The sequence below is a fragment of the Aeromicrobium sp. CFBP 8757 genome (assembly GCF_014841755.1).
Classification (GTDB): domain Bacteria; phylum Actinomycetota; class Actinomycetes; order Propionibacteriales; family Nocardioidaceae; genus Aeromicrobium.
This window is the reverse complement of the sequence record NZ_JACYUM010000001.1, coordinates 679,553-907,522: the sequence shown is the minus strand read 5'-3', so window position 1 is coordinate 907,522 and position 227,970 is coordinate 679,553. Positions and strand designations below refer to the sequence as shown.

Below are 227,970 nucleotides of genomic sequence, written 5' to 3'. Positions count from 1 at the left end.
AGGTCGGCACCGACGCGCGGGGCGTGCTGCAGGCGGCCGGGCTGCTGTTCTTCGCCTTCGCGGGCTACGCGCGGCTCGCGACCCTCGGCGAGGAGGTGCGCGACCCCGCCCGGACGATCCCGCGGGCCATCGCGGTCGCCGTCGTGCTGGTCGTGGCGGTCTACGCGGTCTGCGCCGTCGCCCTGCTGCACGTGCTGGGCACCGATCGCCTGGCGGCGTCCTCCCGTCCGTTCGTCACGGGTCTGCGGGCCGCGGGCCACGGCGACGCCGTGCCGGTCGTGGTCGGGGCGGCCGCACTGGCCGCGGCCGGCGCCCTGCTGTCGCTCGTGCTCGGCGTCTCGCGGACCGTGCTGGCGATGGCCCGCGACGGGCACCTGCCCCGGCGTCTCGCGGCGGTCGACCCGCGGCACCGGGTCCCCCGTGCCGCCGAGATCGCGGTCGCGGTCGTCGTCGCCACCACCGTGCTGCTCGGCGACCTGGCGACGAGCGTGGCGTTCTCGTCGTTCTGCGTGCTGGTCTACTACGCGATCGCCAACTGCGCCGCGCTCACGGTCCCCTCCTCGCCGGCGTCGCGCGCCGTCGCGGGCACCGGCCTGGCCGGGTGCGTCGTCCTGGCCGCGCTCCTGCCGTGGACGACGGCGGTGGTCGCCCTGGTCGTGCTCGCCACCGGAGCGGCGTCGTTCCGGGTGCGCACCGGCGCGTGGACGTGACGCACGAGACCCTGCCAGATGCATAAGGTCCTGATACAGTTGGTTGCATGTTGCAACCACACCTCGTCGAGCTGGCACCCGTGCTCCGCGAGTTCGCGCTCTCGCTGGTGCGCGACGCCCCGCAGGACTCGCTGAGTCGTACGGCCGCCGCGACGCTGTCCGTCCTCGAACGGGGCGGCCCCCAGCGCATCACGACGCTCGCGACGCACGAGTCGGTGTCGCAGCCGGCGATGACCGGCCTCGTCCAGCGGCTCGAGGCCGCCGGACTCGTCTCGCGCGGGGCTGATCCCGTCGACGGGCGTGCCGCGCTCATCACGATCACCCCGGCGGGCTCGCACGAGCTCGCCGCACGACGACAGGGCCACGAGGACGCGATCTCCGCGCGCCTCGGCCTGCTGTCGTCGTACGACCGCGCCCTGCTGGCCGCGGCCGCTCCCGCCCTCGTCCACCTCATGGAGTCACATGTCTGACACGACCGCCGGTCACACCGGCACCTCCCTGTTCAACCAGCCCAAGGCCGTCTACGCCGTGGCGTTCGCCTGCGTCATCTCGTTCATGGGCATCGGGCTCGTCGACCCGATCCTGCCGGCGCTCAAGACCCAGCTCGACGCGACCGAGAGCCAGGTGACGCTGCTGTTCACGAGCTACCTGGTCGTCACCGCCGTCGCGATGCTCGCGACCAACTGGGTCTCGAGTCGCCTCGGCGCCAAGCGCACGCTGCTCACGGGCCTGCTGATCATCGTGATCTTCGCAGCGCTCGCCGGGTCGACCGACACGATCTCGGGCATCGTCGCCTTCCGCGCCGGCTGGGGTCTGGGCAACGCACTGTTCATCGCGACGTCGCTGGCGGCGATCGTCTCGAGCGCGCGCGGCGGCTTCGCCGGCGCGATCATCCTGTACGAGGCGGCCCTGGGCCTCGGCATCGCGGCGGGTCCGCTCGTCGGCAGCGTGCTGGGCAACATCAGCTGGCGCGGACCGTTCTTCGGCGTGGCGGCCCTCATGGCGATCGCCCTGGTCGCGACGTTCTTCCTCCTGCCGGCCACCCCCAAGCCCGAGCACCGGACGGCGCTCAGCGCGCCGCTCAAGGCCCTGACCCACCGCGGGCTGCTGACCATGAGCATCACGGCCCTGCTCTACAACTGGGGCTTCTTCACGATGCTCGGCTACGCCCCCTTCCCGATGGACCTGTCGATCACGGCGCTGGGCTGGGTGTTCTTCTGCTGGGGCATCCTGGTCGCGTTCTTCTCGGTGCTCGGCGCGCCGTGGCTGCAGCGTCGCTTCGGCACCGCGGCGTCGCTGTACGGCTCGCTGCTGCTGTTCGCGGTCGACCTGGGCGTCATGGCCATCAGCCCGACCAACCAGACGCTCATGATCGGCGCGGTCATCGCGGCCGGCATCTTCATCGGCATCAACAACACCCTGATGACCCAGGCCGTCATGATCGTCTCGCCGGTCGAGCGTCCCGTCGCCTCCGCCGCCTACGGCTTCGTGCGCTTCATCGGCGGCGGACTGGCACCCTTCGCCGCGGGCAAGCTCGTCGAGCACCTCAACGTGCACGTGCCGTTCGCCCTGGCCTCGGGCACCGTGCTCGTCGCGATCGTGGTCCTCGCCAGCGGCCACCGCCTGCTGGCGGCCGCCGACGCCGGGCTCGATGAGGACGGGCACCACGCCGAGGACGTCGACGACGTGCGGGGCGAGGTCGCCGACGAGTTCGGCGGAGCCTCCGGCGCGATCGACGAGGTCGTCAACGCGCGGCACTGACACCCGGCACGACGAGAGGCGGCACGCACCCCCCGGTACGTGCCGCCTCTGACGGTGGGCCGGGCGTCCACCCGCTGATGGACGCCCGGCCGATCATGGGAGGGTCAGTTGAACCTGACCTTCATCGACGTGCCGTTCTCCTTCTGGACACGGATCTTGACACCGGCGGCCGGGAGCTTGACGCCGTGGTTCGGCAGCTCCTTGAACCAGTACTTCTTGGTGTCGTCGAACAGCGGCTTGGCGGCCTGGCCACGGATGTAGCTGGGCTTGCCGTCGGTGTGCAGGGTGAACGAGTCGGCCTTGTGCAGCGAGAAGGGCGCGTCGTACATCTGGACGCGGGCCCGCCAGGGGGCTCCCGTCGCGATGTTCGTGATCGGCGACGGGTTGGCGTCGATGATCAGGTTGCGTCCGGTTCCCGGGTGCACGTTGGTGTTGTTGTCCTGCTGGGAGGTGTCCCAGTAGGAGATCAGCAGACCGTGGCCGTAGGAGTAGTGCTCGGCGTAGTCCGGCTTGGTGTTCAGGAAGCCGAAGTTGTACGGACCCGTCTGCAGGTACTTGTCGTACGAGACGTACGACCGGTGCCCCGCGATGTAGTAGTTGTCGAACAGCTCCGTCGAGGTCGACCCGACGATCGAGAAGCCGTCGTACGTCCACGCGGGGCCACCGGCCTCGGCGCCGTCGGTCAGCAGCGTCTGGCCACCGGCCGTGACCGCGAGGTCGTCGACGAACAGTCCGGCCTCGGCCACGCCGCCGTCGGTCTTGTAGAGGAACCGCAGCTTGATCTTCTGGCCGTCGTACGCGCCGAGCGGCACGTTGAGATCGGCCCACGTGGCCTGCTCACCGTCGATCGCCGGGTTGCCCGAGGCGTCGTCGGCGATCGCGGTGCCGCCGATCGTCCCGTCGAGGGACGTCCACGACGATCCGCCGTCGGTCGAGGCCTGGACGTACGCGTAGTCGTAGCCCGCCTCGATCGCGTACCGGACCTTCGCCGTCAGCACCCCACCGGTCTTGCCGGTCAGGTCGACGTCGGTGGTCATGGTGTTGCTCAGGTCGTCGCCGGAGCCGGAGAAGAACTGCTTCGTGCCCGAGGCGGGAGCGCCGTTGTCCTTGCTGACCTCCTTCTTGGGCAGCACCACCACCGCGGCCTGCGCCTTCTTGGAGTTGTACTCCTGCGGGCCGAGCTCGAGCGTCTTCTTCTGCTTCGTCGCGATGGCCTCGTAGTCGAGCCAGCCGAGCTGCAGCTTGTTCCAGGCCCCGAGGTCGCCCGGACGGGTGCCGAGCGCCTCGCCCTTGGCGTTGAGCCGGCTCTGGGCCATCAGCGTCCAGTACTCGCTGCTGTTGTCGCCGCCACCGCTGGTGTCGTAGTCGTCGGGCAGGCCGAGGTCGTGGCCGTACTCGTGGACGAAGACCGACAGGCCACCGTTCTCGGGCTGGGCCGTGTAGTCGCCGACCCACACGCCGGTGTCGCCGACCTGGGTGCCGCCGAGCTTGTTCTGCGACGGACCGGTCAGACCGGCGTCGGTGCCGAAGGCGTACCAGCGGTGCGACCAGATCGCGTCCTCACCCTGCTGCGGGTCGCCGTCGGCCTCGTCGCCGCCGGCGTGGACGATCTGGAAGTGGTCGATGTAGCCGTCGGGCTCGTTGAAGTCGCCGTCGCCGTCGAAGTCGTAGCGGTCGTACTTGTCGTACGACGCGATCGTGGCCTTGATCTGGGCATCGGTCTGGCCGGCCTTCTTCTGGTCGGCGACCCAGGCGGTCAGCGAGTCCTGGATCAGGTTCCAGACGGTGCGGTACGACTCGTCACGGCCGTAGCGGGCCTCGTTGTAGGGCACCTTGACCCAGTCCTGCACCTGGCCGTCGACGGTGTAGCGGCCCGACGACTGCGTCTCGTAGTACGTCTTGACCGACTCCTTGCCCTTGCCGGTGCCGAAGTAGAGGTCCTGGTAGTGCTGGCGGTCGTAGTCCTTCTGCCAGATCGTCGAGTTGTCCTTGGTGCGATCGGGCTCGGGGATCTGGTTGCGCAGCGGACCGTTGAAGGTCGTGGGACCGGGCACCGACGGGTCGGTGTCCTGGTCGGGGAAGTCGGGGTGACGCTGGTCGCCGAACTCCGCCAGGATCACGAAGATCTTGTCGGCGCGCTCCTGCTCGAGCTCGACGTACTGGTCCTTCTGCTTCTTGTTCTGGATGGCCTTCTTCTGGGTCTTGGAGGCCCGCTTGTTGGCCAGCGCCGCCGCATCGGCCGGGCTGTAGCCCTTGCCGACCTTGACGACCGAGGCGCCGTTCTTCTGGACCGCGGTCGCGTCTCCGTTGAGCACCGACGTCAGGCCCGCCTCACGCAGGGCGCGACGCTTCTGCTCGAGCGGGTTCGGCAGCTCGTCCTTGCCGACCTTGGTCGGCTGGTCCGTGGCGTTGGTCGGTGGTGCGGGTGCCGCCGAGCTCGGAGAGGCGTATGCCAGACCGAGTGAGGCTGCGAGTGTGAGGCCGACGAGGCCTGGGATCACACGCTTCACTGTTCCCCCTAGTTGAACTTCGCTGGTGTCGGTGTCGACGCGTCGGGACGGTTGCCCCGGTCGGTGCCGGGCACACCCTCGTGGGGCGCGCCCGGCGCGATCACGCCAACTTAGGCAACTTTCAGGAAGAACGGCAGTCTTGACTTTGGCCCGGACGGACTATAGGCGTCTAGTTCTTTGTGACTAGACGCTGACGGCCGTCGATGACCTACGCTCGTCCCATGCCCCGTATCGCTCCCACGATCGCCCGTGTCACCGCCCTCGTCGCCCTCCTCTCGCTCGTCGCGATCGCACCGGCCTCGGCCGTCAGCGCCAAGACGTACGAGAAGCAGGTCGTGGCGGCCACCAACGCGTTCCGCACCCACGAGGACCTCAGGACCGTCAAGCTCCGCCGGTGCCTCGACCGGTTCGCCAACGGCCAGGCCCGCTGGATGGCCGACCACGACACCCTGAAGCACCGCAAGGGCCGCCTCGAGAAGATGATGCGCTCGTGCAAGCTCGGGGCGGCGTCCGAGAACATCGCGTGGAACTACTCCACGGGTCGCAAGGCGGTCGCCGCCTGGGCCGCGTCGCCCGGTCACGCGGCCAACATGCGGGCGCCGCGCATGCGGTGGATCGGCGTCGGGGTGGCGCGGTCCGACGACGGCGAGATCTACGTCGCGCAGGTGTTCGGCAGCCGTCGGTAGATCCCGCGTTCACCCAGAATTTTCATTCAGCGCGTTCGGCACCCCCCACAAACGCAGATCGGTGCCCTAGGCTTTGGCCAGTTGCACGACGTTGGGCCGTTTGAATGAATGAACACTTCTCTCGGGTACGAGTTTCTCGGGTGTCTAGTTCTTCTCGAAGGTTGGATGTACGTCGCGACAGCCGCTCGCGACGGTCGTGGGCGGCATCTCGCCAAGAGGAGTAGGACAATGGCAACAGGAACCGTCAAGTGGTTCAACGCTGACAAGGGCTTCGGATTCATCGCCCCTGACGACGGCAGCGAGGACGTGTTCGCGCACTTCTCCGCCATCCAGACGAGCGGCTACCGCTCGCTGAACGAGAACCAGAAGGTCGAGTTCGACGTCGAGCAGGGCCAGAAGGGCCTGCAGGCGGCGAACATCCGTCCCCTCTGACGCCACCGCCCGCCGGCCGTACCGGTGAGCACGACGAAGCCCCCGGAGCCCAGTGCTCCGGGGGCTTCCTCGTGTGCGCTCGAGGGAGAGCGCGGGCTCAGGGGCGTCCGGCCTCGTCCCAGGCGTGGCGGGCGAACTCGGCGCCGTGCGGGGCGCTCAGGTAGCTCACGTCGCCGACGGGGCGCGGGGCGACCGGCGCCAACCGGGTGGCCGGGAAGCGACGCGAGGTCTCGGCGAGCTGACGCGAGTCGACGTCGAAGGCGGTCTCTTCCATGGCGGTCTCCCGGTGTCGCGGACGATGGTCGGCGACGAGGCACCGACGCCTTTCATGAGGTTATCCTCATGTTTGCGTCGCGGGAAAGCCTTACCCGCGGGTAGTCTTCGCGACCTCCTCAGACCGTGACGCGCAGGATGCGGTCGTCGCCGGACGACGGATCGCCGCGGCCGTCGGTGTTGCTGGTCGTGACCCACAGCGCACCGTCGGGCGCCAGCGCGACGCTGCGGATGCGGCCGTGCTCGCCCGCGAGGTGCGCGACCGGCTCGCCCGCGGTCTCGCCGTCCAGCGGGACCGCGAAGAGGCACTCGCCCTGCAGGGCGCCGATGAACGCGGTCGACCCCGTGATCGCGATGCCGGCCGGCGAGGCGTCGTCGGGGGCCCACGTGACGAGGGGGTCGACCAGGTCGCCGCCTCCCCCGGTGCCCTCGACACCCGGCCAACCGTAGTTGCCGCCCCGCCGGATCAGGTTCAGCTCGTCGGCGGACTTGTCGCCGAACTCGGCCGCCCACAGACGGCCGTCGGCGTCGAGCGCGAGGCCCTCGATGTTGCGGTGGCCGTACGACCACGTCCGGTTGTCGAAGGGGTTGTCGGGATGGGCCGCGCCGTCGGTGTCGATGCGCAGGACCTTGCCCGCCAGCGAGTCGCGGTCCTGCGCGAGACGCCCGTCGCCGGCGTCGCCGGTCGAGACGAACAGCGATCCGGACGCGTCGAACAGCAGGCGTCCGCCGTGGTGCCGTGACCCGACCGGGATGCCCGTCAGGATCTCGTCGGGCGAGCCGAGCCGATCCCCCCGCAGGCTCATGCGGACGACGCGGTCGTCCGTGCTGGTCGTGACGTACGCGAACACCGTCCCGTCGTCGCCGGGCGCGACGGCCAGCCCGAGCAGGCCTCCCTCGCCGCCGGGTCGACCCACCGATCCCGGCACCGCGCCCAGCTCGGTGACGGCGCCGTCGGTCGCGATGCGCACGATCGTGCCCTCGTCACGCTGCGAGACCAGGGCGTCCCCGGTGGAGAGGAAGGCGATGCCCCACGGCACGTTGAGGCCTGTCGCGACGGTGCCGGCGACGGTCGGCGTGCCGGCCGTCGGCGGGGCGCTGGGCACCGGGGACGGCGAGGGCGTCGTCGGCGACGAGGCCGTGCCCGCAGCCGTCGGCCCGGGTGCCGGACCATCCCCGCCACCCCGGCTGCAGCCGACCAGCGCCGCGGCGCCGATCACGGCCAGGCTCGACAGGAAGGTGCGACGTTCGACGACTCGACGGTCCATGGACCGATCATGCCCGCGGCGGCCAACCCTCGCCGTCCGAGGAGGACGGCCTGAGGCGTCGCCCGCCTCGTGCCGGGCGACGCCGTCAGGCCTCCGTGGCACCCTCGCGCTCGGCGGACCGACCGGGACTCCCTCCCTCGCAGGGGGTGCGTCATCCAGTCTGGACCGCAACCGGGAGTTACGTCGGCGATCGTCCGAACAGGTGCGGACGTACCAGTTCAGGCCAGCTCGCCGCGCATCTGCTGCAGGCGTGCGCGGTACTCGGTCGAGGCGAGGTGGTCGACGTTCAGCGGTGGGTCGAGCTCGTCGATCACGACGCGCGCCAGCTCGCGCAGCCCGTTGCCGTCGTCGACGCCCCACGTCGTGATCGAGAGGTGCTCGAGCATCCACTCGGTCAGCTGCGGGTCCTCGATCGACGTCATGCCGAGGTGGTCGCCCAGCACCGTCGCGAGCGTCATGCGGAACGTCGAGGCACGGGTGCGACCGTTGAGCTGCACCCGGTCGAGGTGGTCGCGCAGGTTGAGCACGGGATCGACGAGCGCGTGCCACGTGGACCCGCCGACCTCGCCGACGAACACCAGCCCGGGCCGGACCGGCAGACGCAGGCACCGGTTCAGGACGCGGGCGCCGATCGGGTCGACGAGCCAGCCGTAGAGGCCCGGCACCTGCGGCAGCGTGCCCAGCTCGGCCGCGGGCACCGCGTTGCGCGGGTCGCCCAGGTGCTGCGTGATGATGGCTCGGCGTCCGATCCCCGACACCGTCGCCAGCACCCGGTCGTCCTGCTCGACCACGACGTCGTCGACGACGGCCTCGACGTCGACGTCCTCGAGATCCTCGTCCGGCGTCTGCGCCTCGGCGGCCGGCTCCGCGTCGATCTCGTCGTCGACCACGACCTCCCCGGCGGCGGCGGGCGAGCCCGATGACACCGCCGCGCCGGCGTCCTGCAGACCGGCGAACAGCGGACCGACGAAGGCATCGGGGGCATCGACCCGCACGATCAGTCCGTCGAGCGACCCGACGAGCGACTGCAGTCGCGCCACGACCCACGACGCCCAGACGACCCGGTAGGCCGGGTCCATGTCGGCCATCGTGCGCGAGTCGGGCGACATCCACTCGTTGGGCGCGAGGAGACCGTGCTCGGCGGACAGCACGAACCACTCCGAGCCGCTCAGCTCGGCGTCGAGGCGGCTGAGCTGGAAGGACACCTCGCGGTAGACCTCCTTGGCGGGGGCCGGCACGTTGACCCGGTCGCCGATGCTGCCCAGCAGGATGACGTCGGGTGTCGGCGGCTCGTCGTCGAAGGTGCTCGCGGCCGGGCCGGCCGGGGTCGACGGCGCGTCGTCGACCTCCGCCTCGGGGGCCGGTGCGTCAGGGACGGGGGCGTCGGGGACCGGGTGGTGTCCGGTGCCGGACATCTTGATGCGGCTCGGCGACGGGTACGCGGCGTCGGGGTCCTCGCCGCGCTCGGGCAGCGGGATCGGCGAGTACTCGCCACGGGCGACGCGGCGGAAGATCGGCGAGCGCGCGGCGAACTGCACGTGCTTGGCACGGCCCCCCTCGGTCATGCCGATCAGGTGGGCGCGGATCGTCGCCTCGTTGACGTCGGGATAGCTCTCGGCGAACCAGCCGCGCACGTCGTCGTAGCGGAAGACGTCGGGCATGGCGTCGGCACACTCGTGCATGATCTGCCACACCGGCCTGTCGTACTTCACGACCCGCTCCGTCCCCGCGTCGAGACGTCCCGACCGTCTGAGTTCATTCCCACAGACGTGGAGAGCCCGCATCCCGGCGCCCATGACGGAGATCCGCGGACTTTCTCCACCGGGAATGTCCACGCCCCGGCGACCGTTGACACCCCGGTACAGATCTTCGGACGAGAGGCAATCATGAGCACCGTCACCCTGACCCAGGAATCCATCGACGACGTCATCGGAGCCGAGGGCATCACGCTCGTCGACTGGTGGGCGTCGTGGTGCGGCCCGTGCCGGCAGTTCGCCCCGGTCTTCGAGGCCGCGAGCGAGAAGCACCAGGACGTCGTCTTCGGCAAGATCGACACCGAGGACCAGCAGCAGCTCGCCGCCGCCGCCCAGATCTCCTCGATCCCGACCCTGATGGCGTTCCGCGACGGCGTGCTGGTGTTCTCGCAGCCGGGCGCGCTGCCCGCCGCGGGCCTCGAGCAGGTCATCCAGGCCGTGCGCGACCTCGACATGGACGACGTCAAGCGACAGGTCGCCGAGCAGGAGGCCGCCGAGGCGGCCGGAGCCCTCCAGCCCGAGTGACGCCCTAGGCCCACCCGTTGACCGACACCAGGTCGGTCAGCGGGCGGGCCACGACCCACCCGGTCTCCTCGAGCATCGGGCGGTCGTAGAACTCCTCGACCGGGCCGAGGCACAGCACCGCGACGGGCTCGCTGCCCGCGGGCATGCCCAGCAGCCGTCGCAGGTCGTCCGGCTCGAACAGCGACACCCAGCCCATGCCGAGCCCCTCGGCCCGGGCGGCGAGCCACAGGTTCTGGATCGCGCAGGCTGCCGAGGCGAGGTCCATCTGCGGCATGGTGCGTCGTCCGAACACGTGCCGTTCGCGGTCGTCGCCCAGCGCGACGACCAGCAGCTCGGCGCACTCGAGCACGCCCTCGACCTTCAGCCGCATGAACTCGTCCGACCGCTCCCCCAGCGCCTCGGCGGTGCGCTCGCGCTCGACCTCGACGAGGCCGTGGATCGCGACCCGCAGCCCGGGGTCGGTGACGCGGATGAACCGCCACGGCTGCATCAGCCCGACGCTGGGAGCGTGGTGCGCCGCGGTCAGCAGGCGCACCAGGACGTCGTCGTCGACGACACCGCCGATGAAGTGCCGCATGTCGCGGCGCTGGGCGATGACGCGGTGGACCGCGGCGCGGTCGGGGTCCGAGTAGGCGTGGTCGTGCACGACACCAGCCTCACACGAGCGGGTCGGCGCCCGGACGCTCAGGTGGCCTCGGCGTACTCCGTGGCCGTCCGGGCGACCTTGCGGGCGTACTCGCCGCTGTTGTTGTAGGTCAGCACGGCGCGCGACCAGCCCGCCGAGCTGCTGAGGTCGGTGCCGGCCCGGCACAGGTAGCGGGCCGCGGCGAGCGCGGCGTCGTCGATGTCGTGCGGGTCGACGCGGCCGTCGCCGTCGCCGTCGGCCCCCCAGGTGCTCCACGTGGTCGGGATGAACTGCATCGGCCCGACGGCCCGGTCCCACCGGGTGTCGCCGTCGAGGCGTCCGCCGTCGGTGTCGCGGATCGCCCGGTTGCCTCCGCTGCCGTCGAGCGGCACGCCGATGATGAGCGGACGGGCGACGCCCTCGGCGTCGAGGCGCGCACCCCCGAACGCGCCGTGGCTGCTCTCGGACGAGCCGATGCCCGCCAGGGTGTTCCACGCGATGCGACACGTGGTGTCGTCGCGCTCGACGGTCTGCGCCGCAGCGACGTAGGCGGTCAGGGCCCGCCGCGGGATGCCGGTCGACCGCGACACCTGGCGCAGCTGCTCGGGCGTCGGGGTCGCGGCGACGGGCGGCACCTCGGCGGCAGGGGGCCCGGCGCTGCGCGAGCCCGTGCCCGTCGTGACCAGCCCCGCGACGATCACCAGGACGATGATCGCGGCGGGCACGGCGACGGCCAGGACGACCGAGGTGAAGGAACGAGTCACGTCGCCATTGTCTCGACCCCGACCAACCCGGCCGTCGCCCCTCGAGCGGCCCTCGTCAGACCGAGACGAACGACCGCATGCCGATCGAGCCCATGTCGATCGAGTCGTTGAAGAAGCGGATGTCCTCGCCGTCCTCGAGCAGGCTCAGCGCCGCGACCATCGGACGGTAGTGGTCGTCGGTCGGCACGGCGATGCGCGCCTCGGCCCACGTGCCGTACGGGTCGAGCAACTTGCCGATCTGCCGCTCGCGCAGGGCCATGGCGGTGTCGGCGTCGAACTGCTCGGCCCAGTCCCACGCGGCGCCGCCGTCCCACCGGGCCCGGCCCAGCGCGTGGACGATGTTGCCGCTGCCGATGAACAGCACGCCGCGGCGGCGCATCGCCCGCAGACGTCCGTAGAGCTCGTACAGCTGCGGCAGGGGCATCGAGTAGTCGATGCTGATCTGCAGCACCGGCACCTCGGGCGCGGGTGCGATGAACTTCAGGACGCTCCAGGTGCCGTGGTCGAGGCCCCACTGCTGGTCGAGCGCGGCCTCGTACTCGACGAGCTGACGGGCCAGCAGCCGCGCGACGTCGGTGTCACCGACCGTGTCGTACCGGACGCGCGAGAGCTCGTCGGGGAAGCCGCCGAAGTCGTAGATGATCGGGTTGCGCGGGGCGTCGGTGATGTGCGTCGCCCCGGGCGTCAGCCAGTGCGCACTGACCACGACGATCGCCTGGGCCGGCGGCAGCTCGGTGCCCAGGTGCGTCCACGTGCGCGTGTACGCGTTGTCGGAGATCGCGTGCATCGGGTTGCCGTGGCCCACGAACATGACCGGCATGAGCGCGCTGGGCGCCAGGCGGTTGTCGAGGTCGGAGATCGAGTAGGTGGCCATGACGCATCCCTTGACTAGTTGATGGTTCAATCATATCACCATCGCGGTCCCTCCTGACGGCGAAACCGGTCGGGCATCCGCGGCGACCCCGTCTCGCCCGCGGGACGTTCTGCGAGCTCACGGCGTGCGCGGGCGACGGCGGCCTCGGCCTCGAACCGGCCGCACGACGAGCCGAGCCGCGGGAGCAGCCGCCCCACCAGGCTGATCTGCGTGCGCGCCTCGCCGTTCGACGCGGGCAACCACGTCTCGTGGACGAAGCTGGGCAGGCAGCACGCGAGCTCGTCGACGCCGAAGAGCGTCCAGAACGCGCCCGTCTGGTGGAACTGTCGCTCGGACTCGAGCAGGACGGCGGGGTGGCTGCCCAGCCCGAGCGTCATGTCAGCCGTGTCGAGGAAGTCGTAGAGACGCGACCGCACCCGGTCGTAGCGGCGTGCGGTGGCGGTCGAGCGCCCCTCGGCCTCGGCGCGGAAGAAGTCGTCGATCAGCGGCCAGCCCGGCTCGTCGTGGTCCATGCCCCGACTCAAGCAGGCGGGTCGGACACAAGCGTCAGTCGAGGGCGTCCAGCACGCCCGCGGTGAGACCGTCGAACGTGACCCGGTCGGGCGAGGCCGGACGGGCACCGAGACGCACCGCGACGACGCCCTCGCTCGGCACGACCGCGACGTACTGGTTGCCGTAGCCCAGGGCCCAGAACGCGTCGGCCGGGACGTTCGGGGCGATCCGACCCTCGTAGGGCTCGCGGTCGACCGCGAAGCCCGCCTGCCGCCTGATCTCGACCACCCGACCCGTCGCGTTGGTCCACCACAGCAGCCCGTACGCGGCGTTGTCGGCCGACGACGGCGTCGTGATCTGGCGGACGAGGTCGGACGACACCAGCTGGCGGCCGTCCCACCGGCCCTCGTTGAGCATCAGGTGGCCCACGCGGGCGAGGTCGAGGCACGTCGACGTCGCGCCCGAGTAGGTCAGCGCGTTGCCGGCGCCGTCGCGCCCCCACACGGTGTCGCGCATGCCGAGCGGGCCCAGCAGGCGGTCGTCCGCCATCGCGGCGACGTCACCGTCCGGGGCCGCGTCGTCGAGGACGTCCTCGAGCGTCTGCGCCGCGGCGTTGTCGTACACCCACCGCTCCCCCGGCGGCCGCTCCTGCGCGGCGGCCACGGCGAAGCCGGTCTGGTCGGTCGTGGCACGGATCATCTGCCGGCCGGCGGCCTCGCTCCAACGGCGACCCGAGGTCATCGACAGCAGGCTGCGCACCGTGACGTCCGCGGCGCCGGTGCCGGCTGACCGCCAGCGCTCGACCTGCTGGGCCGCCGGAGCGTCCAGGTCGAGGTCGCCGTCGTCGACCTGCTGGCCGGCCAGCAGGGCCGTCAGCGACTTGGTGATCGAGTAGATCCGCCCGCCGATCCGCTCGCCACCGCCGTTGAAGTAGGCGTCGTGCACCAGACGACCGTCCTTGACGACCGCGACGCACGTCGACCCGTCGCGCCGCAGCTCTGCGTCGAGGTCGGACCAGTCGCCCTCGTCGGCCCGCTGCCACGTGCGGCCGGGGAAGATCGCGGGCTCCGCGGGTGACGGCGTCGTCGTGGCCGGCGTGGCGGGGGCAGGCGATGACGTCGGGGCGGCCATCGTGGCGGGCGTCGCCGGCTCGTCGACCGGCCCCGAGCAGGCCGTCGCCGTCGCGAGCGTCGCGACGACCAGCCCAGCGCGCACCTTCACGCGTCCAGCCTGCCAGACGGGACCGGCCCGGCCGCTCAGCGCGGGAGCCGGATGCGGATCGGGCCCTTGGCGGTGGACGGGTCGACGACCGAGCCCTTCTGCGTGATCTCGACCTCGCCGCGGTCGACGAGGCGCCGCGCGGCGCGCCGCACGGGCTCCATCAACGGGCGCCAGTCGTCGGGCGCGACGGCCCGGGCGACGTCCGACGGGCAGATCGTCGACGTGCGCGCACGGCTCGCCAGCATCTCGAGCACGCGACGCTCGAGGTCGACGTCCTGCGACGTCACCCCGCGCCGTCGACAGGCCTGGCTGCAGTACGTGACGTCGTCCCAGTCGCGTGCCCACTTCTTGCGCCACTCGATCGTGCGGCCGCACGCGGCGCAGGTCTTGGACTCGGGAGGCACCCGTCCAGCGTGCACCGGGCGCGGCCGGACGGCATCTCGTCCGCCGCCGTGATGCTCACCACCCGACCTCGACGAGTGCTCCTTGGAGCCGTGCGCGAGAATGGAGGGATGCCTGCTGCGACGGATCTGCGCCTCCTGCTGCGCCATCCGGTGGAGTTCGTGGCGGGTGCCACGCCCGCGGAGTCGCGCTTCGTCTTCCACACCCCCGACGGGGACGAGACCGCGACCGCCAACGAGGCGATCGGCGCCCTCAGCCAGGGCATCCGCGTCATGTCGGCCGACAAGTCGGTGCGCGCGTGGGCGACGCCCGCGATCCTCGCGCTGCGCATCATGGCGCGGGGTGCGCTCGGCTCCCCCGACGCGACCGAGCTCAACCAGCTGCAGAACGCGGGCGCCGCGATCGGCCCCAACGCGGGTGCCGGCCAGGCCGCCATCTCCGCGTTCCTGCGGGCCCTCGAGGTCGACGCTCCCGAGGCCGCGTCCACACCGCAGCGCCAGGCGTACGTCTCGCCCAAGGCCGCGCCGCAGCGCACCCGCGAGACGACGTTCTCATGGTCGCTGATCGTCACGTTCCTCGAGGAGCCGACGCCCGACCAGGCCGCGGTCGTCCGGCTGCGGGTGCACCCGCGCGCCGGCTCGTGGGGCGCCTTCGACGCCGGCGACCTGTTCAACGGCTCGTCGCACCCCATGGCGCAGGACGCCAAGGAGCCCACCGCGGCGATGCTGCGTCGCATCGAGGTGTGGTGGTCGCCCGCCGAGACCCTGCGCGACCCGCACGCGCGCGGCGCGGTGACGGTCGGCCCCGACGCGCTCGCCCGTCTCGGCGACCGCAGCCTCGCCCCGACGCTCATGGCGAACCGCATCGAGGTGCGCTGGCCGCCCGAGCTCGTGCGCGAGCTGTCGACGACGGCCGTCGTCAGCCGGCGCGAGACCCCCGGCTCCGACCGCCCGTCGGCCTTCACCCACGGCCAGCTGTTCAGCTTCGACTGGCAGGTCGCCCTCGGCGACGACGTGCTGTCGGCCGCCGAGCTCGACCAGCTCGCCCAGTCGCAGACCGGCCTGCTCAGGTTGCGCGACCGGTGGGTGTTCGTCGACAAGGCGCGCCTGCACCGTGTCCTCGACCAGCGCACCCACGACATCTCGGCGATCGAGGCGCTGCGGGCCGCCGTCACCGGCGAGCTCGAGATCGACGGACGACGCACCGAGGTCGACACGGTCGGCTGGCTCGAGGACGTCCGACGACGCCTGGCCGTCCAGGACCGCGACATCGCCCCGGCCGTCCAGCCCGGCGACCTCGACGGCCACCTGCGCGACTACCAGCTGCAGGGCCTGCGCTGGATGACCCAGCTCGTCGACCTGGGGCTCGGCGGCATCCTCGCCGACGACATGGGCCTGGGCAAGACCGTCATGCTGATCGCGCTGCACCTGCAGCGTGCCGTCGACACCACCGCGCCGACGCTCGTCGTGTGCCCCGCCTCGGTGCTCGGCAACTGGGAGCGCGAGATCCAGCGCTTCGCCCCCGACGTGCCCGTGCGCCGCTATCACGGCCCGGGCCGCTCGCTCGAGGACGTCAAGGAGGGCTTCCTCGTCACGACGTACGCCACGATGCGCGCCGACGTCATCGAGCTGTCCGAGCACGAGCCCGGCTGGGGCCTCGTCGTGGCCGACGAGGCGCAGAACATCAAGAACCCGCACGCCCGCACGGCCAAGGCGCTGCGCGACGTCCCTGCCGTCGCACGTCTGGCCCTGACCGGCACGCCGGTCGAGAACAACCTCTCCGAGCTGTGGGCGATCCTCGACTGGACGACGCCGGGCCTGCTCGGCACGTATGAGCAGTTCCGTCGCACCTGGTCGCGCGACATCGAGTCGCGGCGCGACCCCGAGAAGGCCACCGGGCTGTCGCACCTCATCCGGCCGTTCGTGCTGCGTCGGCGCAAGTCCGATCCCGGCATCGCCCCCGAGCTGCCGCCGAAGATCGAGACCGACCACCGCATCAACCTGACCCGTGAGCAGGTCGGGCTGTACGAGGCCGTCGTGCGCAGCACCATGGCGCAGATCGAGCAGGCGCAGGGCATCCAGCGTCGCGGGCTCGTGGTCAAGCTGCTGACCCAGCTCAAGCAGATCTGCAACCACCCCGCCCAGTTCCTGCGCGAGCCCGAGACCAAGCTCGTCGGGCGCTCGGGCAAGCTCGGCGTGTTCGACGACCTCGTCGACGAGATCGTGTCCGAGGAGGGCGCGACGCTCGTCTTCACCCAGTACGCCCAGATGGGACGCCTGCTGACGCGCCGGCTCGACGAGAAGAAGATCGCCAACCAGTTCCTGCACGGCGGCACGACGGTGCGCGGGCGCGAGAAGATGGTGCGGCAGTTCCAGGGCGGCGAGGTGCCGGTGTTCGTCCTGTCGCTGAAGGCTGCCGGCGTGGGTCTCAACCTGACGCGGGCCGATCACGTCATCCACTACGACCGCTGGTGGAACCCCGCCGTCGAGGACCAGGCGACCGACCGCGCGCACCGCATCGGCCAGACCAAGAACGTCCACGTGCACCGGCTCATCAGCGAGGGGACGATCGAGGAGTCGATCGCCGAGCTCATCCGCTCGAAGCGCTCACTCGCCGACGCCGTCGTCAACGGCGGCGAGGGCGCGCTGACCGAGCTGTCGGACGCCGCGCTGGCCGATCTCGTCCGCCTGAAGCACTAGAACCTGCCCGCCGCCCGGCTCAGGTGAGGCATGTCCTCAGCTGGTCGAGGCGGTAGAAGTACGGGCTCGACGCCGACGGCGTGCACGAGGCGTTGAACTGCACGGGCTGCTCGTTCACGCGCATGGTCACCAGCACCTCGCCGCCGGCGTTGCGGTACGCCGCCCACTCGATGTTGCCGGCGAGGCGCCCCGCGACCGACCCACGCCACGGGTTGCTGCCGTACGAGAACGCGCGCGACGCCTGCTGCTGGCTTCCGGGCGCCTTGATCAGCGCCGCGAAGGGCATCGTGACCTCGCCGTGCGCGAGCCGGAACACCGCGGCGGTGTCGCCCCCGGCGACGCGCCGGTCGAGCGCGGCGAAGAAGTCGTCGAGCACGGGCCGCGCCTGGCGGTACGTCGTGCTCTGGCCCGACACCCCCGGACCGAAGCGGTAGAACGTGCGCGCGTCGGTCGCCTCGGCGAGCCGCCGGGCCGCCGACAGCGGCACGAACTCCGCGAACGTCACGCGGGTGTCGCCGGCCATGCCGGCGGCCGTCGAGTACAGCAGGTGCAGGTCGAGGGCCGCGCCCACCGGGTCGGCCAGACGCTTGACGTACGACGGTCGGTACGCGCGCAGCAGCACCTGCCGCGCCGCGGCCTTGACCGACGACCGCCGCTGCGCCTTCGCGATCGCGGCCCGCCCCTTGCTCGTCGAGCCCTCCTCGATCAGCAGGTCGCGGTTGACGGTGCGCGCGGACGTCCGCAGGCCCGGCACGACCGACTCGAGGCCCTGCCGCAACGAGACGGCGCTCTGCTTGGTGCGGTACACGGGGCTGGTCTGCATCGCGACCTTCTCGCCCCTGGCGGCCGAGGCGCTCAGGAAGCCCGCGTAGCTCGTGGCCGTCCGACGTCCGATGCCCCGCCACTCCTGCTTGCCGACCGAGCTGAGGTTGCCGTAGCCGAGCTTCTTCTCGGCCCGCTGGAAGGTGCGGATGCGGTCGTCGAGCGTCCGGCCGCGGGTCGTCAGGTCGCCTCGACGCGCTGCACCCTTCCAGACCGCGAGCGCGCGCTTCTCGGCGCCGCTGCTGGTCAGCGAGCGGGCCCCGTGGCGTCCGACGTTCTCGACGAAGAACAGGTCGAAGCCGGCCGGCGGGGCGACGACCTGGGTGGACGCGGGGTCACCGTACGGCTGCTGGTTGGCGTAGGCGCCGGTCGGGCCGTCGGCGGCTCGGGCCGACGACAGCGGCAGCGTCACCGCCACGAGGGCCGTGGCAGTGACGAGGACGGAGGCGGGGGCCGTGAGGCGGGATCGCATGCGGCCCACCCTATGCCTCGGTCGCCCCGGGAACGCGACGCTCAGGCGAGGCAGCGCTCGAGCTCGGCCGGACGGTAGAAGTACGGCACCGTCTCGCGGCACCGGCTCGTGAGCCGGACGGGCTGCTCGTTGTGCCGCACCGTCACCAGGGCCCGCCCGCCGTCGTCCTGGTAGGCGGCCCACTCGATGGTGCCGCCCAGGCGTCCGGCGACGTAGCCGCGCCACGGGTTGTCGGCGTACGAGAACGTCCGGTCGGCGGGCACCTGGACGTCGCTGCCGGGCAGCCCCAGCAGCGCCGCGAACGGCATCGTCGTCTCGCCGTGCGCCAGCCGGAACACCGCGGCGGTCGACCCACCCGCCAGGCGCTCCTCGAGCGACCACAGGAAGTCGTCCAGCAGCGGACGGGCCGCGGCGTACGAGCTGTCCTCGCCCTCGACGCCCGGCCCGAACTGGTAGAAGTTCTCGGCGTCGACGGCCGACCCCAGCACGGCCGCGTCGTCGAGCGGGACGTACGGCGCGAACGTCACGGACGTCTCGGCCGCCAGCCCCGGGGCGGTCGAGTAGAGCAGGTAGACGTCGAGGGCCGCGGCGACGGGGTCGTCGATCGTGGCGACGAACCCGGGCGCGTACATGACCTCGAGCAGGTCGGTCGCCGCGGCCACGACGTCGGGGCGGGTCATGGCCCGCTCCGTCACGCGGTTGCCGGACGGCGAGGCGCCGTTGCCGATCAGCAGGCGCGGCGCGTCCGTGACGTACTCGCCGACGTCCAGACCCGGCACGACGGAGTCGAGGCCCTCGCGCATGGCATCGGCGCTCTCGACCGTCCGCTGCACCGGTGACGTCTTGAACACGACGCCGTCGCCCGTGGCGGCGGCACCGGCGAGCAGGTCCCGGTACACCGTCGCGGTGCGGCGGCCGATGCCCTGCCACTCGACGGCGCCGATCTCGCTGAGGTTGCCGTAGCCGATGCGCTGCTCGGGCTTCTGGAACGCCGCGACGTCGGCGGCGAATCCCTCGCCCGTGTCCGTGACCTGCCCGGCCTTCTTCGCGCGGGTCCAGATCGCGAGCGACCGTCGCTCGCGCGCCGAGCTCGTGAGGGTGCGCGCTCCGTGACGGCCGACGGTCTCGACGAACGTGAGCCGGTAGCCGTCGGGGGCCTGCCGGATCGCCGAGCTGGCGGCGTTGCCGTAGGGCGTCTGGTTGGCGTAGTGGTCGGCGTCGATCGTCGTCTCGGCCTGCGCCGTCGCGGTGACGGTCGCGAGGATCGCGATGAGCTGGGTGAGGAACGAGCCGATCATCGACATCAGCGTACGACGCCCCGCCCGGTCGTCCCGCGGGATCGACGTCCACTCCGGCAGAGTTCACCGACGGTTCACGAGCCCTTCCCACCCCTCCGGAACCGGCCCCGCCTGACCCCGCGAGCCCGTAGTCTTGGCCGGTGCTCCGACCCCCCGCTCGCGGCCGCACGGCCGTCCCCCGCGCGCTGACGCTGCTCGTCGCCTGCGTCGTCGCCCTCGCGTCCGTGCCGTCCCCCGCCTCGGCGAAGTCCGACCCCCGGCTGACCCGCGCGTTCTACGCCGACTCGGCGTCGTCCGCGGCGGTCGCCGCCAAACGAGACCGGCGCTTCTCGACGCTCGCGCGGACGCCGCAGGCCTACTGGGCGACCGACCACCTGCCGGTCTCGAAGGTCAAGAAGGCCGTCCGCTCGTACGCCCAGCGGGCCGTCAAGAAGAAGCGCACCCCCGTCGTCGCGGTGTACGCGATCCCGGCCCGCGACTGCGGCCAGCACTCGGCCGGGTCGTTCGACGCCCCGACCTATCGCCGCTGGGTGAGCCGGCTCGCCGCCGGCCTCAAGGGCACCAAGGCGATCGCGGTGCTCGAGCCCGACGCCCTCGCGATGCTCGGCCAGTGCGACGCGCAGGGCGACCGGACGGGTCTGCTGCGCTACGCCACCGCGAAGCTCAAGCGGGCCGGCGTGTGGGTCTACATCGATGCCGGCCACTCCAGCTGGACGGCACCGGCGGTCATGGCCGAGCGGTTGCGGGCGTCCGGCATCACGTCGGCCCGCGGCTTCTCGACCAACGTCGCCAACTTCCGCAGCACCGCCGACGAGGTCGCGTACGGCAACGAGGTCGTCGCGCAGCTCACCGCCCAGGGCGTCCGGGGCAAGAAGTTCGTCGTCGAGACCGCGCGCAACGGTGCCGCCACCGCGGCCGGCGACTTCTGCAACCCGGTCGGCGCCCGTGTGGGCAGCAAGCCGCGCATGGTGCGCCAGGGCAACCTCGACGCCTACGTGTGGGTCAAGCACCCCGGCGAGTCGGACGGCCCCTGCAACGGCGGACCCAACGCCGGCTCGTGGTGGGCCGCGGGCGCGCTCGCGCTGCTCGGACGCTAGTCGTGCGGCAGCGTCGGGCGCTGCTCGTCGCGGTCGTCGTCCTCGCGCTGACCGTCGCGCAGCTGGCGGTCGGGGCCTTCGCGGGTCTCGAGCAGTACGACGGCAAGGGCTTCGGCTACCGCCTCGCGGTCTACCCCCTGCTGATGCTCCTCCTGCCGGCCGTCTGGTGGTGGCGGACGCGCGACGCCTCGACGCTGCCGTGGGGCGCGTTCGCGCTGGTGATGGCGCCGTTCCTGGTCGACGTCACGGGCAACACCCTCGATCTCTACGACTCGATCGACGCGTGGGACAACGTCAACCACTTCGCGAACTGGCTCCTGCTGCTGTGGGGCTGCGGCCTGCTGCTCGCCCGCGCCGACGTGCGTCCGAGGTGGCTGCTGGTCGTCGCGATCACGGGCCTCGGCGCGATCCTCGCGATCGGCTGGGAGCTCGGCGAGTGGTACACGTTCATCCGCCGCGGCACCGAGCTCGACGGCGCCTACGAGGACACCCTCAGCGACGAGCTGCTCGGCACCCTCGGCGCCTTCGTGGCGGCGATGATCGTCGAGCGCACGACGCGCCGCTCGTGACGCGGGGTCGCGGGGTCAGCGGTCCTTGCGGTCGGCGACGATCGCGGCCACGTTGAGACTCGCCCACGTCAGGGTCGCGCCCAGCACCTTGGCCTTGGCGGTCCTGGTGCGCGCCTCGGGGGTCAGCAGGGCCGCGTCGGAGAGGTCGAGCACGACGCGGGCGATCATCGCGTGGTCGCGGGCCAGCGGCGACGGCGCGAGCAGCGCCAGCGCGCTGAGCGCGAGGTCGCGGGGGCCGAACATGCGGGCCACCAGGTCGTACTCGGGCTGCTTGAGCGGGCTCTTGGTCAGCGCGGTGCCGAGGTGGCGCGGCTTGGCGAGCGCGAACACCGCGTACCCGGCGGTCGCTGCGGACATGATCTGGCTGTAGCTCGGCGTCATGCCTCGACGCTAGGGCCGTACCGGCGCGACCGCACGTCCGCGAGCGTCAGGAGACCAGCGGATAGGCGACGAACAGGGCGGCCGCGCCCGCCGCGCCAATGGCATACGTCGTCGACTTCAGCACCGCACCGAAGCGCGGACGCAGCTTCGTGACGCTCTGCAGGCCGAGGAAGACGCACGCCAGCGGCATCAGCAGCCAGCAGACGCCCCAGGCGTCGAAGACGTCGTCGGGCCACTCGATGCCGCCGGCAGCGGCGACCGCGGCCACGAGCGTGACGTACAGCGGGAACAGCATCGGCAGCGATCCGCGCAACGCGGCGCCGGCGGCCCGCCGCAGACCGCGCCGCATGTCGGCGTCGACGAGGCGCTCCGCGCGCGGCTGACCGACGGGCGGCCCGTTGACCAGGCCGAAGAACGTGCCCCGCCGCAGGAGCAGCAGCACCGTCGCGATGATGACCGCCAGCATCCACCACGCCGCGGCGTCGGAGTCCTGCATCGCGGGCGGCCGGTAGTCGAACGGCACGAACGAGGTCGTCAGCCACACCAGCCCCGGCACCAGCGCGACGACGAACGCGCTGAGCGCCAGGCCCGTCGCGAACGTCTGCAGCTTGCTGACCCGGGTGACCAGGTCGGCCGCCGGCTCGCGCTGCGCGTGGGGCGCGTGACCGGTCGAGTCGACCGACAGCGGACGGGGGAACGACGGCTCGCGGTGCACCTCGGTGCCCGGCACCACCGGGCGTGCCATGACGTCAGGCTCTCCCCCGACGTCGGCCAGCGCGGCGTGCATCTCGTGCACCGTCTGGCAGCGCTCCGCGGGCTCGACCGCCATGGCCTTCGCGACCACGGCGGCCAGCCCGGCGGGGACGTCGGGGTTGAGCGCCCTCGGGTCGGGACGCGGGTGGTTGCGGTGCGCCAGCAGCTGGGCGGCCATCGTCCCCTCGAAGGGCGGCCTGCCCGTCAGGCACTCGTACAGCAGGCACCCGACCGAGTAGATGTCGCTGCGCTCGTCGGCGCGACCGTCGAACTGCTCGGGCGCCATGTAGTGCGGGGTGCCGGCGACCGTCGCGGTGGCGTCGGACGCCGCCCGCGCGATGCCGAAGTCGACGATCTTGACGGCTCCGTCGTTGGTCACCAGCACGTTCGCCGGCTTGATGTCGAGGTGCAGGATGCCGGCCTGGTGGCACGCGGCGAGCCCCTCGAGCACGCCGCGCACGACGATGACCGACCGCAGGCTCGGCCCGCGCAGCGACAGCAGGTCCTTCAGCGACGTGCCCTCGACGAGCTCCATCACGAGGTGCGGGGTGATCTCGCCGTCGCCGTCGGCCATGTGCACCAGGTCGTGCACCGTCACGACGTGCGGGTGCGACACGCGAGCCAGCGTCGCGACCTCGCGGGTGATGCGCCGCATCGCGCGCGGGTCGTCGGCCAGGAAGTGCGAGAACCGCTTGATCGCGACCTCGCGGTGCAGCTGACTGTCCCGGGCCCGGAACACCACCCCGTGGTTGCCGGCCCCGATCCGTCCGAGCAGCTCGAACCGCTGCTCGACGGGGACCGTCGCGGGGCCGGTGGCCGGCTGCATGACCGGCTGGGTCGCCAGGGGGTCGGGCGTCATGCGCTTCCTCCTGCTCCGGCTCGACGATCGGGACACCTCGACGGTACGGCGTCCGGGTCCATTCTCCCTAGCGACTGGTGATCCCCTGCAGATGCACCGTCCCGGCCGTGTCGAACGCCGCCACGACGGTGACCCCGGCGAGCTTGACGACGGCGCCGCCGTGGAGCGTGGTCCAGTCGTCGCCGTCGATGCGGTGGCCGTCGACCGTCGTTCCGTTGGTGCTGCCGAGGTCCTTGATCTGCCACTGCATGCCGCTGCGGCGGATCGCCGCGTGCCGGTGCGAGACCTCGGGCTCGGCGAACGTCACGGGGCTCTCGGCCAGACGTCCGAGCACCGCGCCGTCCGGGCCGATCGCGACCGACTGGCCGTTGCGCTCGAGGCGCAGCAGACCCGCCACGTTCATGGTCGGCGAGCTGTCGACCAGGTCGGGCACCAACGCCGGGAAGTTCATCGTCGCGTCGGGGTCGATCGTCGACGGGTGAGGCACGGCACGCGGCGGGGTCGCCTCGCGCGGTGCACGGGTGGCGGCGGTGTCGGCGACGACGTCCCACCCCACCGACATGGGCTGCGGCTGCCGCTCCGCCGGACGGCGGGCGGCCTCGGCGCGGCCGCTCCCCCGGGCCGGCGGCACCCAGCCCGATCGCAGGCCCGGGTCGACCTCGACCGTCACCTGGACGTTCGCGGGCACGCCCCAGCCGGCGCGCTCGGCGTGGTCGACGTACAGCCGAGCACCGTCCTCGCCGAGACGGTCGAGGTCACCGTCGGGCTCGAGGCGGTGCAGGTCCTCGGGTGCGACCCGCACCACCAGCTCGCCGAAGGCGAGGCGCTCACCGCTGGGCATGATGACGTGCTGCCCCGTGAGGGCCCGGACGAACCGTCGGCGCAGCACCGCCGACGAGCCCGTCGGGTACGACACGAGCTTCGCGGCGACCTCGGTCGCGGCGGCCTTCTTGGTGGCGGTGCCGAAGATGCTCTGGGCCACGCGCAGCGCGATCCACACGACCGCCACGAAGACGACGAGGATCAGGAGGTTCATCGTGAGAGACGAGAGGGTGCCCATGGCATCATCGTCAGGGTTCGGCGCACCTGGCGTCGAGCCACGACGGAACATGTTCCACGACGTCCGAGGGAGTACCGGTGCTGCACATCGCGTGGTCCGCCGGCGACGACACCTCCGGTGAGACGACCCTCGACCAGGGCGCGACGTTCATCCTGGCGCGCCGCATGAACCTGCCCGAGCGGCAGCCCGTCGTGGCCGAGACGATCGACGGCTCGGCGTACGTGTTCGTGCGTCTGCCCTACGTCAGCGACCCCGCCCTCGTCGTCACGGCGACGGCCGCACAGCCGGTCGTCCACCGTGGCCAGCGCGACAACGGTGCGATCGTCGAGCTGACGACACCGCAGGGCGGCTCCACCACGCCGGCGCCCGGCCAGAAGATCTCGCTGATCGACAGCGGCACCCGCATCGAGCTGCGCTTCCCCGACCTGACGTTCTCGGCGCTCGTGACGTTCGACCTGCCGGACCTCCCCGGCGGGTCGGGCACGGTCCAGCTCGGCGTCGACTCGCTGCAGCACGACGACATCTGGCTGATCGGCGCGATCGCCGTGGCCCTGTCGCCCGACAACGGCGTCGTGGCGCACGGCGACCTGAAGCAGGCCTTCGCCCGGTGGCGCGGCACCGAGGAGCACAGCGACGGCGCCTTCGACCGCAACGTGCTGCGGCCCGCGCTGACGGCCCGTGGCCTCGAGGCCGGGCCGCGGATGAACAAGATCGTCCTGCTCGTGGAGCGCTGCCGTCGCACGGCGGAGTTCCCGTCGCGGGTGCTCGACGACGTCCGGGGGCACCTCGCCTCGCTGCGCCACGACGGCTGAGAGGATCGACGCATGGACTGGGACGAGCTGGGCGAGACCATCGACGAGATCAGCGCGACCCCCGGGCGTCCGGCCCGCCTCGCGGCGTACGAGCGACTGCTCGCGACGTTTGCGCCGGGCCAGGAGGGCCGCGCCGAGGTGCTGACCTGCCGGGCCGACGACCTCGTCGACGACGGACGCCTCGACGACGCCGAGGCCGCGTACCGGGCGGCGATCGACGACGGCGGACGGACGGTGCTCGAGCCGCGAGCCGGTCTGCTGGCCGTCGCCCTGGCCCGCGGTGACGACGCCGAGGTCGACGATCTGCTGGCCGAGCTGATCGTCCTGAGCCGTGCCGAGCGACTCGTGATCGGCGACTACGAGTGGATCGCGGAGTCGCTGGAGGACGCCGGACGGCTGCGCGCGGCGCTGCGCTGGTTCACGATCCCCCTGCGCGACATCCAGCCCGGCGACCTCGACCTCATGCCACCGCTGTGCCTCGACGGACGGTGGCGCGTCCGCCGCGCGCTCGAGCTTCCGGTCGACGCCTACGACGAGGCGCACGACGTGTGGCACGAGGTCAACGCGGCTCAGGCCTGATCGGCCCCGTCGGCGTCCGCACGCATGACGCGGTCGTGCCGCCGGGTCGCGACGGCCATCACGACCAGCGACGCCGCGGCGGCCAGCAGCGCGAGCACGAAGCCGATCGGCTCGATCGTCAGGGCCAGCCCGTCGCGCGCCCCGAGCAGCTGCACGAGGCCCGCTGTCGTCGCTGCGGCCAGCACCAGGACGACGACCGCGCCGGCGGCGCACCGCACCCACCGCGAACGGGTCAGCATCCCCGTGGCGGTGCCGGCCAGGACCGCTGCCAGCACCAGACCCGTGCCGATCACGAGGTAGGCGTCGGTCGTCGACGCCCCGGCGCCCGGCGCCTCGTCCCGCGCCTGCATGACGATGAGCACCGCCGTGAGCACCAGCACCGTCGCCATGGCGATCCGCGCCCACAGGCGCACCGGCCACGCGGCCAGGGCGAGGAACCAGACCGAGAAGGCGACGGCCCCCGGGAAGACGTCGACGAACGGCGCGGCCAGCGAGGGCATCGTCCCCTCGTCCGTGCTCAGCCCGATCGTGCGCAGGTCGGACCGGTAGAGGGGCTCGCCGTCGACCGTGAACCAGTCGGGCCCTCCCCCGACGAACGAGTTGAGGGCGACGGACAGCAGCAGGAGACCCGCCGCGAGGATGCCCAGGGGCGAGGTGATCAGGCGGTCGCGTCGACGGGCGTCGTTCATGGACGCCATCGTGTCAGCGCCTAGAACAGTCCGCAGTTCGACACGGCCGGCAGGCCCGCGACCCGCGCCTCGAAGAAGGCGAAGGCCTTCGGGAACGACGACACCGCGCCGCCGACGTGCGTCGGTGCGAGGCTCGGCTGGAAGCTGACCTTCGCGCCGTTGCGGCACCACGAGCGCGCGAAGTCACGGCCCTGCGCGTACGGCACGACGTCGTCGAGCGTCGTGTGGGCCACGAGCACCGGGACGTCCGGCCTGCCCTTGCCGAGCCGCAGCGACTCGAGCGTCGCGGCGATGTCGGGACGCGACAGGAAGCTCGAGATCGACGACCCGTCCGCCGTGAGGGTCGACGAGCGTGCGGAGGGGAATGCCGCGACGCCGTCGAACGTGCACGTCGTGTCGGCCCGTGCGAGGGCCGCCTTGCCGGCGGCGTTGAGCAGCGACGGGATGCCGAGCTCGGGGTAGGTCGCATCGAGCGCCGTGACCGAGTAGAGCAGGAAGGCCGCGTAGAGCGAGCCGTCGAGGTTGGGGGCGACCTTCGTGAGGTCGGCGGGCACGGCGCCGGCGTAGCCGGCCGTGACGTTGACGTCCGGCGCGTAGGCCCGGTGCTGCTCGAGCGCTCCCGCCGACGCGTTGCCGCCCTCGGAGTAGCCCGCGATGAAGACCGGCGCGGTCGCGCTGACCCGGTCGGTGCTCAAGCGGGTGGCGGCTCGGGCGGCGTCCAGCACGTTGCGTCCCAGCGCCGTGCTGTTGACGTACGCGTGGGTGCCCGGCGTGCCGAGCCCCTCGTAGTCGGTGACGACGACGGCGTAGCCCCGCAGCAGCAGCCCCTTGATGAACAGGCCCTCGTACTCGGAGCCGGCCGCCAGCTGCCGGCTCGGGGCGCACGTGTCGGCCATGCCCTGGGTGCCGACCGCGAACGAGATCAGCGGGCGCTCGCCCTTGCCCACCCATGGAGTGCGCGGCGTGATCATGGTGCCGGTGACGGCGTCCTTCCGACCGCGGGCGGTGGTGCTGACGTACATGAGCCGCTGCACGCGCGCGTCGGCCTTGATGGCCTTCAGGGGGTCGAGGTAGAACACCGACGGCTCGGACCGGATGACGTCGCCGGGCTGACCGGTGACGTCGGACGGCGGCGTGTAGAAGTCGCCGTCGGCGGCCGTCGCCGGAGCCGTTGTGAGCGTGACGCTCGTGAGTGCCGCGGCGATGGCGCCGGTGATGACGTGTCGGATGCGCATGAGTCCCCCTCGGTGTAACCCGGGGTTACCTTCTCAGTGAGACAGGTCACACGTCAATGGGCGGGCCTGCACCGCAGTGCTTGCCCGCCCCTGTCCGGTCGATCAGACCGTGATGACGATCTTGCCGCGGGTGTGACCGTCCTGGTTGAGCTCCCACGCCTTCTGCGCCTCGTCCAGCGGGAACGTAGCGGCGATCTCGACCGTCAGCGTGCCGTCGTCGAACAGGCTCGCCAGCTCGTCGAGGTCGTCGGCGTCGGGACGCACGAACACGTAGTGGCCGCCCAGCTGCTTGACGGTCTCGCCGTCGACGATCGAGGCCACGCGCCCGTGGTCGCCCCCGGCCAGCACCTGCGGGGTGGTGTCGAGGTCGGACCCGCTGAGGTCGAGCACCGCGGTCACGCCGTCGGGAGCCAGCTCGCGGACACGGTCGACGAGTCCCTCGCCGTAGGTGACGGGCTCGGCGCCCAGCCCGCGCAGGTAGTCGTGGTTGCCCTCGGACGCCGTGCCGATGACGCGGGCGCCCAACGACCTGGCGATCTGCACCGCGAACGACCCCACACCGCCCGACGCCCCGTGCACGAGGACGATGTCGTCGGCCTTCACGTCGAGGTGGTGCACCAGCGCCTGGAACGCCGTCAGGCCGGCCAGCGGGATCGCGGCCGCCTGCTCGAACGTCGCCGTGGCGGGCTTCTTGGTGACGGTGCGGATGGGCGCGGCGACCTTCTCGGCGTACGTGCCCCCCTGAACGGCGTCCTTGCGGACGTAGCCGAACACCTCGTCACCCACCGCGAGGTTCGTGACGGACGGTCCGACCTCCTCGACGACGCCCGACACGTCCCAGCCCGGCACGGCCGGCAGGTGCACGTCGAGCACGGCGTCGAGGCCGCCGGCGGCGATCTTCCAGTCGACCGGGTTGACCGACGTCGCGCGCACGGAGACCTTCACCCAGTCGGGCCCGACCTTCGGCTCGTCGAGCTCGGCGATCTCGAGAGGTGCTCCGTACTGGGTGAAGACGACCGCGCGCACGTCAGATCCGGTCCTTGTCGCCGTTCGGGGCCAGGTCGTCGATCGACTCCTCGATGTCGGGGCCGGTGCTGTACGCCAGACGCTCCTCGGAGACGACGTGCTGGTCGTCGAGCAGGGCGTCGATCTTCTCGTCGTTGGTCGGCGTGTTGTCGTCGGCGATCTGGGCCGCGTCGTCGGCCTTGTCCTTCGCGGCGTCCTTCGCGTCGTCAGCGACGTGCTTGGCCTTCGTCGCGGCCTCGTCGGCCTTGTCCTTCACGTCGCTCGCGAGGTCCTTGGCCTTGTCGGCGAGGGTGCCGTCGTCGGCCGCGTCCTTGACGTCCGAGGCCACGTCGTCGGCCTTGTGCTTGACGTCGGCGGCGACGTCCTGGGCCTTGTCCTTGGCGTCCGAGGCGACGTCCTTGGCCTTGTCGACCAGGTCGTCGTCCTTGACGGCGTCGGCGGCGTCGCCGATCAGGCTCTCGGCGCGCTGGACGACGTCCTGCACGCGCGGGTCCTCCTTGACCTGCTGCGCGGCGTCGCGCACGACGCCCTCGGCCTTGGCGGCGGCGTCCTGCACCCGCGGGTCGTCCTTGACCTGCTGCGCAGTGTTCTTGATCTGCTCGTACCGCTCACGGCCGGCCTTGGCACCGAGCGTGTAGCCGATGCCGAACACGGCAGCGAGGGTCAGCTTCTTGATGGGGTGGCTGAAGAGGCTCATGCGACGAGTCTGACGCATCCCGCACGCCTTCGCAGGTCCACCGACGACGAACGGGTGCGCCCGGCGAACCGGACGCACCCGCGGGTCGATCGACAGGTCAGCGCGTGACGGTGCTGGACCTGGTCTTGCTGGCCGTGCCGCCGGGGCCGGTCGCCGTGACGACGATCTTCACGGCGCCCTTGACGCTGCTCCTCGTGCGCAGGTACGTCGTGCCGCCTGCCGCACCGAGGCGCTTGGTCGCGAGCACCTTGCTGCCCTTCAGCAGCGTGATCTTGACCGAGGTCGCGGCCGAGGCGCTGGTCGAGACGCGCAGACCCTTGGTCTTCAGCGCCTTGGCCGAGATCTTCTTGTCGGCGACCGCCGCGACGGCCGGACGGGCGGCCGGGGCCGACGGGGTCGGGGGCGTGGCGGGCGTCGAGATCTTGCTGGGCGTGCGGCCCAGCATCGTCGCGAACAGATCGGTCTGGTCGATCGTGCCGGTGACGTTGGCCGCCTGCGGTCCGGAGGCCGCGACGCGGATCTGGCTGCCGGTGTGCGACTGCGAGCTGCCCGGGGCGGCCGTCGAGTACGCGACCGTCATCGGGTCGCCGTCGGCCGTCTTGACCGTCGCGGTCGCCTTGCCGCCCGTCGCGCCCGTCGCGCTGGTGGTGGAGCCCCCGTTTCCGACGATCTGCGTCGAGTGGGCGTGGTCGCCCGTGACGATGATCAGCGTGTCGGGGTGCTTGGCCTGGTAGGCCTGGGCGACCTTGAGCGCGTTGTCGAGCTCGAGGACGTCACCGATCGCGCCACAGATGTCGGACGAGTGCTCCTGCTTGTCGACCATCGCGCTCTCGACCTGCAGGAAGAAGCCCTTGTCGTTGTCGAGCAGGTTGATGGCCTTGTCGGTCATGTCGGCCAGCGTGGGCTGCGTGCCCCGGTCGGCGGTCTGGCACGTGGTGTCGGGCCCACCGGCACCGGCGGGCGTGGCCGTGAGCGCCTGGTAGCGGGGCGTCATGTTGCCGGTCGTGAACAGACCGAGGATCGGGCCGTTGTCGAGCGTCGTGACGCCCGCGAGGGCGCTCTTGTTCTCGACGAGCTGGTACTTCTGGGCGCTCTGGGCGTACGCCAGCGCGGTCGGGCCGGCGTCGGTGGCCTGCAGGTAACGGCTCTTGCCGCCGCCCAGCAGCACGTCGATCTTGTTGTCGACGAGCTGCTCGGCGATCGAGCCCTTGCCGCCGTTGGACTTCTTGGCGGCCGTGCAGTTGGCCATGTCCGTCGGACCCTGGCACGCGCGCAGGTTGATGTGCGAGGCGGCGGCGGCAGGCGTCGCGTCGGTGATCTCGGCGGTCGAGACGTTGCCGGTGCGCTTGCCCTCCTTCTTGTACTTCTCCAGGACGGTCTCGTAGTCGGTGCCGGGCGTCGTGTCGGAGACGCTCGGCCCCTGCGAGATGCGGCTGTCGACGGTCTTCTTGCCGGTCGACCAGCCGCTGGCCGTGGGGGCCGAGTCGGAGACGTAGTTGATCGGGTAGTCGTCGGGGTTCGGGCCCGTCTTGAGGCCGAACGTCGTCATGGCGCCGGTGAACGGCAGCTCGTCGAGGGCGAAGCGTCCCTTCGCGCCCAGCTCGTAGTTGCGGGCCGCCGTGATGATGGAGTCGTCGGTGCCGTCGCCGATCAGCAGGATCACGTTGCGGGGCTTGGCGGGGTCGATCGCGGACGAGAGCTTCGCCGACCGGTCGTCGGTGAAGCCGGGCGAGACAGCCTGCACAGCGCTGCCGATCGCGAGACCGCCGAGCGCCAGGGCACTCGCGGCGGCGACCATGGTTGTTCTACGCACCATCGGTTCTAGTCCTTTTCTCAGGTCAGGGGATGGTGTGACCCTGTCGGCAGCGGCCGACCGCACAGACAACGCCGGACGCCCGCCGGGTGAACAGTTGACCCCCGCAACGACCTTCGGCGGTTCAGGCGCCGAGCAGGCCGCGGATGTCGTCGGACGTCAACGCGCCCGACAGCGCGGCGCCGTCGTCCATGACTGCGTCGAAGAGCGCGGACTTGCGGGCCTTGAGCTCCATGACCTTCTGCTCGATCGTCTCGGCCGACACCAGCCGGTAGACCATGACCGGACGCGTCTGCCCGATGCGGTGCGCCCGGTCGACGGCCTGCGCCTCGGCCGCCGGGTTCCACCACGGGTCGAGCACGTAGACGTAGTCGGCCTCGACCAGGTTGAGCCCCACGCCGCCGGCCTTGAGGCTGATGAGGAACACCGAGGTCTGCCCGGACGTGAACGAGTCGACCGCGGCCTGGCGGTTGCTGGTGCGGCCGTCGAGGTAGGAGTAGGCGATGCCGTCCTCGTCGAGCCGCGCCCGCACGCGCGCGAGGTAGCTCGTGAACTGGCTGAAGACCAACACTCGGTGGCCCTCGGCGGTGACCTCGTGCAGATGCTCGAGCAGGACGTCGATCTTGGCCGAGCCGACACCGTCGTGCTCCTCGTCGACCAGCGCGGGGTCGAGGCTCAGCAGGCGCAGCTTGGTCAGCGACGCCAGCACCTCGAACCGGTGGTCGGACGCGTCGTCGGCCAGCAGTCCCATGACCTTCTGGCGCTCGCGCTGCAGGTGGGTCTGGTAGATGCGGGCGTGCCGGGGGCTCATCGCGACCTCGAGCACCTGCTCGGTCTTGGGCGGCAGGTCGGAGGCGACCTCCTCCTTGGTGCGCCGGCGCATGAGGGGGCGGACGCGTTTGAGCAGCAGCGCGAGCTTGTCGTTGCCGTGTCCCGTCTCGATCGGCTTCTGGTAGCTCGCGGCGAAGCGCTGCGGGTCGGGATAGAGGCCGGGCGCCACGATCGACAGCATCGACCACAGGTCCATGAGCGAGTTCTCCAGCGGCGTGCCGGTGATGGCGAGCTTGAAGGGGGCGTCGAGCCGGCGCGCGCACTGGTAGGTCTTGCCCTGGTGGTTCTTGACGAACTGCGCCTCGTCGAGGAGCAGGCCGGCCCACGTCTGCTCGCGGTAGGCGTCGTTCTCGAGGCGGAACAGCGCGTACGAGGTGACGACGAGGTCGGCGCCCGCCACCTCGTCGGCGAGCTCGGTGCGGCGTCGCGAGCGGGTGCCCTGGATCGTCGCGACCTTCAGGCCGGGTGCGAAGCGCTGAGCCTCGCGCGCCCAGTTGCCGACGACGCTGGTGGGCGCGACCACGAGGAACGGCCCGCTTCCGCGCTCCACCTGGCGGACGATCATCGCGAGCGCCTGGACGGTCTTGCCCAGGCCCATGTCGTCGGCCAGGATGCCGCCGAGCGAGTGGTCGGCGAGGAAGCTGAGCCAGGCGTACCCGTCACGCTGGTACGGACGCAGGTCGGCGTCGAGGCCCGCGGGCAGCTCGGGGACCGGCACCTCGTCGAGCGAGCGGATGGCGCTGATCGACTCCTTCCACGAGCTGGCCTGGCGGTCGATCGTGCCGAGCGCGACGAGCTCGTCCCACAGCCCGGCCTGGAACCGGCTGACGCGCAGCTGGTCGCCGTCGGCGTGCTTGTCGGTGAGCTCGCGCGCCTCCTGGATGAGCTCGCGCAGCTGCACGAGCTCGGGACGGTCGATCGAGAGGTAGGTGCCGCTCAGCAGCACGACGTGCGACTCCCCCGCCGCGAGCGCCGCGAACAGCGGACCGAAGTGCACGCGCTCGCCCTCGATCGTCACGGTGACCGCGAGGTCGTACCAGTCGCTGCGAGGGTCCTTGCCGTCCTCGAGCGAGATGTGCACGACGGGCGCCGTGCCGGCGAGCCGGTAGTTCGGCCGGTCGCCGACGGTCTGCACCTCGACCCCGGCCGCCTCGAGGGCCGGCACGACGTCCTCGCTGAGCACCGCGGCCGGGTAGCCGTCGACCGTGGCCCTGGGCACGACCTTGACCCGGCCGGTCCTGTCGGTCACGACGGGCAGCCCGGGTGGGGGCACGAAGTCGTTGACGAGGTCCTGCTCGGCGGCCCGGTCGCGGAACGGCTCGAGGCCGGACCCCCAGGCAGCCCGCAGGGTCCGGCCGTCGACCTCGTAGACGAAGCCCCACTCGACGGCGGCCGACAGCCCGTCGTGCGTGACCTTCATCGACAGGCGCGGTGGGACGATCTCGGGCACCTCGATGCGGGGGTCGACCCGCACCGAGCCGAGCGTCCGCTCCATGCGCGGGTAGAAGTCGCGCAGGAACTCGTCGGCGTCGCGGGCGGGGATCTGCACGCCCTGCTGGTTCTGCACCAGCATGCGCAGCGGCTGGTCGAGCGGCTCGGCGAACGGCGCGAGCCAGAGCCGACGGGGGCTGTCGTGGTCCCACGCGGCGATGCCGTGGGCGGGCTGCCCGATCAGCAGGACGCGGTCGTCGGCCTGTGCGTCGTCGACGTTGGCGTGCGACAGGCTCGCCGTGACCGACAGGTCGCCCGCCTCGCCGACCGGCGCGATGTCGACGCTGACCACGACGGGATCGCGGACGACCGTGACCTCGGCGTTGCCGGGACCCAGCAGCGTCACGCCGGCGTCGGCCATCAGGTCGAACACCCGCCACGCGTCGCGCGTCAGACCGCCGAGGTCGATCGTGCCGTCGGAGCGACGGACGTGCGAGTAGTGGCTGCGCACCGCGACCTGCAGCTCGGCCAGGGCGTCGACCTGCGGGTGCCCCCCGCTGAAGCCGCGGGTCGTGGCCTCGACGTCGGGCCACGTGGCGCCGGTCTTGATCCATGTGCCCTTGGCGCCGCGCTTCAGCGGCCGGGCCGAGAGTAGCGCCTCGCCGCGGTAGTAGGACGGTGCGAGGTCGATGCGCAGGGCCCAGTCGGTGCGCCCACGGCCCGGCGCGCCGACCAGCGGGGCGAGGGCCGAGCGCCACTGCGGCTCGGACGGCCGGGCGACCTTGCGGGCGTAGGCGTCGACCGAGGCGATCGCCGCGTCCATCGAGGCCTTCCGGGCGTCGACCGGCTCGTCCGGCTCGGTCTCGATCGAGCTGCGGACCGCGATGATCAGCGCGACGGCGTGCTTGCAGCCGTAGCCGACGGGGCAGCTGCAGGTCGCGACGACGTGGGTGCCGCCGGCCTTGGTCTCGCGCAGCTGCACCGTCGTGGAGTAGACCTGCGGGTCGGTGCCGCGCACCTCGCCGCTCGCGGCGTCGCCGTCGGGGTCGACGCTGCTGACGCTGACCCGCCCGGCGTGCGCGTAGAGCTTGCCCCGCGACAGCGAGCCGGAGTCGAAGGCTCGACGCAGCTCGGTGTCGGTGAGGGAGGCGATCGTCGGTGTCACGTTTTCGAGGCTAGTCGGCGCTGCCGACACCAGCTCGCGCAGCAGGCGGCGGGGGTCGTCCCACCCCAGCCAGGTGTTCTCGTCCATCCGTCCTCCGGGTGTCGACAGGGCTCTCGGCGTCCCAACCGGCGATCGGCAGGGGCTCGGGTGTGCTCGTGTAGGTGTGCCCGGTGCTGGTGGTCCACTCGAACATCCCGGGCGCGGGTTGTCGCACCCTCAGGTGGCCCTCGGTCTTGAGGTTGTGGGCACGTCGGTTGAGGGGGCCGGTGTTGGCGGCGGACGTCTCGGCGGGCCACGGTTCGCTGTGGTCGGTGTCGCACAGGCGGGCCGGCACCGAGCTGGTCGGGAACACGCTCGTGCCGTCGCGGAACTCCAGCACCTGCCTGAGCCGCTCGGGAGCGAAACGTCCCAGCCACGAGACCGTCAGCAGGTTGCCGACGTCGTCGGTGACCAGCCGGTACAGCAGGCTGTGGGGATCGGTGGTGGCTGCGCGCACGATGTGCGCCGGGATGGTCGCGGAGCGGTCGGTCAGCTCGCCGGGCGCGTCGCTGAACCCCATCAGCGACGACAGCGGCACGGTGACGCCGATGACGGCCCGGTAACCGAGGCCACCGCCTCGGCGGCCGAGGAGGGTGTCGGCGAGCAGGTCGGCACGGGCCTGGTCGATCGTGCGGCCGTCGTCGGCGGGCAGCTGGTGCGCGCACCCCGAGAGCTTCTGCATGATGGCCGTCGCGTCACCGGCGGTGAGGTCGGCCGTCAGCCGGGTCATCCCGTCGCCGAGGGGGCGGAGCGCGACCTTGCGGTCGCGGTGCGCGATCGCGTGACGCCTCGCCGACTCGGCCGGCTCGGACCGTTCCACCCACCGGTCGAGCCACCTGGCCGCCTGACCGGGGGTCAGCCGCTCGACCCGGTCGACGGCGACGTCGTCGAGCTCTGCGACCGACTGCTGGTGGACCAGCCGGCACGCCGCGCGGTCGACGGCCGTCACGTCGGCGGTGCTGATGCGGCCGTCGAGCCAGGCCTGCCAGACCTGCGGCATGGTCGCCCTGAGCCGCCGGGCCCGGGCCACGCGACGCTCGACCGTGGGGACGGGCAGGGCCATCGCCAGCGACAGCTCGTGCACGGCGGCGTCGACGCGACGACGTCCCTGCGCGGCGCCGCCGCTGGCCTCGCCCGTGGCGCACGCCCGGTCGACGACGGCGAGCAGGTCGTGCGCCTCAGCAGCCTCGAGCGCTGCGATCGCCTGTCGGCGCATCACCACCTGCTCGATCGTCTGCCGGTCGTCCAGCACCAGAAACTCCTGTCGTTGCGGCCTTTTCTCCAACCTAGAGAAGAGGTCTGACAGGGTTCTCGCCGCGCACTCGCGGCTGTGCACAACGTCGAGCGGCTACCCCCAGGTGGTCTCGCCGTGCCGGTCGACGAGTCGGCCTGAACCGTGGCCGGGGCCCTCGGTGGCGAGCTGCACGACGGCGTCCGTCCCCTCGGTGACGGTCTGCGGGCCGCTGTGGGCGTTCAGGTCGGTGGCCGTGTAGCCGGGGTCGGCGGCATTGATGCGGATGTCGGGCCAGACCTTGGCGTGCTGGGTGGTCAGCATCGTCAGCGCGGCCTTCGACGCGGTGTAGGCGGGCGCGATCGCGTGCGACTCGGCCCGCGACGGGTCGTGCGTCAGCTCGAGCGACCCCATGCCGCTGCTGACGTTGACGACGACCGGGTCGGCCGAGGCCTGCAGCAGGGGCAGGAACGCCCGGGTGGTGCGGACGACGCCGAGCACGTTGACGTCCAGCACGCCCAGCACGTCGTCGGCCGTGAGGTCGGCGGGCTCGCCCATCGTGCCAGCAACGCCGGCGTTGTTGACGAGGACGTCGAGCGCGCCCTCGTGCTGCTGGACGTCGGCGGCCGCGCGGGCCACCGACTCGTCGTCCGTGACGTCGATCTGCACGAACCGACCGCCGACCGAGTCGGCTGCGGCGCGTCCCGCCTGTTCGTCGCGGGCCCCCACGAGCACGGTGTGTCCGTGCTCGGCGAGGCGGCGGGCGGTCTCGAGGCCGAGACCCTTGTTGGCTCCGGTGATGAAGGTGATGGTCATGGGTCCAGCGTGCGCCGTCCGTGCCTGCGGCAACAGGGATGGCTCGACGGTAGGACGAGCAGTACCAGTCACGACGTCCGACGACAGGCGACACTGGACGCATGACCCTCGACCAGACCACGTTCGGAGCGACGCTGCGGGCGTGGCGCGACCGGCTCTCCCCCGCCACCGCCGGGCTGCCGATGCGGCACGGGCGCCGGACGCAGGGGCTGCGCCGCGAGGAGCTGGCCGAGCTCGCCGGCGTCTCGGTCGACTACGTCGTGCGTCTCGAGCAGGGACGCGCGAGCACGCCGTCTGCGCAGGTCGTCGCGGCACTGGCCCGGGCGCTGCAGCTGACCGTCGACGAGCGCGACCACCTGCACCTGCTGGCGGGCCTCGCTCCCCCCGGCGGCGGTGAGATCTCCGAGCACATCCCGCCGGGCATCCAGCGCATCCTGCACCGCAACGACGACTCCGCGACGGCGGTCTTCGCGGCCGACTGGCAGATGATCCAGTGGAACCGCGGGTGGGCGGCACTCGTCGGCGACCCGTCCGCGACCCCGCCGGCGCAGCGCAACTTCGCTCTCGACACGTTCCCCGTCGACGGTGGCGCGCCGCGGCTGGCGCAGTGGCCGATCGTGTCGTTCACGGACGACACCGTGCCCGCCGCCGTCGTGTCCGACCTGCGCCGCGCGACCGGACGCTTCCCGCGCAACCGACGTCTCGCCGACCTGATCGCCCGGCTCACCGCCGGCAACGAGCGGTTCGCCGAGCTGTGGGCTGCCGGCGAGGTGGGCGCGCACCGGGAGGGACGCAAGATCGTCGAGCATCCCGCGGTCGGGCCGCTCATGGTCGTCTGCGACGTGCTGACCGACGGCGACGCCGAGCTCAAGATCGTCATCCTCTCGGCGACCCCGGGCACCGAGGACGAGACCAAGTTCAAGCTCGCCGTCATGTCGGGCGTGCAGGGGTCCGTCGCGTCCCGCTGACCTTTGGCAGCGCGTCGCGGGGGCCGCACCTGATGCATCGCGACCGCATACGGGCGGCGATGCATCATCATCACACGTGATCGAACACATGTTCTAGTCTGTGCGAGTGGGGATGAACCGGACGAGGCGCGACGCCTGGCCCCCGTACGAGCCCACCCGCCACGTCCTCGTGCGGCGGACCGACCACCGCTACGCCCGCCCGTGGCAGGGGTTCGTCGTCGACTGGAAACGCGACGGACGGACGTGGACGGCACTCGTCGTGTTCGTCGACGAGACGCAGGACGGTGCGCCGGTCGTGCAGCGCTGGCTGCCCGCCGACCGGCTCACGCCGTGCCACCCGGACCCGAACCCCCAGCGGGACGCTTGGTTCTGAGTCGATCTACTTCATCCAGTGCGGGTGGTTCTTGTCGCCCTTGCAGACGTACTTGCGGCCCTTGGCGTCGATGCCGGTCTTCTTGTACTTGGCCTTGGGGCAGAACTGGCCGCCCTTGATGCACTTGCCGGTCGAGGTCTTGGTGCAGGTGGCGGCGGAGGCCGACTCGGCGGTGATCGCGACACCCGCGCCCGAGATGGCGGAGGTCGACAGGACGAACGCGACGATGGCGCTGCGGATCTTCATGTCGCGACAGTAGGTCTCGAGTCGTACGGGCGTACCAGATTCTCAGAAAGACTGTCACATGTGACTACATCGACGGATCCCGACTGACTAGGCGCCCGTCCACGACGGATTCGGCACCACGACGTCGCGCGGGACGTTGGTGACGTCCGTGGCGCCCGTCAGCGCCATCGTCAGGTCGAGCTCGGCGACGACGTTGGCGATGACCTCCTCGACGCCCTGCTGCCCCGCGATCGCCATGCCGTACATGTAGGGGCGGCCGAGCAGGCACGCGTCCGCACCGTGCGCCAGCGCCACGAACACGTCGGCGCCCGTGCGGATGCCGCTGTCGAGCAGCACGGTCGGCTCGGGTCCGACGGCCTCGCGGACGGCGATGAGCGCGTCCAGCGACGCGATCGAGCCGTCGACCTGGCGTCCGCCGTGGTTGGAGACGACGATGCCGTCGACGCCGAGGTCGAAGGCCCGCCGGGCGTCGTCCGGGTGCAGGATCCCCTTCAGCACGACGGGCAGCCGGGTGCGGTCGCGCAGGGTGGCGATGTGGTCCCAGCTCAGGCCGGGGTTGGAGTAGATGTCGAGGAACGTCTCGACGGACGCCCGCGGCATCGGCGAGCGGAGGTTGTCGAGGAAGCGTCCGGGGTGGTTCCTCGTGATCGAGATCAGCGACCGGATGGCCTGCAGCGTGACCTTGACGTCCGACGCCGCACCCGCCGCCTTCGCCGCCGCCACCCGCTGGGCGACGATGTCGCGGAAGCGCGGGTCGGACGTGTACTGGCCGATGCCGAGGCCCTGCGCGAACGGCAGCGAGCCGAGCGTCAGATCCTGCGGACGCCAGCCGAGCGTCGTCGTGTCGAGCGTGACGACGAGCGCTTTGGCGCCACTGGCCTCGGCGCGCCTGATGAGGCTGTCGACGAGGTCCTCGTCGGTGCTCCAGTAGAGCTGCACCCAGTGAGGTGTCGAGCCCATCTCGGCGGCGGCCTCCTCCATCGGCGTGCCGCCCTGGTTGGTGAAGACGTACGGGACGCCCGTGCTGGCCGCGGCTCTGGCGGTGTGCAGGTCGGCGTCCGGGTCGATCAGCTGGCCGGCGCCGACGGGCGCGAGCAGGAGCGGCGACGGGAGCCTCGTCCCGAGCACGTCGACCGACAGGTTGCGGGTCGCTCCCCCGTGCGCCATGCGCGGCACGATGGCCCAGCGGTCGAAGGCGGCGCGGTTGTTGCGCATCGTGCGACCCTCGCCGGCTCCTCCCGCGACGTACGCCCAGCCCTTCGCGGACGCCACCCGGTGCGCGGCGCGCTCGAGGTCGGCGAACGACGTCGGCACCAGTGGCTTCGTGCCGACGACTCCGGCGCGGTAGATCGCGTTCTGCCGGTCACGGCCGGGTCCGGCCGTCGTCCTCGTCTGCTCCGCCATGCCGTGCTCCCGTCGTCCGCGACCCCGCCCGGGTCGCTGGCGACGAGGGTATGCGGGGTGGGTCAGTCGACCGTCCACGGGTCGACGACATCGGCTCCCACTGCGACGAACGGGCCCGTGTCGCGCGTGGCCACCTCGAATCCGCGGCTCATGGCCGTCGCGGCGATCTGGCCGTCGGCCAGCGACACCGCCCGCCCTTGCGAGCGCGCGACCGCCATGCGTTCGGCGAACACGGCCGCCGCGGGACCGTCGAACGGCAGAACTCGGCCGTCGAACAGACCGATTGCCTCTGAGACCGCCGCACGCAGAGCGTCCTTGCGTCGCCCCGGGTCCAGCAGCTCCACACCGAGCAGAAGTTCTGCGACCGTCACGGTCGACACGTGCAACGTCGACGCGACCTGCCGATTGAGCCAGTCGAGCACGACAGCGTCGGGGTCGCGGCGAAGCGCCTCTGAGATGACGTTGGTGTCGAGGACGATCACGAGAACTCGGCCGGCTCCGGAGGTGAGTCGTCACGGACGACGTCGAGATCCAGCCCGCCGTGCCGCTCGCCGATCGCCGAGAGTCGATCTCCCATGCGAGCGTCTTCGGGACCGGACACCGCACGTCTCAGGATCTCGCGGATCTCGGCCTCCGTACTGCGTCCATGTGCGACCGCCTGCCCCTTCAGGGCACGGTGCACCTCGTCAGGGATCCCTCGTACCGTCACCGCCGCCATGACGACCTCCACGTGTGATATCAAACCTACGGCTGATGATATCAATGCTGCAGCGATCTCGCGCCATCGCTCCATCACCTGAGTGAGGGCACAACGATCGGGTAACCCAGTCGGGGCGTCACCGCCCGCTCACCCACCCTCGGAGGTCACATGCCCATCTGGCTCGAAGCCGGCGCGTGGGGTCTGCTCGCGGGCGGCGCCCTCGTCATCGGCGCGCTCATCGCCTGGTTCGTCAAGGTGCCGCGGGCCGTCGTCGCGTCCGTCATGGCGTTCGGCTCGGGCGTGCTGATCTCGGCGCTGTCGTTCGACCTGATCGACGAGGCCGAGACGACCGGCGGGCTGCTGCCGACGCTGCTCGGCGCGCTGGGCGGGGCGATCGTCTACGTCGCGGCCAACGTCTTCCTGGCCCGCCGCGGGGCGCAGCACCGCAAGCGATCGCAGGAGCAGCAGCCGTCCGAGGACGAGCAGGCCGGCAGTGGCGCGGCCATCGCGGTCGGAGCCCTGCTCGACGGCATCCCCGAGTCCGTCGTGCTCGGCGTCTCGCTGCTCGGCGGTGGTGGCGTCGGCGTGCCCGTGCTCGCCGCGATCTTCATCTCCAACCTGCCCGAGGGCCTCTCGAGCGCGGCCGGCATGAAGCGCAACGGCCGCAGCGCGCGCTACGTCTTCGGCGTCTGGGTCGGCATCGCGGTGGCCTCCGGCATCGCGGCGATGGTCGGCAGCCTGCTGCTCGAGGGGGCGGCTGACGAGACGATCGCGGCGATCACGGCCGTCGCCGCCGGAGCCATCCTCACGATGGTGGCCGACACGATGATCCCAGAGGCGTTCGAGAAGACCCATCTCTACGCCGGGCTGCTCGCGACGATCGGCTTCCTCACGGCGTTCGCGATCGGACACGTCTGAGACGCACCGGTGCCCCCGTCACGACGTGACGGGGGCACCGGTGTCGCAGCAGGTCGTTCGCTCAGGCGGCGTGCTTGCAGGTCGCGCAGGAGCAGTCGGAGCAGACGCAGTTGCCGCACGTGTCGCCGCCGCAGTTGCTGCACGAGCAGACGTTGTGGTTGCACGTCGCGCAGGTGCAGTCGGAGCACTCGCACTTGGCGCAGCTGTCGGAGCAGTTGGCGCACGAGCACACGGTGCACTCGTCGTAGTGGCCCTCGTGCTCGTGGTGGACATGACCGTCGTGCAGGTAGTCGACGTGGTCCTCGTGGACGACGGCCTCGTGTCCGCAGGCCGGTCCGTGGGTGTGGGCGTGGCTCTCGGCCTCGCGGTGGTCAGTGATCGTCATCGTGGTTCTCCTGGGTGTGGTGGAAGGCGTCGAGGAAGACGTGAGCGACGTGGTCGTCCGCCAGCGAGTAGGCGATCTCCCGGCCGTGCCGCTCGGTCGCGACCAGTCGCGCGCTGCGCAGCACCCGGAGGTGCTGCGAGACGAGCGGCTGGGACAGGCCGAGGGCGTCGACGAGAGAGCTGACGGTCTGCTCGCCGTCGGTCAGGCGGTGCACGATGGCGGCTCTGACCGGCGACGACAACGCACCGAAGACGTCGCTCACGCTGCTGTACTCCGCGAGGATGTCCCGGCTGTCACTCATGCAGACATCCTTATATGCGCATATCGCTATGTCAACGCGACAACGACTCCCATGACGGGGTGGGTCCGGGGAGCATGCCGACTGCGACGATTGGCCCCATGGACATGAAGGACGTCGACGCCGAGCTCGCCCACATCGGGACCGCCGGGACACCCGCCAAGCGCGTCGCAGTCCTGCGCCGACGCCTCGAGGACTTCGAGCACGGCGAGGACGGACGCGCGGAGTTCCTGACCGCGCTGGCCGGCGAGCTCCACCTCGTCGGCGACTTCGCCGGGGCACGCGAGGCGAGCCTGGCCGCGATCGAGGACGGCGGACCGACCGAGCTCGACCCTCGCTGCGGGCTGCTCATGTCAGAGCTGGAGGCCGGCGAGGACGACCGGGCCGACGCGCTGCTCGCCGAGATGCTCGTGCGGGTGCGCTCAGGACTGATCGGCGGCGTGGAGTGCGAGTGGATCGCCAGCACGCTGGAGGAGGCCGGACGCCTGCGACAGGCCCTGCGATGGTTCACGCTCCCGCTGCTCGACGTCCACCCCGACGACGTCGAGGACGTGGACATGCGCGCCCTCAACGGTCGCTACCGCGTACGTCGCGCGCTGGGCATGCCACTCGACGGCTACGACCTGGCGCGCGACGAGTGGGTCGCCCTTGAGGGCGACGCTTGACGTACGAGCCAGCACCTGTCACGCCGTCGGCGCAGCCACGTCGTCCTGGCGGGCGAACGCCACCTTGGGCGCCAGCGTGAGGGCGATCGCAGCCAGCAGCGCGGCGCCCGAGCAGACGCTCCACACCACCAGGTAGCCCGAGAGCGGCGCGTTGGCCGCCTCCTCGCCGAGCTTGTCGATCGACCCGGTGGACGCCAGCGCGATCGCGAAGATCGAGGACGCGATGGCCCCGCCGATGACCTTGGTGCCGTTGGTCATGCCGGTCGCGATGCCCGTCCGCTCCGGTGGCGCCGCGGCCGCGGCGGCTGCCGGCAGGGATGCGACCAGAGCGCCCGAGCCGAGCCCCGCGATCGCCATGTTGATGATCGCCTGCAGCGTCGTGTCGTGGAACGGCAGCCACAGCGCATAGCCGGCGGCGACGAACAGGCACGCGATGATCAGCGTGCGCCGGACGCCGAACAGCCGCGTCGTCACCGGCAGCGTGAACGCTCCGATCGCGAGGGTGATGACGTAGACGCCGATGAGCGTCGAGACGAAGCCCGAGTCGGCGCCGAGGCCGTACCCGCGGACGTCCGGATCGGCCTGGGCGAAGGTTGACAAGGGGATCTGACCTCCCAGCACCGGGATGCCGAACAGGAACGCCGTCAGCTGGATCGGCCACTGGCTCGGGCTCGCGAGCAGGTCGACGTCCACGATGGGGTCGGCGACCGACCGCTCGTGACGCACGAACGGCACCAGCACGAGCACGCCGAGCAGCATCACGATCCACGCGCGGACGCTTCCCGCTCCGTCCAGACGCACCAGCACCAGACCGGCCATGACCAGGCCGAGCGCGAGCGTCACGAGGGCCAGGCCCGTCCAGTCGATGCCACCGGACGACTCCCCCGGCGCGTCCTCGATGCCGAACCACACCGCCACCAGCACGACCGTCACGACGACCGCCGGCACCGCGAGGACGACGTTCATGTCGAGGCTCTCGACGATCGCGCCGCTGGTCAGGGCGCCGATGATGACGGCCAGCTCGAGCGCGCCGACGAGCACCGCGGCACCGCGACGGGTCAGCAGCCCCTGACGTCCGGAGTCGCGGGTGCGGCGGTGGATGATCGCGATCTCGAGCGGCAGCCAGATGATCGCGGCACCCTGCAGCGCCCAGCCGATCAGGAACGTCGTGAAGGACGGCGCGACGACCGTGATCCACGAGCCGAGTGCCGTGACGGCGGTGGCCAGCACCAGCACCTTCTTGTGACCGATGAGGTCGCCGAGGCGCGCCAGCAGCGGGATCGCGAGCGCCGAGACGATCAGCTGTGCCGCCTCGAACCAGTTGATGTCTCCCTCGGAGATGTCGAGGTGCTCGGCGATCTGCGGGTAGATCGGCGTGTAGTAGCCCTGCAGCACGCCGCTGGCGATCTCGACGGCGACGAGGAAGCCGACGACTGCGCCCAGCCCTTGCGCGGCGGCCCTACCGGTCGATGTCGTCATGCGGGGAGCCTCTCGATCAGTCGGCGGTACCAGCGGACGCCGTCCAGGAAGGCGTCCACGCCCAGGTGCTCGTCGAAGGAGTGGATCGACTCGCGCTGCGCCTTCGTCATGCGGAACGGCGCGAAGCGGTAGACCCGCGGGCAGATCGCGGTGAAGAAGCGCGAGTCGGTGGCGGCCATCATGACGTACGGCGACGGGACGGCGTCCGGGAAGATCTCGGTGATCGTGCCCTCGATCAGCTCGAACGCCTCGTCCATCGGCGAGATGGGGCTGGGCTCGTTCTGCTCGACGACGTCGATGTGCACCTGGTCGTCGTTGACGGCCTTGCGGACGTGCTCGAGCACGCCGGCCACGGTGTCGCCGACCATGATGCGGATGTTGACGCCGGCCTTCGCGGTGGCGGCGATGACGTTGAGCGCGGGCGCGCCCGAGAGCGTCGTGATGGCGAAGGTCGTGCGGGTCATCGCGGCGGGCTCGGCGCCGGCGAGGACGAGCGCGCGGGTCAGCAGCGGCTTGGCGCGGCCGGCGTTCTGCATGATCGGACGCAGTGCGAGTGGCGCGTGTGCGCCCATGCGGCGGAACAGCTCGACGGTCGGGGCGGGGACGCTGGCGGGCATGGGCGAGTTGTCGAGGCGGGTGATCGCGCGGGCGATGCGGGCCGTGGGCCCCAGCTTCGCGGGTGTGGACGCGTGCCCGCCGCGTCCCTCGACCCGCAGCTCGACCGACGTCACCCCCTTCTCGGTGACGCCGATGACGCCGATCGGTGCGGCGACGCCCGGGAACGCCTCGCTCGCGATCGCGCCACCCTCGTCGATGACGAACCATGGCTGCACTCCCTTGGCCCTCAGCGCCTCGACCGCGAGGACGGCAGACGTGCCGGAGACCTCCTCGTTGCAGCCGAACGACAGCCAGACGTCCTGCGCGGGCACGAACCCCTCGACGAGTAGACACTCGACCGCGGCGCAGATGCCGACGAGGCTGCCCTTGTCGTCCAGCGTGCCGCGGCCCCAGATCGTGCCGTCGACGACCTTGCCGCTGAACGCCGGGTACTGCCACTGCCCCTCGACCGGGACGACGTCCAGGTGCGCCATCATCACGACCGGCTTGGCGTCGCTCCTGCCGATCCAGCGGAACAGCAGGCCGTGCGTGTCGACGCGCGTCAGCTCGAGGTGTTGGTGGACGAGCGGGAACCGCCGCTCGAGCTCGTCCAGCGCCTCGTCGAACGCGGCCACGTCGACGTTCGCGGGGTCGCGATCGCTGACGGTGGGGATCCGCACCAGGGCCTGCAGTGCCGCGACTGCCGCGTCGTCATCCATGGCCGCAGACTAACGGCGGACGGGCTCAGGCTGTCTCGTCCGCGACGTGGCGCCGCCCTCGCCGCCTCGCGGTCGGCGCTGGGACGCGTAGCGTGGTCACATGACTTCTGACGTTGACGTCCCGGTGGACTGGCCGACCAATTGCCCTCTCTGCGGCACCGAGCTCAAGTCCGAGGTCGTCGACTCGCGGGTGACCAACGACTTCGACGAGGGCGCTCCGACCCCGACCCTGGCCGTCGACGTCTGCCCGAACCCCGACTGCCCGGGCGCGAACTCCGACTCGACCGGCGAAGCTCAGGCCACGTAGCTCTCGGCGAACAGCTCGGCCGAGCGCAGCCGCTGGTCGACGGTCGAGCCCTGGTGGGTGACGATCAGCTCGTCGATGCCGGTCTCGTCCACGAACTGCTCGACGTGCTTGACCACGATGTCGGGCGTGCCGGCGGCGCTGTACGTCATCATCTCGCGCAGGTGCTGGCCCTGCGGTGACGCGAGCACCTCGTCGGCCTGCTCGTCGGTGTACTTGGTGCCGGGGCGCACGAGCAGTGCCACACGGCTGCGCGCGACCTCAAGCTGCTGGCGCTCGGCGGAGGCCTGGTCGTCGGCGGCGAAGACGTTGTAAGCAGCCATCAGGTGGGGCTTGTCGAGCTGCTCGGACGGCTTGAACTCGCTGCGGTACAGCGCGATCGCGTCGTGCAGGGCGGCCGGCGCGAAGTGCGACGCGAAGGCGTAGGGCAGGCCGAGAGCCGCAGCCAGTCCTGCGCCGTACAGCGACGAGCCGAGGATGTAGAGCGGGACGTCCGTGCCGGCGCCCGGGTAGGCGGAAACGCCCGGGATGCGCGACTGACCGTGCAGATACGCCTGCAGCTCGAGGACGTCCTCGGGGAAGCTGTCGGACGACGCGGCGTTGCGGCGCAGTGCGTGCATCGTGTTCTGGTCGCTGCCCGGCGCGCGACCCAGGCCGAGGTCGATCCGGCCGGGGTGGAGGGTCTCCAACGTGCCGAACTGCTCGGCGATCGTGAGCGGCGAGTGGTTCGGCAGCATCACTCCCCCGGAGCCGAGACGGATGGTGCTGGTGTGGGCTGCCACGTGGGCGATCAGCACCGACGTCGCGGACGAGGCGATGGACGCCATGTTGTGGTGCTCGGCGTACCAGACCCGCTGGTAGCCCAGTCGTTCCGCCGTCTGCGCCAAGACCACGCTGCCTGCCAAGGACTCGGCGATCGTCTGGTTCTTGCCGACGGTGGCGAGGTCGAGGATGGAGACCGGCACAGACATGGAACACCCTTCATCGCGTAGACAGCGCCGACTGACGCCGCCTACTGAGTGACAACCCGCCAGCCGCCCGATCTCATCCCGACGTCGTGGTGTCCCATGCCACCCGCGTCGTGACAGGCGACCGGATCTCCGTGTCGGCTGGACCTTCCCGACATGACACGAGGCCGACCCCACCGGGGCCGGCCTCGTGCTTCAGCTCGTGCGATCAGACCGCGGGCGGCGGCGTTCCGTACGGGTCGTACGAACCCGCGCCGGCCTGCTTGGGGTTGGGGCCGTACTTGTTGTCGGGGCCGCTGTCGGTCGCGAAGAAGACGATCAGCACGATCCATCCGACGATCGGGATGATGCCGATGAGCTGCAGCCACCCCGACTTGTCGGTGTCGTGCAGTCGACGAGCGCCGACCGACAAGCTCGGGACGATGGTGGCGATGATGAGGACCCACTGCAGGATCATGGCGCCGAGGATCGCGTCGATGATGCCGGCGACGATCGACGCGATGAAAAGCGCGAGGGTGAAGAACCAGTACTCCGACCGGCGAGCGCGGCCGTTGAAGTTGGCGTACTGCGACAGGACGCTTTGAACGGCTTCTTGCATGTTCATGGGAGTGCTCCAGGGGCATAGGGACGGTGCGAGACAACCTAGCGCCATTCTGGGGGCGCATGGGGCGTCCTGCGTGTGGTGTGAGCCGTGCAAAGATCGACTGCCGGCACGCAACGGAGGTGCAGATGTCTGAGCTGACGTACCACGAGGTGGGAGCTACGTCCGGCGAGCTCCCGGACGGCTACCACCACGTGCGTGCGTCCCGGGTGATCGGGAGCGGACGCGGCGCGTTCGAGTCCGCCTCTGCGGCATTGCTGTCGTGGCAGATGCACGAGCGAGCTGGCGTACGGAAACTGTCGGGGCCCGACGCGGCCACAGCAGGCAACGATGTCGCGTTCCGGTGGCTCCTCCTCCGGTTCGAGTGCCGAGTCGTGTCAGTCATGGACGAGCCGGATCGTCAGGGGTTCACCTACGGCACGCTCGCGAAGCACCCGGAGTGCGGCGAGGAACGGTTCGTCGTCGAGATCGACCCGCACACACAGGACGTCACCGCGACCATCACCGCGTTCTCGAAACCGTCCGGCTGGCTAGTCCGCGCGGGTGGACCAGTGCCGCGGCTCGTGCAGACCTTCATGACACGGCAATACCTCGCCTCGCTAGCGAGGCTCCATAGGTCATGAGACTCGTCCTCGACACTCGCCGCTAGAGCTGCCTTCGACTTGTCTGCGCATTTGGCCTCGTCAACACGACGCGTTTCGCAAAACGCTCATGACTCGCCGTCAAGCAACCTAGTGTCCATTCATGTGACGCTCCCATCACCGGACGCCCAGACGTCGGCCTCCATGACCTCCCGCCGTACAACACGCTGGTTGCTGACGGCCCTTGTAGTCGCCGTGGTGATCTCAGCGAGCCTGACGCTGGGCGCCCGTCAGGTCCATTCCGCTTACGCATGGGCCACAGGGGCCGAAGCTTCCGCTACCGACCTCGACGCGGACACCGACCACGACGGACTCTTGACGAAGGTCGAGCTGGCAGGTTTCGCGACGGCCTCCGGGACCACGTACGTGTCAGACCCTCACGTCGCCGACAGCGACGGCGACGGTCTGACCGACGGGGAGGAAGCCGGTGCACAGATCACGACGAACGCGGCGGGCCCGATTTATCGTGGCATCTCGGACCCTTCATCGAAGGACTCCGAGGGTGACGGCGTCGGCGACGCCGACGAGTACTTCCTCGGCACGGACCCTTGGTCAAAGGACACGGACGGCGACGGGCTGCCTGACGAGGACGAGCTCAACTTCGGATCCGACCCGCTGACGAAGAACCCCGATGACGACGCGTTCTCAGACATGGAGGAGCGAGACCGTGGGTCGGCACCATTGACCTACGACGAGAGCGGCTGGCGCGCTCATGTGGGCACCGCCTCCTTGGTACTCAAGAAGGCTCTGTCCGTCGCCGACACCATGTCGGGCGGGGGCAAGCTCAAGGCGGCCTCCAAGGCGGTGGACCTGGCAAAGGCTGCGGGAATTGCTGCTCCGGTGATCTGGAATGCGCTCAGGCACTTGAACCTCTCCGGCATCGACGACGAACTACGGGACAAGTTGTTCGGGGACGACATGTCCAAGCTCGGTGCGACGCTCGACGGCGGGGACAGGGCCTACGTCGCGTACGTCGGTCGCGAGCCGGGAGGTGATGTCGCATTCGTGGGCGTGACGAACGACTTTGCGGACTTGAAGGCGGACTATGGCGGACTGAACGCGCTGGAGACCGTCGGTGGGTCGAAACCGATGTCACTTGGGAGAGCGAGGGCCATTGCTGAAGCCGTCATTCACGAGACGTACGACCGCATGGACGACAACGCGATGGCCAACACTCGACACGTCATCGACAGGGCGAATCACCTGTACGCTCCAGCACTCGCTTGGGGCCGCGAACAGATCGGACGCGAGCGAGTGGACCGCTGACTCGTCCTCGGTGAAACCGTCACCGCAGATTCGCTGCGACGCAGTCCGGCGGACGAACCGCTCTGGACGTGGCCTTCGCTTCGTCCAGCCGCCCACGAACCGGAAACTGTCACATGCAGGCGTCATCGTCGTGCCGTGAGCGATGATCACGGCTACGAGTCCGTCTACTCGTTCCAGGCGCGAGCTCATCGACACTGGTGTCACGTGCGCGCGCTGATGCTGTCGGAACATGTCGAGATGCAGCGCGACTTCGGCGCCACTGACGAAGCGATGAATGAAGCTCGAAGCGAAGCCGCCCTGGCACAACACTCACGTCACGAAGTCCGTAGCTTGCTCGTCGCCATGGCCAGCCGCGACGATCGCGAGATCGTGTCGTTCGGGTACGACCGGCTCGGTCTGGTCGCGTCCTTGGTCTTCCGGCCTCGTAGCGCGCTGGTCTTCGAACCGGTGTGGGTACCGGCTCGCTGCAAGCCGATGTTCGTCGAGCTGCTGAGGATTCTCGAACGATCGGATCTGCCGTTCGCCGACCGGGAGTCGTAGTTGGGCCGTCCAGTGCGCGGCAGGGCCAGACCGGCTGGCGTCACCGAGGTCGCTCGGTGCGCCGCGCGCCGACGCCCATCAGCGAACGGGGCGGCATGTCCACACGACGCGAACTCACGATCGCAGCCTGCGGACGCTGCTCGAACTGAACAGGTCCGTGGCTCGCTGTGACCACGTCGCCGCAGATCGCTGGCTGACGGGCCGATGACGCATCGATGCTGGCTCGGAGGGTGGCGGCTGGCCGCTCCACATCGAGGGAGACCTAATGAACGACACGACCCCAAGCGGCAGCACGCCGCCCGGCTTCTACCCCGACTCGTCCGGCGCCATGCGCTGGTGGGACGGGGGTGCTTGGACTGAGCAGACGCAGCAGGGGGCGCGCGTCCAGCCGGCACCTGTCAAGAAGAAGCACACCGTTCGCAACGTGCTGCTGAGCGTCATCGCCGTCGGAGTGCTTCTTATCGGCGGCTGCCTGGCACTGGTCGGTGGCGCTGCGAACGAGGTCGGCAAGTCGATCGAGAAGGCGGAGACCAAGGACAACAAGCCGGGCGGACCGGCCAACCCGCTCACGATCGTCGAGGGCAAGGCCTTCTCGGTGTCGGGGTTCGACTATTCGGCGGGTTGGACGCTCGGCAAGGACGGACTCGGCAGCGTCGAGATCGCCCAGCTGAAAGTCACGAACAATCGCGACGAGAAGGGCTCGGCACTGGTCGACATCAAGCTCATGAAGGGCACCGAGGTGCTCGCGCTGACCGACTGCACGACCGAGCCGGTGGCCGTCGGCCAGACGACGACACTCTCGTGCATCAGCGCGGACGACCTGCCGACGTCGTGCGACCACATCACGATCAACGACTCGTTCTGAGCGCTACGATGACTGAGGATCTTGACCGCCCGACGCGGACGTGCGGCCGGTGCAGCACCGAGACGCTCGTCGCAGGCCACTTCTGCCCCTCCTGCGGCACCTCGTTCGCGCGTCGGTCGCGCCGCCTCACGCGCAGGACCGTCTTAGCAGCCACGATCGCGGTCTTGGTCGGTGCCGGAGCGGCCGGACTGCTGGTCAAGCAGCACGCCCGACCAGCAGACGGCCGGCCGGGGCGGATCTCGTCGAGGCCCTGCAGGACGAGGTGACGAAGGACGCGAAGGAGAAGGTCGCTGACGACATTCTCGAAGGGCCGATCCTCTACTCGAGCTGCACGGCTACGGGCGGCGGATTGACCGACGACCTCAAGGCGTTGACGAGGACGTGGAGTGCCTGGCCGTGAACGAGGAGAACGCGGCCGGAACGCCGTCCTGGTAGCAGTACTCGGGGACGGCGGACTGGGGTTCGGGGTCCTGCGCCTGGCGACTCGGCGGGTGATGTCGGCTATGCCGGTGATCGCTCGCCCGTGGCGTCAGCCCTCTTGATCATCCTTTCGGCGGCGCCGCGGACGATCTTCCATGCGATTCGCCAGCCGTCCCTTGACGGACCTACCGCGGCTGACCGTCCCGGCTCTGAACTTGTTCGCACCGTCGACTCCGCCAGCCCCCACTTCGAGTGCCCGTGCACCTACCTCTGCAGCGGCAGTGGACCACCGTTTGGCACGTATCTCGTCCCAATGCGAATCGGTTCCCAGTACCTCGTAGAAGTCGTCCACGGCGCCCGAGATGTCGTTGCGAGCAATGACGATGGAGGGCGACTTGGCCGGATGCCGCAAGACCTTGGTGTTCGCCGTGCCCGCTGCGTCATCCATCCGCGCGACCAATCGCCCAGCAACGAGCGACATCGCGTCCATCCGCTCGCTGCGTGCGGCTCTCAGGCCGAGCCGATGTCCGTCCAGGTCAGCTGGAGCGGCGTCCAGAACGCGATCGAGTTCAAGTACCGCCATGGCGTCGTGCAATTGGAAGCAACGAGCGAGGATCGCGAGCCACTCACGAGTCTTGGCCCGTGCGAGCTTCGACGACTCGGCCAGATCGCCCACCTTGCCCTCGCGCTCAAGCTGCTCGGCGATGGTCTCGAGCTGGCGAAGCGCGTATGCCTGAGTGCGAGCGATCGTGGATGCAGTTCCCTGAGCCTTCGACCACGTGACTTCGTTGACGCGCCCGCCGTGCTCGCGGATGGTCAGAGCCTCTCGGAGTACGAGATCTGCTCCGACCATGTCCGCCAGGACCGCGTCCTTCTGGCCACGAAGAACGTCGTCGACCTTCTCGTCGATCCGCTCGAGGTAGCTGGTGATCTCGCTCATGCTCTGCTGCATCGCGGCCTGCGCCATGATGCCGGCGACGCCGGCGAGGGCAGCCGGATTGGTCAACAGCGATCGAGGCGTCTTGACGAACTCGACAAAGCCGCCCACCTGGCCCTTCTTCTGCCCGTTGACCACACCGGTCTTGACGCCCTTGGACGTCTCCCTCAACCCGTGCTTCTCGATGAGTTGCGCCGACTCCTCGGTCAGCTTCATCCAACGGCCCGAGTTCGCCGACAGGGCTGATCCAGCCTGAGCGGCGTCAGCTCCTGCACCGAGCAGAGACCCGAGCCCGGGCAGCGCCACTGTCTTCGACTCAAGCCTCTCAGCGGCGATGAACCTTTCGATCGCGTCAGCTTCGCCGATGATCGCCAGACCATCACCATCACTGACAAGCTGGACGTCATCAGTCATGCGACATCTGCCTCAGCGACTCCGACAGCCTCTCGAGCCTGCTTGGCATTTCGAGATCCCGAATGACGCATCCACACAGCGACGTCCAGCAACCGAAGCGTCGAAGGCCGTTCGTCCGAGGATCCGGTCCAGAGCCCGTCGATGTCCGCGCGGAGGTCACCATCAGCAAGCGCCTCCTGCAGTCCCAGCCAGGCGTTCTGGTTGACGAGGCCGAGCCCACGGCGAACGACGGAATCGAGGATCGGGTAGAGATGCGGGCGTTTGCGAGCCATCAACTTGCTGGCCCTGGTGGGGCCAATCCCGTCAAGCTCCCGCAGGCTCTGCCATAGCTTCATCGAATCTGATTCTGCTCCGAGTGCAATACCGTCCCAGATGGCGACGTCGGCCGGGATGGCGGCCAGCGCGGTGTCCGCTGCATTGTCGGATACCAGTCCGCGGACCGCTCTAGGCTCGAACCGCACGTCCAGCAGGGAAGCGGCAAGGAGATCGTCGCTGGTGAACCTGCCTACCGGGTTCTCTCCGAGCCCGTCGAACAAGTTACCTGCGAAGCGTCCGTTCGCGTAGTACTCGGACACGAGGTCCGCTCCATGATCAGCGACGATGCCCCTGATGCGACAAGCAAGCGTCCGGTTGTGATCGATCGACGTTGTCATGTCGTTCCTTTCAGTCGCTTCAGCACGGCAGTGCCGCCTTGCTTCTCGATGTGGGCCGGATCGCCGCAGACGACCAGCAGGTCGCGTGCGCGTGAGAGGCCGACGTACAACCGCTCCTTCGCCCGGTCGCGGTCAGGTCCTTCGTTGACGGCAAGGATCACGGCCGGCCGCTCGAGACCCTTGAAGCCGGACACGTGACCGTAGAAAACCTGGTCCTTGTCCCAGAACGAGTCCCAGTAGTGCTCCCAACCGGCCTCTTGTCGCGCCTTCTGCTCGGGGTGACGGGGCCCCGTGGCGAGCACGGCGATGTCGGACGGCTCCCAACCTTCCTCAATCAGCTGGTCGACTAGGTCGTCCGCACGATCGAGCGCCTCGTCGTGAGCGCACTCGACGAAGCGGACGTCCTCGCCGTCGTGCTGGCTGACACGTAGTCGGTTCGGCGCCATGGGCGAAAAGGTCTGAGAGATCTGCTTCGTGTTGCGCAGGTTGCGGTCGAGGATCAGCGGCACCAGCCCGGCCGGTGAGTCCCCGAACCGCTGGAAGATGCGCTGCCCCTCATCGGTGAACACGTACAGGCCGCTGTCCTCGTACTTGAGCGCCTCGAGGACGACGGGCCACCACGAGTCGGCGAAGTCCTGCGCCTCATCGATGACGATCGCGTCGAAGTGTTCGTGCCACTCACGCTGACGCACGAGCTGGAGCATCTGCTGGGGAAGGCGGTTCTCCCAGAAGTCCGAGTCGTTGTCGCTGCCGGGAGTCGCTCCCCACTCGAGTCCGAGCCCGTGGAAGGTGCCGACGTAGGCAGGCTGGTCCTTGTGCCCGAAGGTGCTGAGCCGTCGCTTCATCCACACCGAAAGTCCCCGGGAGTAGCTCATCAGGGCGACCCGCTTGCCCTCGCGGGTGAGCCGGCGCGCCTGCTCGACGGCCAGCCACGTCTTGCCGCTGCCCGCTCCCCCACGGATCTCGACCTGGTCGACGGCCTGGATGAAGTCGAGGATCCGCGACTGCTCGAGGCTGAGCCTCTCGATGACGTCGTCGTGCTCAGCGACACGATCGGCGACGTCGTCGGACGGCTGGCTCGCCGCGACGCGCTGGGGCAGGAACCGTCCCTGCAGGGCTTCGTGGATCGCGACGATGTCGAGGCCGTCGCACGCGCGGACGTCCTTGTCCTGCAACGTCAGGATGTTGCGCAACCGGCTGACGATGTCCGACATGTCGTCGCGGTCCACCACCATCCACCGGTGACAGTCGGGCATGTCGAACCCGGGGTCAAGCCGGACGTTCGGCAGCACGATGCCGTGAGCCCATAGGATCGGACGCTTGCCCGCCCATGCCATCGACTCCTCCACCCACTTCTTGAGCACGTGCTTGGCCGTCATGGCCTGCTCGACCGGGTCGCGCCGCTTGACGCCGCCGGGCAGCTCTTGGAACCACTTCCCGTCCTCGACCCACACCTTGCCGCCCTTGACCTCCAGCACGACGACCCCCAGACCGTCGAAGACGACCGCGATGTCGAGCTCGTAGTCACGCTGGTGATCGGTGAACCGCTGGTTGGCGATGAGCAGGTCGTTCTCGCCGAGCTGCTCGTGCAGTGCCGTCCAGACGCGCTGCTCGGCGCCACTCGCGAACTTCGGGGCATCGGGCCAGAGCATGGGAGTCGACATGTCGCAGATCCTGTCAGTGAAGTGGTGCAGATGTCCGGAAGCCGTCCGGCGCTTCGCGGTTCGGACCGAGCTCGGCCGCACTCACGGACGCTAGATGCACGAGCCGACAGTATTATGCAGGCAGCATCGAACCCCACCGGCGATCAGCGGTCTCGCTGCTCCATCATGCGCTGCATCGCGCGCTTCTGGACCTCGGCCAGGACGTCGAGCCGTTCGGACGAGTCGAACTCTTCCAAGAGGTCGATGATGTCGCCGATCAGGTCGTCGCGGTTGTCGGGCGCATCTGCCGCGGAGAGCGAGTCGGTGATGGAAGCGACGGACAGACGTGCGACCTTCGCGCTCCCCCGACCACTTAACAGGTCGTCCGAAAATCGCTCTGCCCGCTGTACTTCTGACTTGTCGGACGGGTCGCCCGGGATCGTTCGCTCGAGGTCCTCGACGCTGATGTTCAGCGCGGACGCGATCGCGCGCGCGGCATTGCGCGATGGCTTGCGCAGCCCCGTCTCCAGCTGCGAGATGTAGGGGTACGACAGCTCGGACGCCTCGGCCAGCTGCGACCTCGAGAGTCCCAGCCGGTCGCGCTGCTCCTTGATCACTCGCGCGAAGGGCGGAAGCGAGTTCATGAATTGCTCCTTGCATAATCTATGCTCATTGCATTATGCTGCAAGCACAATCCTAGACGAAAGGAGCCGAGAATGGAACTCAACACTCGTCTCGACCGGGACCGTTACATTTGGATGTCCCGCGACCTCAGCACCAGCGACCGCGCGTCGCTGCTGGTGGAGGTCACCGCGCCGCCGCTACCCCGCAGCGAGCGGGCGGTCGCCACGAACCTCGTGGTCGTCCTCGACCGCAGCGGTTCGATGTCCGGCGCACCGCTCGACCACGCCAAGCAGTCGCTCTGCGACGTGATCGACCGCCTCAAGCCCACTGACACGTTCGGACTCGTCACATTCGACAACGCCGTCGACGTCGTCATCCCCGCCGGCCCGGTCGTCGACCCCGCCCGGCTCAAGTGGGAGGTCCGAAACGTCCGGGCCGGCGGATCGACCGACCTCGCCGCCGGACTCGTCCGTGGCCTGAAAGAAGCTCGCCGGCTCGAGGCGACCGACGGCGTCCGCGTGCTGCTGGTGAGCGACGGTCACGCCAACCACGGCGTCACCGACGCCGACGTCATCGGACGGCGCGTCGGCCAGTTCGTCGACGAGCGCATCACGACGTCGGTGCTCGGCCTCGGGCTCGGATACGACGAGGTGCTGCTGGAGTCGGTGGCGCGCCGTGGGTCGGGCAACACCTACTTCGCCGCCGAGGTCGGCGACGCCGTCGAGGCGATCGCGGCGGAGTGCGGTGAGCTGCTCGCGCAGCGCTTCCTCTCCGTCCGGGTCACCGTCACGACGGGCAACGGCGTCAAGGACGTCCGGGTGCTTGGCGACCTCAACCAGCGGTCGGTCGCGGACCGAGTGCAGATCGACCTCGGCGGCTTCGTCCAGGATCAGACGCGCAGCGTCGTCCTGCAGTTCGACCCGAAGCAGGCGCCCAAGCCCGGACGCCGCAAGGTCGCCACAGTGCGGGTCACATACGTGCTCGCCGACGACCTGCAGGACTACTCGGTGTCGCACACCGTGTGGGCGCGGGTGGCCGGCCCGGGCGACCGTCCCGCCGTTGTTGATCGCGAGGTCACCGCCGAGGTCGTCTTCCAGGGCGTGCAGCGGCACAAGCGCCGTGCCACCGAGGCAGTGCAGGTCGGCGATCTCGAAGCCGCCCGCCGTCGCTACCAGCGAGCGCTCCGCAGCATCAAGCGGCACTGGGCAGCGATCCCGCGCGAACGGCGTCCTGAGTTCGAGAAGGACAGGATCCTGATCGAGCAGGCACTCGAACGGCTGGACGAACCGACGGCCGACGGCCTGCAGTTCCTCAGCAAGTCGATGTCGGCCAACCTCGCGGTCACGATGCGCTCCCGCGACCGTCGTCGGGGCGGAGCGTCATGACCGACTCCCCCATCACCGACCTCGACGAACTGCTCGACGCCTTTGGAACCGACTCGCTCGACGACGTCGCCTGGATGATCGAGGAGGCGGCATCCGACGTCACCGACGGACGCGTCGTCACCATCGCGGACGAGAGCGACGAGGCATTCACCGTCATCGTCGACCGGTTCGGCACCGAGATCGAGTTCCCGACGACGATGGCCAAGATCATCGATGTCGCCAACGACCTCGAGGCACTGCTGCAGCAGGCGGACCGCACGTACCGGGTCATCCAGGGGGATCCGGGTTCGCGCGTCGTCCTGCACGTGCCGCACGCGTCGCGGGTCATCCCGCCGGACGTGCGCGGCGACATCCTGCTCGACGACGACGCCCTCGAGCGCGAGCTCGACGCCATGACGGACGCGTTCACCGACGTCATCGCCGAGCGGTCGGCCGACCTCACCCACCTGCGTCCGTGGATCTTCGTCAACGAGACGTCACGGCTCGTCGTCGACCCGGAGCGATTCCCGGACGAGACCGAGGAGATGAACGCCGTCGGCATGGGCGCCATCTACACGCGGACGTCGACCGGTGCGGGGTTGCGCGACGACGACGCGGCCGCCGACCCGACCCTGCTCGAGAAGTACTTCGAGCCTTACGCCGAGGCCCTCACACGGCTGGTCGACGAGCGGCTCCGCGCCGCAGGCCAGGTGATCATCGTCGACCTGCACTCGTACCCGCTCGAGCCGTTGCCGTACGAGCTGCACGACGGGCCTCGTCCGGAGGTCTGCCTCGGCACCGACGACTTCCACACCCCCGATGCCCTCGTCGACACTGCTCGTGCAGCGTTCAGCTCGTTCGAGACGGACTTCAACACGCCCTTCGCCGGCTGCTACATCCCGCTCACGCACTACAGGTCGGCCGAGAACGTGCACGGGCTGATGATCGAGCTGCGGCGCGACCTGTACCTCGATGAATCGTTCGCGCTCGTCGAGCCCGCCGTGGAGCCGATCGCACAGGCCGTCGCCACGTTGCTCGACGACGTCGACCTCGGCGTCATCATCACCTGTGAGGGCATGAACGACGTGGACGGTCAGCTCGTCGTCGAGGAGGACGCGTGACGACGCCCATCTGGTTCCTCGACATCGACGGTGTCGTCAACGCCGCCGGTCTCGACCTGCCGCCGCACCTCGTCCGCACCGACGCGACGACCGCCGGCACGACGTGGCCGATCCACTGCTCCGCCGAGGTCGTCGCATTCATCAACCTGGCCCACCGCGGTGGCCTGGCAGAGGTCCGCTGGCTGACGACCTGGGGCCAGGACGCCCGCACCTCGTTCGCACCCGCCGTCGGTCTCGACGAGTTCTTCGCCTACGACATGTACGACAGCGAGCAGTGGTGGAAGGCGGAGATCGTGGCGAAGTCAATCGCCGACGAGAAGCGACCGTTCATCTGGACCGACGACGACATCGCCGAGGTCGAGGTAGCCGATTTCGTCTCTGCCACGACCCTTCCGTCCGTGCTTATCTCTCCTGTCACCGAGATCGGCCTGACGTCGGCCGAACTCCGCCGCGCCGCCCGTTTCGCGTCCGCTCATTGCACCGACAAGGACCTACTGTGACCGTGGCGCTACTTGGACGTTCGCATGACTACGGTTCGCACAAACAGAGGACATCTGCATGATCCAGGCATTGCTCAAGGTCGTGACGACCATGGCGCCGAAGTTGGGGAAGCTCGCTGGTCCCGCTCTCGCCGCATGGTTGGCCAAGCCCAAGAATCAGCAGCAAGCCGCACAGATGTTGAGGGGCCTCGGAAGCCTCAGTGCTGCTGAACGATTGAAGTCGAAGATGGAGCTCGCTGAAGTGACATTCGAGGAGCTGGCGAACAACGAACGCTTGCCCATCGAGCAGCGCGAGATCGCGCGTACCAACCTGGCTGAAGTGACCGTCCTCAAGTCTCGGTTGGCGCTGCGATCGGGATCGTCCAAGGCGCAACGCGCGAATCGGGCTGCCGTCTCCGCGAGGTTCGATCACCTCATCCAACAGCTCAACGAGCAGTTGTGAAGCGGTCAGGCATGAACACCCCACCCCACTTCCATTGGAGCACCTCATGACCGATCCTCAGCAGCGCACGAACGCAGAGCTCTTCGCGCAGTTCGCGACGGCGCTCAAGGAGCTGCGAGCCCGCGACGTGCTTCGCACCAACAACCCGCCCGCCGGCGACTATGCCGAATGGCTGGCTCATCGCGCTCTGGGAGGCGTCCTCGCGCCACCGGCCGAGAAGTCGTTCGACATCACCATGGAGGACGCGACACGGGTCCAGGTGAAGGCCCGCACCGTCTCGCCGAAGGTGAAGCCCGGACAGCTGGAAACGTCCGTGTTCCGCTCCTGGGACTTCGAGCAGGCCGTGTTCGTGCAGTTCGCGGAGGCGGACTACAGCATCGTGCGTGCCGCGATGGTTCCTGTCGAGCAGATCAAACTGATCGCTCGGTGGGCCGACCACGTGAACGGTTGGCGGGTGTCGATGAAGCCTGCCTTGATGGCCGCGTCGGGTTCTGTCGATCTGACGGAGGCGTTGAGGACTGCTGCTTTGCTGACGACGGCTGACATCGAACGGCAGGAGCGTCCGCGTGACGTTCAGGAGGAGGTGGCGGAGGACAGCGCCGGCAAATTCATCGTCACCACGCCCGACGGCGAATCGGCCCCCCTGCCGAAGCGCCACGCGGTGCTGGCGCTGGTCCGAGCCCTGAGCGAGGAACTGTCGTGCGCGAACCTTCAGGGCCTTCTGAGCCGGGCGACGTTCGTCCGTGTGGACGGTGAACTGACCGGAGATGCCCTATGGGATGCGATGTCGTCCCAGCTGGATCTCGACGGCGACAAGCGCAAGCTCTGGTTCGTCGACTCCCCCATCCATGAGGACGGCAGCACATGGGTGCTCGCCGCAAATGTCTGGGGGCGAAGGGCTGAGGCCCGTATGGACAAGCTCGTCCAGGCTGGATCCGGCCTGGTGACGGTCCGCCGAGCAGACGATGAGCAGGACGACTGATGGTGATGATCTCGAAGGAGGACGGCACGTTCGTCCTCAGCCCGTCCGACCTGACAAGTTCTGCGTCGTGCGAGTTCGGCTGGATGCGCGGTGTCGACGTCAAGCTCGGTCGCATCGACCGAGGGGACGTCACACGTGACGCGATGCTCGAGCGCACATCCACGCTCGGTCTCGCGCACGAGGCCCGCGAGCTGCAGCGGCTGATCGACCGTCATCGGTCCGGCGTCGTGCAGATGCCTGACCTCCGCCCCTACAACCGCGACACCCTCGCTGCGGCCCACGCACAGACCATCGAGCACCTGCGCGACGGCGTGGACGTGGTGTTCCAGGCGGCGTTCTTCGACGGAGGCTTCGGTGGTCTTGCCGACTTCATCGTGAAGGACGATGAGGGCCGCTACGAGGTGCACGACACGAAGCTGGCTCGGCATGCGAAGGTCTCGGCGCTCCTGCAGATCGCCGCCTACGCGCATCAGCTCGACCTCGAGAGCATCCCCCGCTCCCCCGTCGGAAAGCTGGTGCTGGGAGACGGGACGGTCTTCGAGCAGGACCTCACCGAGATCATCCCGGTCTACCTCGAGCGCCGCGCCAAGCTCGAACGGATGCTGGCCGAACACATCGCCGAGGTGGGGTCTGTCGAGTGGAACGATCCGCGCTACTCGTTCTGCGGCTCGTGCGACGCCTGCGCCGCAGAGGTCGAGGAGCACCACGATCTGCTGCTCGTCGCCGGCATGCGCAAGACCCAGCGGGCCAAGCTGCGCACAGCAGGCATCGAGACGATCCACCAGCTCGCCGAGTCGACGTCCCCCGTCGACGGGATGAACCCGACCACGCTCGGTGCGCTGCGTGACCAGGCAGCCATGCAGATCGCACCACCGCAGACCGTCGCAGGCCGAGAGGTGCCCGCTTCGAGCGTGATCGGGGACAGCCGCGCCATCCGCCGCCTTCCGGCGCCGTCGCCGGCCGACGTGTTCTTCGACTTCGAGGGCGATCCTCTGTGGTCGGACGCGACCGCGACCGCGACCGACTGGGGACTGGAGTACCTGTTCGGTGTGATCGAGCCGGTCGGCAGCGGCGAGTTCACCGCGTGGTGGGCGCATGACCGGCAGCAGGAGCGCGCGGCTCTCGTCGCCTTCCTCGAGTGGGTCGCTGCTCGGCGGGCCGCATCGCCGGACATGCACGTCTACCACTACGCGCCCTATGAGGTGACCGCGCTCAAGCGACTCGTTGGCCGTCATGGCACGCACGAGGACGTCCTGGACGACATGCTGCGAGGCGGCGTCTTCGTCGACCTCTATCAGACCGTTCGACAGGGCATCCGGGCCGGAACGCGTTCGTACAGCATCAAGAAGCTGGAGCCGCTCTACATGGGCGACGAGCTGCGCACGGGGCTCGACAACGCCGCCGACTCGATCGTCGAGTACCAGAAGTACACCGACCAGCTGCTCGACGACCCTGCTGCCGCAGCAGAGACGCTTCGCGGCATCGCCGACTACAACCGGTACGACTGCCTCTCTACGTGGCTGTTGCGAGACTGGCTGCTCGAGCAGATCGACGACGACGGTCAGTCCGATGGCCCACCCGCACCCGCACCTGACGACTCCCTCTCCTCGGACGTCGAAGTGGACTCGATCGACGAGATCTCGCCCGTCATGGACGCGCTGTTGGCCCAGGCCGGCGAACTGGGCAGCCGCACCCCGGACGAGCAGGCTGCAGCGATGTTGGCCGCCGCCGTCGGATATCACCGCCGCGAGCACAAGCCGTTCTGGTGGGCTTTCTACGATCGGCTCACCAGCTGGCCCGGTGAGTGGCCGGAGCCGCGCGACTGCTTCCACGCCTCCCGCGTCGAGGTGGTCGGCGAGTGGGAACAGGTCGGCCGCAAGGCTCTCAGTAGAACCCTGCGTCTGGTCGGACGGCTCGAGACGGCGTCCAATCTCACGACCGGCACCGGGGTCAAGGGCATCTACGACGACATCCCCGAAGGCTTCACCGCTCCCGAAGATGGTGGCCGCTGTGTGGGCGGTGGTGCTGTCATCGAGGAGGTCGACACGACCACGGACGGGCTGGACGTGCTGATCGTCCGCGAGCGCGTCCCGAAGGGCTTCGAGGCGTGGAACGAGCTGCCGATCGGGCTCTGTGTCCCGTCGCCGATCGGCACGGCCGGCATCGAGGATACGATCCTCGATCTCGCGCGCAGGGTGGCTGGCGAACTCCCCGTTTGGCCGACGTCGGCCGGCCTCGATGTCCTGCGGCGCGTCCCGCCCCGACTCACGACCGGTGATCTCGGCTCCGCCGAAGCCACGGAAGACGCGATCCGCGACGCTGTCCTCACCCTCGATCACTCCTACCTCGCCGTGCAGGGACCGCCCGGCACGGGCAAGACCTACGTCGGCTCTCGGGTCATCACCCACCTCGTCGAGGCTGGCTGGCGCGTCGGCGTCGTCGCCCAGTCGCACGCTGTCGTCGAGAACTTCTTCCGTGGAGCAATCGACGCTGGCCTGTCCCCGACTTTGATGGCGAAGCCGCGAAGCCCGCAGGGATCGGCCTGGTCCGACTTCAACGGCGACAAGCTCCTCGCTTTCATCGAGTCGCACTCCGACGGGTGCCTCGTCGGAGGAACCGCCTGGACCTTCTCCAGCCGCAAGGCCGTTGGGTACGAGCAGCTCGATCTCATCGTCGTCGACGAGGCCGGTCAGTTCTCGTTGGCCAACACACTCGCCGTCTCGACTGCCGCGCAGCGCATGCTGCTGCTCGGCGACCCACAGCAGCTGCCGCAGGTCAGTCAGGGCACGCACCCGGAGCCGGTTGATGTTTCGGCACTCGAGTGGATCGCGGACGGCCACGAGACGATGCCGCCCGATCGCGGGTTCTTCCTCGAACGCACGTGGCGGATGCACTCAGCCCTCACCGCACCGGTGTCTCGACTGGCCTACGGCGGTCGGCTTCACTCAGAAGTCCCTGTCACAGACGCCCGCGAGCTCAGCGACGTTGAGCCCGGTGTCCACACAATCGCGATCGATCACATCGGCAACGACGTGCAGTCGACCGAGGAGGCGACGGCCGTGGTCGATCTCGTCCGCTCGCTGCAGTCACGGACGTGGAAGTCGTCAGCGGACGCCGAGCCGATCGTCATGACGCCGGGAGATGTCCTGGTCGTGGCTCCATACAACGCCCAGGGCGCACTCCTGCGTCGCGAGCTCGCCGCCGCCGGCTTCGGCGACACCAGGGTCGGCACCGTCGACAAGTTCCAAGGTCAGGAGGCACCCGTTGTGATCGTGTCGATGACCGCTTCTGGCGCCGACGACGTCCCTCGCGGGATGGAATTCTTGCTCAACCGCAATCGACTCAACGTGGCGGTATCGCGCGGTCAGTGGGCGGCCTATATCGTGCGGTCTTCCCAACTCACCGACTTCCTCCCCACGAGCCCAATCGGACTCGAAGAACTTGGCTCGTTCATCCAAGTCGCCATGCGAGACGACGACCTGCCGTGCAGCGCGATCGACTCCACTTCATCAGCTACGACCTACACGAAGGATGGTGATCATGACCAACCCAGCAGGTGAAATCGTCCGCCGCGCATTCGACAAAGCCCTGCTGGTACAGGGGCCGATTGCTGCCAAGCAGGTGGAGAACCTGAAACGGCGCCACCCCGATGAGCCGCCAGGCGAAATCCTCAAACGACTGAACACGATCTACCTCAGCTCAGTCACGTCAACCGGGGCCGCAGCGGGAGCAGCAGCAGTTGTCCCAGGACCGGGGGTGCCCGCTGCCATAGCGGACGCTGCGTTTTTCACCGAAGCGACCGTGCTCTACATCTTGGCGCGCTCGCACATCTATGACCTCAAATTGAACGATGTGGAGCGCAAGCAGGCGCTAGTTCTATCCATCATGGTCGGAGATTCCGTCGCCGCGGGGATTCCGAAGATGGCTCAGCGCACTGGCCGACACTGGGCAAGGAAGATGGTGGAGCAAATTCCCATGTCTTCGATCAACTCGATCAACAAGGTCCTCGGCCCGAGGTTCGTTACCAAGTACGGCGCGAAGCAGGGCGTGATTGTCCTAGGCAAGCAGGCACCGCTCGGGTTTGGCGCGGCAATCGGAGCCGGCGCGAATCACATCACGGCGCGGCTCATGGTGAAGCAAGCCAACCAGATTTTTGGCGAGCCACCCCCGGCATTCGGAGGCGGGACTTTCCGCATTCGTTGAGCTCAGCAGGCAGAACTCGAACTTGTGCCCTCAAGAGCTGCTCTGCTGCTTGGAGGAAGCTTGAGAAAAGCAGACTCCTCTACAGGCCTATCGAGCCAGCAGCCGTCGCGGACAGTTACGGTCCATCCGTGAAGTACCTGCCAGAGGCCACGATCGCAGACGCTATCCGCCGTATCCAGTCGATACCTCATGTTGCTGTCGTCGACGGTCACGCAGCACGCATTAGCAGGAGCCACGTCGGTCAGAAGCGGCGAACCACCGCCGGGCTATGTGGAACACCACACGCTGGCGCTGGGAGTGCTTGGGCAATAACCGACGCCCGGCGCTCATCGGAAAACCTAGGCATTCAGTTGTGCACGACTCCCCTCAACGGACTGTCTGCCTCCCACAACGAGCAGGCCAGACATGTGAACGAGGACCCGTCGTGCCGAGGGAGCATTCACGCCCCTAGATAGTCACCGGCGGGCCTGAGCGGCATGAGAGCTGTCGTATACCCGCTTCGTGACCACCGTCATCTGGGTCGCTCGATACTCATTCGTCGAGCGCCTTGACGAGGGCATCCTGAGCGTCGTTGTAAAACAGGAACGAGACCTTCGTGGCTACCTCGTCGCTGACGTCGAGCAGTTGCCGGCGAGCCGAAACGGGTAGCAACAGCGTCGACGCGCCCTTCTCCATCGCGTGCTCCGCGAGCACAGCCGCGTTCAGGACGGTCTCCACCCCGCCGCCGAGGGACAGGTTCCCGACTGCGATCAGTCCACCTCGGACCGAGCGTTGGAGCATCGCTGAGGCTAGGGCGAGCAGGATCGGGAGGCCAAGACCGGCACCGGTCTTCGCTGCATCGAGAGCCCGCACCTGCGCAGTGAGGTTGTGCTCGCGCGGGTCGCGGTCGCCGACTAACAACCGCCCCTGGGCGACAAGGTTCTGTTCAGCGACTTTGAAGCTCTCCCGAAGCGGCGCGGGCGCCGCCTGATTGAGGAGCCCTCGCGCGCCAGCGCCAGGCGTGTCAGCGGACTCAATCCGATATAGGCCGGGGCCAACTTCGCCACCGCCCTCGGCGATTGCCCATACCTGTCCTGGCGGGAGTGGGTCGAGTCCGATGGAGTCGGGGCTCGCAAGTTCTGGGGTGGATACGAACTGCTCGACGCCCTCCCCAATCCGGTAGCCGAACTGGGTGTTGCGGAACTCCGCTGCGCCGATCCGCCGCTGCTGCTCCTTCACGCGGCGTCGGCACTCCAACGCATTGCGGACAGCCCATTCCAGATCATCTTCGGAGATCGCGGCCTCGGCGTCCGGGTACAGCAACTTGAGCAGACCATCGACTGTCTTGTTGACCGCCGAGAGATCACGCCCGGACAGCGCGTCGGAGTAATTAACCTTCCCTTGGATTGAGGCGAGTCGTGACTGCGAACGCAGATGCGACCAGCACTCGGAGAGGAAGTCGCTGACGAGACCGAAGTGGTGGGTGAAGTAATTCGGGTTGAGCTTCGGGACGTCCCAGCCGGGCAGGTAAGCGTGGATTCGGTCCATGAAGGCCGTGTCGTCGCGCATCTCCGGAGGGAGGGGCGACAACAGGTGGCCGATCCTCTGCTGATGTGCCACGTCGACGTCGAAGTTGCCTACGAGCACGATCGAGCCGTCTGCACGGATGGACTCGCGGCCACGGGAGAACTCCCCGGACTCCATGTAGCCCTTCATGATGTTGACGCCGTCCTTCTGATCGAAGGAGACGCCGGAGACTTCATCGAAGCAGACGACGTCGTACTGCGCGACGAGTCCACGTTGTCCCGTTGCGTTGTTGACGAACATGCGCGCGACGGTCGCTTTGCCGCCTGAGATCAGATGCGCGTACGGAGAGACCTGCTGATACAGGTGCGACTTACCGGTGCCGCGGGGACCGAGCTCAACCATGTTGAAGTTGCGTTGCACGAACGGAACCATGCGTAGCAGGAGCACGTCTTGTTGACGTTCTGTGAGTCGCTCAGGCTCAAACCCCACAGACCGCAACAGCAGGTGCTTCCACTGCTTAGTCGTGAACCGGGAACGCCCCTCGGCCAGTCGCTCCAGTGAGTCGCGGGTCGAGAGTTGGATCGGCTTCAGGGAGCCGATAGCGAACGGTTTGCCATTGTTCTCGTCGGCGATCACTGCGTCGTAGTAAAGCTCGACCTCAGCGTAGAAACCTCCGGTAAGCATGCGCTCGTTGTCGCGGACCACAGCATCGTCGATGCGAACATCCTTGAGCCCGAGACTCGGCAACTCGGCAATATAAGAGTTTGACTTGGCGTCGAGGCGCGCTTTCACCAGGTCGATGAGCTTAATCGTCATGCGTTCGCGGGCACGGGATTTGAAGAGTTCCTCTTCGCCCGCTCGCACGGTTCGGTCCGAGAGCAAACGACGAACGACTTGAAGACCTTCTTCGATCTCCTCTGGGTCCGTGGTGGCACAGTAGCGCCCGATGAGAAACTCGCCGACGTAGGTCGGTACCGGGTAGGCGCCCTTGAACTGCTGGGCGAGGTCCTTGCGCACGACGTAACCTTCAAATGCTGAAGCGGCGAGTTCGTCAACCTCATCGAGCGTGATCGTTTCGGTCATGCGGCTCCACCCACTGTCGTTTGGCGTTGAGTGAGGACTAGGCCGTCAGCCGAGAGCAGGACGACGAAGGCACTTGTCCCCTCCACAGCTTCCTCCTCATCGACGAGAACCTTGATCTCACCCGGTTCAGAAGGCGACTTGGGACCGCCGACCGCAGTTGCGGCGTCAGCCGGGGCGACACGAACCTCGGCAACCAGGTCAGCCTCGGCGGGCTCGAAATCAATCCGGCACCGCTGGCCTGTCCAGCGGATGCCGGTGATCTGTGCAGGACTCGCGTCCCCCGCGCTCGCAGCAATTTTGAGAACGGGAATGACGCATTCTTGGTGGCTCAGCCCACCGTGCTCGTAGATCGTGCCCGCCTCGAAAGCTGCAGCTCCTGGAGCGCTGACCATCTCGATCTGGACTGGGCCGCCCCACGTCCAGTCAACGATCGGGAAATCCGGGCGCGCCGCCCCAGCCTTCAGGCGTGCGACCCGAGGCTTACGTGCTGCATCTCCTTCGGTGATGGCCAGTGGCAGCTCGACCTTTTGTGCAGGCCCCGCGGGCATGACGAAGCCGTGGTCCGTGACGACGACCACGCGGCGCCACCCGGCACCCAGAAGCGCTCGGATCCGCTCTCCGACAAGGTCAAGTTGCTGGTCGAGCATGTCGGCAAGTGCGTGATCGTGGTCGTGCCCCAGCGCGTCAATGGTGTTCGTCTGCGTCCAACCGACCTTGTTCACGTCACCCGTCTCGCCAGCCTTCCAATCCAGGTACTGCACGCCCGCGTCAGCCAGTGCGGCGCGGAAAACGGGCCCCTTTACTGACCGGCCCTGCCCGTCGGCTGCGTCGAACGCCTGGCCGGCATGGAAACTGACAGGGACCGGAGCCACAGCGGGCTGACCAGTCGGAGTCACCGTGGGGAATGCCGCAAGCCGTGGCGAGACAGAGACCTCCAACGACGCCAACCGCTTGGCAAGCCGCTGTCCGAGATCGAACCGCAACGCATCGACGAACACCACACACGTCCCGGCCGGGACGTCGAGCCCGGTCTCGCCCTTATAGCCAGCAACCGCGGCGGATTGAAAGGTTCGGGCGGTGTCCTCCATCCACGGGTCGTAGACCAACTTGAGGGCCTTGCACACCGCGTCGCGGTCGGCGGCGCTGGTCGCCGCCGCAATGGCCCGAAGCGCGAGATCGTCGACCTTGTAGCCTTCGGTGGCGTACCAAGTCGCCTGGGTATTCAGGTCACCCGCAGGTGCTGGGGTTGAGGCGAGATCCGCAAGCTCAGCGATGTAGCCGACTGCGCGGGCGACAGGAGCCAGACCGAGTTCACCCCAGACGGTCTCATCTCGCCGTAGATGCTCGGCTGCGATTTCCTTGACGGCTGAGCGAGTCTCGGCGAGGTTCCCTTTGGCCTCCAGTCCCGCAAACGTACTGCGGAGAAGATCTTCCTGCTCCTGATTCCACGACGGCCACGAGTCAGGGTGCGGATCGGTACCGCCAAACAAGTCGACTTCTGGGCGGGCCTTGTCTAGAGAAGTCGGGATACTCGGGTAGCGGCGCGGGTTGTCCGCAAACCGCGACCACACGTCGCTCCATGCACCCTCACGGGAGCCGAGCCGCTTTGCTGCACCAAGCTGGCCGTCCTTGGCTGGGTCGAACCCGTAAGTGGATCGGCATGCCGCGACGAAGGCGTCCCACTGCGCACCTTGAAACTCCTGCTTCACGCCATCCGGGTCGTCGATCCACTCCAACAGTGCCCGCACGCTGTCCGTCATTACGAGAGAGTGCAGGCGCGAAGCATCCAGCCGCCCCATACGGCGCAGCTCTTCAACGTCCTCGGAAAGGAGTTGATCGAGCACGCTCGTCAGTGCCGCCCTGGTCTTGGAGTCGCTCGCGATGTCGAGGCCAGCCCCGTCCCTCGAGCTAAGGAACGAGTGCAGATTCCACGGCGCGTGACTGTGAGCTGATGGCCACCAGTTCGATCGAAGAGCAACCTCTACGAGCGGTGACACAGACGGATCGAGGCTGGTCACGTCAGATAGCGCGCTCCGCCCGTGTCCAGGGAGGTAGACCACCCACGGGTTCCGGTCGTTGCGCTCAGCAAGATGCGAAGGGAGTTCAACCGACTCCGGTGCCGCGAGAACGGAACGAATCCAGATGGCCGGCCCCTGAGCCTTCTCGGCGTCGTACTCGCCAAGGACCAGGATCGGAACAGCCTCCTGGAGCAGGTGGATCACCGGCTCCCAGACACCGTCAGGATCAGGCCAGAAGATCGCCGCAGGCGGCGTGCTCGCGTCTGCGTTGTACTTCGCCGCCTCGCGCAAGGCGTGCGAAACAACAGCGCGCACCGTACTCATGCCGTCCCCCCTGCAAGTCGCCGCGCATCTCGGCGTTCTTCCAGCGTGGGGTGCAGATCGTTGTGCCGCTCAGAGCCGTCAGCGTTCTTGCCGCGGTCCTTCTTCCAGTGGACGTTGACCTTGGTTCGAAGAATACCGGCTGTCACGAACGGTCGGATGTTGAGGCGAACGCCGTCACACAGGTCCGAATTCCAACCGATCGGCTGTTCGTGAAGCTCCTTCCACCGAACGTAGACGTCGTACGGCGGCGCGCCATCGAGAATCAGCATGAGGTTCTCCTGCAAGGTCTCAGCTGCAGCGAGACGCGCGTCCGCGCCAGCTCTGCCCGCGGCGGTCTCGTGTCGCTGGCGTTCGATCCACGCACCCAAGGACGTGAAAGTCAGTTTCTCTAGCGTCTTATAGTTAAGGCGGTGGTAGTTCACGATCGCCGAGAATCCATCCTTACGGCCATCCCAGATGTGCCAGAGGAACGGACGGTTATCGAAGACCTTGACGTGCTGCGTGAAAAATGTGTCGCGTAGCCAGTCTTCCAACCGTCCGTTCTTGCCGCCTGCCTCGGTGACGAGGGTGCGCTCCAGGGTGCTTGACCACTTGTCGCCGTAGGCAACGGCAAGCAGTTCGCGCAATCGAGTGGCGAGGTCAGGCTCGTTTGGCAGCGACTGTAGGGCGGCAATGCCGTCGGCATCGACAAAGCGGTCAAGTTCGTCGGCACTCTGCTCGGGCCACATATAGCCGAGTAGCCGGCCGATCGCCACCTGAAGAGGCAGTGTCGCGGCGTTTACATCACCCTTGAACAACCACTGAGTTGGGTCCGGCGAATAGGGATTCGGCAACGGCCCCGCCTGGTCCGCAGTCCCTCCCCAACGTTCGCGGTCAAACGCCACCTTCACCAGCGTTGCGTTTGTCACATTGAGCTTTGAGTCCACGCCCCGAACGTCCTGCGAATACTCGGCGCTAGAGAGGTAGGCCCACAATGCCGGCAGATCGGATCGATCGTTTGGAACGACGATCGCCGTATTCATGTCGAAGATCTCGCCCGTGTAGAGCGTCACTGGCAGGTCACCCATTTGAGAGACCGCGACGCCGCGCTTCCCCCAGGAGGCACTTCCCTGGATTCGCGCTTGAGGATTGGCCATCAAGACGGCGCCCTGCTCCTGCCACCAGATGATCTGGTCTCGACCGGCGAACGGCTCCGTCCCGCTGACTGAGCTTTGAATCGGCCGAAACTCCGGGTGCGGAAGCTGTACCTCCCACATCTTGCGGATGAACTGCGGGTTGTCGCCTGTCGTCACTCCTTGCGAGGAGGTAGCGACTGCCGAGAGCAGTGCCGATCTTTCGATGGACGTAAGCGTGATGCGATGATCAGGGTTGGTGATCTGACTGTCGGCCGTCGCTTCCGCAAGCCGCTCATCCATGAGCAACGAAGCGACTTCCGTAGGCGTGCTGCCGCCCGAGGCATCAACTGCCGCAACCGTCCGCATAGAACTGGCACTTGAGACGACCAAGTCGGTGTGGAAGTCCCACATGCTTGTCGTAAAGCCTTTGACGCCAAGTGCCCCGACCAAGTGGCGCTGATCCTCCCCAAGCATCTCCTTGCGCAGCGTCACGTACGAAACTTGGAACCGCCAGTTCTGAGGAACGACGAAAGCCCGGCTCGACCCGCTCCAACGTCGCCACATCGTGTAAGCCAAGTTGCCGCTCGCAGATGCGTCAGTGTCCTTCGCATACTCCTTCAGACTCTCCGCCTGCCGGCTTGAAGAAAGGAAGGGGGGGTTCGTCGCAACGAGTACGTAGTCCCGTCCCAGCAGACCCGCGGCGTGCAACACGTCATCAGCGGCCTGTCCGAGAACGGCATCGACTCGATGCTCGCGTTCCATTGCATCGGTCAAGAGCGTCCGCGTCTCATCCCACGCGACCCCGATGCTGAGATCGCGGCCGAAGAGACCACCGTCGCGATCGATAGTGGGCCGTGGGTCAATAAGCGACCCGAGGGAGTCGGCAGCTCGAAACAAGCTGTGAAGGCGCGACATCACCTTCCGAAGTTCTTCGTCGTTTCCTGCGAGCGCCTCCCAGCCACCCCTCGCCCCCCGAACCGGGACACCCGAGCAAGCAACCTGCGGCGCTGGCAAGTCTCGGAACCCACCCTGCTTCCACGCTTCAAGCGCCACATTGAAGGTCGCGATCTGCGTGCATCGGGGATCGAGTTCAAGGCCATACAGGTTGTCCCGCAACACGGCGTCCTGCGCCTCCGCCGGCGAGAGACCCTCCTCCTCGGCGCGCATCCGCCAAAGCATCCCGAGCATGGCGACGAGGAAGTGCCCGGAGCCACAGCACGGGTCCATGACCGTGACCTCGGCCGTGGTTGCCGGCCACTCGTCAAACGTGCCTGCGGCCGGCGTGCCGTCATCGAGGCGTCGCAGGTACTTCCAGTTGTCGACAAGTGGCGAGTCGGGGTGACGGGCGGCCCACCATGCGCCAAGTGAGTTCTCCAGCAGGAAGCGGACCATATAGTTCTCAGTGAACAACTGGGTGACCGGCGACAAGTCGGATCCGCCGATCTTCACCCCCGACTCGTTGACACGCTTCTTCTCGGCCGTCTGCCAGAACTGGTACACCCAGCCAAGTGCGTCCTCGGTCTCAAACACTTCAGACGACAGGCTAAGGAGAATTCGCTCCAGTTCGAGACGGTGCTCCGTCGCGAAGCGGACCTGAACAGCCGGATCGTCGAGCCGGAAGACACCCGGCAGGATCTCAGCTGCGAAGCGGGCGGCGACGGACCATCCGTCGGGCTCATCCAAATCATCAGCGAGATCCGTGCAGTCATCGAGGGTCAGCGAGGTGTCCCGAAACTCGGGGTGCCGCAAAAGCCCATTCACCTCGAGGAACCGGGCAAACAGGAGACGGTGCCACTGTTCGTAGGCGACCTCACGCATCAGGTTGGTGAGATCAGCGCCGATGGATGCGGTGTTGTCACCGAGTTGTCGGGCCTTCTCGCGCAAGGCCAGACGCAGGGCGTTGTCGGTGTCGCTGAGGTAGGCGGCTCGGCTCGGCTCGGCGACCGCGAGCGCACGGAGAACATCGGTTGCCGCCTGCTCAGCAGCCGTCCGCGCTCGCTGGATAGCAGCGTCGAGATGGCGGCGCTGGTCGGAGTTGAGAACGGCGGACATCAGCCCTTCACCACCACAGTGTCGTGTTCTGTTAGGGCCTGAGTCAGCGTCATTCGAAGTGCGTCCAGGTACGCCTCTACATCCTCGCCGCTGCTGATAGTCGCCGTGGGTACCGTGACGGTTCCCGCCTTCGGCGCCGTCAAGCGAACTGCCGCTTCGAGTGCCTTCGCCTCACGGGCCGGCACAGCGTCAACCTCCGCACTCCACGACGAGAGCGGTCGTGCTTGGACTGCCTTTACTACGGCGTCAGCGTCGTTGAGCGTCGGCTTAGGTTCGGGTGACAGTTGGGCTTCGCCGAGGAGCTGCGCCTGCTTGTCAACATCGAGGGCTGACCAAGCCCCCTGGGTCGCCAAACCGTCTACGGCGGCCTTACGTGTCGTCTCCAAGGTGTCAGCGGCAGTGGTGACAGCTTCACGCACCGCACCCGCAAGGTCGGCCACGATCGGGCTGATTTGGTCGTTGTCCGAGAGAAGTTCACGGGTGTTCTCGAATGCTTCGAGCCGGGTGCGTGCTTCCGCGGCACTGTCAAGCGCGACGGCGGCATTCGCCAAGGAACGAGCAGTGGACAGCGCCTCGATCCTGGGCTGCCGACGCTTCTCCAACGCGCCCAAGCGGTCAGAGAGGTCCGTCAGCTCATCCTTCGCAGCAAGGAGCGCGTGGACACGATCGTTGCCGGACGCTGTCTTGACCTGTTCGACTCCAGCCGGGAGCGGGACATTGGGAAGCGGAGCCAAGCCTCCAATGGCTGCAGCCCGCTGCGCGAGGGCAATGACAGCCTGCTCTGCTCCCGGGACCAGCGAGTCGTTGTCGACTGTGACGCCGAGTTTGTTCAGAAGGCTCCGTGCGGCAATCTTCTCCACTGCCTTCAAAACGGTCGACTCACGTCGCAGGTGGACGGTGCCGAGGCGGGTCTGCGACAGGACCTTGTCCGTTGAGGCGTCCGAACCGTTGATGGTTGCGCGCACCACGCCGTTATCGAGCAACACGCCGATGGCGCCCATGAGCGCGTCACGCGGCCACCCGAACGGCGCCGAGAGAACAGCCTTCTCGACGTCGCTCGCGGGAGTGCCCGCGCCGCTGATGCGGCCCAGAACTTCCTTGACCACCGGATGCTGCTCCGGGTCCGCCTCGTACCCAACCTGCTTGAGAGCGTCGGCTCCCGAACCCTTCTTGATGCGGTCGATGACCTGACTCCACCGAGCGTCGTCGGCATCGCCAAACTTGCTGAACAGTCGTGTCGCTGCCGACTGAGCACCATTCTCGATCCGATCTCGCAGCGCGGTCCCTGTCGGCGACGACCCACCGCCAAGTTGGACGCTCGCCTTGGACACGATGTCGCGGATGTGGTCGCTCACCTGTGCCTGCGCCCGTGACAGTCGAGTTTCCATCGCTCGGCGGGCCAGTTTGCCTTCGTCGTCCTGCGGGATGCCCTGCTGATCGAGCGTACGTCGTGTGGCGATCTCGTTTCGCAAGGCTTCGGCGAATGCCTGCACCTGAGCCCGCGGGAGGTGGACCAAGACTACGGGTGAGTCGGGGCCGAGCCCCTTGGCAAGTTCGTCGAACTGCTTAGCCGTTGTCCCGTCATCCCACTCCAAGCGGAGCCACACAGGGATGGTGTCGGACACCATCGGCGCGGCACCATCAATGTGCAGCGTCAGTTTTCGCGCCACCTTGGCCTTACCCTGCGGGACCGACGCCGGCAGGGCCTTTGCGACCTCGGCGTAAAGGCGAGTGTCACGTTCCGTACCGATCTCGCTGTCGGTGAGCTGTGCGGAGTGACGGCGATACGCTTCGTCCCAGGCGCGCCCTGCGACGGTCTGAAGTCGGTACTCGTCACCGTCTTGCTGGAGGACACCCTCGTCAGACAGGGCTGCCAGCACCGTGGGCACCTCTTGTCGGAGCGCTGGTCCATCGTTGACAAGGTCCTCGACCAACAGGTCAACGAGGTGGTCAACATTCGCCCGCACGCCCACGTCGCCAGGAGGAGTCGTCGGGAGAAGGCTGATGAGGTGGATCAGGCCGAGCACCCGACCGCGCAACGGCTCGTTCTGGCCCTCATCGTGAATGAGCCGCTGTGTCTCCTTAAGCAACAGCCCAGCGCCGTTCAAGTCTTCATGCTTCGCCGCGTAGAGGTAGTCGGCACCGACCACGCTTCCGACCACTTGATTTGCGACGAGCCGGTTGGCGTCGTGCACGATGCGCAACTGCGAGCGCAGTTGACCAGCTCGCCCAGCGTCGGCCTGGCGCAAGACGCTCTCCCAGAACCGTCGGCGGCTGGGGAGCAGTGGATAGTCCTCTACGAGGTCAGCATCGTCCTGCGCCGTGTGTTGGATCTTGCTTCCGGCTAGCTGTCGAGAGATTTCCCCCGAGACCCGATCGAGCGTGCTTTGGAGGGAGGAGCGCTGCCCGGGCTCCTTGTTCAGTAGGACCCGTCGGACAACTGCATCGACGTCCTGATTCTTCAATACGACACGGACGGTGAAACGGTCCTGGATCTTCTGGAGGGTCGCATCTGCTGTGAGTTCTTGCTGCCCTGTTCCAATCAGGAGCACCCGCCCGTCGAGTTCAGCGGAGACGGCCTTGGCAAGGCTCTGCACTTCCAGAGCTCGCGCGCCGTCACCGTTGATGTACTGCTGCACTTCATCGAGCACGATGAGGGCCGGAGGAACAACGCCACCACCGACGAACTCAAGAACCTTCTGGAGTAGCGAGACGGTCCTTGAGGTCGACAGCTCTTGCGCGTCTGTCGGGAACTGACTGCGCAATGCCTTCCTGACGTCGGCGGCGCTTGCGGCGAAGCCCGGATCGACAGCGAGTATGGCGTTGGCTAGATGGGTGCTGAGGTTGTACTCGCTGAGTTCGTCGATGAAGTCAGCACCTGCCGCATGGACGTGCGCGCGAACGGCATCCAGCTCACCTTTCCCCGCAAGCCAAAGCGCGACCTGCGCCGGCTCGACCTGGGCCGGCAGCCCCGCTGCGCCAAAGACGAACCCGAGAAAAGCTGCATTGAGAGAGAGCTTCCCTTCGAGTTCGCCGGCAGCCGACCATGGTTCGGCTCCATCGCGCTTGGCTATCGTGCTGAGTTCCGTGAGCTTCTCGGACACATCCGACGGCAGATTGACCAAGCCCCGTGCCGATGCGCCGGACGGCAGCGAAGTGTTGGCCCACAGATGCTGAAGTACTCGAACCAGATGGGACTTGCCACTGCCGTAGAACCCGGACACCCACACCGCCGGCTGAGTCGTGCTGCCGCGGTGACTCACGTAGGAGCTCAGAATTCGCTCCAGGCCGTGCTCATACTCGCCTTCACAGACGAAGCTCGTCAGCTCGTACTCCAGAACCTTCCAGCGCTTCGAATCGTCGGGCCGGTCGACCTTCGTTACGCCATCGTTCGGGATCTCAAAACCCAACGGCGGACGTGTGAACAGTTCGTTATTGATGGTCACGCGATTTCCTTCTGCGGGTCGATGACACGAGCGCGGTAGTCGAACCCATCCCGAGCGTCGAGGAGTCGGAACGAATGGTTGTCGGGGTCGTGCGCTCCGGGGAAGAGGACCAGGAGCCGACCAGTCACTACTTCGTCAATTGACTTGATGACACCCGCCGCGCTGAGGAAGGGAAAGACCGACCCGATGCCGACGATGGCGACCACATCGTTCTCCGGTGCGGCAGCGAGCTGCTCGCGGAGTCTCGCCACGAGCTCGACCTTGAATCTCTCAGCAATGGCCGGGGTGAGTTCGCTGGGCTCCTCGAAGAACGCCTCTGCATGACGGTGACCGGCAACCCAAGTTCCGAACTCGTCGGTGACGTCGATGACCGACCAACCGTGCCCAGACTGCCCGGTGACCAACTCCATCTTCGGAAGCGCCGCTCGCACCGTGCGCTCCATCTCGGGCGGGTAGACGAGCATCCGCACGCGCTCGCCACCGGACAGTCGCGCATTCCACGACAACTTGAGGTCGGCCGCGTAGGCGTCAACCAGGTCAGAGACCCGGCTCATCGACTTACCTCTTCGAGCATCGGGAAGCTGACGTCGACCACATTGCCTGCAACGAGCAGATCGAGGAGCCCTTGGGTGTGGGCTCGCCGAAGAGCATCCACCCGTGCCCCGACTGGCAGGTCGAGCACCGTCGCCCACGGCGTGTCGAGGACCCCTGCTCCGCGCTTTCCGGCCCGATGTCCGAGGTAGGCGGCATAGGCGACTGCTGCCGGGAACGCCTCGATTGACTGGCGGACCTTCTTCGTACGACCCACGAGGTGCCCCGTCTGGGTCCAAGAGGCGCCAGTGTTGCGCCCAGTCTTGCCGAGTGTGGACTCAGACAGGTCACCGCCGTAGACGGCGGCGACAGCCTTGGTGAGGTCGTCCGATGTGACGATTCCGCCAGGCGGTGTCTGCCTGACCGCTGCGAAAGACGCCCGGAAGATGCCGTCTCGGGTGAACGCGAGGATGCCCGCGATCAGATGCTGGGCATCCGAATCAATCTCCCAAAGTCGTCGCAGCGCAGCGAACTCGGGCTGCGATGGGTCAAGCAAGTACAGCTCGCGCAGGTGACGGAGCGAGCGCTGGCGACCGACTTGTGTAGGTCGACCTAGCAAGTTGTCAGCCACGACCGCCTCCCGGTAGTGCTCATGAGGGGCATCCGCAGGCACCGCTCGTAGCAGTTCACCTAGGTGTGGGAGGCCAATGGTGTGGCTCGCAGTAGTGCGGAGGTTACTCAGCGCGAAGTCACAAACGTGCTTACCGCTGTTCAAGTTTGCAAATCCTTCCGTCTTGCTGCGCAGATCCACGTCGCTATCAGATTGGGCGTCGCACATTGAACCAACACTAGGTCACAAACACCTCGGACTAAGCCGCCTTCGATAGCTCGATGGAACTAGAAATCTCTTGCTTAAATTCTCGAACGACAACAAGCCCCGACCAAGCTGGTCGGGGCTCGTCGACGCTCACTACTTTGATCAGCTGCAGCCGCTGGTGCTGCCGCAGCCCTCGCACACGTGGCAGGAGCCGGCGGGACGCATCTTGGTTCCGCAGGTCATGCAGAGCGGGGAGTCGACGGCGGATCCGGTGATCTGCTCGAAGAGCTCGGCGCTCGTGTGGGCGGTGGCCGGGGCGGGCTTCGAGGCGGCTGCCTCGTGGCTGTCGCCCGAGACCGAGACGTCGAGGTTGGTCTCGCCTCGGGCTCCGCCCTCACGCTCGGTCGCTGGCGCTCCCTCGCTGGCGAGCGAGGTGGGCGCGGGCGAGGGAGCTTCGTCGACGAGCTCGGCGGCCGTGGTGCCGGCGTTGTCGGGCACCTGGTGCGAACCGGTGTCGAGGTAGCGCTGACGCTCGTCGGCCGAGTGGATGCCCAGAGCCGAACGGGTGTCGAAGTCCAGGTAGTCCAGGGCCAGGCGACGGAACGTGTAGTCCATGATCGACTGGCTCATGCGGACGTCCGGGTCGTCGGTCAGACCGGCCGGCTCGAACTTCATGTTCGTGAACTTGCTGACGAACGTCTCCAGCGGCACGCCGTACTGCAGCGAGATGCTGATCGCGATCGAGAAGGCGTCCATCATGCCGGCCAGGGTCGAGCCCTGCTTGCCCAGCTTCATGAAGATCTCGCCCAGCGAGCCGTCCTCGTGCGCACCCGAGGTCATGTAGCCCTCGGCGCCGCCCACGGAGAACGACGTCGTGATGGCCTGGCGCGACTTCGGGAGACGACGACGGATCGGCTTCTCGACGATGACCTCGCGCACGACCTCCTTGACCTCGACCGAACCGGACGACTTGGCCTCCTTGCCGTCCGACAGGGGCTGGCCGACCTTGCAGTTGTCGCGGTAGACCGCGAGCGCCTTCAGGCCGAGCTTCCAGCCCTGGAAGTAGACGTCCTTGATCTCCTCGACCGTGGCCGTCTCGGGCAGGTTGACCGTCTTGGAGATGGCACCCGACAGGAACGGCTGGCAGGCGGCCATCATGTTGACGTGACCCATCGGCTTGATGGAGCGCTTGCCCATGGCGGTGTCGAAGATCTCGTAGTGCTCGGTCTTGAGGCCGGGCGCGTCGACGACGTGACCGTTCTCGGCGATGTACTCGACGATGGCCTCGATGGTCTCGACGTTGTACTTGAGCTTCTGCAGCGCCGCGGGGATCGTCTGGTTGACGATCTGCATCGAGCCGCCGCCGACGAGCTTCTTGAACTTGACCAGCGAGAAGTCGGGCTCGATGCCCGTCGTGTCGCAGTCCATCATGAAGCCGATCGTGCCGGTGGGCGCCAGGACCGACGCCTGGCTGTTGCGCCAGCCGTTCTTGGCACCGATCTTGAGGTTGTCGGCCCACTGCTTGGCGGCCTCACGGTGCACGTCGATGTCCATCGAGTGCAGCGTGCGGATCTCGTCGTTGGCGGCCTGGTGCTTGCGCATGACGCGCTCGTGCGCCGAGGAGTTCTGCGCGAAGCCGTCGTACGGTCCGACGACGCCGGCGATCTCGGCCGAGCGGCGGTAGGACGTGCCGGTCATCAGCGACGTGATCGAGCCGGCCAGCGCGCGGCCGCCGTCGGAGTCGTAGGCCAGGCCGGACGCCATGAGCAGCGCGCCGAGGTTGGCGAAGCCGATGCCGAGCTGACGGTAGGCGCGCGTGGTGTCGCCGATGGCCTCGGTCGGGAAGTCGGCGAAGCAGATGCTGATGTCCATCGCGGTGATGATGAACTCGACGGCCTTGACGAACGTCTGGGTGTCGAACGAGCCGTCGTCCTTGAGGAACTTCAGCAGGTTCAGCGACGCGAGGTTGCAGCTCGAGTTGTCGAGGTGCATGTACTCCGAGCACGGGTTGGACGCCGTGATGCGTCCGGCCTCGGGCGAGGTGTGCCAGTCGTTGATCGTGCCGTCGTACTGGATGCCGGGATCGGCGCACGCCCACGCGGCCTGGGCGATGTCCTGCCACAGCTTCTGCGCGTCGACGGTCTCGATGATCTCGCCGTTGGTGCGGGCACGCAGACCGAACTCGGTGCCGTTCTCGACCGCGCGCATGAACTCGTCGTTGACGCGGATGGAGTTGTTGGCGTTCTGGTACTGCACCGACGTGATGTCGGCGCCGCCGAGGTCCATGTCGTAGCCGGCGTCGCGCAGGACGCGGATCTTGTCTTCTTCCTTGGCCTTGGTCTCGACGAACTCGGCGATGTCGGGGTGGTCGACGTCGAGGACGACCATCTTGGCCGCACGACGCGTGGCGCCGCCCGACTTGATGGTGCCGGCGGACGCGTCGGCGCCGCGCATGAACGAGACGGGACCGGACGCGGTGCCGCCCGAGGAGCGGAGCAGCTCCTTGGACGAGCGGATGCGCGAGAGGTTCAGACCGGCACCGGAGCCGCCCTTGAAGATCAGGCCCTCCTCCTTGTACCAGTTGAGGATCGAGTCCATCGAGTCGTCGACGGCCAGGATGAAGCAGGCGCTGACCTGCTGCGGGCTGGACGTGCCGACGTTGAACCACACGGGGCTGTTGAAGCTGAAGACCTGGTGCAGGAGCATGTGCGTCAGCTCGTGCTCGAAGATCGTGGCCTGCTCCTCGGTCGTGAAGTAGCCGTTGTCGCGGCCGGCCTGCGTGTACGTCAGGACGACGCGGTCGAGCAGCTGCTTGAGGCTCTGCTCACGCTCGGGCGAGCCGACGGCGCCGCGGAAGTACTTGGTCGTCACGATCGTGGAGGCGTTGACGCTCCAGAAGTCGGGGTACTCGACGCCGCGCTGCTCGAAGACGGTCTCGCCGGTCTTCCAGTTGGTCTGGACGACGTCGCGACGCTCCCACGTGACGGCGTCGTACGGGTGCACGCCCTCGGTCGTGTAGACGCGCTCGATCGTCAGACCGGCACCCGCCTTGGCCTTGGCGCTGGACTTGCGCGGGGATCCGGTGGATCCGCTGACCGTCTCTGTCATCGTGCTGCTCCTGTGTGGTTGCCGTGCATACGTGTGTGAAGTTCGTACGGGGTGGTGCTGGACGTGCGGGTACTGCTGGGAAGTTCTGGTGGTGCCTCAGCCGCCGTGCTTGGGGCTGTTGCTGCGCGCCTCTTCGGCCAGCTCGCCGTCGGCGGCCGCGACCATGAGGGTCGCGATCTCGGCGGCGAAGTCGTCGGCGCACTCGAACGCCTTGTAGACGCTGGCGAACCGCAGGTAGGCGACCTCGTCGAGCGCCTTGAGCGGCTCGAGGATGGCCATGCCGACCTCGTGCGCCGGGATCTCGGCCGCACCGCGGTCACGCAGTGCGTCCTCGACCTGCTGGCCCAGACGCGCCAGGTCGTCGGCCGAGACCGGACGCCCCTTGCACGCCTTGGCGACGCCCGCGACGGCCTTGTCGCGGATGAACGGCTCGGTGGCACCGGACCGCTTGGCGATCATGAGCTGCATCTGCTCGATCGTCGTGAACCGCTTCTCGCACTGGGCGCACACCCGACGACGCCGGATGGCGCCCCCCTCGTCGGCCACACGGCTGTCGAGCACCTTCGTGTCGGTGTTCTTGCAGAACGGACAGTGCATGAGGGTGCTCCTTCCGGGGCGGCTGGGACGTGGACCCGACATACGGGCCTGGGGACGAATCTGTGGATCAGGCTGTGCACTCGGGCCGAAACCTGTGCACTGACCGCGACATCCTGTGGACCCACATGTGGAGAACTACATGGGTGTAAGTACTAGATGTAGTGGTAACCATACGCGTCGAGCACGATCGGTGCAACGACCTTCGCAGACACGTCCGACATTCCTGGGGTATGTGCCGGGGCCGCAACGAAAGCGCAGGTCAGGGGTAGTGCGAGTCACACCCGTCACGGCCGACACGCGTGTCCGGGGGCTCCCGGGACGCCGAAGGGAGCCGTCGAAACCGCCGCGGTCGCCATGATGACCAAGGTCCCGACGCGCCGCGCGACCATCCGTTGCGGAACTGCCCCACAACGGACCGCCTCGGTCCTACGATGAGGGACCGACCACAGGCCGACAGACCGGAGACGCAGCACGATGCACTCCCCTCATCTGGCGACCACCGTGACCGTCAGCGCGCAGGACGGCACGATCCTGCGTGCCGACGCGGGTCTCGTCGTGCTGATGGGCCTGTGCCCGGCCGACCTCATCGGGCACCGGCTCGAGACGTTCGGGGCCACGCGGGCCGACGCCGAGAACATCGCCGAGTGCGTCGCGGCCGCCGCCGAGGGCGACACCGGCCAGGCGCAGGTGGCCCTGCGGTCCGACGACGTCGACGAGCTCTACGTGCAGCTCGTCGCGACGGCGGTCGGCCACGAGATCGTCGTCGCCGTCATCGACGAGACCGACCGGGTGCACGAGGAGCGCGACCTGGCGTCGGAGCAGCGCCGCTGGCAGTCGCTGGTGCGCAACGCGGCCGACATCGTCTTCACGATCCAGGACGACGGCACCCTGACGTCCGTGACGTCCGCGCTCCCCCGACGGCTCGGCTGGGAGATCGACGACGTCGTCGGGGTGCTCGGCCTGCAGTTCGTCCACCCCGACGACCGTCCCGCGGCCCAGGCCGCCTGGCAGGCCGTCGCGACGCGGCGCAGCGCGCAGGAGACCCTCGAGGTGCGGCTCGTCCACGCCGACCGCACGGTCTCGTGGAGTCGCATCGTGGTCAGCGACCTGCGCGACGACCCCGACGTGCGGGCCGTCGTCGGCAACTCGACCGACATCACCGAGCAGAAGCTCGTGCAGCTGCAGCAGCGCCGCGAGGAGGCCCGGTTCAGGGCACGATTCGAGCAGTCGCGCCTGCCGCAGACGATGCACTCCCCCGACGAGACGTTCGTCGCCGTCAACGACGCCTTCTGCACCCTGGTGGGCCGCAGCCGCAACGAGCTGATCGGCCGGCCGATGAGCTGGATCATGCACGCCGACGACGTCGCGCCCGAGCTCGGCTCGATCGAGACCGCACGCCTCGAGGGCGTCGAGACGCTGCAGCGCGACCGCGTGCTGCGCGCCGACGACGGCAGCCCCATCGCCGTGCGCGCCGACATCACGGTGCTGCGCGACGCCGACGGCGAGCCGAGCGGGTGCGCCGCCGTGCTGCACGACCAGCGGCCTCTGCAGGACAGCGAGCGGGCCCGCATGCAGCTGCAGCAGTTCTTCGACGTCGTCGCCGACCGCTCGCGCGACTTCGTCGTGATGCACGACGCCGCCGGCAGCACGATCTACGCCTCTCCCCCGGGTCTTCGCATGTTCGGCCAGCGCTACGACCAGCCGATCCACGAGCAGGTGCAGGCGATCCACCCCGACGACTTCCCCGACTCCGCGGCGCAGTGGCAACGCGTGCTGACGCACACCGAGTCGCACACGTGGCGCTTCCGCGTCCGCGACGCCGACGACGCGTGGCGGTGGATCGAGCAGACGTCGACCAACCTGCTCGACACCGAGGTCGGTGGCATCGTGTCGACGGTCCGCGACGTCACGGCCGAGGTCGCCGCCCAGAAGGCGCTCAGCACGTCGGAGGCCCGCTACCGCGCGATGGCCGAGACGGCCGAGGAGGGCATGCTCGTCATCTCGCCCGACGGCCTCATCACCTACGCCAACGTCCGCATCGGGGCGATGCTCGGCCTCGACGTCGACGCCGTCCTCGGCACACCCGTGTTCGCGCTGCTGCGCGGCGAGCACCGCGACCTCGTCGAGGACCGCGTCCACACCCGCCAGGACCGCGGCTCCGAGCGCTTCCAGGTGACGTTCGACCACCCCGACGGCTCGCCCCGGCGCCTGCACGTCGCGGCCTCGCCCATGCCGGACGTCGACGGGGTCCGCCAGGGGTCGCTCGCCATGATCTCCGACATCACCGACAGCCTGCGCGCCGTCGACGAGCTGCGCCACGCCGCGCAGCACGACTCGCTCACCGGCCTGTCGAACCGCAAGACGCTGATGGACCACCTCGACACGATCGACCTCAGGTCGACGTCCCGCGTGGCCGTGCTGTTCATCGACCTCGACCACTTCAAGGACGTCAACGACGGACGCGGCCACAGCGCCGGCGACGACGTGCTGGTCGAGGTCGCCGCGCGGCTGCTCGCCAGCACCGACGGGGACGACGTGGTCGCCCGCTTCGGCGGCGACGAGTTCATCGTCGTGATGCACGACGTCGACGAGCAGGTCGCGCGCTACGCGGCGTCCACGATCCTCAAGGAGCTGTCGGGCTCGTACCACGTCGGCCACCACACGATCCGCGTCGGCGCGACGATCGGCGTCGCGCTGTCGCCGGCCGAGTCCAGCGAGCACCTGGTGCGCTTCGCCGACTCCGCGATGTACGCCGCCAAGACCGGGGGTCGCGGACGCGTGCGCGTCTTCGACTCCGAGCTCGCCGCCCAGACCGAGGAGCGGCACGTCGTCAGCGGCGAGCTGCTGGCCGCCCTCGAGAACGACGCCCTCGACATGCACTACCAGCCCGTCATCGACGTCAGCACCGGCGAGGTCGTCGGCGTCGAGGCCCTGGCCCGCTGGCACCATCCCACGCTCGGCGAGATCCGGCCCGAGCGGTTCGTGGCCCTCGCCGAGCTCAGCGCCAGCTCGACCGACGTCGACCGGTGGGCCATCCGCCGGGCCCTGCGCGACGTCAGCGAGCTCCGCGCCGACCTCACGATGCCCGACGACATGTACGTCGCGATCAACCTGTCGGGCCAGAGCCTGTCGGACGAGAGCCTGGCCGACTACATCGTCGACTCCGTCGCCGCGGCCGGTCTCGAGCCCAGCACCGTGATGCTCGAGATCACCGAGAGCGCGATCATGACCGATCAGAACCTCGCGATCGCGATCCTGCAGCGCCTGCGCAACCACGGCTTCGACATCGCCCTGGACGACTTCGGCACCGGCTACAGCTCGATGGCCTACCTGCGCGACCTGCCCATCAGCGTCCTGAAGATCGACCGCGGCTTCATCACCGACATCCCCGAGGACGCCCACTCCCTCGCGATCGTCCGCTCGCTGATCGAGCTCGGCCGCTCGCTCGGCCTCAAGGTCGTCGCCGAGGGCGTCGAGACGCAGGCCCACCTGGACGCCCTGCGCGTCCGCGGCTGCGGGCTCGCCCAGGGCTGGCTGTGGAGCCCCGCGGTGCCGGTCGAGACCCTGCGCTCGTCGCGCATCCTGACCGACCGCTTCGCGGCCGACGTCGTCGAGACCGATCCGGCCTAGACCGCCGGGCTACCCCTGCGTCGCGGCCCACCGCAGGAACGTCGCGACGTGGTGCAGGTCGTCGAACCCGTCGCCCGCCAGGGAGACCAGCAGGTCGTTGCTCCACACCGCGAGCCGGCCGATCGTCAGCGACGTCTCGTCGACGATCGGCAGCTCGATGCCGTAGACCGACTGCGCGAGCGCCTTCTTGTCGGCGTACGTCATGACGGGGACGAAGCGGTACGGGTCGGCGACGGCCAGGGTCTTGGTCAGCAGCGCCTCGTCCCACGCCGGCATCGACTGGGCGAACGATCCGTCGACCAGCGCCGTCAGCCGGTCCTCGAGCTCTCCGGGACCGCGCAGCAGGTGGTTGGTGACGGCCCGGATGCGCCGCGCCGCCTCGAACTCGCCGAGCAGCACCCACGCCTTGTCGAAGGCCGTCGGGTCGCCCGTCGAGCCGCCGATCGGCGAGTCGGCGAAGTACCTGAGGTCGGCGATCGCGACCTTCTCGAGGCCGTCGGCCGAGAACACCCAGCGGTACTTGGTCCAGTGCTGGCCGACCAGCGGACCGGGCTCGTACGGCACCGTCGCGAGGTACTGCTGCTTCAGCAGCTCGGCGCGCTGACGGTCGACGAGCTCGACGTCGTCGACGGTCGGGAACCGCTTGGCCACCGCCGCGATCGGGACGACCGACGGGGCCGCTGCGCGGGGCGTCGACGTCCGGCGGCGGGGTGCCGCGACCTTCTTGGCCTCGACCGGCGCGCCGTAGACGAACGCGAAGTCGCAGTCGTCGCAGCGGGCCTCCTTGCGTCCGTCCTCGAGGGTGCGGACGAGGTGGACGTCGTCCTCGCGGACACACAGAGGACAGACGATCAAGGCCATGGGTCAAATCTACGGCGACCCTCCGCACGCAGCACCGCCCCCTCCCGCACGCGGCGGGAGGGGGCGGCGGGGAGGTCCGTCGGGGCGGCTCAGACGCGCGAGCGTCCGCCGACCTTGCGCCAGACGAGCAGCGCGATGATCGCACCGATGATCGAGCCGATGATGCCGGAGGCAGTGATGTCGGCGGGGCCGTCCTGGATCAGCGATCCGAGGAAGCCACCGATGAACGAGCCCACGATGCCGAGGATGATGGTGCCGATGATGCCGAGGTCGTCCTTGCCCGGAACGAGCGCGCGGGCGACGAAGCCTGCGATGAGACCGACGATGATGAATCCGATGATGCCCATGGGGTTCCTCCCTTGGTGGTGAAGCCGACGCGGATGCGCAGGTGTGCGCGCGGCGGCAGCCCATGACGCTAGCGGTTCCGACCCGCCGAAGCGACTTTTGCCCGACACGCATGAAGCCGCCGGGAAGGGGTACTCGTCTGCCATGGCTACTTCACCGAAATTCACCATTCCCGGCCTGACCACCAAAGAGGGCGAGAAGCTCGCGGGCATCCTCCAGGAGCGTCTCAACGCCCTGAACGACCTGCACCTGACCCTCAAGCACGTTCACTGGAACGTCGTCGGACCGCACTTCATCGCCGTCCACGAGATGATCGACCCGCACGTCGACGAGGTCATCGCGATGGTCGACGAGACCGCCGAGCGCATCGCGACGCTGGGCGTGTCCCCGCTGGGCACCCCCGGCGCCATCGTCAACGGCCGCTCGTGGGAGGACTACTCCCTCGGTCGCGCCACGACCAACGAGCACCTCGGGGCGCTCGACGAGGTCTACGTCAACCTGCTGAAGGACCACCGCAACGCGCAGGAGGCGACGTCCGACCTCGACCCCGTCACCGAGGACATGATCATCGGCCAGCAGCGTCAGCTCGAGCTGTTCCACTGGTTCATCCGCGCCCACCTCGAGAGCACCGGCGGCAAGCTGTCGACCGACGGCGCGAGCTCGGAGAAGAAGGCCGCCCAGGCCGCGCACGACAACGCGGACGTCACCGACTGACGTCCGTCCCTCATCTCGAAGCCCCGATCCATGCGCTGGGTCGGGGCTTCGTGCTGTGCCGGGGGTGTCAGGCGACCAGGACGTCGACGAGGCGCTCGGCGGCGCGCGCCAGCCGCAGGTCGCGCGTGGCGAGGGGGCAGTCGAGGGCTTCGGCCAGGACGACGTAGGCCGCGTCGTACGCCGAGAAGTTGTCGCGCAGCTCGAACGCCCGACGCCGCAGGTCGTCCGCGGTGGCCCACCGCGTGACCGGCAGGTCCTCGTAGCGGTCGAGGACGTCTCGGCCCCGATGAGCGCCCAGGTGGCGACCCAGCACCAGCCCGCGCACAGCCGAGACGATCTCGACGTCGAGCAGGTGCGGTGCCGTCAGACGGTGACGGGAGAGAAGCTCACTCGCTGCCACGCCGTCCCGCGCGACCAGCGCGTCGAGCACGATCGAGCAGTCGACGACGATCGTCACCGGGATTCGCGGCCGGCGCGGACGGCATCGACCGACGACACAGCCGACATCTCGCTGTGCGCTCTCGAGCGGGCGAGCACTTCCGCGACAGTCGGACGCGACGCCTCCTCGACCAGCAGCCCGAGCAGCAGGTCGTTCAGCGACACGCCCAGCGAGGCCGCGCGGGCCTTGAGCGCGCGACGGGTGTCGTCGGGGACGTTGCGGATCTGCACCAGACCAGTCATGCATGCACTTTACCGGGCACTACATGCAGAGTGTATGCATGAGTCGTGGTTCAGCGCCGTCCGCGGGGCCTCGGCTTGGGGCCCGTGCGGCGCTCGTCGGGCGCCTTGTAGGTGCCGCCGACGATGCGCGCCATCAGCAGCTGCGGGTCGCCGCGCTCGACCTCGCGGACGAACTGGTGAGCCCGCTCGCCGCGCAGCACCGACGCCTCGGCGCCGTGGTGCGAGATCACGACCTCCTTGTCGCGCACGACCCACTCGTAACCGCTCGGACGCTTCATGCGTCCATAGTGACGCGTCGGCCCGGCCCGTCGCTCACCGGACCGTGACCGAGCCGATCTCGTACGTCCCGTCGTCGCCACCGGTCATCGCCAACCGCATCGGCCCGGCCTCGAACGTCGTGGTCGCACCGGGCTTGTGCTCGCCCCACGCGACGCGTGCCGTGACGGTGTACCGGCCGGCTGCGTCCGGCACGTCGAACCGTGCGGTGTCGCGGGCGGTCGCCGGCGTCGGGACGGACGAGGCCCCCTTCTGCGACGTGTCGACGTCGCGCAGGTCGAGGTCGGACGCGGTCGTCGCGACGACGCGCCCCGACCCGTCCCGCAGCTGGTACGTGACGTCCCACCGCTCGTGCGTCGACGTGACACCGCGGTTGGTCCACGTGACGTCGGCGCGCACGGCTCCCCCGTCGGCGACGACCGTGGCCGCCGCGTCGTACCGGTAGCCCGCGTAGACGTTGGCCCGTCGCCACAGCTCGTGGTCGCCACGGTCCATCGGACGGTCGGCGAGCTGGTCGGGGAAACCGCTGCTGGACGTCATGGAGACGTGCCGCTCGACGACCGACGCGAGACCCCTGCGGTAGTAGTCGGCGGACGACTCGCCCTCGGGCAGCTGGCACCACTCGGTCAGCACCGGTGCCTCGACCAGCCGCCGGGCGAGCACCTCGACGATCGGGTCGCCCCGGCGGACGTACTCGGACGACTCGTCGGTCGCCCACGTCGGCAGCGTGTCGAAGACCCCCAGGCAGTCGGACCGGACGCCGACGGGGTGCACGACGCCGTCGAGCGCCGCGCTGTCGCGCATCAGCTGCTTGACGATGAACGCGTTGCCCGGTGCCGTGACCATCTGCGTACGCGGGAACGCCCGCAGGTTCGCCGCGACCAGCCGCGTCGCCGAGCCGGCGGTGATGAACTGGTCCTCGTACTGGCTGTAGTAGCCGAGGGCCGCCTCGCTCTCGTCGCCCGACGGCCCCGGACGTCCGAGCTCGTCGCGCAGCACCGGCAGCACGTTCTCGCCGAAGTCGCCGTAGCCCGACATCTCGAAGACCGCGAGGCGCTCGTCGCCGTCGTACCGTCGCCCCAGCGCACCCAGCAGCTGGTCGAAGCGGTCGAGGTAGGCCGGGCTGTTCCACGCCGGGATGACCTGCGTGACGCCGTCGCGCTCGTACCGCTCGACGGCCCCGTCTGTCGCGGCGAGCCAGTCGGGCACGGCGAGGTTGACGCCGCCCGGCGGCGACGGGTCGCAGCACGAGTCGTAGGTCGTGATGCGCAGGCCCAGCCGCATGCCGCGCTCGCCGTTCTGCTCGAGCGCACGGTCGATCTGGGAGAAGTCGTAGCGCTCGTCGTCCGGGGCGTCGTCCGGCAGCGTCGTGGGATCGACCGGCTGCAGTGATCGCCACGTGACCCGGATCGCGGCGTCACGGGTGCCGGGCCAGGCCGGCAGGCCGTCCTGCGCGTCGTTCGACTGCGGGAACAGGCCCGTGAGGATGTTGTCGAACTGACCCCGCATCGGGTTGACGACGTCGGCCGCCGAGTACGGCACGACGCGCCCGTCGGTGCCGCCGCGTCGCGCCGTGTCGGTGGCCGCGAGGGTCACCAGGCCCAGCAGCAGGACGACCGCAAGAACCCGGGTCACGTGGCCCCTGCCTCGGCGCGGCTCGGACGACGTCACGACCGCGTCAGCCCGCGGCACGCTGGGGGTCGGTCACGTCGCGCTGCTCGCGGCGGTGACGCCCAGGTAGCGCAGCGCGCTGTCGGTCAGCGTGTGGGCGAGGTTGCGGGCCCGCGGGGCGTTCGCGCGGGCCTGCCGGACGAGGTCCTTGGGGTCCTCCCCCGTGTCGCCGTAGTAGCCCTCGGCGACCCAGCGCTCGTACGTCTCGGGGGTGACCTCGGGGTGGAACTGCCAGCCGATCGCCCGGGCGCCCCAGGCGTCGTCGACGATGCACTGCGGTCCCCGCCACGACGTGCCGATGACGCGCGACGTCGGACCGGGCGAGAAGACGTCCTTGTGCATCTGGCCCCACGGACCCTCGGGGCACAGCAGCGGGTCAATCGTGTCGACCCGCTGCCACCCGAGCTCGGGCCGGTCGGACCTCCACGACGTCCCGCCCAGCGCCCGGGCCATGACCTGGACGCCGTAGCAGATGCCCATGACGGGGGTGCCCGCCGCGAGGGCACCGCGGATCAGCCGGATCTCGGACGTCACGGCGTCGGTCCACCGCTCGTCGTGCGCCGACTTGTCGGAGCCCAGCAGCAGCACCAGGTCGGACGCGCCCAGCGCGTCGAAGGCCGGGAGGGCGTCACGGTCGACCTCGACGAGCTCCGCCCCGTGCTCGGCGAGACGCTCGGTGACGTAGCCGCCGTCGTTGTCGGCCGCGTCGGCGACCACGTGAATCCGCATGCGCCCATTGTCGCCTACCGCGACGAACGCAGGGGCGTGCCGCTACGGCCAGGCGGGGCCGTCGGACGGTGGCGGGTCACGCCTGACGACCTCGGTGTCGGGCGCCGGGCACTCGGGGCGCGCCCGCGTGCGCAGCGCGACGAGCGCCGAGACCACGAGGGCGAGGACGATCGCGGTGACCCAGGGGGCCAGCGGGCGCTGCTGGGGCTCGGCCGACTGCCGCCACACCTGCCACGACGCCGAGACGTACTCGCGGACGGCGTCGGCCGAGCGCGGCCCGCGCGACACCGACGTGCCCAGGTAGAGCGCTGCAGTGGCGGTCGGCGCCGCGATCCACGCCAGGACGAGCGCCGGCACCCACCAGATCACGCGGACGACCGGCGCGACGCCGATGACGACGAGCGCGACGACCAGCACGGCTGCTCCGAGCCACCGGGTGACCGCGTCGGCGTGCGTGGACGTCATGACCTCGCTCGTCACCGCGACGGCCAGCGCGTACGCCCACATCGGCGCGAGTCCGGCGACCGCGGCCAGCGCGACGCCGAGCCCGGGACGCCCCAGCAGCGCCCCGAGACCGACGGCCAGTCCGACCACCGTCACGACGACCACGAGTGCCGCGAGCCCGTCGAGCACGCGGACGTCGACCGGACCGGCCGCGCCGGAGCCGTCGCCCAGCGCTGCCCGCGCCTGCACGATCGCGACGACCAGCGCGACGACCGTGCCCGCCACGACCGACAGGACGGCGGGCACCCTGCGACCGCGCCGGAGCGTGACGACCAGGCCCGCCAGGACGCCGCCCACGCCTGCGCTCACGACCAGGCCGCCTGCACTGCTGCCCGACAGCAGCGGCAGGGCCGCGGGCGAGAAGCCGTTCGTGCTCAGGATGTCTCGACCGAAGAGGTCGACGATCCACGGCAGGAAGCCGGCGCCCCACCACACGAGTGCCGCGAGCGGCGCCAGCGCGAGTGCGGGGACCCCCCGCCTCCGCACGGTGTCCTCCGCCGGGGACGTCAGAGACGAGGTGGGCGTCAGCCCGACCGTCACGAGGCGCTCCGCAGGAACTCCTCCAGCAGCGGCCCGGCGGTCTGCGAGCCCGACTCGCCGTCGGCGACGAACACCGCCACGGCGAGGTCGCCCTGCGTCGCGATCATCCAGGCGTGGGTGCGCGGGGGCGTGTCGTCGCCGTACTCGGCGGTGCCGGTCTTGGCCGACACGGGGCCTCCGGGCACATCGGCCAGGAAGCGCCCGCTGCCGTCTGTGACGACGCCGCGGAACAGCTCCTGCAGCTGGGCCGCCTCGGACGACGTCAGCGGCGCCGACGCCGCCGACGCGGGCTTGGAGGGCGTGTCGGCCAGCAGGGTCGGCGTGACCCGCTCACCCTTCGCGATGGACGCCGCGACGGTGGCCATCGCGAGCGGCGAGGCCTCGATGCGTCCCTGACCGATCATCGACGCCGCCCGCTCGGTGCCCTCGGCCGTGTCGGGCACCGAGCCGAGGAAGGCGGGATAGCCCAGATCGACGTCGGGGCCGAGGCCGAGCGCCGCGGCGGCACCGGCCAGATCGGCCTGCGGCGCCTTGTCGCGCTCGGCGATCATCGCGGTGTTGCACGAGTTGGCGATCGCCGTGCGCAGCGCGATGTCGCCGACCGCACTGCTCGGGTAGTCGGAGTAGTTGGTGAACCGCCGACCGTCGACCGTGATCGACTCGGTGCACGGCACCTCGGTCGACGGCGTGAGCCCCGAGCGCAGCAGGGCCAGTGCCGTCACGAGCTTGAACGTCGACCCGGGCGGGAACCGTCCACCGGCAGCCGTGTCGGCGCCGTCGCCGCCCGGGCCGCTCGAGAGCGCGACGATCTCGCCCGTCGAGGGACGCACCGCCACGATCGCGCTGGCCGGGCCGACGTCCGATAGGATCGCGTCGGCCTCGCCCTGCAGCCCGATGTCGATCGTCGTGCGCAGCGGCTTGCCGGCCACGGCCTCGCCCGAGAAGAGCTCGACGGGCTCGGTGCCCTCGACCGACGAGACCGACTCGACCCGTACGCCCGGGGTGCCTCGCAGCTGCCGGTCGTAGCGCAGCGCCAGCCCGGACAGCCCGACGGTGTCGCCGGCCTGCACCGCGCCCTGGGACTTCTCGACGATCTCGGCGGTCGCCTCGCCCACGGCGCCGAGCATCGGCTGCCCGAAGCTGCGGGTCGGTGCGAGCGGCAGGGTGTCGTCGATCGCGACGGCACCGGCGATCGCGTCGACGTCCTGCTGGCGCGGCGCATCGGTCGCGTCGGCACGCACCACCAGGGCGGGGACGAACGCTTGCGCCCCGGCCGCGGCCGCACGCGTCGCGTACTCGCCGGCGTCGATGTCGACGAGAGCTGCCAGCGCGCGGGCGGAGGCGTCGACCTGCGCCGCGTCGACCTTGGTCTTGTCGAGACCGATCCGCAGGACGGCACGTTCGGTCACGAGCGGCTGGTCGCCGGCGCCGAGGATGTCGCCGCGGTCGGCGGCGGTCGTGCGGACGCGCAGGCGGTCGTCGACCGTCAGGTCGGGGGCGACGATCGACGGCTTCCACTCGACCTTCCACGCCTCGTCGACCAGCGACAGCGTCGCCGTCGTCGTGTAGCTCCACGGTCTGCCCTGCAGGTCCCACGTCGTCTTCAGCGTCGCGGTGGCGGTGTCGTCGTCCTCGGAGACGTCGTCGACCGTGACCTTGGCCGGCGCGCCGTCCATGCTCGCGACGATGCGCTCGAGATCGGCCTGCGAGGTCGGGCCACCCGCCGTCAGCGGGACCTTCGAGACGTCGGAACGGCTGAGCCCCTTCGCCAGCGCCTCGGCGGTGTCGCGAGGATCGGGACCCCCCGACGTGCACGCCGCCAGCAGACCCGCGACGCAGGCCACGGCAGCGACGCCGGCTGCGGCGCGGCGACCTGGAACCTCGATGAGCCTCACCTGGTACCTCCCCGTTGGTGTCAGGTTCTCGCCCCAGATGATCGGCCGGGCGCGCGTGCAGTCAAACAGGTGCACCGACTGCGGTCAACGAGCCTCGCCGGACGCGACGAGACCCGGCGGGGCCACCTTCCCTTGTGGCCTCACCGGGTCGCGTCGTGTGCATCTCTCGATGCGGCGGAGCGGCTACTTGTCGTAGACCGGCACCGCGATCTCCGACCCCATCTGCAGGGCGGAGGCGCTGGGGAGCGAGTTGAGCTCGATGATGTCGTCGACCGTCGCCCGGATGTCGCCGTCGGGGTTGGCCGCCGCGGCGATCTGCCACAGCGTGTGCCCGGGCATGACCGCCACCGTCGTGGTCTGCTCGGGCGTGCCGACCTGGTCGGTCGCGGTGGACGAGGGGCCGAGCACGACGGCCAGGATGCCGATCGCGACGATCGCGAGGGTCAGGACCGCGATCTTGCCGCGGCGGGTCAGCCGCACGGCGGCGCTGGGGGCGCTGGGGGCGCTGGCGACGCGCGGTGCGCGGACGAGCTGCGGGGCCTGGCCGAAGGTGATGGTGCTCATGAGTGCCTCCATGGGGGAAGTGAGACGGGTGCGTGACGTGTGGTGTGCCGACCGATCGCCGTTCTCGATGTCATTCGATGGTGCGAACAGGCGTTCGATCGAACACATGTACGACGATAGGGGCCGGGTCGGACAAAAGGAAGCATCACTCGAACAGAATTTCGAGAACCACACCGAAATCCCTGCAATTTCAAGCAAAAGAATTCGAACACGTGTTCCACGTCACCGGCGCGCAGCCACCGAGGAGGCACCTGTCGCCCGCGCGCACTACCGTCGTGCCATGCCCGCCCCCCGCATGATCGTCACGGCCTGGAAGCAGGCGTCGGCCCAGCAAGCGCCCCTCCTGGCAGCGGGTGTCGCGTTCTACACCTTCCTGTCACTGTTCCCCGCCCTGATCGCCGGCGTGCTCACCTACGGCCTCGTCGCCTCGCCCGAGACCGTCCAGCGCCAGTCGGCCGAGCTCGCCGACGCCCTGCCCGCCGATGCCGCCTCGCTGGTGACGGGCCAGCTCGACTCATTGGTGTCGACCGACAACGGCTCCCTCGGCGTCGGCCTGCTGCTCGCGGTGACGCTGGCGGTCTACAGCGCGTCAGGCGGCGTCGGCAACCTGGTCACGGCGATCAACGCGATGTACGGCATCCGCGACCAGCGCAACTTCCTCCAGAAGAAGCTCGTCGCCCTGGCGCTGACCGCCGGCGCGCTCGTGTTCCTGATCGTCGTGGTCGGCCTGGTCGCGGCCGCACCCGCCGTCTTCGACGCGATCGACATCGTGCCGGGCACCCGCGTCCTGCTCGAGCTCGGCCGCTGGGTCGTCCTGCTGGGAGCCCTGGTCGTCGCGATGGGCGTGCTGTTCCGCGTCGCGCCCGACCGCTCGGAGGCCCCTCACCTGCTGACCAAGGGCGTGCTGGTCGCGAGCGGGCTGTGGCTCGTGGTCTCGGTCGGGTTCTCGACCTACGTCGACAACTTCGGCAGCTACGGCAAAACGTACGGCGCCCTCGCGGGCGTCGTGGTGCTGCTGCTGTGGCTCTGGATCGGCATGTACGCGATCCTGTTCGGCGCGACGGTCGAGGCGGTCCGCGAGCAGATCGTCACGGCCGACACCGTCGCGGAGGACGCCGAGATCGCCGACCTGCGGGGCGCCGAGGCCGACGGCGACGAGGTGCACGTCGAGGTCGTCGACGCCGCCGCCGACGACGAGGACCTCGAGGAGCAGGCGCGCGACGACCGCCCGACACCCGTCTTCAAGCGCCTGCGCAACCCGTTCGCGAAGAAGACCGCCCGGCGCTGACCGGGCGCGTCAGCGCAGCCCGGCCCGGCGGAGCCGGCGGGCGCCCAGGCGGCGCATGAGGGGGTCGACCCGCATCGCGAGCGTCGGGGCCAGCGACGCCGAGCGGGCCACCACACCGCGCCACACCGGCAGGGTCCGGTACACGCGGCCGGTCCCGAACATCGCGACGAGCTCGCGCGCGACCGTCTCGGGGGTCAGCAGCACGCCTGCCGCCAGGATCTCGCGGGTGCTGCCGCTCGCGTCGAAGCCCTCGAGCATCGCGGTCGACACGCCGTCGGGGCACACCGCGTGCACGCGGATGCCGTCGCGCCTCAGCTCGGACGCGATCGAGGTGGCCAGCGACAGCACGGCGGCCTTCGTCGCGGCGTAGACGCTCAGGTTCGGCACGGGTGCGTGGGCGCTCAACGACGCGACGATGCCGATCTCGCCGCCGGTCACACCGATCGCCGCCTGCTCGCGGAAGGCGTCGGTGGCCGCCCGCGCTCCCCACGCCACCCCGAGCACGTTGACCTCGACGCTGAGACGCACCTGCCCGTCCGTGAGGTCGCCCAGGTCTCCGTCGAAGGCGACGCCCGCGTTGCACACCCACGCGCCCAGCGGTGCGATCTCGCGCGCCCGGGCCGCCACGGCGCGGTTCGCCGCCGGATCGGTCACGTCGAGGGCCGCGCCCGAGTGGGCACCGATCTCGGCGACAGTCGCCGCGGCGGCGGACGCGTCCAGGTCGGTCACGACGACGAGGTACCCGCGGCCCACGAGCTCGGCGGCGATCGCGCGGCCGATGCCGCGGGCGGCTCCCGTCACGACGGCGGAAAGGGGCTGGTCGGGGCTCACGAGCGTCTGGGGCACCGCGTCACGGTAGGCGACACGCCCGCGACACGCCATCGAACATATGTTTGAACTGACCCCCTCGTCCGGGCTACTGTCAGCCCATGACCGATGAGCGCACCGCCGACGTCACCGAGCTCCCCGACGGACCCGCCGACTCCTCCGGGCTGACCGCCCGGCAGCGCAAGGTGCTGGAGTTCCTGCGCGACGAGATCGAGAAGCGCGGCTACCCGCCCAGCATGCGCGAGATCGGCGCGGCGGTCGGTCTGACGAGCACGTCGTCGGTCGCGCACCAGCTGCGCGCGCTCGAGGCGCTGGGCTACGTCAAGCGCGATCCCAACCGTCCCCGCGCGCTCGAGATCTTCCTGCCCGACGTCATGGCGGCCCGGCGCTCGATGAGCGCGGCGCCCGAGGCCGAGGGCTTCGACGAGACCGGCATCAACGACGCGGCACCGTCGGCCGTCAACATCCCGATGGTGGGCCGCATCGCCGCGGGCGGGCCGATCCTGGCCGAGCAGCGCGTCGAGGAGATCTTCCCGATGCCCAAGTCGCTGGTCGGCGACGGCACGTTGTTCATGCTCGAGGTCTCCGGCGACTCGATGATCGACGCCGCGATCTGCAGCGGTGACTACGTCGTCATCCGCCAGCAGCCCGATGCCGAGAACGGCGAGATCGTCGCCGCGATGCTCGACGGCGAGGCCACGGTCAAGACGTTCCAGCGCAAGAACGGTCAGGTGTGGCTGCTCCCGCACAATGACGACTACTCCCCCATCGACGGCACCCACGCCACGATCCTGGGCAAGGTCACGGCGGTCATCCGCCGCGTCTGAGCCCGTCGGACCGCCTCACCGTCCGTCCCTAGCCGACGGACGGTGGGGCGTACAGGTCGTCCACGAGCGCTACGACGTCACTCGCTGCGTTCGTTCGACCTACGCGCCTGCCAGGCGCTGCGCACCATGTCGTCGATCGAGTGGCGCATGGTCCAGCCGAGGTCGCGGGCGGCGAGCTCGCCCGAGGCGACGATGCGGGCCGGGTCGCCCGCGCGCCGCTCGCCCACCTCGGGCTCGAAGGCGATGCCCGTCGCCTCGGCCACGGCCGTCATGATCTGGCGCACCGAGACGCCGTCGCCGCTGCCGAGGTTGTAGACCGGCTCGAGCGTGCCGCCGTCGAGCAGCGTGCGCGCCGCGACGACGTGCGCGTCGGCGAGATCGGCGACGTGGATGTAGTCGCGCTCGCACGTGCCGTCGGCCGTCGGGTAGTCGGCGCCGTTGACGCGAGGTGTGCGCCCCTCGAGCAACGCCTCGATGACCAGCGGGAACAGGTTGTGCGGGCTCGTGTCGTACAGCTCGGGGACGGCCGACCCGACGACGTTGAAGTAGCGCAGCGACGTGTGGTGCACGCCGAACGCCCGCGCGGCGTCACGCAGCAGCCACTCGCCGATCAGCTTGGTCTCGCCGTACGGCGACTCCGGCGACGTGGGGGTCTGCTCGGTGACGAGGTCGACGTCGGGCGTGCCGTAGACCGCGGCACTCGACGAGAAGACGATCTTGTCGACGCCCGCCTCGCCCATCGCCTGCAGCAGCGCAACGGTGCCCTGCACGTTCTGCTCGTACGTGTGGAGCGGACGCTGCACCGAGACACCGGCGTACTTGAAGCCGGCGAGGTGCACGACGGCCTGGACTTCGTGCTCGACCATCGCCTTGGCGACGACCTCGGCGTCGAGGATCGTCGCGTCGACGAACGTCACGTCGGACGGGACGAACGCCCGGTGCCCGCTCGACAGGTCGTCGACCACGACGCACTCGAGCCCCGCCTGCACGAAGGCGCGGACGACGTGCGAACCGATGTAGCCGGCTCCGCCGGTGACGAGGACACTCATGCGTCCCAGCCTGTCAGACCGTCACGAGCCGCTGCGCCCGCGGGCGGACTCGTCGAGCCGCCGCAGCGCCGACAGCGCCGTCGCGCGATCGGTCGTGCGCCACATGTCGGGCATCGACGCGGTCAGGAACGAGCCGTAGCGTGCCGTCACGACGCGAGGGTCGAGGATCGCGACGACGCCGCGGTCGGTCGTGCGACGGATCAGCCGCCCCGTGCCCTGCGCCAGCAGCAGCGCGGCGTGCTGGGCGGCGACCGCCATGAACCCGTTGCCGCCGCGCTTCTCGACGAGACGCTGACGGGCACTCATGAGGGGGTCGTCGGGCCGCGGGAAGGGGATGCGGTCGATGATGACGAGCTGGCACGTGTCGCCCGGCAGGTCGACGCCCTGCCACAGGCTCAGCGTGCCGAACAGGCAGCTGCTGGGCGACTCGGCGAACCGGCGGGCCAGCTCGGGCAGCTGCGCGTCACCCTGGCACCAGATGTCGAGGTCGGGCAGACGCTCCCGCACCTCCTCGGCGGCCTTCTCGGCACCGCGGCGCGACGAGAACAGGCCCAGCGTGCGTCCGCCGGCCGCCTCGATCAGATCGGTGATCTCGGCGAGCTGCGCCTCCTCGAGACCGTCACGGCCCGGCGCGGGCAGGTGCCTGGCGACGTAGAGCATGCCCTGCTTGCCGTAGTCGAACGGCGAGCCGACGTCGAGGGACGTCCACGGCGGGTCGTCGCCCCACAGGCCCAGCGAGCGGGCAACGGGCTCGAAGCCGCCACCGAGCTTGAGGGTCGCGCTGGTCAGGACGACGGTCTTGTCGGCGAAGAGCTTGTCGCGCAGCGCCCCCGACACGTCGATCGGCGCGATGTGCAGCTGCTTGTTGCCGCGGTTGTCGCTCGTCCAGAGCACGTCGGTCTCGATCTTGGCGGCCATGCGCTCGGCGATCTTGCGGACGTCGTCGACCATGCCGCGGGCCTGCTGCAACGCTGCGTCGGGCTCGCTCTTGTCTTCCTTGGGGAAGGCCGACAGGCACGACCGGGCACTGTCGCGGACCAGCGACAGGACGGCGTGCAGCGGTTGCGGCAGCTCGTCGATGCGGCCGGCCTCGGTGCGGGCCAGGATGTCGGCCAGCGCGTCGGAGGCGTCGGTGAGGTCGTCGCCCTCGCCCGAGCTGATGCGCGCCCGGGCCCGACGGGCGGCCCGCTCGACGATGACGGGGTCGAGCTCGTCGGTCGACGCCTGCGTCACGCGCGCCGCGAGCTCGTGCGCCTCGTCGACCACGACCGCGTCGTACTCGGGCAGCATCGGCACCCCGTCGATCGCGTCGATCGCCAGCAGCGCGTGGTTCGTGACGATGACCTGTGCCGTCTGGGCGTCCTCGCGGGCCAGCTCGGCGAAGCACTCGAGCGCGTGCGCGCAGCGGGACGCACCCAGGCACTCGCGGTGGTTGACGCTGACCTGGCGCCAGGCGCGGTCGTTGTGGGACGGAGCGGAGTCGCGGTCGCCGGTGTGACCGCCCTTCGCCTGCTCCTCGGCCCACTCGCGCAGCTCGAGCACCTCAGCGCCCAGCGAGCCGTCGGGGATCTCGACGAGCGTGCCCTGGTCGTCGGGGGCGCCCTCGCGGACACGGTGCAGGCACGCGTAGTTGCCGCGCCCCTTGACGACCGCGTGGTGCGGGACCTTCTCGAGGGTCTTGCGGGCGGCGTCCTTCAGCGCGGGGATGTCGCGCTCGACGAGCTGGTGCTGCAGGTTGAGCGTGGCCGTCGCGACGACGACGCGCTTGCCGTGCAGCAGGCTCGGCACGAGGTAGCCGAGCGACTTGCCGGTACCGGTGCCGGCCTGCACCAGCAGGTGCTCGCCGGAGTCGAGTGCGTGCTCGACGGCCTCGGCCATCTCGATCTGGCCGGGGCGGTCGTCACCGCCGACCGCCTCGACCGCGGCGTGGAGGACGTCACGGATCGAAGGCACCCCCGAAGGTTATCCGGGGGTGCCTTCGACGGGAGCGGCCCGTCCACAAGGGACGGGCGAGGGCATCAGCCCTGCGGGGCGTTCGCCGGCAGCGCCACCGCGGGGATGTCGGACGTCAGGTCGGTCGAGTCGCCCGAGATCGTCACGTAGAACCGCTTGCGGTTCGTGGACGTCGTCACCTGACCGTCGCTCAGACGCGGGCTGACGACCAGGTGCGTCCGGTCGTTGGTCCCGGTGGGCGCGCAGGTCACGACGCCCGCGATGCCGCACATCGTCGACGTGATCTCGCCGGAGAACTCGGGGTTGGCGTCGGGGTTGAGGCTCCGGCCGTTCGTGATGGTGTCGGCGTTCTGGTCGGTCGCGTTCTGCAGCGCGACCGTCACGGCGATGCCGTTGTCGCTGAGGTCCTCGTTGGCGTCGATGTACACGTTGCCGACCGCACCGGCCGGCGCGCCGGGCTGGTCGTACGCCGAGGCGATGCTGAAGCCGCCCGACTGGGCGACGATCGCGCCGCTCGCGTCGACCAGCAGCCAGCGGCCGACGCCGGCATCGCCCGTGTCGCCCTTGTCGCCCTTGGAGCCCGACGTCAGGGTGCCCGGCGCGAAGTCGCGCGGCTGCAGCGCGCCGTCCTTGACGTCGGAGCTGCGCACCTCGTTGCTGCGGATGTCGACGCCGCGGATGGAGTTGTCGCGGATCTCGGCGGAGCCGATCTTGGTGGCCGCGTAGGCCGTGCCGCCGGAGGCGACGACCACGAGGGCAAGGGAGGCGACGACGAACGCGGGGGTGACCTTGATGCCAAGACGCATGGGAATGGACCTTCTGTGAGGTGGGTAACACGGATTGCCCACGGTTCGACACCGACCCGTCCGTGGATGGGTCGGTGTCGACAGAAGATCTGCGGCCGTCAGACCTGGACGGCGAAGGGCTCGAGCTCGTTGGCCAGCGCGCCGTTGACCCGCGCGACGACGTGCGTGCCGTCGGCCTCGTGGTCGAGCGACTCGATCTCGCCCTGCACGTGGATCTGGTTGAGCAGGTCGCCGCGCGCGTAGGGCAGCAGGACGTCGACGTGGCTCGCGGGCTGCGGCAGATCGGCCTCGATCGCGCTGAGCAGCTCGTCGATGCCCTCGCCCGTGCGGGCGCTGACGACGACGGCGTGCGGCTCGCGCACCAGCAGCTGCTTGACGACCAGCGGGTCGGCCGCATCGGCCTTGTTGATCACGATGATCTCGGGCACCTCGGCCGCACCGGCCTCGAGGATGACCTGGCGCACCGCGGCGATCTGGCCCTCCGGGTCGGGATCGGAGCCGTCGACGACGTGCAGGATCAGGTCGGACTCGGCGATCTCCTCGAGCGTCGACCGGAACGCCTCGACGAGCTGGTGCGGCAGGTTGCGCACCAGGCCGACGGTGTCGGACAGCGTGTACACGCGGCCGTCAGACGTCTGCGTGCGCCGCGTGGTCGGGTCGAGCGTCGCGAACAGCGCGTTCTCGACGAGCACGCCGGCGTCGGTGAGCCGGTTCAGCAGGCTCGACTTGCCGGCGTTGGTGTAGCCCGCGATCGACACCGACGGGATCTCGTGGCGCTGCCGGTTGCCCTTCTTGGTCTCGCGGGCCTTGCCGAGCTCCTTGAGCTCGCGACGCAGCTTGGTCATCTTCATCTGGATGCGCCGGCGGTCGGTCTCGAGCTTGGTCTCGCCCGGTCCGCGTCCACCGATGCCCTCGCCGCCCGCGGCCTGTCCACCGGCCTGGCGCGACAGGTTGCCGCCCCAGCCGCGCAGGCGCTGGGTCTGGTACTGCAGCTGGGCGAGCTCGACCTGCGCCTTGCCCTCCTTGCTCTTGGCGTGCTGCGCGAAGATGTCGAGGATCAGGGCCGTGCGGTCGACGACCTTGACCTTGCACTTGTCCTCGAGGTTGCGCAGCTGGCTGGGCGCCAGGGCGCCGTCGCAGATGATCGTGTCGGCGCCCGTGGCCTCGACCGTGGCGCGGAGGTCCTCGACCTTGCCCGAGCCGATGTACGTCGACGGATCGGGCTTCTGCCGTCGCTGGATCAGGGCGTCGAGCACCTCGGAACCGGCGGTCTCGGCCAGCAGCTTGAGCTCAGCCATCGAGTTCTCGGCGTCCTCGACGGTGCCCTCGGTCCAGACGCCCACCAGGACGACGCGCTCGAGGCGCAGCTGGCGGTACTCGACCTCGGTGATGTCCTCGAGCTCGGTGCGCAGGTTGACCACACGGCGCAGCGAGTGGCGTTCCTCGAGGTCGAGCCCCTCGGTGCCCTGGGGCTGGCTCGTGGTGGTGGGGCCTGTCGTCGGTTCGGTCATGCAGTCCAATCCATGGTGCCCCGCGCGACGATCTCGGCGGGTCCGGTCAGGGTGATGTGGTCGTCGGCGTCCCAGGTCACGTGCAGCGTGCCGCCCGGGACGTCGACCCGGTAGGTGACGGGTCGGTCGGCCCGGTCGGCCACCGCGGTGGCCACGGCCACGGCGCAGGCGCCGGTGCCGCACGAACGCGTCTCCCCCGCACCGCGCTCGTGCACGCGCATCGCGACGTGCCGCTCGCCCTCGCGGACGACGAACTCGATGTTGACGCCGTCGGGGTAGACCACCTGGTCGAAGCCGGGCTCAATCAGCAGCGGGCCGACGTCGTCCAGCCGGTCGACGAAGGCCACGGCGTGGGGATTACCTGTACGAACGTCCTGCGCCTCCCACGTATTTCCGGCCGCCGAGACCTTCGAGACGTCACGCACCTGGGGCACGCCCATGTCGACGCTGATCTGGTCGCCGTCGAACGACATCGTCTTGTCGCCGTCGCGGGTGCCGATCACGAACGGGGCGGACGGATCGGCGAGCCCCTCCTGCACGAGGTGCAGGGCGAACACCCGGGTGCCGTTGCCGCACATCTCGCTGATCGAGCCGTCGGCGTTGCGGTAGTCCATGAACCACTCGCCGGCCGACGCGATGCCGGGTTCGATGCCACTCAGCGCGGACGTGCGGATGACCCGGAGCACGCCGTCGGCGCCGATGCCGCGACGCCGGTCGCACAGGGCGGCGACGAAACCACCGTCGAGGTCGCCGTGGACCGAGCCGTCATGGTCGGGGAGCAGCACGAAGTCGTTCTCGGTGCCGTGCCCCTTGAGCCATGCGAAGGTCATTCCTCCAGTCTACTGCGACAGGACGGTGGCCATGGCTCGCTCGAGCAGGTCCTCGGCGTCGTGGGGCAGCCAGTGGATGCGGGGGTCCTTGCGGAACAGACGGTCCTGCCGCCGGGCGAACTTGCGGGTGCCCGTGACGGTGTCGGCCCGCGCCTCGTCCTCGGTGAGCTCACCGCGCAGGAACGCCAGGATCTGCTGGTAGCCCAGGGCCCGCGACGCCGTCAGGCTGTCCTCGATGCCGTGCTCGAGCAGGCTCCTGACCTCGTCGACGAACCCATCGGCCCACATCTGGTCGACGCGGTCGGCGAGGCGGACCTCGAGGACGTCGCGGGGCACGTCGAGGCCCAGCATCGTCAGACCGGGGTAGATCGACTCCAGCGGCGGCATCGTCGCGACGAACGGCCGCCCCGTCAGCTCGCCGACCTCGAGCGCCCGGACGATGCGCCGGTCGTTGGTCGGCTGGATCTGCGCGGCCGCCACCGGGTCGCGCCGGGCCAGCTCGTCGTGCATCGCCCGGCTGCCGCGGCGCTCGAGCTCGTCGGCCCAGCGCTGCCTCACGGCGGGGTCGGTGCCCGGGAAGTCGAGCCGGTCGAGCACGGCGCGCACGTAGAGGGCGGAGCCGCCGACCAGCACCGGGACGACACCGCGGGCGTGGCAGTCGCCGACGACCGCCCGCGCCTGCTGCTGGAACTCCGCCACGCTCGCGGTGTCGGCGACGTCCAGCACGTCGAACAGGTGGTGCGGGACGACCGCGCGCTCGGCCGCGGTGGGCTTGGCGGTGCCGATGTCCATGTGCCGGTAGAGCTGCATCGAGTCGACGTTGACGACCTCGGCGTCACCGAGCCGCTGGGCGATGCGGACGGCCAGGGACGACTTGCCCGATGCGGTGGGACCGACGACGGCCACGACGGTTTCTCGCACGGACATGCCGCCCATCATCCCAGTAGGCTGGAGGGAATCCGGTGGCGGTCACGCCCCGGTGACCGAACCCCGACGCGACACGCGAGGAGGGAAGCCATGGGTTTCCTCGACAACCTGAAGAAGAAGGCTCCTGAGCTCAAGGAGAAGGCCGCCGATCTCGCGGCCAGCAAGAACTCCCAGATCGACCAGGGCATCCAGAAGGCCGCCGGCATGGCGAGCAAGGCCACCAAGGGCAAGTACGACGACAAGATCGACAACGCCGCGCTCAAGGCCAAGGACGCGGCCGACAAGCTCGCCGACGAGAGCCGCAAGAAGCCGTAGCGGCTACGCCGTCCGTCCGGTCGGCAGCCACTCGGCCACGACGTAGCCGACGCCCAGGGGCGCCCCGTCGAACAGCACGCGTGCTGCGACGGTGGCGCCCTTCGTCGTCGCACCGACCGCGTGGCCGAGGTTCTGCAGGGCCGGGACGCCGGTCGAGCCGAGAGCGGCACCGAGATCGGCGTCGAGCGCGACCAGCGCCGCCGGGTCGCCGTCCGCGAGCGCCCGCGCGATCGCGGCGTCGAACGGCTCGGCCCTCTCGTCGAGGAAGCCCGGCGCCTTCTCGGAGCGGCCGTTCGACCCGTCTGCCATCACGAGCAGCGCGACGTCGCCGGACGTGTCGGGTGCCCCCGTCGAGTACGTGCGCGGGCCGGACCACCCGGCGGCGTCGAGCAGCCAGGCCCCGATCGTCAGGCTCGGCGGCAGCACGAGGTCGTCTCCCCCGGCGCGCACGTCGACACCGAAGCCGGCGAGCGAGCCGCCCGCGTGCTCGTCGACGTCGTGGGCCAGGCCGCCCGCACCGATGACGAGGATGCGCCCGGCGCCGGACGCGACCAGGCCCGCGACGGCCGCCCGGCACGCGGCGCGCAGCCCACCGAGCTCGGCGTCGGTGCCCGGCGCGATCTCCGGCACCAGGAGCGGCGGGTGCGGGCAGACGGCAGCGGCGACGATCACGGGTGGAACGCTACCCGGCGTGGCACGATGACACCGTGCTCGATGCCACGGGAGGGGCCGCGTATCCCCCGGCCCGCAACACGTGGGAGTTCCCTCCGCCACCCTCGTCCGCCCGCTGGGTGTGGGTCGCGGTGCTGGCGACCCTGACGGGCCTGGTCGTGGCCGGCGGGCTCGTCGTCGTGGTGGCGCGGCTCGGCTCGGGCGACCTGCCGGGCGTCATCGACGACGACGAGCTCCTCACGACGATCGCGGTCGAGTGCTCGCTCATGACGTCGACCGTCGACATGCTCCCCGTCTACGGCACCGCCCAGCAGCAGTCCGAGACGATTCGCGACCAGGACCGAGCCATCCGGCTCATGGTCGACGCGATCAGGACCGAGGCCGCCGCGGCGATCGCGCGCGATCGTCCGTCCGACCAGTGGCTGGACGACTGGGAGAGCCTCGTCGGCGCCCGCGAGCGTCTCGCCCGGCGACTGCTGCGCGAGCCCAATGCGTCGCTGGTGGTGCCCGTGGACGGCGACGGCGACCCCGTCACCGAGCGCATGGCCGGCGTGTGGCTCGGCGACGCCGCGTGCGAGGTGCCGCCCACGATCGGCTCGCCCGACGCCGACGCGCTGTCAGGCTGAGGGCTTCTTCTTCTCGCCGGCCGCCTTCGCCTTCTGCTTCGCGGCCTGCTTGAACTCGCGCACCTTGGCGAGCGACTCGGGGTCGACGACGTCGGCGACCGACCGGAAGCCCTTGCGCCCGTAGTCGCCCGTCACGGTCGTCCAGCCGCGTGGCTTGACGTCGAGCTGCTTGGCGAGCAGCGCCGCGAAGATCTTGGCCTTCTGGTCGCCGAAGCCCGGCAGCGCCTTGAGCCGCTTGAACAGGGTCTCGCCGCTCCGGGCGTCCGACCAGATGCGGGACGCGTCGCCGTCGTACTCGTCGACGACGACCCGTGCCAGCTCCTGCATCCGCGCGGCCATCGAGCGGCCGTAGCGGTGGATCGCCGGCGGGGTGGCGCACAGATCGGCGAACCCCTCGGGATCGGCGTCCGCGATGGCCGCCGGGTCGAGCGAGCCGAAGCGCTCGAGCACCTTCGCCGGGCCCGCGAACGCCCGCTCCATCGGGAACTGTTGGTCGAGCATCATGCCGACCAGCAAGGCGAACGGGCTGTCCGTCAGCACCTGGTCGGCGTGGGCGTCCTGGGCGATCCGAATGGCCATGCCCCCATCGTCCCACCCGTCCCGACGCATCTCGTGCGAGCCTGCACCGCCCTCGACACAGATCGTGCAGACCGGCACGGATCCACGGCGCGAACCGGTGCAGACACGCACCATGCCTTCATAGGAGTGCCCGCACGGTGCTGCCCTTGCGGCTTCAATGCGACATCGCACGCGGCGAACTGCGGCCGCTGCTGGGTGCGTTGACGTGAACGTCAGCTCATGCGTTCAATGTCGTCGCCAGTCGCAGTCGGCACCTTGTTCCACAACCACCTGAGAACAGCGGCGAAGGCGACGAGCGACAATCCGAGGCCTGCGTAAGCCCACTGGTGGTTCACGATGCCCAAACAGATCAGACCGACACCCACACCAACGACGAGCAGTTGACCTGCTCTGGCCGCTCGCCAGGTCTCCTCGCGCATCACGCATCGACCCTACCTACAGAGCGCGCTCAGTCGCTGCTCCCGCGAACCCAGTCAAACCACCACGGCGCGAATCGAAACACAATCGCCCAGATGACTGCGACAGCCGCGAGGAACAGGAGGTAGTGGTACCAAGAGCCTCCGCCGACGGCGAGAGCCACAAGCATCACGGGCACAAACGCGAAGAAGATGATCGCCTGCGGGCGCAGGCCTAGCGGATCCCTATCGACTGGGTCCTGCCCTCGTTCTGACATGCCGAAGAGTCTGGCACCAATCGGCCGGTCGGGAGTCGTAAGACGTTGACGGTCTCACGGACTTCGCTCGGCCACAGGAAGACACGTACGTGTCATCGGATCCCGAAGGGTCTCGACCCAGGGAAAGGCCAGCTCGAGGAACGGCCTCGTCGCTCAGGGAGGCGCCAGAGCCAGGCACGCCGCGAGGACACTCTTCAGGAGAAAGCCGAAAGAATGCCCCCCTCCTGGGGGAGATTCTCGACGAGGGGCCCCCGACAGCTGAAAGTGGCTAAGAGCGTTGCTGGTCGAGCATCATGCCGGCCAGCACGGCGAACGGGCTGTCGGTCAGCACCTGGTCGGCGTGGGCGTCCTGGGCGATCCGAATGGCCATGCCCCCATCGTCCCACCGGCAGGAGGTGGATCCGCAACCGTCCCGGCGCTGAGAAGGTTGCGAATCCACCTCCGCCGGATGGTGTGAGAAACTGGGGACAGAGCCCCGACGGGCTCCCGGACGAGCGGTGCCGTACCCGGACAGCGACAAGACGGCGCCAGGGAGCATGACATGTCCTGGATCGTCCTCGCCGTCTCCGGCGTCCTCGAAGCCGTGTGGGCCACGGCCCTCGGCCTCTCCGACGGCTTCACCCGCCTCGTCCCCTCGCTGGTGTTCGCCGTCTCGGTGGTGCTGAGCATGACCGGCCTGGCCTACGCGATGCGCGAGCTGCCCGTCGGCACGTCGTACGCCGTGTGGGTCGGCATCGGCGCCTCGCTGACCGTCGCGTACGCGATGATCTCCGGCGAGGAGTCCGCGTCGGTCGTCAAGGTGCTGCTGATCCTGGTGATCGTCGCCGCGGTCGCCGGGCTCAAGCTCCTGCACTGACGTCGGCGGGCGCCGCGTCGAGCGGCCGCGTCGCAGCCAATAGCAGCATCGGCAGGGTCGTCTGCAGCAGCTCGGCGTCGAGCTCGTGCCCCTCGGTGATGGCCTCGCGCACGGCCTCGTCGTACGTGCCGGTGAGCACCGTCGCGGCGTGGCGCGGGTCGACCGTGAACTCGCGCCCGAGCGACGCGACGATCGTGGTCATGAGCGACACGAGCTCGTCCTTGATCTCGCGCCACGAGTCGTTGAACTCGTCGCCGACCTCGCCGCCGCGGATGCCGCGGATCGAGAACTCGAGGTGCACCAGGAAGCCGGCGCGGTCGACCGACTGCAGCCCGAGGAAGCGGTCGATGATCACGGCGATGGCCTCGGTGGGCTCGAGGCCCTCGTAGGACTCCGGTGCCGTCGCGGCCCGCAGGCTCTCGAACATCAGGTCGCGCTCGCGCCGGAACAGCGCCAGCAGCAGGACGTCCTTGCTCGAGAAGTTGGAGTAGAACGCGCCGCGGGTGAAGCCGGCCTGCTCGCAGATGTGCTCGACCGACGCGCCCTGGATGCCCTCGCGGGCCAGCACCTCCCGCGTCGCCTCGAGCAGACGCTCGCGCGTGGCCGAGCGTCGGCGCACCGCGGGACGGGCGTCCGATGTCGTCATGGTGATCCCCGTTCATCCGTGTGACGCACACAGCGTACTCGATACATTGACGCATCCAATACACAAACGTATCGTCGGTGCCGTGTCGAACTCCCTGTACTCGCTGGGCCGGTGGGCCTTCCGTCACCCGCGTCGCGTCATCGCCGCCTGGATCCTCGTGCTGCTGGTCGCGGGCGTCGCCGCGGCGGGCCTCGGCGGCGGCACCAAGAACTCGTTCGACATCCCCGGCACCGAGTCGCAGGAGGCCATCGACTCGCTCGGCCGCACGTTCCCCGAGCTCAGCGGGACGTCGGCCTACCTCGTGGTCGTCGCCGACCGCGGCAGCACCGTCGACGACGGCGAGACCAAGCGGCTCGTGACCGACGCCGTCGCCGGGATGAAGAAGGTCGACGGCGTCAGCGACGTGGTCTCCCCCTACGCGGACGGCAGCGCGGTCGGCATCTCGGCCGATCGGCGCGCGCTGCAGGTGCAGGTGCAGTTCGACCGCGAGCTGACCGCCGTCACCCCCGCCGACCGCGAGCAGCTCGTCGCGACCGGTGACGCGTTGAAGGCCGCGGGCTACACGATGGCCTTCGGCGGCGACGTGTTCACGAGCACCGGCCCCCAGCTGTCGATCACGGAGGTCGTGGGCGTCGTCGTCGCGTTCATCGTGCTGTTCCTGATGTTCCGGTCGTTGCGTGCCGCGGTGATGCCGATCGTGACCGCCCTGCTCGGCGTGCTCGTGACGATCGCGATCACGATCGCGCTGACCGGCTTCGTCACGATCTCGGCGACCGCTCCCCTGCTGGCGCTCATGATCGGCCTGGCCGTCGGGATCGACTACGCCCTGTTCATCGTGTCGCGCCATCGCGAGCTGCTCGCCGAGGGCCTCGAGCCCGAGGAGGCGTCCGCCAGGTCGGTCGCCACCGCCGGGTCGGCGGTCGTGTTCGCGGGCGTCACCGTCGTCATCGCCCTGCTGGGCCTGTCGATCGCGCGCATCCCCTTCCTGACCGTGATGGGCGCCGTCGCCGCGCTGTCGGTCGTGATCGCCGTCGCCGTCGCGCTCACGGTACTGCCGGCCCTGCTCGGCCGCGCGGGTGACCGTCTCACGCCCCGTCGGGACGCCCCTCCGGGTGTCTTCTCGCGTCGCTGGGTCAGCGTCACGACCCGCTTCCCCCTCATCGCGATCGTGCTGGTCGTCGTGGGGCTCGCCGTCATGGCCGTGCCGGCCAAGGACCTGCAGCTCGCGCTCCCCGACAACGGCACCGCCCCGCTCGGCAGCACGCAGCGCACCGCCTACGACCTCGTCGACGACAACTTCGGGCCGGGCTACAACGGCACCCTGCTCGTCAGCATCGACATCATCTCGTCGACCGATCCCGTCGGTGTCGTCAACGGCATCGCCGACGACCTGCGCGGCATGGACGGCGTCGCCGCGATCGGGCTGGCCACGCCCAACCGCACCGCCGACACCGGCATCGTGCAGGTCGTCCCGGCGACCGGACCGACCGACGTCCGCACCGCCGACCTGGTGCGCGAGATCCGCGACCGCGCGCCGCAGTGGACCGACGAGTACGGCGTGCCCGTCGCCGTGACGGGCCTGACCGCCGGGGGCATCGACGTCTCGGACCGCCTGCAGGAGGCCCTGGTGCCGTTCGGCGTCGTCGTGGTCGGCCTGTCGGTGCTGCTGCTGATGATCGTGTTCCGGTCGCTCGTGGTGCCGCTCAAGGCGACCCTCGGCTTCCTGCTCTCGACGGGGGCGTCGTTCGGCGCGGTCGTCGCGGTCTTCCAGTGGGGCTGGCTGATGGACCTCGTGCACCTCGACCAGACCGGTCCGCTGATCAGCTTCCTGCCGATCATCCTGATGGCCGTGCTGTTCGGCCTCTCGATGGACTACGAGGTCTTCCTGATGGCGCGGATGAAGGAGGAGTACACCCGCACGGGCGACGCCCACCGCGCGATCGCGGACGGGTTCGTCGGCAGCTCGCGCGTCGTCACGGCCGCGGCCGTCATCATGCTCGCGGTGTTCGCGGCCTTCGTGCCCGAGGGCGATCCGAACATCAAGCCCATCGCGTTCGCGCTGGCGGTCGGCGTGTTCGTCGACGCCTTCCTCATCCGCATGCTCTTCGCGCCGGCCGTCATGCAGCTGTTCGGCGACCGCGCGTGGGCCCTGCCCGGGTGGCTCGGCCGGCGCCTGCCGCACGTCGACGTCGAGGGCGAGGGCCTGCACCGCCGGGTCGAGCTCGAGACGTGGCCGCGCCGCGGGTCGACGGCCGCGATCACCGCGGCGTCCGTCACGACCGACGGACCCGACGGCCCCGTGCTGAACGACGTCTCGTTCGAGGTCGGGACCGGGGACTGGCTGGTCGTCCACGGCCCGAGCGGTGCCGGCAAGACGGCCCTGCTGCTGACGGTGGCCGGACGCATGGCCTTCGACACCGGACGCCTGCGGGTCATGGGGCACCTGCTGCCGCAGGAGGCCCGTGCCGTCCGGCACTCGGTCGCCCTGGCCGAGCTGCCGGGCATCAACGACCTCGAGGACAACCTGAGCGTCGAGCAGCACGTCGCCGAGCGGCTGTCGATCCGGTCGTTCGGCCTGTGGGTCAGCCGTCGCCGCGTCGCACCCATCGTCGGCGACCTCAACGCGGCCCTCGCCCGCGCCCACGACGAGGCAGGCATCCCGTTCGAGCCCGTCGACGGCGATGCGCTGGTGTCGACGCTGACGCGGCTCGAGCGCAAGCTGCTCGGCGTCGTCCTCGCCCTGACCGACGACCCGCGCGTCGTGGTGGTCGACGACGCCGACGACCTGCGGGCCGCCGAGCACGTCGAGCTGCTGTGGTCGGCGCTCGCGATCCTGCTCGCCGATCGCGACGTCACCCTCGTCGCGAGCGTCCAGGCCGCGTCGTCGGCCCCGTCACCCTCCGACCGCGTCCCGGCCGGCCGGCTCCACCGCCTGGAGCTCGACACCCACCGCACCCTCCACGAGCTGATGCTGCCATGATCCCGTCCCCCACCCTCCCCTGGTTCGAGCTCGCACGCTTCCGGCGCAGCCGGCTGACGCGCGCCGCGGTCGTCGCCGTGATGCTCGTGCCGCTGTTCTACGGCGCGATGTACGTCTGGGCGAACCTCGACCCGACCGGCCGCCTCGACCACGTGCGCGCGGCCGTCGTCAACCACGACCAGATGGTCGAGGTCACCGGCACCGACGGGGCCGCGCAGCCTGTCGCGGTCGGCCGCCAGCTGGCCGGCAACCTCGTCAGCAACGACGCCGACGACAACTACGACTGGGTGCTGACCGACGCGAAGGACGCCCAGCGCGGGCTCGCCGACGGCGACTACAAGGCCGTCCTGACGATCCCCGAGAACCTGTCGGCGGCGGCGACGTCGACCAGTGGCGATCCCACGGCCGCGGTGCAGGGCCAGCTCGACCTGCAGACCAACGACGCCGTCAACTACATCAACGGGACGATCGCGAAGACGATCCTGCAGGCCGCGAAGGGCGCGCTCAACGCGCAGGTCACCGAGACGTACCTCGACAACGTCTACCTGAGCTTCTCCGACATCAAGACCTCGCTGTCCGACGCCGCCGACGGGGCCTCCGACCTGGCCGACGGGGCCGACCGCCTGTCGTCCGGGGCCTCCGACCTGGCCGACGGCGCGACGACCCTGGCCGACGGGGCCGGCACGCTCGCCGACGGGGCGGGCACCCTGGCCGACGGCAACCGCAAGCTCGCCGACGGCGCCACCGAGCTCGACTCGGGCGCGAAGAAGCTCGCGGGCGGCCTCACGCAGCTCGAGTCGAGCACGTCGACCCTCCCGCGCGACACCCGGCGACTGGCCGACGGCTCACGCCAGGTCGCCGACGGCACGGCCCAGGTCGACCGGACGGTTCAGGCCTTCACCCAGGGCATCCTCGACGCCACGGGCACCGCTGACGCCGACATCGACCGGCTCGCCACGACGTTGCGCACGTTGGCCGACCAGTGCCGGGCCGACGGTGCGCCGGCCGGGGTCGACTGCGGCGCGATCGAGGACGCCGCCGGACGCGCCGGCGACCTCAAGACCTTCGTCCGCGACGTCCGCGGCCAGGCCACCAGCGCGGGCCAGCAGACCAGGCAGCTCGCCGACGGGGCCGCGCAGGTCGCCGACGGCAACGCCGAGCTGGCCCGCAACGTCCCGGCACTCGTCGGGGCCATCGGCCAGGCGTCCGACGGTGCCGACCGGCTGACCGACGGCACGTCTCAGCTGCGCGAGGGGGCCGTCGCCGCGGCCGCCGGCGCCGGACGTCTCGTGGGAGGCGCCGACCAGCTGGCCGACGGCAGCCGGAAGCTCGCCGACGGGGGCGACCAGCTCGTCGACGGTGCCGACCGGCTCTCGGCCGGCGCGCTCGAGCTCAGCAACGGCCTCAGCGACGGCAGCGACAAGGTGCCCGACTACTCGACGTCGGAGCGCGACCAGCTCGCCAAGACCGCCGCGACCCCGATCGAGGACGCGGCCGACCGCGTCAACCCCGTCGAGAACTACGGCGCGGCCCTCGCCCCGTACTTCGTCTCGTTGGCGCTGTGGGTCGGCGCGATGGCGATCTACCTGCTGCTTCGGCCGCTCTCGGCCCGGGCGATCGCCTCGACCACCGGCAGCGTCCGGGTGGCCCTGGCGGGCTACGCACCCGGGCTCGCGGTGTCGGTCGTGCAGGTCGTCCTGCTGCTCGTAGTGCTGCAGGGCGTGCTGGGCGTCCAGCCGGCCGACGAGCCGCTGCTCGTCGGCATCGCGCTCGCGACCGGTGCGGTCTTCACGGCGATCAACCAGATGTTCGTGGCGCTGTTCGGCGGGGCCGGACGGTTCGCGGCCCTCGTGTTCGTCAGCCTGCAGCTCACCTCGGCCGGCGGGACGTATCCCATCGAGACCGCGCCGCCGTTCTTCAACGTGCTGCACGACCTGCTGCCGATGACGTACACGGTGCACGGCCTGAGGGCGGCGCTCGCCGGTGGCAGCGACGGCGTCGTGCGCGACTTCCTGGTGCTGGGGCTGTTCACGGCGCTCGCGCTGGGGGTGACGGTGATCGCCGCACGACGGCGGCAGACCGTCACCGTGGCGCGGCTGCACCCGACGCTGCAGGTCTAGCGGTGCGCGTCGGCGGCGGCCCGGACGTGCTCGACGTACGTCGGCCAGTCGGTGCCGCCGGCCGACGTGGCAGGGGCCGGGCGACCGTCGACGAGCTCACGGACGATCTCGGCGTGACCCGCGTGCTGCGCCGTCTCGGAGACGATCCACACCAGCAGGAAGCCCAGGGTCGTGTCGGCCTTGTCGTCCGGCCAGTGCGGCACGCGACCGGGGCTGTCGACGTCGAGGCCGGCGATCGTCTCGTCGCCGTGGGCGCACGCCCGCCGGTACAGGTCGACGATGTGCGCGCTCGACTCGTCGGCGGTCGCCCACATGTCGGCACCGTCCCACACCGAGCCGTCCTCGACCCACGGCAGCACGTCGGGCGCCGGACGTCCGAACGACTCCCCCAGGTAGACGTGCTCGACCCCCACCAGGTGCTTGACCAGACCGATCAGGTTGGTGCCGGTCGGCGTGAGCGGACGCCGCAGGTCGTGCTCGCCGACCCCGTCGACCGCGGCCAGCACGGCGGCTCGGACGACGCGCAGGCGGGCGTGCAGATGGTCCTTGACGTCGGTCATGCGTCCATCATCCGCCGACCCGCTCACCCGTCGAAGTGCTGCCCGTCGATCGCGCCGTACGTCCAGCGGAAACCGTTGCGCCGCATGATGGTCGGCACGAGGTGCGAGCGCTTGGTCCACGCGTACGTCCCGGCCGCCCTGTCCTTCCACCACGAGTTGGGCGCCCACCTGCCCCAGCGGTAGCGGTAGGGGTTCTCGAAGGGGTTGATGTCGATCGCGCGGCCGAGGGCGTGGGGTGACCGGATGCTCGGCCGTCCGATGACGCTGCGGCAGTTGAACCCGCTCGTGTTGTCGGCCCGCATCGACGCGTGGTCGTCGGCGCCCTTGACGCGCGAGGAGTAGCCGAACCGGTCGACGCGGTACATCGACCGAATCGGCACGCGGTTACGGTAGAGGTCGGAGAAGGCACGGGCGGTCTTGCCGGCGATCGACGAGTGCACGACGATCTCGCCGCGGTGCCGGTAGCCGTCGAAGCCCCAGTAGTTGACGCGCACGAGGCGCAGCGACGCGCGCCCGACCGGGCAGCCGGCTCGCCACGAGCGTCCCTTCATGCTCCGCCACGTCGCGTCGCCGATGCGCGAGACCGATGCGTTCGCACCGTCGCCGGACGCTCGCGGCTGGGCGGGGAGCCGGGTGGGTCGGGGTGCCTTGCGCGGGAGCTTGACGACGGTGCCGGGCGGGACGTTCCTGACCGTCGCGGTCGCCGTCCGGGCCCCGGTGTACCAGCTCCCGGCGGCCACGACGGCGCGGTAGCGGTACGTGAGGCGCGGACGCGATCCGGTGCGCGCGACACCGTTCGCGTCGGTAGAGACGACCCCGTACGTCCGCCACGCCTTCGAGCGGTACACCTGGAACGACACCGCGGCCCCCGGCACCGGCCCGTCGGGGGTCGTGACGGCGGCCGACACGTCGAGCGTCCGCTCGTCGACCACGGACCGCGGGGCGCGCAGCACGACGGACGCGGCCTGCGGCACGCCCTGCACGGGCACGGCGGCGGACGTCGACGGCTCGAACGCTCCCGATCCGGTGTAGACGGCCCTCAGGGCACCGGGGTCGGCGTCGAGGACGACCTGCACGGCGGCCGTCCCCCGCGCGTCGACGACCCCCTCGCCGATGCCGACCCAGCCCGCCGGCGACGGCCGCTCGAACCGCACCGAGCCCTCGGTCACCGGCGCGCCCGCGGCGACGACCGTGGCGCCGATCGTGACGGGACGCCGGAGCGTGACCTGGGCGGGGGCCGTCAGCGTCGTCTCGGTGGTCCCCGCGACAGGGGCCTGGGCGGTCTGTGCCGACGCCGGCGCCGGCGCCACTCCCACGACCAGGGTCAGGGTGACGACGACGGACGTCATCACGCCGAGAACAGCCCTCATGCCCGCACCGCCCCGATTCATCGGCTCATTCCAGCACCTGCGGGTGTCACCCGCACGTTGGACGGCCCGCCCCCCGCTCGAGCGGGGAGCGGGCCGTCCTGGTCAGGCGGACCCGGTGCGTGCGGACCGTGCGGTCAGCGCGGGGCCGCGATCTTCTGCTGCTCGAGCCTGACCTGCTCCAGCACCGTCAGCTTCTTCTGCGACTGCGCCTGCAGCTGCGTCGAGCCCGTGACGGGCTCGGGCCGCGGCTGCGGGATCGCCTTGCAGTAGGCGTCGGCCCGGTTGCCCTTCGCCCGCTTCGGCAGCTTGCCGTCGTACAGGTAGCGGGCGATCTTGTTGTCGACGCACGCGTAGCCGTTGAGCGAGTTGGAGTGCGTCGTGCCCCCCTTCGTCGCGACGAGGCTGGCGTTCGGGAACAGCTTGCGCACCTGCAGGCTGCCCGCGTACGGCGTGGCGGCGTCGAGGGTCTCGTTGAGCATCAGGACGCTCTTGACCTTCGACCCGTCGATCTTCTTCGGCGTGCGCGACGGGGCGGGCCAGTGGCGGCACGACTCGTTGTACCAGGCGTTCGACCACGTCAGGAACGGGTCCTTGCGGGCGATGCGCTGGTTGTCGGCGCGCCACTTCTTCCAGCTCTTCGGCCACGACGTGTCGGTGCACTGGACGCCGAGGTAGACCGCGTAGCCGTTGTCGTCACCGAAGCCCGACGCGTCGAGGTAGGACGCCTCGAGCGCCGCGACGTCGTTGTTGTTGACGAACGACGAGAACGTGTTGGCCAGGTCGGTCCACGTCGACTCGTAGTAGCCGGCGTAGAGGAACGCGTCGGTCCACTCGCTGCCACCGAGCTTGTCGCTCGTGCCGTGGACGCCGCCGGGCGCCGTCACGGGGTTGGCGTACAGACGGTTGCGGGTCGCGTAGTACAGGTTGCGGACGGCCGCCCCGGTCTTGCCCAGGTGGTAGGTGCTGTCGTGCTTGGCGACCCACTTGAACCAGATGTTGATGTTGCGGTCGAAGGCCGTGTCCTGGCTCAGGTTGGCCTCGTACCAGACGCCGCGCGGGTCGACGGTGCCGTCGAAGACCATGCGGCGCACCTGCTTGGGGAACATCGACGCGAAGACCTGGCCGAGGTACGTGCCGTACGAGAACCCGTAGTAGTTGATCTTCGACGCGCCGAGGCGCTGGCGGATCAGGTTCATGTCCTTGGCGACGTCCTTGGTCGTCAGGTGACGCAGGATGCCCTTGCTGTTGTTGGCCTTGCAGGCGTTCGTGTAGGCGTTGGTGATCGCCGGCCACGGGTCCCTCTTGGTGTACGTGCGGTACGGGGTGGCGCTGGTGGGCTCGTAGCGCGGACGGTTGTAGCCGGCCCAGCTCGGGTCGCAGCTGACGGCGGGCTCGCTCTCGCCGACACCGCGCGGGTCGAATCCGATCCAGTCGTAGGCGCCTCCGACGTCCTGGCCCTTGTACTCGGGCACGGCGCCCTGCAGCAGCGACAGCGAGAGGCCCGAGCCGCCCGGTCCGCCGGGGTTGACCAGCATGACGCCCTGGTACTTGCTGGCCTTGACGGTGTGCTTCTTGCGCGAGATCGCGATCTTGATCTTCTTGCCGCGCGGCTTGCTCCAGTCGAGCGGGACCGCGACCTTGGCGCACTGGGCGCCGGCCTGCTGCAGACGCGCGCTGGTGCACGTGCCCCACTTGATGGACGACTTGGCGATCGTCACGCCGCTGTCGGACGCCGACTCGGCCTGCGCGCTCGAGACGGCGGGCCCGCTGAGCGTGACCGCGGCGACGGCGGTGGCCGCCAGCACGCCTGTGAACTTCTTGTGCATGTTCCCCCCGTTGGGACGGGTCGACCTTGTGTCGACCGAGTTCAACATCACACGGACGGTTTCGAAGTGCAACAGAACTCGGGTGTCGAATTCGCTACGCCGGTGATGACACCCTGTACCGTCCGGACGGTCCTCGGGCGGGGGTCAGACCGCGCAGGGCGACTCGACGATCGGCAGGGGTGCCGGCACGCCGAGCGACGGCATGCCGAGCCCGACCGACCGCACCTCGGTGCGTCCCTGGCGCGACTCCCACGCGTCGCCGGCTGGCGTGCGGCGGTACGACAGCGGGGCGTCGTCGCTGACCAGGTGGTGCGGGGCGGCGTGGGTGATGCGCACCTCGACCATGTCGCCGGGGCGGACGTCGTGGTCGCCGGGCACGAAGTGGACCAGGCGGTTGTCCCGGGCGCGCCCGCTCAGGCGGCGGTTGGCGCCGTCCTTCTTGCCCTCGTGGTCGGCGACGAGCAGCTCGACGACGCGACCCTCCTGCTTCCTCGCCTCGGCGGTCGCGACCTCGTCGACGACGGCGGTCAGGCGCAGGTAGCGCTCCTGCACGACGTCCTTCGGCAGCTGGTCGGGCAGGTCGGCGGCGGGCGTGCCGGGCCGCTGGGAGTACTGGAACGTGAACGCGCTGGTGAACCGGGCCGCGCGGACGACGTCGATCGTCTCGGCGAAGTCCTCCTCGGTCTCGCCGGGGAAGCCCACGATGATGTCGGTCGTGATGGCGGCGTCGGGCATGGCCTCGCGGACGCGGTCGATGATGCCGAGGAACTTGTCCTGGCGGTACGAGCGGCGCATCGCCTTGAGCACGCGGTCGCTGCCCGACTGCAGCGGCATGTGCAGCTGCGGCATGACGTTGGGGGTCTCGGCCATCGCGGCGATGACGTCGTCGGTGAAGTCCTTGGGGTGGGGGCTCGTGAACCGCACGCGCTCGAGCCCCTCGATCTCGCCGCACGCACGCAGCAGCTTCGCGAAGGCCTGGCGGTCGCCGAACTCGACGCCGTACGCGTTGACGTTCTGGCCCAGCAGCGTCACCTCGACGACGCCGTCGGCGACCAGTGCCTGGATCTCGGCGAGGACGTCGCCGGGCCGGCGGTCCTTCTCCTTGCCGCGCAGCGCCGGGACGATGCAGAACGTGCACGTGTTGTTGCAGCCGACGCTGATCGAGACCCAGGCGGCGAAGACCGAGTCGCGCTTGGTCGGCAGCGTCGACGGGAACACCTCGAGCGACTCGAGGATCTCGACCTGCGACTCCTCGGCGATGCGGGCCCGCTCGAGCAGCACCGGCAGCGAACCGATGTTGTGGGTGCCGAAGACGACGTCGACGTAGGGCGCCTTCTTCGTGATGGTGTCGCGGTCCTTCTGCGCCAGGCAGCCCCCCACGGCGATCTGCATGCCGGGGTTCTTCTGCTTGACCGACGCGATGTGGCCGAGGTTGCCGTACAGCTTGTTGTCGGCGTTCTCGCGCACGGCGCACGTGTTGAACACGACGAGGTCGGGCGTCGTGCCGTCCTCGGCGCGGACGTAGCCGTCCGTCTCCAGCAGCCCGCCCAGCCGCTCGGAGTCGTGGACGTTCATCTGGCAGCCGTAGGTGCGCACTTCATAGGTCTTGGTCATGACTGGTCAATCGTACGTGGCTCCGCCGGCGACCGATCCTGATGCATCGCGACCGCATGCCGGCGACGATGCATCAACGTCACCGCGGGGCCGATCGACACCGACACCCTTCGCGGTCGCGGGCATGCCACGTCCGCCGGTCTTGATTATCAGCACTGCCCTTCGATATGTTGGTCGGTTCGCGTGGAGACGCCCTGCGGACGACAGGACGATGATGAATTGGCTTCGGCGGTACGACCCATTGGCTGGCAGTGACTCTGACCGCGTCACCGCAGGCCGAGATCCCCGACCCGCTCAGTTCGAGGGATTCGCAGACTCTGGACCCGATCTCTGCGAGTTCAAGACAGCCGACGGTCATCGTGTGAGTCTCCGTGAGGGCTACTTCGAGAGCTTGCAGTACGAGGTAGGAGCGCCACCCGCGATCACCGTCACGTTCGTGTTCGCCGGAGACGACCTCCCCTCGCTGACGTCATCGGCTCGGACCATCGCGAATGCACGAGTCTTTCTGCGATTCGCAGACGCATTTGTGATCGCCTGGGAATCGTCTCAGGAGATGCCTCGATACCGGAGTGACGGCACCGTGCCCCACGGGCAGGTAGACGACTTCTACCTCTACGCACGGAGATGTTTTTGCATCGGAACGATCGACGTCACGATCTACGTAGAAGCGACGACCGTCGAGGTATCGACGGAGTCGCTCTCGGCCGACGAAGTGCGGCGGGCGCTCGCGCAGGTGGCGGGACGCCAAACGCCCTGACCATCGGTTGATCGAGTGTCGCGCGGGCATCGATGGGAACGAGACGGGGCGTCCTCACGAACGCATGAGCAACGTCACTTCTCGTTCCACGGCGGCGTCGACCTCAGCCTCGGCTCCTACGCCGACGTGCTCAGCATCGTCGTAGTCGTCGTCGAGGATCACCAGCCCTTGCACGGCTGCGGGACCTTCGTGACCAACGGTTCGATGTGCCCATCGCGCGAGTTCTCTTGCGGACACCTGGCCGCGGAGGAATCGCCGACACATCGCCAACGAAGCGGCAACCAGAGCGGCTTCTGAGTCCGGAGGTAGAGGCGGGAGATGTAGTTCGTCGAGTGCAGCCACCGTGGCTTCTGCGATGATCCACGAAGATTCCCGCGGGGAACGACCCGCAAGGTCGACGACGGCTGGGCTGTCCGCTCCAGCCACGATCACTTCACAGGCCGCTGCGATGACGTCGGCCGGGCCGACCTGTGTCGTCAGCCAGAGAGCGACTTCGTCACGCAACAGCTCGACTGCGCGAGCCTCGCTCCCGCTCGTCGTCATGCGGGAACTGTAGACCGAGGCGCGGGTATCGAGTGAGTGACTCCTGACAACGGGAGCAACCGCAGACGGATGCCACTTACTCCTCTTCTAGCCGTCGACACACCGTCGGCGTTCAGCCGGTCAGCGATCGGCTGGACGTCGCACCGAATTCAGGTTCCACGCATCGGATCACCGCGGGGCGTCGAGCGTCAGGGACGCCGATCCCTCGACCGCGCCGTAGCAGAGCCGCACGAGGGCCGTCACGTCCTGGACGTCGCCTGCATCCCCGCTGGGCACGACCGGGAAGACGTGGCACCTGCGGCGACCGGCGGCGGAGATGCTCGACTCGCCGTCCTCGTCGGTCTCGTCCGCGAGCTCCTCGAACAGCCGGTCGAAGCGGCGGTTGCCGGCGCCGACCAGCCGTTCGGCCTCGCGCTCGTCGGGGCGCGCGACGTCGGACGTCCAGTCGCTCTGCGCGTCCTCGCCGATCACGGTGTATGCCTCCCCCGCCCGGTCGGCGTCCGCCGCCGCGTCGAGCACCGCGTCCTGCTGACGGTGGGACCAGGTGTCCTCGACGGTGTCGACGACGACGGGCGCGCACCACGCCGTCACGATGGCCAGCGCCAGTGCCGCCGCTGCGGACGTCACCGGGTGCGTCTCGAGCCGTCGCGCCGACCGCCTCAGGTGCCGGATCATCACCGCCAGCACGACCAGCATCACGATGGGGACGACCCACCCGAGGATCGTCGACAGCGGTGGGTCGGTGCACGCCACGGATCCGTCGGCCGACTGGCGGCACTTGGGCACGTCGAGCTCTGCTCGCATCGCCAGCCGCGCGCCGGCGAGCGGCAACGGCAGGAGGGCCGCCACGAGCTTGTCGCGCCACGACCACCGCGGTGCCGTGAGCACGTGGTACCACCCGACCGTCAGGCCGATCGGTCCGAGCAGCAGGCCCAGCGTGAGCCAGCCGATCGCCCGGCGCTCGCGGCGGTCTTCGACCGCGGGCGGGCGCTGCGCGGTCAGGACGGACATGGCGCACATCCTGCCAGCCCCGAGGGGCGTCACCCGGGGGGCGCACACATCGTGACCACCGCTCATGTAGTTCGAAATTCAACCACTGGGTCCGGTGGAGGCATGACCACCTACGCCCGCATCGACGCGCCCAGCTCACTCGTCCTCGACCGCGAGACGCCCCCCGAGGAGCTCGCACCGGGGCAGGTCGAGGTCACCATCACGCTGTGCGGCATCTGCGCGACCGACACCCACAACTACACGTCGGGCGGTCAGATCCCGCCCGCGACGTTCGGGCACGAGTGGACCGGGACGATCGCGCGCGCCGCGGCGGACGTCACGTCGGTCGCCGTCGGCCAGCGCGTCATCGCCTGCGTCGGACCGGCGTGCGGCACGTGCGCGATGTGTCTGGCCGGTCACGCCGACCACTGCGACACCGCGTTCGCCGAGGCCAACGGCGTCACCCCCGACTCCCCCGCCCACGGCGGCTTCGCGGCGTCGCTCGTCGTGTCGGCACGTCGCGTCATGCCTGTCCTCGACGGACTCACCGACGTCCAGGCCGCGATCGTCGAGCCCACGGCCGTGACGTTCCACGCCGTCCGCCGCACCCGCCAGCCCCTCGGTGCCGTCGTCGTCGTGCAGGGAGCCGGGCCCATCGGGCTGCTCGCCGCCCAGCACGCCCGCCACGCCGGCGCCGGACGACTGCTCGTCATCGAGCCCAACGAGGAGCGCCGGGCCGCGGCCACCGCCCTCGGCTTCACCGACGTCGTCGCGCCCGGCGACACCGCGACGACGTGGATCGAGGACGTCACGAGCGGGCTCGGCGCCGACGTCCTCTACGAGTGCACGGGAGCGGCCGCACTGCTGCAGCCCTCGTCGGAGATGGTGCGCCGCGGCGGGACGCTGTCGCTGCTCGGCTTCCCGATGACCGACTCGACCGTCAGCTACGGCGACTGGCAGGTGCGCGAGCTCACCGTCATCGGCTCGCTGGCCTACACGCACGACGACTTCGTCGGCGCGATGCGCTCGATCGCCGGCGGATCGGTGCAGGTCGACTCGCTGCACACCGACACGATCGGACTCGACGGGCTGGCCGCCATGATGGACGAGCTCGACTCGGGCCGGACGTCGCAGGCCAAGGTGCTGCTCGACCCGACCCGCTGACGCCGACCGGCGACTACTTCCTCGGCACGACCCACAGGTGGATCGTGCCCGCGACCGTCACGGTTCCGTCCTTCGTGACGGCCTTGACCGTCACGGGGACGTCGGGAGCACCCGCCCAGTCGGCCTCGGTGGTCTCCGCGGTGCACGTCAGCGACGTCGTCGACTTCGCGAGATACTGCACGTCCATGCCCTTGGGCAGCCAGCGCATGTCGGGCGGGCACGTGGCCTCGGCCAGCAGACCCATCGCGGCCTCGAGCCCGTTGCACGCCGCGATCGCGTGGACCGTGCCGATGTGGTTCTGCACCGACCGTCGCTTGGGGATCACGACCCGTCCGAGGTGGGGCTTCATGTCCTCGACCGTCATGTGGATCGAGGCGAAGTACGGGGCCTTCTGCCCGTAGAGGACGGAGAAGAGTCGCTTGCCCTGCGGCAGGGCGGTGACCTTCTTGTACAGCGCGAGAGTCGAGGACATGCCGCCATGCTACCGGCGAGTAACTCCGGCCGTCAGACCACTGCCGCGCGAACGCACAGGACGTCCGGCAGGTTGGTGCGGATCTCCCGCCAGCTCTCGCCCTCGTCGTTGCTCGACCAGATCGCGCCGTGCCGTGTGCCGACGTGCAGGCCGACCGGCTCGCCGCGGTCGGTGCCGAAGCCGTCGCGCAGCACCGCGGTCCACGCCTCGGCCGGCAGCCCCGAGGCCAGCTCGTGCCACGTCTCGCCCGCGTCCTGCGAGCGCCACACGGCCGGGTGCCCCTGCGGCGGGAACCGTTCGTCACCGCCGACGAGCGGGTAGACGTAGACCGTGCCGCCGCGGCGGGGGTGCGCCACGATCGGGAACCCGAAGTCGGCGGGCAGCCCGGCGCTGATCGACGTCCAGCTGCGGCCGGCGTCGTCGGACCGGAACACGCCGCCGTGGTTCTGCGCGTACAGGCGGTCGGGATCGGCGGCGTCGACCGCGACCTTGTGGACGCACTGACCGAACTCCGGGGCCTCCCCCGGCAGGAACTCCGTCGTGATGCCCCGGTTGTGCGGCGCCCAGGTCGCTCCACCGTCGCTCGACCGGTACACGCCGCCGGTGGACATCGCGATCGTCACGACGTCCGGGTCGGTGGGGTGCGGCACGATCGTGTGGATCGCCTGGCCGCCGAAGCCCTCGCCCCACTCGGGCCGGTGAGGGTGGTCCCAGAGGCTGCGCACGAGCGCGAACGTCTCGCCCCGGTCGCCCGAACGGAACAGCGCCGACGGCTGGGTGCCGGCCCACACGACGTCGCCGTCGGCAGGCGACGGGGCCAGCTGCCAGACCCGCTCGACCGAGGCGCCGAGCCCCTCGGGGAAGCGAACAGTGCCGGCGTGCGACCGGTCCCAGGTGCGCCCCAGGTCGTCGGAGCGCACGACCTGGGGGCCGTAGTGCATGCTCGTCGACCCCGCCAGGAGCCGTGGGACGGGCCCGCGCTCGTCGATCGCGACGGAGTAGACCTCCTCCATCGGGAACACCGGGGCGTCCCAGCTCCACTGCTCGCGTCGTTCGTCCGAGCGGCCGATGAACAGGCCCTTGCGCGTGCCGGCCAGCAGGATCGCGTCGCTCACGGCCATCGCCTCCGATATTCCGATTAGGAACAGTACGCTAGGACCGTGGCTTCCCCTCTGTCAATGACGTCGTACGCCCTGCTGAGCCTCCTGGTCATCGACAGCGAGAACCAGGACGGGCTCACCGGCTACGAGCTCAAGCAACGTGCCGACTTCACCCTGCGCTTCTACTGGGTCTCGCCGGCCATGAGCCAGATCTACACCGAGCTCGAGCGACTGAGGTCGCACTCCTGCGTCAGCGTCGACGAGGACGTCGACGGCCGTCGGACGACCCGGCGCTTTCGCATCACGCCCGCCGGGCGGGAGGCACTCGACGCGTGGCTGCGGGACCCGACGGACGACTTCCCGGTGCTCAAGCATCCCGTCGCCCTGCGCCTGATGCTCGGCGCGATGATGGGCACCGACGCGGTCAGGGACATGCTCGACCGCTACGAGCAGGCACTGTCGGAGCGACGTCAGGAGCTCGAAGCCGTGCGCGCGATGCTGGGCGACCGGGAGTCGGTCGCCTACGCCGCGCGGGTGGCCGAGTGGGGCCTGACGTTCTTCGACGCCGAGGCCACCGCGATCGATCGCACCCGCGACTCGCTGTGAGCAGCGCCAGGAGATCTCACATGCTCTCGAGCGGCTCGATCTCGGCACCGAGCTCGTCACGGACGACCTGGAACGCGAGCTGCGAGGGGTACCCCTTGCGCGCCAGCATGCCGACGAGCCGGCGGGTCTTGGTCGTGTCGTCGAACCGGCTCATCGACCGCAGCTTGGTGCGGACCAGACGATGGGCCGCCGCGAGCTCGTCGGCGGGGTCGAGCTCGCCGATGACCTCCTTGGAGATCTCGTCGTCGACGCCCTTGGTGCGCAGCTCGTTGGCCAGGGCGCGCGCGCTGAGCCCCTTGCCGCGCTGCCGCGCCTGCACCCACGAGCGGGCGAACTCCTCGTCGTCGATCAGGCCGGCCACCTCGAACTTGGCCAGCGTCGCCTCGACGACCCCCTCAGGCACCTGCTTCTTGGCAAGTGCCTGAGCGAGGTCGCTGCGGCTGTGCGCACGCTCGCTGAGCTTGCGGATGACGACCTCCTTGGCGAAGCCGGCCAGCTCCTCGGGGGTCATCTCGTCGACGGGCGTGCGCGCCATGGATCAGGACCGCCAGATCAGAACTCGGTGGCGGGCAGATCGGGCTCGGGCGCGACCTCGAGCGCCGGCTTGTCGGCCTGCGGGCCGATGCCCTTGGCCTCCATGATCCGCTTCTCGAGCTCTTCGGCGAGGTCGGGGTTGTCCTTGAGGAACTGCCGCGACTTCTCCTTGCCCTGGCCGAGCTGGTCGCCGTCGTAGGTGTACCAGGCACCGGCCTTGCGGACCAAGCCGATGTCGACACCGACGTCGATCAGGCTGCCCTCGCGGCTGATGCCCTGGCCGTACATGATGTCGAACTCGGCCTGCTTGAACGGCGGGGCGAGCTTGTTCTTGACGACCTTGACGCGGGTGCGGTTGCCGACCATGTCGGTGCCGTCCTTGAGCGTCTCGATGCGGCGCACGTCGAGGCGGACCGAGGCGTAGAACTTGAGCGCCTTTCCGCCCGTCGTGGTCTCGGGCGAGCCGAACATGACGCCGATCTTCTCGCGCAGCTGGTTGATGAAGATCGCGGTCGTGCCCGAGCCGTTGATGGCACCGGTCATCTTGCGCAGCGCCTGGCTCATGAGGCGGGCCTGCAGGCCGACGTGGCTGTCGCCCATCTCGCCGTCGATCTCGGCGCGGGGCACGAGCGCCGCGACCGAGTCGATCACGATGATGTCGAGGGCGCCGGAGCGGATCAGCATGTCGGCGATCTCGAGCGCCTGCTCGCCGCTGTCGGGCTGCGAGATCAGCAGGGCGTCGGTGTCGACGCCGAGCTTGCGGGCGTAGTCGGGGTCGAGGGCGTGCTCGGCGTCGATGAACGCCGCGACGCCGCCGGCGCGCTGGGCGTTGGCCACCGCGTGCAGGGCCACGGTCGTCTTTCCGGAGGACTCCGGACCGTAGATCTCGACGACGCGGCCACGCGGCAGACCGCCGATGCCGAGCGCGATGTCGAGCGTCGTGGCGCCCGTCGGGATGACCTCGATCGGGGCGCGGGCCTGGTCGCCCAGTCGCATGACGGCACCCTTGCCGTGGGCGCGGTCGATCTGGGCCATCGCGTTCTCGAGGGACTTGCCTTTGTCCTTGCTCGTGGCGATGGAGCTGTTGGGCTGAGCCATGGTGGATCCGTTTCTGCTGGTGGGTGGCCGGTCATCGACGACGCTAGAAGGACCCTCAGACAGAAGTGGGCCTCGTCGACCCGTCTGTGGATGCCGTCCTTCTCGCGTCCAACCTGTGCACGAGCCTATACGAACAGGTGTTCGACGAATCGCCGACACGCCGAGTGGTGCATTCGCGTCCTCGAGCGGTGCGATCCGGTCGGACACGCCGTCCCGAAAAGTCCACGGCGCACCACTCGCGGGCCCGGGGGTCAGCGGTCGGAGGCGGGCAGGCCCTGCGTCGCGTGCACGGCGCGCCAGACGACCTTCGGGTCCTCACCGGCGTCGAGCGCCTCGACCGCGGTGCGCCCGCCCAGGACGCTCATGACGTGGCTGTCGGCCCACACCCGCGCGTATCCGCGACCGAGGTGCCGGTCCATCAGGTCCCAGAACTCGCTGTGCCTCACCGAACCAGTATGCCGGGCCGGTCCCGACGGACTTGACCCTGACGTAGCGTGAGGCGGCACCGTCGACCGTGGCCGACACCCCGTCGGCCCGAGGACCGAGACCAGGGAGTGTCATGCACAGGACCGATCACGAGTACCTGATCGGCGACGTGGCGCGGCTGTCGGGCACCACGGTGCGCACGCTGCACCACTACGAGTCGGTCGGGCTGCTCGCGCCGAGTGCGCGGACGTCGGCCGGCTACCGGCTGTACACGCGGGACGACCTGGACCGCCTGACGCGCATCCTGTACTACCGCGACCTGGACTTCGACCTCGAGACCATCGCGACGCTGCTCGACGAGTCGGACGATCACGTCGGGCAGCTGCGGCGACAGCACGGTCTGCTGACGGACCGTCTGGCGCGCATCCGGGTGATGGTCGCAGCCCTGGAGAAGGAGATGAGTGCACACATGAACGGGAACGAGCTCACGGCCGAGCAGAAGCTGGAGATCTTCGGCGCCGACTACGACCCCGCGTACGAGGTCGAGGCCGAGCAGCGGTGGGGAGACACCGAGGCGTGGCGCCAGTCGCAGGAGCGCACGGCGGCGTTCACGCCGGACGACTGGCGCCGCATCAAGGCCGACACCGACGCCTTCAACGCCCGCCTGGCCGCTGCGTTCGCGGCGGGTGTGGCGCCCGGCAGCGACGAGGCCGACCGGCTCGCCGAGGAGCACCTAGCGAGCCTGCGGACGTACTACGACGCCGACCACGCGATGCACCGGCAGGTCGCGTCGCTCTACACCGACGACGAGCGGTACGCCCGCCCGTACGAGGAGCTGGCACCCGGTCTGGCGGCCTGGCTGCGGGCGGTGATCGACGCCAACGCGACGCACCACGACTGAGCCGGCCGGCAGGCCGACCGTCGCGTCTCGCGCCCACCCGAGGGGACGGGGCGCGGCGGGCCCTCAGGCAGCCGAGACCGAGACGTCGGGGGCGATCGAGGAGATGCTGGCGATCTGGTCGACCGACGCCTCCTCGAGCTCGAGCATCGCGCTGACGTCGAGCAGGACCTTGGAGAGGGGGACGTCGAGCGCACCGGCGAGGGCCGCCAGCAGCTCGGAGCTCGCCTCCTTCTGGCCGCGCTCGACCTCGGAGATGTAGCCCAGCGACACCCGGGCCTTGCCCGAGACGTCGCGCAGGGTCAGGCCCTGGGCGATCCGGCGCGCGCGGAGCACCTCACCGACGAGCTGTCGCATCGCGGTCATCGGGCGCCTCCGTCCATCGCTGCCATGTAGTGCTCAACCCCGGACGTGCCGAGATTCTTCCCCCAGCGTAGCGACCAGCCACGACAGCAGCGCATCGACCGTCCCCGCGCGGATCTCGGCCCGGTCGCCCGCCAGCTCGAGGAGCCGCGTCCGGACGCCCGCGGGACCGGCCACGGCGACGTGCACGGTGCCGGCGGGCTTGCCCTCGGCGGGGCCCGGACCGGCCACCCCGGTCGTCGAGACGCCGTACGTCGCGCCCAGCCGGTCGCGGACTCCGGCGGCCATCGCGGCCGCCACGTCGGCGTCGACCGTGCCGCGCTCGGCGATCAGCGCGGCCGGCACGCCCAGCGCGGACGTCTTGACGTCGGCCGCGTACGCGGCGACTCCCCCGCGGACCACGTCGGACGCCCCGGGAACGCCGACCAGCGTCGCGCAGACGAGCCCGCCCGTCAGCGACTCGGCCGTCGCGACCGTGGCACCCGCGGCGCGGAGCGCCTCGACCGCGTCGCCGGCCGTCGTCATGGGTGCGCGGCGGCCTTGGCCTCGCGGCGGATGACCCGGGCGTCGCGGACGTACATGACGCCCGTCACGACCGTGACGGCGACCGCCGCCGCCATGGCGACCCACGAGACGAACAGCAGCAGGTCGGTCAGCGGGTTGTTCCAGATCTCGAACGGCAGGACGAACCCGCCGATCGCGAGCGCCTGCAGCGCCGTCTTGATCTTGCCGCCCTGGCTCGCGGGCATCACGCCGTACTTCTTGATGAAGAACCGCATGACGGTGATGCCCCACTCGCGCACCAGCACCACGATCGTGATGGTCCAGAACAGCCATCCGTACGACTCGTCGGAGAAGATGATCGACAGGCCGACGAACGCCATGCCGGTCAGCGCCTTGTCGGCGATCGGGTCGGCGAGCTTGCCGAAGTCGGTGACCAGGTCGTACTTGCGGGCCAGGTCGCCGTCGATGCGGTCGGTGATCATCAGCAGTGCGAACGCGACCCACGCGGCGACGCGGAATCCGATCGACTCGCCGTCGTGCGTCAGCAGCAGCCATCCGAAGAACGGCACGCCCACGATCCGCACGAGCGTCAGGGCGTTCGCGATGTTCAGGTTGCTCGGCTGGGTTGCCCCGTCCATGAGTACCTCTCCTCGGCGCGGCTGGAACGACTCCTCAGTATGCGGCAGCCTCACGGCGGCGCGCCAACTGGATCTCCGCCTCGCCCGGCGAGACGTTCGTGGCGAGGCCCAGCGGCGAGGTGTAGAAGCGCAGCCCGTCGGTGCTCACGACCTTGATCCGGGGGTCGTGGCGCACGCCCTCGCGGGCCTCGACCTTGATCTCGCCGAGCTCGCTCCACAGCAGACCGACCCAGCCGTGGTCGGAGCGCAGGCGCACGCCGTGGTCGTCCGCGACGAACAGGGGCGTGCGGGCGTCGCGCAGACCGCGGGCGTGGGTGCCCGCGACCAGCACCAGCACGACGGCAGGCACCGCGAGGAGCGGCTGCTGGCGGTCGTACGCGACCCATCCGAAGCCCGCCGCCAGCGCCAGGCACAGGAGCACCAGCAACAGGTACAGCCCGGTGCGGCGGCGGATCTCGAACGCGTCGTCGATCATCAGCCGACCTGGATCGTCGCGAGGCACTGCTCGAGCTCGTCGGGCTTGATCAGCACGTCACGTGCCTTCGAGCCCTCGCTCGGGCCGACGATGCCGCGGCTCTCCAGGATGTCCATGAGGCGTCCGGCCTTCGCGAAGCCGACGCGCAGCTTGCGCTGCAGCATCGAGGTCGAGCCGAACTGGGTCGTGACGCACAGCTCGATGGCCTGCAGCACGAGGTCCATGTCGTCGCCGATGTCGTCGTCGATCTCGCGCTTGGTGGCCGCGACGGCGGTGACGTCCTCGCGGTACGTCGGCTGCAGCTGCGTCTTGCAGTGCTCGACGATCGTCTGGATCTCGGCCTCGGTGACCCACGCACCCTGCATGCGCATCGCCTTGTTCTGGCCCATCGGCAGGAACAGTCCGTCGCCCTGTCCGACGAGCTTCTCGGCACCCGGCTGGTCGAGGATGACGCGGCTGTCGGCCAGCGACGACGTCGCGAACGCCAGACGGCTCGGGACGTTGGCCTTGATCAGGCCCGTCACGACGTCGACGGACGGCCGCTGCGTCGCGAGGATCAGGTGAATGCCGGCGGCTCGCGCGAGCTGCGTGATGCGGACGATCGAGTCCTCGACGTCGCGTGGAGCGACCATCATGAGGTCGGCGAGCTCGTCGACCACGACCAGCAGGTACGGGTACGGCGCCAGCACGCGCTCGCTCATCGGCGGCAGCTGCACCTTGCCGGCGCGCACGGCCTTGTTGAAGTCGTCGATGTGGCGGTAGCCGAAGTTCGCGAGGTCGTCGTAGCGCATGTCCATCTCGCGCACGACCCACTGCAGCGCCTCGGCAGCCTTCTTGGGGTTGGTGATGATCGGCGTGATCAGGTGCGGGACGCCCTCGTACGCCGTCAGCTCGACCCGCTTCGGGTCGACCATGATCATGCGCACCTCCTCGGGGGTCGAGCGCATCAGGATCGACGAGATCATCGAGTTGACGAAGCTCGACTTGCCCGAGCCCGTCGCGCCGGCGACCAGCAGGTGGGGCATCTTGGCGAGGTTGGCCACGACGTAGCCGCCCTCGACGTCCTTGCCGAGGCCGATGACCATGGGGTGGTGGTCGCTGCGGGCCTTGGCGGAGCGCAGGACGTCGCCGAGCGAGACCATCTCCTTGTCGACGTTGGGGATCTCGACGCCGATCGCCGACTTGCCGGGGATCGGGCTGAGGATCCGCACCTCGTTGGACGCCACGGCGTACGCGATGTTCTTGCTCAGCGCCGTGACCTTCTCGACCTTGACCGCGGGGCCGAGCTCGACCTCGTAGCGGGTGACGGTCGGGCCGCGCGTGTAGCCCGTCACGGCGGCGTCGATCTGGAACTGCTCGAGCACCTCGGTGAGGCGCGCGACGACGTCGTCGGACGCCTTGGAGCGCGCCTTGTGCGGCGAGCCCTCGCGCAGCATCGTGCTGTCGGGCAGGGAGTAGACGACGTCGCCCGACAGGGCCAGCTGCTCGGCACGCGCCGGGATCGGTTCCATGGGGGGCAGCTCGACCTCGGCCTCGGGCTCCGGCTCGTCGTCGTAGGCGTCGAGGTCGGGCACGAATGGAGCGACCGGCTCGGGCTCGAAGACGCGGGCGGGCGCGGGCTCGGCCCGCACGTCGTCCGGGCCGTCGACCAGCGGGTTGTCGTAGGGCTCGTCGGGCGTCGTGCGCGGGTGACGACGCTTGGCGGGCTCGGCGGCCGGCTCGGACTCCTCGGCGTCGGCCTTGCGCCCCACGGCGAGGTCGCGCAGCTCGCGCAGGCGGTCGGGCACGGCGTAGACGGGGGTGTTGGTGACCACCAGCACGCCGAAGGCCACGACCAGCACGAGGATCGGCGAGACGACGTAGCCGCTCTTGAGCAGGTCCATCGGGATCGCGGAGAACAGGAAGCCGATGGCTCCACCGGCCTCGCGCATCGCGTCGGGGTCGGGGTCGCTCGGACGCGGCACGCCGTGGGCGATGTGGACGAGACCGAGGATGCCTCCGCTCATGGCTCCCCACCCGATGACCTGACGGCCGACGGGGCCGTTGCGGTCGGGGTGGCGCAGGGTGCGCCACGCGACGACGATCAGCAGGATCGGGACGGCCCAGGCCAGCAGGCCCACGGCGCTGCCGGTGACGTCGCGCACGACGTTGCCGATCGCGCCGGGCATGTCGGACCACACCGAGCCCGCCGCGACGATGCCGAGGGCGAGCAGGGCGAAGCCGATGCCGTCACGCCGCTGCTCGGGATCGAGGTCGCGCGCGCCGTGCCCGATGCTGCGCGCGACGGCACCGACCATGCCGGCCAGGCCGAGCCACAGGGCGGTCGAGGCGCGCAGGAGCGCGGTGAGGACAACGGCAAAGGGACCAGGCCCGGTCTTGGCCGCGGGCTTGCGGGCGGCAGGCTTGCGGGCCTGCGGCTTGCGCTTGCTCGTGGTCGGCTTCTTGCGGGCCTGGCTGCCGGACGGCCGCTTGCGCGGCGGGGAAGTCGTTCGGGTCGCCATGGTCCAAAGGGTAAAGCACAGGTCGAAGGTTGCGCCGCAGGCACGCGGAACGGGTTCCAGCCGGCCGCTGGACGCTCCCGGGCTCAGGAGCTGGCGAGTCGGCTGCGCGGCGCGGGATCGGCGGACGTCCAGCCGCCCCGCGAGCGCGCCCGGGCCAGCACGAGCGAGACCAGGCGCGGATCGGCCGGGCCCGCGTCGAGCAGCGGGGCGGTGACGACGTCGGCTCCCGCGTCGACCATGCGGTCGTGGGCGGCACCGCGCGTGAGGACGTAGCTCGACACCACGACGCGTCGCCCGTACGCCCTGGCCACGTCGACCGCATCGGCCAGGGGCGTGTCGGGGCCCCCCAGCGTCCCGACGTGCACCCGCCCGCCCCAGACGGCGCTGAGCAGCCGCGCGGCCTTGCCGACGTCGGAGATCGCGCGGGCGTCGGTCGCGAGGTCGGCCGCGAGGACGATCGTGTCGTCCGAGCGGGCACCGGCCTCGAAGAGCCGTCGCACGCCGACCTCGGCGAGCACCCAGTCCGGTCCGAGCGGTGCCGTCACGGCGACCGCGGGATCGAGGTGCGAGGCCTGGACGATCGTGACCCCGACGGGACGGTCGTAGGCCAGCATCAGCGGCACGACGGCGCGCGGGCCCGCGGTCTCGCCGATCACCTCGGCGATGCCGGGCTCCTGGACGTCGACGAACGCGTCGACGACGTCGAGGTCGCTCGCCTCGCGCCGCACGGCGTTGACGAGCCCCGCGAGCGCCGAGCGCCCGCGGGGATCCTGCGAGCCGTGGGCGCACAGGACGAGTCGGCGATTCACACGCTCCCCCGCAGCCGGCCGACCGCGGAACCCGAGACGTCCGCGGTGGTCACCGTGCCGCACGGATGCGCAGCTGCCGACGGAACACCCCCGTTGGTTCCGCCGGCAGCTCGCACCCCGCTGGTGGCGACCGGTCGCCCGAGGTGCGGCGCCGTTGCGTGAACGGCGTCCGATCGGGCCGCGGCCGTCGGGGTCACATCGACCAGCATGTGCACCCCCTCGACCGTCGGACCGGTGTCTCCCCACCAGCACCTCCAGCCTCACCGAGCGCTGTTTCGAGGTCGTTAACTCAGGTGCCGGATTTGGTTACAACTGGGCCCGCGGACGCGCGTGGCGGTCCGCCGGCCGACCAGTCGAGGCCCTCGGCCGCCTCGGCGAACCGGTCGAGGACGAGCGAGACGAGCTCGTCGGCCACCGGCCCCCCGTCGAGCAGGGGCCCCGTCACCAGGTCGGCCCCGCACCGTTGCATGCGGCCCTGGAAGAAGCCCGGCGCCATGAGGTACGAGACGATGACGACCCTCCGCCCGGGCCGTTCGCGGGTGGCCGCGCGGACGACGTCGGCCATGGGCGTGCCCGAGCCGCCGACGTGGCCGACCGCCACCGGGGCGCCCCAGGCGGCGGCGAGCTTCTCGGCCGCCTGGTCGATGCTGCGCAGGGCGTCGGCGTCGGTCGAGCCGGCCGAGCCGAGCAGGACGACGTCGTCGCGCGTGGCCCCGACCTGCGCCAGGCGACGCAGCATGACGTCCGTCAGGCGGTCGTCGGCGCCGAGCGTGCCCGCCGCGACGACCCACTCGCGCCGGGCCGCACCGTTGATGTCGACGCGCACGTGGAAGCCGGGCGCGAGCAGGAGCGGGACGACGACCGCCAGGCCGTCGACGAGGTCGAGGGCCGTGTCGACGCGCGGCAGCTGGACGTCGACGAACGCCTCGCGCACGTCGAGGTGCGGCGCCGCCTCGCCCACCGCGTCGACGAGCGCCGTGATCGCGCTCTGGGCCGCCGCGACGTCGGTCCCGTGGCTCGTGGCCACCAGGGCGATGGTCGTCATGGCGTGACCTCCTCGCTGACGGCGAGGCGGTAGCCGCGCTTGACGACGGTCTGGACGAGCGGACGTCCGGCGGCCTCGCGCAGCCGTGCGACGGCGACCTCGGCCGAGTGCGGGTCGTCCGACTCGCCCGGCAGGACGGCCAGGAGCTCCTCGCGCGAGCGGACGACACCCGGCTCGCAGGCCAGCAGCCGCAGGATCGCCATGCCGCTGGGCGACACCGGCAGCACGACGTGGTCGAGCGTCGCGGCGGTCGCCCGCACCCGCAGGGCGCCGGACGCCGTGGCCACCCCCACCGAGGCGTCGCCGAGGTGCATCACGAGCAGGCGCACGAGCGCACCGAGCCGCGCGCGCTCGGGCAGCAGCGGGTCGAACCCGGCACTCCTCAACGGATCGGCCGTGACGTGCCCGACGGCGGCGAGCACGAGGCGTCGCTCCTGCTCGAGACGCTTGAGGTCGTCCTCGACCCCGCTCGCGCGCACCGCCGACAACCACGCCGAGGCACCCGGCGCGGACGTGAACACGACCGAGTCGTAGGTTCCGGCCGCCGCGTCGCGGACCGACCGCTCGACCGCGGCCGGGTCGGGCGGCGGGCCCCACCGATAGACGACCAGGCCGAACGGACGTCCGCCCGCCGCCGCGAGCCGCTTCTCGAGCCCGTCGTCGCCGGCCCCGTGGTGCTGCACCGCGATCGACAGGCCGTCGACGCCCTCGGCGACCAGGAAGTCGGCGATCTCGGCCGAGGTCTCGGACTCCGCGACCCAGTCGGGGGTCAGGCCCGCGGCCTGCAGGGCACCGCGCGCCTTGGGCCCTCGGGCCACGAGGCGCACGCCCTGCAGCGCCTCGACCAGCTCGTGGCCGATGCCCGCGGCCTCGGCGGTGTCGAGCCAGCCGCGGAACCCGATGCCCGTCGTCACGACGACGACGTCGGTGCCCGTCGCGATCATCTGGCGGGTCTGGGCCAGCAGGGTGTCCTCGTCGATGTGCGACTCGACGCCGAGCGACGCCGCCACCGTGACCTCGGCTCCCCGGCGGCCGAGGGCCAGCGACAGGTCGGACGCCCGGCGCTGTGCCGTCACGAGGACCCGGGTGCCGGCGAGCACCGGCCCGAGAGCCGTCACGCCGTCCCGCTCCCGATCTCGACCCAGCCGTCGACGACCCGCACGGGCCACGAGCGCAGGGAAACCGACGCGTCGTCGAGGCAGTGCCCCGTCGCGAGGTCGAACGTCTGCTTGTGCATCGGCGACGCGACCGTCGGGACTCCCCCGCGGCTGCCGACGAGCCCTCGGGCCATGACGTTGGCGCCGCTGAACGGGTCGTGGTGGTCGACGGCGTGGACGTCGCCGGACCCGCCGAGCCGGAACACCGCGACCTGGCGGCCGTCGACGAGCGCCGCGGCGCCCCGGTCGGGCACGAGCGCGTCGAGCCGGCAGATCCGCGTCCAGCCCGTCGTCGTCGTGGTCGCCGTGGTCGTCATGCCGTCACCTCCGTCGTGGTCCGCACCGGGATGCTCGCGCCGGCGATCAGCACGGCACGCTCCGTCTCGTCGGCCGGACGTCGCTGGCCGCGCTCCTCAACATAGGCGAGGTCGGGATCCGGCGTGTCGGGGGCGTTCACGAACGACGCGAACCGCTGCAGCTTCTGCTCGTCGGCGAGCGTCGCGGCCCACTCGTCCTCGTAGTCGTCGACGTGCGAGGCCATCGCGGCGTCGAGGTCGGCGCCGATGCCGAGGATGTCGTCGAGCACCACGGCGCGGACCGCGTCGATGCCCCCCTCGACCGACTCGAGCCACGGCGCGGTGCGCTGCAGCCGGTCGGCGGTGCGCACGTAGTACATCAGGAAGCGGTCGATGGCCCGGACCAGCTCGTCGGTCGTCAGGTCCTCGGCGAACAGCTGGGCGTGCCGGGGCGTGAACCCCCCGTTGCCGCCGACGTACATGTTCCAGCCCCGGTCGGTCGCGATGACGCCGACGTCCTTGCCGCGGGCCTCGGCGCACTCGCGCGCGCAGCCCGAGACGCCCAGCTTGATCTTGTGCGGCGACCGCAGCCCGCGGTAGCGCAGCTCGAGGTCGATCGCGAGCGTCGTGGAGTCCTGCACCCCGTAGCGGCACCACGACTGACCGACGCACGACTTCACGGTGCGCAACGACTTGCCGTACGCCTGGCCCGACTCGAACCCCGCGTCGACGAGCCGCTTCCAGATCGCGGGCAGCTGCTCGATGCGCGCGCCGAACAGGTCGATGCGCTGACCGCCCGTGATCTTGGTGTACAGGCCGTAGTCGACTGCGACCTGCCCGATCGCGACGAGTCCCTCCGGCGTCACCTCGCCGCCGGGGATGCGCGGGACCACCGAGTACGTGCCGTCCTTCTGCAGGTTCGCCATGACGTGGTCGTTGGTGTCCTGCAGCGCCGCGTTCTCGCCGTCGAGCACGTGCCCGTGGCGCAGGGTCGACAGGATCGAGGCCGCGACGGGACGGCAGATGTCGCAGCCCTGGCCCGTGCCGTGCTGGGCGACGAGCTCGCTGAACGTCGAGATCTCGCTGACCCGGACGATGTCGAACAGCTGGGCACGGCTGACCGCGAAGTGCTCGCACAAGGCGTTACTGACCTCGATGCCGGCTTCGGCGAGCTGGACGTCGACGAGCTTCTTGACCAGCGACACGCACGACCCGCAGCTCGTGCCGGCCTTGGTGCAGGCCTTGACGCCGGTCAGGTCGGTGCAGCCGTGCTTGGTGACGGCGCAGCGGACCTGACCGGCCGTGACGTTGTTGCACGAGCAGACGGTGACGTCGTCGGGCAGCGCCGCGCCCGCCACCGGCGCCGCCGCGCCCTCGGGCAGGAGCCAACCCGTCGGGTCGCTGCCCAGCGCGCGACCCACCATGGGCCGCAGGTTCGTGTACGCGCCGGCGTCGCCGACCAGCATGCCGCCCAGCAGCGTCTGCGCGTCGTCGCTCATGACGAGCTTCTTGTAGACGCCCGCCGTCGGGTCGGCGTAGACGACCTCGAGGCTGCCGCTGGTCGCCGCGAACGCGTCGCCGAAGCTCGCGACGTCGACGCCCAGCAGCTTGAGCTTGGTCGAGAGGTCGGCTCCGTCGAACGTCGCGGTACCGCCGAGCAGGCGGTCGGCGACGACCTCGGCCATCGTGTAGCCCGGGCCGACCAGCCCCCACACGCGTCCGGCGATCTGCGCGACCTCGCCGATCGCGAAGATCGAGTCGTCGCTCGTCAGGCAGCCGGGATCGGCCACCACGCCGCCCCGCTCCCCCACCTCGAGCCCGCTCGACCGGGCCAGCTCGTCGCGCGGCCGCACGCCGGTCGCGAACACGACGACGTCGGCGGCGATCCGCTCGCCGTCGGCGAACTGCATGCGTGCCACCTTGCCGTCACGGCCCGCCTTGAGCCTGGAGGTCGCCGTCGAGGTGCGCACCGAGACGCCCAGCTGCTCGATGATGCGGCGCAGCGCGCCGCCACCGGCTCGATCGACCTGCAGCGGCATGAGCCACTCGGCGAACTCGACGACCGTCGTGTCGGCGCCGAGCGCCGTCAGGGCTCCGGCCGCCTCGAGACCCAGCAGGCCCCCGCCGACGACGGCTCCCCTGACCTTGCGGCCGAGGGCGGCCTCCCGGTCGAGCACCCACTGCCGCAGCTCGGCGACGTCGTCGACCGTCCGGTACACGAAGCAGCCCGGCAGGTCGGCGCCGTCGACGGGTGGCACCGTGGCGTACGAGCCCGTGGCCAGCACGAGCCGGTCGTAGTCGAACGTCGTGCCGCGGGCGTGCAGCTGCTTGGCCTCGCGGTCGATGCGGCTGACGACCGAGCCGCGGTACAGGCGCACGCCGGGACGGCGCCACAGGCTGCCGTCGCCCAGCAGGAGGTCCTCGGGGTCGCGGTCGGAGAAGAACGACGTCAGGGCGACGCGGTCGTACGGCGGACGCGTCTCGTCGCCGAACACCTCGATGTCCCACGTCCGGTCGGCCCCGCGCTCGACGAGGGCCTCGACGAGCCGGTGGGCGACCATGCCCGCTCCGACGACGGCGAGCTTCTGCTTGGCGCCTCGCGAGGCGTGCTGATCGATCGTCATGTCCCGACGGTAGGAACGGCGTGTGTCATGACGGCGATGCGCGTGTTACCTCGTCGGAACGTTTGTCTCACGGACCTCGTCGGACCCGTGTGAGACGGGTGCGGGATCGGTCGTCCGCAACCAGTCGACGATGCCGCAGACGAGCTGCGTGCAGCCGCCGCAGCCCGTCGTCGCGAGCGTCGCGCCCGCCAGCGACGCGAGCGACGTCGCTCCGGCGTCCCAGGCGCGCACGAGGTCGCCCTTCGTGACGCCGTTGCACCGGCACACCGTCGTCGCCGCCGGCATCGTGGTCGGCGAGGAGCTCTCGGCGGCCCCGGACGTCGAGGCACCCATCAGCAGCTGCATCGGGTCGGCCGGCAGCATGCCGGGGCGGTCGAACTGCGTCGACAGGTACGACGCGAGGTCGGGCGAGCCGACGCACGTCACGCCGACGAGGGTGTCGCCGCGCGTCACGAGCTCGACGTGCCGGTGCGCCCGCCGGTCCGACAGCGAGACCACCCGGTCGTCGGGACCGGCCGTCGACGACCGCACGCCCATCGTCACGACGCTCATGCCGACGGCCTTCAGACGCATCGCGGACCCCGCGATCGGAGGAAGGCCGACCTCCTCGCCGCGGGCGATGCTCCGGGCGAGCGCACGGGCCTGGTCCCACCCGGGCGCGACGAGGCCGCTGACGCCGGCAGGCGTCTCGGCGCAGTCGCCGATCGCGAACACGGACGGGTCGCTGGTGCGCAGGCCGTCGTCGACGACGACGCCCACGTTCGTCTCGAGGCCGGCCTCGGCGGCCAGCGCCGTGTCGGGGGCCGATCCGCAGGCCAGCACGACCAGCTCGGCCGGCAGGCCGCGTCCGTCGTCGAGGCGCACGGCGTCGACGCGCCCCTCCCGCACCCCGACCGAGGCGAGGGCCGCGCCCGTCACGACGTCGATGCCGAGCGTCACGGTGTGGTCGGCGACGACCCGGGCGATCTCGGGGTCGAGGTCGCGTCCCAGCACGCCGGCCGACGAGGCGACGAGCGCGACGCCGACGCCGCGGTGGCGCAGGGCGCACGCCGTCTCGAGGCCCAGCGGACCCGCGCCGACGACGACGGCGTGGGACGCGTTGAGCGCGGCGGCGGTGATGTCGCGCGCGTCGTCGAGCCGGCGCACCACGTGCACGCCCCGCGGCAGCCCGTCGCGCAGCCCCGCGACGTCCACGACACGGGCGCGCGCCCCTGTCGCGAGCACCAGCACGTCGTAGTCGAAGTCGCCGTCGGCGGTCACGACGGTGCGTCGCGCCCGGTCGATCCCGAGCGCCCGCACCCCCGCTCGCACCCGCACGCGCCCGCTGTCGGGGGTCGGGAGCGTCAGGCCCGCCAGGTCGATCCGACCGGCCACCAGCTCGGTCAGCATGACGCGGTTGTACGGCTCGTACGACTCGTCGCCCAGCACGTCGACCTCGACGTGCGGCGCGAGACGGCCCAGCTCGTCGGCGAACCGGTTGCCGACCATGCCGGCGCCGACCACGACGACCCGCGTGCCGCTCACGCGCCGGCCCTCGCGACCTGCACGGCGCAGACCTTGAACTCGGGCATGCCGGAGACCGGGTCGGTGGCCGCGTTCGTCACGGCGTTGACCATGCCGTCGCCGGCGAAGTGGAACGGCACGAAGACCGTGTCGGGCCGGATGTCGGCGCTGATGCGGGCCTGCGCGACCATCGTGCCGCGCTTCGAGGTGATCCGGACGTCCTCGACGCCCTCCAGCCCGAGCCGTGACGCCAGCACGGGGTTGATCTCGACGTACGCGCACGGCATCGAGTCGTTGAGCCGCGCGACACGGCGCGTCTGGGCGCCCGACTGGTAGTGCTGCAGCACGCGGCCGGTCACGAGCCACACGGGCGCCTCGGCGCGCAACGGCTCGTCGGGGCCGACGGCCCGCACCGCCACCATCCGCGCGCGGCCCGACGGGGTCGGGAACGCGTCGGCGAACAGTCGTGGGGTGCCGGGGTGCTGCTCGTCGGGACACGGCCAGTAGAGCGCCTCCCCCGCGTCGAGGCGGTCGTACGAGATGCCGGCGTAGTCGGCCCGGCCGCCCGCGCTCGCGCGCCGCAGCTCGTCGTAGACCTCGCGCGGGTCGGTCGACCACGTGCGGGGTGCGTCGAGCCGGGCGGCGAGCTCGGCGAACACCTCGAGCTCGGACCGGACGCCGGGCGGGGGTGCGACGGCCCGGCGACGACGCAGCACACGTCCCTCGAGACCCGTCATCGTGCCCTCCTCCTCGGCCCACTGCGTGACCGGCAGGACGTAGTCGGCCAGCATCGCGGTCTCGGACGGCACGAAGTCGCACACCACGACCAGGTCGAGCGCCTCGACGCGACGACGGACGACGTCCGCGTCGGGCGCGCTGACCAGGAGGTTGCTGCCGTGCACGAACAGCGCCCGGGGGCCGCCGGTCTGCCCCAGGCTCGTCAGCAGCTCGACGGCGGGGACGCCCGGTCCGGGGATCACGTCGGGGTCGACGCCCCACACCGTCGCGACGTGCTCGCGTGCCGCCGGGTCGGCGATCATGCGGTACCCGGGCAGCTGGTCGGCCTTCTGGCCGTGCTCGCGCCCGCCCTGGCCGTTGCCCTGACCCGTGATGGCGCCGTAGCCGCCTCGCTCGGCGCCGACGAGGCCCAGGGCCAGCGCCAGGTTGATGACCGCCGTGACGGTGTCGGTGCCGTCGGCGTGCTGCTCGGAGCCGCGTCCGGTCAGGAGGAAGGCGCCCCGCCCGCCGCGGTGGGGGCTCGCGTGCGCCAGCGTGCGGGCGATGCGACGCAGCTGGGTCTCCGGCACCCCGGTCGTCGCGGCGACGCGCTCGGGCCACCACTCCGCGACGCTGCGCCGGACGTCCTCGACCCCGTCGACCCGGGCGGCGAGGTACGCGTCGTCGGCGAGGCCCTCGGCCAGCACGACGTGCAGCAGGCCGAGCGCCAGCACGAGGTCGGTGCCCGGGACGAGCTGCACGTGCTCGCCGGCGCCGTCGTCGGTCAGCCGCGCCGTGGCGCTGCGGCGCGGGTCGACCACGACGAGCCCTCCCCGCTCCCGCACCGGCCCGAGGTGCTGGACGGCGGGCGGCATGGTGTCGGCGAGGTTGCTGCCGAACAGCACCACGACGTCCGCGTCGGCGACGTCGGTCAGCGGGAACGGCAGGCCGCGGTCGATGCCGAGCGAGCGGTTGGCGGCGGCCGCCGCCGACGACATGCAGAAGCGTCCGTTGTAGTCGATGTGGCGGGTGCGCAGCGCCAGCCGCGCGAACTTGCCGAGCTGGTAGGCCTTCTCGTTGGTCAGCCCGCCGCCGCCGAACACCGCGATCGCGTCGGATCCGTCCTGCTCGCTGATCGCCCGCACGCGGGCCGCGATCTCGTCGAGCGCGACCTCCCAGCTCACCTCCTCGAAGCCGCCGTCGGCGACCCGTCGCAGCGGCGACGTGATGCGGTCGGGCACCCGCAGCACGTCGGCGCTCGTCCACCCCTTCTGGCACATGCCGCCGACGTTGGTCGGGAACGCCCGGGCCGCGACCGACACGGGGTCGCCGGCCGTCACGACCTGGGCGCACTGCAGGGCGCAGTAGGGGCAGTGGGTGTCGGTCATGCGGTGCTAGACCCCCGCCTTCGCCATGACCGAGCGCGGCCGCAGGTAGAACACCCAGGTGACCGCGAGGCACACGACGTAGAAGACCGTGAACACCACGAAGGCGCTCTTGACGGCGTCCACGGGGTCCGAGATCCACGGGGCGCTGAACGTGATCGGGATCAGGAAGCCGCCGAGGGCCCCGATCGCCCCGGCGATGCCGATGACGGCGGAGGCCTCCTTGGTGGTGCGACGCTCGGCCGCCACGCGCTCGGCCGACCCGTCGGGACCGGCCTGCGTCGCGTACGCCTTCCAGATCAGCGGGATCATGCGGTACGTCGAGCCGTTGCCGATGCCCGTCGCCGCGAACACCAGCAGGAACGCGGCCAGGAACCACGGGAAGACGCCGGAGTTGTGGTCGACGGCCGCGCGGACCGCGTCGGAGTACTGGAACGTCGCCGGATCGGGCGCGGGGGCGCCGGCAGGAGCCTTCGGCACCGGGTCGAGCGCCGCGAGCGACACCATGACGAGCACGGTGCCGACGATCATCCCGACGAACGCGAGCAGGGTGACGCGCGCCCCGCCGAGCCGGTCGGCCATCCAGCCGCCCAGCGGACGCATCAGCGAGCCTACGAGTGCCCCGAGGAAGCCGTAGAACGCGAAGTTGATGCCGATGCCGGGGATCGTGGGGACCGGCTGGTTGAAGAAGTTGATCTTGATCAGCAGCGGCATGGCGGCGGAGTAGCCGATGAACGAGCCGAACGTGCCGATGTACAGGAACGACATGACCCAGGTGTGCCGGTAGCGGACGACCGCGAGCTGCTCGCGCGGCCTCGAGTACGCCGCCGACAGGTTGTTCATGAAGAAGTACGCGGTCAGGGCCGCGACGACGGCCAGCGCCGCGTAGAGGTAGCCGACCCGCTCCAGCACGATGCCGCTCTCGCTGGCCTTCACCAGGCCGAACGCGCCTGCTCCGCCCACGATGATCGGCAGGAAGAACTGGATCACCGCGACGCCGAGGTTGCCGCCCGCGGCGTTGAGGCCCAGCGCCGTGCCCTTGAGCCGTGCCGGGAAGAAGAAGTTGATGCTGGCCATCGACGACGCGAAGTTGCCGCCGCCGACGCCGGCGGTCGCCGCGATGCCGACGAAGACCCAGTAGGGCGTCTCGGGCCGCTGCACGAAGTACGCGAACAGCAGCGTCGGCACCACGAGCATCAGGGCGCTGAACACCGCGAAGTTGCGCCCGCCGAACTTCGGGACCGCGAACGTGTAGGGCAGGCGCAGCAGCGAGCCGACGAGGTTCGGCACCGCGATGAGCCAGAACAGCTGCAGCGGCGAGAACGCGAAGCCCACCTTGGCCAGCAGCGCCGCGGCCGCGCTCCACAGCAGCCAGACCGAGAAGCCGAGGTGCTCGCCGAACACCGACCAGACGAGGTTGCGGCGGGCGACCCGGTGGCCCCCGGCCTGCCACTGGGCGGGGTCCTCCGGGTCCCACTCGTCGATCCAGCGACTGGTGCGGCGTCGCGTCGCGGGAGGCGGGGCCGACTGCTGGTCGGGAGGGCTGGTGACGGTGCTGGTCATGGGACGCTCCGGAGGTCGGCGACCCGGCGGCGTGCCGGATCTCGTGCGACCGAACCTAGGGAGCGCGTGTTTCGACCGGACGTGTCACGACGTCAGCGACGCGTAACAGTTCGCGCACGGTCGCGGGGGCGCCACTGTGAGAACCGTCGGGGTGACGACCTGGCGCGCGTCTGGATCAGGGATCGGGCGCGTCCCACGCCTCGATCGCGACGCGGACGTGCTCGAGCACCTCGGCGACCCGGGCCGGGTCTCCCCCGGCGCGGCCGATCGCGACGCCGACGAGGTAGGTCGTCAGGGGTGCGGCGGGCCGCACGACGCCGTGGGCCGCGTCGGACGCCAGGTCGAGGACGGCGTCGACGTCGAGCACCTGCTCGACACCGAGGTCGGCCGCGAGGCCCGCGGCCCAAGCGGCGAGGGCGGACTCATCCATCGTGGTCTCCTTCGTCGTGGTCGCCCCGACCCGCCCGGCGGACGAGTCGGTGCAGGTCGTCGGGGGTGTCGACGTCGTCGGCGACCTCGGCCAGGTCGATCTCGGCCAGGTCGAGACCGCTCGTCACGCGGGTCGCCGACAGGTGCGCGAGCGGCGCGTGCGCATCGAGCGCGGCGCGCAACGGTGCGACGCGGTGGGCCGCCAGCAGGGGCTGGCGGCGTCCGTCGACCCCCGACGCCACGACGCCGTCGCGTCCGGGGTGGGCCGCGAGCCCCGCCAGCAGCGCGTCGACGACGTCGCCGATGCGCGGGACGTCGGCCGCGACCACGACCACGTGGTCGGCGGCGTCGGCGTGGCGCCGCAGGGCCGTGAGGCCCGCCCCCATCGCGGCGGCCGGGCCCGAGAACGGCGGCTCCTCCTGCACACGGTCGACGCCGGCCGGCAGCCCCGCGGTGCCGTCGGGCGCCACCACGACGACGCGGCGGGCGTCGGCCACCGCCGCCAGCGCGTGCGTCAGCAGCGTCGCCCCGTCGACCACGACCTGCAGCTTGTCGACGTCGCCCATGCGGGCCGAGCGGCCCCCCGCGAGCACGATCGCGTCGTACGCGCGGGGGACGGTGTCCATGAGGGGCCTGACCGGCGGACCGGTGACCTACGCCTCGACGACGACGGGCAGGATCATCGGGCGGCGACGCAGGCGACGTCCGACGAACGAGCCCAGCACGCGGCGGATGACCTGCTGCAGCTGGCGGTTGTCGCGCGTGCCGTCCGACAGCGCCTCCTCGAGGGCCGCGACGATCTTCGGCACGATCTCGTCGAACGCCGAGTCGTCCTCGGCGATGCCACGGGCGTGGATCTCGGGGCCGGTCAGGATCTTGCCGGTGGCCGAGTCGATCACGACGACGACCGAGACGAAGCCCTCCTCGGCCAGCACGCGACGGTCCTTGAGCTCGGAGTCGGTCAGGTCGCCGACCGACGAGCCGTCGACGTACACGTAGCCGACGTCGACCGCGCCCGTGATGGACGCGTGGCCGTCGACCAGGTCGATGACGTAGCCGTCCTCGGCCAGCAGGACGTTGGGGACGCCCGTCTTGGTCGCGAGCTTGGCGTTGGCGTGCAGGTGGCGGATCTCGCCGTGCACCGGCAGCACGTTCGTGGGCTGCACGATGTTGTAGCAGTAGAGCAGCTCGCCGGCGGAGGCGTGGCCTGACACGTGCACCAGCGCGTTGCCCTTGTGGACGACGTTGGCGCCGAGCTTGGTGAGGCCGTCGATGACGCGGTAGATCGCGTTCTCGTTGCCGGGGATCAGCGACGACGCCATCAGCACGGTGTCGCCGGGCTCGAGGCTGACCTGCTGGTGGCTGTTGTTGGCCATGCGCGACAGCGCCGCCATCGGCTCGCCCTGCGAGCCGGTCGACATCAGCACCATCTTGTTCGGCGGGGCCGCGTCGATCTTGTCGACCACGACGCCGTCGGGGACGTGCAGGTAGCCGAGCTCGCGGGCGATCTGCATGTTGCGGACCATCGAGCGTCCGACGTACGCGACCTTGCGACCGTGCTTGGCGGCGGCGTCGATGACCTGCTGGACGCGGTGGATGTGCGAGGCGAACGACGCGACGATGATGCGGCCCGTGCTGTTCTGGAAGACCGCGTCGATCGCCGGCGTGATGTTGCGCTCGGACGTCGTGAAGCCCGGCACCTCGGCGTTGGTCGAGTCGGTCAGGAAGAGGTCGACCCCCTCCTCGCCGAGGCGGGCGAACGCCCGCAGGTCGGTGATGCGGCCGTCGAGCGGCAGCTGGTCCATCTTGAAGTCGCCGGTGTGCAGCGCGACGCCGGCGGGGGTCTTGATCGCGACTGCCAGGGCGTCGGGGATCGAGTGGTTGACCGCGACGAACTCGAGCTCGAACGGCCCGAGGTCCATGATGTCGCCCTCGGAGACCTCGTACTTGGGGGCGTCCTTGAGCTTGTGCTCCTTGAGCTTGGGGTCGAGGAACGCCAGCGTCAGCTTGGAGCCGATGACGGGGATGTTGCCGCGCTCGCGCAGCAGGTACGGCACGCCACCGATGTGGTCCTCGTGACCATGCGTCAGCACGATGCCGACGACGTCCTTGAGCCGGTCACGGATGGGTCCGAAGTCGGGCAGGATCAGGTCGACGCCGGGCTGGGTCTCCTCCGGGAAGAGGACGCCGCAGTCGACGATGACGATCTTGCCGCCGTACTCGAACGACGTCATGTTGCGGCCGATCTCGCCGAGTCCTCCCAGGGGGATGACGCGGAGACCGCCTTCGGGCAGTGCGGGCGGAGCATTGAGCTCCAGGTGCATGTGGCTCATCGGGATGTTCAGCTTTCGAGTCAGTGGTGCTGGAGGAGGCCGGCAGCGACGAGACCGTCGCGAACGATCGCGACCTCTTCCTCGGTCGCGGCCAGCAGGGGGGCACGCATCGTGCGGTGGTCGAGCACGCCGAGCAGCTGCAGGGCAGCCTTGGCCGTGATCGCACCTTGCGTGTGGTTCATCAACGCCCGGACGGCGGGCTGAAGTCTGATGTTGATCGCGCGAGCGGCCGGCAGGTCGCCGGCGTCGACCGCGGCGACCATGTCGGCGTATTGGCGGCTGGCGGCGTGGCTGACGACGCTGACGATGCCGGCGGCACCGAGGGCGAGCCAGGCGAGATTGGCCGGGTCGTCGCCGGAGTAGATGGCGATGCCGGTCTCGTTCATGAGCCACACGCCGCGGTCGAGATCGCCCGTGGCGTCCTTCATCGCGACGATCAGGGGGTCGTCGGCCATCGCGAGGTAGGTCTCGTCGGCGATCGTGATGCTGCTGCGGCCCGGGATGTCGTAGAGCATCACGGGAGTGTCGTCGCCGGCCCGCGCGACGTCGGTGAAGTGCGCGAGCAGACCCGCCTGCGGGGGCTTGCTGTAGTACGGCGTGACGATCAGCAGGCCGTGGGCGCCGAGCTTCTTGGCCTGCTGGGCCAGCTCGACGGAGTGACGCGTGTCGTTGGTGCCGACCCCGCCGATGACGGTGGCGCGGTCGCCGACGGCCTCGAGCACGGCCGCCAGCAGACGTCCGTCCTCGGCCACCGTCGTGGTGGGCGACTCGCCCGTCGTGCCGCTGACGACGAGACCGTCGTTGCCCTGGTCGACCAGGTAGGAGGCCACCTTCTGGGCCGCGTCCAGGTCGAGCTCGCCCTCGCGGGTGAACGGCGTGACCATGGCCGTCAGCACGCGCCCGAAGGGCGCGGCGTCGGAAGCGAGGGGCGACGTCATACCCACGAGGCTACCGCTTGGCGACCTGTCCCCCGCTACCGGCAGGATGGCGGCATGGCCCCAGACATCTACGACGTCGACACGACGTCGGTCCCGCGCGGCGACGGCGTGCGCGACGTCGAGCTGACCGATCGCTGGCACACGCCCCTCGGCACGCCCAACGGCGGCTACATCCTCGCGACGATGCTGCGCGGCCTGCGCGACGAGATGGGCGCCGACGACCCGATGGTCGCGGCCGTCACGTACGTGTCGCCGCCCGTCGCCGGGCCGGCCGAGCTGCGCACCGCCACGGTGCGCATGGGGCGTCGCGTGCAGACCGGCAGCGCCTCGCTGTGGCAGGGCGAGCGGCAGGTCGCCACGATGACCGCGAGCTTCGGGCCGCGCGGCGACGGACCGTCGTCCGAGCTCGGCGCGCCCCCCGCCCTCCCGGCACCCGACCGCTGCGCCGACCCGCTCGACCACGGCATGCCGGCCGACGGCCTGTTCGGCCGCGTCGACTACCGGCTCGCGTCGATGCCCGGCTGGGCGGCCGGCGCACCCAGCGGCGACCCGACGATCGACCTGTGGCAGCGCCTGCAGGGCGGCCGCGAGATCGACTTCCCGGCGCTCGCGCTGCTGTGCGACTCGTTCGCTCCCCCCGTGCTCGAGCTCGGCGAGGGGCACCAGCAGTCCATGACCGTGCAGCTCACGGTGCACCTGCACCGCCTGCCGCGCCCGGGGTGGATCGCGACGAGGCTGTCGACGCGTCACGTCGTCAACGGCTTCCACGAGGAGGACTGCGAGCTGTGGGACGAGGACGGCCACCTCGTCGCGCAGAGCCGACAGCTCGGCATCCTGCTGTAGGGCGCCCGCCCGGTCGCCACCACCCCGGTCGCCAGGGAGGCCGCCTGCGGCCTGGGGGTCCCCCCACGAGCTCTGCGAGTAGGGGGCCCGTGAGCGAAGCGAGGCGACATACGCGAGCCCGATCGGGTGGTTCGCCTCGGGCTCCGCCCTCACGGGCCCCCACTCGCTGCGCTCGCGGGAGGTACCCCCAGCTCCGCTCCCTGGCGAACGAGGGGGGCGGTGACTCGACTCACGTCCTCAGAGGTTTGTCCGACGGGCCCCGGTTGCCAGAGTGGACGGATGACCGATTCCTGGACCGACTTCCTGCTGACCCTGGGCGGCGCGGTCGCCGTCGCGGCGGTGCTGCTGGGCGTGCTGGCGCTGCTGATCCGGCTGGCGGCGCGACGGTCGTCGTCGGCCGCGGCGCTGCACCACTCCGCCCGCCTGCACGTGCGGGCGCTGCTGCTCGTCGTCGCGGTGTGGGTGTCGATCAGGTCGACGCTGCCCGGCGGGCCGACCAACGAGGCGTGGGAGCCGCTGAACCTGGTGTGCCGCATCGCGACGATCGTCGCGGTCGCATGGCTCGTGGCCTCGATCGCATTGTTCGTCGAGGACCTCAGCCTGCGGCGCTACCGCATCGACGTCGCCGACAACCGCAACGCCCGCCGCGCCCGCACCCAGGTGCTGGTCATCCGCCGGCTGACCCTGATGGTCGTGGTCGTGCTGGCCATCGGGGCGATCCTGCTGAGCTTCCCGGGGGCCGGGGCGATCGGCGCGAGCGTGCTGGCCTCGGCCGGCGTCATCAGCATCGTGGCGGCCCTCGCGGCGCAGTCGACGCTCGGCAACGTCATCGCCGGCATCCAGATCGCGTTCAGCGACTCGATCCGGTACGACGACGCCGTGATCGTCGAGGGCGAGTGGGGCTGGGTCGAGGAGATCACGCTGAGCTACGTGGTGGTGCGGCTGTGGGACGACCGCCGCATGGTGCTGCCGTCGACGTACTTCACGACGACCCCGTTCCAGAACTGGACGCGCAACCACTCCGAGCTGCTGGGCGCGGTCGAGTTCGACCTCGACTGGCGGGTCAGTCCCGACGGGATGCGCGCCGAGCTCGACCGCATCCTGCCGCTCACCGACCTGTGGGACGGACGCGTCAAGGTGCTGCAGGTGACCGACGCGGTCGGCGGGTTCGTCCACGTCCGCATCCTCGTGACGGCCCGCGACGCCCCCACGCTGTTCGACCTGCGCTGCCACGTGCGCGAGCGGATGATCGACTGGCTGCAGTCGTCGAACGAGGGCGGCCTCCCCCGCCACCGCGTCGAGACCGTCGAGCGGGTCCCGCCCCGCCGCGGCAGCACGGTCGAGCCGAGCGGTCTCTACTCGGGCGACGACGACGCCGACGAGCGCGCCGCGCGTCTGACGACCCAGACCCCTGTCAGCGACGCCCCGACCGAGCGCACGGGCTGAGCGGGCTGGTGTCGGGACTCGCAGGTGCAGCGTCGCACGACACCGCTCAGGCGCGGTCGTGGGTGACGATGTCGAATCCGTCGTGGGCCTCGCGGGACGTCTCGGGCCAGCGCGACCAGTCGACGTCCGGGAACCAGGCGTCACCGTCCGGCGACTGGTGCACCCGGGTGACGACCATCCGGTCGACCGCGCCGGCCGCGAGCGCCCCGGCGTAGACCTGGGCCCCGCCGATCAGGAACACCTCGTCGTCCAGCGTCGCCGCCGTGGCGAGCGCGGACTCCAGGTCGTGCGCCACCTCGACGCCGTCGGCCGACCACCCGGCGTCGCGGGTCAGGACGATCGAGGTGCGCCCCGGCAGCGGACGTCCGATCGACTCGAACGTCGCCCGCCCCATGACCATCGGGTGGCCCATCGTCAGCGCCTTGAAGTGCGACAGGTCGCCCGTCGGCGGCCACGGCAGCGCGCCGTCGCGGCCGATGACGCCGTTGTCGCCGATCGCGACGACGATCGTGACGCTCATACCGCGATGGGGGCCTTGATCGCCGGGTGCGGGTCGTAGCCGGTGACCTTGATCGAGTCGAGCGTGAAGTCGTCGATCGACGTGATCGCCGGGTCGAGCCACAGCTCGGGCAGGGCGCGCGGCTCGCGGGTCAGCTGCTCGCGCGCCTGGTCGAGGTGGTTGACGTAGAGGTGGGCGTCGCCGAGCGTGTGGACGAAGTCGCCGACCTCGAGCCCCGTGACCTGCGCGACCATGTGCGTCAGCAGCGCGTAGGAGGCGATGTTGAACGGCACGCCGAGGAAGACGTCGGCCGACCGCTGGTACATCTGGCACGACAGCTTGCCGTCGGCGACGTAGAACTGGAAGAACGCGTGGCACGGCATGAGCGCCATCGCGTCAAGGTCGGCGACGTTCCACGCGCTGACGACGTGGCGCCGCGAGTCGGGATTGGCCCTGATGTCGTCGATGACCCGGGCCAGCTGGTCGACGTGCTCGCCGTCGGGCGTCGGCCACGTGCGCCACTGGTAGCCGTAGACGGGCCCGAGGTTGCCGTTGCCGTCGGCCCACTCGTCCCAGATCGTGACGCCGTGCTCGCGCAGGTAGGCCGTGTTGGTGTCGCCCTTGATGAACCACAGCAGCTCGGCGACGACCGACCGGACGTGCACCTTCTTGGTCGTCACGAGCGGAAAGCCCTGTGACAGGTCGAACCGCATCTGGTGGCCGAAGACGCTGCGCGTGCCGGTGCCGGTGCGATCGCCCTTGGCGACCCCTTCGTCGAGGATGCGCTGGACGAGATCGAGGTAGGCCCGCATGTCGTCACCCTATCAATCCGGGAGCGTGCCGACGGTATGCCAAACTCGGTCCATGCCGAGTGTTGAGTACGACGCGACCCCGCGGGAGGTCCGCAGCTTCGCCCTCCTCCAGATCGTCCTCACCGGCGTGTTCCTGGTGCTCCTGTTCTTCATGCTCGGTGCGACCGACCAGCCGTTCCCGCCGATCTGGCTGACCGTCGTCCTGCTCGCCCTCGTCGCCGCCGGCGCCTTCCTCGCCGAGCGGGTGTGGCTCAGCGCCTCGCCGCTGCCCGCTGCCGGCGATCCCGCCGACACGCAGCGCGAGGCCGTCGGCATCTTCGCGGCCCAGACGGTCCGCAAGCTGATCTACGCCGAGACGCCCCTGCTGGTCGCGGTCGTCGTCTCGTTCGTGACCGACCACGGCGGCTGGCCGATCGTCGTCGCGGGCTTCCCGGGCATGCTCGTCCTGACGTGGGAGGTGTGGCCGAGCCCGCGCAACACGTCGCTGTCCGCGGCGATGCTCGACTCGCAGGGCGCCGAGTCGCGCCTGGTCGAGAGCTTCCTCGAGGTCTGACCGGGCCGGACGTCGACCGTCCGCCGTGACAGACTGATGCCCTCGGGGATCAGTGGGCCCACGGCGATAGCCGGACCGTCCACGCGTCGTACCCCCGAGGAACCATCTGTGGAATGGAACATGCAACCGGTCGTGGGTCGGTCGGCCCCTCGGGGCAGCGTGTGCCGGGCTCTGCGGGACTTCGGGTCCCCCGCCCGCCGGACGTGACCGACCTGCGGCCGGACCCGATCGAGGAGAGTCCCCCATGGTCACGGTCATGACGCACGAACGAGTCGTCCACCACCGGCACGGCGCGCTCGTCGACGTCCTCGAGCCGGGCCGGCACCGGTTCTGGACGACGGGCCACACGTTCACACGGGTCGACACGCGGGTGCAGGTCTTCGAGGTGCGCCCCCAGGAGATCCCCACCGCCGACGGCATCAGCGTCAAGGTCGGCGCGAGCGCGCTCGTCGCGGTCGTCGACCCGGTCGCGCACGTCGAGCACGCCGTCGACCCCCACGCGGTCGTCTACGACGCGGTGAAGGCATGGCTGCGCGACACGGTGCGCCAGCACACGCTCGAGCAGGTGCTGGCCGGCATCGTCGTCGAGGCCGTGCCGCCGGCGGTCGCGGCCGCCGCGACCGCCACCGGCTACGCCGTCACCGACTTCGCGGTGCGCGACGTGATCGTGCCGGCCGAGATCCGGCGGGCCGCCGAGGAGCTCGTCACGGCGCGCCAGCAGGCGCAGATCAGTCTCGAACGCGCCCGCGGCGAGGTCGCCGTCACCCGCGCCCTCGCCAACGGCGCGAAGGTGCTCGAGGACCACCCGCTCCTCGCCTCGATCCGCCTGGTCGAGACGGCCGCGAGCCACGGCGGAACCGTCGTCATCGAGCGTCCGGCCGATCGGCCGACGTCGTGAGCGGCCCCACCGCCGACGTCAGCGCCCGCCTGGCGTGGCCCGACGACGCCGCCGCGATCGTGCGCGTGCAGCTCGCGTCCTGGCGCACGAGCTATGCGCACCTGATCCCCGCGGCCGAGCTCGACGCGCTCGACCCGGCCGCGCTGACCGAGCGATGGGTCTCGACCATCACGACGCCGCAGGACGCCCGCCTGCGCGTGCTGGTGGCGCTCGAGCGCGCGGACGTCCGAGGGTTCGCGCTGGTGCACCCCTCGTTCGACCCCGACAGCGACCGCGTGGCCGACGGCGAGGTCGGCGAGTTCGTCGTCGACGCCGGGCACCAGCGGGCCGGGCACGGCTCACGCCTGCTGCAGGCCGCGATGGACACGCTGGCTGCCGACCGGTTCACCCGCGCGGTGTGGTGGGTCAATGCCGCCGACGACGCGCTGCGGGCCTTCGTGACCGAGTCGGGATGGGCGGCCGACGGTGCCCACCGCGAGCTCGGCTCCGCGACCGGGGCGACGATCAAGCAGGTGCGGCTGCACACCAGCCTGGCATGACGACCGATCGCAGCATCGTCGTCGACTCCCTCGGCGTCGGCCTCGCGACGGGTGCGTACGGCGTCTCGTTCGGGGCGATCTCGACGGCGTCGGGGCTGTCGGTGCTGCAGACGTGCCTGATCTCGCTGCTGGTGTTCACGGGGGCGTCGCAGTTCGCGTTCGTCGGCATCGTGGCGTCGGGCGGCAACCCGCTGACGGGCGCGCTGACCGCGGTGCTGCTGGGCAGCCGCAACTTGTTCTACGGCGTCAGCATGGCCCCGCGGCTCGACCTCGACCCGCGTGCACGACTCGCCTCGGCGCACTTCGTGATCGACGAGTCGACCGCGATGGGCGTGACGCGCGAGACCCGGCGGCAGGCGCGGCTGGGCTTCTACTGGACCGGCATCTCGATCTTCGTGCTCTGGAACGCCACGACGTTCGCGGGTGCCCTCGCCGGCGACGCGATCGGCGACCCCCGCACGTACGGGCTCGACGCGGCGGTGGGGGCCGCGTTCCTCGGGCTGCTGTGGCCCCGCCTGTCGTCGTGGACCGGACGCCTCGTGGCGTTCGTGGGTGCCGCGGTCGCGCTCGGGCTCGTGCCCGTCACGAGCGCGGGGCTGCCGATCGTCCTCGGGGGTGGCGTCGCGGTGCTGCTCGGGCTGCTGTGGCGGCCGAGGGCGACCGCGTGACGACCGTCTGGGCGGGCATCGCGATCATGGTGGTCGGGTGCTTCGCGCTGAAGTACGCCGGGCTGTCGGTGCCGCCGACCGTGCTGCAGCACCCGCTGACCGTCCGGGCCGTCGAGCTGATCCCCGCCGGGCTGCTCGGGGCGCTGATCGCGGTGCAGGTGCTCGCCGACGGGGCGTCGGTGCAGGTCGACGCGCGCCTGCTGGCCCTGGGCGTCGCGGCCCTGCTGCTGGCCCTGCGGGTGCCGTTCCTGCCGATGGTCGTCGCGGCGGCGCTGGTCGCCGCGCTCGTCCGCCAGCTCTGACCGAGGGGTCAGAGGCCGAGGACGGCGTCGAGACCCACCGTCACGCCCGGACGCTCCGCGACGCCGGCCACCGCGGCCACGACGCCCGGCATGAACGAGCCGCGGTCGTGCGAGTCGTGCCGGATCGAGAACGTCTCGCCGACGCCGCCGAACAGCACCTCCTGCGACGCGACGAACCCGCGGGCGCGCACCGCGTGCACCGGGATGCCGGAGACCCGCGCGCCCCTGGCCCCGTCGGGGTCGGACGTCGTCGCGTCGGGCAGCGCCGCGGAGCCGGCCGCCGCCCGGGCCGCCGCCATGACCTCGGCGGTGCGCACGGCCGTGCCGGAGGGCGCGTCGATCTTGTCGGGGTGGTGCATCTCGATGACCTCGATCGACTCGAAGAACGGCGCCGCCGTCTCGGCGAACCGCATCATCAGGATCGCGCCGATCGAGAAGTTCGGGACGATCAGGACACCGGTCGTCGGCGCGTCACCCAGCAACGAGCGCACCACCGCGATGCGCTCGTCGTCGAAGCCGGAGGTCCCGACGACGACGTGCACGCCGTGCTCGACGCACCACGTGACGTTGTCGAGCGCGGCCGCTGGCTGCGTGAAGTCGAGCGCGACGTCGGCGCCCGAGGACGTGATGAGGTCGAGCGGATCGCCCTGGTCGATCTCGGCGACGACCTCGAGCCCGTCGGCGGCACCGATGGCCCGCACCGACTCCGACCCCATGCGCCCCTTGGCGCCCAGCACTGCGACCCGTGTCATGCCGCTCAGCCTATCGGCGCGGTCACCTCGCCCAGGATGCGCGCCGCCGCGGCGACCTCGGCGTACGACGTCGTCAGCGGCGACAGGCCCAGGCGGATGAGGTCGGGCTCGCGGAAGTCGGGCACGACGCCTCGCTCGACGAGGCGCTCCGTCACGGCGCGGGCGTCGGGGTGGCGCACCGTCACGTGGCTCCCCCGGCGCGCCGGGTCGCGCGGCGTCACGACCTCGAGCCCCAGCTCGTCGACGAGCTCGACGGCGTACGCCGTCAGCTGCTCGGACTTCGTGCGGACGGCGTCGACCCCCGCCTCGGCGATCAGCCGCACCCCCTCCTGCACGGCGAGGATGCCGGCGACCGGCGGCGTGCCGCTGAGCATCCGGCGCACCGAGGCCGACGGCTCGTAGGTGTCGGACATCGCGAACAGGTCGGCGGCGCTCCACCACCCCGCGATGGGCTGGGCAGCGTCGGTCAGGTGCCGCTGCGCGACGTAGACGTACGCCGGCGCGCCCGGGCCGGCGTTGACGTACTTGTAGGTGCAGCCGACGGCGAGGTCGACCTCGGCGGCGTCCAGGTCGATCGGCACGGCGCCCGCCGAGTGGCAGAGGTCCCAGATCACGACCGCCCCGGCCTCGTGCACCTGCCGCGTCAGCCCCGGCAGGTCGAGTAGCGTGCCGGACCGGTAGTCGACGTGGCTGAGCAGCACCACGGCGGTGCGGTCGTCGAGCGCCGCCGCGAGCACGTCGGCCGTGACGTTCTCGACGAGGTCGGGCTCGAGCCACCGCACCTCCATGCCGCGTGCCGAGGCGACGGACTCGACGAGGTAGCGGTCGGTCGGGAAGTTCGTCGCGTCGATCACGATCTGGTCGCGCCCCGGACGCAGGCCGACCGCGGCGTGCAGCAGCTTGTAGATGCACACCGACGTCGAGTCGGCCACGACGGTCTGGCCCGCGGCGGCGCCGAGGAGGGCCGCGCCGAGCTCGTCGCCGACCTCGACCGGCAGGTCGACCCACCCCTCGGACCACCCGCGGATCAGCCGCCCGCCCCACTCCTCGCGCACGAACGCGGCCAGCCGGTCGAGCGTCGCCCGCGGCAGGCGTCCCAGCGAGTTGCCGTCGAGGTAGGCGACGAGGTCGTCGTCGATCACGAAGCGGTCGCGGAAGGGTGCCAGCGGGTCGGCGGCGTCGAGCTCGTCGGGGGGCGTCGTCATGCGCNCCTCGGCCGCGGCGGCCTCGGGCTCGTCCGACTTCTCGATGACCGGAATCAGCGAGAGCTTGCCGCGATCGCCGAGCTCGGCGATCTCGACCTGGATCTTCTGGCCGACCTTGACGACGTCCTCGACGTTGTTGACGCGCTGGCCACCGTTGAGGTCGCGCAGCTTGCTGATGTGCAGCAGCCCGTCACGGCCCGGCGCCAGCGACACGAACGCGCCGAAGTCGACCGTCTTGACGACGGTGCCGAGGTAGCGCTCGCCGACCTCGGGCATCGTCGGGTTGGCGATCGCGTTGATCGCGTCGCGCGCGGCCTCGGCCGCCTCGCCGTTCTCGGCACCGACGTAGACCGTGCCGTCGTCCTCGAGCGAGATGTTGGCGCCCGTCTCGTCCTGGATCTGGTTGATGATCTTGCCCTTGGGGCCGATGACCTCGCCGATCTTGTCGACGGGGATCTTGATCGTGATGATCCGCGGCGCGTAGGGGCTCATCTCGTCGGGCTCGTCGATGGCCTCGGCCATGACGTCGAGGATCGCGACGCGGGCGCCGTAGGCCTGCTGCAGGGCACCGGCCAGCACGTCGGCGGGGATGCCGTCGAGCTTGGTGTCGAGCTGCAGGGCCGTGACGAACTCGCGCGTTCCGGCGACCTTGAAGTCCATGTCGCCGAAGGCGTCCTCGGCTCCGAGGATGTCGGTCAGCGTCACGAACGTCTGCTGGCCGTCGACCTCACCGGAGATCAGGCCCATCGCGATGCCGGCGACCGGCGCGCGCAGCGGGACACCCGCGTTGAGCAGGCCCAGCGTCGACGCGCAGACCGAGCCCATCGACGTCGAGCCGTTCGAGCTCAGCGCCTCGGAGACCTGACGGATCGCGTAGGGGAACTCCTCGCGCGTCGGCAGCACGGGCAGCAGCGCACGGCCCGCGAGGGCGCCGTGACCGATCTCGCGACGCTTCGGCGAACCGACCCGGCCGGTCTCACCGGTCGAGTAGGGCGGGAAGTTGTAGTTGTGCATGTAGCGGCGCGACGTCTCGGGCGAGAGGGTGTCGAGCTTCTGCTCCAGGCCCAGCATGTTGAGCGTCGTGATGCCCATGATCTGGGTCTCGCCGCGCTGGAACAGCGCCGAGCCGTGCACGCGGGGGACGATGCCGACCTCGGCGCTGAGGGCACGGATGTCCTCGAGCCCACGGCCGTCGATGCGGACCTTGTCGCGCAGGACGCGCTCGCGGATGACCGACTTGAGGACGGAGCGGACGGCGGCGCCGAGCTCCTTCTCGCGTCCGGCGAACTTCTCGCCGAGCTGGTCGATGACGTCGGCCTTGATCTCGGCCTCGCGGTCCTCGCGCTCGGCCTTGTGCAGGATCGTCGCGGCCTCGGCGAGCGGGGCCTTCGCGATGGCCTCGACGGCCTCGAACGCGTCGTCCTCGTAGTCGAGGAAGATCGGGAAGTCGCGGACCGGCTTGGCGGCGGTCGACGCGAGCTCGATCTGCGCCTCGCACAGCTGCTTGATGAACGCCTTGGCGGCCTCGAGGCCACCGGCGACGATCTCCTCGGTCGGCGCCTGGACACCGCTCTGGACCAGGTCCCACGTGACCTCGGTGCTCTCGGCCTCGACCATCATGATCGCGACGTCGCCGTCGGCGGTGATGCGGCCGGCGACGACCATGTCGAACACCGCGTTCTCGAGCTGGCTGTGCGTCGGGAAGCCGACCCACTGGCCGTCGATCAGGGCGACGCGCGTGGCGCCGACCGGGCCGGTGAACGGCAGGCCCGAGATCTGGGTGGACGCCGACGCCGCGTTGATCGCGAGGACGTCGTACGGGGTGTCGGGGTTGAGCGCCAGGACCGTGATGACGACCTGGACCTCGTTGCGCAGACCCTTCTTGAAGGTCGGGCGCAGCGGGCGGTCGATCAGGCGGCACGTCAGGATCGCGTCCTCGGAGGGACGGCCCTCGCGACGGAAGAACGAGCCCGGGATGCGCCCCGCGGCGTACATCCGCTCCTCGACGTCGATCGTCAGGGGGAAGAAGTCGAAGTGGTCCTTGGGGTGCTTGCCGGCCGTGGTGGCCGACAGCAGCATCGTGTCGTCGTCGAGGAACGCCGACACCGAGCCGGCGGCCTGCTGGGCGAGGACGCCCGTCTCGAAGCGGATGCTGCGGGTGCCGAAGGCACCGTTGTCGATGACTGTCTCGACGGAGTGGAGTTCGGACATGGAAGTCCCTTCCGCAGGCGGGAGCCTGCCTGTTGGGACGAGCGCCGAACGGCGGTGAACCATGCCGGTCTTCGATCGAGGCCTGCGGGGAGCCCACGTGCTGCGAGCGTCCCGACGGCCACTACCGAGGACCGAGCGCGCGTGCCGCGGCTCTCGTCTGGAGTGTTTCGGGGTGGTGCGGGTGGAGCTGTGGAGTTGTGCAAGAGGCGGCCACTTCGAAGAAGTGACCGCCTCCGGGGGTGCTAGCGGCGCAGACCGAGACGCTCGATGAGCCCGCGGTAGCGCTCGATGTCGTTGTTCTGCAGGTAGTTGAGCAGGCGGCGACGCTGTCCGACCAGGAGCAGCAGGCCACGACGGCTGTGGTGGTCGTGCTTGTGCTCCTGCAGGTGACCCGTCAGGTGCGCGATGCGCGCGGTGAGCAGGGCGATCTGGACCTCGGGGGATCCGGTGTCGCCGTCGCTGAGCGCGTACTGCTTGATGATGTCTTCCTTGGCGACGCCCGCAACTGTGGGCGCAGCAGTCTTCTTCGACACGTTTCTCCTTGAGGTTCCGTTGCACGGCGCGCCCGGGCACATCCACCGGGGCACTATCGATCCGTGGCCGATCACACGGCAGCGACCAGACTATCAGCGGCGGTGTTCCCAGGGCCAATCGCCGCACGGCACGTCCGCGCCGCGTGGCAGCGGTCGCTAGCCTCGCTGCATGCACACACCGCCGCGACGGCTCGGCACGATCGGCTCCGCCGTCACGGCGCTGTCCGCACTCCTCGTCCTCGTGGCGGGGTGCAGCGCGGGCGGGTCGTCCGATGCCGCCGGGCCGAGCCCCGCGTCGTCCTCCCCCACCGCCCCGGCGCCCTCGGCGCCCTCGTCGACCGACGCCTCGACGTACGTCGCGCTGGGCGACTCCTACACCGCCGGCCCCGGCATCGCGCCCGACCAGGCCAACGCCGGGCTGTGCGGCCGGTCGTCGGCCAACTGGCCCACGCGCCTGGCCGCCTCGCTCGACCTGACCCTGACCGACCTCAGCTGCTCGGGGGCGACGACGGCCGACCTGTCGACGACGCTCGGCTCCGGCACCGTCCCGGCCGACGCCGGCCTCGTGACCGTCAGCGCCGGCGGCAACGACGGCGGGCTCTTCCTGTCGCTGATCCAGGCGTGCACCGTCAGCGTCCAGCAGTGCAGCTCCTACGTCGACGACGAGGCGCCGGCGATCCTCGAGCGGACGACCGGCGACCTCGTGGCCCTGCTCCGGAAGGCCGGCACGACCGCGCCCGGCGCCCGGGTCGTCCTGGTGGGCTACCCGCGCATCATGCCGTCCACCGGGACGTGCGAGGCCGCCGGCATCGTCGCCGGCGACGTCACCTCGGTCGTCACGGCCGAGACCGCGCTCGACGCCGCGCTGGCGAGGGCCGCCGAGCAGGCAGGCGTCGACTACGTGTCGCTGCGGGGGCCGTCCGAGGGTCACGACGCGTGCGCCGGCGACGAGGCCTGGACCAACGGCGCGTCACCGAAGGCCGGCGACGGCATCGTGTTCCACCCCACCGCCCGCGGCATGACGGCCGTGGCCGACCTGGTGGCCGCGGCGGTCCGCTGACCCCCGTCGCCCCGGGGCGGCTACAGGCCGAGGGCCGAGCGGGTGCGCACGACGTCGTCGGCCATCTGCACGATCAGGTCGTCGATGCCGTCGAACTTCTCCATGCCGCGCAGCAGGTCGACGAACTCGACGCGGATCGCCTCGCCGTACAGGTCGAGGTCGGTGCGGTCGAGGACGTACGACTCGACCCGCCGCTCGACGCCGTCGAACGTCGGGTTGGTGCCGACCGAGATCGCGGCCGGCAGCCGCTCGCCGGTGCCACCGTCGCGCACCAGCCATCCGGCATACACCCCGTCGGGCGGCACGGCGTACGCCTCGTCGACCGGCACGTTGGCCGTGGGATACCCCAGGTCGCGTCCGCGCTGGTCGCCCTTGCGGACGATGCCGGAGACCTCGTGCGGACGGCCCAGGACGTCGGCCGCCTCGCGCATCCGGCCCGCGGCGACGTGCGCCCGCACCAGCGTCGACGAGTACGGCTCGGTGCCGCCGTCGAGGTCGAGGGCGTCGACCGTGAAGCCGGCCTGCTCCCCCGCCCGGCGCAGGAACGTCGTGTCGCCCTGGGCGCGGTGGCCGAAGCGGAAGTTCTCGCCGACCGCGACGAGCGAGGCGCGCAGCTCGTCGCGCAGCACGCGGTCGACGAACTCCTGCGGCGTCCACGCCGCCATCGCGCGGGTGAAGTCGAGGATGCGGATCTCGTCGGCCCCGGCAGCGTGCAGCAGCTCGACGCGGCGCTCGGTGGTCGCGAGCCGCTTGGGCGCGTGGTCGGGGGCGACGACGGCCAGCGGGTGCGGCTCGAAGGTCACGGCGATGACCGGCAGACCCCGCGAGAGCTCGCGCGTGCGCTCGATGACGTGCTGGTGGCCGCGGTGGACGCCGTCGAAGTTGCCGACCGTCACGGCGGCGGGCTCGACGCGTGCGACGGTCGATGCCCCGGGGAAGTCGCGCCAGATCGTCACGGGAAAACTGTGCCACACGACGGCGGCCGTGCCGTGGCGGGCCGAACCTAAGAAGTCTCTCATCGCCTCCTCATCGATCCGCGGGACCGCGTCGGGCAGGCTGGGCACATGCTCGAGCCACGCCGTGTCGTCACGATCGTGATCGCGGTCGTCGCGGTCGCGCTCGCGATCGTCGTCGTCGGCCGGATCGCGGCCGGGGCCGACCCCGAGCCGCAGGACACGACGCCCGTCGTCATCACGCCGACCGCCACCCCGGCGCCCGACCCGTCCCCGGGGTCGTCGCCCGCCCCGGCGCCGGCACCGGTGCCCGCGGACGACGACGATGACGACGACGACCGGTTCGACCGCACGGTGCCGTCTCCGCGAGACTACGACGACGATGACGACGACCCGGACGACCGCGACGACCTCGATGACGACGACTGACGACTGACCTCGATGTCCGTGACCTCACCCCTCTCGCGCCTGTCGGTGCGGCAGCGCCTCACCGGGACGATCGCGCTGCTGACGACGCTCGCGCTCGTGGCCGTCGGCCTCACGCTCTACGCGATCGAGTCGAGGCGCATCGACCGCTCCATCGAGTCGAGCCTGAGCCAGGAGCTCGGCGAGTTCCGGGCCCTGCAGCAGAACGAGGTCGACCCGCAGACGCGCGAGCCGTTCGCGTCCGCCGACCGGCTCCTCGAGGTCTTCCTCGAGCGCAACCTGCCCGATGCGAACGAGCAGCTGTTCGCGTTCCCCAGCGTCGGCACGCCGACCTACCAGGGCGACCCGAACCCCACGCTGCAGCAGTCGTCCGAGTTCCCCGCCCTGGTGGCCGACCTGTCGACGTCCGGCGGGTCACGCACGCTCGACCTGGCGGGTCGTGAGTACCGCGTCGCCGTGCTCCCCGTGACCGCCGGTTCCCAGCGCGCCGCGTTCGTGGTCGTCCACGACGTCGGCGGCAGCCGCGACGACCTGCACGAGCTCATGACGACGTACGCGCTGCTGGCGGCGCTGTCGGTCGTGCTGATCGCGGGGCTCGCCTCGTGGAGCGCCGGCCGCCTGCTGCGTCCGGTGCGCCGGCTGCGCGAGACGGCCCAGGGCATCAGCGACGGCGACCTCGGCGGACGGCTCGAGGTCACGGGCCACGACGACCTCTCCGACCTCCAGCGCACGTTCAACGACATGCTCGACCGCCTCGAGTCGTCCTTCGTGACGCAGCGACAGCTCCTGGACGACGCGGGGCACGAGCTGCGCACCCCGCTGACGGTGCTGCGCGGCCACCTCGAGGTGCTCGACCTCGACGACCCCGACGACGTCGCGGCGACCCGTGAGCTGCTGCTCGACGAGATCGACCGCATGGCCCGGCTGGTCGACGACCTGCTGATGCTGGCCAAGGCACGCCGGCCCGACTTCGTCCGCCCGCACGCCACCGACGTCGAGTCGCTGACCCACGGCGCGATCGACCGCGCGCGGGCCCTCGCCGACCGCCGGTGGGTGCTCGACGCCGTCGCCCGCACGTCCGTGCCGCTCGACGGCCAACGCATCACCCAGGCGCTGCTGCAGCTGTCGGCCAATGCGGCCCGCCACACGTCGCCCGGCGACGAGATCGGCATCGGCTCGCGACTGCACGAGGGACGCGTCGAGCTGTGGGTCCGCGACACCGGCACGGGGGTCGACCCCGCGATCGCGGTCGACATCTTCGACCGGTTCTCGCGCGGCGACGACTCCGACGACGGGTTCGGCCTCGGGCTGTCGATCGTCAGCGCGATCGCCGAGGCCCATCACGGCGACGTCGTCCTCGACGCCACGTCCGACCGCGCCACGTCGCCCGGCGCCACGTTCCGCATCCGCATCCCGACAGGAGCCGCCCAGTGAACCGCATCCTCATCGTCGAGGACGAGGACCGCATCTCGTCGTTCGTGGCCAAGGGCCTGAAGGCCGAGGGCTTCACCCCCACGGTCGTCTCGGACGGCGTGACGGGGCTCGACTACGCGCTGACCGGCGAGTTCGACCTGATGGTGCTCGACATCGGGTTGCCGGGCATGGACGGGTTCACGATCCTCGAGCGCGTGACGGCCGAGCGACCCGCCCTGCCGGTCATCGTGCTGACGGCGCGCGACTCGGTCACCGACACGATCGCGGCGCTGGAGGGCGGTGCCGCCGACTACATGTCGAAGCCGTTCCGCTTCGGCGAGCTGCTGGCCCGCGTGCGGCTGCGGCTGCGCTCGCCGGGCGAGGCGCCGCCGGACGACGAGCTCGTCGTCGGGCCGGTGCGCCTGGACCTGCGCCGTCGACGCGCCTTCGTCGGAGAACGCGAGGTCGACCTGTCGGCGCGCGAGCTGGCCCTGGCCGAGGTGCTGCTGCGCAACCGCGGGCTCGTGCTGTCGCGCGAGCAGCTGCTGTCGCAGGTGTGGGGATACGACTTCGACCCGGGCTCGAACGTCGTCGACGTCTACGTGGGCTACCTGCGCCGCAAGCTCGGCGCCGAGCTCGTCACGACCGTCCGCGGCCTCGGCTACCGCGTCGACTGACCCTCGCCCGGGGCGTGGACGGATCTTGAGACATTCGGGTCGCCAGAACGCCCCAAACGTCTCGACGTCCGTCAGCCGTGACGAAGCCTGAGGCATTCGGGTCGCCAGGGCGACCCTCTTGTCTCAGGGTCCGTCGTGTCCACAGCGTGGTGTGAGGACACGACGGTCCACAGGGTGCAAGCATGTGGTGGCCGGCGCGTACGCCCGGCAGCACGATCGAGCCGTGACCGTCATGAGGACCGCTACCGCCGTCGCCCAGCACGGACGTCCCACCGTTCGCCACGCCATCGCCGTCGGGCGCTGGCAGCGTCCTGCCCGTGGCGTGGTCGTCGACCACAACGCCCCGCTGACGCCGCACGAGCTCGACCTCGTCCGTCTGCACGTCTGTGCGCCAGGGGCCGCGCTCGCGGGGCTGTCGGCGCTGCGGCAGCACGGGTTCGAGGGATTCGACGCCCGGCACACCGATGTCGTCCAACCCGAGGGGGCGAGGCGACCGCCGAAGAACGACCCCGGTCTGCGACCGCACTGGAGCACAGAGCTGAGCGACCTCGACGTCCACCCGCTGCTCGAGCCGCGCCGCACCCGACCGGCACGCAGCGTCGTCGACGCCGCCGCGTGGACGACCACCGACCGGCACACCGTCGCGATCGTCCTTGCGGCGTTCCAGCAAGGCCTCTTGGCAGAGCGGACGATGCGCGACGCGCTCAGTCGTCGCGGGCCGATCCGTCGCAGGGCCCTGATCCGTGAGTCGATCCTCGACGCCGGGGGCGGCATCGCGTCGCTGCCCGAGCGCGACCTCGACGAGATCTGGCGCACTGCAGGACTGCCCGCGCCCTCTCGGCAGCGCCGGGTGGAGGCACCTGACGGCCACTACTACCTCGACGCGGGCTGGGACGAGTGGGACGTCGCCGCCCAGGTGCACGGCGTCCCGCACGTCGACGTCCAGCAGTGGAGCGACGACCTCGACCGGGCCAACGAGGTCGTCATCACCGGCCCGCGACTCGTCGCGTTCACGTCGTACTCGACCCGTCACGAGCAGGCGCGGGTCGCCGACCAGCTCACCCGCCTGCTCCGCAGCGCCGGCTGGGCCGGACGATTCAGAGGGAGATCTTGAAGCCCGAGAGCCGGGCCGTGGGCAGGCGGTCCATCATCGGCTCGATCGCGAGGGCGATCTCGGACGGCAGGGGCCGGTCGGTCGGTGCGGGGGCCAGGCAGGACGTGATCAGGTCGCCGAGCTCGTGCGGGACGAAGTGCGGCAGCGCGGCGGGCCCGTGCGTCAGCTGCTGCCAGCGGGGCTCGCGGTCGAAGGCACGGTGGCCGGCGGCCGCGCGGAACATCGTCGCGCCGAACCCCCACACGTCGCTCGCGTGGTCGACGGCACCCCGCTCCCCCGGCTCGCACTGCTCGGGCGCCATGTACTCGTCGCTGCCCACGGGGTGGTCGAGATCCCGGGCGTCGGCGACGTCCATCGCGACGCTGAGGTCGATGAGCTTCGCGGGAGCGCCCATGATGACGTTGCTGGGCTTGACGTCGAGGTGGCACACGCCCTCGTGCCGCAGGTAGTGCAGCGCCGAGGCGAGCTCGAGACCCAGCGGCAGCAGCTGGTGCAGCGGCAGGTGACCGTGCCGCGAGACCAGCGACGACAGGTTCGGGCCGTCGACGTTCTCGAGCACGAGGTACGGGCGGGGCCCCTCGTCGTCGTAGGCGAAGAGCCGGACGACGCCGGGGTGGTTCAGCCGCGACAGCATCTCGACCTCGCGCAGCAGGCCGGCCCGCGAGCTCTCGACGTCGACGTGGCCCGGACGCACGATCTTGATCACGACCGGCGCGTGCAGCCGCTCGTCGAAGGCCGACCACGCCTCGAACACGTCTCCGCCGCCGACCGACCGGACGGCCGTCAGGCCGGGGGCGATCGCGTCGCCCCCGGCCAGGCCCCAGGTGTCGGACATCAGCCGGCGGTGTTCGCGGTCGGCGCGGTGTTCTTCGTCGGCGCGGTCTTGACCGTCTTGACGGTGTTCTGGGTCGGCTGGTCCTGGGTCGGGGCCGTGTCCTTCGTGACCGTCGTGTTCCTCGTCGCGATGGTGCCGGCCGTGTCGACGGTCGGCGAGTCCTCGTCGACGTCGTCGCGCACGTCGTCGTCGAGGTCGGTCGACTGCGTCCAGGACGTCGAGGTGTCCTCCCGCTTGACGACGGGTTCCGGCGTGTCGGACGAGGTGCTGGCGGTGGCTACGGCGAAGCCGGCGGTGCCGAGCCCCACCGTGGCGGCGACCGTGACGATGCCGGTGCGGATGAAGGTGTTCATGGTGTCTCCTCTGTCGGTGTGCTGACAGAGCAAGACTCGCCGCGGGTGGTGAGGCCCGCGTGAGCCGCGCATGAGACGCCTCTCATGCGCGGGACGTCAGAGCAGCGGGCCCAGGGGTTTGAGGATGGCCTCGTAGACGCGCGCCAGGATCGGCCGCTCCATCCACTCGTCGAGGCTCAGCCGCTCGCACTTGGCGCAGTCGTCGGCGAAGACCTTCTCCATGCCCTCGGCCAGGCCCCGGTCGAGGATCTCGAGGTTGATCTCGTAGTTGCCGAGCAGGCTCAGGCGGTCGATGTTGGCGGTGCCGATCGTCGTCCACTCGCCGTCGATGGTCGCGGTCTTGGCGTGCACCATGTGATCGGTGTAGCGGTGGATCTCGACGCCGGCCCGCAGCAGCTGTCCGTAGAAGCCGCGCGACAGCCAGTCGGTCACGACGTGGTTGGAGACCTTCGGCACGATGATCCGCACCTGCACCCCGCGACGTCGGGCGTCGAGCAGCGCGTCGAGGATGTCGCTGTCGGGGATGAAGTAGGCCGCCGTGATGCTGATGCTGACGTGCGCGCGGTCGATCGCCTCGAGGTACATGCCGCGGATCGGGTACATCAGCTGGCGCGGCACGTTGCGGTGCGCGCGGATCTCGGGACGCCAGCTGGCCGCCGGCATCTGCGGCAGACGGTCGGTCGTCCGACGCGGGTGGGTGTTCCAGAAGTCGACGAACGCGTTGTCGAGGTCCCACACCGCGGGCCCCTCGATCCGCAGGTGCGTGTCGCGCCACTCCGTCGCGTACGTCGAGCCGATGTTGTAGCCGCCGACGTACGCGACGGCGTCGTCGACGACCAGGATCTTGCGGTGGTCACGGCCGAGGTGCCGGGGACTCAGCAGCTTCCACGACGAGATCAGCGGGTACCGCAGCACCTGCACGGGCTCGGGGAACGTCAGGAAGCTCGGCTTGACCACGAGGTTGGCGAACTGGTCGTACACGACGTAGACCTCGACGCCGCGCTCGGCGGCGTCGATCAGCGCCCGCTTGAAGCGCCGACCCATCTCGTCGCCCTTGAGGATGTACGTCTCGAGCAGGATGCGTCGGGACGCGCCCTCGATCGCGGCGAGCATGTCGTCGAACAGCACCTCGCCGTACGTGTACGTCGTCGCGGTGCTGCCGTCGCCGATGCGGTGCGACACGGGCTGAGAGGGCTCGAGCTCGGGGATCTTGCGACCGCGCAGGAGCCGCCGGACGCGATCGGCCCCCATCAGCGACGCGACGGCCGCCACCTGGGCGGTCAGCACCGCGAGCAGACCCTGGCGGACGAGGCGGCGGGTCGAGTCTCGCAGTGACATGGGTCGACCCTAGACGAACACCGCGACGGGCTTGGCCACACCGCCCCGCTGCTCGTACAGCGCCAGGAACTCACCTGCGGGGTCGAACATCGCGACCGCACGCGGCGCGCCGAGGTCGATGCCGGTCAGCGCGCGTCCGTACCGGACGTCGTTGGCCTCGCGCTCCGGCAGGTCGTACGAGTCGAAGCTCGCGCGTGCGACGTCGTCGAGGCCGATGACGTGCAGCTCGTTCTCGAGCTCCTCGAGCGTGCGGGCCAGCCGCAGCGGGAACCCGCCGACACGGGTGCGACGCAGCATCGTCAGGTGTCCCCCGACGCCGAGGTCGTCGCCGACGTCGCGGGCCAGGGCACGGATGTAGGTGCCGCTGGAGCAGACGACGCGAACGTCGACGTCCAGCACGTCGCCCTCGGCCCGGACGGCGTCGAGGGCGAACGTCGACACCGTGACGGGCCGCGCCTTGAGCGCGACCTCCTCGCCGGCCCGCACCTTGGCGTACGAGCGCACGCCGTCGACCTTGATCGCCGAGACCGACGACGGCACCTGCTGGATGTCGCCGGTGTACGCCGGCAGCACCGCGCGGACGGCCTGCTCGTCGAGGTGGGCCGCCGACGTCGACGCCGTCAGCTCGCCCTCGGCGTCGTCGGTGACGGTCGACTGACCGAGGCGGATCGTGGCGACGTACTCCTTGTCGGCGTGCGTCAGGTAGCCCAGCAGGCGCGTGGCCCGGTTGACGCCGAGCACGAGCACGCCCGTGGCCATGGGGTCGAGCGTGCCCGCGTGGCCGACCTTCTTGGTCTGCGCCAGACGGCGCATGCGACCGACGACGTCGTGCGACGTCCAGCCCGCCGGCTTGTCGACGATGACCAGGCCCGATCCGACACCCGTCACTCGTCGTCGTCCTCGTCGGTGTCGGCGGCGGGCTTCTTGTACGGATCGGCCTCGCCGGCGTACTGCGCCCCGGCGGTGCGCGAGAGCACCTCGTCGTCGGAGGCCTTGACCTTCGCGAGGAGCTCCTCGATCTCCTTGGCGGTCTCGGGGACCGAGTCGAGGAAGAACGTGATCGAGGGGGTGATGCGCGTGCCGAGCTGCTTGCCGACCTCGGACCGGATGAGGCCCGTGGCGCTGCGCAGGGCCGCGGCGGTGTCGTCGCGCTGGCGCTCGTCGCCCATCACGGTGTAGAACACCGACGCCTGCTGACCGTCGCCGGTCATGCGGACGTCCGTGATCGTCACGAAGCCCAGTCGGGGGTCCTTGACGCGACGCTCGAGCATCTGGGCCACGATGACCTTGATGCGGTCGCCGACCTTGGCGTTGCGGGGTCCTGCCATGTTCTTTCTCTCCCGGAATCAGTCGGACGTCATACCGGGCGTGGCACGGGGGCCACGCCCGGTATGACGTCCTGGGCGGTGCTGACTACGCGCGAGGCTTCTCGCGCAGCTCGAACGTCTCGACGATGTCGCCGATCTTGATGTCGTTGTAGCCACGGAGCACGAGACCGCACTCGAAGCCTTCACGCACCTCGGACACATCGTCCTTCTCACGACGCAGGCTGCTGAAGTCGAGGTTGTCCGAGACGACGGAGCCGTCGCGGAGCAGTCGGGCCTTCGCATTGCGCTTGATCGTGCCGCTGGTGACCATGCAACCGGCGATGTTGCCGATCTTGCTGGAGCGGAAGATGTCGCGGATCTCGGCGGTACCGAGCTGCGCCTCCTCGAACTCCGGCTTGAGCAGACCCTTGAGGGACGCCTCGATCTCCTCGATCGCGTTGTAGATGACCGAGTAGTACTTGATCTCGACACCCTCGCGGTCGGCCAGCTCCGTCGCCTTGCCCTGCGGGCGGACGTTGAAGCCGATGATCACGGCGTTGGACGCCGCGGCCAGCATGACGTTGGTCTCGGTGATCGCACCGACACCGCGGTCGATGACCCGCAGCGCGACCTCGTCGCCGACGTCGATCTGGGCCAGTGCGTCCTCGAGCGCCTCGACCGAGCCCGATCCGTCGCCCTTCAGGATGAGCAGCAGCTCGTCGGTCTCGCCCTTCTCCATCGACGACATGAAGTCCTCGAGGGTGCGGCGGCCGGTGCGCTGGGCCAGGAGGGCGTTGCGCTCGCGCGCCTCGCGCTTCTCGGCGATCTGACGCGCCAGCCGGTCGTCGGACACGACCATGAAGTTGTCACCGGCACCGGGCACGGCGGTGAGGCCGAGCACCAGGGCGGGACGCGACGGGGTCGCCTCCTCGATGTTGTTGCCGTGCTCGTCGAGCATCGCGCGGACACGGCCGAAGGCCGGTCCGGCGACGATCGAGTCGCCGACCTTGAGGGTTCCGCGGTGCACCAGCACCGTCGCGACAGGGCCGCGACCACGGTCGAGGTGCGCCTCGATGACGAGACCCTCGGCGTTCTGCGTGGGGTTGGCCCGCAGGTCGAGCGACGCGTCGGCGGTCAGGACGATGGCCTCGAGGAGGTCGTCCAGGCCGAGGCCGGCCTTGGCCGAGACGTCGACGAACATCGTGTCGCCGCCGTACTCCTCGGGCACCAGGCCGTACTCGGTGAGCTGGCCGCGTGCCTTGGTCGGGTCGGCGTCGGGCTTGTCGACCTTGTTGACCGCGACGACGATCGGGACGCCGGCGGCCTTGGCGTGGTTGAGCGCCTCGACCGTCTGCGGCATGACGCCGTCGTCGGCCGCGACCACGAGGATCGCGATGTCGGTCGCCTGGGCACCACGGGCACGCATGGCGGTGAACGCCTCGTGACCGGGGGTGTCGATCAGGGTGATGCGACGCTCGGTGCCGTCGACCTCGGTCGAGACCTGGTAGGCGCCGATCGTCTGGGTGATGCCGCCGGCCTCCTTGTCGACGACGTTGCTGCTGCGCAGCGCGTCGAGGAGCTTGGTCTTTCCGTGGTCGACGTGACCCATGACCGTGACGACGGGCGGACGGGCGATGAGGTCGTCCTCGCTGCCCTCGTCCTCGCCGAACTCGATGTCGAACGACTCGAGCAGCTCGCGGTCCTCGTCCTCGGGCGAGATGACCTCGACGGTGTAGTTGAGCTCCTCGCCGAGCAGCAGCAGCGTCTCGTCGTTGGCCGACTGCGTGGCCGTGACGACCTCGCCGAGGTGGAACAGCACCTCGACCAGCGATGCGGAGTCCGCGCCGATCTTGTCGGCGAAGTCGGCCAGCGACGAGCCGCGCGTCAGGCGGACGGTCTCGCCGTTGCCCTTGCGGACGCGGACACCGCCGATCGCGGGCGCCTGCATCTGGTCGAATTCCTGACGCTTCGCGCGCTTGCTCTTGCGTCCACGACGCACGGGGCCGCCGGCGCGACCGAACGCGCCCTGCGTGCCACCACGGGTGTTGCGACCCGCGGGACCACCCGTGCGGGGAGGACCGCTGAAGCCGCCGCCACCGGGACGACCGGGGGCTCCGCCACCGCCGCCGGGACGACCGGCGAAGCCGCCGCCACCGCCACCGGGACGACCGGGAGCACCGCCGCCGGGACGACCGGGAGCGCCGCCGGGACGACCTCCGGGGCCGCCGCGACCGGCCGACGGGCCCGGGAGGCCCGACTGGCGCGGCATCATGGCCGGGTTCGGACGCGGCATGCCGCCGCCACCGGCACCCGGGGTGGGTGCGGCGCCGGTGCCGCCGCCCTCACGAGCGGCGGGCGGACGCGGCGTGTTGCGCTGCATGCCCTGCGTCGACGAGAACGGGTTGTTGCCGGGACGGGCACCACCCGGCGCGGCCGGACGGGGTCCGGGCGTGGGGCCGGGGGTCGCCTTGGCGGCCGGGGCCGCGGGCGTCGCCGCGGCAGGAGCCTCGGCGGCAGGCGCCGGGGTCTCCTTGACGGGCGCCGGCTCGGGGTCGGGGACGACCTTGCGCGGTCCCGGGACCGGCCCGGGGGTGCGCGCGGGCGCCGCCGGGGCGGGTGTGGCCGCGGCGGGGGGTGCCGCGGGCGCCGGGGCGGCGTCGGCGGCCGGAGCAGCGGGGGCTGCGGCGGCCTGGGCGGACGGCTGGGGTGCGGCGGCCTTCTTGCCGCCGGACTTCTTGGCGCCCTGCGCGCGCAGGGCGTCGCCGTGCTCCTCGTTGAGGCGTCGGACGACGGGGGCTTCTACGGTCGAGGAGGCCGACTTCACGTACTCACCCATGTCTTTCAGGGTGGACAGGACGACCTTGCTCTCGACGCCGAACTCGCGTGCGAGCTCGTGGACTCTGACAGCCACTTTTCTCCTTCAGGGGGGTCCGACCCCGAAGGAGGATCAGACCACTAGTTGACGAACGTGCTCATTGCGCAGTACTCATCGCGCAGTACTCATCGGCCGAGGCCATTCATGTGTGACATGAGCGAGTGCTCCGATTTCGGTCAGGGAACGCTGTTGCGCTCCTCGTGGTCATGCGGTGGTGTCCGGATCGGCCACGACGGATCTCAGGGCGTCCAGGTCGAGCGGCCCCTCGACTCGAAGGGCCCGACCGAACGCCTTGCGGCGCGTCGCCAGATCCAGGCACCGGGCCGTGGGGTGCAGGTGCGCCCCTCGTCCCGGCAGCGTGCCGCGCGGATCGGGAGTCACGACGACTGTCGTGGGCCCCTGAACTGCGACGACTCGCACCAGATCGGTCTTGTCCGAACGCTGCCTGCAACCGATGCACGTCCGGACGACCTCACCCAGTCTACCCGTTTGGGCTGACGGTTGCGCCATCGGTCAGTCGGCCTCGGCGCGCGGCGCCTCGGTGTCGGAGCGGATGTCGATGCGCCACCCCGTCAGCTTGGCGGCGAGCCGGGCGTTCTGCCCCTCCTTGCCGATCGCGAGCGACAGCTGGAAGTCGGGGACGACGACCCGCGCCGACCGGGTCGACTCGTCGACGATCGTGACGCTGCGGACCTGCGACGGCGACAGCGCGTGGCCGATGAACTCGGCCGGGTCGTCGCTGAAGTCGACGATGTCGATCTTCTCGCCGTGCAGCTCGTGCATGACGTTGCGCACGCGCTGGCCCATCGGGCCGATGCAGGAGCCCTTGGCGTTGACGCCGGCGACGTTGGCGCGCACCGCGATCTTGGTGCGGTGGCCGGCCTCGCGGGCGATCGCGAAGATCTCGACAGAGCCGTCGGCGATCTCGGGCACCTCGAGCGCGAACAGCAGCTTGACGAGGTTGGGGTGGGTGCGCGAGACCTTGACGCGCGGCCCCCGCAGCCCCTTCTCGACCTCGTACACGTAGGCCTTGAGGCGCTCGCCGTGGGCGTACTTCTCCTCCGGGACGCGCTCGGTGCCGGTCAGGACGGCCTCGACGCGACCCAGGTCGAGCATGACGTCCTGCGGGTTGCGCCCCTGCTGGATGACGCCCGACACGATGTCGCCGACCTTGCCGGAGAACTCGCCGTACTTCGACTCGTCCTCGGCGTCGCGGATCTTCTGCATGATGAGCTGGCGGGCGATCGTCGCCGCGAACCGGCCGAAGTCGTCCGGCGTGTCGTCGAACTCGGGCGTGAACGACGGCTCGGGGCGCGGTGCGGGCTCCTCGCCCTCGGCCGGCTCGGGGGCCGGCGGCACCTCGATGCGCTCCTTGGCCCAGACCGTCACGTGGCCGGACGTGCGGTCGAGCTCGACGCGCGCGTGCTGCTTGGCGACGCCGGTCTTGTGGTACGCCGAGAGCAGCGCGGTCTCGATCGCCTCGCAGATCGCCGCGAAGGGGATCTCCTTCTCGCGCTCGAGGGCGCGCAGGGCGGCCATGTCGATGTCCATCAGGCGTCCTTCCGGTTGAGCTCGACCTGCACGAGCGCTGAGGTGATGTCGGTGTAGGCGTAGCGGGTCGTCGAGCGTCCGACGATCTCGACGCCGGTGTCGTCGCTGGCACCGATGCGTCCGTCGACCGAGGTCTCGTCCACGACGTCGTCGCCGGCCAGCCGCAGGCGGACCAGGCGGCCCTCGTTGCGACGCCAGTGGCGCGGCAGCGTGAGCGGACGGTCGACGCCCCGCGAGGTGACCTCGAGCGTGTAGGGCTGCTCGCCCATGACGTCCGAGGAGTCGAGCACCTCGGACAGGGCGCGGGTCGCGTCGGTGATGTGGTCGATGCCGACCCCGCCGTCGCGGTCGACCGCGATGCGCAGGACGCGCTTGTTGCCGGCGGGGGTGAGGTCGAGGGCTTCGAGGTCGAGCCCCAGCGACGTCACGGTGCTCTCGACGAGGGTCTCCAGACTGTCCGTCATGGTGCGTCCTCCGTCTTCGGTTGTCGGCCGGGTGATGTCCTCCGGCCGTGATGCGTCGCTCCACCCTATCGGGTGCCGGAGGGTGCTCCGGACGTCGCGACGTGCGGGGGCCTCCCGGGCGTCGGATAGCCTGCCGGGGTGATGACTCGCCGCGTGCTGATCGGCACGGGTGTCGCCGTGGTGGGTGCCGGCGGGCTGCTGGTCGCGGCCGAGGCCACGGGGCGTCTGGACGACGTCGCCGACGCGGTCGGCCTCGACCCGAGGCCCGAGCCCGATCCGGGCGACACCCGCATCCTGCGGCGCGCGGCGACGGCGACGGCGGCCCTGCTGGCGACCGTCGAATCGACGGCTGCCGCGCACCCCGGGCTGGCGTTGGACCCCGTGGCCGCGATCGTGCGCGAGCAGCTGGCCGCGCTGGGCGGGGCCACGGCTCCTGCGTCCCCCGCTCCCCCGGCCGACGTCGCGGCCGCCGTCGACGCCCTGGCGACGGCGCTCGACGCGGCCCGCACCGATCGTCGACGCGACGCCCTCGCCGCGGGGTCGCCGGCGCTGGTGCGGGTGCTCGCGTCGATGTCGGCCGGTCACGCGCAGGGCGTGCGGGCCGTGAGGGGCCTGCGATGACGCCGACCGAGGCGCTGCAGGCCTGGCTCGCGCTCGAGCACGAGGCCGTCTGGCTCTACCCCGTCGTGGGGGCCCGCCTCGACGCGCTGCGCGACCGCGCGACGACGTCGTTCGAGGCGCACCGCGACGTCCGCGACGACCTGGTGGTCCGCCTGCGTGCCCGCGGCGTCGAGCCCGTCTCGGCGGCCCTCGGCTACACCGTCGGGCCCCTCACGACCGTCGACGAGGCGCGCGCGGCGGCCCGGTCGCTCGAGGACCGCGTGTGCGCGGCCGTGCTGACCCTGGCCGGGACGGCCGAGGGCGACGTCCGCGAGCTGGCCGTCACGGCCCTGCGGACGTCCGCCCTGGCGGCGCAGACCTGGGGTGCTGCCCCGACGGCATTCCCCGGCCTGCCCTGACCCGGGTCAGGCGCGCAGCGCCGCCACGAGATCGCCCAGGGCGACGTCCTGACGCTCGCCCGACGCACGGTCCTTGACCTCGACGACGCCGTCGACGAAGCCCTTACCGACGACCACGATCGTCGGGACGCCCACGAGCTCGGCGTCCTTGAACTTGACGCCCAGCGAGACCTTGCCGGGACGGTCGTCGAACAGCACGTCGAAGCCCTCGCCCACGAGATCGGCGTAGACCTGCTCGGCGCCCGCGACGACCGACTCGTCCTTGCCGGCGACGATCAGGTGGACGTCGAACGGTGCGAGCTCCTTGGGCCACACCAGGCCCGCGTCGTCGTGCGCGTACTCGGCCACGGCGGCGACGGCGCGGGACACGCCGACGCCGTACGAGCCCATCGTGACCGTGACGAGCTTGCCGTTCTCGTCGAGCACCTTCAGGTCGAGCACCTCGGCGTACTTGCGGCCGAGCTGGAAGATGTGTCCCATCTCGATGCCGCGGGCGAGCTCGAGCGGGCCGGAGCCGTCGGGCGCGGGGTCACCGGCGCGCACCTCGGCGGCCTCGATCGTGCCGTCGGAGGTGAAGTCGCGGCCGGCGACCAGGTCGATGACGTGCGAGCCCTGCTCGTTGGCGCCCGTGACCCACCGGGTGCCGTCGACGACCCGCGGATCGGTCAGGTAGCGGATGCCGGACTCGCTCTCGGCGCCGAGCACACCGGGGCCGATGTACCCCTTCACGAGCGCGGGGTGGGCCGCGAAGTCCTTCTCGTCGAACGGCTCGACCTCGGCCGGCGACACCGCGGCCTCGAGACGCTTGGCGTCGACCTCGCGGTCACCGGGCACCCCGATCGCGAGCGGCTCGCGCGTGCCGTCGGGGTGGCGCAGGACGACCAGCACGTTCTTGAGCGTGTCGGACGCCTGCCACGGCCGGTCGTCACGCGGGAACGCCTCGTCGAGGTGCGTCACGAGCGTCGCGATGGTGGGGGTGTCGGGGGTCTGCTCGGCGTGCGCGGCCGGCAGGCCGTCGAACGGGACGGGATCGGGCGCGATCGTCGTGACCGCCTCGACGTTCGCGGCGTAGCCGCCCGGCGAGCGGACGAACGTGTCCTCCCCCGTCTCGGAGACGGCGAGGAACTCCTCGCTGGCCGACCCGCCCATCGCGCCCGAGTCGGCGTGCACGATGACGTACTCGAAGCCGAGCCGGTCGAAGATGCGCACGTACGCCGCGCGGTGCGCCTGGTAGGACGCCTCGAGGCCCGCGTCGTCGACGTCGAACGAGTACGAGTCCTTCATGATGAACTCGCGACCGCGCAGGATGCCGGCGCGGGGGCGTGCCTCGTCGCGGTACTTGGTCTGGATCTGGAACAGGCTCAGCGGCAGGTCCTTGTAGGACGAGTAGAGGTCCTTGACCAGCAGCGCGAACATCTCCTCGTGCGTGGGCCCGAGCAGCATGTCGTTGCCGCGACGGTCCTTGAGCCGGAAGAGGTTGGGGCCGTACTCCGTCCAGCGGTTCGACGCCTCGTAGGGCTCGCGCGGGAGCAGCGCGGGGAACCGCACCTCCTGGGAGCCGATCTCGCCCATCTCCTCGCGGATGATCCGCTCGACCTTGGCCAGCACCTTCAGGCCCAGCGGCAGCCACGAGTAGATGCCGGGGGCGACGCGACGGACGTAGCCGGCGCGCACCAGGAGCTTGTGGCTCGGCACCTCGGCATCGGCGGGGTCGTCGCGGAGCGTGCGGAGGAAGAGCTTGGTCATGCGCATGCCGCGAGCCTATCGGCCCCCCTCGCGGCGGACGTCAGGCGCGGGCGGCCTTCAGCGCGATGCGGATCATCGGCGCCTGCAGCGGGAGGCGCAGGACCGTGCCGACCTTGTAGTAGCCGGGGGCCCGAGAGCTGCGCAGCGCGTCGGCCGTCATCTGCAGGTTCGCGGGGAACACGCCGGCGAGCAGGCCCACGGCGCCGAGTCCGCCCAGGCGACGCGTGCGCGGGTGCAGCATCATCGCGCCGGCCGCGATCTCGACGACGCCCGACGCGTACACGAGATCCTTCTTGCGGGGCAGCGCCTTCGGGACGATGTTCTCGAACGGGGCGGGCCTGACGAAGTGCAGGAGGCCCATGCCGATGAAGGCGCCGCCCATGATGGTGATGTCGCGAGTCATGCACGCACCCTAGCCCCGGGCCCGGTGCGCGGGCTCAGAGCAGGACGGACGCGAACGTCGCGGTGTGCTCGAAGCCGACCCGCTCGTACGTGCGCCGCGCCGCTGTGTTGTGGTCGTTGACGTACAGCGTGACGACCGGCGCCACGGTGCGCCGCACCTGCTGCACGACCGCGGCCATGGCGGGGACGGCCAGCCCGCGCCCGCGCAGCTCGGGGTGGACGTAGACGCCCTGCAGCTGGCACGCTTCGGTCGTCGCGGCCCCGACCTCGGTCTTGAACAGCACCCGGCCGTCCTCGATGATCGCGAACGACCACCCCTGCGAGATGAGCTGGGCGACACGGGCCCGGTAGCCCGTCCGGTTGCCGACCTCGGGGTCGACGCCGACCTCCTCGGTGAACATCGCGACGCTCGCGGGGTAGAGCACGTCGAACTCGTCGATCAGGACGGGACGCACCCGCGGGTCGGGGGCGACCCGGCTGTCGCGCCGCAGGGTCATGAACGGCTGCGACAGCCGCGGCGACCGCGCGGGGCCCCAGCGGGGCTCGAGCATCTCCCAGAACGGCAGGACGGCGTCGCGCAGGCCCACGATCGAGGAGGGGCGGACGTTGTCGGCCAGCACCCGCTCGGCGAAGGCCGCGAGCGCCTTGCGGGTCGCCTGCACCGGGACGACGTTGGCGCCCGCGTGGCAGGCCGACACCAGCACGTCGTCCTCGAAGTAGCCCCACACCTGGCCGCCCAGCCAGCGGGCCTGCAGCCGGGTCGCGTCGACCCGGTTGCGCACGAACAGGTTGACCAGGGGGTCGCGATCGAGCAGCCCGTGCAGCTCGGGCAGGTCGTCGGGGGTCAGGGCACGGAGGTGCGGCGTGGTCTTCAGCACTCTTCCTCCCCTGTCCCGGCGCGGTCCTGACAGCCTACGGCGCGCCGGTGGCGCCGACGCTGCCGAGTCCGTCCGGGGCGTGGCCGGCGCTCAGCTGATCGAGACCGAGGCCGAGCCGCCCTCGACGGGCTCCATGTCCTCGGCGAGGCGCAGGGCCTCCTCGATCAGGGTCTCGACGATCTTGGCCTCGGGGACGGTCTTGATGACCTCGCCCTTGACGAAGATCTGACCCTTGCCGTTGCCGGACGCGACGCCGAGGTCGGCCTCGCGCGCCTCGCCGGGGCCGTTGACGACGCAGCCCATGACGGCGACGCGCAGCGGCACCTCCATGCCCTCGAGGCCCGCCGTGACCTGCTCGGCCAGCGTGTAGACGTCGACCTGCGCGCGTCCGCACGACGGGCACGACACGATCTCGAGCTTGCGGGGACGCAGGTTGAGCGACTGCAGGATCTGGATGCCGACCTTGACCTCCTCGACGGGAGGCGCCGACAGCGAGACGCGGATCGTGTCGCCGATGCCCTTGCTGAGCAGCGAGCCGAACGCGACGGAGCTCTTGATCGTGCCCTGGAAGGCGGGGCCGGCCTCGGTGACGCCGAGGTGCAGCGGCCAGTCGCCGGCCTCGGACAGCAGCTCGTACGCCCGCACCATGATGACGGGGTCGTTGTGCTTGACCGAGATCTTGAAGTCGTGGAAGTCGTGCTCCTCGAACAGCGACGCCTCCCAGACCGCGGACTCGACGAGTGCCTCGGGCGTCGCGGAGCCGTACTTGTCGAAGATGCGCTTGTCGAGCGAGCCGGCGTTGACGCCGATGCGGATCGACGTGCCGGCGTCCTTGGCCGCGCGCGCGATCGCGCCGACCTGGTCGTCGAACTTGCGGATGTTGCCCGGGTTGACGCGGACGGCGGCGCAGCCGGCGTCGATCGCGGCGAACACGTACTTGGGCTGGAAGTGGATGTCGGCGATGACCGGGATGTTGGAGTGCCGGGCGATCTCGGGCAGCGCGTCGGCGTCGTCCTGGCTCGGGCACGCGACACGGACGATGTCGCAGCCCGCGGCGGTGAGCTCGGCGATCTGCTGCAGCGTCGTGTTGACGTCGGAGGTCAGGGTCGTCGTCATCGACTGCACCGACACCGGGGCGTCACCACCGACGTCGACCGAGCCGACCTTGATCTTGCGGGTCTTGCGGCGCGGCGCGAGCACCGGCGGCGGCATGGCGGGCAGACCGAGATCTGTCATGACTCCACCGTCCTGGGAAGAGCACCGTACGACGGCGTCGTCATGCGCACCTGATGATTCCCTCGCTGGCGCTCGGTCATGAGAGCGATACCGGGTTGACGATGTCTGCGTAGATCAGGATCACACTCATCAGCATAAGGAGCGCCCCCATGGCGTACGCGACGGGCAGCATCTTGGCGACGTCGACGTAGCCCGGATCGGGGGCTCCGCGCAGCTTCGCGACGCCCCGCCGCACGGCCTCCCACAGGGCGCCGGCGATGTGACCGCCGTCGAGCGGCAGCAGCGGGATGAAGTTGAACATCGCGAGGAACAGGTTGAGGCCCGCGAGGAGCACCAGCACGCGCTGGGCCCGCTCGGCCCACGTCGGGTCGTCGATCGTGAACGACTCCCCCGCGACGCGGCTCGCGCCGACGACGCTGATGGGCCCCTCGGGATCGCGGTCGGCGCCGAAGGCGGCCTTCGTGACGTCGACCATGCGGACGGGCAGGTGCCAGATCGCCTTCGCGGTGCCCTCGACGTAGTCGCCCATCACCTGCGCGACGTAGACGGGCCCCTGGCGCTGCATCTCCTGGGTCGGCTGGACGCCCAGGAAGCCGACCTCGACGGTCTTGGTGGGGTCGTCGAGGTCGGCGCGGGCCAGCACCGACGTCGCGACCGTCGCGCTCAGCGTGCGCCCGTCGCGGACGTAGTCGATCGTCGCCTCGCGCGAGCCGTTGGCGCGGATGATCTGGGACAGCTCGTCCCAGTCGTCGATGGGCCTGCCGTTGAAGGCCGTGATGCGGTCGCCGGCCTCGAGGCCGGCCTTGCTCGCGGGCGTCTCGGGATCGGACGACGTGCACGTGCGACCGGCCTCGGCGTCGGTGATGGCGCAGTCGGAGACGGCCTGGACCGTCGTCGTGGGCGTCATGGCCCCGAAGCCCATGAACACGACCGCGAACAGGAACACCGCGATCACGATGTTCACCATGGGCCCGCCGGCCATCACGATGAGCTTCTGCCACCACGGCCTGCGGTAGAACAGCCGGTCGAGGTCCTGGTCCTCGACGTGCTCGTACTCGGCGTTGCGGGCGTCGGAGATCAGCTGCGTGAACAGGCCCGTGTTGGTCGTGCGCACCTCGTGCGGATCGGCGTCCTTGGCGGGCGGCAGCATGCCGACGAGCTTGACGTAGCCGCCGAGCGGGATGCTCTTGAAGCCGTACTCGGTCTCGCCCCGCTTGGTCGACCACACCGTGTTGCCGAAGCCGACGAAGAACTGCGTGACCTTGATCCCGAACTTCTTGGCCGGGTACATGTGGCCCATCTCGTGCAGCGCGATCGACAGCACCACGCCGATCACGAACACGACCACACCGAGGGTGTAGATCAGTGCGTTCATCATCTCTGTCCCACCAGTTCTCCGGCCCGCTCGCGGGCCCACGCGTCGGCGCCCAGCACGCCGTCGAGGCTCATCTCCTGGCGGGCGGCGTCCGGGTCGGAGACGTGCTCGTCGAGGACGGCGCCCACCGTGTCCACTATGCCGAGGAAGTCCAACCGTCCGTCGACGAACGCCTCGACGCACACCTCGTTGGCGGCGTTGAAGACCGCCGGGCCCGTGCGGCCGAACCCGCCGGCTCGACGAGCAAGGGAGACGGCCGGGAAGGCCTCCTCGTCGAGGGGGAAGAACTCCCACGTCGCGGGGCTGGACCAGTCGCAGCCGGCCGCGGCGTCCGGGACGCGGTCGGGCCACGACAGCCCCAGCGCGATCGGCAGCTTCATGTCGGGCGGCGACGCCTGCAGCATCGTGGCGCCGTCGACGAACTCGACCATCGAGTGGACGATCGACGGCGGGTGCACCACGACCTCGATGCGGTCGAAGCCGATGCCGAACAACAGGTGCGCCTCGATGACCTCGAGGCCCTTGTTGACGAGGGTCGCGGAGTTGATCGTGATGACGGGGCCCATGTCCCACGTCGGGTGGGCCATGGCCTGCTCGGGCGTGACGTCGGCCAGCTCGGCCCGCGTGCGTCCGCGGAACGGCCCACCGCTGGCGGTGACGACCAGGCGGCGGACATCGTCGGGGCTCTCGCCGCGCATCGCCTGCGCCAGCGCCGAGTGCTCGGAGTCGACCGGGACGAGCTGCCCCGGGGCGGCGGCGTCGATCACGAGCGATCCGCCGATGATGAGCGACTCCTTGTTGGCCAGCGCGAGCGTCGTGCCGGTCTCGAGCGCCGCGAGCGTGGGCAGCAGGCCGACGGCACCCGTCATGCCGTTGAGCACGACGTCGCACGGCGAGCGCGCGATCTGGCTGGCCGCGTCGGGGCCCGCCAGCAGGCGCGGCACGCGGTGGTCGCCGTGGGCGTAGCCGTTGCGCTGCGCCTCGGCGTACAGCGCCAGCTGGACGTCCTCGGCGGCGCTGGCGCGGGCGACCCCCACCAGCGGGACGTCGAAGGCGATCGCCTGCTCGGCGAGCAGCCGCGGGTTGGCCCCGCCCGCCGCGAGCGCCACGACCTCGAACCGGTCGGGGTTGGCGGCGACGACCTCGAGGGCCTGGGTGCCGATCGATCCGGTCGAGCCGAGGACGGCCACACGCGTGCGCATGGGGCTATTGTGGCACCCGGCCGGCGTGCGACCGTCCGGCAACGACGAGTGGCGACGTGCTCGTGAGCACGCCGCCACCGTCACCGGCCGGGCCGGTTGTCCGTGACGCCCGGCGGAGATGTCCTGTCGCCGCCTCGCGCCCCGGAGGTCTGTGTCGCCGGGGTCTACTTGACCTCGGAGCGGAGCACCGCCCAGACGCCCACGCTCATCGGGATGATGAGCCAGATCAGGCCCGAGGTGCCCAGCTGGGCCCACTCCTCGCCGGAGGGTCCGTTGCCGTCGAGCAGCGGCGCCTGCGAGAAGTTGAAGTCGACCCACGGGCGCAGGTCGTCGAACCACTCCTGCAGGCTCGCCAGCAGCTGGAAGATCACCGGCAGCAGGAACGAGTACACGACGTACCCGACGATCGCGCCGGGCGTGTTGCGGATCAGGACGCCGAGCATGAAGCCGACGAGCAGGCCCAGGACGTTCGCGACCAGCAGGCCGATGACGTCGGACGCGCCGAAGTTCCAGACCACGTCGATGCCGTTGATCGCGGCCGCCGCGAGGTTGCCGACGACGCCGATCAGCAGCGCGACCGACATGCCGACGACACCCACGATGACGGCCGCGATCGCCTTGGCCGCGATGACGCTGCCGCGGTGCGGCACCAGCGTGAACGTGATCAGGCCCGTGCGCTGGCTCCACTCGCCCGTGACCGACAGGATCGCGATGACCGGCAGCAGCAGCGCCATCGGGAACCCGATCGCCCCGGCGAACACCGAGTACTCGAGCTGGTCGTCCGGCACGAACAGGATGCAGCCGATCGTCGCGAGCAGGGCGACGATCGCGATGCTCATCATCAGCCAGAAGCCCGACCGGGTGTTGAACATCTTGCGGAGCTCGACCTTGACGAGACGGCCCAGGGGGACGCCGGGACGGCTCGTGTCGATCGTGACGGGTGCGGTGTCCGTGCTCATGAGGTGGCTCCTTCGCGCTGGGTGGTCGACGTCAGCTGGAGGAACATCTCCTCCAGGCCGGCGCCGTCGGCGGGGCGCAGCTCGACGAGCGCGACGCCGGCGGCCGCTGCGGCCTTGCCGACCGTCGCGGGGTCGGTCTCGGTGCGCAGGCCGCCGTCGCCGGACGGACCGGACGAGATGCCGGCCGCGGTGAGGGCGTTGGCCAGGGCCGACGCGTCGCCCGCCTTGACGAACGTGCCGGCGGTCTGCAGCAGCTCGGCCTTGGTGCCCTCGGCCACGATCTTGCCCTGGCCGATGACGATGATCTCGTCGGCGATGACCTCGATCTCGTGCAGCAGGTGCGACGACAGCAGCACCGTGCCGCCGCGGTTGGCGTAGTCGCGCAGCAGGCTGCGCATCCAGTGGATGCCGGCGGGGTCGAGGCCGTTGGCGGGCTCGTCGAGCATCAGGATCTTGGGATCGCCCATCAGGGCGTTGGCGATGCCGAGGCGCTGGCGCATGCCGAGCGAGTAGTTCTTGACGCGGCGCTTGGACTCCGAGGGCGTCAGGCTGACGAGCTCGAGCATCTGGTCGACGCGCGACGTGGGCAGACCCATCGTCAGTGCGCTCAGCATCAGGATCTCGCGGCCGGTGCGGCCCGCGTGCTGGGCCGAGGCATCGAGCAGGACGCCGATCTGCGTGCCGGGGTTGGGGACGTCGAGGTAGTTGACACCGCTGACGTGCGCGGTGCCGGACGTGGCGGGCGTGAGGCCGGCGATGATGCGCATCGTCGTCGACTTGCCGGCACCGTTCGGGCCGAGGAAGCCGGTGACGGCTCCGGGGCGGCACGTGAACGACACGTCGTCGACGGCGCGGTACGCACCGTAGGTCTTGGTGAGACGGTCAACTGTGATCATGCCTCCACTCTGGGGCACCGGGAGCCCGGAGTCATCCACCCGGGGACCATGTCGCGCTAGCCGAAAGTATGAGACGTCGCAGACCTTCTGCTGCTGTGGACGGAACGCGGCGCCCCTAGCCTTGGGTGGTGCCCTTCGTGACGTACCAGCCGCCCCTGCGCTGGTGGAACCATGCGTGGCGGTACGTCCTCGTCATCGCGATCTCGGCGGTCTCCTGGTTCGAGATCGCCCCGTGGCAGTGGGACCACCGGCGCTGGTGGTTCTGGACCGACCTGGGCCTGGGCGTGTTCTCCCTCGTCCTGCTGGCCTGGCGGCGCCGGCACCCGCTCGCGGTCGCCGTGGTCGTCAACGCCGTCACGGTCGTCTCGTGGTCGGCGGGCGGGCCCGCGACGCTGGCCCTGGTCTCCCTCGCGACCCGGCGCCGGTGGCGCGAGGTCATCCCCGTCGCGGCGCTCGGCCTGGTGGCCGGGCTCGCGCTCGAGCGCATGAACCCCGTCAGCACGCAGGACTTCGCGTTCACGATCCCGTTCGTCGCGGTGGTCGTCGCCGCCACGGTCGCGTGGGGCATGTTCATCGGGTCGCGTCGCGAGCTCATCGCGACGCTGCGCGAGCGCGCCGAGACCGCCGAGGTCGAGCAGGCCTCGCGCGTCGCGCAGGCGCGCACCGCCGAGCGCTCGCGCATCGCCCGCGAGATGCACGACGTCCTGGCCCACCGCATCTCGCTCGTCACGATGCACGCGGGTGCGCTGGCGTACCGCGACGACCTCAGCCGCGACGAGGTGCGCACGACGGCCGGGATCATCCAGGACAACTCCCACCGCGCGATGGTCGAGCTGCGCGAGGTGCTGGGCGTGCTGCGCAACGGCCCCGGCGACTCGGCCCCGGAGCGGCCGCAGCCGTCGGCGAGCGACCTGCGGGCGCTGGTCGACGAGGCGCGCGCCTCGGGCACGCGCGTCGACCTGTGGGTCGGGGTCGACCTGGCCGACGTCCCCGACGCCCTCGGTCGCACGGCGTACCGGGTCGTCCAGGAGGGGCTGACGAACGCCCGCAAGCACGCCGCCGACACGCTGGTGTCGGTGACGCTCACGGGCGGTCCCGCCGACGGCCTGACGATCGAGGTCCGCAACCCGTTGCGCGTCGGCGAGCCGGTCGCGTCGGCCCCCCGGTCGGGGCTCGGGCTCGCGGGGCTGGCCGAACGGGCCGAGCTCGCGGGCGGCACCCTGACGCACGAGGTCTCCCCCGGTGCCGAGTTCGTGCTCGAGACGTGGCTGCCGTGGCCGACGTGACGGGCGCGGGGGCGGGGCCGGACACGGACGCGCCGATCCAGGTGCTGCTCGCTGACGACGACGCGCTCGTGCGGGCCGGGCTGGCGATGATCCTGGGCGGCTCCTCGACGATCGACGTCGTCGGCGAGGCCTCGGACGGCCAGGAGGCGGTGCGCCGCGTGCGGGCCGGCGGCATCGACCTCGTGCTGATGGACATCCGCATGCCGGTCATGGACGGCATCGCCGCGACCGCCGCGCTCGTCGCGCTGCCCAACGCGCCGAAGGTCATCGTGCTGACGACCTTCGACGCCGACGAGTACGTCGTCCGGGCGCTCGCGGCGGGCGCCAACGGCTTCCTGCTGAAGGACACCCCACCGGCCGACATCGTCGACGCCGTCGCACGGGTCGTCGCCGGCGAGCCGATGCTGTCGCCCGCGATCACCGAGCAGCTGATCCGTCAGGTGACCGATGCCGTGCCCGACGTGCGCGTGGGGCAGGCCCTCGAGCGCGTCGCGTGCCTGACCGACCGCGAGCGCGAGGTCGCGGTGGCGATCGGCCGCGGCGCGTCGAACGCCGAGATCGCCGTCTCGCTGCACATGAGCGTCGCGACCGTCAAGGCGCACATCTCGCACCTGTTCACCAAGCTCGGCGCGACCAACCGCGTCCAGGTCGCGATCGCGATGCACGAGGCGGGCCTGCTCTAGCCGACGAAACCTGATGCATCACGGCCACATACCGGTGACGATGCATCTGTTGTCGTCCCCGCCTACCGTGGGGGCATGGCCTCTCCCCTGACGTCCGTCGTCGACACCGTCCTCGACAAGTCCCTCATCGGCGGCTACTCGGCGATCGGCCCGGCGCTGCGCCGTCGCTGGTGGGCCGACGACCCCGAACCCCAGTCGCTCGTGGGTCGCCACGTCGTCGTGACCGGTGGCAGCAGCGGCCTCGGACGCGCCGCCGCGACCGGCATCGCCCGCCTGGGCGCCGTCGTGCACCTCGTGGGTCGCAACGCCGACCGCCTGCGCGACTCCGCCGACCTGATCCGCGACGACGTCCCCGACGCACAGCTCGTCGAGGAGGTCTGCGACATCAGCGACCTCGACTCCGTCCGCGCCTACGCCGCCGCGCTGACGAAGGACGTCGGTGCCCTGCACGCGATCGTCCACGACGCCGGCGTCATGCCGCCCGAGCGCACCGAGACCGACCAGGGCCACGAGCTGGCCCTCTCGACGCACGCGATCGGCCCCCTCCTGCTGACCGAGCTGTTGCGCGAGACCCTCGCGGCCGCGGAGTCCCCGCGCGTGGTCATCGTGTCGTCCGGCGGCATGTACTCGGCCCCCCTCGACGCCTCGATCGGCGACGACATCGAGTACCGCCGCGGACGCTACGAGGGCATCCGCGCCTACGCCCGCACCAAGCGCATCCAGGTCACGATGACCGAGCTGATGGCCAAGCGGTACGCCGCCGACGGCATCGTGGTGCACAGCATGCACCCCGGCTGGGCCGACACCCCGGGCGTCACGGAGTCGATGCCGCGGTTCGCCAAGGTCATCGGACCGATCCTGCGGACCGCCGAGCAGGGAGCCGACACGATCGTGTGGCTCACGGCGTCGCCGGCCGCGACCCGCACCAGCGGACGCTTCTGGAGCGACCGCCGACCCCGCTCGACGTACTTCCTGCCCGGCAAGGCCGACGATCCCGAGGCCCGACGCACCGTGTGGACGTACGTGTGCCGCGCCGCTGGCATCGACCACGTGCCCGCCTGAGTCAGACCGGCAGCGACGCCCAGGCGTCCTCGATCGGCACGTCGCGCCCCAGCACGGCGACCGCGGCGCGGTGGCCCGAGCACAGGGCGGCCGTGACGGTCGCCGGGTCGTCGGTCCACGTCGCCTCCCCCGCCACGTGCAGCACGCCGCCCACGGGCGTCGCGAGGTCGTCGTGGTCGGACGTCGTCGAGCCGACCGTCATGTACGCGTACGACCCGCGCGCGAACGGGTCGTCCTGCCAGCGCGTGACGTGGACGGACGTCGGCCGCTCGACCCGGTCGCCGAAGAGGCGCCGCAGCTGCACCAGCACCGACTCGACGACGTCCGCCTCGTCCCAGTCGAGCGTCTCGCGGGCCGCGGGACCGGCGGCGAACGTCAGGAGCGTCGGCGTGCCGTGCAGCCGGGTCAGGTCGTACCAGGAGTGCCACCACCGCCCCTGCGGCCCCTGCTGGCGGATCGCGTAGACGTCGTCGTCCCAGAACGCCGTCGGGAACCGCAGCACGATCTTCTCGAAGGCGTTCATCGCGAGGCGGCCGAGCGCACCGGCGACGGGCTCCGGCAGCGCCGGCTCGATCGTGAGGTCGTCGCCGCGCAGCACGCCCACCGGCACCGTGACCACGGCGGTCCCGGCCGCCACCGCGCCGAACGCGCCGCTGACGGTCACACCGTCGTCGCCCCACTCGATGCGTGACACGACGTGCTCGAGGCGGACGTCGAGGCCGGCCGCCAGGTGCTCGGTCATCCGGTCGTACCCGTCGGCGAACACGACCTCGTCGCCGTCGATCTGGTCGTCGTCGAGGCCATGGGCGGCGAGGTCGTCGATCCACACGCCGTACTGCTCCTCCGAGCGGTGGCGCAGGTACTCGCGCACGCGCTCGGCGCGCTCGGCGTCCCAGCCCGTCGCGGCGAGCACCTGCTCGGTGACGTCGGCGTACGACGCGTCCGGCGCCGACCCCGCGACCACCTCGGGCAGCAGGGCGTCGACGGCGTGGACGTCGTCGACGAAGCGTCTCGTCGCGGCGTCCGACAGCCGTTGGCCGTCCGTCCCGTAGTACGCGATCGGACGGCTGTCGGGCTGGTATCCGCCCACCGTCAACTCGGTCGGGCGCATGCCGAAGGCGTGCGCCGCCGCAGAGACCGGGCTGTCGGTGACGCCATGGATCCACGACGCACCGAGGTCGGTGACCGAGCCGCCCGTCCGATCGGTCCACAGCCGTCCACCGGTGCGATCGCGCGCCTCGAGCACCACGACACGTCGGCCCGCACGCGCCAGCAGGCGGGCCGCCGTCAGGCCCGCGACCCCGGCACCGACCACGACGGTGTCGCAGCGCTCCATCCCACCCCTCCTCGCACGTCCCCGTGAGCCTCCCATCCAAGCGCAGTCACCGCGACTGAACAACGGATTCCGAAGTAAACATTGGATGACACCACGAAATCCCTTGTCTTCAGCGCATTGCGCCCCTGACAATGGAGCCATGAGCATCGACGACCACGACCACCTGCAGGAGGCCGGCAAGCGGCACCTGTGGATGCACTTCTCGCGTCACGGAAGCTACGACGACACCCACGACATCCCGATCATCGTCAAGGGCGACGGCATGCACATCTGGGACGCCCAGGGTCGCAAGTACCTCGACGGCCTGGCCGGTCTGTTCGTCGTCCAGGCGGGTCACGGTCGCGAGGAGCTCGCCGAGGCCGCCGCCAAGCAGGCCAAGGAGCTCGCGTTCTTCCCCCTGTGGACGTTCGCGCACCCCCACGCGATCCGTCTGGCCGAGCGCATCGCCGCATACGCGCCGGGCGACCTCAACCGCGTGTTCTTCACGACCGGCGGCGGCGAGGCCGTCGAGACCGCGTGGAAGCTGGCCAAGCAGTACTTCAAGCTGACCGGCAAGCCCACCAAGACCAAGGTCGTCAGCCGTCAGGTCGCGTACCACGGGACGCCGCACGGAGCCCTGTCGATCACCGGCATCCCGGCGATGAAGTCGATGTTCGAGCCGCTCGTGCCGTCGACGTCGCACGTCCCCAACACCAACTTCTACCGCGCCCCCGACGAGTCGCTCGGCGGCTTCTCCGACGAGAAGGAGCAGCAGCTGGCGTTCGGGCGCTGGGCCGCGAACCGCATCGAGGACGCGATCCTCGCCGAGGGCGCCGACACCGTCGCGGCGGTCTTCCTCGAGCCCGTCCAGAACTCGGGCGGATGCTTCCCGCCCCCGCCCGGGTACTTCGAGCGCGTCCGCGAAATCTGCGACGAGCACGACGTCCTGCTGGTCTCCGACGAGGTCATCTGCGCGTTCGGACGACTCGGCGAGATGTTCGGCGCGACCAAGTTCGGCTACCAGCCCGACATCATCACGTGCGCCAAGGGGCTCACGTCCGGGTACTCGCCGCTGGGCGCCATGATCGCGTCCGACCGGCTGATGGAGCCGTTCCTGAAGGGCAACGCGTCGTTCGCGCACGGCTACACGTTCGGCGGCCACCCCGTCTCGGCAGCCGTCGCGATGGCCAACCTCGACATCTTCGAGCGCGAGGACCTCAACGGGCACGTGCTGCGCAACGAGGGGGCGTTCCGCTCGACGCTCGAGAAGCTGCTCGACCTCGACCTGGTCGGCGACGTCCGCGGCGACGGATACTTCTATGGCATCGAGCTCGTCAAGGACAAGGCGACCAAGGAGACCTTCGACGACGTCGAGTCCGAGAAGTTGCTGCGCGGGTTCCTGTCGCGGGCGCTGTTCGACAACGGCCTGTACTGCCGCGCCGACGACCGCGGCGACCCGGTCATCCAGCTCGCGCCGCCGCTGATCGCCGACCAGTCGCACTTCGACGAGATCGAGCAGATCCTGCGCAGCGTCCTCACCGAGGCCCAGGGTCNCCCCCGGGCGGACAGTTTTTACCACGGTCCCGTGGTAGACCGACCCGTCAGCGGGCGAGGGCCTTCTCCTGGCGCCGGCGGACGATCTCGTTGCCGAGGACGAAGGCGATCGAGATGACGAACATCGCGGTGCCGATCACGTTGACCTCCATCGGGACGCCGCGCTGGTTCGCGCCGTAGACGAACATCGGGAACGTCACCTCCTGGCCGGAGTTGAGGTTCGTGATGATGAAGTCGTCGAACGACAGCGAGAAGCTCAGCAGCGCCGCACCGATGATGCCGGGCAGGACGAGCGGGAACGTCACCCGCCAGAACGTCTGGGCCTCCGTCGCGTACAGGTCCATCGCGGCCTGCTCGAGGTTGTCGTTCAGGCCGCTCAACCTGGCCTTGACCGTCACGATCACGAACGACAGGCAGAACATGATGTGCGCGATCAGGATCGTCCAGAACCCCAGCGGGATGATGCTGGTCGACACGAACAGCGCCAGCAGCGACGACCCCATCACGATCTCGGGCGAGGCCATCGGCAGGAAGATGATCAGGTTCGCGGCCGACCGACCGGCGAAGCGGTGCCGGACGAGCGCGAAGGCCGCCAGCGTGCCGAGGAACGTCGCCACGAGCGTCGCCAGCAGGGCGATGCGGATGCTCAGCCACACCGAGTCGGCCATGCCGTCCGCCCAGCCGCCCGGGTGCAACCAGTTGTCCCACGTGAACTGCTGGAACTTGTACACGTTGCGCGACTGGCTGCTGTCGTTGAAGCTCATCAGCACGACGATCGCGATCGGCACGAACGTGTAGGCCAGGACGAGCATCCCGAGTCCGAGGACGAGGTGCTCGCCGATCCAGCGGCGCGCGCGGGTCATACGAGCTCCTCCGTTCCTGCGGTGCGGACGTAGGCCATGACGGCGGCCACGATGATGACCATGAGGATGACCGACAGCGCGCCGGCCGTGGCGTAGTCGAGCTGCGTCGTGAACAGGCTCTGGATCGAGTTGCCGATCATCTTGGTGTTGGTGCTGCCGAGCAGCTGCGCGTTGACGTAGTCGCCGGCCGCCGGGATGAACGTCAGCAGCGTGCCGGCCACGACGCCGGGCAGCGACAGCGGGAACGTGACCTTGAAGAAGCCCCGCATGGGCGACGCGTAGAGGTCACCGGCCGCCTCGATCAGGCGCACGTCGACCTTCTCGAGGCTCGCGTAGAGCGGCAGCACCATGAACGGCAGGAAGTTGTACGTCAGACCCGCGATGACCGCGAACGGCGTCGCGAGCAGACGGTCGTCGGTCGTCGTCAGGCCCACGAGGTTCAGCAGGTCGGTCAGGTGGATCGCCTGCGCGACGCCCACGACCCAGCCGTCGTCGGCCAGGATCAGCTTCCACGACAGGGTGCGCAGCAGGAAGCTGGTGAAGAACGGGGCGATGACCAGCACCAGCATCAGGTTCTTCCAGCGCCCGGCCTTGAACGCGATCGCATAGGCCAGGACGTAGCCGATCACCAGGCACAGGGCCGTCGCGATGCCGGCGTACAGCAGCGAGCGGCCGAGCTGGCCCTTGTACTGGTCGAACGCGTCCCAGTAGTTGCCGACGTGCCACGTCATCTCGTAGCCCGTCAGCACCGACCCGTCGGGGTCGAACAGGCTCGAGGCCACGAGCGAGTAGAACGGGACGACGAAGAACACCAGCAGCCAGATCGCGCCGGGCAGGATCAGCCAGTAGCCGGTGAGCTTGCGCTTGGTGCGGCGCTGGGGGGCGGCCACCTCGTCCAGGGTCGCCACTAGTCGTCCTCGATCCCGGCCTTGGCGTCCTGGCTCGCGTCGAGCAGGAACGCGAACTCGGGCCGCCACGACACGTCGACCTTGGTGCCGACCGGGAGCATCGACCGGGCGCCGGTGTTCTGCTCGAACACCGTGAGCTCCTGCCCCCACGGCATCATGACGGAGTACTGCGTGCTGACGCCGACGAAGCTGACGTCGGTGACGTAGCCGCCCGTGATGACGTCGCCGGGCGCGTCGATCGGGTGGCCGGCCTCGGCGATCAGCACCTTCTCGGGACGGATGCCGAGCCAGCCCTTGCCGGAGTCGGAGTGCGCGCGGTCGCCCGGCACCGAGGCGAGGGCGCCCTGCACCCGCACCGTCACGTGGTCGCCCTCGCGACCCTCGATCTCGCCGGCGATCAGGTTGGACTGGCCCAGGAAGTTGGCGACGAACGTCGTGCGGGGGTTCTCGTACAGCTCGCTCGGCGCCCCCATCTGCTCGATGACGCCCTGGTTCATGACCGCGATCGTGTCGGCCATCGTCATGGCCTCCTCCTGGTCGTGCGTGACGTGCACGAACGTCAGGCCCACCTCGGTCTGGATGCGCTTGAGCTCGAGCTGCATGCCACGACGCAGCTTCAGGTCGAGCGCGCCCAGCGGCTCGTCGAGCAGCAGCACCTCGGGCTTGTTGATCAGCGCCCGCGCCAGCGCGACGCGCTGCTGCTGACCGCCTGACATCTGCGTCGGCTTCTTGTGCGCCTGCGACGTCAGCTCGACCAGCTCGAGCATGTCGGCGACCTGCTGCTTGACGTCCTTGACGCCGCGTCGCTTCAGGCCGAACGCGACGTTGTCGGCGATGTTGAGGTGCGGGAACAGCGCGTAGTTCTGGAACACCGTGTTGACCGGACGCCGGTACGGCTTCTCGTACGTGATCTCGGTGTCGCCGAGGTGGATCGTGCCCGACGTCGGCGTGTCGAGCCCGGCGACCATGCGCAACGTCGTGGTCTTGCCGCAGCCGGACGGGCCGAGCAGGGCGAAGAACTGCCCTTGCGGCACCACCAGGTCGAGCGACTTCACGGCCGTGAAGGTCGAGTACTCCTTGGTCAGCTGCGACAGCTTCAGGTCTCGCGAGCCGTCGGGCCCTCCTGCGGCGCGCGGCGCGGCCTCATGCACCTGTGACATCGGCGTAGTCCCCTTCGTAGGTTCGCATCGTGGCCTCGTCGAGCGCCATGAATCGGTGGGTCTTCGACAGGGTCGCCTCTGTCGGGAAGATCAGCTCGTTCTCGACCTGCTCCGGGTCGACGTCCTGCATCGCCTCCTGGGCGCCCTTCACGGGACAGATGTAGCTGTTGTACGCGGCGAGCTTCGCGGCGACCTCGGGCTCGTAGTAGTAGTTGATCCACGTCTCGGCGTTGTCCTGGTGGGTCGCGAGGTTGGGCACGAGCATGTTGTCGGCCCAGATCATGATCCCCTCCTCCGGCGGGATCCAGACGAGGTTCTCGTCACCGGAGTTCGCGATGTCGCCCGACCACGCCTCGCACGCCAGGATGTTGCCGGACGCGAGGTCCTGGACGTACTCGTTGCCCGAGAACGAGCGCACCTGGCCGTCGCGGCGCGTCTTCTTCAGCAGCTCGACGGCGTCCTGCCACTCGGCGTCGGTGAAGTTCTCGGGGTCTCCCCCGCCGATCATGACCAGGAAGCCCATCGTGTCGCGCATCTCGGTCAGCAGGGAGATCCGGCCCTTGAGGTCCTTGCGGGTCAGGAGCTCCTGGAACGACTTGATCTCGCCGACCTTGGACTTGTTGTAGGCGATCCCGGTCAGACCGCTCTGCCACGGTGCCGAGTAGTCACGACCCGGGTCCCACTCGGGCGACTTGAGCGAGTCGATGATGTTGGCGTGCAGGTTGGGGACCTTGGCCGCGTCGAGCTTCTGGATCCACCCCACCTGGATCATGCGGGCCGCCATCCAGTCCGTCAGCGCGAACAGGTCGCGCTTGGACGACGTGCCCGAGCCGAGCTGGTTCTTGACCTTGGCGAAGAACTCGTTGTTGTCGTTGACGTCGGCGGTGTACCGCACCGAGATGCCGGTCTCCTTCTCGAACTGCGTCAGCGTCGAGACGTAGTCGCCGTCGTCCTCGTCGATGTACTCGGGCCAGTTGCTGAACACCAGCGACCGGTCGGAGGCCGAGACGTCCTTGGCCATGCGCTGGGTGGGATCCTGCTTCTGGTCGGGCGTGTCGAACCGGGTCAGCAGGAATCCGCTGACCCCCAGGCCCGCCACTCCACCGAGACCCTTCAGCACCGTCCGCCGGTCGACACCCGCCATGCGCCACCCTCACTTCGTCGTGTTCACGAATACTCGCAACATCGCGGCCCCAGCACAAGGGATTCCGCTGTTAAGAGTGTGTTTCGCTCACGAAACCGTTGCCATCGGCACGCTGACCTGTTCATCGGCGGCCTGTACGGCACAATGTCCGTCATGACCGACCGCAAGCCCGTGGCCGCGCGAGGGCAGAGCCTCGACGACACCGCCAAGCGCATCATCGAGCTGCTCCAGGACGACGGCCGGCTGTCGTACTCGGCGATCGCCAAGGACGTCGGACTGTCCGAGGCCGCCGTCCGCCACCGCGTGCAGAAGCTCATCGACAGCGGCGTCATGCAGGTCGTCGCCGTCACCGACCCCCTGCAGATGGGCTTCGCCCGGCAGGCCATGATCGGCATCAAGGTCAACGGCAACATCCGCGAGGTCGCCGCCGAGCTCGCCACGATGCACCAGCTCGACTACATCGTCATCACGACCGGACGCTTCGACATCCTCGCCGAGATCGTCGCCGAGAGCGACGACGAGCTCCTCGACATCGTCTCGGCCCAGATCGGCGCCCTCGACCGCGTCGTCGCGACCGAGACCTTCGTCTACCTGCGGCTCGAGAAGCAGACGTACGCCTGGGGCGTGCGGTAGCCGCTCGTCCCTCGCGGCTCCCGCCCAGCCGCTCGTTCCTCGCGGCTGCCGGGCTTCGCCCGGACGCCAGTCTTCGCTCGCTGCGCTCGCTCGACCCGTGGTCGGGACGCTGGGTTCAGTGCGCCTGGACCGTTCCGCCTGATTCGAGGGTCTCGATGATGTCGGGGTAGGCGGCGCGGAGGGTTTGTTCGTAGTCTTCTGCGTCGCGGTCGGGGGCCGTGTGCGGTTCGGTGCGACCGGCCTTGTCGAGCACGTCCCAGGTGACCTCCGTGCCCGGCGCGTGCAGCACCGGAGGGCTCCCCACCAGGCGGAAGTCCCCCGAGACGGCCGGCACCGCCCCGATCCGCGCACACGCCGCCACCGCGGTGACCAGGTCGCGTCCGTGCAGACCGTCCAGGACGATCGCCGTGCCGGCGTCGACACCCATGTGGTGCAGCCCGGCGGCGATGCACGCCGACTCGTGCAGCAGCTGGGCGTACGACACCGTCCCCCGGTCGTCGGCGACCGCGAGGTCGTCGGCCAGCCCGGAGATCACGTGGTGGTCGAGGAGGCGGAACACCAGGCTCGTCATCAACGCCCCCTGAAGACCGGCGCGCGGCGCTCGGAGCGGGCCAGGGCGGCCTCCTGCACGTCGTCGCTGGCCCACACGTCGGCGAAGCTCTTCTCGATCGCGGCGTCGTCGGCGGTCGTCCCGTTCAGGACGAGCTTGTTGTGCGCCAGTGTCAGCGGCGCGAAGGCGGCGATCTCGTGCGCCCACGCGATCGCGTCGTCGACCGTGCCCGCACGATCGGCCAGGCCGCACGCCAGGGCCTCATCACGTCCCAGCGACTCCGCCGCCAGCATCAACCGCCTCGCCCGGCCCACACCGGCGAGATCGCCCAGGGTGCGGATCGTCCACGCATCGACCGCCAGGCCGTTGCGCGCCGTCGGCACCGCGAACGACGCCGTCTCGTCGGCGACCCGCAGGTCGCACGCCATCGCGAGCTGCGTGCCGGCGCCGATCGCGGGCCCGTTCACCGCGGCGACCAGCGGCACCGGGACACGCGTCAGGTGGTGCAGCATGCCGTACAGCGCCTCGAGGAAGTCGGGACCGTAGACGCCGCCCAGGTCGGCACCCGAGCAGAACGCCGACCCCCGGCCCGTCACGACGATGGCGCGCGCCCCCTCGTCGACCGCCGCGTCGACGGCGGCACGGATGGCGTGGCACAGCTCGAGATCGAGGGCGTTGCGCCGCTGTTCGCGCTGCAGCTCGATCACGACGACGTGGCCGGAGCCGCTGGCGTCGCGGGACGTGGCGATCATGGTCCTCCTCGGGGGGTCGTCCTCACGCTATCGCCCCCACGCACGGGCGGACACGCCACCGGACGGTAACCCTGCCGCTGTGACACTCGTTACAGGGGCATGACGATCTCTCGCCGCGCCCTGATCCGCACCGGAGCCGTCGTGGGAGGCGCCGTCGCCGTCGGCGTACGCCCCGGCACCGGATGGGCCGCGCCCGGCGTGGTCGCACCGCAGCACACGACGCTCGACAGCTGCTACCGCCGCGGTGCCGCGGGACAGGGCGGCTACACGCCCGTCGTCGCAGCGGCCGGCGAGGCGCACACCGTCCGCGACGACCTGGGCGTCGCACCCGGCGCAGGACGCGAGACGACCCGCACCGCCGTGCTGGGCTTCGCGCACCTCACGGACGTCCACATCATCGACGCCCAGTCGCCCGCACGCGTCGAGTACGTCGACCGCCTCGACGACTCGTACGGCGGAGCCCCGACGCTCGGCGGGCTGCTCTCGTCGAGCTACCGCCCCCAGGAGATGCTGACGCCGCAGATCGCCGACTCGATGGTGCGCGCGGTGAACCGCGTCGGTCGCGGACCCGTGACGGGCCAGGGCCTGGCCTTCGCGATCCAGACCGGCGACAACTCCGACAACTGCCAGTACAACGAGGTGCGCTGGAACATCGACGTGCTCGACGGCGAGCGCATCACGCCCGACTCGGGCAGCCGCACGGCCTACGAGGGGGTCGCCGACACCAAGGTCTGGGACGCGCACTACTGGCACCCCGAGGGACCGCGGAGGCCCGGCGGCGCCGAGGACGTGTACACGTCGCGGTACGGCTTCCCGCGCGTGCCGGGCCTGCTCGACGCGTCCCGGCGGTCGTTCGAGCCGCAGGGTCTCGACATCCCGTGGTACTCGGTGTTCGGCAACCACGACGGGCTCGTGCAGGGCAACTTCCCGCACTCCCTGCCGCTGTCGGTGCTCGCGACCGGCCCCCTGAAGGCGACGGCGCTGCCGCCCGGGCTGTCGCAGGCCGACGTCGTCTCGAGCCTCGCCACGGCGAACGCCGGCGCGCTGCTCGGCGCCGTGTCGCTGACGTCCGCGACGCTCGTCAGCGCCGACGCCCAGCGCCGCACGCTGACCCGCGGACAGGTCGTCGAGGAGCACTTCAAGACCTCGGGCTCCCCCGTCGGCCACGGCTTCACCGCGACCAACCGGCAGAGGAAGACCGCCTACTACAGCTTCGACAGCGGCCCGGTGCGCTGTGTCGTGCTCGACACCGTCAACCCCAACGGCTACGCCGACGGCTCGATCGACCGGCCGCAGCACGAGTGGCTCACCGCGCTGCTGGCGTCGTCGACCGACCGGTACGTCATCGTCTTCAGCCACCACACGTCCGCGACGATGACCAACCCGCTCGTCGTGACGGGCCTCGACCTGAACCCGCGGGTGCTGGGCGACGCCGTCGTCGCGACGCTGCTCGCGAGCCGCACCGTCATCGCGTGGGTCAACGGGCACACGCACCGCAACCAGGTGACGGCGCACCGCAGCGCCGACGGCACGAGCGGCTTCTGGGAGATCAACACCGCGTCCCACGTCGACTTCCCGCAGCAGTCGAGGCTGGTCGAGCTCGCCGACAACCGCGACGGCACGCTGTCGATCTTCACCACGATGCTCGACCACGCCGGGCCCGCGTCGCACGGCGGGACGCTGGCCGACTCGGTGCACCTGGCGGCGCTGGCACGTGAGCTGTCGGCCAACGACCCGCAGCAGCGCGCGTCCGCCCAGGAGGGCGCCGTCGCCGACCGCAACACCGAGCTGCTGCTGCGCGACCCCCTGGCCTGAGGCGGGTCCGTCAGGCGAGCGACTCGAGCAGGGCCGCGACCCCGTCGTCGTCGTTGGACGCGAGGACGACGTCGGCGACCTCGAGCACGTCGGCATGGGCGTTCGCGACGGCGTGCGCACGACCAGCCCACCGCAGCATCGGCAGGTCGTTGGGCATGTCGCCGCACGCCCACACGTCGGCGGCGTCGATGCCCTGCCCCTCGCACCACGTCGCCAGGCCGCTCGCCTTCGTGACGCCCGGCGCGGTCATCTCGGCGAGCCCGACGGCGCCCGAGAAGCCGAGCTCGACGCGGGTGCCGACGACCGACTCGACCAGCCGCAGGAACTCGTCGGGGTCGAGCCCCGGCGAGCGTGCCAGCAGCTTGCCGACGGGCGTGGACGAGATGGCCGACAGATCGCCGACCGCGTGCCCGTTCTCGCCGTGCTCCTGCGCGTACGTGTAGGCGTCCTCGCGGCCCATGCCGTCGGCGCGCTCGACGGCGAACATCACGCCGGGCACCGCCTGCCGTAGGTCGGCGACGACCCGATCCATCTCCGCGGGGTCGTGGCCCCGCGACGCGGTCACCCGGCGCTCGACCAGGTCGTAGACGAAGGCGCCGTTGCCGCAGATCGCGACGCCGTGACCGCCGACGACGTCGGCCAGCTCGTCGAGCCACCGTGGCGGGCGGGCCGTCACGAACAGCGTCGGGACGCCGGCGTCCGCGGCGGTCTCGATCGCCCGCCGCGTGCGGTCCGACAGCGATCCGTCGGTGCGCAGCAGCGTTCCGTCGAGGTCGGTCGCGACGACGCGGGGGCGGTTCGGCATGTCGTCCACGATCGCAGTGGTCGACGACGCGCGCCACGCCAACCCACCGCATCTGCGAGGATCCGACGCATGACGTTCGCCCCCATGACCATCCCCGGTGTCAGCGGGGAGATCTCGACGACCTACGCGTTCTGGACCGGATAGACGTTCTCCGTGGACGGACAGCGCGTCAGGCAGCGCGGCTTCCTGCGCAACAGGTGACGCTCCCCGGCACGGCAGGTCCCGTCGAGGCGAAGGTCAAGGGCGGCGCCTTCCGCGCCCACCCCGTCCTGGTCGTCGGTGACGGCGAGCACACGACGGGACCGCCCACCCCGAGGTTGCTGCAGGCGCTCGGGGTGCTCCCGGTGCTGTCGCTCCTGGTCTTCCATGGCCTGCTCGGCTTCGCGCTCGCCTTCGGCGGCGTCGCGATCACCATGACCGTCATCCGCAGCGCCCGGAGCGACCGGGCCACGATGGCCGTGATCGACACCGTGCTCGTCGTCGCCCTGCTCTCGGCGACGAGCTAGTCGCTACTCGGCGGCGGCCAGCTGGCCGCAGGCGCCGTCGATGTCGCTGCCGCGGGTGTCGCGGACCGTCGTCGGGATGCCCTTGGCGATCAGGCGACGGACGAACTCGCGCTCGTCCTCGGGACGCGACGCGGTCCACATCGAGCCCGGCGTCGGGTTGAGCGGGATCAGGTTGACGTGCACCCAGCCCCAGTCGCCGTACGACTGCAGGACGTCGCCGAGCAGATCGGCGCGCCACGCCTGGTCGTTGATGTCCTTGATCATGGCGTACTCGATCGAGACGCGGCGCTTGGTCTTCTGCGCGTACTCCCACGCGGCCTCGACGGCCTCGGCGACCGACCACCGGGTGTTGATCGGCACGAGCTCGTTGCGCAGCTCGTCGTCGGGGGCGTGCAGCGACAGCGCCAGCGTGACCGGGATGCCCTCGTCGGCGAGCTGCTTCATGCGCGGCACGAGGCCGACGGTGCTGACCGTGATGTTGCGGGCCGACATGCCGAGGCCGTCGGGCGCGGGAGCCACCATGCGTCGGACGGCGCCGATGACGGCCTTGTAGTTGGCCATCGGCTCGCCCATGCCCATGAACACGACGTTCGACAGTCGCCCCGGGCCACCCGCGACCTCGCCGCGGGCCATGCGCCCGGCCGCGTCGACGACCTGGTCGACGATCTCGGCGGTGCTCATGTTGCGCTCGAGACCGCCCTGTCCGGTGGCGCAGAACGGGCATGCCATGCCGCAGCCGGCCTGGCTCGAGACGCAGATCGTGGCGCGGTCGGTGTAGCGCATCAGGACCGACTCGACGAGGGCCCCGTCGAACAGCTTCCAGAGGCTCTTGACCGTCGTGCCCTTGTCGGCCTCCATCGTGCGGACCGGGTTGAGCAGCGTCGGCAGGAGGTGCTCGACGATGCGGTCGCGGCTCGCGGCCGGCAGGTCGGTCATCGCGGACGGGTCGCGCTCGAGCCGTCCGTAATAGTGCTGGGCGACCTGCTTGACGCGGTACGCCGGCTCCCCCATCGCCTCGGCGGCGGCGGTGCGCTCGTCGGCGCTCAGGTCGGCGAGGTGGCGCGGGGGCTTGACGCGTCCGCGCTTCTGCTCGAAGACGAGCGGCAACGGGTTGGGGTTGACGGAAGACACGTCCACCAGTCTCTCATTCGGGGCCACGTTCCCCCGAATCGTCCGACCCGCACCACTCGCGGAGCCGGCGTGGGTCGAGGTCAGCCGCGGGGCAGGTCGGCGACGAACTGCAGCTTCGCGAGCACCGGCGACGGGATCACGAACGGGTACAGCGCACCCTTGCCCATGCTGCGGTTGATCTGGTTGAGCGCGACGCTCAACGGGATCCACACGCCCACGACCAGGTCGCGGAACGACGTGAAGTCCTGCGGCGACGCGACGGTCGCGAGCCCGAAGGCCGACGCCGTCTCGATCGTGTCGCAGATGTGCATGTAGTGCGCGAACGTCTCGGCGAAGTCCTCGAACGGGTGCATCGTGGCGTACATGCTGATGAAGTTCTTCTCCCAGCCTGCCGGCGGGCCCTCGGAGTAGTGCCGCTCGATCGCGTCGGCGTAGCTCTCCTCCTCGTTGCCGAAGAGCTCGCGCGCCTTCTGGATGTTGTCGCCGCGCACGTGCTGCCACTCGATGTAGTGGCCGATCTCGTGACGGAAGTGACCGAGCATCGTCCGGTACGGCTCGTCGAGGTTGACCCGCACCTTCTCGCGGTGGGCGTCGTCGCTCTCGGCGAGGTCGAGCGTGATGATGCCGCTGTCGTGGCCCGTCGTGACGTCCTCGGACACGCTCGACAGCAGGTCGAACGCGAGCCCGTTGTCGGGATCCTCGGCCCGGGTGACGATCGGGAACCCGAGCGTGTCGAGCTCGACGACGAGCCGCCGCTTGGCCTCCTCGGCGACCTTGAACTCGCGCAGGCCCACGGCGTCGGCGTCGCTCGGACGCGTGCGCGTCAGGCCGCAGCTGAAGCAGAAGCCACCCGGGAACTCCGTCAGCCAGGTGCACCCCGACAGGTTGAGGTTCTTGCAGACGTGCCAGATGTCGCCGTCGGCGTCGATGTACTGACCCTTCGCGTCGACGGGGACGATGGCCCTCTCGCCGCGGGAGAACCCGAGGTTGCTCTTGCACGAGACGCACTTGGAGTTCTCGAAGTACAGGGAGTTGCCGCACACACGGCAGGAGAAGGCCTTCACCGGTCAAGTCTGTCAGGATCTCGCGCGATGGCGACCGCTGCGGGCCGGTCAGTCCGTGACGGGCGCCACGTCGACCTCGACGCGCAGGGTCGAGCTCTTCGCCTCGGTGAAGATGACGCCCTTGACGGGCGGGACGTCGGCGTAGTCGCGACCCCATGCGACCGTCACGTAGCGGTCGTTGACGAGCTGGTCGTTGGTCGGGTCGACCGCGAGCCAGCCGTCGCCGGGGATCCAGACGGCCGCCCACGCGTGCGTCGCGTCGGCGCCGACGATCCGCTCCTTGCCGGGCGGCGGTGTCGTCGCGAGGTAGCCGCTGACGTACCGGACGGCCAGACCGTGCGAGCGCAGGCAGGCCAGCGTCAGGTGCGCGAAGTCCTGGCAGACCCCCGCCCTCTTCTCGAAGATGTCGTCGACCGTCGTGGTCACCGTCGTGGCGGTCTTGTCGTACGCGAAGTCCGCGTGGATGCGCCGCATGACCTCGACGACGGCCTCGCCGACCGGGCGCCCCGGCGTCAGCGACTGCGCCGCGTAGGCGCGGGCCTCGTCCGTCTGGTCGGCCAGCGACGACGGCAGCGCGAGGTCCTGGGCCTGCCACGCGTCCGGGACGTCGGGACGGTACGCGGGGCGTGCGTCCTCCCACGGGACGGCCAGCGCCTCGGCGGAGTGCCGCTCGGCCCGCGCCTCGACCTCGGTGACGGCGAGGACGTCGAGCACGCGGTGGGGCTCGGTGACCTGGAAGTACGTCGCGGTGTTGCCGTAGTAGTCGACGTCGGCGGTCTGGTCGAGCGGCGTGGGGGTGATCGTCAGCTCGCTGCGCCCCACCGTCTGCCACGGCAGCTCGCGCGGGACCAGGTAGGCGATGCCGAGGCTGTCGCTGACGTCGTCGTCGTACGAGTACGTCGTGCGGTGCGAGACCCGGTACCGCCGGCCCGCCTCCGGCTCGACGCCGGTCACTCGGTCACCGTCGCGAAGCCAAACGCGCGCGGGACGGGCGCACCGGCGAAGTGGACGTCGCCGACGGCGTCGGCGAGCCGCGTGAGCTGGCCGATGCAGCTGGTCAGGAAGCGCTCGAGATCGGGACGGTTCTCGCCCTCGACGACCGCCAGCGACGCGACGTCGGCGCGGTCGAGCTCGTCGGCGAGGTCGTCGAGCAGCCGTTCGGGGCGGGTCGAGCCCGTCGACTCGGGCATCGCGGCGAGGTGCTGGCGCATCTCCTCGATGCCGGCCGCCAGCGACCGCGGGTTCTCGGCGTCGGCGAGCAGCAGCTCCAGGACCCCCGGCAGCCGCACGTAGCCGCGGTAGCGGCGGCGGTGCGTCACGGCGCTCTCGGCCGCCGACAGCACCGCGGTGTTGACGTCGCGGTCGACGTCGATCCCACGCCGCACGGTCGTCGTCGCGGCCAGCAGGTGGCACAGCTGCAGCCCGCGCTCGATCGCGCGACCCGTGCCGATCATCCGCCACCCGGGGTCGCGCATCATGTTGGCCGTGACGCCCTGCAGCGACAGGATGCCGGTCAGCATCTGTCCCGCGCTCTCGGCCACCTGGTGGCTGTAGTGGTAGGTCGAGAGGTGCGCCGAGGCCCGCTCGGTCCAGCTGAACGCCTGCCACGTGTCGGGCGAGAGCTGGTCGCGGACGCTCTGCGCGGCGTCGCGCAACGCCCCGATCGACTGCGCGACCGAGCCGGGTCGGTGCGCGTCGAGCAGCAGCGACCGGAAGTTGTCGTCGAGCTGGTCGGCGGTGTGGCGCGATCCGCTGAGCCGTGCGACGGCCGACATCAGCACCGCCAGGCTCGCCCCGCCGGCGGTGTGCGGACGGGAGCGGTAGTCCTCCGCGCTGGCGTGCGCGGTGAGCACGAGGCGCAGCATGTCCTCGGCGCGCTCGGCGTACCGGCCGAACCAGAACATGTCCTCCAGCACGCGCGGGACCATCGCGGCGGGTGCCCGCACGTTGGTCAGCGGCAGGACGTCGACGAGCCCTTGGTCGGGGTCCTCGGGACGCTCCTTCAGCACCCACACGTCCTTGCTGGACGGGACGCGGTCGTCGTCGCTGACGCTCGCGAGACCCCCGACCAGCGGCCGGTACGTCGAGCCGTACCGCAGCGTGAACGTCCGCAGCGTCACCGCCTGCGGGTGGACGCCGCGGGCGTCGAGCGTCGGCGACTGCGACAGCGGCAGCAGCTCCTGGCCGACGTAGCGGTGCGGCTCGGCGACGATCAGCTCGCGCAACCGGTCGGGGCCGTGGTGCTCCAGGCCGGGGCCCGACCCCTGGTCGATCGTGCGCACGACCAGGCCGTCGAGGTGGTCGAGCACGTACCGGGCCGAGCGCGGGTCACCGGCCCAGTACGTCTGGACCGACGGCAGCCGCAGCGGCTCGTCGAGCAGCAGCTCGCACATCGCCGACATGTACGGCAGCAGGCCGGGGTTCTCGAGCACCCCGGCGCCGAGACCGTTGACGACGCGCACCGTGCCGCGCCGCACCGCCTCGGAGAGTCCCGCGACCCCCAGCTGCGACCCCTTGCGCAGCTCGAGCGAGTCGCTCCACTCCGCGTCGACCCGTCGCAGGATGACGTCGACGCGCTCGAGACGTCCGAACACCCGCATCCAGACCGCGCCCTCGCGCATCACGAGGTCGCTGCCCTCGACGAGCGGGAAGCCCAGGCTCGAGGCCACGAACGCCTGGTCGTAGGCGGTCTCCGACAGCGTGCCGGGCGACAGCACGACGACGCGCGGATTGGGTGAGCTGCCGGGCGCCGAACCGATCAGCGTCGCCCGCAGGGCCTGGAAGAACGGTGCCATGCGGTGCAGCCCGGCCTGCCGGTAGAGCTCGGGCATGACCCGCGAGATGACGCGCCGGTTCTCCATCGCGTAGCCGATGCCGGACGGCGCCTGGGCGCGGTCGGCCAGCACCTGCCACTCCCCCGACGCCGCGCGACCGAGGTCGGCCGCCGCCAGCAGCAGGGGGTGCGGGTCGACGGCCGAGGCCCGCGCCGACACCCGCAGGAACCCCTGGTGGGCGAACACGACCGCCGGCGGCAGCACGCCCGACGACAGCAGCCTCTGGGGTCCGTAGAGGTCGACGAGGATCGCGTTGAGCAGCTCGGTGCGCTGCGCGAGGCCGACCTCGAGGGGCGACCACTCGGCGGCGTCCACGACCAGCGGGACGGGGTCGAGCCGCCACGGCCCGGGGTCCTGGTCGGCAGGCGTGTACGTGACGCCGTCGTTGGCCAGGAAGCGCTCGATGTCGCCGCCGACCCGCCGCAGGTCGTCCTCGGTCAGCTGGACGGCCCCCTCGGCCAGCCGGCGCCAGCCGGGGCGCAGGGCACCGTCGGGGGCCACGACCTCGTCGTAGCGGGGCGGGTCGCCCCCGAGCGTCGGCTGCGTGACCGCCGCCGAGTAGTCGCGCAGCGCCGTCACCGTCCGGCCGTCCCCCGCCTCGGCGCGCTGCCCGGCGGCACGGTGCGGCGCAGGTCGAGCGTGTGCGGGTACTCGTCGCTCGCGGCGCGACGCCCGGCCTCGATCATCGCCGCCACGTCGAGCGCTCCGGGCGTGTGGCCGAACGGCTCGAACCGGCTCGACCGGCGGGCCTCGGCCTCTCGGGCGTTGATCGGCGGACGCTCGTGGGCGCGTCCCCCGGGGTGCACGACGTGGTACGTCGCCCCGCCCACCGAGGTGGCCGAGGCGCGGTCGACGACGTCGAAGCGCAGCGGTGCGTGCGCCTCGATCGAGGGGTGCAGCGCCGACGGCGGCTGCCACGCGCGGTAGCGCACGCCGGCGTAGTACTCGCCGGCCACGCCCGTCGGTGTCAGAGGCACGGGAACACCTTGGCACGTCACGAGGTGCTCGTGCGGCAGAACCCCCCGCACCGTGACCTGCATCCGCTCGACCGACGAGTCGACGTAGCGGGCCATCCCTCCGGACGTCGCCTCCTCGCCGAGCACGTGCCACGGCTCGATGGCCCCCCGCAGCTCGAGCTCGATGCCGCCGCCCACTCGGGCCAGCCCGATGCGCGGGAACCGGAACTCGGTGAACGGGTCGAGCCACGACGCCTCGAAGTCGATGCCGTGCTCGCGCAGGTCGGCCACGACGGCGCCGATGTCGTCGATCGCGCCCTGCGGCAGCAGGAAGTCCTCGTGCAGCGCCGTGCCCCAGCGCACGAGCGGCGCGCGGTACGGCTTCTCCCAGAACATCGCGACGAGCGAGCGGACGAGCAGCGACTGCACCATCGCCATCCGGGCGTGGGGCGGCATCTCGAAGCCGCGCAGCTCGAGCAGCCCCAGGCGTCCGCGCGAGGAGTCGGGGCTGTACATCTTGTCGACGCAGAACTCGGCGCGGTGCGTGTTGCCGGTCAGGTCGGTCAGCAGGTGGCGCAGCGCGCGGTCGACGAGCCACGGCCGCGGCTCGTCGGTCTCGGCCGTCAGCCGGTCGATCTCCTGGAACGCGATCTCGACCTCGTACAGCGACTCGGGACGTCCCTCGTCGAAGCGTGGCGCCTGGCTCGTCGGGCCGATGAAGCGTCCCGAGAACAGGTACGACAGCGACGGGTGGCGCTGCCAGTACGTCATGAGGCTGACCAGCAGGTCGGGCCGGCGCAGCAGCGGCGACGCGGCCGGCTCGTGCCCGCCGAGCGTGATGTGGTTGCCACCGCCCGTGCCGGTGTGGACGCCGTCGAGGTCGAACTTCTCGGTCGTCAGGCGGGCGTGACGGGCGATGTCGTACAGCGACGTCGTCAGGTCGCGCAGCTCGGACCACGACGCGGTCGGCTGCACGTTGACCTCGATCACGCCGGGATCGCTCGCGACGACGAGCTGCGTCAGGCGGGCGTCCGGGGGCGGGCCGTAGCCCTCGATCACGAGCCGCTGCCCGAGCCGGGTCGCGGCGAGGTCGACGACGCGCAGCAGGTCGGCGTAGTCGTCGAGCCGCTCGGTCGGCGGCAGGAACACGTGCACGTGACCGTGACGGGCCTCGATCGTCAGGGCCGTCGTGGGCTGCTCGGCGGGGTCGACGACCGCCACCGACGGCACGCTCGGGTCGAGCCGGGGGCCGGCCTCGACGTACGACGGGTCACCGGACGCCCGCGGGTCGACCCACGAGATCGCGCTCAGCGGCAGCCGCAGGCCCACCGCCGACGTGCCGGGCAGCAGCACGATGCGTCCGCGCCGCAGCGACCAGTCGGGGCTGACCCACTGTTCGCCCGTCACGAGCGGCAGCACCCAGCCTGTCGGGTCGACGACCTCGGCGTCGAGCGACGACGCGAGCGACGCGTCGGCGCGCTCGGGATCGAGCCCCGGGCGGTCGCCGTCCGGCTGCCGCAGCTCGTGCACGAGCTCGGTCAGGGGGTCCTCGAAGGCGGGGCGCAGCTGACCGTCCGGCAGCCCGAGCAGCGCCGTGACCTCGCGCGCGAGCTCCTCGGCCCGCGCGGGCGCCTCGGGATCGGCTCCGGCCTCGTCCCACGGGTCGGCGAGCAGCGACGGCGACGACCACAGCGTCTCGCCGTCCTCGCGCCACTGCAGCGAGATCTGCCAGCGGGGCAGCTCCTCGCCGGGGTACCACTTGCCGTCGCCGCGGTGCACGAGCCCGCCGACGGCGTAGACCTCGCGCAGCCGCTCGGCGAGCTCGCTGGCCTTCAGACGCTTCTCGGGGCCGTCGGCCTGGGTGTTCCACTGCGGCGACGTGACCTCGTCGAGCCCGACGAACGTCGGCTCGCCGCCCTGGGTCAGGCGGACGTCACCGGCCTGCAGGCGCAGGTCGACGCCCTCGCCGAGCGCGTCGATGCGCTGCCACTGGGCGTCGGTGTACGGCTTGGTGACCCGCGGGTCCTCGTGGACGCGTCGCACCGTGTTGTGGAACGAGAAGTCGACGTCGGCGCGCTCGGTCAGCACGCCCGAGATCGGCGCCGCCGACGACGGGTGGGGCGTCGCCGAGAGCGGGATGTGGCCCTCGCCGGCGAACAGGGACGACGTCGGGTCGAGGCCGATCCAGCCCGCGCCGGGGACGAAGACCTCGGCCCACGCGTGCAGGTCGGTGAAGTCCTCGCCGGGCCCGCTGGGGCCGTCGATCGCGACGGTGTCGGAGGCGAGCTGCACGAGGTATCCCGACACGAAGCGGGCGGCGAGGCCGTGCTGGCGCAGCAGCGAGACCAGCAGCCACGAGCTGTCGCGGCACGAGCCGATGCCGCGCTCGAGCGTCTCGTCGGGGCTCTGCACGCCGGCCTCCATGCGCACCGAGTACGCGACGGCGGCGTGCACCGCGGCGTTGACCTGCACCAGGAAGGGCACCATCGCGATGCCGCCCTCGGGCACGGGCGGGAGCCGGTCGCGGAACGCCGTCACGAGGGGCCCCGGCGTCTCGGTGTCGCCCTCGCCGACCGGACGCAGGTACGGCGCCAGATCGGCGGCGAGCGACGGCTCGTACGCGAACGGGAACGTCTCGGCGTACTCCTCGATGAAGAAGTCGAAGGGGTTCACCACGACCATGTCGGCCACCAGACCGACGGTGATGTCGAGCGTCGAGACCTTCTCGGGGAAGACCAGGCGCGCCAGCCAGTTGCCGAACGGGTCCTGCTGCCAGTTGACGAAGTGGTTCGCGGGGCTGACGGTCAGCGAGTAGGCCTCGATCGGCGTCCGGCTGTGCGGGGCCGGTCGCAGCCGCACGACGTGCGGGCCGAGCCCCACGGGTCGGTCGAACGAGTAGGTGGTCCGGTGCTCGAGAGCGACCTTGATCGACATGCCCCAAGACTGCCCGGTCGCGGCCGCGTCCTCGTCACCGCCCCGACCCCGCCCGCCGACGAGTCACGTACGCCCGCTGACGAGTCACGTACGCCCACCGACGAGTCACGTAGGTGACTCGTCGGTGGGCGGGAGCGACTCGCGGGCGTCAGGTGACGGGGACGAGCGTGAACAGGATGAGCCAGCAGACGGGGGCGACCGCGATGAGCGAGTCGAGCCGGTCCATGAGACCGCCGTGGCCGGGCAGCAGGTCGCCCATGTCCTTGATGCCGAGGTCGCGCTTGATCAGCGACTCCGACAGGTCGCCGAGGGTCGCGAACACGACACCTGCGACGCCGAGCACGATGCCGACCCACCAGTCGCCGTCGAGCGCGTAGGTCACGGTCGCGATGCCGGTGCCGATGCCGAACAGCAACGACCCCGCGAAGCCCTCCCACGACTTCTTCGGGCTGATCGTCGGGGCCATGGGGTGGCGGCCGAACAGCACGCCCGCGACGTAGCCGCCGATGTCGGACGCGATCGTGGCGACGATGAACGCGACGATGCGCCACGCCCCGTCGTCCTCCTTGAGCATCAGCAGGACGAACGTGCCCATCAGGTACAGGTACGACAGGCAGAACACGCCCGACGTGACGTCGCGGACGAATCCCTCGGCGCCGTCGCTGAGCCGCCAGACCATCGTGCCGAGCACCGTCAGCGCCATCGCGATCGACGCGGTCTCCATGCTGCCGAAGTACGCGCCGATCAGCATCAGCGTGCCGCCCGTGGCGACCGGCAGCACGGGCAGCGCGATCCGCGCCGTGCCGAACGCGCGGGCGAGCTCGAACAGGCCGATCGCGAGCGCGACCGCCACGACGGCGATGAACGCCTCCTTGACGACGAACAGCGACAGCACGACCATCGCGACCAGCGCGACGCCGACCGCGATCGACGCCGGCAGGTTGCGTCCGGCGCGGCTCGTCTTCAGCGCGACGGCCGGGATGACCTCTCCGTCGGGCGTCAGGTCGTCCGGGGAGACGTCGGGCGGAGTCTCCTCGTGGGGAGACTCAGACCTCAAGGAGCTCTGCCTCTTTGTTCTTGAGCAGCTCGTCGATGATCTCGACGTGCTTCTTGGTCAGCCCGTCGAGCCGCTTCTCGGCGCCGGTGTTGTCGTCCTTGCTGATCTCGGAGTCCTTCTCGGCCTTGTCCATCGCCTGCTTGGCGTTGCGGCGCACGCCACGGACCGCGATGCGTCCGTCCTCGGCCTTGGACTTGGCGAGCTTGATGTACTCCTTGCGGCGGTCCTCGGTCAGCTCGGGCAGCGTCACGCGCAGCACCTTGCCGTCGTCGCTGGGGTTGACGCCGAGGTCGGACTCGCGGATCGCCTTCTCGATCGCGGGCTTGGCGCCCACGTCGTACGGCTGGATGATGACGGTGCGCGGCTCGGGGACCTGGAAGCCCGCGAGCTGGTTGAGCGGCGTCGGCTGCCCGTAGTACTCGGCCGTGATCTGGGCGAACATCGCGGGGTGCGCGCGACCGGTGCGGATCGCGGCGAACTCCTCGCGGGTGTGCTCGACGGCCTTGCCCATCTTGCTGTCGGCGTCACGCAGGGTCTGGTCAATCACGATAGTCGTCCCATCCGGGTAGTTCTTTCACAGTGATTCTGGCGTGCCAACGGCCGATGCGGCGTGCACGAGTGTTCCGATCTTCTCACCGCGCAGCACGCGGGCGATGTTTCCCTCGCCCTCCATGCCGAACACGATCATCGGGAGGTCGTTCTCCATGCAGAGCGCGAAGGCGGCCGCGTCGACGACCTTGAGGCCCATGCGCAGCGCGTCGTCGAACGTCAGCTCGTCGTACTTGCGGGCCGACGGATCGGTGCGCGGGTCGGCGGAGTAGACGCCGTCGACACCGGACTTGGACATCAGCACGGCGTCGGCCTTGATCTCGAGCGCACGCTGCGCCGAGACGGTGTCGGTCGAGAAGTACGGCATGCCGGCCCCGGCGCCGAAGATGACGACGCGGCCCTTCTCGAGGTGCCGGATCGCCTTGCGGGGGATGTACGGCTCGGCGACCTGGCCCATCGTGATGGCCGACTGCACCCGGGTGTCGACGCCCTGCTTCTCGCAGAAGTCCTGCAGCGCCAGGCTGTTCATGACGGTGCCCAGCATGCCGATGTAGTCGGCACGCGAGCGCTCCATCCCGCGCTGGCTGAGCTCGGCGCCGCGGAAGAAGTTGCCACCACCGACGACGATCGCGACCTCGACGCCGTCGGAGACCGCCGCGGCGATCTGCTTGGCGATGCCGTTGACGACATCGGGGTCGATGCCGATCTTGCCGCCGCCGAACACCTCGCCCGAGAGCTTCAGCAGCACTCTGCGCAGCGGGCGCCCACCGGAAGAGGCCGGAACGTCGACATGCTCGGCAGTGGTCACGGTTCCGGCCTCTCGTCGGTCAGCGGTTGAACGGGTCGTGCGGGTGTCAGGCGCCGATCTCGATGTGCGCGAAACGCTTGAGCGTCACGCCGGCCTCATCGAGCAGAGCCTTGACGGTCTTCTTGTTGTCCTGCACGGACGGCTGCTCAAGGAGCACCGTGTCCTTGAAGAAGCCGTTGAGGCGTCCCTCGGTGATCTTGGCGATCGCCTGCTCGGGCTTGCCCTCCTCGCGCGACGTCGCCTCGGCGATCTCGCGCTCCTTGGCGACGATGTCGGCGGGGACGTCGTCACGCGTCAGGTAGCGGGGGCGCATGGCCGCGATCTGCATCGCGACGCTGCGCGCCGCGTCGTGGCCCGCCTCGCCCTCGAACTCGACGAGCACGCCGACGGCCGGCGGCAGGTCGCTGGCGCGACGGTGCATGTAGGTCGCGACCTGTCCGTCGAAGCTGGCGACGCGGCCGAGCTCGATCTTCTCGCCGATCAGGACCGCCATGTCGGCGACGGCCTCGCCGACGGTCTTGCCGTCCTCGAACGGCGTCGCGGCGAAGGCCGCCGAGTCGGCCGGACGGGTCTCGTCGGCCTTCTCGGCCAGCTTCTCCGCCAGGGCGATGAACTGGTCGTTCTTGGCGACGAAGTCGGTCTCGGAGTTGAGCTCGACGATCGCGCTGCCGAAGTTGGCGACGAGACCGGAGGTGGCCTCGCGCTCGGCTCCGCGCTTGGCGGCCTTGGCGGCGCCCGAGATGCGGAGCACCTCGATCGCCTTGTCGAAGTCGCCGTCAGCCTCGGTGAGCGCCTTCTTGGCGTCCATCATGCCGGCGCCGGTGGCGTCGCGGAGCTTCTTGACGTCTGTGGCTGTGATGGCCATGGTGATGTTCTCGCTTCTCAGGTAGTCGTGGACGGAATCACTCGGCGGCGGGAGCGGCGGCAGCCGGCTCCGCAGCCGGAGCGGCGTCGTCCTTCTTCGCGTCGTCGGCGGCCGGGGCCTCGGCGGCGGGGGCGTCGGTCGTCGTGGGCGCGGCAGCGGCCTCGGCGTCCTTCTTCTCCAGCAGCTCGCGCTCCCAGTCGGCCAGGGGCTCCTCGGCACCGAGCTCGGCACCGGGCTGCTCCTCGCCCGTCTTGGCGCCACCGCGGGCGATGAGGCCCTCGGCGACGGCGTCGGCGATGACCCGGGTCAGCAGGCCGACCGAGCGGATCGCGTCGTCGTTGCCCGGGATCGGGAAGTCGACGTCGTCGGGATCGCAGTTGGTGTCGAGGATCGCGATGATCGGGATGCCGAGCTTGCGGCACTCGTCGACCGCGAGGTGCTCCTTCTTCGTGTCGACGATCCACGCGGCGGCCGGCGTGCGGCCCATGTCGCGGATTCCGCCGAGGGTGCGCGACAGCTTCGCGTACTCGCGGCTCATGCCGAGGAGCTCCTTCTTCGTGCGGTTGGATCCCGCGACGTCGTCGAAGTCGATCTCCTCGAGCTCCTTCATGCGCTGGAGCCGCTGGTGCATCGTCTGGAAGTTGGTGAGCATGCCGCCGAGCCACCGCTGGTTGACGTAGGGCATGCCGACGCGCTTGGCCTGCTCCTCGATCGGCTCCTGCGCCTGGCGCTTGGTGCCGATGAACAGGATCGTGCCGCCGCGGGCGACGGTGTTCTTGACGAACTCGTACCCGGCGTCGATGTAGGCCAGCGACTGCTGCAGGTCGATGATGTAGATGCCGTTGCGCTCGGTGAAGATGAATCGCTTCATCTTGGGGTTCCAGCGACGGGTCTGGTGCCCGAAGTGGACGCCGCTCTCGAGCAGCTGGCGCATGGTGACGACGGCCATGGTCGTATCTCCTTGTGGCACACGTGTGCCGGTTCCTGGTTGACTCACCGCCGGTTGGCGGTGACCTGGCGCCTGCCGCATGAGGTGTCCAACTGCCGACCGTGCCGGCAGACCAGGGCATCTTCCGCATTCAGCTCTCGCGTCATACGGAGACAGGCGCGCGAATTTCACCTCCGCGGAGGTGAGTGCCACCAGTCTAGGGCACTCCCCCGTCCGCGACGAAATCCACAGCGCCGGATCGCTTCTCCTGCGCGTCCCCAGCGCGACGCGTGCCGCTGTGGCCGTCCCGCGCGCCGTCGTTGCATGGATCCCATGCACCGTCGTCTCACCACCACCACCACCGCCACCGCCGTCTCCATCTCCGTCGCGGCCGTGGTCGTGGGTCTGCTGCCCCTGCCGGCCGTCGCCTCGTCCGAGCCGTGGTCGTGGCCGCTCGACCGGCACTCGGTCGGTGAGCGCTTCGACCCGCCGGCCGACCGGTACGGGGCCGGCCACCGCGGCGTCGACCTCGCGGGGGCGGTCGGCGACCCGGTGCGGGCCGTGGCGCCCGGCCGGGTGACGTTCGCCGGCCGGGTCGGTGGCGTGCCGGTCGTGACGATCGACCACGGTGCCGAGCGCTCGACCTACCAGCCCGTCGCCGCGAGGGTGCGGGTCGGCGACGCCGTCGCGGCCCGCCAGGTCATCGGGACGCTGCTCGGCGAGCACAGCCACTGCCCCGGCGCGTGCCTGCACCTCGGCCGTCGGGCCGGGTCCGACTACCGCGACCCGCTCGACCTGCTCGCCCACGCACGCTTCCGCCTGATCAGCCCCGACGGCACGCCGCCTGCCCCGCCCCCCGGAGCGGACGGGACGTTCAGGCGTCCGGTCGGCGGGCCCGTCACGTCGCCCTTCGGCATGCGGGTGCACCCCGTCACCGGCGTGCGCAAGCTGCACGACGGCACCGACTTCGGCGTGCCGTGCGGCACCCCGGTGCACTCCGCGGCCCGCGGGACGGTCGAGTCGAGCGGCGACGCGGGAGCCTACGGTCTGCGCGTCACCCTGCGGCACGGGCCCGCCCTCGAGACCTCGTACGCCCACCTGTCCGTGGCGGCCGTGCCTGTCGGCAGCACCGTCGCGGTCGGCGACGTGATCGGGCGGTCCGGCACGACGGGGATGTCGACCGGCTGCCACCTGCACTTCATGGTCATCGACGCCGGCACGCCCGTCGACCCCATGTCGCGGCTCTGACGGACGGCCGACTAGGCCCGTGGGTGCGCCTGGGTGAACGCTCGGCGTAGCCGCTCGGTGCTGACGTGCGTGTAGATCTGCGTCGTCCCGAGCGAGGCGTGCCCGAGGATCTCCTGCACGCTGCGCAGGTCGGCGCCGCCCTCCAGCAGGTGCGTCGCGGCGGTGTGACGCAGCCCGTGGGGCCCGAGGTCGGGTGCCCCGTCGACCGCGGCGATGCGCTCGTGGACGATGCGCCGGACGGCGCGCTGGTCGATCCGCCCGCCGCGGGAGCCCAGGAAGATCGCGGCTCCGCTGCCCTCGACCGTCAGCTGGGGCCGTCCCCGCTGCAGGTAGAGCTCGATCGCGTCAGACGCCGGCAGTCCGTACGGCACCGATCGTTCCTTGCGTCCCTTGCCGAACACCCGCACGACGCGCCGCTCGCGGTCGAGGTCGTCGACGTCGAGGCCGACGAGCTCGCCCACGCGGATGCCGGTGGCGTACAGCAGCTCGAGCACCGCCAGGTCGCGCAGCCCCCTGGCCCCGTCGTCGACGAGTGCCGCGGTCGTCGCGTCGATCAGGGCGCGCACCTCGGTCTGGCTCAGGGCGACGGGCAGCTCGCGGTGCGCGGTGGGGTTGACCAGCAGCGCCCCGGCATCGCTCGTCGACCGGCCCGTGCGCACGAGCCACGTCGTGAACACGCGCGCCGCGGTCGAGCGACGGGCCAGCGTCGTGCGCGCCTTGCCCATCGTCTTGAGATGGGCGAGCCAGCTGCGCAGCACGCGGATCGTGAGATCGGCCGGATCGCCGACCCCCAGCCGTCCGGCGTGCGACGCGAGGCTCTCGACATCGGTCAGGTACGCCCGCACCGAGTGGGCCGACAGGTCGCGCTCGGCCGTCAGGTGCTGCTCGTACGCCGCGAGCACGGCGGACCACGCCTCGGTCAGCTCGTCGCGGGTCTCGGCAGTCATCCGTCCCAGTGTGGCCCACGCGGACGCCGGCAGGGCGTCACGCGCGTCGGTCGACGTCGGCGCGTCGCTCCAGCAGCCAGCCGGTGCCCTCTCGCCGCACCAGCCCACGGCCCTCGAGGTCGGCGAGCGAGATCCTCACCTGCCCCTCCGTCAGACGCACCCGCGCCGCGACGGCGGCCGCCGAGAGCGGCTCGCGCCAGTCGAGACCGTCGAGCGTGGACCGGGCCGTGGGCGGCAACAGGTCGAACTCGGTCTGCGGGACGACCTCGGCCGACTCGTCGGCCCCGAGGCCGCCCACCTCCTCGACGACGTCCGCGCCACTCGTGACCAGCACCGCCCGGCCCTCGCGCACCGCGGCGTGCGCGCCACCCGATGCCGTGGACGTGACGGGGCCCGGCAGCGCCATCGTGACGCGTCCGAGCTGGTCGGCCCAGTGAAGCGTGTTGAGCGATCCGCTGCGCACGGCCGCCTCGACCACCACGGTGCCGATGCTGAGCGCCGCGATGATGCGGTTGCGCGACAGGAAGCGGCTCCTGATCGGCGTCTGGCCCGGCGCCTGCTCGCTGACCACCAGACCGTCCTCGGCGATGCGTCCGAGCAGTGTCGCGTGCGAGCGCGGGTAGTCGACGTCGGCACCGCAGGCCAGCACGGCGACCGTCGGCCGGTCCATCGCCAGCGCCCCGCGGTGGGCGCAGCCGTCGATGCCGTAGGCCGCGCCGCTGACCACGGTCCACCCGCCGTCGGCCAGGTCGGCGCCGAGGTCGGACGCGCACTCGGCCCCGTACGTCGTGCAGTCACGGGCGCCGACCACCGCCACCGAGCGCTCGGTCGTCGCGTCGAGCTCGCCCCTCCCCCGCAGCCACAGCCCCAGCGGTGAGCCACCCGAGCCGTGCAGGGGCTCGACGTGGTCGAGGTCGCCCAGGCGCTCGGGCCACCCGCGGTCGCCCGGGCACACCCACCGGAGCCCGGAGGCCGCGGCCCGCGCCCGGGTCGTCTCGAGGGCGAGGTCGAGGTCGCCGGCGCGCTCGCGCCACGCATCGGGCACGCGGGCGCCCGGCAGCGTCCGGTCACCCCGGACGGCCGCCAGGACCCGTCCCGGTTCGTGCTCGGCCAGCAGCGTCGTGAGCCGCGGGTCGCCCGGTTCGACGACCAGGCTCAGCGCCATGCGGTCGAGGCGCGTCACGCGGTCTGCACCAGGTCGCGCATCGCCCCGCCCAGGGCCGTGCCGCGCCGCAGCGACAGCGCCGCCTCGACGTCGTCGGCGCCCGGGACGTCGTGGCCGACGAGATCGGCGATCGTCCACGCGAGCCGCAGGATGCGGTCGGCCGAGCGGGCGTTGAGCTTGAGCGTGCGCAGCTGCTGGTCGACGAGCACGCGACCCTCGTCGCGCACGGGCCACCGCTTGCGCAGATCGACGCCGGGCACCTCGCTGTTGAGCCGCCAGGCCGTGCCGTCGAGGCGACGGGCCTGACGCTCGCGGGCCACCGCGACCGTCGCTGCGAGATCGGACGTCGACCGCGCTCCCGTCATGGCGGACGCCATCTCGGGGCGCGACATCGAGGTCAGCACCCGGTGGATGTCGACGCGGTCGCGGATCGGGCCCGACAGTCGGTCGGCGTAGCGTCGTCGCATCAGCGGCGTGCACCGGCACTGGTCGCCCGCCGACGAGCCCAGCCCGCACGGGCACGGGTTCGCGGCGAGGACGAGCTGGAACCGGGCCGGGAAGGCAGCCGTCATCGCCGCCCGCGACACCACGACGTGGCCGCTCTCGAGCGGCTGCCGCAGGGCCTCGAGCACGTTGGACGCGAACTCGGGCGCCTCGTCGAGGAACAGCACCCCGTGGTGGGCCAGGCTCAGTGCCCCCGGCCTGATGGCCCGGCTGCCCCCGCCGACGATCGAGACGGCGCTGGCGGTGTGGTGCGGGTCGAGGAACGGCGGTCGCGTCAGCAGCGGGGCGTCGCTCGGCAGGACGCCCGCGACCGAGTGCACCGCGCTGACCGCCAGCGACTGCTCGTGCGTCAGGTCGGGCAGCAGGCCCGGCAACCGCTGGGCCAGCATGGTCTTGCCGATGCCGGGCGGCCCGGTCATGAGCAGGTGGTGCCCTCCTGCTGCCGCGACCAGCAGCGCCATGCGCGAGTCGTCCTGCCCGGAGATGTCGGCGAGGTCGAGGTGCGCCAGCCGGTCGCCGGACGTCCACGAGATCGACGGGGTGTCGTCGAGCGGCGGGACGGGCGGGTCGTCGGGCTGCTCCTGCCCCGTCAGCAGCGCGACGGTCTGCCGCAGCGACCGCACCCCGACCACCGCGATGCCCTGGACGAGCTCGGCCTCGGGGACGTTGACCTCCGGCACGAACACGCGGTCGAAGCCCGCCTCGGCGGCGGCCATCGTCGCCGGCAGCACGCCGCGGATCGCCCGCAGCCGGCCGTCGAGGGCCAGCTCGCCGAGGAAGGCAGAGCCGGTCAGCTGATCGGCCGGGATCAGCGACTTGGCCGCGAACACCGCCAGCGCGATCGCGAGGTCGTAGTGCGAGCCGCTCTTGGGCAGCGTCGACGGCGCCAGGTTGATCGTGACCCGCTGGTCGGGCCACGTCGTGCCGGAGTTGGACACCGCCGACCGGCACCGGTCGCGCGCCTCGGTGACCATCGTGTCGACGAGGCCGACCAGCACGGTCTGCGGCAGGCCTCCCCCGATGTCGGCCTCGACCTCGATCGCCCGACCCGACAGACCGTCGAGGGTCACCGAGTGGGTCGCGGCGGCCATCAGGCCACCCCCGCGATGCGCTCGACGATCGGGCCGCCCTTCGGCGGCACCACGACCGAGACGACGTCGATGCGGACGCTGGGCGGCGAGACGTCGTGCACCTCGAGCCAGTGCGTCGCGAGCCGGCGGAGCCTCGCGGCCTTCTGCCCCGTGACGGCCTCGAACGGACCGCCGTGCTCGTGGGACGTGCGGGTCTTGACCTCGCAGATCACGAGGGTCGAGCCGTCACGGGCCACGATGTCGATCTCGCCGAACCGGCACGTCCAGTTGGTCGCCAGCACGACCATCCCGAGCCCGCGGAGATGATCGGCCGCGACCCGCTCGCCGTACTGGCCGACGGACTTGCTGCGCTGATACGTCATGCGTCCAGCGTCGTCGCCGCCCGCGACGTGCGACAGGCCCCGCGGACGTCCTGTGGACGCCGCGCGCGACCCCGGTCAGCTGTGGACGGAAGCCTGCGCGAGCGTCAGGCGCTCTCGGGCACCTTGACGTCGGAGTCCTGCAGCTCCTCGACGTTGACGTCCTTGAAGGTCAGCACCTTGACGTTCTTGGCGAAGCGGGCCGGGCGGTAGATGTCCCACACCCAGGCGTCGTTCATCGAGACCTCGAAGTAGGCGTCGCCCGTCTCGGAGCGCACCTTCACGTCGACCGCGTTGCACAGGTAGAACCGCCGGTCGGTCTCGACGACGTACTTGAAGATCGACACGACGTCGCGGTACTCGCGGTAGAGCGCGAGCTCCATCTCCGACTCGTACCGCTCCAGGTCTTCCGAACTCATGGCGCAAGGCTACAGACAGATGGCGTGCGGCCGCGCTGACACTCCGGTCACGGGCGCACGGGTACGTCGGCGTCCGCCGGTCGGTCGTCGCACCCGGGCAGCCGCCAGCTGCGACGGTGCTGCTCGCTCGGGCCGTGGGCGCGGAGGGCCGCGACGTGGTGGGAGCTGGCGTACCCCTTGTTCTCGTCCCAGCCGTAGTGCGGGTGGTCGGCGGCCAGCTCCGTCATGATCGCGTCGCGCGCCGTCTTGGCCAGGACGCTGGCAGCCGCCACCGCCGCGCACCTCAGGTCGGCCCTGATCATCGTGACCACCGGGGGCACCTCGGACAGCACCCTCGGCGCGGGCACGGCGCCCTCGAGCTGCTCGGGGTCCGGGAACCTCAGGTAGTCGTGGTTGCCGTCCAGCAGCACGGTGTCGGGCATCACGGGCAGCCCGGCGAGCGCCCGGTGGCCCGCGAGCCTCAGCGCAGCGATGATGCCGAGCTGGTCGATCTCGGCGGGGCTGGCGTGGCCAACCCCCGACGCCGCGGCCCATCGCCGGATGCGTGGCACCAGCGCCTGACGGGCCTGCGGCGTCAGCAGCTTGCTGTCGCGCACCCCGAACGGGGCCGGCTTGCTGTCGGCGGTCACCACGACCATCGCGACGGTCGCGGGCCCGCTGAGCGCGCCCCGGCCCACCTCGTCGCACCCGGCGACCGCGGACAGGCCGGACCGCAGCATCTGCCGCTCGATGCGCAGGGTCGGCACGGACGGGCGTCTCGTGCCGGTGACGGCGCCGCCGGTCGTGCGGGTCACCTGCCGTTGACCTCGTCGAAGGTCGACGGCTTCTTGATGAATCCCGCGCGTCCGAGCGGCCACACCCGCACCCACGCCTTGCCGACGACGGCGTTCTCCGACACCTGCCCGCCGCCCGGATCGGCCTGGTGCGCGCGAGAGTCGGACGAGTTGCCGCGGTTGTCGCCCATGACCCACAGGTAGCCCTTGCGGACCTTGACCTCGAAGGTCTGGTCCTTCGTCGCGGTCTCGTCGAGCAGGTAGGGCTCGTCGAGCTTGACCCCGTTGACGGTCAGCTTGCCGTCCGTGCAGCACTCGACGGTGTCGCCGCCGACGCCGATGACCCGCTTGATCAGGTGGCCCCCGGTCGGGAACAGGCCGACCTTCTCGAGCACGCTCTGCACGGGGTTGCTGGCGCGCTGGGACTCGTCGGGACCGAGCCAGCCCCCCGGGTCGTCGAACACGACGACGTCGCCGCGCTTCACGTCGCCGCCCCAGTAGGAGACCTTCTGCACGAGGATCTTGTCGTCGACCAGCATCGTCGGCTCCATCGACTCCGACGGGATGTAGAACGCCTGCAGGAAGAACGTCTTGACGACGACGGCCATCACCATGGCGGTGAGGACCAGAAGGATCGACTCCTGCCAGACCGGGAGCTGTCGCTTCTTCGTGTCAGTCACCCGGAGAGCCTAGCCCCAGACCTCAACAGGCCGACGGACGTCTGGAACGTGTTCGCGGGCTCAGGGAGCGGGGACGTCGTCGAACGCCGACGTCCCGTCGACGAAGCCTGCGCGGCCCAGCGGCCACAGCCGCAGCCACGCCTTGCCGACGACCGCGGACTCGCGGATGAAGCCACCTCCCGGGTCGCCGAGGTGCTGCGGCGACGCCTCGGAGTTGCCCCGGTTGTCGCCCATGACCCACAGGCGGCCGGCGGGGATCGTGACGTCGAAGGGGGTGTCGGCCGTCGCCGTCTCGTCGAGCAGGTACGGCTCGTCGATCGGCTCGTCGTTGACCGTGAGCCGCCCCTTCGAGCAGCACACGACGTGGTCGCCCCCCACGCCGATGACCCGCTTGATCAGGTGGCCGCCGCTCGGGAACAGCCCGATCCGCTCGAGCGCCTCCTGGGCGGCGTTGCCGGGGCGCGCGCTGTCGGAGACCGGCAGCCAGCCACCCGGGTCGTCGAACACGACGACGTCGCCGCGGTGCACGTCGCCGGCCCAGTAGGAGACCTTCTGCACGAGGATCTTGTCGTCGATCATCATGGTCGGCTCCATCGAGCCCGACGGGATGTAGAAGGCCTGCACGAAGAACGTCTTGACCACGACGGCCATGACGACCGCCACGACCACCAGCAGGATCGTCTCCTGCCAGATCGGCAGGCGTCGCTTCGTCGTGGGCACCCGCCGATCGTAGCCGTCGACGGTGGACGCGGCCCGACGCCTCAGTGCCGGACCATCCAGACGTCGACGGCGTCCTCGCGCTCGACCACGAAGCCGTGCCGCTCGTAGAGGCGCCGCGCCGCGCTCCCCTGCAGGACGTCGAGGCGGAACGGACGTGCGTCGTCGTCGCGCCGCAGCACGTGCGCCATCAGCTGCCCGCCGAGGCCACGCCCCTGCACGTCGGACCGCAGGTACAGGTGCTCGAACCACCGTTCGCCCGGCTCGGGCCGCACCGCGAACAGGCCGACCGGTTCACCCCCGACCAGCACGACCTGCGTGTGACGGGCCTCGTAGGCGTCGAGGAACCGTCGCCGCACCCGATGGCTGTCGTAGCGGCCGAGGCGCTCGAGGTCGGGCCGCATCACGACGGCGCGCAGCTCGGCCATCCACAGGGCGTCGTCGGGGCTGGCGGGTCGCAGCGTCCAGTCGAGGGGTGCGGGAACGGCAGGAGCCCCCGCCGCGGACGGCGAGGGCTCCAGGGACCGGTCGGTCATGGGGTGGCGCGACTCAGACGTCGCGCTTCTCCTTGATCTTGGCTGCCTTGCCGCGCAGGTTGCGCAGGTAGTACAGCTTGGCGCGACGCACGTCGCCGCGGATCGCGACATCGATGTGGTCGATCACGGGGGTGTGCAGCGGGAAGGTGCGCTCGACGCCGACGCCGAAGCTGACCTTGCGGACCGTGAAGGTACGGCCGACGCCGGAGCCCTGGACCTTGATGCAGACGCCCTTGAAGACCTGGATGCGCGAGCGGCTGCCCTCGATGACCTTCACGTGGACCTCGAGCGTGTCGCCCGGGCGGAAGGCCGGCAGATCGGTGCGCAGCGACGCGCTGGCGACCTGGTCGATGAGGTTGGTCATGGTTGTGCTCCTCGCTGGTGCCACAGGTCACCCACGGATGGGTTGGATCAAAAGGATGAGTTGGCGATGATCGACGGCTCCCCTGTGGCAGATCCGTCCGGCGCCAAGGGTCAATGTTGCCACAGGGCGCCCGTCCGGAGCCAATCGCCTCCCGCCCGTCGGCTCGGGCCGGCACGCGACGACGCGCCCACCGGGCGTACCGGTGGGCGCGTCGGGTCGTGCGGAGGTGCGGGCGTCAGTTGAGCGCGTAGCCCGTCTCGCCGTGCAGCACCGAGTCGATGCCGGCGGCCTCCTCGTCCTCCTGGATGCGGAAGCCGATCGTCTTGTCGATGATCGTGCCCAGGATGAAGGCGACGACGAACGAGTAGGCGCCGACCGCGGCGGCCGGGATCAGCTGCACGATGAACTGGTCGAGGTTGCCGCCGCCGGTGAACAGGCCCGTGCCGATCGCGAAGAAGCCCAGGTAGAGCGTGCCGATGACACCGCCGACGAGGTGGATGCCCACGACGTCGAGCGAGTCGTCGAAGCCGAGCTTGTACTTGAACTCGATCGCGATGGCGCAGACGCCACCGGCGAGCAGACCCAGCACGATCGACCAGTGCGGCGACAGGTTGGCGCACGCCGGCGTGATCGCGACGAGGCCGGCGACGATGCCCGACGCGGCGCCGACCGCGGTGGCCTTGCCGTTCTTGAAGTGCTCGACCAGGATCCAGCCCAGCAGCGCGGCGGCCGGGGCCACCAGCGTGTTGACGAAGATCAGGCCCGCGGACCCGTTGGTGCCGGCCGTGCCGGTCGCCAGGGCGGCGCCGCCGTTGAAGCCGAACCAGCCGAACCACAGGATCGCCGCGCCGATCAGCACGAGCGGGACGTTGTGGGGCTTTTGGAGCTCGCGGCTGAAGTTGACCCGCTTGCCCAGGACGATCGCGAGCGCGAGCGCCGCGGCGCCGGCGTTGATGTGGACCGCGGTGCCACCGGCGTAGTCGATCGTGCCGACGTCGAGGCCCAGGTGGCCGCCGAGCTGGCCGACCCAGCCCGTGAACGTCGGGACGCCCTCGTCGTCGGTGACGAACGAGAACACCGAGGCGGCGACCGGGAAGTAGACCAGCGTCGCGAAGAGTCCGGCGAAGACCATCCACGGGAAGAAGCGGGCGCGGTCGGCGATCGCGCCCGAGATCAGCGCGACGGTGATGATCGCGAACGTGCCACCGAAGATCACGCCGGCGAGCGTCAGCTCACCCTCGCCCGCGAACGCGGCCTGCGCCGCGTCGGCCATGCCGAAGTCGGAGAACGCGTTGCCGACGACCTCGGGGATCCAGTCTCCGCTGCTGCCGTCGACGAAGGCCATGTTGAAGCCGTAGAGGACCCAGAGGACGGCGACGAGTCCCATCGCGCCGAAGCTCAGCATCATCATCGACACCACGCTCGAGGCCTTGACGAGGCCTCCGTAGAAGAACGCCAGTCCGGGCGTCATGAAGAGCACCAGGGCTGCGGTGAGCAGCAACCAGGCAGAAGACAGATCCATGCGAAATACCTCTCGTGGGGGGCGAGCCGGCCGAGCGGACAGCGACGCTGCTGCGCTCAGTGCAGTGTCACTGTGTCGGTGAGAGGTTTTCTGAGGCTTGCCTGAGGATGACGGGCGTGTTACGGCAGCGGCGCCCGTGTTAATTCCTCGTACCGCAGGCAGGTGGGGCGTCCCACGCACGGCGGCCGGGGTCAGGCGAGCAGGTCGGGACGTCGGCGACGGGTGCGCTCGAGGGCCTGCTCGTGGCGCCAGGCCGCGATCGCGCCGTGGTTGCCCGACAGCAGGACGTCGGGGACGTCGCGCCCCCTCCACGACGACGGCTTGGTGTACACGGGGTACTCGAGCAGGCCGTCCTCGCCGTGCGACTCCTCGACGAGCGAGGCGGGATTGCCCATGAACCCCGGGATCAGCCGCACGACCGACTCGATGATGGCCAGCGCCGCGACCTCTCCGCCGTTGAGGACGAAGTCGCCGAGCGAGATCTCCTCGACCCGCCAGCGCTCACCGGCCTCGTCGATGACCCGCTGGTCGATGCCCTCGTAGCGGCCGCAGGCGAACAGCAGGTGCTGCTCGCCGCTCAGCCGCTCGGCGATCCGCTGGGTGAACGGCGTGCCGGACGGCGTCGGCACGACCACGACGGTCTCGTCGGTGGCCATCTCGTCGAGGGCGTCACCCCACGGCTGGGGCTTCATGACCATGCCCGCTCCCCCGCCGTACGGGGTGTCGTCGACGGTGTGGTGACGATCGCTCGTGAAGGTGCGCAGGTCGTGGGTGCGGATCTGCAGCAGGCCCGAGCTCTGCGCCTTGCCGGCCAGCGACAGCTGGAGCGCGTCGAGGTAGGCGGGGAAGATCGAGACGACGTCGATGCGCATGGTTCAGTCGCCGGAGAGGTCGGACGCGGCGTTCTCGGCCTGCGTCGGGTCGAGCAGACCCTCGACGTCCTTGACGGTCACGAAGCCGCCCGCGACGTCGACGACCGGCACGAGCTCGGTGACGAACGGGATGAACACCTCGCGACCGTCGACGTCGACGGTCAGGGTGTCCTGGTACGGCAGGTGGACCAGACCCGTGACGGTGCCGACGACACGATCGTCGGCGTCAGGGCCGGTGCTGCGGACCTCGAGCCCGACCAGCTGGTGGTCGTAGAACTCGTCGGGGTCGTCGGGGGTGTCGGCGGGGTCGACGAGCGCCTCGAGGACCGTGCCGTGGAGCTTCTCGGCGGCCGTGCGGTCGGCGACCTCGACGAAGGAGACGACGAGACGTCCGCCGTGGTGGCGGGCGGTCTTCACGGTCAGCGTGCGTCCGGCACAGACGACGGACGAGCCCGGGGCGAATCGCCGGTCGGGCTCGTCCGTTCGGATGTCGACGTTCAGCTCTCCACGGATGCCGTGGGCGCGGCCGATGCGGCCGATGACGACCAACATGTCGATGATCTAGCTACGACGATCGACGTCCACGAAGTCGATGCGCGCGCCGCCGTGACCGGCGATCGCGCCCGCGACCTTGCGGATGGCCGTGGCCGTGCGGCCCTGACGGCCGATGACCTTGCCGAGGTCGTCCGGGTTGACCCGGACCTCGAACAGCTCGCCTCCACGCGTCTGCTTGGTGCGGACGACGACATCGTCGGGGTGGTCGACGATGCCGGAGACGAGGTGCTCGATGACCTCGATGAGGGGGGCCGCCACGATCAGGCCTTGGCCTCGTCGGCCTTGGCGTCGTCGGCCTTGGGCTCGTCGGCCTTGGCCTCGTCGGCCTTCGGCTCCTCAGCGGCAGGCTCGTCGGCCTTGGCCTCGTCAGCCTTCGGCTCGGCCTTCTTGGCGGCGGCCTTCTTGGTGACGGCGTCGGCCTTGGGCTCGGCGTGGAGCTCCTTCAGCGCGTCCTGGAAGATGTCTTCCTTGCTGCGCTTCTCCTCGGCGAACTTCATGGTGTTGTTGCCACCGATGTCGCCGGTGATCTTCAGCAGGGCGGCGACGGCCTCGGACGGCTGTGCGCCGACGCCGAGCCAGTACTGCGCGCGCTCGCCGTCGATCGTGATGATCGAGGGCTCGGCCTTGGGGTTGTACGTGCCGATCTCCTCGATGACACGGCCGTCGCGCTTGGTGCGCGAGTCGGCCACGACGACGCGGTAGAACGGGGTGCGAATCTTGCCCATACGCTTCAGGCGAATCTTGACTGCCACGAGTGTGGTGTCTCCTCAGATGTGTGTATGTGGGTGAGCCAGTCGGTGCCGCATGGGGACACGGCCGACGAGATCGGTGAGCCGGACGGCGCGAAGATGAGAGGGTCTCCGTGCGAACCGGACGCAAGGGGTCATTCTGCCAGACCCGGTGCCCGCGCTCCAATTCGGTCCGTCCCCGACCTACGATCGGGTCATGTCCGATCTCGTGATCTACCACCACACCGGCTGCTCCACGTCGCGTCACGCGGTCGACGAGGTCGTCGCCGCCGGCGTCGAGGCCGATGTCGTCCGGTACCTCAAGACCCCGCTCGACCGCCCGGCGCTGCTCGAGCTGATCGGCCGGCTGGATGACCCGCCCGCCGACCTGGTGCGCAAGGACTCGTTCTTCGCGGGCCTCGGGATCGATCCCGCCGACGTCACGACGCCCGATGCGGTGGCCGACCTGCTCGTCGAGCACCCGCGACTCATGCAGCGTCCCGTGCTGGTGCGCGGCGACCGGGCGATCATCGGACGTCCGAAGGACCGCGTCACGGCCTTCATCGCCTGACCGCCGTCAGGCCGGCGCCGTGAACTGCGCCGAGTAGAGCCGTTCGTACGCTCCCCCGGCCGCGCGCAGCGAGTCGTGCGTGCCCTGCTCGACGATGTGACCGTCCTCCATGACGACGATGTGGTCGGCGTCGCGGATCGTCGAGAGCCGGTGAGCGATGACGAACGACGTCCGGCCGGCCCGCAGCTGCTCCATCGCGCCCTGCACGAGCGACTCGGTGCGGGTGTCGACCGAGCTCGTGGCCTCGTCGAGGACGAGGATCGACGGATCGGCCAGGAACGCCCGCGCGATCGTCAGCAGCTGGCGCTGGCCCGCGCTGACGTTGGTGCCCTCGTCGTCGATCACGGTGTCGTAGCCGTCGGGCAGCGTGCGGACGAAGTGGTCGACGAAGGCCGCCTCGGACGCCGCGAGCACCTGCTCCTCGGTGGCGTCGTCGGCGCCGTAGGCGATGTTCTCGCGGATCGTGCCGTTGAACAGCCAGGTGTCCTGCAGCACGACGCCGAAGTTCTGGCGCAGCGGGCCGCGGTCCATGCGGGCGATGTCGACGCCGTCGAGGGTGATGCGTCCGGACGTCAGGTCGTAGAACCGCAGCACGAGATTGGTCAGCGTGGTCTTGCCCGCGCCGGTCGGCCCGACGATCGCGACGGTCTGGCCCGGCTCGGCGACCAGGTCGAGGTGGTCGATCAGCGGCTCGTCGGGCGAGTACGAGAACGAGACGTCCTCGAACACGACGCGCCCCCGCACAGGATCGGGGAACGGCGCGTCGACCTCGTCGGGCCGTTCCTCGTCCTCGTCGAGCAGGGCGAAGACCCGCTCGGCCGAGGCGACGCCCGACTGCAGCACCTGGATCATCGCGGCGACCTGCGTCAGGGGTTGCGTGAACTGGCGCGAGTACTGGATGAACGCCTGCACGTCGCCGATGCTGAGCGAGCCGGACGCGACCCGCAGCCCGCCGATCACCGCGACCAGCACGTAGTTGATGTTGGCGACGAACATCATGACGGGCTGCACGACGCCCGAGATGAACTGCGCCTTGAACGAGGCACCGAACACCGCGTCGTTGCGCTGGTCGAACTCCTCGCGCGCCTCCTTCTGGCGGCCGAAGACCTTGACGACGTCGTGGCCCGTGAAGACCTCCTCGATGTGGCCGTTGAGCCGGCCCGTGCTCGTCCACTGCTTGACGAACTCGGGCTGGGAGCGCTTCGTGACGGCCTTGGTGATGACGAACGCGAGCGGGATCGTCACGACCGCGACGAGCGCCAGCAGCGGCGAGATCACGATCATCATCGTCAGGGTGCCGACGACCATCAGCACCGACGTCAGCAGCTGGCTCATGGTCTGCTGGAACGACTGCGCGATGTTGTCGATGTCGTTGGTCGTGCGCGACAGCACCTCGCCGCGCTCGGTGCGGTCGAAGTACGCCAGCGGCATGCGGTTGAGCTTGGCCTCGACGTCGCCGCGCAGGTCGGCGACGGTGTGCTGGACGACGATCGTCGTCAGGCGTCCCTGGAACCACTGCAGCAGCGAGGCCATGACGTACAGCACCAGCACGCCGCCCAGCACCCACGACAGGCTCGTGAAGTCGATGCCCGACCCGGGCTGCAGGTCGACCGAGCCGACGAGCGACGCCAGCTGGTCGTTGCCCTCGGCACGCAGCCGCGCGACGACCTCGGCCTTGGTGGCGCCGTCGGGGAACTGGTCGGACAGGTAGCCCGTGAAGACGATGTCGGTCGCGTGACCCAGCACCTTGGGGCCGACGACCGACAGCGACGTGGCCAGGGTGCCGAACAGCACCAGGCCCCACACCAGCGACCGCTCGCGCAGCAGGCGATCGGCCAGCCGCCGCAACGTGCCCTTGAAGTCGCGGGCGCGCTGCGGGCCCATGCCCATGCCGGCCAACGCCGGTCCACCCGGCCGAGCCCCGCTCATGCGCTCGCCTCCGTCGGGAGAGGCACGGTACGCAGCCGAGCGCATGATCCCTGCATCATGACGAGCTCACTCCGTTCGCTCATGCTGTCGCCTCCTCGAGGGTCAGCTGCGACAGGACGATCTCGCGGTAGACGTCGCAGTCGTCCATCAGCTCGGCGTGCGTGCCGGTGCCGACGACGCGTCCCTCGTCGAGCACGACGATGCGGTCGGCCGAGCGGATCGTCGAGACGCGCTGCGCGACGATCACGACGGCCGAGGCCGCCGTGACCGGGCGCAGCGCGGCGCGCAGGGCCGCGTCGGTGCCGTAGTCGAGCGCCGAGAACGAGTCGTCGAACAGGTAGATCGGCGGACGCTTGATGATCGCGCGGGCGATCGCGAGCCGCTGCCGCTGGCCGCCCGAGACGTTGGAGCCGCCCTGGGCGATCGGGGCGTCGAGCCGCTCGGGCATCTTCTCGACGAAGTCGCGCGCCTGGGCGATCTCGAGCGCCTGCCACACCTCGTCGTCGGTGGCGTCGGGGCGGCCGTAGCGCAGGTTGGACCCGATGGTGCCCGAGAACAGGAACGGGCGCTGGGGCACCAGCCCGATCGCGGCCCAGACGTCCTCCGGGTGCAGGGACCGGACGTCGTGGCCGTCGATCTCGACCGAGCCGCCCGTGGCGTCGAACAGGCGCGGCACGAGGCCCAGCAGCGTCGACTTGCCGCTGCCGGTCGAGCCGATGATCGCGGTCGTCTCACCGGGTCGGGCGATCAGGTCGACGTCGTGCAGGACGTCGTGCTCGGCCCCCGGGAACGCGAACGAGGCGCCGCGGACGTCGATGCGTCCCTCCGTCAGGGTGACGTGCGGGGCGTCGTCGGGCGCCCGGACGCTCGGCTCGGTCTCGAGCACCTCGGTGATGCGCTCGGCCGACACCTCGGCACGCGGCCACAGCATCAGCATGAACGTCGCCATCATGACCGACATCAGGATCTGCACCAGGTAGTTCTGGAACGCGGTCAGCGTGCCGACCTCGAGGTCGCCGCTGCTGATGCGGTAGCCGCCGAACCACGTCGCCAGCACGACCGAGACGTTCATGATGAGCATGACGATCGGGAACATCATGGCCATGAGCCGGCCGACCGCGATCGCGACCTCCATGTTGTCGCGGTTGGCGTCGCCGAACCGCTCGGCCTCGTAGTCCTCCTTGACGAAGGCGCGGATGACGCGGATGCCCATGATCTGCTCGCGCATGACGCCGTTGATCGTGTCGATCCTGACCTGCATGAGCCGGAACAGCGGGCGCATCTGGCGGATGACCAGGGCGATGCTGACGACCAGCGCCGGGATGACCAGCAGCAGCAGGCCCGACAGCTCGACGTCCTGCCGCAGGGCCATCGCGATGCCGCCGAAGCACATGATCGGCGCGGTGACGAGGAGCGTCAGCGCCATGAACACGATGAGCTGCACCTGCTGGACGTCGTTGGTCGACCGGGTGATGAGGGTCGGCGCGCCCAGCTCGGTCATCTCGCGGGCGGCGAACGTCTCGACCTTGCCGAACACGCCGGCCCGCAGGTCGCGGCCCAGCGCCATCGCGGTGCGTGCGCCGTAGTAGACCGCGACGATCGTGCACACGACCTGCAGCACCGTGATGCCCAGCATCTCGAGCCCCGTGCGGACGATGAATCCCGTGTCGCCGACCACGACGCCGCGGTCGATGATGTCGGCGTTGAGGCCCGGCAGGTAGAGGTTGGCCAGCGTCTGCACGAGCTGGAAGAACAGGACGATCGCGATGGGCCGCTTGTACGGAGCAAGATACGTCCGCAGGAGCGGGATCAGCATGACCTCAGGCTAGCCCCGTGCACCGACGGGACCCCACGACGATCGAGGTGGTTCGCTCTCGGCGTAGACGTCAGACGACGACGTCGAGGCCCAGCACGACGATGAGCCCCATCACCGACAGCACGGTCTCCATGATCGACCAGCTCTTCAGCGTCTGGCCGACCGTCAGCCCGAAGTACTCCTTGACGAGCCAGAACCCCGCGTCGTTGACGTGCGAGAAGAACACCGATCCCGCACCGATCGCGAGCACCAGCAGCGACACCTCCGGGCCCGCCAGGTCGGCGGCGATGGGTGCCATGATGCCGGCCGCCGTGATCGTGGCGACCGTGGCCGAGCCCGTGGCGACACGGATGACCACCGCGACCAGCCAGGCGATGATCAGCACCGGCACGCCGCTGTCGCGGACGAAGTCGGCCACGACCTCCGCGATGCCGGTGTCGACGAGGGTCTGCTTGAACCCGCCGCCCGCGCCGACGATCAGGATGATGCCCGCGATCGGGGGCAGCGAGCTGCCGAGGACGTCCGAGACGTCCTCCTTGGTCATCCCGGTCGAGATGCCGAACGTGAAGATCGCGACGATGACCGCGATCAGCAGCGCCACGAAGGGCTCGCCGATGAAGTCGAGGACGCTGCGCAGCGTCGTGCCGTCGTCGACCAGGATGTCGCCGAAGGCCTTGCCCATCATCAGGACGACCGGCAGCAGCACCGTCGCGAGGGTCACGGCGAAGCTGGGCCGGCGCTCGCGCTTCTCGGGCGACGCGTCGTAGAGGTCACCTGCCGGGACCGGGACCCACCGGTCGGCGAAGCGCGCGAACACCGGTCCGGCGACGACGATGGTCGGGATCGCGACGATGATGCCGAGACCCAGGGTCAGGCCGAGGTTGGCGTCGACGGCCGCGATCGCCGCGAGCGGTCCGGGGTGGGGCGGCACGAACCCGTGCATCGCCGACAGGCCCGCGAGGGCCGGGATGCCGAGCGAGATGATCGACCGCTCGGCGCGCTTGGCGACGAGGAAGATGACCGGCATCAGCAGGACGAGGCCGATCTCGAAGAACATCGGCAGACCGATGATGGCTCCGATCGCGGCCATCGACCACGGCAGCATCCGCGGGCTCGACCGTCCCACGATGGTGTCGACGATCTGGTCGGCCCCGCCCGAGTCGGCCAGCAGCTTGCCGAACATCGCGCCGAGGGCGATCAGCACGCCGACGCCGGCGACCGTGTCGCCCACCCCGCTGCTGAAGCTGTCGACGACGGCGAGCATGTCGCGCCCGGCGATGGCCCCGACCGTCAGCGACCCGAGGATCAACGCGAGGAACGGGTGCAGCTTGAACACCGTGATCGCGACGACCAGGACGGCGATGCCGACGATCGCGGCCGTGATGAGCTGGCCGGTGCCCGCGACCGCCTTGACGGGATCGCCGGCCGCTGCGACGAGTGACTCGATCATGACGCGTCCTCCTGCGTGAGCCCGGCCTTGGCGACGAACTCGTCGACGATCTCGTCGGGCGGCGGGGTGATGTCGAAGGCCCAGCCACGCTCGTCGTCCTGCAGGGCCTCGAGCGTCTGCTCCTGCGACTCCAGCAGCGACAGCGGCATGAAGTGGTCGCGACCCTCCATGCGCGACCGGATGAGGTCGTGGTCGCCGGTCAGGTGCAGGAACATCGTGCGGGGCGCGGCGTCGGTCAGGACGTCGCGGTAGACGCGGCGCAGGGCCGAGCAGCTGATGACTCCCCCGTCGGCGCCGTGCTCGGCCAGCCACTGGCCGATCTTCTCGAGCCACGGCCACCGGTCCTCGTCGGTCAGCGGCGTGCCGGCCGACATCTTGGCGATGTTGGCCTCGGAGTGGAAGTCGTCACCGTCGGCGTACTCGACGCCGAACCGGTCGGCGAGGTCGTGCCCCACCGACGACTTGCCGACTCCCGAGATGCCCATGACGACGACCAGCGGTGTTGCTCCCATGCACCGACCGTATGCCCGATGCTCGGGCGGCGCGACGGGGGTACAACTTTCGGCACGGCCTGTAACCG

Annotated in this window: 217 protein-coding genes, 1 pseudogene and 1 riboswitch (1 of these 219 running past the window's edge); of the genes and pseudogenes, 63 read left to right on the top strand and 155 right to left on the bottom strand. The window is 70.4% G+C overall.

Annotation, left to right across the window (positions count from 1 at the left end; translation table 11 throughout):
- The 3 genes in view from IFT73_RS04405 to IFT73_RS04395 are tightly spaced (at most 47 nt apart) and all read left to right on the top strand, a layout consistent with a single transcriptional unit that may run on beyond the window.
- A protein-coding gene (locus IFT73_RS04405) for an APC family permease (protein WP_192166545.1) crosses the window boundary here: on the top strand, nt 1-710 show its 3' portion. Its footprint begins 526 nt before the window's first position; the window shows 710 of its 1,236 coding nt (coding positions 527-1,236); the start codon falls outside the window, past its left edge; its stop codon occupies nt 708-710.
- A 47-nt stretch (nt 711-757) separates the two neighbouring features.
- The gene (locus IFT73_RS04400; RefSeq protein WP_192166544.1) at nt 758-1,180 is read left to right on the top strand and encodes a MarR family winged helix-turn-helix transcriptional regulator; all 423 of its coding nucleotides are present in this window, start codon (nt 758-760) and stop codon (nt 1,178-1,180) included.
- Nucleotides 1,173-2,471 carry an MFS transporter gene (locus tag IFT73_RS04395; RefSeq protein ID WP_192166543.1) on the top strand — a complete coding sequence of 433 codons (1,299 nt, stop codon included), beginning with the start codon at nt 1,173-1,175 and terminating at the stop codon, nt 2,469-2,471. Before IFT73_RS04400 ends, IFT73_RS04395 begins: the two co-directional genes overlap by 8 nt.
- Nucleotides 2,472-2,575: 104 nt before the next feature.
- Here IFT73_RS04395 and IFT73_RS04390 read toward each other — a convergent pair whose 3' ends face one another.
- Entirely contained in the window at nt 2,576-4,981 is a 2,406-nt protein-coding gene (locus IFT73_RS04390; RefSeq protein ID WP_192166542.1) for an immune inhibitor A domain-containing protein, read from the bottom strand.
- Nucleotides 4,982-5,202: 221 nt separating this feature from the next.
- Here IFT73_RS04390 and IFT73_RS04385 point away from each other — a divergent pair, with 221 nt between their 5' ends.
- Nucleotides 5,203-5,667, top strand: a complete 465-nt coding sequence (locus IFT73_RS04385) for a CAP domain-containing protein (RefSeq protein ID WP_192166541.1) — start codon at nt 5,203-5,205, stop codon at nt 5,665-5,667.
- 228 nt (nt 5,668-5,895) lie between these two features.
- Nucleotides 5,896-6,099, top strand: coding sequence for a cold-shock protein (locus tag IFT73_RS04380; RefSeq protein WP_056607991.1), 204 nt, complete (start codon nt 5,896-5,898; stop codon nt 6,097-6,099).
- A gap of 97 nt (nt 6,100-6,196) precedes the next feature.
- Here IFT73_RS04380 and IFT73_RS04375 read toward each other — a convergent pair whose 3' ends face one another.
- The 3 genes from IFT73_RS04375 to IFT73_RS04365 form a co-directional block, all read right to left on the bottom strand.
- Nucleotides 6,197-6,373 (bottom strand): hypothetical protein, encoded by a 177-nt coding sequence (locus IFT73_RS04375; RefSeq protein ID WP_192166540.1) that lies wholly within the window; start codon nt 6,371-6,373, stop codon nt 6,197-6,199.
- Between the two features lie 118 nt (nt 6,374-6,491).
- Entirely contained in the window at nt 6,492-7,640 is a 1,149-nt protein-coding gene (locus IFT73_RS04370; RefSeq protein WP_192166539.1) for a sorbosone dehydrogenase family protein, read from the bottom strand.
- Between the two features lie 218 nt (nt 7,641-7,858).
- A complete protein-coding gene (locus IFT73_RS04365; RefSeq protein ID WP_192166538.1) occupies nt 7,859-9,352 on the bottom strand; it encodes a DUF6884 domain-containing protein in 1,494 nt (497 codons plus the stop codon).
- A gap of 174 nt (nt 9,353-9,526) precedes the next feature.
- On the opposite strand from IFT73_RS04365, the gene trxA reads away from it, so the two are divergent.
- Entirely contained in the window at nt 9,527-9,919 is a 393-nt protein-coding gene (trxA, locus tag IFT73_RS04360; RefSeq protein WP_192166537.1) for a thioredoxin, read from the top strand.
- A 4-nt stretch (nt 9,920-9,923) separates the two neighbouring features.
- On the opposite strand, the gene bluB is transcribed toward trxA, so the two are convergent.
- From bluB to IFT73_RS04330, 6 genes are read right to left on the bottom strand one after another with little or no spacing between them, the layout of a single operon-like run.
- Nucleotides 9,924-10,565 carry a 5,6-dimethylbenzimidazole synthase gene (gene bluB, locus IFT73_RS04355; protein WP_192166536.1) on the bottom strand — a complete coding sequence of 214 codons (642 nt, stop codon included), beginning with the start codon at nt 10,563-10,565 and terminating at the stop codon, nt 9,924-9,926.
- Between the two features lie 38 nt (nt 10,566-10,603).
- Nucleotides 10,604-11,308 (bottom strand): lytic murein transglycosylase, encoded by a 705-nt coding sequence (locus IFT73_RS04350; protein WP_192166535.1) that lies wholly within the window; start codon nt 11,306-11,308, stop codon nt 10,604-10,606.
- A gap of 55 nt (nt 11,309-11,363) precedes the next feature.
- Nucleotides 11,364-12,182: a dioxygenase gene (locus tag IFT73_RS04345; protein WP_192166534.1), complete on the bottom strand. Its 819-nt coding sequence runs from the start codon at nt 12,180-12,182 to the stop codon at nt 11,364-11,366.
- A 35-nt stretch (nt 12,183-12,217) separates the two neighbouring features.
- Nucleotides 12,218-12,694 carry a hypothetical protein gene (locus tag IFT73_RS04340; RefSeq protein WP_192166533.1) on the bottom strand — a complete coding sequence of 159 codons (477 nt, stop codon included), beginning with the start codon at nt 12,692-12,694 and terminating at the stop codon, nt 12,218-12,220.
- A gap of 34 nt (nt 12,695-12,728) precedes the next feature.
- A complete protein-coding gene (locus tag IFT73_RS04335; RefSeq protein WP_192166532.1) occupies nt 12,729-13,895 on the bottom strand; it encodes a serine hydrolase in 1,167 nt (388 codons plus the stop codon).
- Between the two features lie 35 nt (nt 13,896-13,930).
- Entirely contained in the window at nt 13,931-14,299 is a 369-nt protein-coding gene (locus IFT73_RS04330) for a DUF2256 and DUF3253 domain-containing protein (RefSeq protein WP_197983493.1), read from the bottom strand.
- 108 nt (nt 14,300-14,407) lie between these two features.
- Here IFT73_RS04330 and IFT73_RS04325 point away from each other — a divergent pair, with 108 nt between their 5' ends.
- Nucleotides 14,408-16,996, top strand: a complete 2,589-nt coding sequence (locus tag IFT73_RS04325; RefSeq protein ID WP_056607973.1) for a DEAD/DEAH box helicase — start codon at nt 14,408-14,410, stop codon at nt 16,994-16,996.
- Between the two features lie 19 nt (nt 16,997-17,015).
- On the opposite strand, the gene IFT73_RS04320 is transcribed toward IFT73_RS04325, so the two are convergent.
- Both IFT73_RS04320 and IFT73_RS04315 read right to left on the bottom strand, forming a co-directional pair.
- Nucleotides 17,016-18,290: a histidine-type phosphatase gene (locus IFT73_RS04320; RefSeq protein ID WP_192166530.1), complete on the bottom strand. Its 1,275-nt coding sequence runs from the start codon at nt 18,288-18,290 to the stop codon at nt 17,016-17,018.
- 41 nt (nt 18,291-18,331) lie between these two features.
- Nucleotides 18,332-19,588, bottom strand: coding sequence for a histidine-type phosphatase (locus tag IFT73_RS04315; protein WP_192166529.1), 1,257 nt, complete (start codon nt 19,586-19,588; stop codon nt 18,332-18,334).
- 140 nt (nt 19,589-19,728) lie between these two features.
- Between IFT73_RS04315 and IFT73_RS04310 the strand changes: the two genes are divergently transcribed.
- Nucleotides 19,729-20,685, top strand: coding sequence for a glycoside hydrolase family 6 protein (locus IFT73_RS04310; protein ID WP_192166528.1), 957 nt, complete (start codon nt 19,729-19,731; stop codon nt 20,683-20,685).
- 2 nt (nt 20,686-20,687) lie between these two features.
- Nucleotides 20,688-21,254: a hypothetical protein gene (locus tag IFT73_RS04305; RefSeq protein ID WP_192166527.1), complete on the top strand. Its 567-nt coding sequence runs from the start codon at nt 20,688-20,690 to the stop codon at nt 21,252-21,254.
- A gap of 15 nt (nt 21,255-21,269) precedes the next feature.
- Here the strand turns inward: IFT73_RS04305 and IFT73_RS04300 are convergent, their stop codons facing one another.
- From IFT73_RS04300 to IFT73_RS04290, 3 genes are all read right to left on the bottom strand, one after another.
- Nucleotides 21,270-21,635, bottom strand: a complete 366-nt coding sequence (locus IFT73_RS04300) for a hypothetical protein (RefSeq protein WP_192166526.1) — start codon at nt 21,633-21,635, stop codon at nt 21,270-21,272.
- Nucleotides 21,636-21,681: 46 nt separating this feature from the next.
- Complete coding sequence (locus tag IFT73_RS04295) at nt 21,682-23,247, bottom strand: serine/threonine-protein kinase (protein WP_192166525.1); 1,566 nt, start codon at nt 23,245-23,247, stop codon at nt 21,682-21,684.
- 67 nt (nt 23,248-23,314) lie between these two features.
- Nucleotides 23,315-24,283, bottom strand: coding sequence for an FhaA domain-containing protein (locus IFT73_RS04290; RefSeq protein WP_192166524.1), 969 nt, complete (start codon nt 24,281-24,283; stop codon nt 23,315-23,317).
- 101 nt (nt 24,284-24,384) lie between these two features.
- On the opposite strand from IFT73_RS04290, the gene IFT73_RS04285 reads away from it, so the two are divergent.
- Complete coding sequence (locus tag IFT73_RS04285; protein WP_192166523.1) at nt 24,385-25,119, top strand: hypothetical protein; 735 nt, start codon at nt 24,385-24,387, stop codon at nt 25,117-25,119.
- A 12-nt stretch (nt 25,120-25,131) separates the two neighbouring features.
- Complete coding sequence (locus tag IFT73_RS04280) at nt 25,132-25,698, top strand: hypothetical protein (RefSeq protein WP_192166522.1); 567 nt, start codon at nt 25,132-25,134, stop codon at nt 25,696-25,698.
- Here the strand turns inward: IFT73_RS04280 and IFT73_RS04275 are convergent.
- From IFT73_RS04275 to IFT73_RS04240, 8 genes are all read right to left on the bottom strand, one after another.
- A complete protein-coding gene (locus IFT73_RS04275; protein WP_192166521.1) occupies nt 25,689-26,387 on the bottom strand; it encodes a hypothetical protein in 699 nt (232 codons plus the stop codon). The two genes, IFT73_RS04280 and IFT73_RS04275, sit on opposite strands and share 10 nt — an antisense overlap.
- A 20-nt stretch (nt 26,388-26,407) precedes the next feature.
- A complete protein-coding gene (locus IFT73_RS04270; RefSeq protein ID WP_192166520.1) occupies nt 26,408-27,622 on the bottom strand; it encodes a lipase family protein in 1,215 nt (404 codons plus the stop codon).
- A 102-nt stretch (nt 27,623-27,724) separates the two neighbouring features.
- Complete coding sequence (locus IFT73_RS19500; RefSeq protein WP_192166519.1) at nt 27,725-28,648, bottom strand: NADP-dependent oxidoreductase; 924 nt, start codon at nt 28,646-28,648, stop codon at nt 27,725-27,727.
- A gap of 1 nt (nt 28,649) precedes the next feature.
- Complete coding sequence (locus IFT73_RS18715) at nt 28,650-29,345, bottom strand: hypothetical protein (RefSeq protein WP_192166518.1); 696 nt, start codon at nt 29,343-29,345, stop codon at nt 28,650-28,652.
- 97 nt (nt 29,346-29,442) lie between these two features.
- A complete protein-coding gene (locus IFT73_RS04255) occupies nt 29,443-31,161 on the bottom strand; it encodes an alkaline phosphatase (RefSeq protein ID WP_192166517.1) in 1,719 nt (572 codons plus the stop codon).
- Nucleotides 31,162-31,282: 121 nt separating this feature from the next.
- Nucleotides 31,283-34,585: a DEAD/DEAH box helicase gene (locus IFT73_RS04250; protein ID WP_192166516.1), complete on the bottom strand. Its 3,303-nt coding sequence runs from the start codon at nt 34,583-34,585 to the stop codon at nt 31,283-31,285.
- A 10-nt stretch (nt 34,586-34,595) separates the two neighbouring features.
- Nucleotides 34,596-35,876, bottom strand: coding sequence for a DUF222 domain-containing protein (locus IFT73_RS04245; protein ID WP_192166515.1), 1,281 nt, complete (start codon nt 35,874-35,876; stop codon nt 34,596-34,598).
- Between the two features lie 96 nt (nt 35,877-35,972).
- Entirely contained in the window at nt 35,973-36,671 is a 699-nt protein-coding gene (locus tag IFT73_RS04240) for an SDR family NAD(P)-dependent oxidoreductase (RefSeq protein WP_192166514.1), read from the bottom strand.
- Nucleotides 36,672-36,772: 101 nt separating this feature from the next.
- Here IFT73_RS04240 and IFT73_RS04235 point away from each other — a divergent pair, with 101 nt between their 5' ends.
- On the top strand, nt 36,773-37,639 hold the full coding sequence (locus IFT73_RS04235) for a helix-turn-helix domain-containing protein (protein WP_192166513.1): 867 nt from the start codon (nt 36,773-36,775) through the stop codon (nt 37,637-37,639).
- 112 nt (nt 37,640-37,751) lie between these two features.
- Nucleotides 37,752-38,012: a hypothetical protein gene (locus tag IFT73_RS04230; RefSeq protein ID WP_192166512.1), complete on the top strand. Its 261-nt coding sequence runs from the start codon at nt 37,752-37,754 to the stop codon at nt 38,010-38,012.
- A 6-nt stretch (nt 38,013-38,018) separates the two neighbouring features.
- Here the strand turns inward: IFT73_RS04230 and IFT73_RS04225 are convergent, their stop codons facing one another.
- From IFT73_RS04225 to IFT73_RS04210, 4 genes are all read right to left on the bottom strand, one after another.
- On the bottom strand, nt 38,019-38,258 hold the full coding sequence (locus IFT73_RS04225; RefSeq protein WP_192166511.1) for a hypothetical protein: 240 nt from the start codon (nt 38,256-38,258) through the stop codon (nt 38,019-38,021).
- Nucleotides 38,259-38,345: 87 nt separating this feature from the next.
- Nucleotides 38,346-39,662, bottom strand: a complete 1,317-nt coding sequence (locus IFT73_RS04220) for an alpha-hydroxy-acid oxidizing protein (protein WP_192166510.1) — start codon at nt 39,660-39,662, stop codon at nt 38,346-38,348.
- 62 nt (nt 39,663-39,724) lie between these two features.
- A complete protein-coding gene (locus tag IFT73_RS04215; RefSeq protein WP_192166509.1) occupies nt 39,725-40,144 on the bottom strand; it encodes a type II toxin-antitoxin system VapC family toxin in 420 nt (139 codons plus the stop codon).
- Complete coding sequence (locus IFT73_RS04210; RefSeq protein WP_197983492.1) at nt 40,141-40,392, bottom strand: hypothetical protein; 252 nt, start codon at nt 40,390-40,392, stop codon at nt 40,141-40,143. The genes IFT73_RS04215 and IFT73_RS04210 overlap by 4 nt, the downstream gene beginning before the upstream one ends.
- 138 nt (nt 40,393-40,530) lie before the next feature.
- Here IFT73_RS04210 and IFT73_RS04205 point away from each other — a divergent pair, with 138 nt between their 5' ends.
- On the top strand, nt 40,531-41,280 hold the full coding sequence (locus tag IFT73_RS04205) for a ZIP family metal transporter (RefSeq protein ID WP_056607933.1): 750 nt from the start codon (nt 40,531-40,533) through the stop codon (nt 41,278-41,280).
- A 61-nt stretch (nt 41,281-41,341) separates the two neighbouring features.
- Here IFT73_RS04205 and IFT73_RS04200 read toward each other — a convergent pair whose 3' ends face one another.
- A complete protein-coding gene (locus tag IFT73_RS04200) occupies nt 41,342-41,665 on the bottom strand; it encodes a hypothetical protein (protein WP_056607930.1) in 324 nt (107 codons plus the stop codon).
- Complete coding sequence (locus IFT73_RS04195; RefSeq protein WP_056607928.1) at nt 41,652-41,966, bottom strand: helix-turn-helix transcriptional regulator; 315 nt, start codon at nt 41,964-41,966, stop codon at nt 41,652-41,654. Before IFT73_RS04195 ends, IFT73_RS04200 begins: the two co-directional genes overlap by 14 nt.
- A 98-nt stretch (nt 41,967-42,064) precedes the next feature.
- Here IFT73_RS04195 and IFT73_RS04190 point away from each other — a divergent pair, with 98 nt between their 5' ends.
- Nucleotides 42,065-42,628, top strand: a complete 564-nt coding sequence (locus IFT73_RS04190) for a hypothetical protein (RefSeq protein ID WP_192166508.1) — start codon at nt 42,065-42,067, stop codon at nt 42,626-42,628.
- An 18-nt stretch (nt 42,629-42,646) separates the two neighbouring features.
- Here the strand turns inward: IFT73_RS04190 and IFT73_RS04185 are convergent, their stop codons facing one another.
- On the bottom strand, nt 42,647-44,107 hold the full coding sequence (locus tag IFT73_RS04185; protein WP_192166507.1) for an MFS transporter: 1,461 nt from the start codon (nt 44,105-44,107) through the stop codon (nt 42,647-42,649).
- A complete protein-coding gene (locus tag IFT73_RS04180) occupies nt 44,104-45,423 on the bottom strand; it encodes a M20/M25/M40 family metallo-hydrolase (protein WP_192166506.1) in 1,320 nt (439 codons plus the stop codon). The genes IFT73_RS04185 and IFT73_RS04180 overlap by 4 nt, the downstream gene beginning before the upstream one ends.
- Nucleotides 45,424-45,523: 100 nt before the next feature.
- On the opposite strand from IFT73_RS04180, the gene IFT73_RS04175 reads away from it, so the two are divergent.
- Nucleotides 45,524-45,730, top strand: coding sequence for a hypothetical protein (locus tag IFT73_RS04175; RefSeq protein ID WP_192166505.1), 207 nt, complete (start codon nt 45,524-45,526; stop codon nt 45,728-45,730).
- Here IFT73_RS04175 and IFT73_RS04170 read toward each other — a convergent pair.
- Together IFT73_RS04170 and IFT73_RS04165 are read right to left on the bottom strand one after the other, a co-directional pair.
- The gene (locus IFT73_RS04170; RefSeq protein ID WP_192166504.1) at nt 45,718-46,698 is read right to left on the bottom strand and encodes an LLM class flavin-dependent oxidoreductase; all 981 of its coding nucleotides are present in this window, start codon (nt 46,696-46,698) and stop codon (nt 45,718-45,720) included. The genes IFT73_RS04175 and IFT73_RS04170 overlap by 13 nt on opposite strands.
- 205 nt (nt 46,699-46,903) lie before the next feature.
- On the bottom strand, nt 46,904-47,299 hold the full coding sequence (locus IFT73_RS04165; protein ID WP_192166503.1) for a DUF805 domain-containing protein: 396 nt from the start codon (nt 47,297-47,299) through the stop codon (nt 46,904-46,906).
- A 125-nt stretch (nt 47,300-47,424) separates the two neighbouring features.
- Between IFT73_RS04165 and IFT73_RS04160 the strand changes: the two genes are divergently transcribed.
- From IFT73_RS04160 to IFT73_RS04145, 4 genes are all read left to right on the top strand, one after another.
- Nucleotides 47,425-47,919: a DUF1990 domain-containing protein gene (locus IFT73_RS04160; RefSeq protein ID WP_192166502.1), complete on the top strand. Its 495-nt coding sequence runs from the start codon at nt 47,425-47,427 to the stop codon at nt 47,917-47,919.
- Nucleotides 47,920-48,081: 162 nt separating this feature from the next.
- Nucleotides 48,082-49,203: a thrombospondin type 3 repeat-containing protein gene (locus IFT73_RS04155; protein ID WP_192166501.1), complete on the top strand. Its 1,122-nt coding sequence runs from the start codon at nt 48,082-48,084 to the stop codon at nt 49,201-49,203.
- A gap of 135 nt (nt 49,204-49,338) precedes the next feature.
- Nucleotides 49,339-49,743, top strand: coding sequence for a hypothetical protein (locus tag IFT73_RS04150; protein ID WP_192166500.1), 405 nt, complete (start codon nt 49,339-49,341; stop codon nt 49,741-49,743).
- A gap of 265 nt (nt 49,744-50,008) precedes the next feature.
- The gene (locus tag IFT73_RS04145; RefSeq protein WP_192166499.1) at nt 50,009-50,608 is read left to right on the top strand and encodes a DUF2510 domain-containing protein; all 600 of its coding nucleotides are present in this window, start codon (nt 50,009-50,011) and stop codon (nt 50,606-50,608) included.
- Between the two features lie 529 nt (nt 50,609-51,137).
- Here IFT73_RS04145 and IFT73_RS04140 read toward each other — a convergent pair.
- The 4 genes from IFT73_RS04140 to IFT73_RS04125 form a co-directional block, all read right to left on the bottom strand.
- Complete coding sequence (locus IFT73_RS04140) at nt 51,138-52,379, bottom strand: hypothetical protein (RefSeq protein WP_192166498.1); 1,242 nt, start codon at nt 52,377-52,379, stop codon at nt 51,138-51,140.
- Nucleotides 52,376-53,032, bottom strand: coding sequence for a DUF6308 family protein (locus IFT73_RS04135; protein ID WP_192166497.1), 657 nt, complete (start codon nt 53,030-53,032; stop codon nt 52,376-52,378). The genes IFT73_RS04140 and IFT73_RS04135 overlap by 4 nt, the downstream gene beginning before the upstream one ends.
- Complete coding sequence (locus IFT73_RS04130) at nt 53,029-54,696, bottom strand: nuclease-related domain-containing DEAD/DEAH box helicase (RefSeq protein WP_192166496.1); 1,668 nt, start codon at nt 54,694-54,696, stop codon at nt 53,029-53,031. Before IFT73_RS04130 ends, IFT73_RS04135 begins: the two co-directional genes overlap by 4 nt.
- 143 nt (nt 54,697-54,839) lie before the next feature.
- Nucleotides 54,840-55,319: a helix-turn-helix domain-containing protein gene (locus IFT73_RS04125; RefSeq protein ID WP_192166495.1), complete on the bottom strand. Its 480-nt coding sequence runs from the start codon at nt 55,317-55,319 to the stop codon at nt 54,840-54,842.
- Between the two features lie 114 nt (nt 55,320-55,433).
- Here IFT73_RS04125 and IFT73_RS04120 point away from each other — a divergent pair, with 114 nt between their 5' ends.
- The 7 genes from IFT73_RS04120 to IFT73_RS04090 are packed head-to-tail and all read left to right on the top strand — an operon-like array spanning nt 55,434 to nt 63,911.
- Nucleotides 55,434-56,684: a VWA domain-containing protein gene (locus tag IFT73_RS04120; RefSeq protein WP_192166494.1), complete on the top strand. Its 1,251-nt coding sequence runs from the start codon at nt 55,434-55,436 to the stop codon at nt 56,682-56,684.
- Nucleotides 56,681-57,784: an N-formylglutamate amidohydrolase gene (locus IFT73_RS04115; RefSeq protein ID WP_197983490.1), complete on the top strand. Its 1,104-nt coding sequence runs from the start codon at nt 56,681-56,683 to the stop codon at nt 57,782-57,784. Before IFT73_RS04120 ends, IFT73_RS04115 begins: the two co-directional genes overlap by 4 nt.
- Nucleotides 57,781-58,284, top strand: coding sequence for a hypothetical protein (locus IFT73_RS04110; protein ID WP_192166493.1), 504 nt, complete (start codon nt 57,781-57,783; stop codon nt 58,282-58,284). The genes IFT73_RS04115 and IFT73_RS04110 overlap by 4 nt, the downstream gene beginning before the upstream one ends.
- Before the next feature lie 58 nt (nt 58,285-58,342).
- On the top strand, nt 58,343-58,726 hold the full coding sequence (locus tag IFT73_RS04105; RefSeq protein ID WP_192166492.1) for a hypothetical protein: 384 nt from the start codon (nt 58,343-58,345) through the stop codon (nt 58,724-58,726).
- Between the two features lie 46 nt (nt 58,727-58,772).
- On the top strand, nt 58,773-59,708 hold the full coding sequence (locus tag IFT73_RS04100; protein WP_192166491.1) for a hypothetical protein: 936 nt from the start codon (nt 58,773-58,775) through the stop codon (nt 59,706-59,708).
- Nucleotides 59,708-63,268 carry a bifunctional RecB family nuclease/DEAD/DEAH box helicase gene (locus tag IFT73_RS04095; protein WP_192166490.1) on the top strand — a complete coding sequence of 1,187 codons (3,561 nt, stop codon included), beginning with the start codon at nt 59,708-59,710 and terminating at the stop codon, nt 63,266-63,268. The genes IFT73_RS04100 and IFT73_RS04095 overlap by 1 nt, the downstream gene beginning before the upstream one ends.
- Entirely contained in the window at nt 63,249-63,911 is a 663-nt protein-coding gene (locus IFT73_RS04090) for a hypothetical protein (protein WP_192166489.1), read from the top strand. Before IFT73_RS04095 ends, IFT73_RS04090 begins: the two co-directional genes overlap by 20 nt.
- A 531-nt stretch (nt 63,912-64,442) precedes the next feature.
- On the opposite strand, the gene brxL is transcribed toward IFT73_RS04090, so the two are convergent.
- The 8 genes from brxL to nrdR all read right to left on the bottom strand — a co-directional run bounded on the left by brxL (nt 64,443) and on the right by nrdR (nt 80,508).
- The gene (brxL, locus tag IFT73_RS04085; RefSeq protein WP_197983488.1) at nt 64,443-66,500 is read right to left on the bottom strand and encodes a protease Lon-related BREX system protein BrxL; all 2,058 of its coding nucleotides are present in this window, start codon (nt 66,498-66,500) and stop codon (nt 64,443-64,445) included.
- Nucleotides 66,497-68,842, bottom strand: coding sequence for a BREX-1 system phosphatase PglZ type B (gene pglZ, locus IFT73_RS04080; protein ID WP_192166488.1), 2,346 nt, complete (start codon nt 68,840-68,842; stop codon nt 66,497-66,499). The genes brxL and pglZ overlap by 4 nt, the downstream gene beginning before the upstream one ends.
- Nucleotides 68,839-72,009: a hypothetical protein gene (locus IFT73_RS04075; protein WP_192166487.1), complete on the bottom strand. Its 3,171-nt coding sequence runs from the start codon at nt 72,007-72,009 to the stop codon at nt 68,839-68,841. The genes pglZ and IFT73_RS04075 overlap by 4 nt, the downstream gene beginning before the upstream one ends.
- The gene (gene brxC / locus IFT73_RS04070; RefSeq protein WP_192166486.1) at nt 72,009-75,455 is read right to left on the bottom strand and encodes a BREX system P-loop protein BrxC; all 3,447 of its coding nucleotides are present in this window, start codon (nt 75,453-75,455) and stop codon (nt 72,009-72,011) included. The genes IFT73_RS04075 and brxC overlap by 1 nt, the downstream gene beginning before the upstream one ends.
- On the bottom strand, nt 75,452-76,009 hold the full coding sequence (locus IFT73_RS04065; protein WP_192166485.1) for a BREX protein BrxB domain-containing protein: 558 nt from the start codon (nt 76,007-76,009) through the stop codon (nt 75,452-75,454). Before IFT73_RS04065 ends, brxC begins: the two co-directional genes overlap by 4 nt.
- Nucleotides 76,006-76,797: a hypothetical protein gene (locus tag IFT73_RS04060; protein WP_192166484.1), complete on the bottom strand. Its 792-nt coding sequence runs from the start codon at nt 76,795-76,797 to the stop codon at nt 76,006-76,008. The genes IFT73_RS04065 and IFT73_RS04060 overlap by 4 nt, the downstream gene beginning before the upstream one ends.
- 168 nt (nt 76,798-76,965) lie before the next feature.
- Complete coding sequence (locus IFT73_RS04055; RefSeq protein WP_192166483.1) at nt 76,966-79,911, bottom strand: vitamin B12-dependent ribonucleotide reductase; 2,946 nt, start codon at nt 79,909-79,911, stop codon at nt 76,966-76,968.
- A 96-nt stretch (nt 79,912-80,007) separates the two neighbouring features.
- Nucleotides 80,008-80,508: a transcriptional regulator NrdR gene (nrdR, locus tag IFT73_RS04050; protein WP_056607911.1), complete on the bottom strand. Its 501-nt coding sequence runs from the start codon at nt 80,506-80,508 to the stop codon at nt 80,008-80,010.
- A 474-nt stretch (nt 80,509-80,982) separates the two neighbouring features.
- On the opposite strand from nrdR, the gene IFT73_RS04045 reads away from it, so the two are divergent.
- Nucleotides 80,983-84,138: an EAL domain-containing protein gene (locus IFT73_RS04045; protein ID WP_192166482.1), complete on the top strand. Its 3,156-nt coding sequence runs from the start codon at nt 80,983-80,985 to the stop codon at nt 84,136-84,138.
- A gap of 9 nt (nt 84,139-84,147) precedes the next feature.
- Here the strand turns inward: IFT73_RS04045 and IFT73_RS04040 are convergent, their stop codons facing one another.
- Nucleotides 84,148-84,999 (bottom strand): hypothetical protein, encoded by an 852-nt coding sequence (locus tag IFT73_RS04040; RefSeq protein ID WP_192166481.1) that lies wholly within the window; start codon nt 84,997-84,999, stop codon nt 84,148-84,150.
- Between the two features lie 89 nt (nt 85,000-85,088).
- Nucleotides 85,089-85,346 (bottom strand): GlsB/YeaQ/YmgE family stress response membrane protein, encoded by a 258-nt coding sequence (locus IFT73_RS04035; protein ID WP_192166480.1) that lies wholly within the window; start codon nt 85,344-85,346, stop codon nt 85,089-85,091.
- Between the two features lie 142 nt (nt 85,347-85,488).
- Between IFT73_RS04035 and IFT73_RS04030 the strand changes: the two genes are divergently transcribed.
- Nucleotides 85,489-86,058, top strand: coding sequence for a Dps family protein (locus IFT73_RS04030; protein WP_192166479.1), 570 nt, complete (start codon nt 85,489-85,491; stop codon nt 86,056-86,058).
- Nucleotides 86,059-86,125: 67 nt separating this feature from the next.
- Here the strand turns inward: IFT73_RS04030 and IFT73_RS04025 are convergent, their stop codons facing one another.
- From IFT73_RS04025 to IFT73_RS03990, 8 genes are all read right to left on the bottom strand, one after another.
- Nucleotides 86,126-86,515 carry a type II toxin-antitoxin system VapC family toxin gene (locus IFT73_RS04025; protein ID WP_192166478.1) on the bottom strand — a complete coding sequence of 130 codons (390 nt, stop codon included), beginning with the start codon at nt 86,513-86,515 and terminating at the stop codon, nt 86,126-86,128.
- Nucleotides 86,512-86,739 carry a hypothetical protein gene (locus IFT73_RS04020; protein WP_192166477.1) on the bottom strand — a complete coding sequence of 76 codons (228 nt, stop codon included), beginning with the start codon at nt 86,737-86,739 and terminating at the stop codon, nt 86,512-86,514. Before IFT73_RS04020 ends, IFT73_RS04025 begins: the two co-directional genes overlap by 4 nt.
- Nucleotides 86,740-86,789: 50 nt before the next feature.
- The gene (locus tag IFT73_RS04015; RefSeq protein WP_192166476.1) at nt 86,790-87,017 is read right to left on the bottom strand and encodes a hypothetical protein; all 228 of its coding nucleotides are present in this window, start codon (nt 87,015-87,017) and stop codon (nt 86,790-86,792) included.
- 34 nt (nt 87,018-87,051) lie between these two features.
- Complete coding sequence (locus tag IFT73_RS04010; protein ID WP_192166475.1) at nt 87,052-88,650, bottom strand: hypothetical protein; 1,599 nt, start codon at nt 88,648-88,650, stop codon at nt 87,052-87,054.
- A 69-nt stretch (nt 88,651-88,719) separates the two neighbouring features.
- On the bottom strand, nt 88,720-89,415 hold the full coding sequence (locus IFT73_RS04005) for a type 1 glutamine amidotransferase (RefSeq protein ID WP_192166474.1): 696 nt from the start codon (nt 89,413-89,415) through the stop codon (nt 88,720-88,722).
- Between the two features lie 42 nt (nt 89,416-89,457).
- On the bottom strand, nt 89,458-90,405 hold the full coding sequence (locus IFT73_RS04000) for a hypothetical protein (protein ID WP_192166473.1): 948 nt from the start codon (nt 90,403-90,405) through the stop codon (nt 89,458-89,460).
- 50 nt (nt 90,406-90,455) lie between these two features.
- Entirely contained in the window at nt 90,456-92,354 is a 1,899-nt protein-coding gene (locus IFT73_RS03995) for a penicillin-binding transpeptidase domain-containing protein (RefSeq protein WP_197983486.1), read from the bottom strand.
- Between the two features lie 183 nt (nt 92,355-92,537).
- Nucleotides 92,538-92,918, bottom strand: a complete 381-nt coding sequence (locus tag IFT73_RS03990) for a LysM domain-containing protein (RefSeq protein ID WP_192166472.1) — start codon at nt 92,916-92,918, stop codon at nt 92,538-92,540.
- A gap of 280 nt (nt 92,919-93,198) precedes the next feature.
- Here IFT73_RS03990 and IFT73_RS03985 point away from each other — a divergent pair, with 280 nt between their 5' ends.
- Nucleotides 93,199-94,206: a YihY/virulence factor BrkB family protein gene (locus IFT73_RS03985; protein WP_192166471.1), complete on the top strand. Its 1,008-nt coding sequence runs from the start codon at nt 93,199-93,201 to the stop codon at nt 94,204-94,206.
- Between the two features lie 9 nt (nt 94,207-94,215).
- On the opposite strand, the gene IFT73_RS03980 is transcribed toward IFT73_RS03985, so the two are convergent.
- Nucleotides 94,216-95,052, bottom strand: coding sequence for an SDR family NAD(P)-dependent oxidoreductase (locus IFT73_RS03980; protein ID WP_192166470.1), 837 nt, complete (start codon nt 95,050-95,052; stop codon nt 94,216-94,218).
- Between the two features lie 83 nt (nt 95,053-95,135).
- Between IFT73_RS03980 and lexA the strand changes: the two genes are divergently transcribed.
- Entirely contained in the window at nt 95,136-95,861 is a 726-nt protein-coding gene (gene lexA, locus IFT73_RS03975) for a transcriptional repressor LexA (RefSeq protein WP_192166469.1), read from the top strand.
- Between the two features lie 77 nt (nt 95,862-95,938).
- On the opposite strand, the gene galE is transcribed toward lexA, so the two are convergent.
- The 6 genes from galE to miaA form a co-directional block, all read right to left on the bottom strand.
- Nucleotides 95,939-96,910, bottom strand: a complete 972-nt coding sequence (galE, locus tag IFT73_RS03970; protein WP_192166468.1) for a UDP-glucose 4-epimerase GalE — start codon at nt 96,908-96,910, stop codon at nt 95,939-95,941.
- A 21-nt stretch (nt 96,911-96,931) separates the two neighbouring features.
- Nucleotides 96,932-98,788, bottom strand: coding sequence for an ATP-dependent DNA helicase (locus tag IFT73_RS03965; RefSeq protein WP_192166962.1), 1,857 nt, complete (start codon nt 98,786-98,788; stop codon nt 96,932-96,934).
- A gap of 140 nt (nt 98,789-98,928) precedes the next feature.
- The gene (locus IFT73_RS03960) at nt 98,929-99,669 is read right to left on the bottom strand and encodes a hypothetical protein (protein ID WP_192166467.1); all 741 of its coding nucleotides are present in this window, start codon (nt 99,667-99,669) and stop codon (nt 98,929-98,931) included.
- Between the two features lie 98 nt (nt 99,670-99,767).
- Entirely contained in the window at nt 99,768-101,180 is a 1,413-nt protein-coding gene (gene hflX / locus IFT73_RS03955) for a GTPase HflX (RefSeq protein WP_192166466.1), read from the bottom strand.
- A complete protein-coding gene (dapF, locus tag IFT73_RS03950) occupies nt 101,177-102,010 on the bottom strand; it encodes a diaminopimelate epimerase (RefSeq protein ID WP_192166465.1) in 834 nt (277 codons plus the stop codon). Before dapF ends, hflX begins: the two co-directional genes overlap by 4 nt.
- Before the next feature lie 9 nt (nt 102,011-102,019).
- Nucleotides 102,020-102,937, bottom strand: a complete 918-nt coding sequence (miaA, locus tag IFT73_RS03945) for a tRNA (adenosine(37)-N6)-dimethylallyltransferase MiaA (RefSeq protein ID WP_192166464.1) — start codon at nt 102,935-102,937, stop codon at nt 102,020-102,022.
- Nucleotides 102,938-103,027: 90 nt separating this feature from the next.
- Here miaA and IFT73_RS03940 point away from each other — a divergent pair, with 90 nt between their 5' ends.
- A complete protein-coding gene (locus IFT73_RS03940) occupies nt 103,028-103,252 on the top strand; it encodes an antitoxin (RefSeq protein ID WP_056607879.1) in 225 nt (74 codons plus the stop codon).
- A gap of 3 nt (nt 103,253-103,255) precedes the next feature.
- Here IFT73_RS03940 and IFT73_RS03935 read toward each other — a convergent pair whose 3' ends face one another.
- Nucleotides 103,256-103,924, bottom strand: a complete 669-nt coding sequence (locus IFT73_RS03935; RefSeq protein ID WP_192166463.1) for a hypothetical protein — start codon at nt 103,922-103,924, stop codon at nt 103,256-103,258.
- Between the two features lie 35 nt (nt 103,925-103,959).
- Here IFT73_RS03935 and IFT73_RS03930 point away from each other — a divergent pair, with 35 nt between their 5' ends.
- Complete coding sequence (locus tag IFT73_RS03930; protein ID WP_192166462.1) at nt 103,960-104,550, top strand: hypothetical protein; 591 nt, start codon at nt 103,960-103,962, stop codon at nt 104,548-104,550.
- Here IFT73_RS03930 and IFT73_RS03925 read toward each other — a convergent pair.
- Nucleotides 104,542-105,129, bottom strand: coding sequence for an HhH-GPD-type base excision DNA repair protein (locus IFT73_RS03925; protein WP_192166461.1), 588 nt, complete (start codon nt 105,127-105,129; stop codon nt 104,542-104,544). The two genes, IFT73_RS03930 and IFT73_RS03925, sit on opposite strands and share 9 nt — an antisense overlap.
- Before the next feature lie 212 nt (nt 105,130-105,341).
- Complete coding sequence (locus IFT73_RS03920; RefSeq protein ID WP_192166460.1) at nt 105,342-105,551, bottom strand: hypothetical protein; 210 nt, start codon at nt 105,549-105,551, stop codon at nt 105,342-105,344.
- A 718-nt stretch (nt 105,552-106,269) separates the two neighbouring features.
- Nucleotides 106,270-106,333: riboswitch (guanidine-III (ykkC-III) riboswitch) on the top strand.
- A gap of 10 nt (nt 106,334-106,343) precedes the next feature.
- On the opposite strand from IFT73_RS03920, the gene IFT73_RS03915 reads away from it, so the two are divergent.
- Complete coding sequence (locus IFT73_RS03915; protein WP_192166459.1) at nt 106,344-106,658, top strand: multidrug efflux SMR transporter; 315 nt, start codon at nt 106,344-106,346, stop codon at nt 106,656-106,658.
- Here IFT73_RS03915 and IFT73_RS18615 read toward each other — a convergent pair.
- On the bottom strand, nt 106,642-107,304 hold the full coding sequence (locus IFT73_RS18615; protein WP_197983482.1) for a TetR/AcrR family transcriptional regulator: 663 nt from the start codon (nt 107,302-107,304) through the stop codon (nt 106,642-106,644). The genes IFT73_RS03915 and IFT73_RS18615 overlap by 17 nt on opposite strands.
- An 82-nt stretch (nt 107,305-107,386) precedes the next feature.
- On the opposite strand from IFT73_RS18615, the gene IFT73_RS03905 reads away from it, so the two are divergent.
- Nucleotides 107,387-110,284: an MMPL family transporter gene (locus IFT73_RS03905; RefSeq protein ID WP_192166458.1), complete on the top strand. Its 2,898-nt coding sequence runs from the start codon at nt 107,387-107,389 to the stop codon at nt 110,282-110,284.
- Entirely contained in the window at nt 110,281-112,404 is a 2,124-nt protein-coding gene (locus tag IFT73_RS03900) for a YhgE/Pip domain-containing protein (protein WP_192166457.1), read from the top strand. The genes IFT73_RS03905 and IFT73_RS03900 overlap by 4 nt, the downstream gene beginning before the upstream one ends.
- On the opposite strand, the gene IFT73_RS03895 is transcribed toward IFT73_RS03900, so the two are convergent.
- The 4 genes from IFT73_RS03895 to miaB all read right to left on the bottom strand — a co-directional run bounded on the left by IFT73_RS03895 (nt 112,401) and on the right by miaB (nt 117,774).
- On the bottom strand, nt 112,401-112,964 hold the full coding sequence (locus tag IFT73_RS03895; protein ID WP_192166456.1) for a DinB family protein: 564 nt from the start codon (nt 112,962-112,964) through the stop codon (nt 112,401-112,403). The two genes, IFT73_RS03900 and IFT73_RS03895, sit on opposite strands and share 4 nt — an antisense overlap.
- Before the next feature lie 23 nt (nt 112,965-112,987).
- Nucleotides 112,988-114,334: a M15 family metallopeptidase gene (locus IFT73_RS03890; protein WP_192166455.1), complete on the bottom strand. Its 1,347-nt coding sequence runs from the start codon at nt 114,332-114,334 to the stop codon at nt 112,988-112,990.
- A 134-nt stretch (nt 114,335-114,468) separates the two neighbouring features.
- Complete coding sequence (locus IFT73_RS03885) at nt 114,469-116,160, bottom strand: alpha/beta hydrolase (RefSeq protein ID WP_192166454.1); 1,692 nt, start codon at nt 116,158-116,160, stop codon at nt 114,469-114,471.
- Between the two features lie 144 nt (nt 116,161-116,304).
- A complete protein-coding gene (gene miaB, locus IFT73_RS03880; protein ID WP_192166453.1) occupies nt 116,305-117,774 on the bottom strand; it encodes a tRNA (N6-isopentenyl adenosine(37)-C2)-methylthiotransferase MiaB in 1,470 nt (489 codons plus the stop codon).
- 361 nt (nt 117,775-118,135) lie between these two features.
- Here miaB and IFT73_RS03875 point away from each other — a divergent pair, with 361 nt between their 5' ends.
- On the top strand, nt 118,136-118,531 hold the full coding sequence (locus IFT73_RS03875) for a hypothetical protein (RefSeq protein ID WP_192166452.1): 396 nt from the start codon (nt 118,136-118,138) through the stop codon (nt 118,529-118,531).
- Nucleotides 118,532-118,585: 54 nt separating this feature from the next.
- Here the strand turns inward: IFT73_RS03875 and IFT73_RS03870 are convergent, their stop codons facing one another.
- A complete protein-coding gene (locus IFT73_RS03870; protein WP_192166451.1) occupies nt 118,586-119,074 on the bottom strand; it encodes a hypothetical protein in 489 nt (162 codons plus the stop codon).
- Nucleotides 119,075-119,242: 168 nt separating this feature from the next.
- Nucleotides 119,243-120,085, bottom strand: a complete 843-nt coding sequence (locus IFT73_RS03865) for a hypothetical protein (RefSeq protein ID WP_192166450.1) — start codon at nt 120,083-120,085, stop codon at nt 119,243-119,245.
- Between the two features lie 102 nt (nt 120,086-120,187).
- Between IFT73_RS03865 and IFT73_RS03860 the strand changes: the two genes are divergently transcribed.
- Nucleotides 120,188-121,228: a zinc-binding dehydrogenase gene (locus IFT73_RS03860; protein WP_192166449.1), complete on the top strand. Its 1,041-nt coding sequence runs from the start codon at nt 120,188-120,190 to the stop codon at nt 121,226-121,228.
- Nucleotides 121,229-121,241: 13 nt separating this feature from the next.
- Here the strand turns inward: IFT73_RS03860 and IFT73_RS03855 are convergent, their stop codons facing one another.
- Both IFT73_RS03855 and IFT73_RS03850 read right to left on the bottom strand, forming a co-directional pair.
- Nucleotides 121,242-121,700 carry a hotdog fold domain-containing protein gene (locus IFT73_RS03855; protein ID WP_192166448.1) on the bottom strand — a complete coding sequence of 153 codons (459 nt, stop codon included), beginning with the start codon at nt 121,698-121,700 and terminating at the stop codon, nt 121,242-121,244.
- A gap of 32 nt (nt 121,701-121,732) precedes the next feature.
- A complete protein-coding gene (locus IFT73_RS03850) occupies nt 121,733-122,821 on the bottom strand; it encodes a sialidase family protein (RefSeq protein WP_197983480.1) in 1,089 nt (362 codons plus the stop codon).
- Between the two features lie 39 nt (nt 122,822-122,860).
- Between IFT73_RS03850 and IFT73_RS03845 the strand changes: the two genes are divergently transcribed.
- A complete protein-coding gene (locus IFT73_RS03845) occupies nt 122,861-123,406 on the top strand; it encodes a PadR family transcriptional regulator (RefSeq protein ID WP_192166446.1) in 546 nt (181 codons plus the stop codon).
- 16 nt (nt 123,407-123,422) lie between these two features.
- Here IFT73_RS03845 and IFT73_RS03840 read toward each other — a convergent pair whose 3' ends face one another.
- The 3 genes from IFT73_RS03840 to IFT73_RS03830 all read right to left on the bottom strand — a co-directional run bounded on the left by IFT73_RS03840 (nt 123,423) and on the right by IFT73_RS03830 (nt 125,484).
- A complete protein-coding gene (locus IFT73_RS03840) occupies nt 123,423-123,941 on the bottom strand; it encodes a regulatory protein RecX (protein ID WP_192166445.1) in 519 nt (172 codons plus the stop codon).
- A 17-nt stretch (nt 123,942-123,958) separates the two neighbouring features.
- Nucleotides 123,959-125,038 carry a recombinase RecA gene (gene recA / locus IFT73_RS03835; RefSeq protein WP_056607843.1) on the bottom strand — a complete coding sequence of 360 codons (1,080 nt, stop codon included), beginning with the start codon at nt 125,036-125,038 and terminating at the stop codon, nt 123,959-123,961.
- A 251-nt stretch (nt 125,039-125,289) separates the two neighbouring features.
- A complete protein-coding gene (locus tag IFT73_RS03830) occupies nt 125,290-125,484 on the bottom strand; it encodes a DUF3046 domain-containing protein (RefSeq protein ID WP_192166444.1) in 195 nt (64 codons plus the stop codon).
- Between the two features lie 113 nt (nt 125,485-125,597).
- On the opposite strand from IFT73_RS03830, the gene IFT73_RS03825 reads away from it, so the two are divergent.
- Complete coding sequence (locus IFT73_RS03825) at nt 125,598-126,365, top strand: MerR family transcriptional regulator (RefSeq protein WP_192166443.1); 768 nt, start codon at nt 125,598-125,600, stop codon at nt 126,363-126,365.
- Between the two features lie 63 nt (nt 126,366-126,428).
- On the opposite strand, the gene IFT73_RS03820 is transcribed toward IFT73_RS03825, so the two are convergent.
- The 17 genes from IFT73_RS03820 to dapA all read right to left on the bottom strand — a co-directional run bounded on the left by IFT73_RS03820 (nt 126,429) and on the right by dapA (nt 145,642).
- Nucleotides 126,429-126,728 carry a helix-turn-helix domain-containing protein gene (locus IFT73_RS03820; RefSeq protein WP_056607837.1) on the bottom strand — a complete coding sequence of 100 codons (300 nt, stop codon included), beginning with the start codon at nt 126,726-126,728 and terminating at the stop codon, nt 126,429-126,431.
- A 33-nt stretch (nt 126,729-126,761) separates the two neighbouring features.
- Nucleotides 126,762-127,250, bottom strand: a complete 489-nt coding sequence (locus IFT73_RS03815; protein ID WP_192166442.1) for a CinA family protein — start codon at nt 127,248-127,250, stop codon at nt 126,762-126,764.
- Nucleotides 127,247-127,867, bottom strand: coding sequence for a CDP-alcohol phosphatidyltransferase family protein (locus tag IFT73_RS03810; protein WP_192166441.1), 621 nt, complete (start codon nt 127,865-127,867; stop codon nt 127,247-127,249). The genes IFT73_RS03815 and IFT73_RS03810 overlap by 4 nt, the downstream gene beginning before the upstream one ends.
- A 34-nt stretch (nt 127,868-127,901) precedes the next feature.
- Nucleotides 127,902-128,342, bottom strand: coding sequence for a hypothetical protein (locus tag IFT73_RS03805; protein ID WP_192166440.1), 441 nt, complete (start codon nt 128,340-128,342; stop codon nt 127,902-127,904).
- Entirely contained in the window at nt 128,342-130,843 is a 2,502-nt protein-coding gene (locus IFT73_RS03800) for a DNA translocase FtsK (protein ID WP_192166439.1), read from the bottom strand. Before IFT73_RS03800 ends, IFT73_RS03805 begins: the two co-directional genes overlap by 1 nt.
- A gap of 83 nt (nt 130,844-130,926) precedes the next feature.
- The gene (locus IFT73_RS03795) at nt 130,927-131,652 is read right to left on the bottom strand and encodes a CbiX/SirB N-terminal domain-containing protein (protein ID WP_192166438.1); all 726 of its coding nucleotides are present in this window, start codon (nt 131,650-131,652) and stop codon (nt 130,927-130,929) included.
- A gap of 289 nt (nt 131,653-131,941) precedes the next feature.
- Nucleotides 131,942-132,697, bottom strand: a complete 756-nt coding sequence (locus IFT73_RS03790) for a sirohydrochlorin chelatase (RefSeq protein ID WP_192166437.1) — start codon at nt 132,695-132,697, stop codon at nt 131,942-131,944.
- Nucleotides 132,694-133,815, bottom strand: coding sequence for a uroporphyrinogen-III synthase (locus tag IFT73_RS03785; RefSeq protein ID WP_250183591.1), 1,122 nt, complete (start codon nt 133,813-133,815; stop codon nt 132,694-132,696). The genes IFT73_RS03790 and IFT73_RS03785 overlap by 4 nt, the downstream gene beginning before the upstream one ends.
- A complete protein-coding gene (nirD, locus tag IFT73_RS03780; protein ID WP_192166436.1) occupies nt 133,812-134,171 on the bottom strand; it encodes a nitrite reductase small subunit NirD in 360 nt (119 codons plus the stop codon). The genes IFT73_RS03785 and nirD overlap by 4 nt, the downstream gene beginning before the upstream one ends.
- Entirely contained in the window at nt 134,168-136,774 is a 2,607-nt protein-coding gene (nirB, locus tag IFT73_RS03775; protein ID WP_192166435.1) for a nitrite reductase large subunit NirB, read from the bottom strand. The genes nirD and nirB overlap by 4 nt, the downstream gene beginning before the upstream one ends.
- Nucleotides 136,775-136,819: 45 nt before the next feature.
- Nucleotides 136,820-138,298 (bottom strand): FAD-dependent oxidoreductase, encoded by a 1,479-nt coding sequence (locus IFT73_RS03770; RefSeq protein WP_197983479.1) that lies wholly within the window; start codon nt 138,296-138,298, stop codon nt 136,820-136,822.
- Nucleotides 138,295-140,382, bottom strand: coding sequence for a molybdopterin oxidoreductase family protein (locus IFT73_RS03765; RefSeq protein WP_192166434.1), 2,088 nt, complete (start codon nt 140,380-140,382; stop codon nt 138,295-138,297). Before IFT73_RS03765 ends, IFT73_RS03770 begins: the two co-directional genes overlap by 4 nt.
- A gap of 6 nt (nt 140,383-140,388) precedes the next feature.
- Entirely contained in the window at nt 140,389-141,942 is a 1,554-nt protein-coding gene (locus tag IFT73_RS03760) for an MFS transporter (protein ID WP_192166433.1), read from the bottom strand.
- A 175-nt stretch (nt 141,943-142,117) separates the two neighbouring features.
- On the bottom strand, nt 142,118-142,372 hold the full coding sequence (locus IFT73_RS03755) for a DUF6457 domain-containing protein (RefSeq protein WP_192166432.1): 255 nt from the start codon (nt 142,370-142,372) through the stop codon (nt 142,118-142,120).
- Nucleotides 142,365-142,997, bottom strand: a complete 633-nt coding sequence (locus IFT73_RS03750; protein ID WP_192166431.1) for a molybdenum cofactor guanylyltransferase — start codon at nt 142,995-142,997, stop codon at nt 142,365-142,367. Before IFT73_RS03750 ends, IFT73_RS03755 begins: the two co-directional genes overlap by 8 nt.
- Before the next feature lie 27 nt (nt 142,998-143,024).
- Nucleotides 143,025-144,704 carry a ribonuclease J gene (locus tag IFT73_RS03745; RefSeq protein ID WP_056607813.1) on the bottom strand — a complete coding sequence of 560 codons (1,680 nt, stop codon included), beginning with the start codon at nt 144,702-144,704 and terminating at the stop codon, nt 143,025-143,027.
- A gap of 20 nt (nt 144,705-144,724) precedes the next feature.
- Nucleotides 144,725-145,642, bottom strand: coding sequence for a 4-hydroxy-tetrahydrodipicolinate synthase (gene dapA / locus IFT73_RS03740; protein ID WP_192166430.1), 918 nt, complete (start codon nt 145,640-145,642; stop codon nt 144,725-144,727).
- Nucleotides 145,643-145,696: 54 nt separating this feature from the next.
- On the opposite strand from dapA, the gene IFT73_RS03735 reads away from it, so the two are divergent.
- Together IFT73_RS03735 and IFT73_RS03730 are read left to right on the top strand one after the other, a co-directional pair.
- A complete protein-coding gene (locus IFT73_RS03735; protein ID WP_192166429.1) occupies nt 145,697-146,485 on the top strand; it encodes a thioesterase family protein in 789 nt (262 codons plus the stop codon).
- A gap of 279 nt (nt 146,486-146,764) precedes the next feature.
- The gene (locus IFT73_RS03730; RefSeq protein ID WP_192166428.1) at nt 146,765-147,931 is read left to right on the top strand and encodes a mechanosensitive ion channel family protein; all 1,167 of its coding nucleotides are present in this window, start codon (nt 146,765-146,767) and stop codon (nt 147,929-147,931) included.
- A gap of 46 nt (nt 147,932-147,977) precedes the next feature.
- Here IFT73_RS03730 and IFT73_RS03725 read toward each other — a convergent pair whose 3' ends face one another.
- The gene (locus IFT73_RS03725; protein ID WP_192166427.1) at nt 147,978-148,451 is read right to left on the bottom strand and encodes a dihydrofolate reductase; all 474 of its coding nucleotides are present in this window, start codon (nt 148,449-148,451) and stop codon (nt 147,978-147,980) included.
- On the bottom strand, nt 148,448-149,242 hold the full coding sequence (locus tag IFT73_RS03720) for a thymidylate synthase (protein ID WP_192166426.1): 795 nt from the start codon (nt 149,240-149,242) through the stop codon (nt 148,448-148,450). Before IFT73_RS03720 ends, IFT73_RS03725 begins: the two co-directional genes overlap by 4 nt.
- Nucleotides 149,243-149,294: 52 nt before the next feature.
- Between IFT73_RS03720 and IFT73_RS03715 the strand changes: the two genes are divergently transcribed.
- The 5 genes from IFT73_RS03715 to IFT73_RS03695 all read left to right on the top strand — a co-directional run bounded on the left by IFT73_RS03715 (nt 149,295) and on the right by IFT73_RS03695 (nt 152,202).
- On the top strand, nt 149,295-149,795 hold the full coding sequence (locus tag IFT73_RS03715) for a hypothetical protein (protein ID WP_056607799.1): 501 nt from the start codon (nt 149,295-149,297) through the stop codon (nt 149,793-149,795).
- Nucleotides 149,796-150,051: 256 nt separating this feature from the next.
- Nucleotides 150,052-150,693: an SPFH domain-containing protein gene (locus tag IFT73_RS03710; protein ID WP_192166425.1), complete on the top strand. Its 642-nt coding sequence runs from the start codon at nt 150,052-150,054 to the stop codon at nt 150,691-150,693.
- Complete coding sequence (locus IFT73_RS03705) at nt 150,690-151,232, top strand: GNAT family N-acetyltransferase (protein WP_192166424.1); 543 nt, start codon at nt 150,690-150,692, stop codon at nt 151,230-151,232. Before IFT73_RS03710 ends, IFT73_RS03705 begins: the two co-directional genes overlap by 4 nt.
- Entirely contained in the window at nt 151,229-151,900 is a 672-nt protein-coding gene (locus IFT73_RS03700) for an AzlC family ABC transporter permease (protein ID WP_192166423.1), read from the top strand. Before IFT73_RS03705 ends, IFT73_RS03700 begins: the two co-directional genes overlap by 4 nt.
- Complete coding sequence (locus IFT73_RS03695; protein WP_192166422.1) at nt 151,897-152,202, top strand: AzlD domain-containing protein; 306 nt, start codon at nt 151,897-151,899, stop codon at nt 152,200-152,202. The genes IFT73_RS03700 and IFT73_RS03695 overlap by 4 nt, the downstream gene beginning before the upstream one ends.
- Nucleotides 152,203-152,210: 8 nt before the next feature.
- Here IFT73_RS03695 and dapB read toward each other — a convergent pair whose 3' ends face one another.
- From dapB to rpsO, 4 genes are all read right to left on the bottom strand, one after another.
- On the bottom strand, nt 152,211-152,954 hold the full coding sequence (dapB, locus tag IFT73_RS03690; protein WP_192166421.1) for a 4-hydroxy-tetrahydrodipicolinate reductase: 744 nt from the start codon (nt 152,952-152,954) through the stop codon (nt 152,211-152,213).
- A gap of 5 nt (nt 152,955-152,959) precedes the next feature.
- Complete coding sequence (kynU, locus tag IFT73_RS18610) at nt 152,960-154,159, bottom strand: kynureninase (protein WP_197983683.1); 1,200 nt, start codon at nt 154,157-154,159, stop codon at nt 152,960-152,962.
- Nucleotides 154,160-154,164: 5 nt separating this feature from the next.
- Nucleotides 154,165-156,370: polyribonucleotide nucleotidyltransferase (locus IFT73_RS18605; protein ID WP_206759090.1), on the bottom strand; the 2,206-nt coding region annotated here is incomplete at its 3' end.
- A 242-nt stretch (nt 156,371-156,612) separates the two neighbouring features.
- Nucleotides 156,613-156,852 (bottom strand): 30S ribosomal protein S15, encoded by a 240-nt coding sequence (gene rpsO / locus IFT73_RS03680; protein WP_369797582.1) that lies wholly within the window; start codon nt 156,850-156,852, stop codon nt 156,613-156,615.
- 220 nt (nt 156,853-157,072) lie between these two features.
- Between rpsO and IFT73_RS03675 the strand changes: the two genes are divergently transcribed.
- Nucleotides 157,073-157,963, top strand: coding sequence for an SGNH/GDSL hydrolase family protein (locus IFT73_RS03675; protein WP_192166419.1), 891 nt, complete (start codon nt 157,073-157,075; stop codon nt 157,961-157,963).
- Between the two features lie 20 nt (nt 157,964-157,983).
- Here IFT73_RS03675 and IFT73_RS03670 read toward each other — a convergent pair whose 3' ends face one another.
- Nucleotides 157,984-158,982 carry a bifunctional riboflavin kinase/FAD synthetase gene (locus IFT73_RS03670; RefSeq protein WP_082556130.1) on the bottom strand — a complete coding sequence of 333 codons (999 nt, stop codon included), beginning with the start codon at nt 158,980-158,982 and terminating at the stop codon, nt 157,984-157,986.
- A 45-nt stretch (nt 158,983-159,027) separates the two neighbouring features.
- On the opposite strand from IFT73_RS03670, the gene IFT73_RS03665 reads away from it, so the two are divergent.
- The 4 genes from IFT73_RS03665 to IFT73_RS03650 all read left to right on the top strand — a co-directional run bounded on the left by IFT73_RS03665 (nt 159,028) and on the right by IFT73_RS03650 (nt 162,546).
- The gene (locus IFT73_RS03665) at nt 159,028-159,345 is read left to right on the top strand and encodes a hypothetical protein (RefSeq protein ID WP_192166418.1); all 318 of its coding nucleotides are present in this window, start codon (nt 159,028-159,030) and stop codon (nt 159,343-159,345) included.
- An 18-nt stretch (nt 159,346-159,363) separates the two neighbouring features.
- On the top strand, nt 159,364-160,776 hold the full coding sequence (locus IFT73_RS19495; protein ID WP_197983478.1) for an ATP-binding protein: 1,413 nt from the start codon (nt 159,364-159,366) through the stop codon (nt 160,774-160,776).
- Complete coding sequence (locus tag IFT73_RS03655; RefSeq protein WP_056607780.1) at nt 160,773-161,432, top strand: response regulator transcription factor; 660 nt, start codon at nt 160,773-160,775, stop codon at nt 161,430-161,432. Before IFT73_RS19495 ends, IFT73_RS03655 begins: the two co-directional genes overlap by 4 nt.
- A gap of 223 nt (nt 161,433-161,655) precedes the next feature.
- On the top strand, nt 161,656-162,546 hold the full coding sequence (locus IFT73_RS03650) for a hypothetical protein (protein ID WP_192166416.1): 891 nt from the start codon (nt 161,656-161,658) through the stop codon (nt 162,544-162,546).
- Here IFT73_RS03650 and IFT73_RS03645 read toward each other — a convergent pair.
- The 9 genes from IFT73_RS03645 to rimP form a co-directional block, all read right to left on the bottom strand.
- Nucleotides 162,530-163,381, bottom strand: coding sequence for a serine/threonine-protein kinase (locus tag IFT73_RS03645; RefSeq protein WP_192166415.1), 852 nt, complete (start codon nt 163,379-163,381; stop codon nt 162,530-162,532). The genes IFT73_RS03650 and IFT73_RS03645 overlap by 17 nt on opposite strands.
- Complete coding sequence (locus tag IFT73_RS03640; protein ID WP_192166414.1) at nt 163,381-163,734, bottom strand: hypothetical protein; 354 nt, start codon at nt 163,732-163,734, stop codon at nt 163,381-163,383. The genes IFT73_RS03645 and IFT73_RS03640 overlap by 1 nt, the downstream gene beginning before the upstream one ends.
- Nucleotides 163,735-163,830: 96 nt before the next feature.
- A complete protein-coding gene (locus tag IFT73_RS03635) occupies nt 163,831-165,072 on the bottom strand; it encodes a phosphatidylserine/phosphatidylglycerophosphate/cardiolipin synthase family protein (protein ID WP_192166413.1) in 1,242 nt (413 codons plus the stop codon).
- Between the two features lie 9 nt (nt 165,073-165,081).
- Nucleotides 165,082-165,960, bottom strand: coding sequence for a tRNA pseudouridine(55) synthase TruB (gene truB / locus IFT73_RS03630; protein ID WP_192166412.1), 879 nt, complete (start codon nt 165,958-165,960; stop codon nt 165,082-165,084).
- Nucleotides 165,957-166,400 carry a 30S ribosome-binding factor RbfA gene (gene rbfA, locus IFT73_RS03625; RefSeq protein ID WP_192166411.1) on the bottom strand — a complete coding sequence of 148 codons (444 nt, stop codon included), beginning with the start codon at nt 166,398-166,400 and terminating at the stop codon, nt 165,957-165,959. The genes truB and rbfA overlap by 4 nt, the downstream gene beginning before the upstream one ends.
- Before the next feature lie 85 nt (nt 166,401-166,485).
- A complete protein-coding gene (gene infB / locus IFT73_RS03620) occupies nt 166,486-169,290 on the bottom strand; it encodes a translation initiation factor IF-2 (protein ID WP_192166410.1) in 2,805 nt (934 codons plus the stop codon).
- A 168-nt stretch (nt 169,291-169,458) separates the two neighbouring features.
- Complete coding sequence (locus IFT73_RS03615) at nt 169,459-169,764, bottom strand: YlxR family protein (RefSeq protein ID WP_192166409.1); 306 nt, start codon at nt 169,762-169,764, stop codon at nt 169,459-169,461.
- 3 nt (nt 169,765-169,767) lie between these two features.
- Entirely contained in the window at nt 169,768-170,805 is a 1,038-nt protein-coding gene (gene nusA / locus IFT73_RS03610) for a transcription termination factor NusA (RefSeq protein ID WP_056607753.1), read from the bottom strand.
- Nucleotides 170,805-171,269: a ribosome maturation factor RimP gene (gene rimP / locus IFT73_RS03605; protein WP_056607751.1), complete on the bottom strand. Its 465-nt coding sequence runs from the start codon at nt 171,267-171,269 to the stop codon at nt 170,805-170,807. Before rimP ends, nusA begins: the two co-directional genes overlap by 1 nt.
- Nucleotides 171,270-171,407: 138 nt before the next feature.
- Between rimP and IFT73_RS03600 the strand changes: the two genes are divergently transcribed.
- Complete coding sequence (locus tag IFT73_RS03600; RefSeq protein WP_192166408.1) at nt 171,408-171,890, top strand: hypothetical protein; 483 nt, start codon at nt 171,408-171,410, stop codon at nt 171,888-171,890.
- Entirely contained in the window at nt 171,887-172,288 is a 402-nt protein-coding gene (locus tag IFT73_RS03595; protein WP_192166407.1) for a ferritin-like domain-containing protein, read from the top strand. The genes IFT73_RS03600 and IFT73_RS03595 overlap by 4 nt, the downstream gene beginning before the upstream one ends.
- A 6-nt stretch (nt 172,289-172,294) precedes the next feature.
- On the opposite strand, the gene IFT73_RS03590 is transcribed toward IFT73_RS03595, so the two are convergent.
- The 8 genes from IFT73_RS03590 to IFT73_RS03555 form a co-directional block, all read right to left on the bottom strand.
- Entirely contained in the window at nt 172,295-174,034 is a 1,740-nt protein-coding gene (locus IFT73_RS03590; RefSeq protein WP_192166958.1) for a proline--tRNA ligase, read from the bottom strand.
- 40 nt (nt 174,035-174,074) lie between these two features.
- The gene (locus IFT73_RS03585; protein ID WP_192166406.1) at nt 174,075-174,437 is read right to left on the bottom strand and encodes a hypothetical protein; all 363 of its coding nucleotides are present in this window, start codon (nt 174,435-174,437) and stop codon (nt 174,075-174,077) included.
- Nucleotides 174,438-174,471: 34 nt separating this feature from the next.
- Nucleotides 174,472-175,314, bottom strand: a complete 843-nt coding sequence (locus tag IFT73_RS03580; protein WP_192166405.1) for a GNAT family N-acetyltransferase — start codon at nt 175,312-175,314, stop codon at nt 174,472-174,474.
- A 90-nt stretch (nt 175,315-175,404) separates the two neighbouring features.
- Nucleotides 175,405-176,550, bottom strand: coding sequence for a flavodoxin-dependent (E)-4-hydroxy-3-methylbut-2-enyl-diphosphate synthase (gene ispG, locus IFT73_RS03575; RefSeq protein WP_056607741.1), 1,146 nt, complete (start codon nt 176,548-176,550; stop codon nt 175,405-175,407).
- A gap of 76 nt (nt 176,551-176,626) precedes the next feature.
- Nucleotides 176,627-177,925, bottom strand: coding sequence for an RIP metalloprotease (locus tag IFT73_RS03570; protein ID WP_192166404.1), 1,299 nt, complete (start codon nt 177,923-177,925; stop codon nt 176,627-176,629).
- A complete protein-coding gene (gene dxr, locus IFT73_RS03565) occupies nt 177,925-179,127 on the bottom strand; it encodes a 1-deoxy-D-xylulose-5-phosphate reductoisomerase (protein ID WP_192166403.1) in 1,203 nt (400 codons plus the stop codon). Before dxr ends, IFT73_RS03570 begins: the two co-directional genes overlap by 1 nt.
- Before the next feature lie 164 nt (nt 179,128-179,291).
- Complete coding sequence (locus tag IFT73_RS03560; RefSeq protein WP_192166402.1) at nt 179,292-180,086, bottom strand: ABC transporter permease subunit; 795 nt, start codon at nt 180,084-180,086, stop codon at nt 179,292-179,294.
- The gene (locus IFT73_RS03555; RefSeq protein ID WP_192166401.1) at nt 180,083-180,982 is read right to left on the bottom strand and encodes an ABC transporter ATP-binding protein; all 900 of its coding nucleotides are present in this window, start codon (nt 180,980-180,982) and stop codon (nt 180,083-180,085) included. Before IFT73_RS03555 ends, IFT73_RS03560 begins: the two co-directional genes overlap by 4 nt.
- 128 nt (nt 180,983-181,110) lie before the next feature.
- Between IFT73_RS03555 and IFT73_RS18600 the strand changes: the two genes are divergently transcribed.
- The 3 genes from IFT73_RS18600 to IFT73_RS03545 all read left to right on the top strand — a co-directional run bounded on the left by IFT73_RS18600 (nt 181,111) and on the right by IFT73_RS03545 (nt 184,013).
- Complete coding sequence (locus tag IFT73_RS18600) at nt 181,111-182,268, top strand: sensor histidine kinase (RefSeq protein WP_371811147.1); 1,158 nt, start codon at nt 181,111-181,113, stop codon at nt 182,266-182,268.
- Nucleotides 182,256-182,951 (top strand): response regulator, encoded by a 696-nt coding sequence (locus IFT73_RS18595; protein WP_371811146.1) that lies wholly within the window; start codon nt 182,256-182,258, stop codon nt 182,949-182,951. The genes IFT73_RS18600 and IFT73_RS18595 overlap by 13 nt, the downstream gene beginning before the upstream one ends.
- 75 nt (nt 182,952-183,026) lie before the next feature.
- Nucleotides 183,027-184,013: an SDR family NAD(P)-dependent oxidoreductase gene (locus IFT73_RS03545; RefSeq protein ID WP_192166400.1), complete on the top strand. Its 987-nt coding sequence runs from the start codon at nt 183,027-183,029 to the stop codon at nt 184,011-184,013.
- A 1-nt stretch (nt 184,014) separates the two neighbouring features.
- Here the strand turns inward: IFT73_RS03545 and IFT73_RS03540 are convergent, their stop codons facing one another.
- Nucleotides 184,015-185,349 carry an NAD(P)/FAD-dependent oxidoreductase gene (locus IFT73_RS03540; RefSeq protein ID WP_192166399.1) on the bottom strand — a complete coding sequence of 445 codons (1,335 nt, stop codon included), beginning with the start codon at nt 185,347-185,349 and terminating at the stop codon, nt 184,015-184,017.
- Nucleotides 185,350-185,488: 139 nt separating this feature from the next.
- On the opposite strand from IFT73_RS03540, the pseudogene IFT73_RS03535 reads away from it, so the two are divergent.
- A pseudogene (locus IFT73_RS03535) lies at nt 185,489-186,881 on the top strand (aspartate aminotransferase family protein); the annotation flags it as partial.
- 48 nt (nt 186,882-186,929) lie between these two features.
- Here the strand turns inward: IFT73_RS03535 and IFT73_RS03530 are convergent.
- The 4 genes from IFT73_RS03530 to IFT73_RS03515 are packed head-to-tail and all read right to left on the bottom strand — an operon-like array spanning nt 186,930 to nt 190,957.
- Nucleotides 186,930-187,745 carry an ABC transporter permease gene (locus IFT73_RS03530; RefSeq protein ID WP_192166398.1) on the bottom strand — a complete coding sequence of 272 codons (816 nt, stop codon included), beginning with the start codon at nt 187,743-187,745 and terminating at the stop codon, nt 186,930-186,932.
- Complete coding sequence (locus IFT73_RS03525; RefSeq protein ID WP_056607719.1) at nt 187,742-188,653, bottom strand: ABC transporter permease; 912 nt, start codon at nt 188,651-188,653, stop codon at nt 187,742-187,744. Before IFT73_RS03525 ends, IFT73_RS03530 begins: the two co-directional genes overlap by 4 nt.
- Nucleotides 188,653-189,813: an ABC transporter ATP-binding protein gene (locus tag IFT73_RS03520; protein ID WP_192166397.1), complete on the bottom strand. Its 1,161-nt coding sequence runs from the start codon at nt 189,811-189,813 to the stop codon at nt 188,653-188,655. The genes IFT73_RS03525 and IFT73_RS03520 overlap by 1 nt, the downstream gene beginning before the upstream one ends.
- Nucleotides 189,797-190,957: a PotD/PotF family extracellular solute-binding protein gene (locus IFT73_RS03515; protein WP_192166396.1), complete on the bottom strand. Its 1,161-nt coding sequence runs from the start codon at nt 190,955-190,957 to the stop codon at nt 189,797-189,799. The genes IFT73_RS03520 and IFT73_RS03515 overlap by 17 nt, the downstream gene beginning before the upstream one ends.
- Before the next feature lie 153 nt (nt 190,958-191,110).
- Here IFT73_RS03515 and IFT73_RS03510 point away from each other — a divergent pair, with 153 nt between their 5' ends.
- The gene (locus IFT73_RS03510; RefSeq protein ID WP_157432533.1) at nt 191,111-191,590 is read left to right on the top strand and encodes an Lrp/AsnC family transcriptional regulator; all 480 of its coding nucleotides are present in this window, start codon (nt 191,111-191,113) and stop codon (nt 191,588-191,590) included.
- A 115-nt stretch (nt 191,591-191,705) separates the two neighbouring features.
- Here the strand turns inward: IFT73_RS03510 and IFT73_RS03505 are convergent, their stop codons facing one another.
- The gene (locus tag IFT73_RS03505; RefSeq protein WP_192166395.1) at nt 191,706-192,161 is read right to left on the bottom strand and encodes an AMP-binding protein; all 456 of its coding nucleotides are present in this window, start codon (nt 192,159-192,161) and stop codon (nt 191,706-191,708) included.
- Nucleotides 192,161-192,892, bottom strand: a complete 732-nt coding sequence (locus IFT73_RS03500; protein ID WP_192166394.1) for an enoyl-CoA hydratase — start codon at nt 192,890-192,892, stop codon at nt 192,161-192,163. Before IFT73_RS03500 ends, IFT73_RS03505 begins: the two co-directional genes overlap by 1 nt.
- Before the next feature lie 99 nt (nt 192,893-192,991).
- On the opposite strand from IFT73_RS03500, the gene IFT73_RS03495 reads away from it, so the two are divergent.
- The gene (locus tag IFT73_RS03495; RefSeq protein WP_192166393.1) at nt 192,992-194,707 is read left to right on the top strand and encodes a TIGR03767 family metallophosphoesterase; all 1,716 of its coding nucleotides are present in this window, start codon (nt 192,992-192,994) and stop codon (nt 194,705-194,707) included.
- A gap of 10 nt (nt 194,708-194,717) precedes the next feature.
- Here IFT73_RS03495 and IFT73_RS03490 read toward each other — a convergent pair whose 3' ends face one another.
- Nucleotides 194,718-195,512, bottom strand: coding sequence for an HAD family hydrolase (locus tag IFT73_RS03490; RefSeq protein ID WP_192166392.1), 795 nt, complete (start codon nt 195,510-195,512; stop codon nt 194,718-194,720).
- A 197-nt stretch (nt 195,513-195,709) separates the two neighbouring features.
- Between IFT73_RS03490 and IFT73_RS03485 the strand changes: the two genes are divergently transcribed.
- Complete coding sequence (locus IFT73_RS03485) at nt 195,710-196,018, top strand: hypothetical protein (protein WP_192166391.1); 309 nt, start codon at nt 195,710-195,712, stop codon at nt 196,016-196,018.
- 3 nt (nt 196,019-196,021) lie between these two features.
- Here the strand turns inward: IFT73_RS03485 and rlmN are convergent, their stop codons facing one another.
- The 10 genes from rlmN to rpsB form a co-directional block, all read right to left on the bottom strand.
- Nucleotides 196,022-197,155, bottom strand: a complete 1,134-nt coding sequence (rlmN, locus tag IFT73_RS03480) for a 23S rRNA (adenine(2503)-C(2))-methyltransferase RlmN (protein WP_371811145.1) — start codon at nt 197,153-197,155, stop codon at nt 196,022-196,024.
- A 74-nt stretch (nt 197,156-197,229) separates the two neighbouring features.
- The gene (locus IFT73_RS03475; RefSeq protein WP_192166390.1) at nt 197,230-198,213 is read right to left on the bottom strand and encodes a putative zinc-binding metallopeptidase; all 984 of its coding nucleotides are present in this window, start codon (nt 198,211-198,213) and stop codon (nt 197,230-197,232) included.
- A 48-nt stretch (nt 198,214-198,261) separates the two neighbouring features.
- Entirely contained in the window at nt 198,262-199,167 is a 906-nt protein-coding gene (locus IFT73_RS03470) for a transglutaminase family protein (RefSeq protein WP_192166389.1), read from the bottom strand.
- On the bottom strand, nt 199,164-201,626 hold the full coding sequence (locus IFT73_RS03465) for a circularly permuted type 2 ATP-grasp protein (RefSeq protein WP_192166388.1): 2,463 nt from the start codon (nt 201,624-201,626) through the stop codon (nt 199,164-199,166). The genes IFT73_RS03470 and IFT73_RS03465 overlap by 4 nt, the downstream gene beginning before the upstream one ends.
- Nucleotides 201,623-204,937 carry a DUF2126 domain-containing protein gene (locus IFT73_RS03460; RefSeq protein WP_192166387.1) on the bottom strand — a complete coding sequence of 1,105 codons (3,315 nt, stop codon included), beginning with the start codon at nt 204,935-204,937 and terminating at the stop codon, nt 201,623-201,625. Before IFT73_RS03460 ends, IFT73_RS03465 begins: the two co-directional genes overlap by 4 nt.
- 148 nt (nt 204,938-205,085) lie before the next feature.
- Entirely contained in the window at nt 205,086-205,994 is a 909-nt protein-coding gene (locus tag IFT73_RS03455) for a phosphatidate cytidylyltransferase (protein ID WP_192166386.1), read from the bottom strand.
- Nucleotides 205,984-206,505, bottom strand: coding sequence for a ribosome recycling factor (gene frr / locus IFT73_RS03450; RefSeq protein ID WP_197983662.1), 522 nt, complete (start codon nt 206,503-206,505; stop codon nt 205,984-205,986). The genes IFT73_RS03455 and frr overlap by 11 nt, the downstream gene beginning before the upstream one ends.
- A gap of 63 nt (nt 206,506-206,568) precedes the next feature.
- Nucleotides 206,569-207,300 (bottom strand): UMP kinase, encoded by a 732-nt coding sequence (gene pyrH / locus IFT73_RS03445; RefSeq protein WP_197983660.1) that lies wholly within the window; start codon nt 207,298-207,300, stop codon nt 206,569-206,571.
- A 97-nt stretch (nt 207,301-207,397) separates the two neighbouring features.
- Nucleotides 207,398-208,216, bottom strand: a complete 819-nt coding sequence (tsf, locus tag IFT73_RS03440; protein WP_192166384.1) for a translation elongation factor Ts — start codon at nt 208,214-208,216, stop codon at nt 207,398-207,400.
- A 37-nt stretch (nt 208,217-208,253) separates the two neighbouring features.
- Nucleotides 208,254-209,165, bottom strand: a complete 912-nt coding sequence (rpsB, locus tag IFT73_RS03435; RefSeq protein ID WP_192166383.1) for a 30S ribosomal protein S2 — start codon at nt 209,163-209,165, stop codon at nt 208,254-208,256.
- A gap of 312 nt (nt 209,166-209,477) precedes the next feature.
- Here rpsB and IFT73_RS18790 point away from each other — a divergent pair, with 312 nt between their 5' ends.
- Nucleotides 209,478-210,392 (top strand): peptidoglycan DD-metalloendopeptidase family protein, encoded by a 915-nt coding sequence (locus tag IFT73_RS18790; protein WP_244632843.1) that lies wholly within the window; start codon nt 209,478-209,480, stop codon nt 210,390-210,392.
- Between the two features lie 11 nt (nt 210,393-210,403).
- Here the strand turns inward: IFT73_RS18790 and IFT73_RS03420 are convergent, their stop codons facing one another.
- From IFT73_RS03420 to rpsP, 15 genes are all read right to left on the bottom strand, one after another.
- The gene (locus tag IFT73_RS03420) at nt 210,404-211,339 is read right to left on the bottom strand and encodes a tyrosine recombinase XerC (protein ID WP_192166382.1); all 936 of its coding nucleotides are present in this window, start codon (nt 211,337-211,339) and stop codon (nt 210,404-210,406) included.
- Nucleotides 211,340-211,376: 37 nt separating this feature from the next.
- Nucleotides 211,377-212,522 carry a DNA-processing protein DprA gene (gene dprA / locus IFT73_RS03415; protein ID WP_197983476.1) on the bottom strand — a complete coding sequence of 382 codons (1,146 nt, stop codon included), beginning with the start codon at nt 212,520-212,522 and terminating at the stop codon, nt 211,377-211,379.
- Complete coding sequence (locus IFT73_RS03410; protein ID WP_197983475.1) at nt 212,519-214,099, bottom strand: YifB family Mg chelatase-like AAA ATPase; 1,581 nt, start codon at nt 214,097-214,099, stop codon at nt 212,519-212,521. The genes dprA and IFT73_RS03410 overlap by 4 nt, the downstream gene beginning before the upstream one ends.
- Complete coding sequence (locus tag IFT73_RS03405; protein WP_056607657.1) at nt 214,099-214,461, bottom strand: YraN family protein; 363 nt, start codon at nt 214,459-214,461, stop codon at nt 214,099-214,101. The genes IFT73_RS03410 and IFT73_RS03405 overlap by 1 nt, the downstream gene beginning before the upstream one ends.
- A gap of 104 nt (nt 214,462-214,565) precedes the next feature.
- Nucleotides 214,566-214,877, bottom strand: a complete 312-nt coding sequence (locus tag IFT73_RS03400; RefSeq protein ID WP_056607655.1) for a DUF2469 domain-containing protein — start codon at nt 214,875-214,877, stop codon at nt 214,566-214,568.
- 47 nt (nt 214,878-214,924) lie between these two features.
- Nucleotides 214,925-215,671 carry a ribonuclease HII gene (locus IFT73_RS03395; protein ID WP_371811144.1) on the bottom strand — a complete coding sequence of 249 codons (747 nt, stop codon included), beginning with the start codon at nt 215,669-215,671 and terminating at the stop codon, nt 214,925-214,927.
- Entirely contained in the window at nt 215,668-216,330 is a 663-nt protein-coding gene (gene lepB, locus IFT73_RS03390; protein WP_371811143.1) for a signal peptidase I, read from the bottom strand. The genes IFT73_RS03395 and lepB (IFT73_RS03390) overlap by 4 nt, the downstream gene beginning before the upstream one ends.
- Before the next feature lie 60 nt (nt 216,331-216,390).
- Nucleotides 216,391-217,050 carry a signal peptidase I gene (lepB, locus tag IFT73_RS03385; RefSeq protein ID WP_371811142.1) on the bottom strand — a complete coding sequence of 220 codons (660 nt, stop codon included), beginning with the start codon at nt 217,048-217,050 and terminating at the stop codon, nt 216,391-216,393.
- Nucleotides 217,051-217,091: 41 nt separating this feature from the next.
- The gene (locus IFT73_RS03380) at nt 217,092-217,583 is read right to left on the bottom strand and encodes a GNAT family N-acetyltransferase (RefSeq protein WP_192166381.1); all 492 of its coding nucleotides are present in this window, start codon (nt 217,581-217,583) and stop codon (nt 217,092-217,094) included.
- A gap of 13 nt (nt 217,584-217,596) precedes the next feature.
- Nucleotides 217,597-217,947, bottom strand: coding sequence for a 50S ribosomal protein L19 (rplS, locus tag IFT73_RS03375; RefSeq protein ID WP_192166380.1), 351 nt, complete (start codon nt 217,945-217,947; stop codon nt 217,597-217,599).
- 235 nt (nt 217,948-218,182) lie between these two features.
- Entirely contained in the window at nt 218,183-219,469 is a 1,287-nt protein-coding gene (locus tag IFT73_RS03370; protein WP_192166379.1) for an ammonium transporter, read from the bottom strand.
- Between the two features lie 191 nt (nt 219,470-219,660).
- The gene (trmD, locus tag IFT73_RS03365) at nt 219,661-220,341 is read right to left on the bottom strand and encodes a tRNA (guanosine(37)-N1)-methyltransferase TrmD (protein ID WP_192166378.1); all 681 of its coding nucleotides are present in this window, start codon (nt 220,339-220,341) and stop codon (nt 219,661-219,663) included.
- 3 nt (nt 220,342-220,344) lie between these two features.
- Nucleotides 220,345-220,893, bottom strand: a complete 549-nt coding sequence (gene rimM, locus IFT73_RS03360; RefSeq protein ID WP_192166377.1) for a ribosome maturation factor RimM — start codon at nt 220,891-220,893, stop codon at nt 220,345-220,347.
- 9 nt (nt 220,894-220,902) lie between these two features.
- On the bottom strand, nt 220,903-221,154 hold the full coding sequence (locus IFT73_RS03355) for an RNA-binding protein (protein ID WP_056607645.1): 252 nt from the start codon (nt 221,152-221,154) through the stop codon (nt 220,903-220,905).
- A 2-nt stretch (nt 221,155-221,156) separates the two neighbouring features.
- The gene (gene rpsP, locus IFT73_RS03350; protein WP_192166376.1) at nt 221,157-221,648 is read right to left on the bottom strand and encodes a 30S ribosomal protein S16; all 492 of its coding nucleotides are present in this window, start codon (nt 221,646-221,648) and stop codon (nt 221,157-221,159) included.
- A 193-nt stretch (nt 221,649-221,841) separates the two neighbouring features.
- Between rpsP and IFT73_RS03345 the strand changes: the two genes are divergently transcribed.
- Entirely contained in the window at nt 221,842-222,195 is a 354-nt protein-coding gene (locus IFT73_RS03345) for an ArsC/Spx/MgsR family protein (protein WP_192166375.1), read from the top strand.
- Nucleotides 222,196-222,201: 6 nt separating this feature from the next.
- Here the strand turns inward: IFT73_RS03345 and IFT73_RS03340 are convergent, their stop codons facing one another.
- The 4 genes from IFT73_RS03340 to IFT73_RS03325 all read right to left on the bottom strand — a co-directional run bounded on the left by IFT73_RS03340 (nt 222,202) and on the right by IFT73_RS03325 (nt 227,902).
- Entirely contained in the window at nt 222,202-224,124 is a 1,923-nt protein-coding gene (locus IFT73_RS03340) for an ABC transporter ATP-binding protein (protein ID WP_197983473.1), read from the bottom strand.
- A 79-nt stretch (nt 224,125-224,203) separates the two neighbouring features.
- Complete coding sequence (locus tag IFT73_RS03335; RefSeq protein ID WP_192166374.1) at nt 224,204-225,940, bottom strand: ABC transporter ATP-binding protein; 1,737 nt, start codon at nt 225,938-225,940, stop codon at nt 224,204-224,206.
- Nucleotides 225,941-226,010: 70 nt separating this feature from the next.
- Entirely contained in the window at nt 226,011-227,390 is a 1,380-nt protein-coding gene (locus IFT73_RS03330) for a GntP family permease (protein WP_192166373.1), read from the bottom strand.
- Nucleotides 227,387-227,902 (bottom strand): gluconokinase, encoded by a 516-nt coding sequence (locus IFT73_RS03325; protein ID WP_192166372.1) that lies wholly within the window; start codon nt 227,900-227,902, stop codon nt 227,387-227,389. Before IFT73_RS03325 ends, IFT73_RS03330 begins: the two co-directional genes overlap by 4 nt.
- Between the last annotated feature and the right edge of the window lie 68 nt (nt 227,903-227,970).

Bases quoted from the DNA above. Each gene is read 5' to 3' on its own strand.
- nrdR (WP_056607911.1), bottom strand. From the start codon at position 80,508: ATGCACTGTCCGTTCTGCAAGAACACCGACACGAAGGTGCTCGACAGC.
- IFT73_RS03500 (WP_192166394.1), bottom strand. From the start codon at position 192,892: ATGATCGCCACGTCCCGCGACGCCAGCGGCTCCGGCCACGTCGTCGTG.
- IFT73_RS04020 (WP_192166477.1), bottom strand. From the start codon at position 86,739: ATGACTGGTCTGGTGCAGATCCGCAACGTCCCCGACGACACCCGTCGC.
- IFT73_RS03805 (WP_192166440.1), bottom strand. From the start codon at position 128,342: ATGATCGACGACGCGTTCGAGATCCGCCGCCGCACCGGGCTGTACCTG.
- pglZ (WP_192166488.1), bottom strand. From the start codon at position 68,842: ATGAGTACGGTGCGCGCTGTTGTTTCGCACGCCTTGCGCGAGGCGGCG.
- IFT73_RS04270 (WP_192166520.1), bottom strand. From the start codon at position 27,622: ATGCGCATCCGACACGTCATCACCGGCGCCATCGCCGCGGCACTCACG.
- IFT73_RS04030 (WP_192166479.1), top strand. From the start codon at position 85,489: ATGGCTACTTCACCGAAATTCACCATTCCCGGCCTGACCACCAAAGAG.
- brxL (WP_197983488.1), bottom strand. From the start codon at position 66,500: ATGACCGAAACGATCACGCTCGATGAGGTTGACGAACTCGCCGCTTCA.
- IFT73_RS03865 (WP_192166450.1), bottom strand. From the start codon at position 120,085: ATGTCCGTCCTGACCGCGCAGCGCCCGCCCGCGGTCGAAGACCGCCGC.
- IFT73_RS03885 (WP_192166454.1), bottom strand. From the start codon at position 116,160: ATGCACAAGAAGTTCACAGGCGTGCTGGCGGCCACCGCCGTCGCCGCG.
- IFT73_RS04015 (WP_192166476.1), bottom strand. From the start codon at position 87,017: ATGAAGCGTCCGAGCGGTTACGAGTGGGTCGTGCGCGACAAGGAGGTC.
- IFT73_RS03855 (WP_192166448.1), bottom strand. From the start codon at position 121,700: ATGTCCTCGACTCTCGCGCTGTACAAGAAGGTCACCGCCCTGCCGCAG.
- miaA (WP_192166464.1), bottom strand. From the start codon at position 102,937: ATGTCCGTGCGAGAAACCGTCGTGGCCGTCGTCGGTCCCACCGCATCG.
- IFT73_RS04125 (WP_192166495.1), bottom strand. From the start codon at position 55,319: ATGAACTCGCTTCCGCCCTTCGCGCGAGTGATCAAGGAGCAGCGCGAC.
- lexA (WP_192166469.1), top strand. From the start codon at position 95,136: ATGACCGATGAGCGCACCGCCGACGTCACCGAGCTCCCCGACGGACCC.
- IFT73_RS03335 (WP_192166374.1), bottom strand. From the start codon at position 225,940: ATGCTGATCCCGCTCCTGCGGACGTATCTTGCTCCGTACAAGCGGCCC.
- IFT73_RS03745 (WP_056607813.1), bottom strand. From the start codon at position 144,704: ATGAGCCACATGCACCTGGAGCTCAATGCTCCGCCCGCACTGCCCGAA.
- IFT73_RS03765 (WP_192166434.1), bottom strand. From the start codon at position 140,382: ATGACCGACACCCACTGCCCCTACTGCGCCCTGCAGTGCGCCCAGGTC.
- IFT73_RS03590 (WP_192166958.1), bottom strand. From the start codon at position 174,034: ATGACCAAGCTCTTCCTCCGCACGCTCCGCGACGACCCCGCCGATGCC.
- IFT73_RS04375 (WP_192166540.1), bottom strand. From the start codon at position 6,373: ATGGAAGAGACCGCCTTCGACGTCGACTCGCGTCAGCTCGCCGAGACC.
- IFT73_RS03530 (WP_192166398.1), bottom strand. From the start codon at position 187,745: ATGACCCGCGCGCGCCGCTGGATCGGCGAGCACCTCGTCCTCGGACTC.
- IFT73_RS04095 (WP_192166490.1), top strand. From the start codon at position 59,708: ATGGTGATGATCTCGAAGGAGGACGGCACGTTCGTCCTCAGCCCGTCC.
- IFT73_RS04195 (WP_056607928.1), bottom strand. From the start codon at position 41,966: ATGAGTGACAGCCGGGACATCCTCGCGGAGTACAGCAGCGTGAGCGAC.
- frr (WP_197983662.1), bottom strand. From the start codon at position 206,505: ATGGGCAAGGCCGTCGAGCACACCCGCGAGGAGTTCGCCGCGATCCGC.
- IFT73_RS03755 (WP_192166432.1), bottom strand. From the start codon at position 142,372: ATGGATGAGTCCGCCCTCGCCGCTTGGGCCGCGGGCCTCGCGGCCGAC.
- kynU (WP_197983683.1), bottom strand. From the start codon at position 154,159: ATGACGACGCCCCCCGACGAGCTCGACGCCGCCGACCCGCTGGCACCC.
- IFT73_RS04190 (WP_192166508.1), top strand. From the start codon at position 42,065: ATGGACATGAAGGACGTCGACGCCGAGCTCGCCCACATCGGGACCGCC.
- IFT73_RS04340 (WP_192166533.1), bottom strand. From the start codon at position 12,694: ATGGACCACGACGAGCCGGGCTGGCCGCTGATCGACGACTTCTTCCGC.
- IFT73_RS03720 (WP_192166426.1), bottom strand. From the start codon at position 149,242: ATGCGGGCCTACCTCGATCTCGTCCAGCGCATCCTCGACGAAGGGGTC.
- IFT73_RS04160 (WP_192166502.1), top strand. From the start codon at position 47,425: ATGTCTGAGCTGACGTACCACGAGGTGGGAGCTACGTCCGGCGAGCTC.
- IFT73_RS03915 (WP_192166459.1), top strand. From the start codon at position 106,344: ATGTCCTGGATCGTCCTCGCCGTCTCCGGCGTCCTCGAAGCCGTGTGG.
- IFT73_RS04115 (WP_197983490.1), top strand. From the start codon at position 56,681: ATGACCGACTCCCCCATCACCGACCTCGACGAACTGCTCGACGCCTTT.
- IFT73_RS04280 (WP_192166522.1), top strand. From the start codon at position 25,132: ATGGACTGGGACGAGCTGGGCGAGACCATCGACGAGATCAGCGCGACC.
- dapA (WP_192166430.1), bottom strand. From the start codon at position 145,642: ATGACGTCGCCCCTCGCTTCCGACGCCGCGCCCTTCGGGCGCGTGCTG.
- rpsB (WP_192166383.1), bottom strand. From the start codon at position 209,165: ATGGCCGTCGTCACCATGCGCCAGCTGCTCGAGAGCGGCGTCCACTTC.
- IFT73_RS04130 (WP_192166496.1), bottom strand. From the start codon at position 54,696: ATGTCGACTCCCATGCTCTGGCCCGATGCCCCGAAGTTCGCGAGTGGC.
- IFT73_RS04035 (WP_192166480.1), bottom strand. From the start codon at position 85,346: ATGGGCATCATCGGATTCATCATCGTCGGTCTCATCGCAGGCTTCGTC.
- IFT73_RS18615 (WP_197983482.1), bottom strand. From the start codon at position 107,304: ATGACGACATCGGACGCCCGTCCCGCGGTGCGCCGACGCTCGGCCACG.
- IFT73_RS03540 (WP_192166399.1), bottom strand. From the start codon at position 185,349: ATGGAGCGCTGCGACACCGTCGTGGTCGGTGCCGGGGTCGCGGGCCTG.
- IFT73_RS03895 (WP_192166456.1), bottom strand. From the start codon at position 112,964: ATGACCGACGTCAAGGACCATCTGCACGCCCGCCTGCGCGTCGTCCGA.
- IFT73_RS03405 (WP_056607657.1), bottom strand. From the start codon at position 214,461: ATGACGTATCAGCGCAGCAAGTCCGTCGGCCAGTACGGCGAGCGGGTC.
- IFT73_RS04140 (WP_192166498.1), bottom strand. From the start codon at position 52,379: ATGACTGATGACGTCCAGCTTGTCAGTGATGGTGATGGTCTGGCGATC.
- IFT73_RS03585 (WP_192166406.1), bottom strand. From the start codon at position 174,437: ATGACTCGCGACATCACCATCATGGGCGGCGCCTTCATCGGCATGGGC.
- IFT73_RS03940 (WP_056607879.1), top strand. From the start codon at position 103,028: ATGGGTTTCCTCGACAACCTGAAGAAGAAGGCTCCTGAGCTCAAGGAG.
- IFT73_RS04100 (WP_192166491.1), top strand. From the start codon at position 58,773: ATGACCGATCCTCAGCAGCGCACGAACGCAGAGCTCTTCGCGCAGTTC.
- IFT73_RS04220 (WP_192166510.1), bottom strand. From the start codon at position 39,662: ATGGCGGAGCAGACGAGGACGACGGCCGGACCCGGCCGTGACCGGCAG.
- IFT73_RS04240 (WP_192166514.1), bottom strand. From the start codon at position 36,671: ATGACCATCACCTTCATCACCGGAGCCAACAAGGGTCTCGGCCTCGAG.
- IFT73_RS04075 (WP_192166487.1), bottom strand. From the start codon at position 72,009: ATGTCCGCCGTTCTCAACTCCGACCAGCGCCGCCATCTCGACGCTGCT.
- IFT73_RS03510 (WP_157432533.1), top strand. From the start codon at position 191,111: ATGACCGACCGCAAGCCCGTGGCCGCGCGAGGGCAGAGCCTCGACGAC.
- IFT73_RS04380 (WP_056607991.1), top strand. From the start codon at position 5,896: ATGGCAACAGGAACCGTCAAGTGGTTCAACGCTGACAAGGGCTTCGGA.
- IFT73_RS03640 (WP_192166414.1), bottom strand. From the start codon at position 163,734: ATGAACACCTTCATCCGCACCGGCATCGTCACGGTCGCCGCCACGGTG.
- IFT73_RS18715 (WP_192166518.1), bottom strand. From the start codon at position 29,345: ATGAGCCTCTTCAGCCACCCCATCAAGAAGCTGACCCTCGCTGCCGTG.
- dapF (WP_192166465.1), bottom strand. From the start codon at position 102,010: ATGACCTTCGCATGGCTCAAGGGGCACGGCACCGAGAACGACTTCGTG.
- IFT73_RS03325 (WP_192166372.1), bottom strand. From the start codon at position 227,902: ATGGGAGCAACACCGCTGGTCGTCGTCATGGGCATCTCGGGAGTCGGC.
- IFT73_RS03790 (WP_192166437.1), bottom strand. From the start codon at position 132,697: ATGACGACCATCGCCCTGGTGGCCACGAGCCACGGGACCGACGTCGCG.
- rbfA (WP_192166411.1), bottom strand. From the start codon at position 166,400: ATGGCAGGACCCCGCAACGCCAAGGTCGGCGACCGCATCAAGGTCATC.
- IFT73_RS03735 (WP_192166429.1), top strand. From the start codon at position 145,697: ATGGCCCCAGACATCTACGACGTCGACACGACGTCGGTCCCGCGCGGC.
- IFT73_RS04230 (WP_192166512.1), top strand. From the start codon at position 37,752: ATGAACCGGACGAGGCGCGACGCCTGGCCCCCGTACGAGCCCACCCGC.
- IFT73_RS03810 (WP_192166441.1), bottom strand. From the start codon at position 127,867: ATGGACGGGGCAACCCAGCCGAGCAACCTGAACATCGCGAACGCCCTG.
- IFT73_RS03675 (WP_192166419.1), top strand. From the start codon at position 157,073: ATGCACACACCGCCGCGACGGCTCGGCACGATCGGCTCCGCCGTCACG.
- rplS (WP_192166380.1), bottom strand. From the start codon at position 217,947: ATGACCAACCTCATCGACCAGGTCGCCAGCGCGTCGCTGCGCACCGAT.
- IFT73_RS04090 (WP_192166489.1), top strand. From the start codon at position 63,249: ATGACCAACCCAGCAGGTGAAATCGTCCGCCGCGCATTCGACAAAGCC.
- miaB (WP_192166453.1), bottom strand. From the start codon at position 117,774: ATGACCAAGACCTATGAAGTGCGCACCTACGGCTGCCAGATGAACGTC.
- IFT73_RS04165 (WP_192166503.1), bottom strand. From the start codon at position 47,299: ATGAACATGCAAGAAGCCGTTCAAAGCGTCCTGTCGCAGTACGCCAAC.
- IFT73_RS04155 (WP_192166501.1), top strand. From the start codon at position 48,082: ATGACCTCCCGCCGTACAACACGCTGGTTGCTGACGGCCCTTGTAGTC.
- IFT73_RS04325 (WP_056607973.1), top strand. From the start codon at position 14,408: ATGCCTGCTGCGACGGATCTGCGCCTCCTGCTGCGCCATCCGGTGGAG.
- IFT73_RS03965 (WP_192166962.1), bottom strand. From the start codon at position 98,788: ATGGCCGAGGCCGTCGAGCACGCACTCGACTCCGGCGAGCACCTGCTG.
- IFT73_RS04385 (WP_192166541.1), top strand. From the start codon at position 5,203: ATGCCCCGTATCGCTCCCACGATCGCCCGTGTCACCGCCCTCGTCGCC.
- IFT73_RS04320 (WP_192166530.1), bottom strand. From the start codon at position 18,290: ATGCGATCCCGCCTCACGGCCCCCGCCTCCGTCCTCGTCACTGCCACG.
- IFT73_RS04395 (WP_192166543.1), top strand. From the start codon at position 1,173: ATGTCTGACACGACCGCCGGTCACACCGGCACCTCCCTGTTCAACCAG.
- IFT73_RS03370 (WP_192166379.1), bottom strand. From the start codon at position 219,469: ATGGATCTGTCTTCTGCCTGGTTGCTGCTCACCGCAGCCCTGGTGCTC.
- IFT73_RS03380 (WP_192166381.1), bottom strand. From the start codon at position 217,583: ATGACCGACCGGTCCCTGGAGCCCTCGCCGTCCGCGGCGGGGGCTCCT.
- IFT73_RS03715 (WP_056607799.1), top strand. From the start codon at position 149,295: ATGCCGAGTGTTGAGTACGACGCGACCCCGCGGGAGGTCCGCAGCTTC.
- IFT73_RS03460 (WP_192166387.1), bottom strand. From the start codon at position 204,937: ATGTCGATCAAGGTCGCTCTCGAGCACCGGACCACCTACTCGTTCGAC.
- nirB (WP_192166435.1), bottom strand. From the start codon at position 136,774: ATGACGATCGATCAGCACGCCTCGCGAGGCGCCAAGCAGAAGCTCGCC.
- IFT73_RS03410 (WP_197983475.1), bottom strand. From the start codon at position 214,099: ATGGCCGCCGCGACCCACTCGGTGACCCTCGACGGTCTGTCGGGTCGG.
- IFT73_RS03330 (WP_192166373.1), bottom strand. From the start codon at position 227,390: ATGATCGAGTCACTCGTCGCAGCGGCCGGCGATCCCGTCAAGGCGGTC.
- IFT73_RS04170 (WP_192166504.1), bottom strand. From the start codon at position 46,698: ATGTCTGTGCCGGTCTCCATCCTCGACCTCGCCACCGTCGGCAAGAAC.
- IFT73_RS04005 (WP_192166474.1), bottom strand. From the start codon at position 89,415: ATGCGGATTCACGTGGTCGCCGACGCGGCCGACAACGACGGCGGCTAC.
- IFT73_RS03900 (WP_192166457.1), top strand. From the start codon at position 110,281: ATGATCCCGTCCCCCACCCTCCCCTGGTTCGAGCTCGCACGCTTCCGG.
- IFT73_RS04055 (WP_192166483.1), bottom strand. From the start codon at position 79,911: ATGACAGAGACGGTCAGCGGATCCACCGGATCCCCGCGCAAGTCCAGC.
- IFT73_RS03505 (WP_192166395.1), bottom strand. From the start codon at position 192,161: ATGACGAGCCTGGTGTTCCGCCTCCTCGACCACCACGTGATCTCCGGG.
- IFT73_RS04225 (WP_192166511.1), bottom strand. From the start codon at position 38,258: ATGAAGATCCGCAGCGCCATCGTCGCGTTCGTCCTGTCGACCTCCGCC.
- IFT73_RS04040 (WP_192166481.1), bottom strand. From the start codon at position 84,999: ATGGCCTTGATCGTCTGTCCTCTGTGTGTCCGCGAGGACGACGTCCAC.
- dxr (WP_192166403.1), bottom strand. From the start codon at position 179,127: ATGCGCACGCGTGTGGCCGTCCTCGGCTCGACCGGATCGATCGGCACC.
- trxA (WP_192166537.1), top strand. From the start codon at position 9,527: ATGAGCACCGTCACCCTGACCCAGGAATCCATCGACGACGTCATCGGA.
- IFT73_RS04370 (WP_192166539.1), bottom strand. From the start codon at position 7,640: ATGGACCGTCGAGTCGTCGAACGTCGCACCTTCCTGTCGAGCCTGGCC.
- IFT73_RS03560 (WP_192166402.1), bottom strand. From the start codon at position 180,086: ATGAGCACGGACACCGCACCCGTCACGATCGACACGAGCCGTCCCGGC.
- IFT73_RS03760 (WP_192166433.1), bottom strand. From the start codon at position 141,942: ATGACCAGCACCGTCACCAGCCCTCCCGACCAGCAGTCGGCCCCGCCT.
- IFT73_RS03850 (WP_197983480.1), bottom strand. From the start codon at position 122,821: ATGGCCGTGAGCGACGCGATCCTGCTGGCCGGCACGCGCAAGGGCCTG.
- IFT73_RS03820 (WP_056607837.1), bottom strand. From the start codon at position 126,728: ATGACCGCGATGCGACAGCTCGTCGGTGAGGTGCTCCGCGCGCGCCGG.
- IFT73_RS03815 (WP_192166442.1), bottom strand. From the start codon at position 127,250: ATGACGACGGCCGGCGACGCGGTCGAGGCGCTCCGCGCCGCGGGTGCC.
- IFT73_RS03490 (WP_192166392.1), bottom strand. From the start codon at position 195,512: ATGCCGAACCGCCCCCGCGTCGTCGCGACCGACCTCGACGGAACGCTG.
- IFT73_RS04235 (WP_192166513.1), top strand. From the start codon at position 36,773: ATGACCCTCGACCAGACCACGTTCGGAGCGACGCTGCGGGCGTGGCGC.
- IFT73_RS03800 (WP_192166439.1), bottom strand. From the start codon at position 130,843: ATGGCGACCCGAACGACTTCCCCGCCGCGCAAGCGGCCGTCCGGCAGC.
- IFT73_RS03840 (WP_192166445.1), bottom strand. From the start codon at position 123,941: ATGGCGCGCACGCCCGTCGACGAGATGACCCCCGAGGAGCTGGCCGGC.
- IFT73_RS03750 (WP_192166431.1), bottom strand. From the start codon at position 142,997: ATGGACACCGTCCCCCGCGCGTACGACGCGATCGTGCTCGCGGGGGGC.
- IFT73_RS04045 (WP_192166482.1), top strand. From the start codon at position 80,983: ATGCACTCCCCTCATCTGGCGACCACCGTGACCGTCAGCGCGCAGGAC.
- IFT73_RS04145 (WP_192166499.1), top strand. From the start codon at position 50,009: ATGAACGACACGACCCCAAGCGGCAGCACGCCGCCCGGCTTCTACCCC.
- IFT73_RS04275 (WP_192166521.1), bottom strand. From the start codon at position 26,387: ATGAACGACGCCCGTCGACGCGACCGCCTGATCACCTCGCCCCTGGGC.
- IFT73_RS04295 (WP_192166525.1), bottom strand. From the start codon at position 23,247: ATGACGCCCGACCCCCTGGCGACCCAGCCGGTCATGCAGCCGGCCACC.
- IFT73_RS03515 (WP_192166396.1), bottom strand. From the start codon at position 190,957: ATGGCGGGTGTCGACCGGCGGACGGTGCTGAAGGGTCTCGGTGGAGTG.
- IFT73_RS04315 (WP_192166529.1), bottom strand. From the start codon at position 19,588: ATGATCGGCTCGTTCCTCACCCAGCTCATCGCGATCCTCGCGACCGTC.
- IFT73_RS04120 (WP_192166494.1), top strand. From the start codon at position 55,434: ATGTCCCGCGACCTCAGCACCAGCGACCGCGCGTCGCTGCTGGTGGAG.
- ispG (WP_056607741.1), bottom strand. From the start codon at position 176,550: ATGACAGATCTCGGTCTGCCCGCCATGCCGCCGCCGGTGCTCGCGCCG.
- IFT73_RS03520 (WP_192166397.1), bottom strand. From the start codon at position 189,813: ATGTCACAGGTGCATGAGGCCGCGCCGCGCGCCGCAGGAGGGCCCGAC.
- IFT73_RS04175 (WP_192166505.1), top strand. From the start codon at position 45,524: ATGACTTCTGACGTTGACGTCCCGGTGGACTGGCCGACCAATTGCCCT.
- IFT73_RS03615 (WP_192166409.1), bottom strand. From the start codon at position 169,764: ATGGCGCAACCGTCAGCCCAAACGGGTAGACTGGGTGAGGTCGTCCGG.
- recA (WP_056607843.1), bottom strand. From the start codon at position 125,038: ATGGCTCAGCCCAACAGCTCCATCGCCACGAGCAAGGACAAAGGCAAG.
- IFT73_RS04205 (WP_056607933.1), top strand. From the start codon at position 40,531: ATGCCCATCTGGCTCGAAGCCGGCGCGTGGGGTCTGCTCGCGGGCGGC.
- IFT73_RS03400 (WP_056607655.1), bottom strand. From the start codon at position 214,877: ATGAGTTCGGAAGACCTGGAGCGGTACGAGTCGGAGATGGAGCTCGCG.
- IFT73_RS04065 (WP_192166485.1), bottom strand. From the start codon at position 76,009: ATGAGCCGGGTCTCTGACCTGGTTGACGCCTACGCGGCCGACCTCAAG.
- rimM (WP_192166377.1), bottom strand. From the start codon at position 220,893: ATGTTGGTCGTCATCGGCCGCATCGGCCGCGCCCACGGCATCCGTGGA.
- IFT73_RS04290 (WP_192166524.1), bottom strand. From the start codon at position 24,283: ATGAACCTCCTGATCCTCGTCGTCTTCGTGGCGGTCGTGTGGATCGCG.
- IFT73_RS04300 (WP_192166526.1), bottom strand. From the start codon at position 21,635: ATGACGCCGAGCTACAGCCAGATCATGTCCGCAGCGACCGCCGGGTAC.
- IFT73_RS03890 (WP_192166455.1), bottom strand. From the start codon at position 114,334: ATGAGGGCTGTTCTCGGCGTGATGACGTCCGTCGTCGTCACCCTGACC.
- IFT73_RS03985 (WP_192166471.1), top strand. From the start codon at position 93,199: ATGCCCGCCCCCCGCATGATCGTCACGGCCTGGAAGCAGGCGTCGGCC.
- rimP (WP_056607751.1), bottom strand. From the start codon at position 171,269: ATGACGGACAGTCTGGAGACCCTCGTCGAGAGCACCGTGACGTCGCTG.
- trmD (WP_192166378.1), bottom strand. From the start codon at position 220,341: ATGCGCATCGACGTCGTCTCGATCTTCCCCGCCTACCTCGACGCGCTC.
- tsf (WP_192166384.1), bottom strand. From the start codon at position 208,216: ATGGCCATCACAGCCACAGACGTCAAGAAGCTCCGCGACGCCACCGGC.
- IFT73_RS03420 (WP_192166382.1), bottom strand. From the start codon at position 211,339: ATGACTGCCGAGACCCGCGACGAGCTGACCGAGGCGTGGTCCGCCGTG.
- IFT73_RS04105 (WP_192166492.1), top strand. From the start codon at position 58,343: ATGATCCAGGCATTGCTCAAGGTCGTGACGACCATGGCGCCGAAGTTG.
- IFT73_RS03700 (WP_192166423.1), top strand. From the start codon at position 151,229: ATGACGACCGATCGCAGCATCGTCGTCGACTCCCTCGGCGTCGGCCTC.
- IFT73_RS04200 (WP_056607930.1), bottom strand. From the start codon at position 41,665: ATGACGATCACTGACCACCGCGAGGCCGAGAGCCACGCCCACACCCAC.
- IFT73_RS03860 (WP_192166449.1), top strand. From the start codon at position 120,188: ATGACCACCTACGCCCGCATCGACGCGCCCAGCTCACTCGTCCTCGAC.
- IFT73_RS04135 (WP_192166497.1), bottom strand. From the start codon at position 53,032: ATGACAACGTCGATCGATCACAACCGGACGCTTGCTTGTCGCATCAGG.
- IFT73_RS03710 (WP_192166425.1), top strand. From the start codon at position 150,052: ATGACGCACGAACGAGTCGTCCACCACCGGCACGGCGCGCTCGTCGAC.
- nirD (WP_192166436.1), bottom strand. From the start codon at position 134,171: ATGACGACCACGGCGACCACGACGACGACGGGCTGGACGCGGATCTGC.
- IFT73_RS03990 (WP_192166472.1), bottom strand. From the start codon at position 92,918: ATGAGCACCATCACCTTCGGCCAGGCCCCGCAGCTCGTCCGCGCACCG.
- IFT73_RS03870 (WP_192166451.1), bottom strand. From the start codon at position 119,074: ATGACGACGAGCGGGAGCGAGGCTCGCGCAGTCGAGCTGTTGCGTGAC.
- IFT73_RS03555 (WP_192166401.1), bottom strand. From the start codon at position 180,982: ATGATCACAGTTGACCGTCTCACCAAGACCTACGGTGCGTACCGCGCC.
- galE (WP_192166468.1), bottom strand. From the start codon at position 96,910: ATGAGTGTCCTCGTCACCGGCGGAGCCGGCTACATCGGTTCGCACGTC.
- IFT73_RS03725 (WP_192166427.1), bottom strand. From the start codon at position 148,451: ATGAGCGTCACGATCGTCGTCGCGATCGGCGACAACGGCGTCATCGGC.
- IFT73_RS03595 (WP_192166407.1), top strand. From the start codon at position 171,887: ATGACGCCGACCGAGGCGCTGCAGGCCTGGCTCGCGCTCGAGCACGAG.
- IFT73_RS03925 (WP_192166461.1), bottom strand. From the start codon at position 105,129: ATGGCCATTCGGATCGCCCAGGACGCCCACGCCGACCAGGTGCTGACG.
- dapB (WP_192166421.1), bottom strand. From the start codon at position 152,954: ATGACACGGGTCGCAGTGCTGGGCGCCAAGGGGCGCATGGGGTCGGAG.
- hflX (WP_192166466.1), bottom strand. From the start codon at position 101,180: ATGACCGAACCGACGACAGGCCCCACCACCACGAGCCAGCCCCAGGGC.
- IFT73_RS03570 (WP_192166404.1), bottom strand. From the start codon at position 177,925: ATGAACGCACTGATCTACACCCTCGGTGTGGTCGTGTTCGTGATCGGC.
- IFT73_RS03635 (WP_192166413.1), bottom strand. From the start codon at position 165,072: ATGTCACTGCGAGACTCGACCCGCCGCCTCGTCCGCCAGGGTCTGCTC.
- IFT73_RS03495 (WP_192166393.1), top strand. From the start codon at position 192,992: ATGACGATCTCTCGCCGCGCCCTGATCCGCACCGGAGCCGTCGTGGGA.
- IFT73_RS03340 (WP_197983473.1), bottom strand. From the start codon at position 224,124: ATGAGCGGGGCTCGGCCGGGTGGACCGGCGTTGGCCGGCATGGGCATG.
- IFT73_RS04255 (WP_192166517.1), bottom strand. From the start codon at position 31,161: ATGGTGCGTAGAACAACCATGGTCGCCGCCGCGAGTGCCCTGGCGCTC.
- IFT73_RS04345 (WP_192166534.1), bottom strand. From the start codon at position 12,182: ATGGCCACCTACTCGATCTCCGACCTCGACAACCGCCTGGCGCCCAGC.
- IFT73_RS03645 (WP_192166415.1), bottom strand. From the start codon at position 163,381: ATGTCCGACACCTGGGGCCTGGCCGGGGGCGACGCGATCGCCCCCGGC.
- IFT73_RS04180 (WP_192166506.1), bottom strand. From the start codon at position 45,423: ATGGATGACGACGCGGCAGTCGCGGCACTGCAGGCCCTGGTGCGGATC.
- IFT73_RS03960 (WP_192166467.1), bottom strand. From the start codon at position 99,669: ATGCGTCTTGGCATCAAGGTCACCCCCGCGTTCGTCGTCGCCTCCCTT.
- IFT73_RS03825 (WP_192166443.1), top strand. From the start codon at position 125,598: ATGCACAGGACCGATCACGAGTACCTGATCGGCGACGTGGCGCGGCTG.
- IFT73_RS03670 (WP_082556130.1), bottom strand. From the start codon at position 158,982: ATGAGAGACTTCTTAGGTTCGGCCCGCCACGGCACGGCCGCCGTCGTG.
- IFT73_RS03665 (WP_192166418.1), top strand. From the start codon at position 159,028: ATGCTCGAGCCACGCCGTGTCGTCACGATCGTGATCGCGGTCGTCGCG.
- IFT73_RS18790 (WP_244632843.1), top strand. From the start codon at position 209,478: ATGCACCGTCGTCTCACCACCACCACCACCGCCACCGCCGTCTCCATC.
- IFT73_RS03730 (WP_192166428.1), top strand. From the start codon at position 146,765: ATGACCGATTCCTGGACCGACTTCCTGCTGACCCTGGGCGGCGCGGTC.
- nusA (WP_056607753.1), bottom strand. From the start codon at position 170,805: ATGGACATCGACATGGCCGCCCTGCGCGCCCTCGAGCGCGAGAAGGAG.
- IFT73_RS03345 (WP_192166375.1), top strand. From the start codon at position 221,842: ATGTCCGATCTCGTGATCTACCACCACACCGGCTGCTCCACGTCGCGT.
- IFT73_RS04185 (WP_192166507.1), bottom strand. From the start codon at position 44,107: ATGACGACATCGACCGGTAGGGCCGCCGCGCAAGGGCTGGGCGCAGTC.
- IFT73_RS04400 (WP_192166544.1), top strand. From the start codon at position 758: ATGTTGCAACCACACCTCGTCGAGCTGGCACCCGTGCTCCGCGAGTTC.
- IFT73_RS03545 (WP_192166400.1), top strand. From the start codon at position 183,027: ATGGCCTCTCCCCTGACGTCCGTCGTCGACACCGTCCTCGACAAGTCC.